At 65.7% G+C, this 229,190-nt stretch carries 213 protein-coding genes and 4 pseudogenes (2 of these 217 running past the window's edge); 121 read left to right on the plus strand and 96 right to left on the minus strand.

The features are described from left to right. The 5 genes in view from GFS60_RS17255 to nuoN are tightly spaced (at most 1 nt apart) and all read left to right on the plus strand, a layout consistent with a single transcriptional unit that may run on beyond the window. On the plus strand, positions 1-744 hold the 3' portion of the coding sequence (locus GFS60_RS17255; RefSeq protein ID WP_159923016.1) for an NADH-quinone oxidoreductase subunit J. The gene continues 141 nt to the left of window position 1, outside the view; the window shows 744 of its 885 coding nt (coding positions 142-885); the start codon falls outside the window, past its left edge; the stop codon is at positions 742-744. Then, positions 741-1,040, plus strand: a complete 300-nt coding sequence (gene nuoK, locus GFS60_RS17260) for an NADH-quinone oxidoreductase subunit NuoK (protein WP_109334483.1) — start codon at positions 741-743, stop codon at positions 1,038-1,040. The genes GFS60_RS17255 and nuoK overlap by 4 nt, the downstream gene beginning before the upstream one ends. 1 nt (position 1,041) lies before the next feature. Beyond that, positions 1,042-3,003 carry an NADH-quinone oxidoreductase subunit L gene (gene nuoL / locus GFS60_RS17265; protein WP_159923018.1) on the plus strand — a complete coding sequence of 654 codons (1,962 nt, stop codon included), beginning with the start codon at positions 1,042-1,044 and terminating at the stop codon, positions 3,001-3,003. Beyond that, entirely contained in the window at positions 3,000-4,601 is a 1,602-nt protein-coding gene (locus GFS60_RS17270) for an NADH-quinone oxidoreductase subunit M (RefSeq protein WP_201453394.1), read from the plus strand. Before nuoL ends, GFS60_RS17270 begins: the two co-directional genes overlap by 4 nt. Beyond that, positions 4,598-6,244, plus strand: a complete 1,647-nt coding sequence (nuoN, locus tag GFS60_RS17275; protein WP_159923022.1) for an NADH-quinone oxidoreductase subunit NuoN — start codon at positions 4,598-4,600, stop codon at positions 6,242-6,244. Before GFS60_RS17270 ends, nuoN begins: the two co-directional genes overlap by 4 nt. 331 nt (positions 6,245-6,575) lie before the next feature. On the opposite strand, the gene GFS60_RS17280 is transcribed toward nuoN, so the two are convergent. From GFS60_RS17280 to GFS60_RS17305, 6 genes and pseudogenes are all read right to left on the minus strand, one after another. Then, on the minus strand, positions 6,576-6,779 hold the full coding sequence (locus tag GFS60_RS17280; RefSeq protein WP_109334475.1) for a cold-shock protein: 204 nt from the start codon (positions 6,777-6,779) through the stop codon (positions 6,576-6,578). 149 nt (positions 6,780-6,928) lie between these two features. Next, positions 6,929-7,339 (minus strand): VOC family protein, encoded by a 411-nt coding sequence (locus GFS60_RS17285; protein ID WP_159923024.1) that lies wholly within the window; start codon positions 7,337-7,339, stop codon positions 6,929-6,931. 120 nt (positions 7,340-7,459) lie between these two features. Next, a pseudogene (locus GFS60_RS17290) lies at positions 7,460-8,710 on the minus strand (CHAT domain-containing protein). A 29-nt stretch (positions 8,711-8,739) separates the two neighbouring features. Further along, entirely contained in the window at positions 8,740-10,257 is a 1,518-nt protein-coding gene (locus tag GFS60_RS17295; protein WP_159923026.1) for a tetratricopeptide repeat protein, read from the minus strand. A gap of 1 nt (position 10,258) precedes the next feature. Then, positions 10,259-11,329: a hypothetical protein gene (locus tag GFS60_RS17300; protein ID WP_159923028.1), complete on the minus strand. Its 1,071-nt coding sequence runs from the start codon at positions 11,327-11,329 to the stop codon at positions 10,259-10,261. After that, positions 11,329-12,660, minus strand: coding sequence for a hypothetical protein (locus tag GFS60_RS17305; RefSeq protein ID WP_159927293.1), 1,332 nt, complete (start codon positions 12,658-12,660; stop codon positions 11,329-11,331). Before GFS60_RS17305 ends, GFS60_RS17300 begins: the two co-directional genes overlap by 1 nt. A gap of 208 nt (positions 12,661-12,868) precedes the next feature. On the opposite strand from GFS60_RS17305, the gene GFS60_RS17310 reads away from it, so the two are divergent. The 3 genes from GFS60_RS17310 to GFS60_RS17320 all read left to right on the plus strand — a co-directional run bounded on the left by GFS60_RS17310 (position 12,869) and on the right by GFS60_RS17320 (position 15,665). Then, positions 12,869-13,423: a lipoprotein LpqH gene (locus GFS60_RS17310; RefSeq protein WP_159923030.1), complete on the plus strand. Its 555-nt coding sequence runs from the start codon at positions 12,869-12,871 to the stop codon at positions 13,421-13,423. 110 nt (positions 13,424-13,533) lie between these two features. Next, positions 13,534-14,337, plus strand: a complete 804-nt coding sequence (locus tag GFS60_RS17315; protein ID WP_159923032.1) for a hypothetical protein — start codon at positions 13,534-13,536, stop codon at positions 14,335-14,337. 137 nt (positions 14,338-14,474) lie between these two features. Beyond that, entirely contained in the window at positions 14,475-15,665 is a 1,191-nt protein-coding gene (locus tag GFS60_RS17320) for a Fic family protein (RefSeq protein ID WP_159923034.1), read from the plus strand. A gap of 252 nt (positions 15,666-15,917) precedes the next feature. Here GFS60_RS17320 and GFS60_RS17325 read toward each other — a convergent pair whose 3' ends face one another. Together GFS60_RS17325 and GFS60_RS17330 are read right to left on the minus strand one after the other, a co-directional pair. Further along, positions 15,918-16,118 carry a DUF4177 domain-containing protein gene (locus GFS60_RS17325; protein WP_109334463.1) on the minus strand — a complete coding sequence of 67 codons (201 nt, stop codon included), beginning with the start codon at positions 16,116-16,118 and terminating at the stop codon, positions 15,918-15,920. Positions 16,119-16,264: 146 nt separating this feature from the next. Next, positions 16,265-16,737, minus strand: a pseudogene (locus tag GFS60_RS17330) (DUF7144 family membrane protein). Between the two features lie 466 nt (positions 16,738-17,203). Between GFS60_RS17330 and GFS60_RS17335 the strand changes: the two are divergent. Continuing rightward, positions 17,204-17,666: pseudogene (locus tag GFS60_RS17335) on the plus strand (hypothetical protein); the annotation flags it as partial. 65 nt (positions 17,667-17,731) lie between these two features. On the opposite strand, the gene GFS60_RS17340 reads toward GFS60_RS17335, so the two are convergent. Beyond that, a complete protein-coding gene (locus GFS60_RS17340) occupies positions 17,732-18,190 on the minus strand; it encodes a hypothetical protein (protein ID WP_159923036.1) in 459 nt (152 codons plus the stop codon). 546 nt (positions 18,191-18,736) lie between these two features. Between GFS60_RS17340 and GFS60_RS17345 the strand changes: the two genes are divergently transcribed. After that, positions 18,737-20,341 carry an Lsr2 family DNA-binding protein gene (locus tag GFS60_RS17345; protein WP_328799773.1) on the plus strand — a complete coding sequence of 535 codons (1,605 nt, stop codon included), beginning with the start codon at positions 18,737-18,739 and terminating at the stop codon, positions 20,339-20,341. A 316-nt stretch (positions 20,342-20,657) separates the two neighbouring features. Further along, entirely contained in the window at positions 20,658-21,164 is a 507-nt protein-coding gene (locus GFS60_RS17350; protein ID WP_109334459.1) for a mycothiol transferase, read from the plus strand. Here GFS60_RS17350 and GFS60_RS17355 read toward each other — a convergent pair. Beyond that, positions 21,149-22,375 carry an oxygenase MpaB family protein gene (locus tag GFS60_RS17355; RefSeq protein WP_159923038.1) on the minus strand — a complete coding sequence of 409 codons (1,227 nt, stop codon included), beginning with the start codon at positions 22,373-22,375 and terminating at the stop codon, positions 21,149-21,151. The two genes, GFS60_RS17350 and GFS60_RS17355, sit on opposite strands and share 16 nt — an antisense overlap. A 178-nt stretch (positions 22,376-22,553) precedes the next feature. On the opposite strand from GFS60_RS17355, the gene GFS60_RS17360 reads away from it, so the two are divergent. Next, positions 22,554-23,126, plus strand: coding sequence for a TetR/AcrR family transcriptional regulator (locus tag GFS60_RS17360; RefSeq protein WP_236603182.1), 573 nt, complete (start codon positions 22,554-22,556; stop codon positions 23,124-23,126). Positions 23,127-23,242: 116 nt separating this feature from the next. Here GFS60_RS17360 and GFS60_RS17365 read toward each other — a convergent pair whose 3' ends face one another. Both GFS60_RS17365 and GFS60_RS17370 read right to left on the minus strand, forming a co-directional pair. After that, a complete protein-coding gene (locus GFS60_RS17365; protein WP_159923042.1) occupies positions 23,243-25,546 on the minus strand; it encodes a serine/threonine-protein kinase in 2,304 nt (767 codons plus the stop codon). A 91-nt stretch (positions 25,547-25,637) separates the two neighbouring features. After that, a complete protein-coding gene (locus GFS60_RS17370; protein ID WP_159923044.1) occupies positions 25,638-26,933 on the minus strand; it encodes a glycosyltransferase 87 family protein in 1,296 nt (431 codons plus the stop codon). A gap of 181 nt (positions 26,934-27,114) precedes the next feature. On the opposite strand from GFS60_RS17370, the gene GFS60_RS17375 reads away from it, so the two are divergent. Beyond that, positions 27,115-27,447, plus strand: a complete 333-nt coding sequence (locus GFS60_RS17375; RefSeq protein WP_159923046.1) for an ArsR/SmtB family transcription factor — start codon at positions 27,115-27,117, stop codon at positions 27,445-27,447. Then, on the plus strand, positions 27,444-27,932 hold the full coding sequence (locus GFS60_RS17380) for an SRPBCC family protein (protein WP_159923048.1): 489 nt from the start codon (positions 27,444-27,446) through the stop codon (positions 27,930-27,932). The genes GFS60_RS17375 and GFS60_RS17380 overlap by 4 nt, the downstream gene beginning before the upstream one ends. Before the next feature lie 82 nt (positions 27,933-28,014). Here the strand turns inward: GFS60_RS17380 and GFS60_RS17385 are convergent, their stop codons facing one another. From GFS60_RS17385 to GFS60_RS17395, 3 genes are all read right to left on the minus strand, one after another. Continuing rightward, positions 28,015-29,460 carry an amino acid permease gene (locus GFS60_RS17385; protein WP_397518048.1) on the minus strand — a complete coding sequence of 482 codons (1,446 nt, stop codon included), beginning with the start codon at positions 29,458-29,460 and terminating at the stop codon, positions 28,015-28,017. A 16-nt stretch (positions 29,461-29,476) separates the two neighbouring features. After that, positions 29,477-30,703, minus strand: a complete 1,227-nt coding sequence (locus tag GFS60_RS17390) for a Glu/Leu/Phe/Val dehydrogenase dimerization domain-containing protein (RefSeq protein ID WP_159923050.1) — start codon at positions 30,701-30,703, stop codon at positions 29,477-29,479. A gap of 190 nt (positions 30,704-30,893) precedes the next feature. Then, positions 30,894-31,424 (minus strand): Lrp/AsnC family transcriptional regulator, encoded by a 531-nt coding sequence (locus GFS60_RS17395; RefSeq protein WP_109334445.1) that lies wholly within the window; start codon positions 31,422-31,424, stop codon positions 30,894-30,896. 183 nt (positions 31,425-31,607) lie between these two features. Here GFS60_RS17395 and hppD point away from each other — a divergent pair, with 183 nt between their 5' ends. From hppD to GFS60_RS17430, 7 genes are all read left to right on the plus strand, one after another. Then, positions 31,608-32,813 (plus strand): 4-hydroxyphenylpyruvate dioxygenase, encoded by a 1,206-nt coding sequence (gene hppD / locus GFS60_RS17400; RefSeq protein ID WP_109334443.1) that lies wholly within the window; start codon positions 31,608-31,610, stop codon positions 32,811-32,813. A 134-nt stretch (positions 32,814-32,947) separates the two neighbouring features. After that, entirely contained in the window at positions 32,948-34,159 is a 1,212-nt protein-coding gene (locus tag GFS60_RS17405; protein ID WP_159923052.1) for an ROK family transcriptional regulator, read from the plus strand. 292 nt (positions 34,160-34,451) lie between these two features. Continuing rightward, positions 34,452-35,519, plus strand: a complete 1,068-nt coding sequence (locus GFS60_RS17410) for an ABC transporter substrate-binding protein (protein ID WP_159923054.1) — start codon at positions 34,452-34,454, stop codon at positions 35,517-35,519. Beyond that, positions 35,516-36,373: an ABC transporter permease gene (locus GFS60_RS17415; RefSeq protein WP_159923056.1), complete on the plus strand. Its 858-nt coding sequence runs from the start codon at positions 35,516-35,518 to the stop codon at positions 36,371-36,373. Before GFS60_RS17410 ends, GFS60_RS17415 begins: the two co-directional genes overlap by 4 nt. Beyond that, positions 36,349-37,083 carry an ABC transporter ATP-binding protein gene (locus GFS60_RS17420; RefSeq protein ID WP_159923058.1) on the plus strand — a complete coding sequence of 245 codons (735 nt, stop codon included), beginning with the start codon at positions 36,349-36,351 and terminating at the stop codon, positions 37,081-37,083. The genes GFS60_RS17415 and GFS60_RS17420 overlap by 25 nt, the downstream gene beginning before the upstream one ends. Before the next feature lie 12 nt (positions 37,084-37,095). Further along, entirely contained in the window at positions 37,096-38,457 is a 1,362-nt protein-coding gene (locus GFS60_RS17425; RefSeq protein ID WP_159923060.1) for an LLM class flavin-dependent oxidoreductase, read from the plus strand. Further along, positions 38,454-42,212 (plus strand): ABC transporter ATP-binding protein, encoded by a 3,759-nt coding sequence (locus tag GFS60_RS17430; protein WP_159923062.1) that lies wholly within the window; start codon positions 38,454-38,456, stop codon positions 42,210-42,212. Before GFS60_RS17425 ends, GFS60_RS17430 begins: the two co-directional genes overlap by 4 nt. Before the next feature lie 28 nt (positions 42,213-42,240). On the opposite strand, the gene GFS60_RS17435 is transcribed toward GFS60_RS17430, so the two are convergent. Further along, entirely contained in the window at positions 42,241-43,122 is an 882-nt protein-coding gene (locus GFS60_RS17435; RefSeq protein ID WP_236603510.1) for a formylglycine-generating enzyme family protein, read from the minus strand. Positions 43,123-43,198: 76 nt separating this feature from the next. Then, a complete protein-coding gene (locus GFS60_RS17440) occupies positions 43,199-44,143 on the minus strand; it encodes an HAD family hydrolase (protein ID WP_159927296.1) in 945 nt (314 codons plus the stop codon). Between the two features lie 284 nt (positions 44,144-44,427). Here GFS60_RS17440 and GFS60_RS17445 point away from each other — a divergent pair, with 284 nt between their 5' ends. The 4 genes from GFS60_RS17445 to GFS60_RS17460 all read left to right on the plus strand — a co-directional run bounded on the left by GFS60_RS17445 (position 44,428) and on the right by GFS60_RS17460 (position 48,184). Beyond that, positions 44,428-45,405, plus strand: a complete 978-nt coding sequence (locus GFS60_RS17445) for a TIGR00341 family protein (protein ID WP_159923066.1) — start codon at positions 44,428-44,430, stop codon at positions 45,403-45,405. 217 nt (positions 45,406-45,622) lie between these two features. Then, the gene (locus GFS60_RS17450) at positions 45,623-47,161 is read left to right on the plus strand and encodes an arylsulfatase (RefSeq protein WP_159923068.1); all 1,539 of its coding nucleotides are present in this window, start codon (positions 45,623-45,625) and stop codon (positions 47,159-47,161) included. Between the two features lie 64 nt (positions 47,162-47,225). Next, positions 47,226-47,876 carry a hypothetical protein gene (locus GFS60_RS17455; RefSeq protein ID WP_159923070.1) on the plus strand — a complete coding sequence of 217 codons (651 nt, stop codon included), beginning with the start codon at positions 47,226-47,228 and terminating at the stop codon, positions 47,874-47,876. A gap of 95 nt (positions 47,877-47,971) precedes the next feature. Beyond that, complete coding sequence (locus GFS60_RS17460) at positions 47,972-48,184, plus strand: hypothetical protein (RefSeq protein WP_159923072.1); 213 nt, start codon at positions 47,972-47,974, stop codon at positions 48,182-48,184. 53 nt (positions 48,185-48,237) lie between these two features. Here the strand turns inward: GFS60_RS17460 and GFS60_RS17465 are convergent, their stop codons facing one another. After that, positions 48,238-48,936: a Clp protease N-terminal domain-containing protein gene (locus tag GFS60_RS17465; RefSeq protein ID WP_159923074.1), complete on the minus strand. Its 699-nt coding sequence runs from the start codon at positions 48,934-48,936 to the stop codon at positions 48,238-48,240. Between the two features lie 129 nt (positions 48,937-49,065). Between GFS60_RS17465 and GFS60_RS17470 the strand changes: the two genes are divergently transcribed. Both GFS60_RS17470 and GFS60_RS17475 read left to right on the plus strand, forming a co-directional pair. Then, positions 49,066-51,435: an FdhF/YdeP family oxidoreductase gene (locus GFS60_RS17470; RefSeq protein ID WP_159923076.1), complete on the plus strand. Its 2,370-nt coding sequence runs from the start codon at positions 49,066-49,068 to the stop codon at positions 51,433-51,435. A 166-nt stretch (positions 51,436-51,601) separates the two neighbouring features. After that, positions 51,602-51,838, plus strand: coding sequence for a sigma factor-like helix-turn-helix DNA-binding protein (locus tag GFS60_RS17475; protein ID WP_159923078.1), 237 nt, complete (start codon positions 51,602-51,604; stop codon positions 51,836-51,838). A 46-nt stretch (positions 51,839-51,884) separates the two neighbouring features. Here GFS60_RS17475 and GFS60_RS17480 read toward each other — a convergent pair whose 3' ends face one another. The 3 genes from GFS60_RS17480 to GFS60_RS17490 all read right to left on the minus strand — a co-directional run bounded on the left by GFS60_RS17480 (position 51,885) and on the right by GFS60_RS17490 (position 56,068). Beyond that, positions 51,885-52,667, minus strand: coding sequence for a winged helix-turn-helix transcriptional regulator (locus GFS60_RS17480; RefSeq protein WP_159923080.1), 783 nt, complete (start codon positions 52,665-52,667; stop codon positions 51,885-51,887). Between the two features lie 344 nt (positions 52,668-53,011). Then, on the minus strand, positions 53,012-54,835 hold the full coding sequence (locus GFS60_RS17485) for an NAD(P)/FAD-dependent oxidoreductase (protein ID WP_159923082.1): 1,824 nt from the start codon (positions 54,833-54,835) through the stop codon (positions 53,012-53,014). A gap of 78 nt (positions 54,836-54,913) precedes the next feature. Next, on the minus strand, positions 54,914-56,068 hold the full coding sequence (locus GFS60_RS17490) for a hypothetical protein (protein ID WP_159923084.1): 1,155 nt from the start codon (positions 56,066-56,068) through the stop codon (positions 54,914-54,916). 181 nt (positions 56,069-56,249) lie between these two features. Between GFS60_RS17490 and GFS60_RS17495 the strand changes: the two genes are divergently transcribed. Both GFS60_RS17495 and GFS60_RS17500 read left to right on the plus strand, forming a co-directional pair. Next, positions 56,250-57,296: a 2,3-butanediol dehydrogenase gene (locus GFS60_RS17495; protein WP_159923086.1), complete on the plus strand. Its 1,047-nt coding sequence runs from the start codon at positions 56,250-56,252 to the stop codon at positions 57,294-57,296. 47 nt (positions 57,297-57,343) lie between these two features. Continuing rightward, a complete protein-coding gene (locus GFS60_RS17500; RefSeq protein WP_236603183.1) occupies positions 57,344-58,603 on the plus strand; it encodes a GAF domain-containing protein in 1,260 nt (419 codons plus the stop codon). Between the two features lie 48 nt (positions 58,604-58,651). Here GFS60_RS17500 and GFS60_RS17505 read toward each other — a convergent pair whose 3' ends face one another. Both GFS60_RS17505 and GFS60_RS17510 read right to left on the minus strand, forming a co-directional pair. Beyond that, a complete protein-coding gene (locus GFS60_RS17505) occupies positions 58,652-59,431 on the minus strand; it encodes an acetoin reductase (RefSeq protein ID WP_159923090.1) in 780 nt (259 codons plus the stop codon). 105 nt (positions 59,432-59,536) lie between these two features. Then, entirely contained in the window at positions 59,537-59,836 is a 300-nt protein-coding gene (locus tag GFS60_RS17510) for a hypothetical protein (RefSeq protein WP_159923092.1), read from the minus strand. Positions 59,837-59,995: 159 nt separating this feature from the next. On the opposite strand from GFS60_RS17510, the gene GFS60_RS17515 reads away from it, so the two are divergent. From GFS60_RS17515 to GFS60_RS39170, 3 genes are all read left to right on the plus strand, one after another. Continuing rightward, positions 59,996-60,448 (plus strand): nitroreductase family deazaflavin-dependent oxidoreductase, encoded by a 453-nt coding sequence (locus GFS60_RS17515; protein WP_159923094.1) that lies wholly within the window; start codon positions 59,996-59,998, stop codon positions 60,446-60,448. Between the two features lie 42 nt (positions 60,449-60,490). Then, the gene (locus tag GFS60_RS17520) at positions 60,491-62,506 is read left to right on the plus strand and encodes an APC family permease (RefSeq protein ID WP_159923097.1); all 2,016 of its coding nucleotides are present in this window, start codon (positions 60,491-60,493) and stop codon (positions 62,504-62,506) included. A 112-nt stretch (positions 62,507-62,618) separates the two neighbouring features. Then, positions 62,619-63,047, plus strand: a complete 429-nt coding sequence (locus tag GFS60_RS39170) for a hypothetical protein (protein ID WP_159923099.1) — start codon at positions 62,619-62,621, stop codon at positions 63,045-63,047. Here GFS60_RS39170 and GFS60_RS17530 read toward each other — a convergent pair. Then, a complete protein-coding gene (locus GFS60_RS17530; protein ID WP_159923101.1) occupies positions 63,017-64,240 on the minus strand; it encodes a L,D-transpeptidase in 1,224 nt (407 codons plus the stop codon). The genes GFS60_RS39170 and GFS60_RS17530 overlap by 31 nt on opposite strands. A 111-nt stretch (positions 64,241-64,351) precedes the next feature. Between GFS60_RS17530 and GFS60_RS17535 the strand changes: the two genes are divergently transcribed. From GFS60_RS17535 to hadA, 6 genes are all read left to right on the plus strand, one after another. Then, positions 64,352-65,107 carry an IclR family transcriptional regulator gene (locus tag GFS60_RS17535; protein ID WP_159923103.1) on the plus strand — a complete coding sequence of 252 codons (756 nt, stop codon included), beginning with the start codon at positions 64,352-64,354 and terminating at the stop codon, positions 65,105-65,107. Between the two features lie 101 nt (positions 65,108-65,208). Beyond that, entirely contained in the window at positions 65,209-66,183 is a 975-nt protein-coding gene (locus GFS60_RS17540) for a PDR/VanB family oxidoreductase (RefSeq protein ID WP_159923105.1), read from the plus strand. Between the two features lie 28 nt (positions 66,184-66,211). Beyond that, the gene (locus GFS60_RS17545; protein WP_159927297.1) at positions 66,212-67,417 is read left to right on the plus strand and encodes a cytochrome P450; all 1,206 of its coding nucleotides are present in this window, start codon (positions 66,212-66,214) and stop codon (positions 67,415-67,417) included. A 25-nt stretch (positions 67,418-67,442) separates the two neighbouring features. Continuing rightward, positions 67,443-68,795, plus strand: coding sequence for an MFS transporter (locus GFS60_RS17550; protein WP_159923107.1), 1,353 nt, complete (start codon positions 67,443-67,445; stop codon positions 68,793-68,795). A 206-nt stretch (positions 68,796-69,001) separates the two neighbouring features. Then, positions 69,002-69,865, plus strand: coding sequence for a cyclopropane mycolic acid synthase family methyltransferase (locus GFS60_RS17555; protein WP_159923109.1), 864 nt, complete (start codon positions 69,002-69,004; stop codon positions 69,863-69,865). Beyond that, positions 69,862-70,395 (plus strand): (3R)-hydroxyacyl-ACP dehydratase subunit HadA, encoded by a 534-nt coding sequence (gene hadA / locus GFS60_RS17560; RefSeq protein ID WP_159923111.1) that lies wholly within the window; start codon positions 69,862-69,864, stop codon positions 70,393-70,395. Before GFS60_RS17555 ends, hadA begins: the two co-directional genes overlap by 4 nt. A 32-nt stretch (positions 70,396-70,427) precedes the next feature. Here the strand turns inward: hadA and GFS60_RS17565 are convergent, their stop codons facing one another. Then, complete coding sequence (locus tag GFS60_RS17565; RefSeq protein ID WP_159923113.1) at positions 70,428-71,375, minus strand: helix-turn-helix transcriptional regulator; 948 nt, start codon at positions 71,373-71,375, stop codon at positions 70,428-70,430. An 89-nt stretch (positions 71,376-71,464) separates the two neighbouring features. Here GFS60_RS17565 and GFS60_RS17570 point away from each other — a divergent pair, with 89 nt between their 5' ends. The 9 genes from GFS60_RS17570 to GFS60_RS17610 all read left to right on the plus strand — a co-directional run bounded on the left by GFS60_RS17570 (position 71,465) and on the right by GFS60_RS17610 (position 79,188). Continuing rightward, a complete protein-coding gene (locus GFS60_RS17570; protein WP_159923115.1) occupies positions 71,465-71,881 on the plus strand; it encodes a VOC family protein in 417 nt (138 codons plus the stop codon). A gap of 1 nt (position 71,882) precedes the next feature. Then, complete coding sequence (locus GFS60_RS17575; protein WP_159923117.1) at positions 71,883-72,449, plus strand: YdeI/OmpD-associated family protein; 567 nt, start codon at positions 71,883-71,885, stop codon at positions 72,447-72,449. A gap of 108 nt (positions 72,450-72,557) precedes the next feature. Further along, a complete protein-coding gene (locus GFS60_RS17580) occupies positions 72,558-73,529 on the plus strand; it encodes a YihY/virulence factor BrkB family protein (RefSeq protein WP_159923119.1) in 972 nt (323 codons plus the stop codon). Between the two features lie 19 nt (positions 73,530-73,548). After that, the gene (locus GFS60_RS17585) at positions 73,549-74,202 is read left to right on the plus strand and encodes a class I SAM-dependent methyltransferase (RefSeq protein ID WP_201453395.1); all 654 of its coding nucleotides are present in this window, start codon (positions 73,549-73,551) and stop codon (positions 74,200-74,202) included. 114 nt (positions 74,203-74,316) lie between these two features. After that, on the plus strand, positions 74,317-76,662 hold the full coding sequence (locus tag GFS60_RS17590; RefSeq protein WP_159927300.1) for an FHA domain-containing protein: 2,346 nt from the start codon (positions 74,317-74,319) through the stop codon (positions 76,660-76,662). Positions 76,663-76,785: 123 nt separating this feature from the next. Continuing rightward, on the plus strand, positions 76,786-76,983 hold the full coding sequence (locus tag GFS60_RS17595; protein ID WP_159923121.1) for a hypothetical protein: 198 nt from the start codon (positions 76,786-76,788) through the stop codon (positions 76,981-76,983). Between the two features lie 64 nt (positions 76,984-77,047). After that, the gene (gene pip / locus GFS60_RS17600; RefSeq protein ID WP_159923123.1) at positions 77,048-77,995 is read left to right on the plus strand and encodes a prolyl aminopeptidase; all 948 of its coding nucleotides are present in this window, start codon (positions 77,048-77,050) and stop codon (positions 77,993-77,995) included. Positions 77,996-78,085: 90 nt separating this feature from the next. Then, positions 78,086-78,577: a DUF2384 domain-containing protein gene (locus GFS60_RS17605; RefSeq protein ID WP_159927302.1), complete on the plus strand. Its 492-nt coding sequence runs from the start codon at positions 78,086-78,088 to the stop codon at positions 78,575-78,577. Further along, positions 78,565-79,188, plus strand: a complete 624-nt coding sequence (locus GFS60_RS17610) for an RES family NAD+ phosphorylase (protein ID WP_159923125.1) — start codon at positions 78,565-78,567, stop codon at positions 79,186-79,188. The genes GFS60_RS17605 and GFS60_RS17610 overlap by 13 nt, the downstream gene beginning before the upstream one ends. Positions 79,189-79,314: 126 nt before the next feature. On the opposite strand, the gene GFS60_RS17615 is transcribed toward GFS60_RS17610, so the two are convergent. From GFS60_RS17615 to GFS60_RS17625, 3 genes are all read right to left on the minus strand, one after another. Then, entirely contained in the window at positions 79,315-79,869 is a 555-nt protein-coding gene (locus GFS60_RS17615; RefSeq protein WP_159923127.1) for a YceI family protein, read from the minus strand. A 109-nt stretch (positions 79,870-79,978) separates the two neighbouring features. Further along, the gene (locus tag GFS60_RS17620) at positions 79,979-80,332 is read right to left on the minus strand and encodes a GNAT family N-acetyltransferase (RefSeq protein ID WP_159923129.1); all 354 of its coding nucleotides are present in this window, start codon (positions 80,330-80,332) and stop codon (positions 79,979-79,981) included. Positions 80,333-80,405: 73 nt separating this feature from the next. Beyond that, the gene (locus GFS60_RS17625; protein WP_159923131.1) at positions 80,406-80,867 is read right to left on the minus strand and encodes a MarR family winged helix-turn-helix transcriptional regulator; all 462 of its coding nucleotides are present in this window, start codon (positions 80,865-80,867) and stop codon (positions 80,406-80,408) included. Between the two features lie 133 nt (positions 80,868-81,000). Here GFS60_RS17625 and GFS60_RS17630 point away from each other — a divergent pair, with 133 nt between their 5' ends. From GFS60_RS17630 to GFS60_RS17650, 5 genes are all read left to right on the plus strand, one after another. After that, complete coding sequence (locus GFS60_RS17630) at positions 81,001-81,510, plus strand: VOC family protein (RefSeq protein WP_159923133.1); 510 nt, start codon at positions 81,001-81,003, stop codon at positions 81,508-81,510. 49 nt (positions 81,511-81,559) lie between these two features. Further along, positions 81,560-82,348 (plus strand): pirin family protein, encoded by a 789-nt coding sequence (locus GFS60_RS17635; RefSeq protein ID WP_159923135.1) that lies wholly within the window; start codon positions 81,560-81,562, stop codon positions 82,346-82,348. Positions 82,349-82,451: 103 nt separating this feature from the next. Then, positions 82,452-83,423, plus strand: a complete 972-nt coding sequence (locus GFS60_RS17640; RefSeq protein WP_159923137.1) for an alpha/beta hydrolase — start codon at positions 82,452-82,454, stop codon at positions 83,421-83,423. Between the two features lie 9 nt (positions 83,424-83,432). Further along, on the plus strand, positions 83,433-84,494 hold the full coding sequence (locus GFS60_RS17645; protein WP_236603185.1) for a helix-turn-helix domain-containing protein: 1,062 nt from the start codon (positions 83,433-83,435) through the stop codon (positions 84,492-84,494). A 125-nt stretch (positions 84,495-84,619) separates the two neighbouring features. After that, positions 84,620-87,061 (plus strand): ATP-binding protein, encoded by a 2,442-nt coding sequence (locus GFS60_RS17650; RefSeq protein ID WP_159923139.1) that lies wholly within the window; start codon positions 84,620-84,622, stop codon positions 87,059-87,061. Here the strand turns inward: GFS60_RS17650 and GFS60_RS17655 are convergent. Genes GFS60_RS17655 through GFS60_RS17670 form a run of 4 tightly spaced genes read right to left on the minus strand, consistent with a single transcriptional unit; the run spans position 87,058 to position 89,785 of the window. Beyond that, a complete protein-coding gene (locus GFS60_RS17655; RefSeq protein WP_159923141.1) occupies positions 87,058-87,564 on the minus strand; it encodes a DUF1360 domain-containing protein in 507 nt (168 codons plus the stop codon). The two genes, GFS60_RS17650 and GFS60_RS17655, sit on opposite strands and share 4 nt — an antisense overlap. A 35-nt stretch (positions 87,565-87,599) precedes the next feature. Continuing rightward, entirely contained in the window at positions 87,600-88,025 is a 426-nt protein-coding gene (locus tag GFS60_RS17660) for a hypothetical protein (protein ID WP_159923143.1), read from the minus strand. A gap of 43 nt (positions 88,026-88,068) precedes the next feature. Further along, positions 88,069-89,238 (minus strand): zinc-dependent alcohol dehydrogenase, encoded by a 1,170-nt coding sequence (locus tag GFS60_RS17665; RefSeq protein ID WP_159923145.1) that lies wholly within the window; start codon positions 89,236-89,238, stop codon positions 88,069-88,071. A gap of 13 nt (positions 89,239-89,251) precedes the next feature. Further along, positions 89,252-89,785, minus strand: a complete 534-nt coding sequence (locus GFS60_RS17670) for a hypothetical protein (RefSeq protein ID WP_159923147.1) — start codon at positions 89,783-89,785, stop codon at positions 89,252-89,254. A 116-nt stretch (positions 89,786-89,901) separates the two neighbouring features. Between GFS60_RS17670 and GFS60_RS17675 the strand changes: the two genes are divergently transcribed. From GFS60_RS17675 to GFS60_RS17690, 4 genes are all read left to right on the plus strand, one after another. Continuing rightward, positions 89,902-90,339 carry a hypothetical protein gene (locus GFS60_RS17675; RefSeq protein WP_159923149.1) on the plus strand — a complete coding sequence of 146 codons (438 nt, stop codon included), beginning with the start codon at positions 89,902-89,904 and terminating at the stop codon, positions 90,337-90,339. 58 nt (positions 90,340-90,397) lie between these two features. Beyond that, on the plus strand, positions 90,398-91,471 hold the full coding sequence (locus GFS60_RS17680; protein WP_159923151.1) for a YihY/virulence factor BrkB family protein: 1,074 nt from the start codon (positions 90,398-90,400) through the stop codon (positions 91,469-91,471). A gap of 92 nt (positions 91,472-91,563) precedes the next feature. Beyond that, on the plus strand, positions 91,564-92,664 hold the full coding sequence (locus GFS60_RS17685; protein WP_159923153.1) for a ferredoxin reductase: 1,101 nt from the start codon (positions 91,564-91,566) through the stop codon (positions 92,662-92,664). A 20-nt stretch (positions 92,665-92,684) separates the two neighbouring features. After that, positions 92,685-94,070, plus strand: coding sequence for a fatty acid desaturase family protein (locus GFS60_RS17690; protein ID WP_159923155.1), 1,386 nt, complete (start codon positions 92,685-92,687; stop codon positions 94,068-94,070). Positions 94,071-94,146: 76 nt separating this feature from the next. On the opposite strand, the gene GFS60_RS17695 is transcribed toward GFS60_RS17690, so the two are convergent. After that, positions 94,147-94,485 (minus strand): hypothetical protein, encoded by a 339-nt coding sequence (locus tag GFS60_RS17695; RefSeq protein WP_159923157.1) that lies wholly within the window; start codon positions 94,483-94,485, stop codon positions 94,147-94,149. A 57-nt stretch (positions 94,486-94,542) separates the two neighbouring features. Next, positions 94,543-95,250, minus strand: coding sequence for a hemerythrin domain-containing protein (locus GFS60_RS17700; protein ID WP_159923159.1), 708 nt, complete (start codon positions 95,248-95,250; stop codon positions 94,543-94,545). Positions 95,251-95,774: 524 nt separating this feature from the next. Between GFS60_RS17700 and GFS60_RS17710 the strand changes: the two genes are divergently transcribed. Continuing rightward, on the plus strand, positions 95,775-96,686 hold the full coding sequence (locus GFS60_RS17710; RefSeq protein ID WP_159923163.1) for a manganese catalase family protein: 912 nt from the start codon (positions 95,775-95,777) through the stop codon (positions 96,684-96,686). 3 nt (positions 96,687-96,689) lie between these two features. Here the strand turns inward: GFS60_RS17710 and GFS60_RS17715 are convergent, their stop codons facing one another. Next, entirely contained in the window at positions 96,690-97,394 is a 705-nt protein-coding gene (locus tag GFS60_RS17715) for a hypothetical protein (protein ID WP_159923165.1), read from the minus strand. A 193-nt stretch (positions 97,395-97,587) separates the two neighbouring features. Here GFS60_RS17715 and GFS60_RS17720 point away from each other — a divergent pair, with 193 nt between their 5' ends. Then, on the plus strand, positions 97,588-98,379 hold the full coding sequence (locus GFS60_RS17720; protein WP_159923167.1) for an SDR family NAD(P)-dependent oxidoreductase: 792 nt from the start codon (positions 97,588-97,590) through the stop codon (positions 98,377-98,379). Between the two features lie 118 nt (positions 98,380-98,497). After that, complete coding sequence (locus tag GFS60_RS17725) at positions 98,498-99,370, plus strand: hypothetical protein (protein ID WP_159923169.1); 873 nt, start codon at positions 98,498-98,500, stop codon at positions 99,368-99,370. An 11-nt stretch (positions 99,371-99,381) separates the two neighbouring features. Here GFS60_RS17725 and GFS60_RS17730 read toward each other — a convergent pair whose 3' ends face one another. Beyond that, positions 99,382-100,908 carry a flavin-containing monooxygenase gene (locus tag GFS60_RS17730; protein ID WP_159923171.1) on the minus strand — a complete coding sequence of 509 codons (1,527 nt, stop codon included), beginning with the start codon at positions 100,906-100,908 and terminating at the stop codon, positions 99,382-99,384. Further along, the gene (locus tag GFS60_RS17735) at positions 100,905-101,798 is read right to left on the minus strand and encodes an SDR family oxidoreductase (protein ID WP_159923173.1); all 894 of its coding nucleotides are present in this window, start codon (positions 101,796-101,798) and stop codon (positions 100,905-100,907) included. The genes GFS60_RS17730 and GFS60_RS17735 overlap by 4 nt, the downstream gene beginning before the upstream one ends. A 78-nt stretch (positions 101,799-101,876) precedes the next feature. On the opposite strand from GFS60_RS17735, the gene GFS60_RS17740 reads away from it, so the two are divergent. Together GFS60_RS17740 and GFS60_RS17745 are read left to right on the plus strand one after the other, a co-directional pair. Next, positions 101,877-102,515 carry a TetR/AcrR family transcriptional regulator gene (locus GFS60_RS17740; protein WP_159923175.1) on the plus strand — a complete coding sequence of 213 codons (639 nt, stop codon included), beginning with the start codon at positions 101,877-101,879 and terminating at the stop codon, positions 102,513-102,515. 114 nt (positions 102,516-102,629) lie between these two features. Further along, positions 102,630-103,847 carry a hypothetical protein gene (locus GFS60_RS17745; RefSeq protein WP_159923177.1) on the plus strand — a complete coding sequence of 406 codons (1,218 nt, stop codon included), beginning with the start codon at positions 102,630-102,632 and terminating at the stop codon, positions 103,845-103,847. Between the two features lie 9 nt (positions 103,848-103,856). Here the strand turns inward: GFS60_RS17745 and GFS60_RS17750 are convergent, their stop codons facing one another. The 3 genes from GFS60_RS17750 to GFS60_RS17760 are packed head-to-tail and all read right to left on the minus strand — an operon-like array spanning position 103,857 to position 106,934. Then, positions 103,857-105,065: a CoA transferase gene (locus GFS60_RS17750; protein WP_109334248.1), complete on the minus strand. Its 1,209-nt coding sequence runs from the start codon at positions 105,063-105,065 to the stop codon at positions 103,857-103,859. Positions 105,066-105,090: 25 nt separating this feature from the next. Further along, positions 105,091-106,098 carry a MaoC family dehydratase gene (locus GFS60_RS17755; RefSeq protein WP_159923179.1) on the minus strand — a complete coding sequence of 336 codons (1,008 nt, stop codon included), beginning with the start codon at positions 106,096-106,098 and terminating at the stop codon, positions 105,091-105,093. Further along, complete coding sequence (locus GFS60_RS17760; protein ID WP_159923181.1) at positions 106,095-106,934, minus strand: HpcH/HpaI aldolase/citrate lyase family protein; 840 nt, start codon at positions 106,932-106,934, stop codon at positions 106,095-106,097. The genes GFS60_RS17755 and GFS60_RS17760 overlap by 4 nt, the downstream gene beginning before the upstream one ends. 193 nt (positions 106,935-107,127) lie before the next feature. On the opposite strand from GFS60_RS17760, the gene GFS60_RS17765 reads away from it, so the two are divergent. Genes GFS60_RS17765 through GFS60_RS17775 form a run of 3 tightly spaced genes read left to right on the plus strand, consistent with a single transcriptional unit; the run spans position 107,128 to position 109,555 of the window. Next, entirely contained in the window at positions 107,128-108,279 is a 1,152-nt protein-coding gene (locus GFS60_RS17765; protein WP_159923183.1) for an acyl-CoA dehydrogenase family protein, read from the plus strand. A gap of 31 nt (positions 108,280-108,310) precedes the next feature. Continuing rightward, complete coding sequence (locus GFS60_RS17770) at positions 108,311-109,057, plus strand: GntR family transcriptional regulator (RefSeq protein WP_159923185.1); 747 nt, start codon at positions 108,311-108,313, stop codon at positions 109,055-109,057. A gap of 45 nt (positions 109,058-109,102) precedes the next feature. Further along, the gene (locus GFS60_RS17775) at positions 109,103-109,555 is read left to right on the plus strand and encodes a MaoC family dehydratase (RefSeq protein WP_109334239.1); all 453 of its coding nucleotides are present in this window, start codon (positions 109,103-109,105) and stop codon (positions 109,553-109,555) included. A gap of 4 nt (positions 109,556-109,559) precedes the next feature. Here the strand turns inward: GFS60_RS17775 and GFS60_RS17780 are convergent, their stop codons facing one another. Further along, positions 109,560-110,702, minus strand: a complete 1,143-nt coding sequence (locus tag GFS60_RS17780) for a beta-mannosidase (protein WP_236603187.1) — start codon at positions 110,700-110,702, stop codon at positions 109,560-109,562. A gap of 223 nt (positions 110,703-110,925) precedes the next feature. Here GFS60_RS17780 and GFS60_RS17785 point away from each other — a divergent pair, with 223 nt between their 5' ends. Next, positions 110,926-115,401, plus strand: coding sequence for an AAA domain-containing protein (locus GFS60_RS17785; protein WP_159923187.1), 4,476 nt, complete (start codon positions 110,926-110,928; stop codon positions 115,399-115,401). 12 nt (positions 115,402-115,413) lie between these two features. Here the strand turns inward: GFS60_RS17785 and GFS60_RS17790 are convergent, their stop codons facing one another. Beyond that, a complete protein-coding gene (locus GFS60_RS17790; protein WP_159923189.1) occupies positions 115,414-116,007 on the minus strand; it encodes a TetR/AcrR family transcriptional regulator in 594 nt (197 codons plus the stop codon). 79 nt (positions 116,008-116,086) lie between these two features. Between GFS60_RS17790 and GFS60_RS17795 the strand changes: the two genes are divergently transcribed. Both GFS60_RS17795 and GFS60_RS17800 read left to right on the plus strand, forming a co-directional pair. Next, positions 116,087-116,473, plus strand: a complete 387-nt coding sequence (locus tag GFS60_RS17795; protein ID WP_159923191.1) for a DUF1304 domain-containing protein — start codon at positions 116,087-116,089, stop codon at positions 116,471-116,473. 34 nt (positions 116,474-116,507) lie between these two features. After that, entirely contained in the window at positions 116,508-117,512 is a 1,005-nt protein-coding gene (locus tag GFS60_RS17800; protein WP_159923193.1) for an NADP-dependent oxidoreductase, read from the plus strand. 32 nt (positions 117,513-117,544) lie between these two features. Here GFS60_RS17800 and GFS60_RS17805 read toward each other — a convergent pair whose 3' ends face one another. The 5 genes from GFS60_RS17805 to GFS60_RS17825 all read right to left on the minus strand — a co-directional run bounded on the left by GFS60_RS17805 (position 117,545) and on the right by GFS60_RS17825 (position 123,787). Continuing rightward, complete coding sequence (locus GFS60_RS17805; protein WP_159918917.1) at positions 117,545-118,846, minus strand: ISL3 family transposase; 1,302 nt, start codon at positions 118,844-118,846, stop codon at positions 117,545-117,547. A 97-nt stretch (positions 118,847-118,943) separates the two neighbouring features. Then, positions 118,944-120,374: a xylulokinase gene (gene xylB / locus GFS60_RS17810; protein WP_159923195.1), complete on the minus strand. Its 1,431-nt coding sequence runs from the start codon at positions 120,372-120,374 to the stop codon at positions 118,944-118,946. Beyond that, complete coding sequence (locus GFS60_RS17815; protein WP_159923197.1) at positions 120,371-121,294, minus strand: carbohydrate kinase family protein; 924 nt, start codon at positions 121,292-121,294, stop codon at positions 120,371-120,373. Before GFS60_RS17815 ends, xylB begins: the two co-directional genes overlap by 4 nt. After that, positions 121,291-122,772 (minus strand): mannitol dehydrogenase family protein, encoded by a 1,482-nt coding sequence (locus GFS60_RS17820; protein ID WP_159923199.1) that lies wholly within the window; start codon positions 122,770-122,772, stop codon positions 121,291-121,293. Before GFS60_RS17820 ends, GFS60_RS17815 begins: the two co-directional genes overlap by 4 nt. Before the next feature lie 10 nt (positions 122,773-122,782). Next, positions 122,783-123,787: an NAD(P)-dependent alcohol dehydrogenase gene (locus GFS60_RS17825; protein WP_159927308.1), complete on the minus strand. Its 1,005-nt coding sequence runs from the start codon at positions 123,785-123,787 to the stop codon at positions 122,783-122,785. A 151-nt stretch (positions 123,788-123,938) separates the two neighbouring features. Between GFS60_RS17825 and GFS60_RS17830 the strand changes: the two genes are divergently transcribed. The 5 genes from GFS60_RS17830 to GFS60_RS17850 are packed head-to-tail and all read left to right on the plus strand — an operon-like array spanning position 123,939 to position 129,316. Then, positions 123,939-124,961 carry a sugar-binding transcriptional regulator gene (locus GFS60_RS17830; RefSeq protein ID WP_159923201.1) on the plus strand — a complete coding sequence of 341 codons (1,023 nt, stop codon included), beginning with the start codon at positions 123,939-123,941 and terminating at the stop codon, positions 124,959-124,961. A gap of 52 nt (positions 124,962-125,013) precedes the next feature. Then, positions 125,014-126,339: an ABC transporter substrate-binding protein gene (locus GFS60_RS17835; RefSeq protein ID WP_159927310.1), complete on the plus strand. Its 1,326-nt coding sequence runs from the start codon at positions 125,014-125,016 to the stop codon at positions 126,337-126,339. Then, a complete protein-coding gene (locus GFS60_RS17840; RefSeq protein ID WP_159923203.1) occupies positions 126,336-127,301 on the plus strand; it encodes a carbohydrate ABC transporter permease in 966 nt (321 codons plus the stop codon). Before GFS60_RS17835 ends, GFS60_RS17840 begins: the two co-directional genes overlap by 4 nt. Continuing rightward, on the plus strand, positions 127,301-128,179 hold the full coding sequence (locus tag GFS60_RS17845; protein ID WP_159923205.1) for a carbohydrate ABC transporter permease: 879 nt from the start codon (positions 127,301-127,303) through the stop codon (positions 128,177-128,179). Before GFS60_RS17840 ends, GFS60_RS17845 begins: the two co-directional genes overlap by 1 nt. Before the next feature lie 51 nt (positions 128,180-128,230). Continuing rightward, positions 128,231-129,316: an ABC transporter ATP-binding protein gene (locus GFS60_RS17850; RefSeq protein ID WP_159923207.1), complete on the plus strand. Its 1,086-nt coding sequence runs from the start codon at positions 128,231-128,233 to the stop codon at positions 129,314-129,316. A gap of 46 nt (positions 129,317-129,362) precedes the next feature. Here GFS60_RS17850 and dmpG read toward each other — a convergent pair whose 3' ends face one another. Genes dmpG through GFS60_RS17865 form a run of 3 tightly spaced genes read right to left on the minus strand, consistent with a single transcriptional unit; the run spans position 129,363 to position 132,150 of the window. Then, positions 129,363-130,373: a 4-hydroxy-2-oxovalerate aldolase gene (dmpG, locus tag GFS60_RS17855; RefSeq protein ID WP_159923209.1), complete on the minus strand. Its 1,011-nt coding sequence runs from the start codon at positions 130,371-130,373 to the stop codon at positions 129,363-129,365. After that, entirely contained in the window at positions 130,370-131,341 is a 972-nt protein-coding gene (locus GFS60_RS17860; protein ID WP_159923211.1) for an acetaldehyde dehydrogenase (acetylating), read from the minus strand. The genes dmpG and GFS60_RS17860 overlap by 4 nt, the downstream gene beginning before the upstream one ends. Beyond that, a complete protein-coding gene (locus GFS60_RS17865) occupies positions 131,338-132,150 on the minus strand; it encodes a 2-keto-4-pentenoate hydratase (protein WP_159923213.1) in 813 nt (270 codons plus the stop codon). The genes GFS60_RS17860 and GFS60_RS17865 overlap by 4 nt, the downstream gene beginning before the upstream one ends. Before the next feature lie 87 nt (positions 132,151-132,237). On the opposite strand from GFS60_RS17865, the gene GFS60_RS17870 reads away from it, so the two are divergent. Next, complete coding sequence (locus GFS60_RS17870) at positions 132,238-133,023, plus strand: IclR family transcriptional regulator (RefSeq protein WP_159923215.1); 786 nt, start codon at positions 132,238-132,240, stop codon at positions 133,021-133,023. Positions 133,024-133,152: 129 nt separating this feature from the next. Here the strand turns inward: GFS60_RS17870 and GFS60_RS17875 are convergent, their stop codons facing one another. Beyond that, positions 133,153-134,562, minus strand: a complete 1,410-nt coding sequence (locus tag GFS60_RS17875; protein ID WP_159923217.1) for an FAD-binding oxidoreductase — start codon at positions 134,560-134,562, stop codon at positions 133,153-133,155. Positions 134,563-134,625: 63 nt separating this feature from the next. Then, entirely contained in the window at positions 134,626-135,192 is a 567-nt protein-coding gene (locus GFS60_RS17880; protein ID WP_159923218.1) for a TetR/AcrR family transcriptional regulator, read from the minus strand. Positions 135,193-135,289: 97 nt separating this feature from the next. On the opposite strand from GFS60_RS17880, the gene GFS60_RS17885 reads away from it, so the two are divergent. The 6 genes from GFS60_RS17885 to GFS60_RS17910 all read left to right on the plus strand — a co-directional run bounded on the left by GFS60_RS17885 (position 135,290) and on the right by GFS60_RS17910 (position 142,562). Then, positions 135,290-136,717, plus strand: coding sequence for an FAD-dependent oxidoreductase (locus GFS60_RS17885; protein WP_159923220.1), 1,428 nt, complete (start codon positions 135,290-135,292; stop codon positions 136,715-136,717). Between the two features lie 122 nt (positions 136,718-136,839). Then, positions 136,840-137,349, plus strand: a complete 510-nt coding sequence (locus GFS60_RS17890; protein ID WP_159923222.1) for a MarR family winged helix-turn-helix transcriptional regulator — start codon at positions 136,840-136,842, stop codon at positions 137,347-137,349. Next, entirely contained in the window at positions 137,346-138,764 is a 1,419-nt protein-coding gene (locus GFS60_RS17895; RefSeq protein WP_159923224.1) for an MFS transporter, read from the plus strand. The genes GFS60_RS17890 and GFS60_RS17895 overlap by 4 nt, the downstream gene beginning before the upstream one ends. A gap of 41 nt (positions 138,765-138,805) precedes the next feature. Continuing rightward, positions 138,806-139,783, plus strand: a complete 978-nt coding sequence (locus GFS60_RS17900) for an LLM class flavin-dependent oxidoreductase (RefSeq protein WP_159923226.1) — start codon at positions 138,806-138,808, stop codon at positions 139,781-139,783. A 34-nt stretch (positions 139,784-139,817) separates the two neighbouring features. Beyond that, a complete protein-coding gene (locus GFS60_RS17905; RefSeq protein ID WP_159923228.1) occupies positions 139,818-140,807 on the plus strand; it encodes an MDR family oxidoreductase in 990 nt (329 codons plus the stop codon). A gap of 90 nt (positions 140,808-140,897) precedes the next feature. Then, positions 140,898-142,562: a transposase gene (locus tag GFS60_RS17910; RefSeq protein WP_201453397.1), complete on the plus strand. Its 1,665-nt coding sequence runs from the start codon at positions 140,898-140,900 to the stop codon at positions 142,560-142,562. 99 nt (positions 142,563-142,661) lie between these two features. On the opposite strand, the gene GFS60_RS17915 is transcribed toward GFS60_RS17910, so the two are convergent. The 4 genes from GFS60_RS17915 to GFS60_RS17930 form a co-directional block, all read right to left on the minus strand. Beyond that, entirely contained in the window at positions 142,662-145,880 is a 3,219-nt protein-coding gene (locus GFS60_RS17915) for an acetyl-CoA carboxylase family protein (RefSeq protein ID WP_159923230.1), read from the minus strand. Beyond that, on the minus strand, positions 145,877-147,589 hold the full coding sequence (locus tag GFS60_RS17920) for an AMP-binding protein (RefSeq protein WP_159923232.1): 1,713 nt from the start codon (positions 147,587-147,589) through the stop codon (positions 145,877-145,879). Before GFS60_RS17920 ends, GFS60_RS17915 begins: the two co-directional genes overlap by 4 nt. Positions 147,590-147,624: 35 nt before the next feature. Beyond that, positions 147,625-148,251, minus strand: coding sequence for a TetR/AcrR family transcriptional regulator (locus GFS60_RS17925; RefSeq protein ID WP_159923234.1), 627 nt, complete (start codon positions 148,249-148,251; stop codon positions 147,625-147,627). A 72-nt stretch (positions 148,252-148,323) separates the two neighbouring features. Further along, positions 148,324-148,836 (minus strand): nitroreductase family deazaflavin-dependent oxidoreductase, encoded by a 513-nt coding sequence (locus GFS60_RS17930; protein WP_159923236.1) that lies wholly within the window; start codon positions 148,834-148,836, stop codon positions 148,324-148,326. A gap of 184 nt (positions 148,837-149,020) precedes the next feature. Here GFS60_RS17930 and GFS60_RS17935 point away from each other — a divergent pair, with 184 nt between their 5' ends. Further along, positions 149,021-149,491, plus strand: coding sequence for a DUF6069 family protein (locus GFS60_RS17935; RefSeq protein WP_109334055.1), 471 nt, complete (start codon positions 149,021-149,023; stop codon positions 149,489-149,491). Between the two features lie 57 nt (positions 149,492-149,548). On the opposite strand, the gene GFS60_RS17940 is transcribed toward GFS60_RS17935, so the two are convergent. Further along, positions 149,549-149,809 carry a hypothetical protein gene (locus tag GFS60_RS17940; RefSeq protein WP_159923238.1) on the minus strand — a complete coding sequence of 87 codons (261 nt, stop codon included), beginning with the start codon at positions 149,807-149,809 and terminating at the stop codon, positions 149,549-149,551. Positions 149,810-149,922: 113 nt separating this feature from the next. Here GFS60_RS17940 and GFS60_RS17945 point away from each other — a divergent pair, with 113 nt between their 5' ends. After that, on the plus strand, positions 149,923-151,500 hold the full coding sequence (locus GFS60_RS17945) for an alkaline phosphatase D family protein (protein WP_159923240.1): 1,578 nt from the start codon (positions 149,923-149,925) through the stop codon (positions 151,498-151,500). A 34-nt stretch (positions 151,501-151,534) separates the two neighbouring features. On the opposite strand, the gene GFS60_RS17950 is transcribed toward GFS60_RS17945, so the two are convergent. The 5 genes from GFS60_RS17950 to GFS60_RS17970 form a co-directional block, all read right to left on the minus strand. After that, entirely contained in the window at positions 151,535-151,909 is a 375-nt protein-coding gene (locus GFS60_RS17950; protein ID WP_236603189.1) for a hypothetical protein, read from the minus strand. Positions 151,910-152,191: 282 nt separating this feature from the next. After that, positions 152,192-152,680 carry a hypothetical protein gene (locus GFS60_RS17955; protein ID WP_159923242.1) on the minus strand — a complete coding sequence of 163 codons (489 nt, stop codon included), beginning with the start codon at positions 152,678-152,680 and terminating at the stop codon, positions 152,192-152,194. A 297-nt stretch (positions 152,681-152,977) separates the two neighbouring features. Next, positions 152,978-153,664 (minus strand): GAF and ANTAR domain-containing protein, encoded by a 687-nt coding sequence (locus GFS60_RS17960; protein ID WP_159923244.1) that lies wholly within the window; start codon positions 153,662-153,664, stop codon positions 152,978-152,980. A 122-nt stretch (positions 153,665-153,786) separates the two neighbouring features. Beyond that, the gene (locus tag GFS60_RS17965) at positions 153,787-155,112 is read right to left on the minus strand and encodes a lipase family protein (RefSeq protein WP_159923246.1); all 1,326 of its coding nucleotides are present in this window, start codon (positions 155,110-155,112) and stop codon (positions 153,787-153,789) included. 211 nt (positions 155,113-155,323) lie between these two features. After that, positions 155,324-155,563: a hypothetical protein gene (locus GFS60_RS17970; protein WP_109335416.1), complete on the minus strand. Its 240-nt coding sequence runs from the start codon at positions 155,561-155,563 to the stop codon at positions 155,324-155,326. 146 nt (positions 155,564-155,709) lie between these two features. Here GFS60_RS17970 and GFS60_RS17975 point away from each other — a divergent pair, with 146 nt between their 5' ends. The 8 genes from GFS60_RS17975 to fdhD all read left to right on the plus strand — a co-directional run bounded on the left by GFS60_RS17975 (position 155,710) and on the right by fdhD (position 164,150). Next, positions 155,710-156,183 carry an NUDIX domain-containing protein gene (locus GFS60_RS17975; protein ID WP_159923248.1) on the plus strand — a complete coding sequence of 158 codons (474 nt, stop codon included), beginning with the start codon at positions 155,710-155,712 and terminating at the stop codon, positions 156,181-156,183. A 99-nt stretch (positions 156,184-156,282) separates the two neighbouring features. Then, positions 156,283-156,801, plus strand: a complete 519-nt coding sequence (msrA, locus tag GFS60_RS17980) for a peptide-methionine (S)-S-oxide reductase MsrA (protein WP_159923250.1) — start codon at positions 156,283-156,285, stop codon at positions 156,799-156,801. Positions 156,802-156,833: 32 nt separating this feature from the next. Beyond that, positions 156,834-157,847 (plus strand): magnesium transporter CorA family protein, encoded by a 1,014-nt coding sequence (locus GFS60_RS17985; protein WP_159927314.1) that lies wholly within the window; start codon positions 156,834-156,836, stop codon positions 157,845-157,847. A gap of 135 nt (positions 157,848-157,982) precedes the next feature. After that, on the plus strand, positions 157,983-159,122 hold the full coding sequence (locus GFS60_RS17990; RefSeq protein WP_159923252.1) for a serine hydrolase domain-containing protein: 1,140 nt from the start codon (positions 157,983-157,985) through the stop codon (positions 159,120-159,122). Positions 159,123-159,303: 181 nt separating this feature from the next. Beyond that, on the plus strand, positions 159,304-160,389 hold the full coding sequence (locus GFS60_RS17995; protein ID WP_159923254.1) for an S-(hydroxymethyl)mycothiol dehydrogenase: 1,086 nt from the start codon (positions 159,304-159,306) through the stop codon (positions 160,387-160,389). Further along, a complete protein-coding gene (locus GFS60_RS18000; RefSeq protein ID WP_159923256.1) occupies positions 160,386-161,018 on the plus strand; it encodes an MBL fold metallo-hydrolase in 633 nt (210 codons plus the stop codon). Before GFS60_RS17995 ends, GFS60_RS18000 begins: the two co-directional genes overlap by 4 nt. Before the next feature lie 4 nt (positions 161,019-161,022). Continuing rightward, entirely contained in the window at positions 161,023-163,329 is a 2,307-nt protein-coding gene (locus tag GFS60_RS18005; protein WP_159923258.1) for an FdhF/YdeP family oxidoreductase, read from the plus strand. Continuing rightward, a complete protein-coding gene (gene fdhD / locus GFS60_RS18010) occupies positions 163,329-164,150 on the plus strand; it encodes a formate dehydrogenase accessory sulfurtransferase FdhD (protein WP_159923260.1) in 822 nt (273 codons plus the stop codon). Before GFS60_RS18005 ends, fdhD begins: the two co-directional genes overlap by 1 nt. Here the strand turns inward: fdhD and GFS60_RS18015 are convergent. The 5 genes from GFS60_RS18015 to GFS60_RS18035 form a co-directional block, all read right to left on the minus strand. Further along, positions 164,143-165,372: a helix-turn-helix transcriptional regulator gene (locus GFS60_RS18015; protein ID WP_159927316.1), complete on the minus strand. Its 1,230-nt coding sequence runs from the start codon at positions 165,370-165,372 to the stop codon at positions 164,143-164,145. The genes fdhD and GFS60_RS18015 overlap by 8 nt on opposite strands. Before the next feature lie 77 nt (positions 165,373-165,449). Beyond that, a complete protein-coding gene (locus tag GFS60_RS18020; RefSeq protein ID WP_159923262.1) occupies positions 165,450-165,941 on the minus strand; it encodes a Clp protease N-terminal domain-containing protein in 492 nt (163 codons plus the stop codon). 62 nt (positions 165,942-166,003) lie between these two features. Further along, positions 166,004-166,729 carry an anti-sigma factor gene (locus GFS60_RS18025; RefSeq protein WP_159923264.1) on the minus strand — a complete coding sequence of 242 codons (726 nt, stop codon included), beginning with the start codon at positions 166,727-166,729 and terminating at the stop codon, positions 166,004-166,006. After that, positions 166,722-167,300, minus strand: coding sequence for a sigma-70 family RNA polymerase sigma factor (locus GFS60_RS18030; RefSeq protein ID WP_159923266.1), 579 nt, complete (start codon positions 167,298-167,300; stop codon positions 166,722-166,724). Before GFS60_RS18030 ends, GFS60_RS18025 begins: the two co-directional genes overlap by 8 nt. A 372-nt stretch (positions 167,301-167,672) precedes the next feature. Continuing rightward, the gene (locus tag GFS60_RS18035) at positions 167,673-168,341 is read right to left on the minus strand and encodes a fasciclin domain-containing protein (protein ID WP_159923268.1); all 669 of its coding nucleotides are present in this window, start codon (positions 168,339-168,341) and stop codon (positions 167,673-167,675) included. Between the two features lie 210 nt (positions 168,342-168,551). Here GFS60_RS18035 and GFS60_RS18040 point away from each other — a divergent pair, with 210 nt between their 5' ends. Beyond that, the gene (locus GFS60_RS18040; protein ID WP_159927318.1) at positions 168,552-169,175 is read left to right on the plus strand and encodes a lipocalin family protein; all 624 of its coding nucleotides are present in this window, start codon (positions 168,552-168,554) and stop codon (positions 169,173-169,175) included. Here GFS60_RS18040 and GFS60_RS18045 read toward each other — a convergent pair. Beyond that, on the minus strand, positions 169,154-170,641 hold the full coding sequence (locus GFS60_RS18045; RefSeq protein ID WP_159923270.1) for an SDR family oxidoreductase: 1,488 nt from the start codon (positions 170,639-170,641) through the stop codon (positions 169,154-169,156). The genes GFS60_RS18040 and GFS60_RS18045 overlap by 22 nt on opposite strands. Before the next feature lie 57 nt (positions 170,642-170,698). Between GFS60_RS18045 and GFS60_RS18050 the strand changes: the two genes are divergently transcribed. Then, the gene (locus GFS60_RS18050; protein WP_159923272.1) at positions 170,699-172,048 is read left to right on the plus strand and encodes a TIGR01777 family oxidoreductase; all 1,350 of its coding nucleotides are present in this window, start codon (positions 170,699-170,701) and stop codon (positions 172,046-172,048) included. Here the strand turns inward: GFS60_RS18050 and GFS60_RS18055 are convergent. Continuing rightward, a complete protein-coding gene (locus GFS60_RS18055) occupies positions 172,032-172,400 on the minus strand; it encodes an MmcQ/YjbR family DNA-binding protein (protein ID WP_109334021.1) in 369 nt (122 codons plus the stop codon). The two genes, GFS60_RS18050 and GFS60_RS18055, sit on opposite strands and share 17 nt — an antisense overlap. Positions 172,401-172,541: 141 nt before the next feature. Here GFS60_RS18055 and GFS60_RS18060 point away from each other — a divergent pair, with 141 nt between their 5' ends. Beyond that, positions 172,542-172,976 carry a carboxymuconolactone decarboxylase family protein gene (locus tag GFS60_RS18060; protein WP_159923274.1) on the plus strand — a complete coding sequence of 145 codons (435 nt, stop codon included), beginning with the start codon at positions 172,542-172,544 and terminating at the stop codon, positions 172,974-172,976. Positions 172,977-173,033: 57 nt separating this feature from the next. On the opposite strand, the gene aztD is transcribed toward GFS60_RS18060, so the two are convergent. From aztD to aztB, 4 genes are all read right to left on the minus strand, one after another. After that, the gene (gene aztD / locus GFS60_RS18065) at positions 173,034-174,242 is read right to left on the minus strand and encodes a zinc metallochaperone AztD (RefSeq protein WP_159923276.1); all 1,209 of its coding nucleotides are present in this window, start codon (positions 174,240-174,242) and stop codon (positions 173,034-173,036) included. A 63-nt stretch (positions 174,243-174,305) separates the two neighbouring features. Beyond that, the gene (aztC, locus tag GFS60_RS18070) at positions 174,306-175,232 is read right to left on the minus strand and encodes a zinc ABC transporter substrate-binding protein AztC (RefSeq protein ID WP_159923278.1); all 927 of its coding nucleotides are present in this window, start codon (positions 175,230-175,232) and stop codon (positions 174,306-174,308) included. After that, positions 175,229-176,491: an ABC transporter gene (locus GFS60_RS18075; protein ID WP_159923280.1), complete on the minus strand. Its 1,263-nt coding sequence runs from the start codon at positions 176,489-176,491 to the stop codon at positions 175,229-175,231. The genes aztC and GFS60_RS18075 overlap by 4 nt, the downstream gene beginning before the upstream one ends. A gap of 42 nt (positions 176,492-176,533) precedes the next feature. After that, on the minus strand, positions 176,534-177,388 hold the full coding sequence (gene aztB / locus GFS60_RS18080; RefSeq protein ID WP_159923282.1) for a zinc ABC transporter permease AztB: 855 nt from the start codon (positions 177,386-177,388) through the stop codon (positions 176,534-176,536). Positions 177,389-177,407: 19 nt separating this feature from the next. Here aztB and aztA point away from each other — a divergent pair, with 19 nt between their 5' ends. Then, positions 177,408-178,073 (plus strand): zinc ABC transporter ATP-binding protein AztA, encoded by a 666-nt coding sequence (gene aztA, locus GFS60_RS18085; protein ID WP_159923284.1) that lies wholly within the window; start codon positions 177,408-177,410, stop codon positions 178,071-178,073. Between the two features lie 32 nt (positions 178,074-178,105). Here the strand turns inward: aztA and GFS60_RS18090 are convergent, their stop codons facing one another. From GFS60_RS18090 to GFS60_RS18100, 3 genes and pseudogenes are all read right to left on the minus strand, one after another. Beyond that, on the minus strand, positions 178,106-178,507 hold the full coding sequence (locus tag GFS60_RS18090; protein ID WP_159923286.1) for a VOC family protein: 402 nt from the start codon (positions 178,505-178,507) through the stop codon (positions 178,106-178,108). A 38-nt stretch (positions 178,508-178,545) separates the two neighbouring features. Then, a pseudogene (locus tag GFS60_RS18095) lies at positions 178,546-179,023 on the minus strand (VOC family protein). An 88-nt stretch (positions 179,024-179,111) separates the two neighbouring features. Further along, positions 179,112-180,389 (minus strand): MFS transporter, encoded by a 1,278-nt coding sequence (locus GFS60_RS18100; RefSeq protein ID WP_159923288.1) that lies wholly within the window; start codon positions 180,387-180,389, stop codon positions 179,112-179,114. Between the two features lie 128 nt (positions 180,390-180,517). Between GFS60_RS18100 and GFS60_RS18105 the strand changes: the two genes are divergently transcribed. From GFS60_RS18105 to GFS60_RS18130, 6 genes are all read left to right on the plus strand, one after another. Next, positions 180,518-181,258 (plus strand): IclR family transcriptional regulator, encoded by a 741-nt coding sequence (locus GFS60_RS18105; protein WP_159923290.1) that lies wholly within the window; start codon positions 180,518-180,520, stop codon positions 181,256-181,258. 90 nt (positions 181,259-181,348) lie between these two features. Beyond that, positions 181,349-182,530, plus strand: a complete 1,182-nt coding sequence (locus GFS60_RS18110) for a 4-hydroxybenzoate 3-monooxygenase (RefSeq protein WP_159923292.1) — start codon at positions 181,349-181,351, stop codon at positions 182,528-182,530. A 204-nt stretch (positions 182,531-182,734) separates the two neighbouring features. Continuing rightward, positions 182,735-183,055 (plus strand): nucleotidyltransferase family protein, encoded by a 321-nt coding sequence (locus GFS60_RS18115; RefSeq protein ID WP_159923294.1) that lies wholly within the window; start codon positions 182,735-182,737, stop codon positions 183,053-183,055. Between the two features lie 53 nt (positions 183,056-183,108). Further along, positions 183,109-183,384, plus strand: a complete 276-nt coding sequence (locus GFS60_RS18120) for a HepT-like ribonuclease domain-containing protein (RefSeq protein WP_159923296.1) — start codon at positions 183,109-183,111, stop codon at positions 183,382-183,384. 269 nt (positions 183,385-183,653) lie between these two features. Then, entirely contained in the window at positions 183,654-184,460 is an 807-nt protein-coding gene (locus tag GFS60_RS18125; protein WP_159923298.1) for an SDR family oxidoreductase, read from the plus strand. After that, entirely contained in the window at positions 184,457-185,551 is a 1,095-nt protein-coding gene (locus GFS60_RS18130; protein ID WP_159923300.1) for an NAD(P)H-dependent amine dehydrogenase family protein, read from the plus strand. Before GFS60_RS18125 ends, GFS60_RS18130 begins: the two co-directional genes overlap by 4 nt. A gap of 53 nt (positions 185,552-185,604) precedes the next feature. Here GFS60_RS18130 and GFS60_RS18135 read toward each other — a convergent pair whose 3' ends face one another. From GFS60_RS18135 to GFS60_RS18145, 3 genes are read right to left on the minus strand one after another with little or no spacing between them, the layout of a single operon-like run. After that, positions 185,605-187,203: a solute symporter family protein gene (locus tag GFS60_RS18135; protein WP_159923302.1), complete on the minus strand. Its 1,599-nt coding sequence runs from the start codon at positions 187,201-187,203 to the stop codon at positions 185,605-185,607. After that, positions 187,200-187,553 (minus strand): DUF485 domain-containing protein, encoded by a 354-nt coding sequence (locus GFS60_RS18140; RefSeq protein ID WP_159923304.1) that lies wholly within the window; start codon positions 187,551-187,553, stop codon positions 187,200-187,202. The genes GFS60_RS18135 and GFS60_RS18140 overlap by 4 nt, the downstream gene beginning before the upstream one ends. Continuing rightward, on the minus strand, positions 187,550-188,029 hold the full coding sequence (locus GFS60_RS18145) for a nuclear transport factor 2 family protein (RefSeq protein ID WP_159923306.1): 480 nt from the start codon (positions 188,027-188,029) through the stop codon (positions 187,550-187,552). The genes GFS60_RS18140 and GFS60_RS18145 overlap by 4 nt, the downstream gene beginning before the upstream one ends. 145 nt (positions 188,030-188,174) lie before the next feature. Here GFS60_RS18145 and GFS60_RS18150 point away from each other — a divergent pair, with 145 nt between their 5' ends. From GFS60_RS18150 to GFS60_RS18175, 6 genes are all read left to right on the plus strand, one after another. Beyond that, a complete protein-coding gene (locus tag GFS60_RS18150; protein ID WP_159923308.1) occupies positions 188,175-188,780 on the plus strand; it encodes a TetR/AcrR family transcriptional regulator in 606 nt (201 codons plus the stop codon). Between the two features lie 139 nt (positions 188,781-188,919). Further along, the gene (locus GFS60_RS18155; protein ID WP_159923310.1) at positions 188,920-190,113 is read left to right on the plus strand and encodes an acyl-CoA dehydrogenase family protein; all 1,194 of its coding nucleotides are present in this window, start codon (positions 188,920-188,922) and stop codon (positions 190,111-190,113) included. Next, the gene (locus GFS60_RS18160; protein ID WP_159923312.1) at positions 190,110-190,937 is read left to right on the plus strand and encodes a hypothetical protein; all 828 of its coding nucleotides are present in this window, start codon (positions 190,110-190,112) and stop codon (positions 190,935-190,937) included. The genes GFS60_RS18155 and GFS60_RS18160 overlap by 4 nt, the downstream gene beginning before the upstream one ends. Continuing rightward, entirely contained in the window at positions 190,934-191,779 is an 846-nt protein-coding gene (locus GFS60_RS18165) for an alpha/beta fold hydrolase (RefSeq protein ID WP_159923314.1), read from the plus strand. The genes GFS60_RS18160 and GFS60_RS18165 overlap by 4 nt, the downstream gene beginning before the upstream one ends. Next, positions 191,776-193,482 (plus strand): AMP-binding protein, encoded by a 1,707-nt coding sequence (locus tag GFS60_RS18170; RefSeq protein WP_159923316.1) that lies wholly within the window; start codon positions 191,776-191,778, stop codon positions 193,480-193,482. The genes GFS60_RS18165 and GFS60_RS18170 overlap by 4 nt, the downstream gene beginning before the upstream one ends. After that, positions 193,475-194,710 (plus strand): acetyl-CoA C-acetyltransferase, encoded by a 1,236-nt coding sequence (locus GFS60_RS18175; RefSeq protein ID WP_159923318.1) that lies wholly within the window; start codon positions 193,475-193,477, stop codon positions 194,708-194,710. The genes GFS60_RS18170 and GFS60_RS18175 overlap by 8 nt, the downstream gene beginning before the upstream one ends. Before the next feature lie 4 nt (positions 194,711-194,714). Here the strand turns inward: GFS60_RS18175 and GFS60_RS18180 are convergent, their stop codons facing one another. The 4 genes from GFS60_RS18180 to GFS60_RS18195 all read right to left on the minus strand — a co-directional run bounded on the left by GFS60_RS18180 (position 194,715) and on the right by GFS60_RS18195 (position 198,655). Continuing rightward, positions 194,715-195,497 (minus strand): alpha/beta fold hydrolase, encoded by a 783-nt coding sequence (locus tag GFS60_RS18180; protein WP_236603191.1) that lies wholly within the window; start codon positions 195,495-195,497, stop codon positions 194,715-194,717. 78 nt (positions 195,498-195,575) lie between these two features. After that, complete coding sequence (catA, locus tag GFS60_RS18185; protein WP_159923322.1) at positions 195,576-196,424, minus strand: catechol 1,2-dioxygenase; 849 nt, start codon at positions 196,422-196,424, stop codon at positions 195,576-195,578. A gap of 21 nt (positions 196,425-196,445) precedes the next feature. Then, the gene (locus GFS60_RS18190; RefSeq protein WP_159923324.1) at positions 196,446-198,062 is read right to left on the minus strand and encodes a 4-hydroxyphenylacetate 3-hydroxylase family protein; all 1,617 of its coding nucleotides are present in this window, start codon (positions 198,060-198,062) and stop codon (positions 196,446-196,448) included. Positions 198,063-198,082: 20 nt separating this feature from the next. Next, entirely contained in the window at positions 198,083-198,655 is a 573-nt protein-coding gene (locus GFS60_RS18195) for a flavin reductase family protein (protein WP_109335408.1), read from the minus strand. A gap of 240 nt (positions 198,656-198,895) precedes the next feature. Between GFS60_RS18195 and GFS60_RS18200 the strand changes: the two genes are divergently transcribed. Further along, positions 198,896-199,843: an AraC family transcriptional regulator gene (locus tag GFS60_RS18200; protein WP_159923326.1), complete on the plus strand. Its 948-nt coding sequence runs from the start codon at positions 198,896-198,898 to the stop codon at positions 199,841-199,843. A 137-nt stretch (positions 199,844-199,980) separates the two neighbouring features. After that, on the plus strand, positions 199,981-201,405 hold the full coding sequence (locus GFS60_RS18205; protein WP_201453398.1) for an HNH endonuclease signature motif containing protein: 1,425 nt from the start codon (positions 199,981-199,983) through the stop codon (positions 201,403-201,405). Between the two features lie 11 nt (positions 201,406-201,416). On the opposite strand, the gene GFS60_RS18210 is transcribed toward GFS60_RS18205, so the two are convergent. The 3 genes from GFS60_RS18210 to GFS60_RS18220 are packed head-to-tail and all read right to left on the minus strand — an operon-like array spanning position 201,417 to position 204,221. Next, the gene (locus tag GFS60_RS18210) at positions 201,417-202,625 is read right to left on the minus strand and encodes a cytochrome P450 (protein ID WP_159923328.1); all 1,209 of its coding nucleotides are present in this window, start codon (positions 202,623-202,625) and stop codon (positions 201,417-201,419) included. A gap of 23 nt (positions 202,626-202,648) precedes the next feature. Continuing rightward, positions 202,649-204,013 carry an NAD(P)/FAD-dependent oxidoreductase gene (locus GFS60_RS18215; protein ID WP_159923330.1) on the minus strand — a complete coding sequence of 455 codons (1,365 nt, stop codon included), beginning with the start codon at positions 204,011-204,013 and terminating at the stop codon, positions 202,649-202,651. After that, entirely contained in the window at positions 204,003-204,221 is a 219-nt protein-coding gene (locus GFS60_RS18220) for a ferredoxin (protein ID WP_159923333.1), read from the minus strand. Before GFS60_RS18220 ends, GFS60_RS18215 begins: the two co-directional genes overlap by 11 nt. 425 nt (positions 204,222-204,646) lie before the next feature. On the opposite strand from GFS60_RS18220, the gene GFS60_RS18225 reads away from it, so the two are divergent. After that, on the plus strand, positions 204,647-204,865 hold the full coding sequence (locus GFS60_RS18225; protein ID WP_236603193.1) for an ANTAR domain-containing protein: 219 nt from the start codon (positions 204,647-204,649) through the stop codon (positions 204,863-204,865). 54 nt (positions 204,866-204,919) lie between these two features. Here GFS60_RS18225 and GFS60_RS18230 read toward each other — a convergent pair whose 3' ends face one another. After that, positions 204,920-205,273 carry a TraR/DksA family transcriptional regulator gene (locus GFS60_RS18230; protein ID WP_159923337.1) on the minus strand — a complete coding sequence of 118 codons (354 nt, stop codon included), beginning with the start codon at positions 205,271-205,273 and terminating at the stop codon, positions 204,920-204,922. An 88-nt stretch (positions 205,274-205,361) separates the two neighbouring features. Here GFS60_RS18230 and GFS60_RS18235 point away from each other — a divergent pair, with 88 nt between their 5' ends. The 4 genes from GFS60_RS18235 to GFS60_RS18250 all read left to right on the plus strand — a co-directional run bounded on the left by GFS60_RS18235 (position 205,362) and on the right by GFS60_RS18250 (position 211,066). After that, complete coding sequence (locus tag GFS60_RS18235; protein ID WP_159927322.1) at positions 205,362-206,507, plus strand: lipase family protein; 1,146 nt, start codon at positions 205,362-205,364, stop codon at positions 206,505-206,507. Positions 206,508-206,672: 165 nt separating this feature from the next. After that, positions 206,673-208,310 carry a sigma-54-dependent Fis family transcriptional regulator gene (locus tag GFS60_RS18240; protein WP_159927324.1) on the plus strand — a complete coding sequence of 546 codons (1,638 nt, stop codon included), beginning with the start codon at positions 206,673-206,675 and terminating at the stop codon, positions 208,308-208,310. A 114-nt stretch (positions 208,311-208,424) separates the two neighbouring features. Continuing rightward, positions 208,425-209,933 carry an aldehyde dehydrogenase family protein gene (locus GFS60_RS18245; RefSeq protein WP_159923339.1) on the plus strand — a complete coding sequence of 503 codons (1,509 nt, stop codon included), beginning with the start codon at positions 208,425-208,427 and terminating at the stop codon, positions 209,931-209,933. A 23-nt stretch (positions 209,934-209,956) separates the two neighbouring features. Beyond that, on the plus strand, positions 209,957-211,066 hold the full coding sequence (locus GFS60_RS18250; RefSeq protein ID WP_159923341.1) for an NDMA-dependent alcohol dehydrogenase: 1,110 nt from the start codon (positions 209,957-209,959) through the stop codon (positions 211,064-211,066). Between the two features lie 34 nt (positions 211,067-211,100). On the opposite strand, the gene GFS60_RS18255 is transcribed toward GFS60_RS18250, so the two are convergent. Further along, on the minus strand, positions 211,101-212,105 hold the full coding sequence (locus tag GFS60_RS18255; RefSeq protein ID WP_159923343.1) for an LLM class flavin-dependent oxidoreductase: 1,005 nt from the start codon (positions 212,103-212,105) through the stop codon (positions 211,101-211,103). A gap of 97 nt (positions 212,106-212,202) precedes the next feature. Continuing rightward, positions 212,203-213,186, minus strand: coding sequence for an LLM class F420-dependent oxidoreductase (locus GFS60_RS18260; RefSeq protein ID WP_159923345.1), 984 nt, complete (start codon positions 213,184-213,186; stop codon positions 212,203-212,205). Positions 213,187-213,297: 111 nt separating this feature from the next. On the opposite strand from GFS60_RS18260, the gene GFS60_RS18265 reads away from it, so the two are divergent. Genes GFS60_RS18265 through GFS60_RS18280 form a run of 4 tightly spaced genes read left to right on the plus strand, consistent with a single transcriptional unit; the run spans position 213,298 to position 219,803 of the window. Continuing rightward, positions 213,298-217,728, plus strand: a complete 4,431-nt coding sequence (locus GFS60_RS18265; RefSeq protein WP_159923347.1) for a non-ribosomal peptide synthetase — start codon at positions 213,298-213,300, stop codon at positions 217,726-217,728. A 31-nt stretch (positions 217,729-217,759) separates the two neighbouring features. Beyond that, a complete protein-coding gene (locus tag GFS60_RS18270; RefSeq protein ID WP_159923349.1) occupies positions 217,760-218,536 on the plus strand; it encodes an RsiV family protein in 777 nt (258 codons plus the stop codon). A gap of 59 nt (positions 218,537-218,595) precedes the next feature. Beyond that, on the plus strand, positions 218,596-219,042 hold the full coding sequence (locus tag GFS60_RS18275; RefSeq protein ID WP_159923351.1) for a nuclear transport factor 2 family protein: 447 nt from the start codon (positions 218,596-218,598) through the stop codon (positions 219,040-219,042). After that, complete coding sequence (locus GFS60_RS18280; RefSeq protein ID WP_159923353.1) at positions 219,042-219,803, plus strand: SDR family NAD(P)-dependent oxidoreductase; 762 nt, start codon at positions 219,042-219,044, stop codon at positions 219,801-219,803. Before GFS60_RS18275 ends, GFS60_RS18280 begins: the two co-directional genes overlap by 1 nt. Before the next feature lie 31 nt (positions 219,804-219,834). On the opposite strand, the gene GFS60_RS18285 is transcribed toward GFS60_RS18280, so the two are convergent. Further along, a complete protein-coding gene (locus tag GFS60_RS18285) occupies positions 219,835-220,656 on the minus strand; it encodes an arylamine N-acetyltransferase family protein (RefSeq protein ID WP_159923355.1) in 822 nt (273 codons plus the stop codon). Between the two features lie 127 nt (positions 220,657-220,783). Here GFS60_RS18285 and GFS60_RS18290 point away from each other — a divergent pair, with 127 nt between their 5' ends. Further along, positions 220,784-221,866: a PQQ-dependent sugar dehydrogenase gene (locus GFS60_RS18290; RefSeq protein WP_159923357.1), complete on the plus strand. Its 1,083-nt coding sequence runs from the start codon at positions 220,784-220,786 to the stop codon at positions 221,864-221,866. A 14-nt stretch (positions 221,867-221,880) separates the two neighbouring features. Here the strand turns inward: GFS60_RS18290 and GFS60_RS18295 are convergent, their stop codons facing one another. Beyond that, positions 221,881-222,210, minus strand: a complete 330-nt coding sequence (locus tag GFS60_RS18295; RefSeq protein ID WP_159923359.1) for a hypothetical protein — start codon at positions 222,208-222,210, stop codon at positions 221,881-221,883. Positions 222,211-222,330: 120 nt separating this feature from the next. Here GFS60_RS18295 and GFS60_RS18300 point away from each other — a divergent pair, with 120 nt between their 5' ends. The 3 genes from GFS60_RS18300 to GFS60_RS18310 are packed head-to-tail and all read left to right on the plus strand — an operon-like array spanning position 222,331 to position 224,234. After that, positions 222,331-223,194: a spermidine synthase gene (locus GFS60_RS18300; RefSeq protein WP_159923361.1), complete on the plus strand. Its 864-nt coding sequence runs from the start codon at positions 222,331-222,333 to the stop codon at positions 223,192-223,194. A 60-nt stretch (positions 223,195-223,254) separates the two neighbouring features. Continuing rightward, a complete protein-coding gene (locus GFS60_RS18305; RefSeq protein ID WP_159923363.1) occupies positions 223,255-223,704 on the plus strand; it encodes a PPOX class F420-dependent oxidoreductase in 450 nt (149 codons plus the stop codon). A gap of 59 nt (positions 223,705-223,763) precedes the next feature. Next, the gene (locus GFS60_RS18310; protein WP_159923365.1) at positions 223,764-224,234 is read left to right on the plus strand and encodes a hypothetical protein; all 471 of its coding nucleotides are present in this window, start codon (positions 223,764-223,766) and stop codon (positions 224,232-224,234) included. Positions 224,235-224,293: 59 nt separating this feature from the next. On the opposite strand, the gene GFS60_RS18315 is transcribed toward GFS60_RS18310, so the two are convergent. The 5 genes from GFS60_RS18315 to GFS60_RS18335 form a co-directional block, all read right to left on the minus strand. Then, positions 224,294-225,049, minus strand: a complete 756-nt coding sequence (locus GFS60_RS18315) for an AIM24 family protein (RefSeq protein ID WP_159923367.1) — start codon at positions 225,047-225,049, stop codon at positions 224,294-224,296. Continuing rightward, a complete protein-coding gene (locus tag GFS60_RS18320) occupies positions 225,046-225,744 on the minus strand; it encodes an AIM24 family protein (RefSeq protein WP_159923369.1) in 699 nt (232 codons plus the stop codon). Before GFS60_RS18320 ends, GFS60_RS18315 begins: the two co-directional genes overlap by 4 nt. A 5-nt stretch (positions 225,745-225,749) precedes the next feature. Beyond that, on the minus strand, positions 225,750-226,373 hold the full coding sequence (locus GFS60_RS18325) for an AIM24 family protein (RefSeq protein ID WP_159923371.1): 624 nt from the start codon (positions 226,371-226,373) through the stop codon (positions 225,750-225,752). An 80-nt stretch (positions 226,374-226,453) separates the two neighbouring features. After that, positions 226,454-227,596: a DUF475 domain-containing protein gene (locus GFS60_RS18330; RefSeq protein ID WP_159923373.1), complete on the minus strand. Its 1,143-nt coding sequence runs from the start codon at positions 227,594-227,596 to the stop codon at positions 226,454-226,456. A 116-nt stretch (positions 227,597-227,712) separates the two neighbouring features. Continuing rightward, the gene (locus tag GFS60_RS18335) at positions 227,713-228,288 is read right to left on the minus strand and encodes a TerD family protein (RefSeq protein WP_159923375.1); all 576 of its coding nucleotides are present in this window, start codon (positions 228,286-228,288) and stop codon (positions 227,713-227,715) included. A 255-nt stretch (positions 228,289-228,543) separates the two neighbouring features. On the opposite strand from GFS60_RS18335, the gene GFS60_RS18340 reads away from it, so the two are divergent. Continuing rightward, on the plus strand, positions 228,544-229,190 hold the 5' portion of the coding sequence (locus GFS60_RS18340) for a hypothetical protein (RefSeq protein WP_159927326.1). It continues 472 nt past the right edge of the window; 647 of the gene's 1,119 nt are visible here — the first part of the coding sequence; it begins with the start codon at positions 228,544-228,546; its stop codon lies off the right edge, out of view.

Raw genomic sequence — 229,190 nt, forward strand, 5'->3', positions numbered from 1 at the left:
TACTCGGCCATCTTTCTCGCTATGACGATGATCATCCTGGCCATCTTCTACATCGCCCAGGGCGCATTGTTCCTCGGTGTCGTGCAGGTCGTGGTCTACACCGGCGCCGTCATGATGCTGTTCCTGTTCGTGCTCATGCTGGTGGGCGTCGACTCGTCCGACTCGCTGGTCGAAACGATACGAGGCCAGCGGACCGCCGCGATAGCAGCGGCAATCGGGTTCGGACTCCTCCTGATCGGCGGCCTCGGCAATGCGTCGACGCAGTGGGCGCGCTCGGCCGAAGGGCCCGGCTTCACCGATCTGGAGCAGGCCAACGCCGACGGGAATGTCGAGGGCCTCGCCGAGCTGATCTTCCTGCAATACGTATGGGCCTTCGAACTGACCGGGGCATTGCTGATCACCGCAACCATCGGCGCCATGGTGCTGGCACATCGCGAGCGGTTCGACACCCGTAAGGGGCAGCGCGAGTTGTCGCAGGACCGCTTCCGTCGATGGGCGGAACGGACCGTCGGTGACACCCCCGACGCCCACGTCACCCCACTGCCGAGTCCTGGTGTCTATGCACGGCACAACGCCGTCGACATGCCGGCCCTGCTGCCGGACGGTTCGTATTCACGGCTGTCGGTCAGCCGGGTGCTTCACCAGCGCGGACGTCACCCCATCGGAGCCGTACCCGATGAGAACAACGGCGAGGGGATCCCACCGGCACAGTCCACCGCGTTCGGTGAGGAGGGCACACGATGAACCCGGAAAACTACCTGTATCTGTCCGCCCTGCTGTTCACAATCGGCGCGGCGGGGGTGCTTCTCCGTCGCAACGCCATCGTCGTGTTCATGTGCATCGAGTTGATGCTCAACGCCACCAACCTGGCCTTCGTCACCTTCTCCCGGATGCACGGCAACCTCGACGGGCAAGTCTTCGCGTTCTTCACCATGGTCGTCGCAGCGGCCGAAGTGGTGGTCGGACTGGCGATCATCATGACCATCTTCCGCTCGCGCCGATCGGCCTCGGTCGACGACGCCAACCTGCTGAGGTACTGACATGAGTGGGGGGATTGCGTCGCTGGTCTGGCTGCTGCCCGCACTACCGCTCTTCGGTGCTGTCGTCTTGCTCTTGACAGGCCGCCGCAGCAACAAGTGGGGACACCTGCTCGGGTGCGGGACCGCGCTGGCCGCCTTTGTGCTGGGGCTTGCGCTCTTCGTCGACATGCTGGGCGCGGACGAAGCCGATCGTGCGGTACACCAAAGCCTGTTCAGCTGGGTTCCGGTGGCCGGCCTGCAAGTCGACTTCGGACTCCAACTCGACCAGCTGTCCATCTGCTTCGTGCTGCTGATCACCGGCGTCGGCTCGCTGATCCATATCTATTCCATCGGCTACATGGCCCACGGCCCCGACCCCGCCGGCCGCACCACCGGCCCCGCGCCTGACCACCTCGGGCACTCCGCAGGCTCCGCGCCTGGTCGGCGCCTGTTCTTCGCCTACCTCAATTTGTTCCTCGCCGCGATGCTCCTGCTGGTGCTCGCCGACAATTACCTCGGCCTGTATGTGGGCTGGGAGGGCGTCGGTCTCGCGTCCTATCTGCTCATCGGCTTCTGGCAGTACAAGCCGACGGCAGCGACCGCCGCGAAGAAGGCTTTCGTGGTCAACCGGGTGGGCGACATGGGGTTGGCCGTCGCAATGATGATCATGTTCGCGACCTTCGGCACGATCTCCTTCGCCGGGGTCTTCGGCGGCGCAGAGGCTGCGGGTCAGAACATCACCACAGCAATCGGATTGACGCTTCTCCTCGCCGCCTGCGGCAAGTCGGCGCAGCTGCCGCTGCAATCGTGGCTCGGCGACGCCATGGAGGGACCCACCCCCGTGTCGGCCCTCATCCACGCTGCCACCATGGTCACCGCCGGTGTCTACCTCATCGTCCGGTCCGGGCCGATCTTCGACCTGGCACCCACCGCTCAAATGGCCGTCGTCACCGTCGGAGCCGCCACCCTGCTGTTCGGGGCGATCATCGGATGCGCCAAGGACGACATCAAGAAGGCGCTGGCCGCCTCCACCATGAGTCAAATCGGATACATGGTGCTTGCCGCCGGACTCGGTCCGGCCGGATACGCATTCGCGATCATGCTGCTGCTGGCCCACGGCTTCTTCAAGGCCGGACTGTTCCTCGGAGCCGGATCGGTGATGCACGCCATGAACGACGAGACCGATATGCGCCGCTACGGCGGACTCCGCAGCGTCATGCCGATCACCTTCGCAACGTTCGGTCTCGGATATCTGGCGATCATCGGAATTCCGCCTTTCGCCGGGTTTTTCGCCAAGGACCCGATCATCGAGGTGGCCTTCGCTGCCGGGGGCGTCAAGGGCGTGATCCTCGGGACCGCAGCACTGCTCGGCGCCGGAATCACTGCCTTCTACATGACCCGAGTCATGCTCCTGACGTTCTTCGGGGATCGGCGTTGGGCGGCCGACGCACATCCGCACGAGTCGCCCCGGGTCATGACGATTCCGATGATCGTCCTCGCGGTCGGTTCGGTCGGTTCCGGTGCGGCACTGGCCATCGGGTCATCGTTGGTGAACTGGCTGGAGCCCGTCGTCGGCGCTCACCACGAAGAAGCAGCGATCCCGGTGTGGATGATGACCGTCCTCATCCTGGTGGTCGTACTCGCCGGTGTTGCCGCGGCCTATCGGCAATATGCCGCAAAGGAAGTGCCCGACACCGCGCCGGTAGCGGTCTCCCCGCTGACCGTCGCAGCACGCAACGACCTCTACGGTGACACGGTCAACGAGGCGATGGTGATGCGCCCCGGCCAGCACCTGACCCGGCTACTGCTGTACTTCGACAACAAGGGCGTCGACGGGGTGGTCAACGGCTTCGCCACCGCAGTGAGTGGGGGGTCGGGGTTGATCAGGCGCCTGCAGACCGGTTTCGTCCGGTCGTACGCACTGTCCATGTTCACAGGTGCGGCACTCGTGGTCGCCACGATGATGCTGGTGAGGCTGTGGTGAACAACTTTCCCTGGCTGACGGTCCTGTGGCTGCTGCCGATGGTCGGCGCCGGTGTGGTTCTGGCAGTGCCTGCGCCCAGACGGCACCTCGCCAAGTCGATTGCCCTGGGTGCTTCGGTGGCCGTTCTCGTTCTCGCGTGCGGGCTCGCGGCCGGATTCGATGCGGGCGGCGAGCAGTATCAGTTCGTCGAGTCCCATTCGTGGATACCGGCATTCGGTACCGGATACACCCTGGGCCTGGACGGCATCGCGCTTGTGTTGGTGCTGTTGACCGCGGTGCTGGTACCGCTGCTGCTCCTGGCGGGCTGGAACGATGGCCACGACGCCCCCGACTACACGCAGCGGCGGGTGGCCCATACGTATGTGGCGCTGATCCTGATGGTCGAGGCGATGGTGCTGGTGTCGTTCACCGCCCTCGACATCCTGCTCTTCTACGTGTTCTTCGAAGCGATGCTCATCCCGATGTACTTCCTCATCGGGGGCTTCGGCGGGGCACGCCGCTCGTATGCCGCGGTGAAGTTCCTGTTGTACAACCTGTTCGGTGGCCTGATCATGCTCGCCGCAGTGATCGGCCTGTATGTCGTGACCGCCGACGGGGGCACCGGAACTTTCGACTTCAGAGAGGTCGTGGCAGCCGCATCCGCGGGGGAACTCGGTGCCGACCCCGCCGTGCTCAATGCCTTGTTCCTCGGGTTCATGTTCGCCTTCGCCGTCAAGGCGCCGCTGTGGCCGTTCCACTCCTGGCTCCCCGACGCGGCTGTGGAGGCGACCCCGGCGAGCGCGGTGCTGATGATGGCCGTCGTCGACAAGGTGGGTACCTTCGCGATGCTGCGGTACTGCCTCCAACTGTTCCCCGAGGCGTCCGCGACGTTCGCGCCACTGATCGCCACGCTGGCGGTCATCGGCATCCTCTACGGTGCGGTGCTCGCCATCGGTCAGACCGACATGATGCGGCTGATCGCGTACACGTCGATCTCGCATTTCGGGTTCATCATCCTCGGCATCTTCGCCATGACCAGTCAGGGCCAGGCCGGCTCGACGCTGTACATGGTCAACCACGGAATCTCGACTGCCGCCTTGTTCCTCATCGCCGGATTCCTGATCTCCCGCCGCGGCACGCGCCTCATCGACGCCTACGGCGGCGTGCAGAAGGTGGCACCCGTTCTGGCAGGCACCTTCCTCGTCGCCGGCCTCGCGACGCTGTCCCTGCCCGGGCTGGCACCCTTCGTCAGTGAATTTCTCGTCCTCGTCGGCACGTACCCGCGCTACCAGGTTGCCGCTGTATTCGCGGCCGGTGCACTCGTCCTCTCCGCCGTCTACGTGCTGTGGCTGTACCAGCGGATGATGACCGGGCCGATCACCGAGGACAACGAGAAGGTTCGGGACCTCGTGCCCCGTGAACTTGCTGTGGTCGCACCCCTCATCGCTCTCCTGATCATCCTCGGTGTGTATCCCAAGCCCGCCCTGGACGTGATCACCCCCGCCGTCGGTCAGATCCTCACGACGATCGACCGGCAGGACCCGGCGCCCACTGTTCCCACCGACCCCCGCAGCGGCTCCGTAGCCGAGCAGGCACCGGACGGAGGTACTCACCCATGAGTGCTCGTACATATTGGGTCGGGCGTTCCGACACCTTTCTCGCCCAGAGTCCGGCGCTGCCCACCCCGGACATCGAGTACGGCCAGCTTTCCCCGATGCTCATCGTGTTCGGCGTCGCCGTGGCCGCCGTGCTCGTCGAAGCCTTCCTGCCGCGCCGAGCCCGGTACACGAGTCATCTCGTTCTCAGCCTCGGTGGTCTCGCGGCGGCGTTCGTCGCTGTCGTCCTGCTCGCGGGAACACGTAGCTCCGCGGTCATGGGCGCCGTGATCATCGACGGACCCACCCTGTTTCTGCAAGGAACCATTCTGCTGGTCTCGATTCCGGCAATCCTGCTGATTGCCGAGCGAGGTCTCGACCGGATGCGGATGTCGGCCGGTGTGGCGGTGAGTGCCGGCCGGTCTACTGCCGACGACGACGTGGTGGCGGATGCCTTCGCCCCTCAAGCGGCGGCCCTTCCCGGGAGTGCAGCCGAACGGGAGGCCGAGGAGGCTGGCGCCGCCCAGACCGAGGTCTTCCCCCTCACGCTGCTCGCGATAGGCGGGATGCTGCTCTTTCCGGCCGCGGGCGACCTTCTCACCATGTTCGTCGCCCTGGAGGTGCTGTCGCTGCCGCTGTACCTGCTGTGCGGACTGGCCCGCCGCCGTCGCCTGCTGTCCCAGGAGGCTGCGCTCAAGTACTTCCTCCTCGGCGCCTTCTCCTCGGCGTTCTTTCTCTACGGAGTGGCACTGCTCTACGGCTACGCCGGGACCGTCCGACTGGCGGGAATCGCCGATGCCGTCGCCGACCGTTCCGGTAACGAGGGGCTGGCCCTGATCGGCACCGGACTGCTCGCCGTCGGCTTGTTGTTCAAAGTCGGTGCGGTGCCGTTTCATTCGTGGATACCGGACGTTTACCAGGGTGCTCCTACCTCGATCACCGCGTTCATGGCGGCTGCTACCAAGGTTGCGGCCTTCGGCGCGATGCTCCGCATCTTCTACGTCGCACTCCCAGATCTCCGCGACGACTGGCGGCCCATGCTGTGGGTGGTCGCGATCCTCACCATGGTCGTCGGTGCCGTCCTGGCGGTGACTCAGACCGACGTGAAACGCATGCTCGCGTACTCGTCGATTACGCACGCCGGCTTCATCCTCACGGGTCTCATCGCCGCCAATGACGCCGGGTTGTCGTCGACGATGTTCTACCTCCTCGCCTACGGTTTCAGCACCCTGGGCGCCTTCGCGGTGGTCACCCTCGTCCGGGACGCCGACGGAGAGGTCACAGAGATGTCGCGTTGGGCGGGACTGGGTAGACGTTCACCCCTCATCGGGGTGGTGTTCGCGATGTTCCTGCTCGCTTTCGCCGGTATCCCCTTAACCAGTGGGTTCGTCGGCAAGTTCGCGGTCTTTCAGGCCGCGATCGAGGGCGACGCCACCCCGCTGGTCCTCGTCGGCGTCGTGAGCAGCGCCATCGCGGCGTTCTTCTACGTGCGCGTCATCGTGCTGATGTTCTTCTCGGAGCCAGGGGACGACGCGCCCAGCGTGGTGATCCCCAGCGTGCTGACCACCGCCGCCGTCACCGTCTCCGTCGTGGTCACCATCGTGCTGGGCATCCTGCCGCAGACGGCACTCGATATCGCAGAGCAGGCGGCAGTGTTCGTGCGCTGAGCCGGGCCACCGATCCGCCTCGGGAACGTCGGGCGAGTCGCGCTCAGAAAATGGTCCCGAGATTGCCCTGCAGCAGGGCCGACACTACATACAGCACAATGACCAGCGGATAGTACAAGTTCACGGCTGTCACCTCCATGGGAGCCCGGTCGTTCGTGGTCGTGCGACGACCACCGGATGAGTACCCACTTGCCGCCCGGCATACGAGTGCACTGCATCACGATTCGGTACCCCGCCCCGCACCGGGAGGGAGGCGTCTCGAGGCCTCGCCGTAACGTGCGAAGGCCGCACCCGAAACGATCGGATGCGGCCTTGCGTTACGTCTGGATCCTTAGACGGGATGCACGTTCTGGGCTTGCGGGCCCTTCTGTCCCTGGCCGACCTCGAACTCCACACGCTGGTTCTCGTCGAGCGACTTGTAGCCGCTGCCCGAGATCTCCGAGTAGTGAACGAAAAGGTCGGCGCTGCCGTCATCCGGTGCGATGAACCCGAATCCCTTTTCGCTGTTGAACCACTTCACAACACCCTGCGCCATACCGTTAACTCCCTGCAACTGTCCGCCGAACGCTCATATCGAGGTCCGGTCGTACCACCCATACTGCCATCCCCCGGCGCGGAACGAGTGCATTTGCGGACGTTCGACTTCCCGGCGGGGAAAAAATCCACGGTTGCGCACCCCCCGCATCACTGCTTCTGCGTGATGTTCACCATCCAGGAGATGCCGAACCGGTCTACGCAGGCGCCGAACTCGTCGCCCCACATCTGCTTCTCCAGGGGGACGGATACCGTGCCGTTCTCCGACAGCTTTGTCCAATAGCCGCGCAGTTCGTCGGCGTCGTCGCCGGAAAGACTCACCGCGATGTTGTCACCGGGATTGTGCGGCATCCCGGGAGGGGTGTCGGCGCCCATCAGCACGAATCCGTTGTCGGCTTCGAGCAGCGAGTGCATGATCTTGTCGCTGCTTTCGGCGTCGGGCGCACCGAATTCTCCGAAGGTGTTGATCGACAGCGAACCGCCGAACACCTCCTTGTAGAATTCCATCGCCTCTCGTGCGTTGCCGCCGAAGCTGATGTACGGGTTGAGACGTGAGGCCATGGCGAAGCTCCTTCTTTGTGCAGAAATTGTTTCTCGTGGCGATCCGACACACCGACGGTACAGCGAAGAGCAGTCACTCGACCCCGGATCCGTGCAGCACCGGATCAGGGCTATACCGGATCAGGGCAGCACTGGGTCGGTTTCGGTGGACACCGTCGCGAACGCTCCCCACAGCACCGGTGAGTCGACGATGGTCCGCTCTTCTCGCCACGCCGCCGACCGCTCCCGCTGCCAGTCGCAGAGCGCGCTCACCGCGTCCGGTTGCTCGTGCGCGGAATCGACGGAACACATGGCCGACTGCAGGGGGCGCTCTCGCGGATCTGCGCCGGCCAGGCGTTCGAAGGCGAGGTCGGTGGGCAGAGCCCATCGAGTGGCGGTGACCAGTTCGGCACCGCCGCTGATCATCGCCGAGACCAGCCCCAGCGCCTCACCGAAGCGGAGGTCACCACCGCTCTCGCAGGCGATCAGGGCGACCCTGCTCGGGATGGGCCATAACTCGGGTCCCGCCACGGGATCGTCGGTCAGGGTGTGCGTTCCCAGCAGTAGATCCTTCGCCGACAGCGGGCGGTGTGCCCGCGTCGCCTCCGCGAACCCGATGGTCTCCGCCCGGCACGCCAGATGCAGTTCGGCGTGCTCACTCTGACCGGACTCGGGCGCCGCTGCGGTCACATGGCCGACGTAGATCAGGCGGCTGGCACCGCGCCGGAGCGCGTCGCCCAGCCAATCCCGGTCTACGTCCTCTCGGGCGGAACAGGTCGGCGGGGCCGGTCACGTTCGGCAGGAGTCTGTTCTGCTCGGCGTAGGCGCCGACCTGACGGGACAGGGGAGCGTCACCGGACATCCGGCCCAGCACCGAGCCGAGCACGGAATCCGCGCGATAGCCCGGCACCCGTGGATCGAGGACGGCGACGACGGGCAGCTCGCTCGTGTCGAGCCAAGAGCGCGGGACGCGCCCGGGGGCGTGGACGATACTCAGTGGTGCGAGCAGGCTGACGTCGGCGATATCGATCAGGCGGAGGTGGGCGTCCGGCGCGATCAGTTCCCACGGAACCTGCGCGACGCGAGGTGACGGCTGGATCCGGATGTGAGGCCGTACCCCGCGGGTGTACAACTCGTACAGTTGTGCGGCGAGACCGAACGGGAGAAAAGTCCGCGAAAGCTGCTGCGCCAGTTCATGCTCCGCGTCGTACGTGGCGAGTGCGCCGGCCGTCAGAACGTGTTCGAGTCTCTCCGGATCAGCGGCATCGGGCAACGCGGGTGTCAGTGCGGCGAGAGTCGCGTCCAATTGTGTCGCGGTGACGACCGACACTCCACCGGATAGCTGTCGCTCGACCACCGCCACGACGTATACAGGTCTCCCGCATCGGCCATCCGGACGAAGACGGTGGGACGCCCCGACGTCACCACGCCGGAACCGATCGGCTGTCGCGAATCGGCCGCCCGTACCGCTTCTCGGCCTCCGCGATGTACGGCTCGAGCGCAACACGGCCACCGACTGACATCGTGAGGTGCGGTGGCAGCGAAACAGGGAGGCCGGCACCCGCGGCGACCCCGGCCAGCGCGGCACCGAGGTGCAGTGCAGTCGACACGTCGGGAGTGCGGTCGGGAAGGTCGGGCATCACGAGTGGCAACGTCGGCGCCGCGCTGCCGGTGGAGCGGCCGATATCGAGTGCTGTTCCCGCGCAGTGTGCCTCGATGAGATCACCGACGAGGAGGGCGTCACCGCAACCGTAGGAGAGGCGGAAGGCCAACGCCATGGCCGGGTCCGCGACGTGCCGGTTCCACTGCTCGCGCTGAAACCCGTTGGGAAGGGAGTAACGGACGGCGTCGATGGTGAGGGCCGCGGGCACCGCGAGGTCGACGGCTCGTTTGTGCAGCGCCCCGTCGGGGTCGACGTTCAGCGCCGCTTCCAACAGCGTCGCGTGCCAGACGTCGACCTGTGCGCAGTGCAATCCCAGGTCCAGTTCGGCATACGTTTCGACAGCGGAAGCCAACAGGGCCTCACCCTCGTCTCGCCGGCCGGCGCTGAAAGCCAGTGTCGCCAGGCGAGTGTTGACGTCCGCGACATCGAGTACGGCCCCGGACTCCGCGAAGTATTCGACGCTGCGCCGGTAGAGCGCGCTCGCACGTTCTTTCTGGTCGCGTCCCTCCGCCACAAACGCCAGCACCTTCAGCCCGATCCCCACCCGATGTCCGGCACCGGCCTGTTCGAAGTACCTCTGGCTTTCCAGCAGCAGTGGCTCGGCATCCTCGTGACGCCCCGACCGGGCACGCATGATCCCCAGATTCTGCTGCGTTTCGGCGAAGGCGTTGCTGTCACCGGCCTCATCGAAGGCGGCCAGCGCCTGGCCGGCGAAGTCGTCGGCGAGGTCGAAGCGGCCGGTCTCGAAATGGACGGCCGCCAGGTTCATCAACGGGTGACCAGCGAGAGTCGGCGCGGAACGTACTGCGGCTTCCAGTGACTCATGGGCCAGATCGGCAGCGTAGGCCCATTGCTGACGGTGGATGGCAACGGCCGTCAACGACAACAGGCACGGGACGCGGAGGTCCTCGAGGTCGTCGGCGCCGTCCGTGAGCAGGGAGCGCGCCTGCTCGAGTGCCGTCTGCGCACCGTCGAGGTCGCCCACGTGCTGGAGGGCCTGGGACAGATTGATCAACGCGGCGGGCCGAATCCTGCGGGCGTCGGCCGGCATGGCCGCGAGGGCCTCGTGATAGCGGTCGACGGCCGCGGCGTGGTCACCCAACTCGTCTGACATGCTCGCGGCGTTGATCATTGCGCTGATACGTAGATCGCCGGTGGCGCTGCGCGCAACCTGCTCGAAGGTCGCCAGCGCTGCCGTGAGATCACCGCGACCGTAGGCGGCGCCGCCTGCCGCGAGCAGCTCACGGGCTTCGTCCGGTGACAAGGGATCCGTCATGTCAGAAATCCGCTTCCGAGGCGGCGGCGTCGATCTCGGCGAGCAGGGGCACGTCGCTGTCGTCGTCCGAATACGGTGCAGCGGCGCGCTGGAGTCGCTGTCGCGCGAGGTCGCGGATTCGATCGCGGACGTGGCGCCCGCCGAGTTCTTGGTGGAGGTTTCCGCCGAAGCCAGGCAGGTAGACGTTCACGGTGACCCCTTGTTCCGATCCCGGTGGGGCGTCGGTGTCACCGACCCAGGTGTCGCCGATCAGGTGTAGTTCGACGTCGGCGGTGCGGAAAGTATCGGCGCCGGCCACGGTCGCGCGTGGCCGTAGGTGTGCGGGCACGGCCCCGGCCAGATTCGGCGCTCCCACCACTGCCACGCGCACGGTGGTGTTGCCGGCGACCCGCTGCACCTCCCAGGACACTGCCCGTTCGGATGCGTCGACCAGGCCGGGAGGGCAATGGCGCCAATCGGTTCCGCCGGTTCCGCGCGCCAGCACGAGGGTGCCGGCCCGGACCGCCGTCGCAGTGCCGGCCGCGAGTGCGTAATCCTCCGCGCGCGCCGCGTTTCCTGCCGGCCGCGGTGGCACGGCCATGAGGACTGCGTCGGCGCCGGCGACCACCGACTCGCAGTCGTCGACAAGTCCGGCGATGTCGCGGTCCAGCAGGGCGTCGTCGAGGGCTGGTATGGCATCGATCGTCGAGGCCGGCCACCAGCGTGCGGCCCACAGCGCGAAGGCGAGTCGCCGAACATTCGCGGCCAGGCGCGGGCGTGCCGGCCTGTATTCGACCTCGTGCACAGACCCATCGGGCTCGGCCGGCGCCAGGGCGACTGCGGGCTCGGCCAGCGCCAGGGCGACCGCCTCGCCGTACAGCGCCCACACCCAGTCCTGCGCGGAGGTGACGTCGTCGATCACGGCGGTGGGCGAGCCGGGCTCGGTGAGCACACTCCAGCTGAGATGACCACCGGCTACCTCCAGGACGGCGACGTCGATACCCGGGTCGTCGTCCAGAACGCTGGGGCCGTCGCCAGGAGTGATCACCCAGAGGCCTCCGGCTACCGCCCGCACCGTCACCGAGTCGGGCATCAGCTTGCCCGAGATCGGGACGAATCGGTGGAGTCGGCGAGCGGCAGCACGCTCAGTGCCTGCTTGACCCGCATCCGGTGGTCGAGGATGACCGATCGGGCGACGCCGTCGAGGAGGTCCCACACCTCGTCGAGTGCGTGCACCGACGACTCTCGGGCGTCGCGGCCGTGCAAGCGCACCCACAGGCGCCGCAGGTACGGCTGCCACGGCTTCCGGAGTTCGGCGGCGATGGCGGCAAGCGGATTGGTGTCGGGCAGAGACCGGTCGTCGGTGCTCAGCGCGAGCCGGCGAGCCTGCAGTACATACGCTTCGCGCTGCCAGCGGCTGTTGATCACCCGGCTCGAGGCCGTGTCGGCCGCAGGATCACGATCACCGGCCGCGATCGGCCGTAAGTCGACGGCCAGTGTGGCCCCCGCGGTCGCAACCACCCGCAGCGACTCGTCGAGCAGTGCCCACGGCGAGCAACTCCGCGCGATCTCGGTCGTGACCAACTCGGCGACGGGCGGAAGTTCGGCTCGCTCACTCGAGGCGCGCAGCACGGTGAAAACACGTTCGTGGACGGTGCGGTCGAAGGGAAGCCCCAGTGCCGCGGTGGATGCAGACATTCCCAGGACGGGTGCCACAGGCACCGGATGTGTGGTCAATCCCAGCTCGTGAGCCGGGTAGGCAGGGGCGGGTGTCCACAGCGCAATTCCGAAGTGGGTTCCAGCGGAACGGGAGACCAACCCGTCGAACACGCACTGGCCGGAGTCGTCCGATTCATCGAGCCGTGCGCCTGGGCAGGCGTCGAGAAGTGCCTCGATCTTCGAGGTGTCGTCCTCGAGCGCGACGCGCGAGAGCGGTCGTCGGCCCCAGGCGAGATCGATGAGTGCCGTGAGTTGCCGGGCCTGCGACGGGTCGGTGATGTGGGCTTTCAACGCCTGAGTGGTGCGTCCGGCCGAGTATTCGTGCACGTCGCGCAGGGTGTCTGCCGCGATCGACTCGCCGCGGTCAGGGTCCGGTGGGCCGGCCGTGGTGGCCAGCTCGAAACAGCGCTGAAAGTACAGGTCCTGCGGGTTGCCCTCGGTGATCCGTAGTGTCCGGCGGACCCGCTTGAGCAGCGTGAACCATGCTGCCGTGGCACGCAGCAGATCAGCGGAGGCGTGCAGGCGTGTGGCCAGAAGCTCCGCGCCGTCGGAGGAGACGACCGGACCGGCGCACGCCGGGTTCTGCACCGGGCGAATCACCAGCGGATCGAGGATCAGTTTGACTGTGCGGCTGAGCGGCCCGCCGTCCGGGCCGCTGAGCGGTTCGACGCCGTCCAGTTCCCGCCACACCTCGTCCAGGACCATGGCGCGGGGTCGCCGAGTAGCCGTCGCCCCCCTCGCTCCCGTCCGCATTCGAGCAGGCTACCGCAGGTGCGCCCCGCGGAGGTCGGCAGAAATCTGGGATCGGTAGGGCGCGGGCAATCCATACCTTTTAGCCATCGGCCCCACACCGCGGGCCGAAGAGATCGGAGACGGGCGCCGAGCGCCCCTCACGACATGTGAAGGACGGATCATGAACAAGATCATTCGGACTCAGCCGAAGCGCGCATACACCGCAGGCATCGTCGCGATTGCGGCTGCAGCCCTGCTGCTCTCGGGTTGCAGTGACAGCGAAGGGTCCAATGACAGCTCCGACGCCCCCACAGTCGCCTCGGAGACGTCGAACGCCGCGAGTTCGGCCGGGGCGTCCGCGGCCGTCATCGACGGGAAGGCGTTGGACGCCACGTTCGACGCCACCTGCGCCAAGCAGGGTGACACCCTGGCGCTGGCTCTCGCCGACACCGGCAATGCCACGTACGGGGACCTGGCCGTGAGCGCGACCATCACCGGCACGGACACCGTGCAGGCCGTCGGAATCGCCGGCAGCAAGGGCGGGTCCAACGGGCTGCCCTACGCCCTCGGATTCGGTCAGGGAATGCCCGGCGGCACCGCGACGGTCGTGAAGGACGGTGACGTGTACAAGGTGACGGGGGAAGGCGTCGGCGCTCCCGACATGAGCAATCCGACCGCGCCGACCACGGCGAAGTTCGACCTCACCTTCGCGTGCTCCACCATCGTCGGCGGCTGAGCCGCACACCACTAACACCTCGGCGCGCGCGAGTTTCGGACAGATTCTGCTTTGATTCGCGCGCGCCGGGGCACTGCCCTCACCACCCACACGTATCGAAAGGGAACATCATGAACAAGATCCTGCGCATCACAGCTCTCACGTTCTTCGTCGGGTCCGTCGGCTACTACCTCTGGTACGGCCTCGGTAACCAGGGGGCAACGGACTACGGGATCGAAGGTCTCGCGTGGGTCGGGCCGCAGATGATCTGGCCGATCCTCGCGACGACCCTCCTCATCATGGTTTTCGCCTTCACCGGCGACAGCGTGATGGCGGCACTGACCGGGACGAACAGCGCAGCGTTCCGCAATGGGTCGGTCGGGATCGGTACCGTGCGCGCAGTACGGCAGACCGGGATGACCCTCAACGATCAGCCGGAGGTCCGAATCGATCTCGGTATCGAGGACGCCGACGGCAAGACATTCGAGTCTCACGCGAAAATGATTGTGCCGCTTACTGAACTGGCGCTGCTCCGGCCCGGTGTCGTGTTACCCGTGCGGTACGTGCCGGGGCGCACGGACAAGGTCGAGATCGACCGCTCAGGCGACACCGCCGCGGTCACCGAAGCGTGGAATCACACCATGATCCGGCAGGGCGTCACCTCTGTGGACAAGCTCGACATCGCCGCGCGGGGAATCGCGGCCCAGGCGGTGGTGCAGTCGCTCAGCGTTCCGGGGGAAATTCGCAACGGGCATCCCAAGGTGCACCTCGGCCTGGTAGTCAGTCGACCCGACGGATCGACGTTCACCACCCGCGTCGAGAAGTTCCTGCCCTCACGCAGCGTCGCGCACGTGCAGGTGGGACGGGTACTCGACGTCCACTACCTCCCCGCGAACGAGCAGGAGGTCGTGCTCGCGCTGCCGGTGAATGCGTGACAGGAATGCGTGACAGGACAGAATAGGCGTGCCATGTCGTCTGTTTGTACACTACCCACACCCTTGACTACGTTTTACCTATAATAGGTACGCTATGACGTAGATTGTCTATGTTTGATCCCTGGAGGGGAGGCCTGGTGATCTGGCCAGAGCACCACACCGAGACCCGGGACTGGAGCCCGCGTCATCGGCAGGGTTCGCGCGCGGACCGCACCCTGGAGACCGTCGACGTCTCGATCCCGCCGATGATCGGCTCGCTCGATTGCGATCTGGTGGGTGTTGTCGCCCGCGCACACGAGGAGGCCGTCATCGCTGTCGCCCGACTCGAAGCGGGCTTCGGCGAGCACCTGGCGCCCCTGTCAGACTTCCTGCTCCGGAGCGAGTCGGTCGCGTCATCGAAGATCGAGCACATCGACGCGGGCTGGCGGGCATTCGGCAAGGCGCTGGCCGGTGGCAAGGCCAGCGAGGAGGCCAAGTCGCAGCTCGCCGCCGTCAAGGCCCTGGTTGCAATGGTCGACGCTGCCGGCGACGGCCCGATCACCGCTGATACCCTGCTCGGTGCGCATCGATTGCTGATGGCGCCGGACTACTACACCGCCCGCGACTCCGGCCAACTCCGCGACGTGCAGAACTGGATCGGTGGTAGTGACTACACCCCGATCGACGCACTGTTCATACCCCCGCCACCGGACCTGGTAGACGAGCTGATGACGGACCTGCTCATGTTCGCAAGCCGCACAGACCTGCCGATCATCGCGCAGGCTGCCATCGCGCACGCCCAGTTCGAATCCATCCACCCGTTCACCGACGGCAACGGACGCATCGGCCGCGCCTTGATCAGCGCGATTTTGCGCCGCCGCGGCCTGACCCACCGGGTCACCGTCCCGTTGGCGTCTGTGATGCTCGCCGACACCCGCCGCTACTTCGACCACCTGACCCGCTACCGAGCGGGGGATGCCGACGGGTTCGTCGAGTACGTCGCCCGCGCCGCGATCGTCTCCAGCGAAGCTGCGCAGGACTCGGCCCGCGCACTGGCCGAACTTCCGGTCTACTGGCGGGACATCGCCCGGCCGCGCAGCAACTCCGCCGACGAGAAGATCATCGACGCCCTGCTCGGCACCCCGATTTTCAGCGCCGACACAGCTCAGCAGATCACCGGCACCACCGACGCCAGCACATACCGCGCGCTCGCCCGGCTCACCGCTGCAGGAGTCCTCGAGGTGCTGTCCGAAAGTAAGCGCAACCAGATTTGGTGTGCTACTAGCGTGCTCGCCGAACTCGACGCCCTGACTACCTCGATCGGTAAGCGCACCATCGAGCACCTGTAACCGCTCCGAGTTGGGCGAGCTAGGTGTCGATGTCGACCTCGATGGCACCGAAGATCTCGAGGGTTTCTCGCTGTGCGCGGCTGAGAGTCAGCGCGGCCGGGCATAAAAGGCCAATGTGACCTCATCCACACGGGCGTGGTGGACGGCCGCCGACACCGGTCCCTCGCTCCCGGGGCCTCGCCCGGTCCCGGCCTCACGGCCAAAGTGATGTTCGGCGCGAAGAACACGTCGGCTGATCGTGTCCGGACCTGCTCAGCTTTCGCGTTCGAAGGTGATCAGCAGTCCCTCCACGCTGCCAGGGCCGATTCTGCCCTTGACATCGGACGAGGTTATCGCTTTGAGACGCCATCCTTGCTGGGCGTACTGGTTGAGCAGGTCTTCGAGTTTGCCGCCGGACATTTTGCCGCCGATCATTTTCTCGCGGACCTCGACGACCTTGTATGTGTACGTCATTGTTGTCGCTTCCGTTCGTTTCACTGTGTTCTCGGGGAAAGTTGCGGATGTCCACCAGAACGGGTGAACGTCGAGATGAGGTGCTTCCTGGGTCGTTACCCGTTCTCCGCTCGTTTTGTCCCCGTTGCCCGCGATTTTCGGCCGAGTTACCGAGCGGGAGTGCCGGTACTGCGAAGGTTCGCGTTTTCGATATTTGGTTCCGGATTCCACGTCGAGACAGCCCAGATGACGACGACGTCGAGGGCGATGATCAGCAGTGACCAACCCGGGTAATAGGGCAGCCAGAGGAAGTTCGCCACGATCGAGATGGCGGCGATGATGATGGCCGACACTCGGGCCCACCCGGCGCCCGTGAAGAGGGCGAGGCCGACGATCGAGACGAGGACGCCGAGGATGATATGGATCCAGCCCCAGGTGGTGAGGTCGAATTTGTAGACGTAATTGATGCCGCCGACGAATACTTCGTTTTCGGCGACCGCCGCGATGCCTTGGAAGAACTGGATGATGCCGACGGTGACCATGATGACGGCGGCCCCATCGACGTGCCGGCCGCGAAAGCCTCTTTACCGGAGGGATACTCGGAACTCGCTGGATTCACTCCCGAGCTACGATCGGACATGGCTGACCCTTCCCGAGCTTCGGTTTTACCGGTACCACAATTATCTGCCGCCGTGTGGTGTGTTCGCGGCGAAATTAGGATTGCGGTTCGAATGAACCCGGGATGTTGTCGTGGCTGGGTGGGGATTGCCCGGGCCGGCGAAGTCGGCGTCGGCACCAAACCATGCTTAACAGCCAGACCGTCCACACCCCGATACGGATGCGATTCCGCCGCAACGTCGTCGACGGCTTGAAACCCCCTTATCCACTGGAGACACTCGACGAACTTCACCCGGGCACTCGCAGGAGGTACATGCCGCAAGTCTTGCCGCATCACTGTCACGGCGTTTGACTTGAGATTCAAGCTTGTGCCGGCTCGCCCGACGGTGTTCTGGGAGGTTGACGTATGCGCGGCTTGAGAATATCGGGTCCGGGTCATCGACGCGGAGCAACCCGCCTACGGCCAGCCAGCGGCAGAAACCGTCGACACCGGACCGTCGGTCCTGGCCAGCTACGGCCTCTACGTGAACACCAGCGGATTGCTGGAGAGTCCGGCCAACGCGATGCGCCGACGAGGCAAGTGAATTCTTTGATCGCCCCCGGCGGTTACGTGGGCACATGGTTGAGGAGCAACGGTGCGACACACACCCTGATAGCGCTCTATCGGTCGGCATACACGGTGCAAGCGATCTACGGCTTCGCGTCGCAACAGATGTCGGGCGCAGCTCAATTGGTGACCAACACCAAGGGGGTGTGCGTTCGGAAGTTGGCATGTCGATGGCACCGCCGCTCTGGATAGTGAACTTCGCCCTGCTCTACATACTGAATCCGTCCCTGGCCGCCGCGATGCCTACCCACTGGTCGCCCATTCCGCCGGCAGTTGCCGACGCCGTACGGGCGAGCCCCACCGGCCAGGTTCCTTTCAGGGACTATGCGTCCTACTTCCCATGATCCGATCGAGGAGTCCGGTGAAGTCTGCTCCGATGGCATGAGCGGCGACGAGGTGCGGGCGACGTTCAGTTGCGTGTCGGCGATCCGTTCCACGCACGGACGAGATCGTCGCAGAGGGAGGCCTTGAGAATCCTCAGGCGTGCGAGGTCCGACGGCCTCGGGGTCATCGCGGCTTGGAGTAGAACGAGGAACCGGTTTCGTTGTACGCCGAATTTGATGAACAGCTCCTCGGCGTCGGCACCGCCGTAGGGAGCCCACTCGATCGCGAAAGCAACGAGGGCCCGATCCGAGGAGCTGATGGATTGCACGCTGGCGAGAAGATCACAGGCCCGCAGAGCCTGCCGTGACCAGTCGAGCTGGGGAGAGTCTGCGGGAATCCCGGTCTGTGTGCGCCGCCGACGGACTGCTCGGTTTCCGGTTCGGTTGCGCTCCGGTTGAGCTAGACAGGGAATGTTGATGTGTGCAGCGGTGGGAAGGAAGGTTGCCGTGGCGGTCGTAGGCGGTGGGGCGGTGTTTTCGAGCATGGATGCCTCTAGCTGGTAGTGAGCAGGTTGGGTTCTTCCATAGTCGTGTTCAGACACGTATTCGGAATCGGTCATCCGGCGGGGTGGGGTGCCTGTTTTTGTCTTCACGTGCGGCTCGGTACGCGGGTACGGGCCGCCCGGCAATGCGTTGAATTCGGTTTTTCGTCCTTTACGGCTCGCTAGCGAACACGGCCGGGCTCCGATGACATTCGCCGGGGCGGGCGTGCGATCCACTGCACGGAACCGCACCGCGACGGGCGAGCTGATGGCCAGTCCGCGAGCCGATCGGCCGGCGGACGCTGGTCGGTCTGGCAATTTTGTATGCGCAATGGGTCGCGTGCCCGGCATTTGAATCCCGTAGGTGCTAATGCAAATGAACGTGAAGCAGCCATCGAAGTGTGCTCGTGGACAAATTCGGGAATCAGGTTGTCAGCGTGCGCTATTCGAATATGTGAAGTTCATCGCGCGGTTAGTGTGGAGCTCGAACGGTGTCGTGTTTGGTCTGCCCAGATGGGCGATGTCGTAAACGTCACAAGGTACGTTTGGGTGAGCTTCCTGATCACGGGGAGACACCTGCGGTTATTGTGTGCGTTTGACGATTGCCCGGCGAAGAAAGAGAGCACGATGGCGGTATCACCGAGGAGCTCCGAAGAATCGGCGAAGAACAGGACGAAGGCGATTCGTGAGTGGGCGATCGGGGAGGGTCTCGAAGTTTCCTCTCGTGGCCGTATTTCGGCCGAGATCGAGCGAGCCTTTCATGACGCTGCGGCAAAGAAGGTTCGGATAGAAGCGGAGCCGGCGAAGAAGGCTGTTTCGAAGGAGTCTGTTTCGAAGAAGGCACCGGTGAAGCGAGTGACGGCGAGCAAGGCGCCGGCGAAGAAGACGGCGGATGTGGAGAAGGTAGTCGCGGAGACGACGCCAGCGAAGAAGATGACCAAGGAGATTCGTGAGTGGGCGATCGGGCAGGGTCTCGATGTGTCCTCTCGTGGCCGTATTTCGGCCGAGATCGAGCGAGCCTTCCATGACGCTGCGGCGAAGAAGGTTCAGGTAAAAGCGGCGCGGGTGAAAAAGTCAGCGGCGAAGACGACGCCCGTGAAAACGACGGTCGCGAAGACGACGGCGAGCAAGGCGCCGGCGAAGAAGACGGCGGATGTGGAGAAGGTAGTCGCGGAGACGACGCCAGCGAAGAACATGACGAAGGAGATTCGTGAGTGGGCGATCGGGGAGGGTCTCGATGTGTCCTCTCGTGGCCGGATTTCGGCCGAGATCGAGCGAGCCTTCCATGACGCTGCGGCGAAGAAGGTTCAGGTAAAAGCGGCGCGGGTGAATAAGGCAGCTGCGAAGAAGGCGGCCGCGAAGAAGACGGCTGCGGGAACGACGGGCGTGAAGACGGCCCCGGCAAAGGCTCCGGCGAAGAAGACGGCGGCGAAAGCGGCCGCTGCTAAAACGACGGCGACGGAGACGACGCCAGCGAAGAAGATGACCAAGGAGATTCGTGAGTGGGCGATCGGGGAGGGTCTCGATGTGTCCTCTCGTGGCCGGATTTCGGCCGAGATCGAGCGAGCCTTTCATGACGCTGCGGCGAAGAAGGTTCAGGTAAAAGCGGCGACCGCGAAGAAGTCAGCCGCGAGGAAGGCTCCCGCAAAAACAACGGCCGAGAAAACGACGGTAGCGAAAACCACGGCCACGAAAACGGCGGCCACGGAGAAGGTAGCTCCCGCGAAAAAGATGACCAAGGAGATTCGTGAGTGGGCGATCGGGCAGGGTCTTGAAGTGTCCTCCCGTGGCCGGATTTCGGCCGAGATCGAGCGAGCCTTCCATGACGCTGCGGCGAAGAAGGTTCAGGTAAAAGCGGCGACCGCAAAGAAGCCAGCCGCGAGGAAGGCTCCCTCGAGGACGACGGCCGCCAAGACCAAGGGTCCGCGAACGACGGCTGTGAAGAAGTCTCCCGCGAAGACGAGGCCCACCAAGATGACGGTCGCGAAGACGACGGCTACGGGGAAGGCGGCTCCGGCGAAGAACATGATCAAGGCGATTCGTGAGTGGGCGATCGGGGAGGGCAGGAACGTGTCTTCCCGTGGCCGGATTTCGGCGGAGATCAAGCAAGCCTTCCATGACGCTCAGGCGCAGGTGCCAGTCGCGGTCGGCTGAAACGGGTGGTGTCCCGCCATTGAGCGGACTTATCGGCGCCTGTTGGTGGGCTCGAGGTGGGCACCGCTCGACTGACGGGTAATTGTTGTGCGCCGTCGCGGGTGACACGTCGTCGGTCCGGTTCGTCGTAGTGGGTAATCCACGATGCGTCGAGCGGACCGCGGCGTGGCACCGGCGCGGCCTGTGGCAAGGGAACGCGGCACAGGGTGATCGGCGACGTAGGAGATATGCCCGTCCCGTGTCACATCTCTGCCCGCCCGGGTACGCGAACGGTCATAGTGGACAGGGAAAACGTATACGCGACGAGGGGAGCATTGTGGATCACAGTGCGCTGTTGACCGACGCTTTCGACCGTATCCAGGAGACCGTGCACGAGGCGCTGTCCGAATTACCGTCCGACGCACTGACCTATCGGGTGGACGAGGACGCGAACACCATCGCCTGGTTGGTCTGGCATCTCACCCGGGTGCAGGACGACCATGTTGCCGGGGTCGCGGGCACCGAGCAGGTGTGGACGTCGGGCGGCTGGTGTGAACGATTCGACCTGCCTTTCCCGGTGGCCGCGATCGGGTACGGGCAGTCGTCCGCCGAGGTGGCGAGGGTGACGACCGCAGCCGGACTTCTGCTCGGATACCACGATGCGGTCCACGACCGAACCGTCGACTACGTCCAGTCGATCGGTACGGACGACCTCGATCGCATCGTCGACGAGAACTGGGATCCGCCGGTCACTCTCGGCGTGCGGCTGATCAGCGTGATCTCCGACGATCTGCAGCACGCCGGGCAGGCCGCGTACATCCGCGGACTCTACGAACGGCGCTGACCGGGCCCACGCTTCGGTTCGTTGTCGGTGAGCCACTGTTCTACTCGGCGCCGTGAGCGCCGGCTCACCCGCTGCCGAACCGCCGGGCTCAGTCTCGCCGCACCGTGCAACGCACCGTTTCCGACGAGAGCCAGCGGTACATACCAGGCCAGTGTGGCCGGCAGTCCCAGCTCTCGCATCCCGGCCTTGCCGGAGAACAGGCGCTGGATGCTCAGGAGGCGCTGCCGGTTGATTCTGCGTCGCAACGATTGCGCACGGTCGTAGGAGAAGTTGCCCCAGGATTTCTGTAGTGCGTCTGCCAGAATTCGCGAGTTGTCGTCCGGCCCGGGCGCGAACATCCCGATCTGGCACATGTTCCGCCGCCCGGTGTTCTCGTCGTCGACCAGCCAGTGGTCGTCGATGCCCATCAGCCATCCGATGTACCGCCACAGGTGCATGACGTCGCGGCCCTCGTCTGCGGAGACCCACACGCCGAGCGACCGCAGGCCGATGAGGAAGGTCGTCGAGAAGAGCGCGAGGGTGCCGGCCTGATCCGACTGATTGATCGGCATGCCCCATTCGGCGACATCCCAGTCCTCGTCCCGCAGCAAACTGTGGTTGACGAACGCATGCATCAACCGGACGTGCACCGACAGCTGCCAGCCCTGCCGGTCGCGGTTCATCCCGCCGGGGAGGACGCACTCGTACCACCACCGGACCGTCTCGGTGACACGCGCACCCGCTCGATCGCCGACGAGCCTGCCTGTGGACACGAGCTGTCGGGTGGTCGCCGAGCTCCGGTACCCGTTCATCAAGGAGCCCGTGGCGAGAAGATCGAGCCCTGTCATGCCGCTACGGAGGCAGACGGCGGCTCCTCGTTCGAGTCGTGCGTCGTCCACCCAGGCGGGCCGGTGATCCACCGAGTCGAAGAAGGCGGCGAGTGGTGGCGCGGGGTGCTCGACGTCGGTGATTCCGCGGGACAAGGCTGTGGTGAACTGCGCCATCGTCACCGTCTTGTCGACGAGGATGGCCTGCGCGAGCGCGGCACCGAGTTCGTCCTGACTTGCCACCGCCCGGGCGTGGTGGTCCTTCTCGACGGGTGTCGGTGTCGTATCTCCGTGGGTGAGCAGTGACAGTGCCCGCATCGACCGACGACCCCACTCGACATCACGGGCGAATCGGCGGGGCGGGACGAACTCGGACACGGTTTCCCGGGTCTGGATTTCTGTCATGTCGATGAACTCGATTCGGGCGCGTAGGTACTTCCGACCAGCTCTGACGGCTGCTGAGTTACAGTGCACACCACCAATTCGGACGGGTACAAGTCGCATTGAGGCGCAGAAGGGACCGGTCGAGGCAATGGGCACTGGCCAGCGGAAAGGTCCTACCCAGCAGCGTTCACACGCGACGGTGGCACGCATCTTGTCGGCCACTGGTCAGGTTTTGGAAGCCAAGGGTTACGCCGGGTGCAGCACCGGCGCCATCGCGGAGGCGGCCGGTATCTCGAAGGGTTCGGTATACCAGTACTTCGCCAACAAGGACGAGATCATCGAGGTTCTCCTCGACGGAATTCTCGACGAGACGACGCGCACCTTCGGGGAGCACCTCGACCGATCCGTCGGGCAGGGCACCTTCCTGCGAGATCCCGCTCTCCAGGAGCAACTCCTTGCCGTGCTGGACCGCTATCGCGGGATACTCGCGCCTTTGCTCAACGACGCTCCGCACCTCGGATTGACGCACCGCTCGGCACGCCTCGAGGAGCGCTGCCGGGACCTGCTGCGCACGTACGTGACGCTCAATCCGTCGGCGATTGCTCCCGGCGTGGATCTCGAATCGCTGCTGCTGGTTCTCACGGTCAGCTACCGAGCGGTGAGCGTCGAGTACCTGCGCCGAGACCTCCGGGAGCGCCGCAACGAGCTGGCGGCGGTGTTGTACGACATGACGATGGGCGGCCTGGCAGGCGGAAAACTCGGCGGGCTGTAACACAAAGGGGCCCTCGAGAGAAATACCAGTTGAGCCCCGTGGCGCTGTCGGACCCCGACCCGGCAGCGCCAGGGGCTTTCTCCTTGCCCTCCCAGCCGCAGCAGCACGTCGAACGACTACCGACGCCGTCCGGCAGGTGCGCCGGGCACCTCTATCCGCACGACTCGCTCCAGCGCCCGCAGATCGCTCTCGATCCGGCGGAACAGCTGGTACACGCCGATGAACGCGAAGATTCCGCCCAAGCACAATGCGCGAACCGTCGCATTGACGGCGTCGCTGGGATCGCCGCCGACGAAACTGAGTCCGGCGACTCCGATCAACGGCACCGCCGCCGCGACCGCGACGTAGCGCGGCATGCTGCGGGCGAGGCTTCGGATGCCGCGGCAGTCGGAGCTGCGCAATTCGCCGTGCGACAGCAGGATCGGTGACAAGCATCGGACGGCGTAGAACGTGAGGATGAAGAACGGGTACGCCACCGCCACTGCGCCGCACACCGCAAGTGAGGCCAGAAGTTGCGTGTACGCGCGGAGCGGTATGCCGCCGGCGGTGATCTGCAGAGCGATCGGGTAGGCGACCCCGGCCACCAGCCACAACGCGAAGCTGACCACGACGGCGCGATGGCCGAGGGTCAGCGTGGCGGCGCGGGCTTTGCCGAGAATGCCGGAACTGTAGGTGCGGCCCTGGCTGAGACCCCGCGGCACCGTGATCGACAGCCGACACCAGTAGAGGATGAGAACCGCGCCGAGGGGAAAGGCGACACCGCCGATGATCAGGTGGACCTGCTCTAGATTCTCCTGTGCCTCCGCGGGAAGCTCGGAAATGATCAGGACCTTGTTGTAGTAGTAGTTGTACCCCGCCGCCAGCAGGTTCGGGATTCCGATCGCCGCGAGCAGGATGGCCGGGGCAAAGCGCCACATCGTCGCGCGCCGGCTTCCCGGCGTCGGGTCGACGAGGTCGCGTGCGTGCGGGTCGAGGCACAGCGCGAATTGGCGGGCGAGCTTGCGTCCACTCGACCACCGATCCTCCCGGTCGGGTGCCAGTGACTTCACCAGGACGCGCCGCAGCGCCGCCGGACAACCGTCGGGCAACGGGTTCTGTTCGAGGTCCACACCGCGGCGTCGCGATTCGAGGAGCACGTGCGGTGGCGGCGGCGCCTCTCCCGCCTCGCCGTCGGAGAACGGCCTGCTTCCGGTCAGCAGTTCCCACAACAGGACGCCCAGTGCGTAGATGTCGCTTCGGGTGTCGAGGTCACCGGCTGTTCGTGCCGCACCGGGGTCGCAGGCCTCGAGCTGTTCGGGTGACATGTACGCCACCGAACCGCCGACGAATCCTGCAGCGCCGGGCGTTGCCACATTGTCGCTGGAACTTACGTTGAAGTCGGCCAGTTTGGGCACGCCCTCGACACCGAGCAGGACATTCGCCGGTTTGATGTCGCGGTGCAGCACTCCGTGTTTGCACGCGTATTCGAGGGCGTCGGCGAGGCGTAATCCGATCCAGGCGACGGTCTCAGGCCAGGACAGGGCGGCGATCTCGCTGCGCACGCTGGAATCTTCGGGCCGCATCTCTCCTTTCTCGTCGAGGACACGGTCGATCGAATCGAGGAGAAGTTGCCCTGAGCGTTCGTCGGGCGGCGTGGCGCGCACCAACCGGACGACGTCCAGCAAGGTGCCGCCCGGGACGTACTCCATGAAGAGCAACCGGAGTTGGCGCTCCTCCAAGAGTCGCTGATCGAAAACGCGCACGATGTACGGATGGTCGAGTTGGGCCATCGTCTGCGGCTCGGTGCCGACGTTGCGCGAAATCTTGAGTGCTACCCACCGTTGCATCGAGTGTTGCCGGGCGAGAAACACCCGCGCGAATGCTCCCCGGCCCAGCTCCCGGACGAGTTCGAAATCCTCGAGCCGGGCTCCGACATCGAATGCGTCGCCCACCGTCGGCTCCGACGCGCGCGGCTGCCGATGCGAATCCAGTGTGAGTAGGCCCTCGAAGCGGTTCGCCTGAGTGGGGTACGCCTTCAGATAGTCGTCGGCCTCCACCTTGTCGCCGCTGTCGCGTCGGACCCGGAATTCCTCATAGAGGAGATCCGCCGGCAGTGGTTCGGCCAGGAGTTCGGGAAATTCGAGGCAATAGTCGGCGAGCCGTTTCGGCTGCCCCGAACGCAGCCAGCGGTATTCGAGATCCACCTTGATCAGTTCGACCAGTGCTGCCCGTCGAATGGCTGCCGCATCGGGAAGGTATTCGCTGAGGGCAGCAGGGGAACCGGACGACTCCCAGTCGGCGACCAGTTGTTCGACGCCACTGTCCACGACGAATCCGCTGTCCGACGCAGTGACGGGCGAAGACGCGACGGCCGTGTCCGGTCCCAGTTCGGTGGGTGGGCCGGTCGCGACCGTCACGTCACTCGGCGGGCGATCGTTCATGGTGTTCGATTCGGGACACGGGGCGGGGAGCCACGGCAACGTGACTACTCTCAGGATATTCCGGTCGAGTCCGGCCGGTGGCGAAAGCCGGTCACGCGCTCCGTAACGGCAGGTGCGGGGGATCCTCGAGCACCGGATCGACGGGCTCGGACGGCACCGTGGCCAGGGCGGGGGGTCGCGTTCTGCGCGCGAACACGGCCGACGCGACAAGGACCGGCACGTAGACGACGAGGTAGATGTTCTGCAATACCGGGGCCACGGGCCACGAGGGCGGGTACAGGAACAGGCCGATCACGATGAAGTCCGTGCTCCACCAGTACGGCCACGCCGCGGTCGCGGCGAACAATCCCGCCGCGGCGCACCACCAGAGTCGGCTCACGGTCAGCGCGCGGTGCACCAACCAGACGAGCAGGGGAATCAACCACACCCAGTGATGACTCCAGGAGTACGGCGACACCACGGCCATGGTGAGGCCGCTGAGGGCGACCGCGAGGAGGTGCTCGCCGCGCTCGTACAACCGCACCGATACCAGAATGCTGACAACGGTGACGGTCGCGGCCAGGACGAACCACAGCCACAGCGGCGCCTGTCCGTCGGTCAGCCGGGCCAGGGTGCCACGCAGAGACTGGTTCGACGGATGTCTGTTGTCGGCGATGCGGGTCGAGTCGAAGAACGTGCTGGTCCAGTACTGCCGCGAGTCACCGGGGATCACCGCCCAGGCCACACCCACCGTCGCGAGGAAGGCCGATATGGCGACGGCAGCCGTACGCCACTGGCGCAAGGCCAGGAACACCAGCACGAAATACGCAGGAGTCAGCTTGATTCCGGCGCTGATCCCCGTCCCCACTCCCCGCAGTCGGCTGGAATTCGGCCGGGAGAAGTCCCACAGCACCAGCAGCATCAGCACCAGATTGATCTGGCCGTAGAACAGGGTTGTCCGTACCGGCTCGAGGAAAGTGCACGTGATGGTCGCCAGGGCCGTGACGAGCAGCAGGTAGGGGGTGATCCGGTAGCCGAGGATCCGGCAGCACAGCACGATGCACGCGGCGAGCACGAACAGATTCAGTGCCATCCACAGATCGTCGACGTAGGCGCCGGGGATCCGCTCGAGCGGGACGAAGGCGAGTGCCGAGAACGGGGTGTAGGTGTACAGCAATCCGAGTACGACGGGGCCACCGTAGAGCGGCAGGTCGTGCTGCACCCGCCACCCACCGTCCCGGTACACGTGGAGGTCGGCGCCACCGGCGAACAACCCGATGTCCGGGGTCCACGGATCGATGGGGCCGAGCACCAAGGCGGCCGCCACCGTCGCGCTCACCACCAACCCGATCACGAGCGTCAGGCTGCGAGGTAAAGGAACACGGTCGCCTGCCGCCGACCCGGCCATGCCCGTCCCCCTCTCGTCTCCCCCCGAGGTACACGCTAACCGGCGGGGGCCGGCGGCTTCGGTAGTGCGGGCGGGGCAACCGGATTCGTTATCCATCCGTATCGGCTCCGAGACGCCGTGACCCGAGCTGCGCGCAGGCCGGGGGTTGACGGCACCCCCAGCGAGTGAAACACTGAACTAGATGGTTCAGCATTCAGCTCTCGACACTTCGTTCGCCGCACTGGCCGACCCCACGCGACGCGGAATTCTGCAGAGGCTCCGCCGGGGCGCCAGCACGATCAGCGATTTGGCAGAGCACTTCGAGATGACCCTTACCGGCATCAAGAAGCACGTGCACCTGCTCGAGGTTGCGGGAATGGTCGTGACGGAAAAACGCGGGCGGGTGCGGTATTGCATGCTCGGCGCGAATCCCCTCGAGCGTGAGGTGGCCTGGATACGGGACTACCAAACGTCTCTCCAGGGCCGACTGGACCGTCTGGATGAATTCCTCACAAGAACGGAAGGCACCTCATGAGCACCTCCACTCCTCCCACGGCCGCGACGCTCACCACCCCGGCGGATCGCGAGATCCGCGTCGAACGCATTTTCAATGCCCCGTGCGAACGGGTGTGGGCAGCTTTCACCACCCCCGCCCTGCTGGCGCAGTGGTGGGGCCGCGGAAATCGGCTCGACATCGAGCGCTGGGAATTCGAGCGCGGTGGCCACTGGCGTTTCGTCGAACACTCCGAGGGAGACACCCATGGATTCGAGGGCCGGTTCCGCGAAATCACTCCCATGGAGCGCCTCGTGTACACCTTCGAATGGGACGGTATGCCCGGGCACGTCACGGTCGACCACAACACCTACACCGATCTGGGCGACGGTCGCACCAAACTGACGGTCGTCAGCCAGTTCCACACGCCCGAAGAGCGCGACGGCATGCTGCAATCCGGCATGGAAGGCGGCATGAACGAGAGCTACGCCGCCCTCGATGCGGTTCTGGCGCAGACGACGTGGTGATCTCACCGGTCGCGTGACCGGCCGCGGTCCTCCTCCGGTCGCTTGACCGGCCGCGGTCCTCCTCCGATCGAAGGCCGACCTCTCAGTGGGCGTGCTCGATGGTCGACCGAGTGTCGCCGCTCGTCCTCCGCTGTCGACGTGCGAGGACCCAGCAAGCCAGGGTGATTGCGCAGGTGAAGGTAAGGGTCGCGATGAGCTGGTTCCGCGCTGCGTCGTCGAACAGGGCCAGAACCGCCACGGCGGCGAGCAGGGCGAGAGCGACATAGGACAGATACGGGAAACCCCACATCTTCAGCGGCAGATCGTTGCGGCCTTCTTTCTCGGCGCGGCGGCGTAACACGATCTGCGACACCGTGACGAATGTCCACAACACCAGAATCGTCGACCCGACTGCGTTGAGCAGCAGGGGAAGTACCCGCTCGGGTGCGAGGTAGTTGAGAACCACCGTCAAAAAGCCGAAGGCCACGGACGCGAGCACCGCGAGGCGGGGTACGCCGTTGCTCGATACCCGCCCGAAGATCTTGGCCGCGGCGCCGCGCTCGGACAGCGAGTAGATCATCCGTGAACCACTGAACAGCATGGCGTTGAGCGAGGACAGCAGGGCGATCACCACGACGACGGTCATCACCGCGCCGGCCCCGGGCACGTGCGCGGCGTTCAGCACCGCGACGAAGGGGCCCGAGGAGAGTTCCTCGGCAGTCCACGGCAGCACCGTCACCATGATGAGAACGGAACCGATGTAGAACACCAGGATTCGCCACACGATGGAGCGCACCGCCCGGCTCACGTTGCGGCGCGGCTCGGACGTCTCTGCGGCCGCGATGGCCATTACTTCGGTTCCGCCGAACGCGAACACCACGATGAGTAGTCCGGCCGCGATGCCGGTGACCCCGTTGGGGGCGAATCCACCGTGACCCGTCAGGTTGGCCAGCGCGGGAGCGTCGAAGCTCGGAATCCAACCGAAGATCATCGCGGAGCCGATGCCCAGGAACCCGACAATCGCCGCGATTTTCAGTGCAGCGAACCAGAATTCGAACTCACCGAATCGGGAGACACCCGCCAGGTTCACGGCGGTCAGCACACTCATGTAGAAGAGCGCCGCCGCCCACTGCGGCACCGCCGGTATCGACGCCGCGGTGATGGCTGCCGCAGCGGTTGCCTCGGCGGCCACCACGATGACCACCTGCACCCAGTAGAGCCAGCCGATCGTGCGCCCCGCGATCGGCCCCATCGCCTTCTCGGCGTGGACCGAGAAGGCGCCGCTGTCGGGGTCGGCTGCCACCATTTCGCCCATCATGCGCATCACCAACACGACGAGAAAGCCGGCGATCAGGAAGGACACGAGCACTGCCGGACCCGCGACGGCGATCCCTGCGCCGGAACCGACGAACAACCCGGCCCCGATCGCGCCGCCCAAGCTCATCATCACCAGCTGTCGTGGCTTCATCGCCTGCTGAAGTCCGCGGGTGACAATGTCTTTCGTGGGTGCAGGCGGCGCCTGCACCACTGTGTCGTGAACTGTGTTCATGGGGTCTCCCGGGATGTCAGACGAGCTGATCGAGAGCGATCTCGAAGGCGGTACCGGCAATCCCGGTCGGCTGCTGTGATCGCGCGTGGCACCGCTCGAGCGCCGTCGCCACGGTGGTGGACACATCACCGAAGATGGCGTCGTCGGACACCTCGATGTCGCCCTCCATCAGCAAAGCGAACGCTCGGGCCATGCCGCAGTTGGCGATGAAGTCGGGCACCACCGCCAGACTCTTGTCGGCGTACTCGTAGGTGGGGCCGTAGAAGATCTCGTCGTCGGCGAAGGGCACGTTGGCCCCGCTCGCCACGACTTCGAGGCCGCCGTCGATCAACCGGTCCACCTGGTCGCGTGTCACCAGGCGGGACGCCGCGCAAGGCAGGAACACCTCCGCGCCGACGCTCCAGATCGTCTCGTTGATGTCCGCGAACGGCACAGCGTCGGGAGCGTTCAGCTCGTTGCCCGACCTGGTGAGGAACAGATCGCGGATCTGTTCGAAGTCAAAGCCGTCGGTGTTCGACACCCCGCCGTTGCGGTCGATGATTCCGACGATGCGGGCGCCGGACTGGGCCAGGTAGTAGGCGGCGGTGGCCCCGACGTTGCCCCAGCCCTGCATGATCACCCGCTTGCCGGTGAGTTCACCGCCGTAGACGCGGTAGTAGTGGCGTACCGATTCCGCGACGCCCCAGCCGGTGATCAGGTCGGACACCGTGTACTTGGCCTGCGGGTCGGGGGTGAAGCGCGGATCCTCGACCACCTTCGCGACACCGAGCCGGAGTTGCCCCACCCGCTGCACCCGTTCCCGGTCGCTGGCCGCGAAGTGTCCGTTGACGACGCCTTCCTGCGGGTGCCAGAGCCCGTAGCTCTCGGTGATCGGGACGACCTCAGCCATCTCGTCCACGTTCAGGTCGCCGCCGGTGCCGTAGTACGCCTTCAGCAGTGGGGTGACGGCCCTGAACCAGCGTCGCAACACCTCGTCCTTGCGGGGGTCCGTCGGATCGAAGTCGATGCCCGACTTGGCGCCGCCGATGGCGGGCCCGGAGACGGTGAACTTCACTTCCATGGTCTTGGCCAGGGACTCCACTTCCCGGCGGTCCAGGCCGCGCCGCATCCGGGTTCCACCGCCGGCAGCGCCCCCACGCAGGGAGTTGATCACGGTCCATCCGCGGGCGGACGTCTCGGTGTCGTGCCACTCGAACACGATCTCGGGGGCCTTTTCTTCGAATCGGGTGAGCAGGTTCTTCATGGCTTCTTTCGGGAGTCGGACGGCCGGGCAGCAGTGCGATCGAGCCGTTCCCTCGATCAGCACCCGCTGTTACGGCGATCACTGTGGCGGGCGCCACTCCCATGCCGCAAGCAGCCCTGCAGCACGTAGCCAGGATGAACATCACCACGACAGGTTTTCGGTGTTTTTCTAGGCAACGTGCCCAGCAAACTCAGCGATCGACGTGCTGATCGGTGGCCCGGTACGCGGGAGCCTTCGCCGAACCGCGACGGTCGAGGGTGCGCAACAACGGCATCGACCGATACGGAACGATCACGGAGAGCACCATCACGCTCGTGGACCGCGCGACGACGCTCGATTTGTTCAGATCGATCAATGTCTGCTGCAAACCGAGATGTGATTGGGCCGCGACCCGGCAAAGGATGTCGCCCGAACCGGTGGTCGCGAAAGCTTCGAGCACACCGGGAATCGACTCGAGCTCCGACGTCACCGAGTCGAGTGCGCCCTGCGCCGTCTCCAGGGTGACGAATGCCTGCACGTCGAAACCGGCAGCCGAAATGTCGATATGCGGCTCGTAACCGGCGATGATGCCCGACTCCTCGAGCTTGCGTACCCGCGCCTGAACGGTGGCTCGGGCCACCTTGATTCGACGCGACAACTCCAGCACTCCCGCCTTCGGGTCGGCGTGCATGGCGTCGAGCAGCGCGAAATCGAGCTCGTCCAGCTGCACGGCATCCTTCATGCGAACACCACCTCCGAGGTCGATCAGCTAGTCCGACTGTATAACAAATCGCGTGATTTGCTCCTCGAAAGTGACACTGCGGCTAGGAACTCCTGGCTCGGTTGCCTACGACGGCGGAGTGAGTTTTCGTGGTGACGCAGGCGACAGTCCCGGCTCACCGGCCAACGAAAGAGGAAGACTCCGATGACGATCGAACAGACACTGACCGACAAGGAACGTTTGGCGGATCTCGATCTCGATCAGCTCAGGCAGTTGGTGGGTCTGGTGGAGTACGACTCGGCTGCGGATCCGTTTCCGGTCAGCGGTTGGGATGCGGTCGTGTGGGTGGTGGGCAATGCCACCCAGAGCGCGCATTATTTTCAGTCGGCGTTCGGGATGACTCTGGTCGCCTACTCCGGGCCGACCACCGGTAACCGCGATCACCACAGTTTCGTTCTCGAATCCGGGGCGGTCCGGTTCGTGATCAAGGGTGCCGTGGACCCGGACAGCTCGTTGATCGAGCATCATCGCGTCCACGGCGACGGTGTCGTCGACATCGCGCTGGCGGTGCCCGATGTCGACAAGTGCATTGCGCATGCCCGGGCGCAGGGTGCGACCGTTCTGGACGAGCCCCATGACGTCACCGACGAGCACGGCACCGTTCGACTGGCGGCGATCGCCACCTATGGCGATACCCGGCACACCCTCGTCGACCGCAGCCGCTACACCGGCCCCTACCTGCCCGGCTACGTCGAACGCACCTCCACGCACCGCAAACGGGACGGCGCCCCGAAGCGGTTGTTCCAGGCCCTCGATCATGTGGTGGGCAACGTCGAATTGGGCAAGATGGACGAGTGGGTCGGGTTCTACAACCGGGTGATGGGCTTTACGAACATGGCGGAGTTCGTGGGCGAGGACATTGCCACCGATTACTCCGCGCTGATGAGCAAGGTCGTCTCGAACGGCAATCATCGGGTGAAGTTTCCGCTCAACGAGCCGGCGATCGCGAAGAAGCGCTCCCAGATCGATGAGTACCTCGATTTCTACCGTGGTCCCGGTGCCCAGCATCTGGCGTTGGCCACCAACGACATTCTCACCGCCGTCGATCAGCTGACTGCCGAGGGTGTCGAGTTCCTGGCCACCCCGGATTCGTATTACGAGGATCCGGAACTGCGGGCCCGGATCGGGAACGTGCGTGCCCCGATCGAGGAGTTGCAGAAGCGCGGCATCCTCGTCGACCGCGACGAGGACGGGTATCTGCTGCAGATCTTCACCAAACCACTCGTCGACCGTCCTACCGTGTTCTTCGAACTCATCGAACGCCACGGTTCCCTCGGTTTCGGTATCGGTAACTTCAAGGCCCTCTTCGAAGCCATCGAGCGAGAACAAGCCGCACGCGGCAACTTCTGACACGAGTGATCGGCCGCGGCTGGCGGCCGACGCACGGGAGTTAAATTCACGGGTATCGAGTCCGTTCAACTATCCGTTCCCCTTCGCTAGCGTTGCAGATCACGCAGATCACTGAGCGCGGCGAAGGGAGAACGATGGTGCGAACCCACTCCGATGCCCGGCGGGGCGCCGGCCGCTCCGGCGCCAGCGCGGGCACGGTGCTGCGCACCATCCTCGATCACGGACCGATCGCCCGCAGCACGATCGCACGGGTCACCGGGCTCTCGCCCGCGACGGTCACCACCGCCAGTGCACAGCTCGTCGAACGCGGACTGCTGCGGGAACTGCCGGAAATCTCGGGTCCCACGGGTCTGGGACGTCCACACGTGCCGGTGGATCTCGACACCACCCGCTTCGTCGTCTACGGCATTCACCTGGCGATGACCCACGTCACCACCGCGTTGCTCGATCTGCGCGGGCAGGTGCTTGCGCGATCCCGTGATCCGCACTTCGGGCTCGGACCGGCCGAGATTCTGCGTAACGCCGTGACGACCCTCGAGGCACTGGCCGCCCGATACGGTGACGTGTCCGTCCCGATCGGGGTCGGTTTCGCGGCCGGCGGCTGGATCGACTCGGAATCCGGTGTGGTGCGTGAGCATCCGATTCCGGGCTGGAACGGGTACCCGGTCCGCGCGGATCTCGAGCATCGCACCGGTCTGGACGTCCGGATGGATTCGCACGCGCGCGCCCTCATCGACGCGGAGGTGCTGTTCGGGGAGCCGAGATCGCGGGACAGTGTGGTGCAGCTCTTCGTCGGCAACGTCATCGACGCCGCGTTCGCGACCGGAGGCGTGGTCCACCACGGCCCTCGCGCGGCGGCAGGCGCGGTTGCGCACGTGCCTGTCGAGAACAGTCTCGAGGAGTGCACCTGCGGACGTACCGGATGCGTGCAGGCCACCCTGTCGGATCGGGTGCTGGTGCGCAGGGCGATGCAACTCGGCATCATCGAGCGGCCGATCTTCGGCGACCTTCTCGACGCGGGACGACGTCGGCAGCCGGCGGCCCTGGCTCTGTTCGAGGAACGGGCGCACGGCGTGGGGGTGGTGGCGGCGCGTCTGCTCGACCTGTTCAATCCGGAGGTTCTGATCGTCTGCGACCAAGGCGTGAGCCGGATTCCGGATTCTCTCGACACGGTTCGGCGAGCAGTCGGGGAGTCGTCGGTGACGTGTGACGACCCCTCACGGTCCGTGTTGTCCACCAGTTTTCCGGGGAGGGCACTGCCGGTATCCGCCGGTTCCGTGATCCTCGCGGAGTTATTCCGGGCGCCTCTCACCAGCTTCGTGCGGCCGCTGGCCGGCATATCGTGATGTGTATCACAAGTCCGGAGTTAATTCGGTGGGAAGCAATGTTGACGTCGATTGCACTGGATCGCAAGGATATTGGTGTGAACATCACCATGGCGGACAGTGTGCGTACATCCTCGTGTCGCTCCGAGTCCTGTTGTCGCCGCACGCGACCGGGCCGCATCTGACGTCTCTGCGCTGACTGAGGCGGACGCCCTAAACACCGTTCCATTCTTCCTTTCTCGCTCCATTGTGGCACTCGACCGACCGCGTCCGGTGTGCCCGACCGGAGATCACTTCCTTCGAAGGATCATTCATGTCCAGTTCACTCGTGTCGTCCGCCGGGTATCGGCGCCTCACACGCGCTGCCTTTGCCGGCGTCGTGGCGCTCGGGCTCGCGTCCTGCTCCTCCGGTTCCTCCGGCGGGCTGTCACTCGATGACGTTGTGCCCGACCAGGTTCCGGACGGAACGTCGCTCAGCGTGTCGATCAAGACCACCCGACTTCAGCTCGAGGCGACCGATCAACTCGCGGAACTCCCATTCACCGTGTCGGATTGGCCGGACGTCAGTGCCGGTCCCGACGTGATCCAGGCCTTCCGGGGTAATGCGGTCGATCTGGCCACCAACGCCGCGATCCCGCCGATCCAGGCGCACGCCACCGGGTTGGACGCGAAGATCGTCGCGGTCCGGGAGAAGGAACAGCCGCAATACCGGCTGGCCACCGCTCCCGGCTCGGACATCACGGAACTGCCGGACCTGCGGGGCAAGAAGATCGCGTTCTCGCCCGGGCAGGCCCAGGGTGTGGTGATCCTGCGAACGCTGAAAGCACAGGGCCTGACGACGGACGACGTCCAACTCGTCGAGCTCCCCAGCCCGCAGTTCCTCACCGCGTTGCAGTCGAAGCAGGTGGACATCGCGCCGCTGTCGGAGCCGACGGTCACGAAGTACCTGAACCAGTACGGGCCGGACGGAGCCAAGGCGCTGGCCACCGACGCCGTGGACGCGCTCACCGTGCTCTGGGCACCCGTGGAGGTCCTCCAGGACCCAGCCAAAGCGGCGGCGATCAAGGCGTTCATTCCGTTCTGGGCCCGCGGGGAGGTCTGGGCGTGGGAGAACCAGGACGCCTGGATCCAGAAGTACTACGTGGAGAGCGAACAGGTATCGGTCGAGGACGGCAAGCGCATCGTCGCCTCCGTCGGGCAGCGCCCGGTCTACCCGGCCAACTGGGACGCGGCCGTCGAATGGACGCAGGACACCGTCCAATTGCTATCCGAAGCAGGCTACTTCAACGAGTTCGATGCCAACGAGCTGTTCGACCGCCGATTCGAGACGATCGCCGCCGACGCCGTTCCGGCCGAGTACCGGGGCGGTGTGCAGCGATGACCAGTACTCTCATTGCGCCCGCGCCGGCACGTACTGTCGCCCCCGTTGTCGACAGGCCCAGCGCCACCGACCGGCAGATCCGCCGACTCGGACTGCGTAAAGCCTTCCCGTTCTCCCGGCTTGCCGGTGTCCTGCTCCTCCTAGCGGTCTGGGCGGTGGGGAGCCTGACGGGCGTCATCGACGCACGAAAGCTGTCCGCGCCGTGGACCGTCGTCACGACGGCGGTCGACCTGATCTCCACGGGCATCCTGCAGGAGCACGTCCTTGCGTCGTTGAGTCGTGCAGCCATCGGCTTCGCATTCGGTGTGGTGATCGGGACGGCGCTGGCCGTCGTCGCCGGTCTGACGCGTTCCGGTGACGCTCTGATCGACGGACCGATCCAACTCAAACGCGCCATCCCGACGCTCGGCCTGATCCCGCTGCTGATCCTCTGGCTCGGCATCGGGGAGACGTTCAAGATCGTGATCATCGCGCTCGGTGTCGTCGTCCACATGTACATCCAGACCCACAACTCGCTGACGTCGATCGACAACCGCTACGTCGAACTTGCCGAAGTCCTCGGGCTGTCCCGGGCCACGTTCATCCGCAAGGTCGTCCTGCCGGGTGCGATGCCGGGATTCTTTTTGGGACTGCGCCTCTCGGTGACCGGTGCCTGGCTCACCCTCATCGTCGTCGAGGGAATCAACGCGGTGACCGGCTTGGGAAAGATGATGTACAACGCGCAGAACTACGGACAGTCCGACGTGATTCTCGTGGGACTCGCGGTCTACGGCATCTTCGGTCTCCTGTCCGACTCCGTCCTCCGCTACGTCGAAAGGCGGTCGCTGTCATGGCGCAAGACGCTGGCCGGCTAGAACCCGTCGCTGTCCGGGTGCGGTCCCTCGTCCGCGGATTCGGCGACAAGACCGTCCTCGACCGCCTGGACCTCGACATTCCCGATGGCCAGTTCGTGGCCTTGCTCGGCAAGAGCGGGTCCGGCAAGAGCACGCTGCTCCGCGCGCTCGCCGGCCTCGACTACGACGTCGAGGGCCGCGGTGGAACACTCACCGTGCCCGAGGAGGTGTCGGTGGCGTTCCAGGACTCGCGGCTGCTGCCCTGGCTGAGGGTGCTGGACAACGTGACGCTGGGACTGGGCCGCACCGGCACGAGCAAGGGCGCGTCGGCGCTCGCGGAGGTCGGGCTCGCGGGCCGGGAGAAGGCGTGGCCCAGCGAATTGTCCGGCGGTGAACAGCAGCGGGTGGCGCTGGCCCGAGCGCTGGTCCGCGAGCCCCAACTGTTCCTGGCCGACGAGCCCTTCGGGGCCCTCGACGCGCTGACCCGGATCAAGATGCATGCCCTTCTGCAGGAGTTGATTCGTCGCCACCGCCCGACCGTCCTGCTCGTCACCCACGACGTCGACGAAGCGATCGCGCTCGCCGACCGGGTGCTCGTTCTCGACCGCGGGCAGATCGTCGTCGACGAGATCATCGACATCCCGAAGCCGAGAGCGCTCGGCGACAGCAAGTTCCACGAGTTTCGCACCACGCTGCTCGGCGCCCTCGGCGTCGAGGTAGCGGCACAGTAAGGGAGTTACACCATGAGTTCGTCACCACAGCGCCGGCTGCATCTCAACGCATTCCTGATGGCGATCGGACACCATGAGGCGGCCTGGCGCCTGCCCGAGAGCGATCCGAACGCCAATCTCGATATCAACCACTACATCTCGTTGGCGCAAACCGCCGAACGCGGAAAGTTCGACTCGGTGTTCCTCGCCGACAGCCCGGTGCTGTTCAGCAATCCGGAACGCAGACCGAGCGGCAAGCTGGAGCCGACGATCATCCTCACGGCGATCTCCGCGGCCACCGAGAAGATCGGCCTGATCGCGACCGCGTCGACCAGTTACAACGAGCCGTACAACCTGGCGCGACGGTTCGCGTCCCTGGACTTCGTCAGCGGTGGACGCGCAGGCTGGAACATCGTCACCACGGCCGGCGCCGATGCGGCCCAGAACTTCGGTCTCGACGACACCCCCGCACACCGCAGCCGGTACGAGCGGGCAGCGGAGTTCGTGGAGGTGTCCACCAAACTGTGGGACAGCTGGGAGGACGATGCCATCGTCGCGGACAAGGAGGTCGCGATCCATGCCGACTCCGCCAAGGTGCACGTCATCGAACACGAGGGCCGGTTCTTCAAGGTGCGGGGACCGCTCAACGTGCCACGGTCGCCGCAGGGATACCCGCTGCTCGTGCAGGCGGGGTCGTCCGAGGACGGAAAGGATTTCGCCGCCCGGTACTCGGAGGCCATCTTCACCGCCCAGCCCACCCTGGACGAGGGGAAGGCGTTCTACGCGGACGTCAAGGACCGGGTCGCGAAAGTGGGCCGGGATCCCGAGCAGGTGCTGATCCTGCCCGGCATCGTGCCGGTGATCGGGGACACCGAAGAGGAGGCCCGCGCACTCGAGGCCGAACTGGAGCGGTTGATCTCGCCGGAGTACGCCCGCAAGCAGCTGGCGCAGCGGTTCAATCTCGAACCGGAGCAGCTCCCGCTCGACGAGGAACTGCCGGAGGACTTGCCGTCCGAGGACGAGATCGAGGGTGCAAAGAGCCGGTACACGCTGATCGTGGACCTCGCCCGCCGCGAAAAGCTCACCGTCCGGCAGCTGATCGGGCGACTCGGTGGTGGTCGCGGTCACCGCACATTTGCGGGCACCCCGCTCCAGGTGGCCGACACAATCGAGTACTGGTTCCGGAACGGCGCCGCCGACGGTTTCAACATCATGCCCGCGGTTCTTCCGTCCGGGTTGGAGAAGTTCGTCGACTCCGTGGTCCCGATTCTGCAGGAACGCGGACTCTTCCGCACCGACTACACCGAGACCACACTGCGCGGCCACTACGGTTTGCCGCGGCCCACCAATCAGTTTGCGGTCGAGAAGGATTCCGCGCTGGTGTCTGCGCAGTGACGACGGGAGCTTCCGGAGAGAACGCGGGCTGGCTGCGGTACCTGTTCGGGTACTGTCTGCGCCAGCGCCGCAATCTCGTTCTCGCGTACGGGGCGGCGGCGGTGGCGGCCGCGGCCACCGCCACCATTCCGCTGGCCGTCCGGCACGTGATCGACAACGCCGCGGTCGACACGAATCATGCACTGGCACCCTGGATCGCGGTGCTCATCGCCCTCGCATCGATCCGTTTCGCCGCCGCCTACACGCGACGGTACCGCTCCGGGCAGCTGTCCCTCGGAGTGCAGTATGACCTGCGCGGCGACGCCTTCCGGTCCCTGCTGCGGCTGGACGGCGTCAAGCAGGACGGGCTGCAGACCGGGCAGGTGGTCAGCCGATCGATCTCGGACATCACGCTGATCCAGATGCTCCTGCAGTTACTGCCGCACATGGCGGGGAACCTGCTGATGTTCACGATCTCCCTGGCCGTGATGGCCGTACTGTCGCCGATCCTCACCCTGGTCGCCCTCGCCGTCCTGCCTGCGCTGTGGTTCATCTCGATGCGCAGCCGCGTCGACCTGTTCCCCGCCAACTGGCATGCCCAGGAACAGGCAGCGATCGTGGCCGGGGGAGTGGAGGCCGCCGTCACGGGGGTGCGCGTCGTCAAGGGATTCGGCCAGGAAGGCCGCGAACTCGAAGACCTCGAGAAGCGGGCGGGCGACCTGTTCCGTTCCCGGCTGCGTGTCGCGCGGCTGACCAGCCGGTACAACCCTGCACTGCAGGCGGTCCCGATGCTCGGGCAGGCGTTGGTTCTGGCACTCGGAGGATGGCTGGCGCTGCACGGCACGTTGTCGCTCGGCACGTTCGTCGCCTTCACCACGTACCTGGCGTCGTTCGCCTCACCGGTGCGTCAGCTCGCCACGCTGCTGACCGTGAGCCAACAGGGCCGGGCAAGCGTCGAGCGCGTCCGCGAAGTGATCGACAACGCCCCCGCCGTCACGACCCCACCCGACGCCGTGGACTTGCCGCGCGGTCCGCTCGAGGTGGTGTTCGACGACGTGGCCTTCGGATACGACCCGTCGAACCGCCTCCTCGACGGACTGTCGCTGCGGATCGCACCCGGGGAGACGGTGGCGGTGGTCGGTGCCGCCGGATCGGGGAAATCGACTCTGGCCATGCTCGTTCCGCGGTTGTATGACGCCGACGCGGGTGCGGTCACCGTCGGGGGAATCGACACCCGCCGGCTGTCGCTCGAGTCGCTGCGCTCTGCGCTCGGAGTCGTCTTCGAAGACAGCTACCTGATGTCCGAGACCATCCGCGCCAACGTGTCCTACGGCCGGCCGGATGCCGACGAGGCACTGGTGCGTGAGGCGCTCCGAATGGTGCAGGCGGAGAAATTCGTCGACGCACTGCCGGACGGCCTCGACACCGTCGTGGGGGAGCAGGGGGTGACGCTGTCGGGTGGGCAGCGGCAGCGGATCGCCCTCGCCCGGGCGTTGGTGACCGATCCGCGGATCCTGGTGCTCGACGACGCGACATCGGCGGTCGACGCCCGTGTCGAGGCCGCCATCCACCACGAACTGTGCGTCGCGACCAGCGAACGGACCTCGCTGATCATTGCTCATCGCCGGTCGACGCTCGCGTTGGCCGACCGCATCGCGGTCCTGGCGGACGGGCGCATCGTCGATGTGGGCACGAGCGCCGAACTCGACGAGCGGTGTCCGCTGTTCCGCGCCCTGCTGTCGAGCGCGAACGACGTGGCCGCGCCGGACCCGTCACCCGAGCCGCCGGACGTCGACGGTGTCACTGCCGAACTGTGGCGCCGGGAGGACGGAGACGAGGCATCCGGGGTGTTCGACGCCAGAGCCGCAGCGGCATTCGCGACCGCAGCCGCGGGCGCCAGCGGACCGTCGCGCGGGGGCGCGTCGGGCGGAATCCTCTCAGCGGCGCCGCCCAGCCCCGAAGTCATGGCTCGGCTCGACGACCTGCCGCCACTCACGGGAAACCCGGACGTCGCCGCGGACGAGGCCCGGGCCGCCGACCCGGCGTTCGGACTCGGCCCACTGCTGCGTCCACTCATCCTGCCGCTGGTCGCGGGTCTGGCGCTCGTCGGGTTCGACGCCGTCGCGCAGATCGCGGTTCCGGTCCTCGTCCGTACCGGGGTGGATCGGGGAGTGCTGCAGGGCGCCCGCGACCTGCTGCTGCTCGCGGCGGCCGCGACCATTCTGGTGGTGCTGCTGGACTGGGCCGTCAACATCGCCCAGGCGCGGGTGACCGGGCGGACGGGCGAACGGCTGCTGTACACGTTGCGGGTCAAAACGTTCGCGCAGCTGCAACGGCTCGGGTTGCAGTACTACGAGCGAGAACTTGCCGGCCGGATCATGACACGTATGACCACCGATGTCGACAGCCTGTCCAACTTCCTGCAGACGGGTCTGGCTACGGCGGTGGTGAGCGGGCTGACAATTTCCGGTGTGCTGGTGGCACTCCTGGTGATCGACGCGGAACTGGCCCTCGTGCTGGTCCTCGTGGTGCCCGTCCTCGTCGCGGCCACGGTGGTGTTCCGCCGAAAGTCCGTGCCCGCTTACGCGGAGGCCCGCGATCGCGTCGGGATCGTCAACGCGTACCTGCAGGAGAATGTGACGAATATTCGCGTCACCCAGGCTTTTCGGCGCGAGGACTACAACGCGGTTCAGTTTGCCCGGCGGGCCTGGGACTTCCGGGAGTCGCGGCTACGGGCCCAGCGGTACATGGCCCTGTACTTTCCGTTCGTCGAGTTCCTGTCCGTGGTGGCGACCGGACTGGTGCTCGCGGCGGGGACGGCGCGGATCCACGGCGGAACCCTCACCGTCGGCACCCTGATCGCCTTCGTGCTTTACGTCGAACTGTTCTTCGCCCCGGTGCAACAGCTTTCGCAGGTGTTCGACGGCTACCAGCAGGCGGTGATCGGACTCGGTCGACTGCGGGGTCTGATGCGGACACCGACCACCACGCCGCAGGCGGGCGATCCGATCATCCTCGACCACCTCCAGGGCGGCATCGTGTTCGACGACGTCCACTTTGCGTACGAATCCGGCAAGGGGGAGGCGCTGCGAGGGGTGACGCTTCGCATCGAACCGGGCGAGACGGTCGCCCTCGTCGGCCAGACCGGCGCGGGCAAGTCGACGGTGCTGAAGTTGCTCGCCCGGTTCTACGACCCCACCGACGGCGCGGTGCGGGTCGACGGCATCGACACCCGGGCACTCGACCTCGCGTCGTTCCGGCAGCGACTCGGAGTCGTACCGCAAGAGCCGCACCTGTTCGGCGCGACCGTCCGCGACGCGATTGCCTACGGGCGCCCGGACGCGACCGACGCCGAGGTCGAGGCCGCCGGCCGGGCGGTCGGGGCCCACGAGATGGTGTCCGGGCTCGCCCTCGGCTACCTGCAGCCGATCGGGGAGCACGGGCGCAACCTGTCGGCCGGGCAACGCCAGCTGCTGGCCCTCGCCCGCGCCGAATTGGTGGACCCCGACATTCTGCTGCTCGACGAGGCGACGGCGTCGCTGGACCTGGCCACCGAAGACCGCGTCCGGCTGGCGACCGAGAAGCTGTCCCGGCGGCGCACCACCGTCGTCGTGGCGCACCGATTGAGCACTGCCGCGCGGGCCGACCGGGTGGTGGTCCTCGACGGCGGACGGGTCGCGGAAGTCGGAACCCACGACGAACTACTCGACCGGGGCGGCGTCTACCGGGAACTCTGGGACGCCTATACGGCTTCAACGCCCGTGATGCTCGCGTAAGGAGTGAACCTGGGTGAAGTGCGTGGTCCTACTGTGACCCGCGGAGGGCGGTAACGCAGCGAAATCCGATGTGGCTCATTCCGGTGTCGATCATGTGCGGTCGCCGTGCCGCGGGCCGATACCGTCGGCAGTAGCTGTCAGCACACAGGAACGATCCACCCTTGATGACTCTCCGTGGCACCCGGAATTGGGGCTGGTGTGGGTCGAAGCTCTCCGAGATGCCGGGCCCACGCGGATTGCGTGGCGCACAGCACGACTGTGTCGTGTCGCTGTGGTGATCCGAGTACCAGTCGTCGGTCCATTCCCAGACGTTTCCCGCCATGTCGTACAGACCGTATTCATTGGGCGGAAAGCTGCCGACGGCCGTCGTGGTGCCGTACCCGGGGTCCGCCTGCCATGGGAACTGCCCGTGCCAGTAGTTCGCCAAGGGCGTCTCGGCTTCGGGAGTGTCGCCCCACGTGAACTCCGCTTGATCCCGCCCGCCGCGCGCCGCGGCCTCCCATTGGGCCTCGGTGGGGAGGGACCGTCCTGCCCACTGTGCGTACGCTGCCGCGTCCTCGTGGGCGACGTGGACGACGGGATGCTGTTCGCGGTCGGTGACCGTCGAACCCGGTCCGGTGGGGTGTTGCCAGGACGCGCCGATGGTCCACGTCCACCACTGGCTGAGGTGACGAAGGTCGACCGGGCCCCGAGTGGAAGTGAAGACCATCGATCCGGGCTGCAGGTTCTCCGTGGGAGCCCCCGGGAAGTCGGCGGGGTCGAGGGGACGCTCCGCGACCGTGACGTATCCGGTGTCGCGGACGAACCGGGCGAACTGTTCATTGGTGACCTGATGGATCTCGATGGCGAAGGCATCGACCGCGACACGATGCGCCGGGCCTTCCTCCGGATAGTGTCGATCCGAGCCCATCGTGAAGGTGTGAGCCGGGATGTTCCGGACGTCGGGGACAGTCTGGGCTTCCAACGGAGCCTTCCCTTCTGCCTGATCAGGTATCGACCGGCGCGAAGATACTCGTCCAATCGTTCTTCATGCTTACCACGGTCCAGTCCTTTTCTCGTGCCTGTTCGAGTGCCTGCTCGGCGCCGGCCACATAGTCGAATTCGCGGTCGGCGTCGTCGTGCAGGATCAGCACGCGCAGGGACGGGCGATCGGGTTGCCCGGAGAAAGCCAGCATCGGCAGGTCGCCGTTGGAGTTGCCGACCGACAAAATCGGACGCCGCCCGATCCGGCTCCATATCCGGATCGGTTTCTCCGGTCCGTCGTCGAAGAAATCCATCGCGGCCTTGTAGAGCAGCTCGGTCGTGTCCGCGCCCTCACGGTACGAGAGGCCGAGGGCGCTGCCGATGATGCGTTCCGGCGGAATCCCATAGAGCCGTCCGGCGACCGGGCGCATGAAGTCCCGGTCGCCGCCGGACGCGATGTAGACGGTGAAGCCGTTCGCCTCGAGATAGCGCAGCAATTCGATCATCGGCACATATCCGGAGTCCAAGTATGGTCGGCCGAGCGTCGGATGGTCCGCGCCGTTGAAGAAGGCCCGGACCCGCGCGTCGTAGTTCTCGACGCTGACCGAATCGAATGCCTGAGTGACTGCGCCCATCAACAGTTTCAGGTCGCGGTCGTCGCCGTGATAGTGCTTGACCATTGCCGCCCCTAGCCACTGAAGGTCGTGCTCGAAGGCCGCCTTCCATGGTTGCGTCTGCTGCAGTTCGGTGTCACTCGCGGCCATCTCGGCCAGGCGCCTGATGGTGAAGTCGAGCTGGATGGGCATCGGTTTCTCGCACCACAGTGTGCCGTCGTTGTCGAACACGGCTACCCGGTCGGCAGGCTCGACGAAGTCCGGTCCGCCTGTTTCCGTGACCTGCCCGACGAAGTCTTCGATCGCGGACCGCGTCGCCCCGTCCGCCCAGGCGCCGCCCAGCCCGGCCCCCACGTCCATGAGTCCTTCGTCAGGAAGGTGTGCAGCTTCGCCACCTGCGTCGGTCATCGGTCACTCCTCGCATCATCGGGCGCGCACGCACTTGCCGTGTCGGCCAACGCCCGGACGTAGGTCGGAAAACGCAGTCCTGACGATGCTCGTGGTACCGCACAACCACATCACCCGTACGGGGTGAGAATCCATGTCCGCGAACACACCAGGTGCCCGCGTTCGGGCAGCGTGACGCCGGTGACGGGTTACGGTGGCACAACATCTTTCAGGCGGTCGAAAGGATCATGATGCGCCTGCTTCTCATACCGGACAGTCAGCGGCGAGAGTTGAACGAACTCGACGATCGACTGAACCTCGACGACGGTGACCGGGCAGCGAAGCGATCCGGCTTCTGGATCATGCTTACCCTCTCCGGGATCATCGCCGTCGCCGGCGTGGTGGGGGATTCGACCGCGACGGTGATCGGCGCGATGATCGTCGCCCCGTTGTCGACGCCGATTCTGGGTATCGGTCTCGGCATCGCTACCGGCCGGGGACGGTTGGTAAGTCGCAGCGCCTTCTATGTGCTGTGTGGGCTCGCCCTGGTCGTGGCGCTCGGGTTCGTCTTCGCGCAGGTGCTGCCCAACCCTGCCAATGTGCTCACGAACTCCCAGGTGGTCGGCAGGACCTCGCCGAATCTGACCGATCTCGCGGCGGCCCTTGCCACCGGCCTGGCGGGAGCGATCGCCGTCACCCGCCGCGATGTCGGCGACGTCCTGCCCGGTGTTGCAATCGCGATTTCGCTCGTGCCCCCACTCGGTGTCGTGGGAGTGTGCCTCGGCTCCGGTGCACCCTCGCTGGCCGTTGGAGCACTGGTGTTGTTTGCATCCAACGTGATCGCCATGGTGATCACCTCCACCGTGGTGTTCGTGATCGCCGGCTATGCGCGCGCATCCGGTATCCCCACGCCATCACGTCGATACAGGGTCTACATCGTCCTGGCATCGGCGTTGATCATCGTCGCGGTCCCCATGGTCGTGAATACCCTGTCCTCCTTGTGGGCCGACCAAATCCACGACGCCGCCGAGCAGTGGCTGACCGACGTCCCGGGCACCGAGATAGGAGCCGTCACTTGGCAAGCCGACACGGCCGTCATCGAGGTGCTCGGACCGCCGCAGCTGCCACCGGTCGCCGACCTCGAACGGTCGGTGCACGCCCTGATGCCCTGGAACCCGCAAATCGTGATCATCCACGCCGTCGGCGCACGCACTCAGACACCCGGATAGTGAGGCTCTCGAGAATGCCCACAATGCTCAGCCCGGCATCGAATGGTCAGGGCAACCATTTTCTCCGTAATTCACCGGCCGGGGGCGTGCTTCTCACCCGGTGTGGGTGATGTGGCGCTGAGGTGCCGCGAGAAACGTCATGTCTGCGAGTTCCCGGACCCGGCCGGCCACGGTCGGTGAAGAACGTACATCCGCCCGATGATGCGAGGAGAGACAAATGGCCGACGCGAAACCCAACATCCTCGTTATCTGGGGCGACGACATCGGTATCACCAATCTGAGCTGCTACAGCGACGGGCTGATGGGATACCGGACACCGAATATCGACCGTCTCGCCGACGAGGGCATGAGGTTCACCGACTCCTACGGCGAGCAGAGTTGCACGGCCGGTCGCGCGTCGTTCATCACCGGTCAGAGCGTGTATCGCACCGGCATGAGCAAGGTTGGGATCCCGGGAGTCGACGTGGGATTGTCTCCCGAGGACCCCACCATCGCAGAACTGCTCAAACCGCTCGGATACGCCACCGGGCAGTTCGGGAAGAACCATCTCGGCGACCTGAACAAGTATCTGCCGACCGCGCACGGGTTCGATGAGTTCTTCGGCAACCTTTACCACCTCAACGCCGAAGAGGAACCCGAGCTCCCCGACTATCCCAGTGCACAGGACTATCCCAAACTGCACGAGGTGATGATGCCGCGCGGGGTCCTCCATTGCTGGGCCACCGAGGAGGACGCCGGTGAGGTCGATCCGCGGTATGGGCCGCTCGGAAAGCAACGCATCGAGGACACCGGGCCGCTGAGCAAGAAGCGGATGGAGACCATCGACGACGAGACGGTCTCGGCGGCAATCGACTTCATCACGCGGCAGAAGGAAGCAGACACCCCGTTCTTCGTGTGGATGAACACCACACACATGCACCTGCGTACCCACACGAAACCAGAGAGCATCGGACAGGCCGGGTATTGGCAGTCGCCGTACCACGACACCATGATCGATCACGACAAGCACGTCGGCCAACTGCTCGACGCGGTCGACGAGCTGGGTCTCACCGAGAACACCATCGTCATCTACAGCACCGACAACGGACCCCACGCGAACACCTGGCCGGACGGCGCGACCACCCCTTTCCGCAGTGAGAAGGACACCAACTGGGAGGGTGCGTTCCGCGTCCCCGAAGTGATCCGCTGGCCGGGCAAGATACCCGCCGGCGTGGTGTCCAACGAGATCGTGCAGCACCACGACTGGCTTCCCACCTTCCTTGCCGCCGCGGGGGCACCCGAGGTCGTGGAGCACCTGAAAGCCGGCTATGACGTCGGAGAGAAGACGTTCAAGGTGCACATCGACGGCTACAACCTGCTCCCGTACCTGACCGGAGAGGTCGACACGTCCCCGCGCCGGGGAATGGTCTATTTCTCCGACGATTGCGACGTGCTGGGCATCCGCTTCGACAACTGGAAGATCGTGTTCATGGAGCAGCGGGCGCAGGGCACCCTCGGTTTGTGGGCGGAGCCGTTCACCCAACTGCGGCTGCCGAAACTGTTCAACTTGCGTACCGACCCGTTCGAGCGGGCCGACATCACGTCGAACACCTACTGGGACTGGTTCCTCGACCACGATTACATCGCCATCTACGGAACGTTCATCACGACTCAGTTCCTCGAAACCTTCAAAGAATTTCCTCCGCGACAGGAGCCGGCGAGCTTCACCATCGATCACGCCGTGGCGAAGCTGCACGCCTTCCTGGCGAAGGACTGACCGACATGCGGGCCAAGCCGCGCAGGGTGGCTGGGCTCGAGGGTTCCGGCGAACACTAATTCCCATGGCCGAGACGCAGGGCAAGGCCGGGTTCCACCAACTGAGGACCCCGCGTGCTGCTGCGGTCGCCGGGGTCGTCTTCGGCGTCCTATTCGGAATCAGCATCGTCTTGCTACGTACGGCGTTGCCGGCTGCCGCGTCGCCCTGGGTGCACCGGCAAGTGCAGATCACGATCGCGCTCGTGCTGGCACCCTTCGCCGGTATCGCCTTCCTGTGGTTTATCGGTGTCGTCCGGGACAGGTTCGGCGAACTCGAGGACCGATTCTTCGCCACCGTCTTTCTGGGCAGTGGACTGTTGTTCCTCGCGACGATGTTCGTGTCGATGGCACTGGCGGGCGGACCACTCGCCCTCTCCTGCGACTCGAAAGCTCCCCCAGCCGAAGTTCTCTACTTCGGGCGTGAAGTGATGTTGCACGTCAACAACGTGTACGGGGTTCGCATGGCGGCGGTGTTCATGATCTCGTTGGGAACGATCTGGTTGCGCACGGGCCTGATGCCGCGGTGGTTGGCCATCATCACCTACCTCCTCGCCCTGAGTCTGTTGGTGGTGGTCAGTTTCAGTCCGTGGGTGACGTTGGTGTTCCCGGCATGGGTGGTGGTGATCAGTGCCTACATTCTCACCGTGGATCGGGCTCGCCCGAGCCGGCCGAATTGACCTCTCACGGTCGGCCGCCGGGATGGCCCGAGTCGGGCACGCACTCGTCGACGCGATACCCGTATCGGACGGCATAGCTTCGGTACCGTGTCGGAATGAGCACACGCGATGTTCCGGCACAGATAGGCGACCTTCCTCCGATCGGGCGTCCGGCGAACAGCGCCCTGCTCGAGGCGGGCATCACCACCCTGGCTCAGGTGGCCGCTCGCAGTCGTCGTGAACTGCTCGCCATGCATGGCGTGGGCCCCAAAGCTGTTCGAATCCTTGAAGGCGCTCTCGAGGAAAGAGGACTCGCCTTCGTCGAGTGAGCACCGGCGGTGGGTGGAATCCCCGACCGACCGACTGCTGACCGGAAGCGGCTCTATTCCTTCGCTTCCGCTGCGCCGAGCGCCGTCAGCAGGAATCGCTCGGCGGCATCGGTGTCGGCGCCGAGGCGGCGGAGCGGACCCGGATTGTCCGTTTCGTCGGCCATCAACGCGAGCAGCATGTGTTCCGTTCCGATGTAGTTGTGGCCCAATCGCAGCGCCTCGCGGGTGGACAATTCGAGCACCTTCTTCGCGCCCGCCGCATAGGGGATCAGAGCGGGGGATTCGGTGTCGGCCGGCCCGGCAGCTAGGTCTGCCTCCGCGGCTTCCCGGATTGCCTGAGGTGTGAAGCCCTGGTCGGCGAGTGCCCGCATCGCGAGGCTGTCGGGCGCGCACAGCATGCCGAGCAGGAGATGCGCCGACTGAATCTCGGACAGGCGCTGCGCCCGAGCTTCCTCCTGCGATTGGACCACCGCCTGCCGGGCCTTCTCGGTGAAACGCGCGAACATGTTGGCACTGCCCTTGGGTGTGAACCGCTGCTGGGCGGCTTGCTTCGTGACGCCGATACAGCCGCCGATCTCCGTCCACGACGCACCGCTACGCCGCGCTTGATCGACGAAGTGGCCGATCAGGTGGTCGGATATTTCGTTGAGGTGCTCGGCGGTCAAGACCGCAGCCGTCAACTGTTCGAGGGGTTGATCGGGGTATCCGGAGCGGATTCCGTCGATGAGGTCGTCGAGTCGTATTTTCGTCATGCGTCAACGGTAGATTGACGCATGACGTCCGTCAAGGCTGGGTTGACGATGCGCACTTTTCTCCAGCCGATGCCGCGCCGCGCGAATACGATGACAGGAAGAACGTCGAGCCGTGACGGGAGACTGACCATGCGTCACCACGATGAGGGCCGCGACCACGACGAGGCCGACCTCGAAATTCGACCCCAAGAGGATCATGCCGCCGGCCCCACCGCCGTCGCAGTGTCGATGAAACGTTCGCTCGAACATATGGGCATGAGGCGGACGGCCGAGACTCTGCTGCGCCTCAATCAGGCCGAGGGATTCGACTGCATGAGCTGCGCGTGGCCGGACCCCGACCCGGGGCATCGGCACAAAGCCGAATTCTGTGAGAACGGCGCGAAGGCGGTTGCGGAGGAAGCGACCCGGTCCCGCGCCACTCCCGAATTCTTCGCCCGGCACAGTATCGCCGACCTCGACAGTCACAGCGAACACTGGCTGGGGCAGCAGGGGCGGATCACCCACCCCATGGTGAAGCGGCCCGGGGCGACGCATTACGAACCGATCGACTGGGACGACGCGTTTGCCCTGATCGGCGGCCAGTTGAAGGCACTCGACAGCCCGGACGAGGCCATTTTCTATACGTCCGGTCGGGCGTCCAACGAGGCGGCGTTCGCGTACCAGCTCTTCGTTCGCGCATTCGGTACGAACAATCTGCCCGACTGTTCCAACATGTGCCACGAATCCACCAGCATCGCCCTTCAGGAGTCGATCGGAATCGGCAAGGCGAGTGTGGTGATGGAGGACGTGTACGACGCGAAACTTATTGTGCTGCAGGGCCAGAATCCGGGCACGAATCATCCGAGGATGCTGTCGGCGCTGGAGAAGGCCAAGCAGAACGGTGCGAAGATCCTGTCGATCAATCCGCTCCGCGAGGCCGGTCTGGTCAACTTCAAGAATCCGCAGACCCCACGCGGCATGGTGGGATCGGGTACCGACCTGTCCGACATGCACCTGCCGATCGCACTGAACGGGGATCTCGCCCTGCTTCAGGCATTCGGTTCGCTGCTCGTCGAATGGGATGCGCTCGATCACGCCTTCATCGACCAGTACACGATCGGCTTCGAGTTGTGGAAAGAGCATGTCGCCGCAGTCGACTGGGACGTCGTCACCGAGACGACGGGGCTGTCCCGGGAGCAGATCACCGACGCCGCCACGTTGCTTCGGGACTCCGACGCCACCGTGTTCTGCTGGGCGATGGGACTCACCCAGCATCGTAACTCCGTGGCCATCATCAAGGAGATCACGAATCTCGCACTGGCCCAGGGCAATATCGGAAAGCGTGGTGCAGGGTTGTTTCCGGTTCGCGGGCACTCCAACGTGCAGGGTGACCGGACGATGGGTATCTGGGAGCGTCCGCCCGGGCATTTTCTCGATGCCCTGCAGAAGGAGTTCCGTTTCGATCCGCCGCGCGCGAACGGGTACGACACCGTCGACTCGATCCGTGCCATGCGCGACGGCAAGGCGCACTTCTTCCTCGGACTGGGCGGCAACTTCGTTCAGGCCGCCCCGGACACCGAGGTGACCGCTGCGGCGCTCCGCAAGACGCGCATGACCGTGCACATCTCCACGAAGATCAATCGTTCGCACCTGGTGTGCGGGGAGACGGCGCTCATTCTGCCGACGAAGGGACGCACTGAGAAGGATGTTCAGGCGTCCGGTCCGCAATTCGTTTCGGTCGAGGATTCGACGTGCTCGGTTCACGCGTCGCGGGGTCCGCTGGACCCGGCCAGTCCACACCTGGAGTCGGAAGTGGGCATCGTGACGCGCATTGCCGAAGCCACCATCGGTGACCGCTACGGAATCGACTGGAAGAGAATGCGAGAGGATTACGCGAACATCCGGCTGCACATCTCCCGCGTCGTGCCCGGATGCGAGGGGTACGAGGTGAACGTCCGACGTCCGGGCGGTTTCATCCTTCCGCACCCACCGCGTGACTCCCGAACCTTCGAAACGCGTTCGGGTCGTGCAGAGTTCGCGGTATCCCCGATCGAGGTCGTGCAGGTGCCGCCGGGGCATGTGATCTTGCAGACCCTGCGAAGCCACGACCAGTTCAACACCACGATCTACGGGTACAGCGACCGCTATCGGGGCATCGAGGGTGGCCGCCGCGTCATCTTCATGCACCGCGACGACATCGCGGCGCTCGGATTCGATGACGGCGACATGGTCGATCTCTTCACGCGCTGGGACGCTGACGAGCGGGTCCGGTGCGCGCAGAACTTCCGCATCGTCGACTACGACACCCCGCGCGGCTCCGCCGCCGCCTACTATCCGGAGTCCAATCCGCTGGTGCCGCTGGACTCGACGGCGCTGGGCAGCAATTGCCCGACCTCGAAGTCTGTCGTCATCTCGCTCGCGCGAGCGAAGGGGCGGCACGGCAATCAGGCCGGCGACCAAGACGAGGTGGGCGCGGACTGGACACACAAGACCGACCCGGAGCCGCACCACCTGTCCTGAGTTCGTCCGCAGTTCGCCACTGTGTCCCCTTACCGTGCTCTGTTCGATGGGTGTCACCCCTGCTCGCCCGCGCAACATCCCGGCTGATCGGGACGCCGGTCCCTTCCCTACGGGACATCGGGCCCGGCACAGTGAAGCGACTTCGACGAGCGAAAGGCGAGCCGTGGTGACCATCGATGACAAGAGCGCAACCCGGCCGTCGACGCTCCTCGACGCGCTACCCGAGCGGTACCGGACGGTGCTGCGCCTGCGGCTCGCTCATCAGTTGCCGGTCGAGCAGGTGGCCCGGCTTCTCGGTACCTCGACCGAGACTGTGCTGCTCACTCAGCACGCCGCGATGAACCTTCTCCGGCGAGAACTCGCGGACGGACGTCGCAATAAGGTCGAACACTGGATGCAGTGAGTCAGGGTGCCCGCATCGAATGCTCAATGCACTACGGGGCCGTAACTCACACCGCATCCGACAACGTGTATCCCGTGTCAGCGCAGGTGTTTCGGCTGCTGTGGGCAAGGAGTGTCGGAACCGAGTGCTCGTCGGTCTCGGATTTCAGTCTGAAACCGACGCCGCGCACCGTATCGATGACGTCCGGTGCCCCGTGAGATTCGAATTTGCGGCGTAGTAGATAGACACACGTGTTGAGGACGTTCGACTTGGAACCCGCCGGCAGACCCCACACTTCCTGCAACAGTTGTCCCCGGCGGACTACGCGGCCGGCATTGCCCGCGAGAGCGACGAGCACGTCGAGTTCTGTTCTACTCAGCGCGATGCGGGCACGGCCGACGTTGAGCACTGCATTGTCGGTGTCCACGGAGATGCCGGACGAGTTAGACGAATTCGACGACGAGCGAGACGGCCCCAGTCGTCGGAGGAGAGCACGAAGCCTCGCGACAACCTCGTCGACGTTGGCGGGAACACACATCACGTCGTCTGCGCCCGCCTCGAAGTAGGAACACCGCGTTTCCTCGTTCGCGAACTCGTCGACGACGAGGATGCCCGTTCTCGCTCCGAAAACACGCAAGACTCGGATGGTGTCCAGTGCCTCGAGGTTTCGTGAACGGGCGTCGACGATCACCACGTCGGCACGCCGCACGACCTCCGCTCCGTCGAGCGTGGCGGAACCGGGCTGCACGCGCATTCCCGCCGAGCGTAGGTACCCGACGAGCAATGATTCGGCGCTCGGAAGGAGGACAACCGTTCCCGGAACGGCACCGTGATCGGCAAAGGAGTACATCGGTGGTCCCCTCCCTCCTGCGGCTTCGCCCCCGTGAGTACTTCTCAACCACGGGTTGTTAATAAGCACTCACGGTCAGTGATCGGGAGAATCGACGGGAGTGTTACTGCAGGACGAGGTGAGATCAACCCACCGCATCACCGTCCGCGCCTGTGCCAGTGCAGTGATCGGGTTTCTGATCGGCGCGGACAGCCATCGTCCGGTGAGGAAGAGGAAACAAGCGACGAGAGCGTGGAGCATCGGGTGGGCAACTCTCTGTAGGTGGTCGAGAACGGGAAATCGGGCGCCCCGCACGGTGTGATGCGGGGCGCCCGACACGGGGGCGGATCAGACACGGGGTCGGATCAACTGAGGTGGTGCACTTCCTGCAATCCGTAGACCGGCGTGGGGATCTTCTCGTACCGTGCCTTGATCTGGAGGGCGAGATACAGGGAGTAATGCCGCGACTGATGCAGATTGCCGCCGTGGAACCACAGAGCTTCCTGCTGCGTCGGCTTCCACATGTTACGCTGCTCGCCCTCCCACGGGCCGGGGTCCTTGGTGGTGTCGGAGCCGAGGCCCCAGCACTTGCCGACCTTGTCGGCCACTTCCTGGCCCATGAGGTCCGCGGCCCACCCGTTCATGGAACCGTAGCCGGTGGCGTAGACGACCAGGTCGGCCGGCAGTTCCGTTCCGTCGCGCAGGACTACGGCGGTTTCGGTGAGTCGATCGACCTGTCCGGAGACGAGGTGGATGCTGCCGTCTGCGACGAGTTCGGAGGCGCCGACGTCGATGTAGTAGCCGGACCCGCGGCGCAGGTACTTCATGAACAGGCCGGAGCCGTCGTCACCGAAATCGAGCTTGAATCCGGCCTTTTCGAGCCGGTCGTAGAACTCCTTGTCTCGTTCGGCGATCTTCTGATAGATCGGGATCTGGAACTCGTGCATGATCTTGTACGGCAACGACGCGAACGTCAGATCGGCCTTCTCCGTGGTCATGCCCGCCGCGAGGGCCCGCTCCGAGTAGAGGTCGCCGAGGCCGAGATCCATAAGAGATTCCGATTTTACGATGTGCGTGGACGAACGCTGCAGCATCGTGACGTCGGCGCCGTTCTCGTAGAGCGCCTTGCAGATGTCGTGGGCCGAGTTGTTGGAGCCCACGACGACGACGCGCTTGCCCGCGTAGGCGTCCGGACCCGGGTGCTGACTCGAGTGGTGCTGCTCGCCCTTGAAGATGTCCTGGCCCGGGAACGTCGGGACGCTGGGTTTGCCCGACATGCCGGTGGCCAGCACCAGCTGTTTCGGGTGCAGCACGACCTCCTCACCGGCACGGTCGAGGACGACGGTCCATTCCTTGGTCTCCTCGTCGAACGTGGCGGAGGTGCAGGTGGTGGACGCCCAGTACGGGATCTCCATCACCTTCGTGTACATCTCGAGCCAGTCGCCGATCTTGTCCTTCGGGGCGAACACCGGCCAGTTGTCGGGGAACGGCATGTAGGGCAGGTGGTCGTACCAGACGGGGTCGTGCAGGCACAGCGACTTGTACCGGTTACGCCACTGGTCGCCGGGACGCTCGTTCTTGTCCACCACGATGGCAGGCACACCGAGCTGACGCATGCGGGCACCGAGCGCGATGCCGCCCTGGCCGCCGCCGATGATCAGTACGTAGGGCTGCTGCGTGTAGCCGAGTTCCTTCTCCTCGAGCTCGCGTCTTTCGGCCCAGCTCAGGGTGTCTCCGCCGGCGCCGTGGACCGCGCCCTTCACACGCTTCGTTCCGCGGGGCTCCTCGTGTCCCTTCAGCTCTTGCATGGTGGTGAGCAACGTCCACGCCTCGTCGCCCTTGAGCCGCAGGTGGCCCTTTCCGCGGCTCGTGGCGGTCTCGAACGTGATCCATGCGGAGGTGACACCGTCGGCCTCTACCGGGGTTTCGCTGGTGCGGAAGTTCGTCGGCTCGGTGTCGTCGAGTCGCGCCTGCAGCATTGCGGCGACGCCGTCGCGTCCCTCGACCGTCTTGAGATTCCAGGTGAATGCCACCAGATCCCGCCAGAAGCTGTCGACCGCGAACATGCCCGCAGCGCGTTCGATGTCCCGCGCAGCGAGAGCCGCTTCGAAATCAGCCAACCACAGGTCGACCCGTTCCTGAGGCGTCGAGAATGTCTGGACCGCGGGCGGCTGGACAGTCTGTGTCATGGACCTCTCCTTTTCTCTGTTGTGACTCACAGCACACTCCGTTCGTGGCGGGGGCAACAGCGTTGCAGCGTGTTGCAATCACGACCCGGCCGCGGAGGGCGCCCACCGCCGCAGACCGAAGGACTGGAACCCGACGACGTACAGCAGGGTCCACAGCACCAGCCAGTCGAGGAACCCGAGTGCGTTGCCATGCAGGTCACCGGCGACCACGGGCTCGTGGAGAACGTGCTCGGCGGCGAACCGGTAGTAGACGAGGAAGGTGACAACGGCGAGTCCGAAGGTGAGCGCCGCCCGCAGCAGTAAATTTCTGCCGTCTCCGAAACGGGTGGGCCGGTTGCCGAACGCGTTGGCCCAGAAAATCATCCAGAATGCCCAGCACACTCCGAGCTGGGCCGGGAACTGATGGATGGCATCGCCCAGTTCGGCGGTGGCCACGCTGCCGACGAGAATCTCGACCAGCGGAACCATCACGAAGTAGATCGCAGTTCCGAGGACGACGTTCCCGACCGTCGAGGCAAGGGCCACCGCTCGCGGATTGCGCTCACCGCCGAAGATGCGCCACGGCCAGTTGTCCAGCGTCTGCCCCGTCAGGATCACGGAGACGACGATCGAATAGAACCATCCGAGGACTGTGTCGATGGACATCAGCGGGTCCGTCGCCGACAGCGAGACGGAGGGCAATCCGAGAACCAGATACAGCGCCAGCGTCGGGACGGCGATGAAGGCGATCTCGCACAGGCCGACCAGTGGTTGACGCAGTCCCAGTGTGGTCCACGGCCAGTGTTTCCAATTCAGGACGGCCATCACCCACGTCCCGAAGCCGAAGAGCACGAACAGGGCCCCGGCGAAGTACCCCAGTCCGTCGGCGCGGTCCGCGGCGAAGTCGGGGAACAGCCGGCCGAGTCCGTTCGCGAGGAGCCACGTGACCGCCACCGCGAACACTGCCGTCGTGCCGAGGATTGCGATCCCTCGCGCCGGTTGGCCCAGTCGGTCGAAGCCTGCGAACTCGCAGTCGAAGCCGATGAAGACAATGAACAGGATCGCCCAGAACAGTGCCGCATTGAATGGAAGCGGGTAGAAGTTCCACGGACTGATCTGCGGATCTGCGAGCAGATACCAGGTAGCGACTGCTACAGCCGTGACAACGGCGAGGTTGGCCAGGCCGAACACCGCCCAGGACGGGGATCTTTTCGGTGGCGCGCTTGTCGAGGACGGGCTCAGGGTTGCCGTCATGTCGTGCTCCTTCGTCGGAAAATGCGTGCAATGTCGCGGCAACTATGAGCTGGATCACACAGGCCGCGGCAGGGTTGCGGGCAGTAGCCGCTGCAACGCGCTGCAACCCTTCCGGTTTGTGGGCCAGGTCACATACAACTCAGTGCATACCGGCAGGGTGCCGGAACGACGGGAGTGAACGATGCGCGCAGCTGTGTACTACGGCCCGAACAAGGTGGAGATCGCCGACGTGCCCGAACCTCAGGCCGGGCCGGGGCAGGTAAAGGTGAAGGTCGGCTTCAACGGCATCTGCGGAACCGACCTGCACGAGTACTACGCCGGGCCGATCTTCATCCCCACCGAGCCGCACGCCTTGACCGGACAGCAGATGCCGCTGGTCCTCGGTCACGAGTTCTCGGGCACGGTCACGGAGGTCGGCAAGGGCGTCACCGGCACGTCGGTGGGCGACCGGGTCGCGATCGAACCGATCTACCGTTGCGGGCACTGCGCCCCGTGTGCGGCCGGGAACTACAACATCTGCCAGCAGATCGGATTCCACGGTCTGATGTCGGACGGCGGCATGGCCGAGTACACGGTGGTGCCGGCCGACATGGTCCACCCGCTGCCGGACAATGTGTCGCTGGAGCTCGGTGCCCTCGTCGAACCGATGTCCGTTGCCTATCACGCAGCGACCCGGGGCGACGTCCGTCCGGGTGACACCGCGATGGTTTTCGGCGCCGGACCCATCGGAATCGGTCTGTGGTTCGCGTTGCGCGGCAAGGGGCTCGACGACGTCCTCGTCGTCGAACCGTCACCGACCCGCCGCGCCGCGATCGAGGCGCTGGGCGCGAAGACCCTCGATCCCACCGCAGTGGACATTCCCGATTATGTCCGCGACGCCACCGAGGGCCGCGGAGCCGACGCCGCCTACGACGCCGCGGGTGTGCAGCCGTCCGTCGAAACCGCACTTGCCTGCGTGGGCGCCCGTAAGCCCATGGTCAGTGTCGCAATTTACGAAAAGCCGCTCGAGACACCACTGTTGAATCTGGTGATGAACGAGTCGCGCATCCAGGGTTCGCTGTGTTACACGTCGGCCGACTACGAGGCGGTCATCGCCCTGATGGCGGAAGGCAAGTACGACACCACGGGATGGGTCAGCGCCATCGCCCTCGACAGCGTGGTCGAAGATGGCTTCGAAGCCCTACACGCCGGCACCAAGATGAAGGTGCTCGTGGACCCGTCGCGGTGACCTCCACACGACGCGGTGCTTCAAGACGCCGGACCGCCGAACCGGCGGTGGGTGCGGGAGAAGATCCGGCGGGGTATGCGCGGATTCTCGCGGCCGTGTACGAGGCCACGATGTCCGGAGACAAATCCCCTGCACGACCCCGGGAGGTGGTGGACGATTCGTGGCGGCGGCTGAGGGAGCTGGGCATCGACCCCGAGTCGGCGCCGCCTACCCCGCGGATCACGCCGTCGAGACTGGACACGCGCCGCCGCGAGTCCGGGCTCGTCGACGTGCTCGACCACCTCGTTCACGGGTTGGACGCGGTGGTCGACGGCGGCGACAATATTCTCGTCGTCACCGATCACCACGGGGTTGTGTTGTGGCGCAGAGGATCGTCGTCGGCGCTCGGTCGGGCCGATCGGCTCGGCTTCGTCGAGGGCGCAACCTGGGCGGAGGAGAGCGTCGGCACCAACGGGATCGGCACCGCGCTCGCCTCACGCAGACCCGTACAGATCTTCTCGGCCGAGCATTACGTGCGCAGTCATCACGCGTGGACCTGCGCCGGAGCGCCGATTCGCGATCCCCGAACGGGCCGTGTCCTCGGTGTCGTCGACGTCAGCGGTCCCGTGGGCACCGTGCACCCGGCCACACTCGCACTCGTCGACGCGGTCGCGCGCCTCGCCGAATCGCATCTGCGAGAGACACACCGGGAGCACCTCGACCGGCTGCGGGCTGTCGCGGCGCCGATGCTGTCGCGAATGTCCGGTCCCGCCTTGGCAGTCGACAGTGACGGATGGACGGCCGCGATCGCGTCGTCGCCGTTCCGTCCGCGACTGCTGTTGCCCGATGACATGACCCCGGGGCGTGCGTGGATGCCTGACCTCGGCTCGTGTGACGTCGAACCGCTTCCCGGTGGGTGGTTGGTGCGCCCGGTCGGAAACTCGGACCGCGAGGCAACGCCGCGGACGCTCGTGCGGCTCGACCTCACTCGACCGCAACACCCGATCGCGCACGTGCACAGCGTCTTCGGATCCTGGGCGCACGAGCCGACACCGCGACATGCGGAGATCCTCTTTCTCCTCACCCGGAGTCGCGACGGCCGCACGGCCGCGCAGTTGGCCGACGACCTGTTCGGCGACAGCGGTCGTGCGATGACGGTACGAGCCGAGATGTCGCGTTTGCGTCGCCACTTTCCCGGAATTGTTCTGGGACAGCCCTATCGGTTCGACGAGGCCGCGACGCTGGACGTGCGCCTACCCGAGGACCGTACTCGGCTGCTTCCGCATTCGGTGTCGCCGGCAGTAGTGGCAGCCCGCACCTCCCTGTGAGTACTTATTAACCGCCGCTGGTTAATAAGTACTCACAGGGGTGGTGGTCTAGCGGTACACCAGCCCGCCGTCGATCAGGCCCGCCTGCCCGGTCATGTAGTCGGAATCAGGTCCCGCCAGATAGGAGACGTAGGCCGCGACGTCCTCAGGAGTCTGGGCACGGCCGAGAGCGATACCGCCGACGAACTTCTCGAACGTCGCACCCTTCGGTGTGCCGGTGAGGGCCGCGAACCGCTCGTCGATGGTGACCCACATGTCGGTACCGACGACACCGGGACAGTACGCGTTGACGGTGATGCCGTCGGCCGCATACTCCTTGGCCGCCGCCTGTGTCAGCCCGCGGACCGCGAACTTCGTCGCCGAGTAGACGCCGAGCATCGCGAAGCCCTCATGACCGGCGATCGACGATGCGTTGATGATCTTGCCGCCGTGCCCCCGCGCCCGAAACTTGGCTGCCGCGACTTGAATACCCCACACCACGCCCTCGACGTTGACCGCCAGAATTCGCGACACTTCCTCGGGCTGCACGTCTGCGAGGGGATTCACCTGCGCGATTCCCGCATTGTTGACGATGATGTCGAAGCCGTCCAACTCGTGCTCGGCCTGATCGACAGCGGACTGGACTTGGCTTCGGTCGGTCACATCGGCAACTACGGAGATTGCCTTCGACCCCACGGCGCGAATCTCATCGGCCACCGCGTGCAGACGGTCGCCGTTGACATCGACGAGTGCGATGTCGGCGCCGTCCGCTGCTAAACGCAACGCGATTGCCCGCCCGATGCCTTGCCCTGCTCCCGTGATCAGAGCGACTTTGCCTTCGATGCTCATCCCTGAGCTCCTCTCGATAGTGATCGTCCTCACAGAGAAGGCAAGCACTGTCGATTGCGGGCACTCAAGGGTTGCACGCCGTAGCGGGCGAAGAATGGCGACGAGTCAGCTGTCTCGCCGAACGGAGAGGACGCGTGCCGGTCGGTTCTCGCGGTAGGCGTCGCCTCGGAGGACGAGTGGAGCGGGGGCGATGTCCGATGCGCTGTGCAGACGTGTACTGCCGTCGGCCGACCGATCGGCTGCAGCGGGGGTGATGTCACCTCGGACGGCCCGCGCCATGGTGGTGGCCTCGCCGATGGCGAACGCGATGGGAATGGCAACGACAACGGATGCGACGGCAGCGGCTGCGTCGAAGGCGAGGCGCGTTACTTCGAGTGCACCGTTGATTGTGTCGCGCATGCCCATGAAAGCTTCCTTCGCTATCGATCGTGGTGAAGCACACGACCTCGCCGGGAATTGCATTGCGCCGTGCAGGTTACGATTGATCTTGCACTACTTGCGAGTACCAAACCGTGCAGTTTTCTTTCCACCCACGCGGTACATCATCAGTGGAGGCCGAACGACATGGAACACTCGCCCGACACCGTGAAGCCCCCGTGGTACCTGCCCTGGGTCAACATGGTGATCATCGGTCTGCATCACCTGGGGATCGCTATGCCGATGCCGACGCTCACCGTTTCCGGGCGAAAGAGCGGTAAGCCGCGGTCGACGCCGGTGTCACCGTACGAGGTAGACGGCTCGAGGTACGTGGTCGCCGGATATGCCCGATCGGATTGGGCAAGAAATGCGGAGGCGGCAGGCCGGGGAACGTTGACCCGTGGCCGTCACAGCGAGCAGGTGCGGCTCGTGGCCCTGCCGGTGTCGGAGCGGGGACCGATCCTGCGCGAGTTCCCGGTCAAGATGCCACATGGCGTCTCGATGTTCCTGAAGGCCGGAACGGTCGAGAATGCGTCGCCGGAAGCGTTCGAAGCCGCCGCGCCCCGGTGTGCCGTCTTCCGGATTGAGCCACTCGGCTAGAAGAGCCGCCGGAACCGTGTGCCGAGGACGTACGCTTCGGCAGTGTCCAAAGCTGTACACGCGGCTCGGCGGCTGGTCCTCGGCCGTGCGTTGCGCAGCGAACGCCTCGGCGAGCAGTCGCTGTCCAAGCGGCTGGCGCTGCCGATCTTCGCGTCCGATCCACTGTCGTCCGTGGCGTATGCGACCCAGGAAATTCTGCTGATCCTGTCGCTCGGTGGGCTTGCGTACCTTTACCTCACGCCGTACCTGGGTGCAGCGGTGGTGGTGCTCCTCGCGGTGGTTGTGCTCTCCTACCGGCAGGTTGTCTTCGCCTACCCCAGCGGCGGTGGATCCTACGAGGTCGCCAACCGCAACCTGGGACCGTCGGCCGGCCTTACCGTGGCCAGCGCCCTGCTCGTCGACTATGTGATGACGGTGGCGGTGTCGGTGGCAGCGGGGGTCGACAACCTCATCTCCGCTGCCCCGTCCCTGAACGAGCATCGAGTGGCGTTGGCGGCGGGCTTCGTGGTCCTGCTGACCGCGATCAATCTGCGCGGGGTCCGCGAGTCGGGCAAGGCGTTCGCTGTACCAACCTACGGTTTCATCGCCGGCGTCGTCGTGCTCATCGTCACCGGGCTGATCCGGGCGGCGTTCGGAAATCCGCCCGTCGCGGAGAGCGCCGCCTACACGATCACTGCCGAACACTCGGGACTCACCGGCCTCGCACTGATCTTCTTCGCCCTGCGCGCCTTCTCCTCCGGCTGTACGGCGTTGACGGGGGTCGAGGCGATCTCCAACGGGGTGCCTGCCTTCCGCAAGCCCAAGAGCGCCAACGCCGCGAAAACTCTCGTCGCAATGGGAGCCACCGCGATCGTGATGTTCTCCGGCGTCACCGCACTGGCCATCATCAGCAAGGTCCGAATCGCGGAGAACACCTGCGACCTCATCGGGTTCGCCGGAGATTGTGCGACCGATCCGCAGCGGACAGTGATTGCTCAGATCGCCGCCGCGGTGTTCGGCGGAAGCACCAATGTGGGGTTCTTCTATATTCAGGCAGCCACCGTGCTCATCCTCATCCTGGCTGCGAACACTGCCTACAACGGGTTTCCGCTGCTTGCCTCGATACTGGCCCGCGACCGCTACCTGCCCCGCCAGCTCAATACTCGTGGCGACCGGCTCGCGTTCAGCAACGGCATCATCCTGCTGGCGCTCGCGGCCGGCACCCTGATCGTCATCTTCGACGCCTCGGTTACCCACCTGATCCAGCTGTACATCCTCGGGGTGTTCACTTCCTTCACCCTCAGTCAGGCCGGGATGGTCCGGCACTGGAACCGCCTCCTGCGCACCACACCGGATCGCGCCGAGCGGCACAGGATCCACCTGCGACGTGCCGTCAACGGAATCGGCTGTGTGCTCACAGGGCTGGTGCTGATCATCGTCACCGTCACGAAGTTCACCCAGGGCGCTTACCTGGTAGTCATCGCGATGCCGATCCTTTTCGCTCTGATGAAGGGCATCCGCCGGCATTACGATCGTGTGTCGGCCGCGCTCGTCCTCGAGGAGGACAGTTTCGATCTGCCGTCCGAGGTGCATGCCATTGTCTTGATCTCGCAACTACACAAACCTGCTGCTCGCGCCCTCGCCTACGCCCGCGCAACTCAGCCTTCGATCATCGAGGCTGTGACCGTGCAGAGCGAGGACACGCCCCGCCTACAGAAGGAATGGTCCAAGCACGACCTTCCGGTGCCGCTCAAGGTGCTGGCTTCCCCTTACCGCGAAGTCACCCGCCCGATCATCAACTACATCAAGACGATACGTCGCGACAGCCCGCGGAAGGTGATCACCATTTACATTCCCGAATACGTCGTCGGGCACTGGTGGGAAAACCTTCTGCACAATCAGAGCGCACTACGCCTCAAGGGCAGACTGCTGTACACGCCCGGTGTGATGGTGACCAGCATCCCCTGGTTGCTGGACTCCGCCCAACGCATCCGCGACCCGGCACCGCTCCCCGCGCCTGGCGACATCCGCCGCGGCGCTCTTCCCGGGAAGTCATCACCGCCCGACACCCGGAAGTGAGCGATCTTTCTGCCGGTCAGCGTGTTCACCGAAACAGGAGTGGGGTACTCAGGGAAAGTCCTATTCGGATCGATCAGCGACATGAGGATTGTCGCGAAACTTGGTGAATGTCATGAACATCGTTCACAACACCGTTCGGGTGGTTGCCGGAGCCGGTGATGCCGCGACGGCCACTCTCGGTGCGATCGGTGGCGCCGCGATCGGTAGCGTCGTCGGCACTGTCAAAGGGGCCGGGGAGGGGGCAGTCGAGGGCGCTCGTCGCGGCAGCCATTCCACTCCAGCAGCCGTCATGACGATGGGGGCTGTCGCGCTGACCGGCGTGGTGGAGTGGCCTCTCGTTGCGGCGGCCGGCGGTACCGCCCTGTTACTGCACCAACTGAAGCCCGGCCAAGGAACAACTGAGGCGCCGGCGGAGCCCGACACTGCAGGTACCACGACTTCGGAGAGCCCGAAAACGGCGACGGAGGCGCCGGCGGCCGGCGGCGCTGCACCAACTGCCACGTCGAAGCGTCAGCGCAGCGCACTGCCCGCCAGCCACTGATCCCAGGGCACGCTCCAGTCACCGTTCTGCCATTGCTCCAGGGGAGCGCCGCCGGTGTTGCGAACCTCGACGATGTCGCCGGGGCGGGAGAAGTCGTAGAACCAGCGGGCGTTCTCGGGGCTGAGGTTCAGGCATCCGTGCGAGACGTTGGTGTTGCCCTGAGCCCAGATGGTGTCCGCGAGTTCGTGGAGGTAGATGCCGTCGGTGCTGATGCGGGTTGCGAAGTTGATCGACTCCTTGTACCCGAGGCGGGAGTTCACCGGGAGCCCATAGGTGGAGGAATCCATCACCACCGGGTTGGCCTTGTCGATCACGGTGTAGATGCCCGGCTGGGTCCAGAACGTCAGGGTCTGGCCGCCGACGACTTCACTTCCGCCCATGCCCATCGACGTCGGCATGGTGCGGACCACCTCGCCGTTGTCGGTGACAGTGATCTGCTTGGTGGTGTCGTCGGCCACGGAAATGTGGGCGTCTCCGATGGTGAAGGAGGTGGTCGCGTCCTCCTGACCGAACAGACCCTCACCGAGAGGTTTTCCGTAGACATTCGCGCGGACGGTGACCTTGGTGCCGGGTTCGTAATAGTTCTGCGGGCGCCAGTGCACATTCTGATCGTCGGCCCAATACCAGGAGCCCGACACCGGCGGCGTCGTTTCGACGCTCAGTGCCCGTTCGGCGGCTGCGCGGTCGGTGATCGGCTCGTCGAAATGGGTGACGATCACGATGCCGACGCCGAAGGTGCCGCCGTCGGTGAGGAGGTTGCCCCCGGTCGTCAGGAACGAGGGTTTGGTCTGATTGCCGGGCCGCACGGTAGTGAAAGTGCTCGTTCGATCGCTACGGGCGCCGTCATCGCCGACTGCGGTGATCACCAGGGTGTAGGTCTTTCCGTAGCCGAGGGGTACGCCCGGCTTCCACGACACGCGGTCGGGGGTGAAGATGCCGTCGATGACCCGGCCCTCGTCGTTGGTCATCGTGACCGACTCGAGAGTGCCGCCCGTGGTGTCGACCGACACCGGATCGAGCGGTTTGACCGCGGCCACCCCGTCGGCCGGGACCACGGTGATCTGCGGCCCTGCCGACGGTTGCGCGCTGGTGGGCGCGGACGGTGCGGAGGTGGAGCCGCAGGCGGTGAGGAACGCGGTGCACAGCACCAGAGTCAGAAGTGCGGCCAGACAGTGGGAACGGTGATTGCGCATGACGGCGGCCCCCTCGATCCGTGTGGGTTGTGCGGACTAAACCTATCTCGCCGCTCTGCCGTGCGTGGTGCAGTTTCCTCCGCCGGATTCTTCTCGGTGCACACTGGTGACATGGCGCGTGTGCACACCGGTGAGTCGGTTCTGGCCCGGGCGGTGCGGATCGTGGAGTCGTTCCACTCGGATGATTCCCTGCTGACGGTGTCGGAGATAGCTCGCAGATCGGGCTTGCACCTGTCCACCACCTCGCGGTTGATCGACGAGCTGGTCGGGTGCGGCTGGCTCGAGCGGGAGAATCGCCGTGTGCGGATCGGGGTGCGGCTGTGGGAGGTGGCATCCCGGGCATCGCCGACTCTCGGACTGAGGGAGGCGGCGATGCCTTTCATGGAAGACCTTCACTCGGTGGTCGGACAACACACACAGCTGGGAGTGCTCGAGGGCGACGAAGTGCTCTTCATTGAGCGACTCAGTGCGCCCGGTGCCGTGGTCAACTACACCCGCATCGCCGGTCGCATGCCCCTGCATGCGTCGTCGTCGGGCCTGGTTCTGCTCGCGCACGGGCCGGCCGAACTACAGGAGCGGATTCTGCGCGAGCCGTTGAAGGTCTTCACCGACAGGACGATCCGCACCGAGCGCCAGTTGCGAACCGCACTGGCCGATGTGCGCAAGCATGGCTACATCCTGTGTGCGGGTCACATCTACCCCAACACAACTGGGGTCGCGGTTCCTATCCGAGACCCGTCCGGTCGGGTTCTTGCCGCGCTGTCGGTCGTCGTGCCCAACGAGATGGCCTACGCGCAGATCCCGGCCCTCAAGGCGGCGGCACGGGGAATCTCGCGGGTGATGGCAGACACCGTTCACGCACCGTAGTGACCCGGCTTACAGATTTACTTTCAACTATTGAAAGTGGTGTGGTGCCGATATCCGGCTGTCGATGATCCTCGACGGACAGCCAGATCGAGGAGTGCCAGATGCCGGAAAATGTGATCGCCCCCAGCGCCGCGGTGGACGCGACCCTGCAAGTCGTCGCGAAGGAGGACGTAGCGCAAGACGTTATCGCGCTGACGCTGCGGCACCCGGCGGGCCGACGGTTGCCGGACTGGGCACCGGGCGCCCACATCGATGTCATGCTGCCCTCGGGTGCGACCCGCCAGTACTCGTTGTGCGGCGACCGATGGGACGCCTACACCTATCGGGTGGGGGTACTGCGCGAGCAGGACGGACGAGGAGGGTCTGCCTTCATCCACGATCGGCTCGCAGTGGGTGATCTCGTCGGTACCGGCGGTCCCCGCAACAACTTCCGGCTGGTTCCCGCGCCGAGGTACCTGTTCATCGCCGGCGGAATCGGTATCACCCCGCTCATCCCGATGATCCGCCAGGCGGACCTTCTGGGGATCGACTGGCAGCTGCTCTACGGTGGACGTACCCGTGGGTCGATGGCGTTCCTCGCGGAACTCGAGTCCTACGGTGAGCGGGTCGTCGTCGCACCCCACGACGAGGTAGGTCGTCTCGACCTTCCGTCCTGGATCGGCGCGCTGTCCGGCACCGATGCGAAAGTCTACGTCTGCGGGCCGTCGTCTCTCCTCGTAGCCACCGAATCACTCTGCGCCGGTTGGCTTGCCGGGAAGTTGCGCACGGAACGGTTCGTGCCCGAGCAACGTGGCGCACCGGTTCGGGACGAAGCCTTCGAGGTGGAACTGGCCCGTTCCGGCTCGGTGGTCACGGTGACACCGGGTGCCAGTGTGCTCGATGCCGTGCAGGCAACCGGCGTCAACGTTCTGTCCTCCTGCCGCGAGGGCACCTGCGGAACCTGTGAGACCACCGTCCTCGCGGGCGAACCCGATCATCGCGATTCCATCCTCGACGACGAAGAGCGGTCCGCCGCCGACTGCATGTTCATCTGCGTGTCCCGGTCCTGCTCCGACCGTCTCGTGCTCGACCTCTGACTACCAGCGAAGGACTTTTACCGTGACGATGTTCGCCCCTGCCCCCACCCTCCCCGTCAGCGACGCCGACCCGTTCGCACTGGGTGTCCTGGAAGATCCGTTGCCGTTTCAAGCGCAGCTGCGTGATGCCGGCCCCGTCGTCTACCTGAGTCGGTACGACGTGTTCGCGATGGGGCGCTACGAACAGGTCCACACCGCACTGACCGACTGGCAGTCGTTCCAGTCTGCCGCCGGTGTCGGGTTGACCAACTTCCGGTACGAGCAGCCGTGGCGGCCACCGAGCCTTCTGCTCGAAGCGGATCCCCCGCACCACGACGCACCACGGGCCGTGTTGAGCAAGATTCTCGGACCCCGCGCACTGCAGAAACTGCGCGCAGCCTGGTTCGCCGACGCGGAAGTGCTCGTCGACCGGCTACTCGAGTCCACAGAGTTCGATGCGGTCACCGATCTGGCCGCTGCGTTCCCGCTCCGAGTCTTTCCCGACGCGGTGGGACTTCCCGAGGAGGGCCGCGAGAACTTGCTGCCCTACGGGGACCACGCGTTCAATGCGTTCGGTCCCGTCAACAGTTTGGTGGAGCGGGGTGCACCCCGAGTGGCCGAACTGTCGGCCTGGGTCGCTGACCGATGCCGCCGCGAGGTACTCGGCGACGACGGGTTCGGAGCGCAGATCTGGGCGGCTGCCGATCGCGGTGACATCACGTACGAGCAGGCACCGCTCGTGGTTCGCTCCCTCTTGACGGCGGGCGTCGACACCACGGTCAACGGGCTCGCCGCGGTCCTCTACGCGTTCGCGCGTCACCCCGACCAGTGGGCGCTGCTGCGGCAGAACGCCGCTCTGGCGCGCACCGCTTTCGACGAGGCGGTGCGGTGGGAGTCGCCGGTCCAGACGTTCTTCCGCACCGCCACCGGCGACATCGACATTGCGGGGACCGTCGTCCCGGACGGCAAGAAGATCCTGATGTTCCTCGGTGCCGCAAACCGGGACCCTCGCCGATGGGACAACCCGGACGCCTTCGATCTCACCCGAAACCCCTCCGGGCACGTCGGGTTCGGAATGGGCATCCATCAATGTGTCGGTCAGCACGTGGCAAGGCTCGAATCCGAGGCGCTGTTGACAGCGCTGGCGTCCCGGGTGGAGTCGATCGACATCGTGGGCCCGGTTCGGCGCCACCTCAACAACACGTTGCGTTCCTGGAAGTCCTTGCCGGTACGCGTCACGACCGTGCAGCGCTGAGCTGCCGAGAAAAGGGAGAGATCAGATGACGTTCGACTTGCGTGAGCGTATCGACGGGAGTCCGATGACGCGGTACCAGTGGGGAGCGGTCGCGATCTGCGTGTTACTCAACGTCCTCGACGGCTTCGATGTGCTGGTAATGGCATTCACAGCGCAGTCGGTGTCGAAGGAATGGGCACTGTCAGGTTCTGTCCTCGGCCTCCTGCTCAGTGCCGGGTTGTTCGGTATGGCGGCGGGATCGCTGTTCCTCGCGCCCTGGGCGGACACCATCGGCAGGCGGGCGATGATCCTGCTGTGCCTGGTGCTGGCGTCCACTGGCATGTTGCTGTCCGCGATCAGTCAGAGCGCGATGCAACTCGGGCTGCTGCGCGCACTGACCGGCATCGGCATCGGCGGAATCTTGGCCAGCAGCAACGTGATCGCGAGTGAGTACGCCTCGACGCGGTGGCGCGGTCTGGCGGTGAGCCTCAACTCGACCGGTTACGCCATCGGTGCCACCCTCGGTGGCATCATCGCGGTGGTCCTGCAGACGTCCTACGGATGGCGGTCGGTGTTCCTGTTCGGTGGATTGTGTACTGCTGCCATCATTCCCGTCGTCTACCTGCGGTTGCCCGAATCGATCGACTTCCTCCTCGAACGCCGCCCGGCCAGGGCCCTCGAGCGCATCAACGCCTTCGCCGCGAAGGTCGGTCAGGACAGTCTGACCGTGTTGCCGGCTCCCAGGGTCAAGGACGCCGCCGAGGGCGGATCGAAGATGCGGGCGTTGCTCGCACCGCAGCAGCGTCGCAACACCCTGCTGGTGTGGTCGGCGTTCTTCATGGCGATGTTCGGGTTCTACTTCGTCACCAGTTGGACCCCCAAGCTCCTGGTCGAGGCCGGTATGTCGGCGAATCAGGGCGTGACCGGCGGCGTGCTCCTCAACCTCGGGGGCATCTTCGGCGCCACTCTGCTCGGGGCGTTGTCGGCCCGGTTCGCACTGAAGCGGGTACTGATCGGCTACATGCTCGTCGCGGGTGTGCTGCTCACCGTGTTCGTGCCGACCACTGCGACCATCGTGCTCGCCTTCGCCCTCGGTGCTCTCATCGGCGTGTTCGTCAACGGGTGTATCGCCGGCCTGTACGCCATCACACCCTCGGTGTACGCCCCCGCGGTCCGGGCCACGGGCGTCGGGTGGGGTATCGGTATCGGCCGGATCGGAGCGATCGCGTCACCCATCGTTGCGGGGGCCCTGCTCGATCTGCACTGGTCCCCGGCTCAGCTCTACGTACTCGTCGCCGTGTCCTTCGGTCTCGCCGCGTTGGCGGTCTCGCGCCTGCGCGTGGAGCGCGCCGAGGTACACACCACCGCCACCACGGAGGTATCGCTGACCACACACTGAGTCAGCGGCGCGGGAGCGGAGTGCCCAACGCACATTTTCATGGAGTTCCGGTCGCGGGCCGAGCACGCAGTGGGTATCTTGAGATCAGCCGGACGGTGGCGTCGTCTCCGAGGGGTCGACGTCATCGCTCCAGTGAAGGTTCGTGAGCTAAGCAGCCAGCTCGACGTTGGTGCATTCTGCACTGATCACGAGAGGTGGGTCGCGCAGTGGACAAGCTGACCCCGTTCTACGCCGATGTGCAATCCCATTACGACCTCTCCGACGAGTTCTTCGCTCTGTTCCTCGATCCCACTCGTACCTACAGCTGTGCGTATTTCGAACGTGATGAGATGAGTCTCGAAGAGGCGCAGATCGCCAAAGTCGACCTCGCGTTGGGTAAATGTGATCTGCGACCGGGTATGACGCTGCTGGACGTGGGGTGTGGCTGGGGGTCCACTATGCTGCGGGCGATCGACCGGTACCAGGTGAACGTCATCGGGTTGACGTTGAGCCGTAACCAGTTCGAGCACGTGAACGAGGAATTCTCGCGGCTGCCCCTCGGTGATCTCGCGGCGGAGGTGCGCCTCGAGGGCTGGGAAGATTTCGACGAGCCGGTAGACCGGATCGTCAGTATCGGTGCTTTCGAACACTTTCGGCGTGAACGCTACGACACCTTCTTCCAGCGATGCCGGAAGATACTGCCCGAAGATGGTCGAATGTTGCTGCACACCATCACTCAGATCAACCGCCACCGCATCCGAGAGCTGGGCTTGCCTATCAATCGGGAGGTTCTACTCTTCGGACAGTTCATTCAGCACGAGATCTTCCCGGGGGGTCAACTGCCGGAACCGGAATGGGTGGTGGCAGGTGCGGAGAAGGCCGGATTTCGGGTGGAGCGGATACAGCCGCTGCAGCAGCATTACGCGCGGACGCTCGATTCGTGGGCCACCGCCCTGGCCGAGCACCGCGAGGAGGCGATCAGGGCCGCCTCGCAGCAGACCTATGACACCTACATGAAGTACCTGAGCGGTTGCGCGAATTACTTCCGCGACGGCTACATCGACGTCATGCAGTTCAGCCTCGCCTTATGACAGCCGAATTGACTGTGAGCGACCAGGTTGCGGCACTGGTCGGGCACACCTATCGAATGCCGGGTTACTACGAGGTCGGGCGCGAGAAGATCCGCGAGTTCGCCGGTGCAGTGCACGACGATCACCCGGCGCACCACCTCGAGGAGGGTGCCGCGGAACTCGGCTATCGAACGTTGATCGCGCCGATCACGTTCACGTCGATTCTGGGTTCCATTGTCCAGCAGCATCTTTTCACCGAATTCGTGACGGTATACGATTTGAGTCAGGTTCTGCACACCGACCAGCGCATCGTGGTACACAGACCTGTTCGGGTGGGAGACCAGCTTTACTGCGAGTCGACTCTCGAGTCGTTCCGGGAGTCGCACGGACAAGATGTCCTGGTGTTTCGTAACGAGATCACCGATGGTGACGGCTGCGCCGTGCAGACATCCTGGACGACGATGACCGCCCGTAGCGGTGGTGTGATCGACGAGGCACTCGCCGACGTCGTCGCCGATGTCACTCGCCGCCGTGCGCCGCGAAGGCACTGACGTCGGCCCCGACCCAATCGTCCGGGGAATGATCAACCCGGACCATAGCGGCCGACGAGTTCACCGCCGATCCGTGCGAGTTCGGATTGCACCGATGATGGGTCCAGAACCTCGACCATGACACCCCACCCGGCGAGGTTGCGGGCGATATCCAGCGGGGTGGGTGCGGCGAGGCGAACGCGGACGCGGCCGTCGTCGAGCTCGGCGTCGGTGTGGCAGTGGCGGCCGAAGTGGTCGCGGAGTATGGGCACGAACCGCGCTTCGATGAGAACGGTGGCCCACGTGCGTGACCGCTTCTCCTCCATCTGCCCGACGATCCGCTCCCACGCGGTGGCGAGGGCAAAGTCGTCGGGCCGCTCGGCCGGGTGGTCGGTGGGCTCGCTGGCAACGATGCGGTCGACGCGGAAGGTGCGCTGCCCCTTGTCGGTTCCGGCGAGCAGGTACCAGGTGTCATCTTTGTCGACCAGCCCCCACGGGTCGACGAGCCGCTCGGATTGCTGTCGGGCGCTGTTGTTGTACGTCAGTCGTACCTTGCGTCGGCGGATCACGGCATCCTGCAGAAGGTTGACCTTCTCGGGTCGGCGGCGGTCCCGCTCACCCCACCGGGTCGGGTCGATCATCGTGGCGCTGGCAGCGGCCTCAGCATCGGCCCGGAAGGTCTGCGGAAGGGCTCGCACGAGTTTGCGCATCGCCGCTTTCGCCTCGTCCGAGACAGCCGCGGCCGGACCCACCAGCAGAAACAGGGCCTGCGCCTCAGTTGCCGACAGGCCGCTGAGATCGGTGCGCGCGCCGCCGACGAGTGACCAACCACCTCCGCGGCCGGGTTGCGGATAGACCGGGATGCCCGCCACCGACAGGGCCTCGAGGTCGCGGCGTGCAGTGGCGACGGACACTTCGAGTTCCTCGGCGAGCTCGGCGGCGGTCACGCGGCCACGCGACTGCATGAGTAGAAGGGTGGCGACGAGGCGGTCTGCGCGCATAGTTGAAGTCTCCTCCAGAAAGTGCTCACTTGGTGAGCACTTTGGGGCGGAAGATGGTTCTTGTCACTCACCGATGGAAGGAACCACACATGTTGCGAGGACTCACCACTGTCAACTTCTTCGCGGACGACCTCTCGGCTGCACGGGACTGGTACACCGAACTGCTCGGCATCGAGCCGTACTTCGTGCGCGAGATGCAGGGAGCGCCCGCGTATATCGAATTCCGGATCGGCGACTACCAGCACGAGTTGGGCATCATCGACCGTCGATTCGCGGCGGAGAGCCGGACAGGTGAGGCAGGGGCGGGAATCACCTACTGGGCGGTGGACGACGTCGAGGCCGCCTTCGAACGGTTGCTGTCCCTGGGCGCCGCCGTGCATGCCAAGCCGGTCGAGCACGGACCCGGATTCGTCACCGCTTCCGTCGTCGACCCGTTCGGCAACGTCCTCGGCGTGATGTACAACCAGCACTACCTCGACGTCCTCGGATCCCGGACAGGAGCCTGAGGTGAGCACCGTGTCCGCGAGTACGTCCGCCGAATGGCGGGACTGGCTCGCACAGAACTGTCGGTCCGAGAAGGAAGTGTGGCTCGTCCTTCACCACAAGGACAGTGGCACCGCGAGCGTGCGCTACGCGGAGGCGATCGAGCAGGCGCTGTGCTTCGGCTGGATCGACGGTGTGCACCGCAAGAACGATGCGCACAGTTCGCGGCTGCGATTCACTCCGCGCACCGAGCGGAGTTTCTGGAGCCGGGTGAATCGTGAGCGTGCGGCGAGAATGATCGAGCTCGGTCTGATGACCGAGCAGGGTCAGGCGATGATCGACCTGGCCATGGCCAAGGGAACGTGGCAGGTGCTGCCGGACGGCGAGAGTGTCCCGGACGACCTGCGCACGTTGCTCGATCGAAATAATGACGCACGCAACAACTTCGAAGCCTTTCCGCCGTCGTCGCGGCGGCTGATCCTGGAGTGGATCGCGAAGGCGAAGAGGCCGGACACCCGGCAGCGTCGAATCGAGCGAACGGTCACGCTCGCCGAGGTGAACGTCCGCGCCAACCATCCGGGAACACGGTGATCGTGCCGCTCGGCGAGGATCGGCGGAATCCCTGGAGCTGACTGGTGTCCGAGCGCAGCATGCTTCTTACCTGCGCCTTCCGCCGCCTGCCAGGGCAAGATGAGGACCATGAGCATTGCGAGGCGGTTGGACGCCCTTCAGCGTCGTCACCCGGCGCTGGGATTCCCGATCGCCGTGCTGTACAAGTTCCTCGACGATCAGGGCGTGTATCTCGCCGCATTGATCGCGTACTACGGCTTCATCTCGCTTTTCCCGTTGTTGCTCCTGCTGTCCACGGTTCTCGGTTTCGTTCTCGCCGGCAATCCGGGCCTGCAGCAGGACATCATCGACTCGGCGCTGCGCCAGTTCCCGGCGATCGGGACCGATCTCGCCACCCAGGACCGGATCGGTGGGGGGTGGGCCGGTCTGGTGATCGGTGTGGTCGGTGCCCTGTACGGAGGTCTCGGCGTCGCGTTGGCGTGCCAGAACGCGATGAACACCGCGTGGTCGGTGCCGCGCCATCAACGGCCCGACCCGATCCGCGCCCGCGGTCAGGGTTTGCTGCTCCTCGGCACGATCGGTCTGGCTGTCCTCGGCACCGCCGCGATCTCCGGCATCGGTGCCGCCGCACATCTCGACGGACCCCTCAGCGTGCTTCTGATCGTCGCCACGCTGATCCTGAATTCCGGGATCTTCATTCTCGCCTTCCGGCTCACCACCGCACGGCCGTTGTCCAACGCAGAAGTCGTTCCCGGGGCGGTGGCCGCGGCCGTGCTGTGGCAGATGCTGCAAACGTTCGGTGCCTTCTATGTCAGCAGCGTGGTACGCACCGCCTCGGTCACGAACGGTGTATTCGCCATCGTTCTGGGACTGTTGGCGTTTCTGTTCCTCGCCGGGGTCACGGTCGTGCTGTGCGTCGAGATCAATGTGGTGAGGGTGGACAATCTGCATCCGCGCGCCCTGCTCGCGCCGTTCACCGACAAGGTCGATCTCATCGAAGGGGACAAGCGCACCTTCAGCGACCAGGCGCAGGCGCAACGTGCCGTCGCCCACGAAGACATCCAGGTCACGTTCGACGACAGGCGCGCCGACCGCAGCTGACGAGGTGAGAAGTAGAACAATGACAGGTGACGGAAATCCCTTCATAGACCGCCGCCCCACCAGCCACGAACGGCTGACGGGGATGCCCTGGGATGCGTCGTACCACGACGGCCCTGCGCCGTGGGATATCGGCCGGGCGCAGCCGGCAATAGTGCGCCTCGCATCCATTGGCGGATTCACCGGAGCGGTGCTCGATGTGGGCTGTGGGAGCGGCGAGAACGCACTGCACCTCGCATCGCTCGGGTTGTCGGTTCTGGGGGTGGACGTGGCCGAGACGGCCCTGGTGCTCGCCCGAGAAAAAGCCGACGATCGCGGACTCGCGGTCGACTTCGCTGTGGCGGACGCGTTCGAGCTGGAACGTGTGGGGCGCATGTTCGAGACGGTGCTCGACTGCGGACTGTTTCACACCTTCGACGACGATGAGCGGCGCGGATACGTGGCGAGTCTGGCGTCGGTGACCGAGCATCAGGGAACACTGTATGTGTTGTGCTTCAGCGATGATGGTCCGGAAACCGGCCCGCACCCCGTCAGTCGCGACGAGCTGAGAGCGGCCTTCGACTCCGGGACCGGATGGAATATCGACACCATCGAGCCGGACCGGATACTGACTAGATTCCACGACGACGACGACGACGGCGCACCGGCGTGGCTGGCGACAATCACGCGGATCTGAACGGCCGGACCGGCCGGTTCTGGTGATCGCTTCGTCCGCGAGCGACCGCGGCTGCGTGAGACGATGGACGAGTCGACATCCGGACGCCGGACGACGCTGACGGAGGCCTTGGCTATGGACGACGCGGCGGACACCGGGAGCCCGCGGGTGGTGGTCGAGACCGAGCACGCCCGCGTGAGCTACGACGCGGGGAAAACCGTTCGCATCGGCCGTGACCCACAGATGGAAGTTACGGTGATCGATCCGGCGGTGTCGCGGGAGCATGCGCGCCTGAGCTGGGACGACGGCTGGCAACTCGTCGACGCGGGCAGCAAGAACGGGTTCTTCGTCGACGGTAAGCGCAGGGATAGGCTCCGCGTCTCCGATCCCGTCACCGTCCGCCTCGGCAATGCGTCCGACGGACCCGTGGTGCGCATCTTCGTCGAGGATCCGGAGGCGACGCAGCAGGCGGTCGGCCCGCGATGGAACGAGTCGACGGTCGAAGTCGGGGCCCCGCGTGACGACGCGGTCCCGACCCGTCCTCAGGATCAATTGGTACCCGCCGGATCCGTCACGGTGGGTCGAGCGCCGGACAGTGACCTGGTCGTCCGCGACGTACTCGCCTCACGCAGGCACGCTGTCCTCCATACCCGGAAATCCGGACTGGAGATCGAGGACCTCGGGAGCGTCAACGGAACGTTCGTCGGCGGTGCCCGGGTAACCCGCGCCCGGCTGAACGACGGTGACGTCGTCACGATCGGCAACACCGATTTCAGCGTGGAGGGCGATCGGCTCGTTCCGCGGCGAACGACGGCACCGGCCGTGAGCGGACTGCACGTGCACGGCGTGGGACTCACCATCGAGGGCGGGCGTCGACTGCTCGAAGAAGTGGATCTCATTGCAGGGCGGGGCACGCTCACCGCGGTGATCGGCCCGTCGGGTGCGGGCAAGACCACGATGGCCACCATTCTCTCCGGCTCACTGACCCCGACCGAAGGTGTGGTCGACTTCGAGGGCCGAAGCGTCCACGCCAACTATCAAGTCCTGCGGTCCCGCATCGGGTTGGTCCCGCAGGACGACGTCGTGCACCGGCAATTGACGATTCGGCAGGCGCTGGGTTACGCCGCCGAGCTGCGGCTGCCACCGGACACGACGCGGGCGGACCGCGAGGACGTGATCGCGTCGGTTCTGGCCGAGCTGCAACTCACCGAGCACGCGGACACGCGGGTCGATCACCTGTCGGGCGGTCAGCGTAAACGCGCATCTGTGGCGCTGGAGTTGCTCACCGGGCCGTCCCTCCTCATTCTCGACGAACCGACCTCGGGCCTCGACCCGGCGCTCGACCGGCAGATCATGGGTACGTTGCGCCGCCTCGCCGACTCGGGCCGCGTCGTCGTCATCGTCACGCATTCGCTCTCGTACCTCGAGATGTGCGATCAGGTTCTCCTCCTCGCACCGGGCGGGAAGACCGCCTACGTGGGTCCGCCGGACGAGGTCGGGTCGATGCTGGGCAGCTCCGACTGGGCCGATGTCTTCGCCCGGGTCGCGGCCGAGCCCGACAAGGTGTTCGCCGAGTATCGCGCCCGTCGCACCTCGGTCGACGTGGGTCCACCACCGCCGCCCGGACCGTTGGGGAGCCCCGCGCACACCTCGAGGTGGAGACAGTGGAGCACCGTGTCGCGAAGGCAGATCCGGCTGATTCGCGCCGACAGGGGATATCTGATCTTCCTGTCCTTTCTGCCCTTCGTCCTCGGCGGGTTGTCCGTGCTCGTGCCCGGCGACACCGGATTCGGTCCGGCGCCACCCGAGTCGAGCGAGTTGAACCAAATCCTGGTCGTTCTGATTCTCGGCGCGACTTTCATGGGTTGCTCGCTGACCATCCGCGACCTCGTCGGTGAGCGCTTGATCTACCACCGCGAACGCGCCGCCGGACTGCTCCCATCCGCATACCTGACGGCGAAGATCGTGGTGTTCTGCGCCGCGGGGGTCGTGCAGTCGGTGGTGATGGTGACGGTGGTGTTCGTCGGCAAAGGGCTGCCCGGTTCGGGGACGGTCATCCCCTCGGGCGCCCTCGAACTGATCGTGGACATCGCCGTCACTACCTGCGCCTGCGTGGTGCTCGGTATGGCGTTGTCGTCGGTGGCGCGCTCGAACGAGCAGGTGATGCCCATGCTCGTCATCGCGATCATGGTGCAGCTGGTGATGTGCGGCGGCATGATCACCATCACCGGCCGCGCCGTGCTCGACCAGTTGTCGTGGCTGTTCCCGTCCCGCTGGGGCTTCGCCGCCGCCGCCTCGACGGCGGATCTGCGCACCAACTCCCCTGGCACGGAGGACGACCCGCTCTGGCAACACGTTCCGTCGTGGTGGCTGTTCAGCATCGGCATGCTGGTGCTCATCGGTGTCGTCCTCGCAGTCGTCGCCTACAGCAGGCTTCGCCTCCGCCGCCCGCGTCGCCGATCGACGACCGCTTCATCTTGACGAACGGCGTGGCTGGCACTGTTCCGTATCTAATCCCTCCCGCGGAGCCGAGCGAGTTCGGTCGGTCGTTTCACAGCGCGGGCGGGGGTACGCGAATGGCACGGAAGAATGTGAGGAGGAACTGTGACAGATCGACCCGACGAACCCAACCTCGACGACGTGATCGATCCCACCGAGCAAGCTCCACGGGATCGACGTGAACACGGCAAGTCCCCAGACCGCCTCAATGATGACTATCTGGAGCACCGCACCGAGCAAGAAAGGATTGCCGCTGGAATCGATGACTACGATCCGGATCAGGTACCACCTGCCGCCGAATGAGCGATCGAACTGCCCGCGGCAATGAACGCCCGGCCCATTCGGGAAGCGCGTATTTTCGGAATCCATGGTTGCGCTGTATCCAGCTGTCGAACCCTACGACTCCGGGTTCCTGGAGGTCTCCGACGGTCAGGTCCTGTATTGGGAGACGGTCGGTAATCCTGCGGGAACTCCGGTGGTCTATCTGCACGGCGGCCCCGGCTCTGGTTGCACACTCGGAATGCGCCGGTTCTTCGACCACAATGCGTTTCGGGCGGTGCTGTTCGACCAACGGGGATGCGGCCGTAGCCGGCCACTGGCGGATGATCCGGGCGTCGACCTCTCGACGAACACGACGGCGCACCTGATCGAAGACATCGAACGACTGCGGGAATACCTCCGAATCGACAGATGGGTCGTGTCGGGTGCCTCGTGGGGCGTCACGCTCGCGTTGGCCTACGCGCAGCGTCATCCCGATCGTGTGATCGGCATGGCGTTGGGTGCAATCACCACGGGCACCCGCGAAGAGGTCGAGTGGATCACCCGCGACATGCGAAGGGTGTTCCCGCGCGAGTGGGAACGGTTCGTCGAACCTGTGCCGGACGGCAAACGCGGGGGCAACCTTGCTGCCGCATACGCACGCCTGCTCGCTCATCCCGACCCAGCCGTTCGTGAGAACGCCGCACTGCGGTGGTGCGAGTGGGAGGACACCCACGTTTCCCTGGCACCGGGGTGGACACCGAACCCCCGATACCACGACCCTGCGTTCCGTATGGTGTTCGCACGCTTGGTCACTCACTACTGGGGTCGAGATCATTTCCTCGCAGACAACCAGCTACGCGAGGGAATGGACCGGTTGACGGGCATCCCCGCGGTACTCGTCCACGGCCGACACGACGTATCCGGTCCGCTGGACACGGCGTGGGAGCTCTCTCGCCTCTGGAAGAGCAGTCGACTCGTCGTCGTCGACGATGCCGGCCACGGTGGTGGCAGCTTCACCGACCAACTCAGCGCTGCCATCGACTCTTTTGGTTGACGTGGTTGAACCCTTGGGGAACCAGCGTGGTTGACAAGGTTGACGGGAGGGTGGGCGGTGACGTCGCTGGTGGAGCAGGAGAAGCGGCTGATGGAGGAGCTGTCGCAGCGGGTGCACCGTACGTTCGCTGCGGCCGCTGCGGCTGGGGTGTCTACTGATGTGTTCGCGGATGTGCAGGCGATCGCAGATGCGATGTCGGCTGCGCTCCCTATTCACCATGTCTATGACCAGCTCGTCGGTCCGTTCTACGATACCGCCGGTCTGACTCGGTGGTGGAATGTCAGTCGTCAGGCGGTGAGCAAGAAGGTCGCGACCGGGGCGGTGATCGCCTGCCAACTAGAGGAGGGCCAATGGGTGTACCCGGTGTGGCAGTTCACCAGCAGCGGCACTGTCGACCCGGCGCTGGTGCAGGTGTGGCGTGCTCTGCGTGCTGGGGCGGACCCGTGGACATGTGCGCTGTGGCTGCGGGCACCGCAGGACGCGTTCGGTGGTAAGACCGCGGTGGATTGGTTGACCGAGGGTGGCCGGGTCGACCCGGTGCTGGCGGCGGCTCGCGCGGATGTGCAGCGGTGGGCGGTGTGAGGGAGGACGTTGCTCTGCGGGTGCCCGGAAAGCGCACGCTGACGGGGTTTCCCGGGTGGCGGTTGACCGGGAGGCGGCAAGTCAAGCGTGGTCACCGGGTCTCGAATGGACCGTGGTGGTTTTCTTCTTCGGGTGGCGGACGATTCGATCTGTCCGCACCGCGGGGTACGTGTTATGTCGCCTTCGATGAGACGACGGCGATCCACGAAACGGTGGGGGAGGCGTTGGCCTCGCTCGGGGTGATCGCCCACGACTTCGCGGCCGAGCGGGTGCTGTCGACTTTGCGGGTACCGGGTGCCCATGACCTCGCGGACACCTGCGACGGCGCGGCTGCCGCGTTCGGGCTCACGCGGGAGTTGTGTTCGATGACACCGTATGACATCCCACGGGCGTGGGCGGTGGCGTTTGATGTCGAGTTCGACGGCATCCGATATCAGACGCGATTCACGACCGGCCCGGCGGCGAATGCGGCCGCAGTATTCGGTCCGGCCGGGGAAGCGCCCTGGCCCTTGGACCCCCGGCCAGACTCTTTCGTGGCGGCGGCGACACGTTGCGGTATTGCGGTACAGCCGCTTCCGCGGTCGGTTCGGGTCCTCTATCCGCTGACCTGACGATTCGGGGAACCGGCGTTCCGGGTTCCCGCCTCTTCAGCTCGACGCACGAATGTCGCAGTAGCCCAGAAACGCTGGGCTACTGCGACATTCAGCGCGCTCTCGCTATGAGCGAGACGGGTGGTGTCAGGCCTGGAGGCCGGCTTCGATCTCGAGGCTGATGGTGATCTTGTCGCCGACGACGGCTCCGCCGCCTTCGAGGGGCATGTCGATGCTGATGCCGAAGTCTTTGCGGTTGAGGACGGTGGTGGCTTCGAAGCCGGCGACCGGGCCGTTGCCCATGCCGGGGTTGACGCCGTTGAATTCGAGCGCGAGCTCGACGGGGCGGGTGACGCCGCGGAGGGTGAAGTTGCCGTCGACCACGTAGTCGTCGCCCTTGGTGCGGATGCCGGTGGAGGTGAAGGCGGCGGTGGGGAACTGCTCTGCGTCGAAGAAGTCGGCCGACTTGATGTGGGCGTCGCGGTCGGCGTTCTTGGTGTCGATCGAGGCAACCTGGATCTCGGCGGTGACGGAGGCGGTGCCGTCCTCGGCGACGGTGATGGCGCCGGTGAAGTCGTTGAACGTGCCGCGGACCTTGCTGACCATCAGGTGGCGAACGGAGAAGCCGACGGTGGAGTGGACGGGGTCGATGGCCCAGGTTCCTGCGGTGAGGCCGGGCAGCGTGGTGATGGCGGTGGTCATGGTGAACTCCTCGAGAGTGGTCTACCGGGGCGGTGAAAAATCTGAAGTAGTTGAACTTGCAACTACAACAATAGGGGGATGTCGTTGCGATGTCAACTAAAACGTAAAACTACCGGGTCGACGAGCGAATGAACGCGAGGATTTCGGACGTCACCGGGTCGGTGATGTCCTCGAAGTCGTCGTGCTTCTTCAGATAGGCGGCCACCAATGGGCAGACCGCGACGATACGCAATCCCGAGCGGCGCACATCGTCGAGTGCATGGCGGACCAGGATGGAGCTGAGGCCGTGGCCGGAGAATGCGTCGTCGATTTCTGTATGGAAGAAGATGCGGCGACCGTCCTGGTCGCGGTATGCGGTGAACCCCACCCGTTGTCCCGAGACGCCGAGCTCGTAGCGGTGCCGATCGGGCACGTGCGTAACCGTGGTGTCGAGTGCGGGAGAGGTGTTGTCGGAGTGCGTCATTGATCGTCCTTCTTGCTCGGTGACACTGCGGGTGGGTGGGAATTCGGGAGTTCGGGTGGATGGAATCTGCCGTTCAGGTGTTCTCGAGCATGTGGGTGCGCATCTCGCTGTAGTCGTGGCCGAGGATCGCGACGTCCCGCGGGCTGAGCAGGTCGAACATGTTCCGGCGAACCTCGGCCACGTGTCCGGGGCTTGCGGCGGCGAGCTTGTCGGCGCCGGCATCCGTCAACTCCGCCATCATTCCGCGTTTGTCGTGCTTGCACTCCACGCGGCGTACCCAGCCGGCGTCGACGAGCCTGCTGATTGCCCGCGTCACCCCGCTGCGAGTCGTGGTGACGGCCTCTGCCAGTTCGCTCATCCGCAGTCGCCGCTCGGGGGCTTCCGAGAGGACGACGAGCAGTTCGAAATCTGTGAACGAGATGCCCGCATCACGGGTGAGTTGCCGATCGAGCGCTTGCAGGAGCAGGCGAGTGGCGTCGAGATAGGCACGCCACGTCTGTTGTTCCTGCGCGCTGAGCCACCGAGTTGTCTTCACATATCAACAATACCCCGAGTAGTTGACAGCGCAACTACTTGAGGTATTCTCAAAGTAGTTGAAGACGCAATCACCCCCTCGGCCGAAAGCTGACCGGCGTCCTCGTCGCCACCTCGCGAAAGGAAACACGGCTATGAACACCACACCCGAGCAGAAGAGCTCCGAGGGGTTCGCGGCGCAGCGCGACCGAATCCGTGCCGAGCACCTGAAGCCGGCATCGTCGCGGCCCGCGTCGTCGGCCCGCGGTCTCCATCACACCGCGTTGATCAGCGGGGACGTCGAGCGCACGGTGCGGTTCTATCAGGATGTGCTGGAGTTTCCGCTCACCGAGCTGATCGAGAATCGGGACTACCCCGGGTCGTCGCACTTCTTCTTCGACATCGGAAACGGCAACCTGCTGGCGTTCTTCGACTTCCCCGGACTCGACATCGGCCCCTATCAGGAGGTTCTCGGCGGCCTGCATCATGTCGCGATCAGCGTCGAACCCGAACGGTGGGAACACCTGCGCCGCAAGCTGACCGACGCCGGAGTCGAGCTGATCGAGCACAGCGAGGTCTCGCTGTACTTCCGCGACCCCGACGGTGCCCGCCTCGAACTCATCGCCGACCCGCTCGGGGAAATGTACGGGTCACACGTTCTCTGATCGAGAGCGCCACAACCACCACTCCGACATCTCGAAAGGTGCTCCGATCATGACCACTGCCGTAACTCGTCCCCCATTGGATGTCCGCCGGGCCGACGACCGCTTCAAGACCCATGCCGGCTGGCTCGATTCCAAGCATTCCTTCTCGTTCAGCCGCCACTACGACCCCGCCAATACCCACCACGGGGTGCTGATGGTCAACAACGACGACATCGTCGTTCCCGGGATGGGCTTCGACACCCACCCACACCAGGACATGGAAATCGTCACCTGGGTGCTGCAGGGCTCGCTGGTACATCAGGATTCGATGGGGCATTCCGGGGTCATCTACCCGGGCCTGGCTCAGCGGATGAGCGCGGGTACCGGCATCTTGCACTCCGAGAAGAACGACTCCTGGCGTCTGGACGGTGTCACCGGTGCCCATGCCGACCAGCACAGTGACCCGGTGCACTTCATCCAGATGTGGGTCGTTCCCGACGAAGCCGGTATCACGCCCGGTTACGAACAACTCGAGATCGACCACGAATTGCTGGCCGGGGGACTGGTGCCGGTCGCGTCGGGCATGCCCGCGTACGCCGACCACTCGGCGATTCGGATCAAGAACAAGTACGCCGCAATGCACGTTGCGCGCATGCAACCCGGTCAGGCGCCGATCGCCCTGCCCGACGCGCCGTTCCTCCACGTGTTCGTGGCGCGCGGTGAAGCATGGATGGAGGGCGTCGGGGTGCTCGGCGAGGGCGACGCCGTTCGGGTCAGCGGCGGCGGAGGTCAGCAACTGACTACCGAAACCGGTGCCGAGGTCATCGTGTGGGAGATGCACGCCGAGATCGCCGGGTAGGTCGGTCGGGGTTCCGGGGCGTCCGACACCCGTCGGGCGTTCCCTCGCCAACTTCCTCCAGCTGTTGGGTGACCTGCGCCACATTCGGACTCATGCTGGGTGCATGACATCATTTCCCACGCTCGACCCCGAACTCGCGGCCGCGGTCACCATGCTCCCGAATCTCGATTTCTCCGACCTGCCCTCAGCACGGGCAACCTTCGACTCTCTGGTCGGCTCCCTGTTGGCTGATCTGTCGTTCGACGGAGTCCGTGTTCAGGAGTTGTCGGTGCCAGGTCTCGGCGACGACCCGGACGTCGGTGTCCGGTTCTTCACGCCGGAGAACGCGGAGGGACCGCTGCCGGTTCTTCTGTGGATCCACGGGGGCGGGTTCGCGATCGGCACGGCGGCCTCCAGCGACCCCTTCTGCGTCGAGGTGGTGCGGGAACTCGGGTGCGCCGTCGCAAGCGTCGAATACCGGTTAGCTCCGGAAACGCCTTTTCCGGGTCCGCTCGACGACTGCTACGCGGCCTTGACTCACCTCCACGCCCACGCGGACGACTGGGGAATCGATCCCTCCCGCATCGCGGTCGGTGGTCAGAGCGCGGGTGGTGGGCTCGCCGCCGGAACCGTCCTGAGGGCGCGCGACGAGGGCGTCGTCCCGGTCGCATTCCAACTCCTCGACATTCCCGAGCTCGACGACCGGCTGACCACCGCCTCGATGACGACGTTCGTGGACACTCCGTTGTGGCACCGCCCCAATGCGATCCTGTCGTGGCAGTACTACCTCGGGACGTCCTACACGGGACCGGAAGATCCGAATGTGTCGATCTACGCGGCACCGGCCCGCGCAACCGATCTTCGTGGCCTGCCCCCGACCTATCTCTGCACCATGGAATTGGACCCGCTGCGTGACGAGGGGATCGACTACGCCCTCGGCCTGCTCCGCGCCGGTATCAGCGTGGAGCTGCATTCGTTTCCCGGCACCTTCCACGGGTCCGGATTGCTGGCGACGGCGGAGGTAAGCAAACGCGCGATAGCGGAGGCGCTCGACGCGCTGCGTAGACGCTTGCGTGTGGTGTCACCAGCCTCGTAGCGTTGCTGGATGCAGGGACTGATGTACCGGCTCGCCGAGCTCGATGCGGACTCGGCGGGCCTGGTACGAGTGATCGACTATTTCGACGCGCTGGTCCGCCACGGCGCGGACACCGCCTCGATGCTCCGGGCGAGTGCCGCGCTGGCCGATTGCGTCGTCGGCATCGACATCTCGGGGTGGTCCGGCAGTTCCGAGCCGCGCCGCTGTGATCCTCGCGGGCGGTGGTCTCCGCAGCCCCGGCTGGCGCCCAGTGCATCGAAGGACGTCGTGGTCGACGATGTGGTGGTCGGGTCTGTCTGGATAGAGAGGTCGGGTGCGAGTCTGCCGCTCGACGACATGCTCGTCGACCGGATGGCTCTGACCGCGGCGATCATCCTGCAACCGCGCCGTGTGCTCACCGACGCCGAGCACACACGCAATCTTCTCTTTCCGATGGACGAGCTGGTGGCACTTACCTCGTGCGCTGCACTGCGGATCGAACCGTCGACTCCCGTCCGTGTGCTCGTGTACACGGCCGGTGGGGGCGCGCGCCTACCGCTGCCCGGTGAGCTCGCACCCGGCCGCTCCACCGAGATCGAGGTGGACGGCGACTCGCTGATGCTGGTTGCGGAGTCGTTCGTGCCGACACCGGAATTCGCCGACCTGGCCCGTTCCCGATCCGTACAGGTGGGTCTCTCACTGGCGGCCCCGGCGTCGGACGCGAACGCACTCGTCGGTACAGCGAAATTCGCCCGTAGTCAGGCCTCGGAACCCGAACCGATCGGAAACGCGGACGACCTCGGCGCCCTCAACCTACTGGTGGCGGGGCAGACCTTCGCACACGCCGCGATTCCCGATCTCGTTCGCGCTGCCGAACTGCGCGACTCCGAACAGGGGTCGGAGTTGCTGGCGACACTGCGGGTGTATCTACGGTCGGGAACGCTGCGCGCCGCGGCGGAGAGCATGCACCTACACCACAGCAGCGTTGCGCACCGGCTGACCAAGCTGTCCCGGCACTTGGGTTTCGCTGTCGACGCGATCGAGAATCGGGCTCGTGCGACGGCATTGATGATGGTGATCGACAACCGGTGACGGGGTGCGCCCCGACCCGCCGCTAATCACCGCAATCACCCAGATAGCACGTTCCCGTTAATCCGTAGCGACCACCTGCGTGGCGGGATGGGTCGAACCTGGGCCATGATTCTGGGACGGAATGGATGGGTCCGGGAAACCGGCGGTGGACGAAAGGTCCATGGATTGTGACTGCCTCGGGTGAAGCTTCCTGGTCTGCGGAACGGTTGTTCGCAGGGCCCGGTGAAACGCGGGAACGGCTTCGCCGCCACAACTGGGCGGCCACGTCGCTGGGACCGGTCGAGGCCTGGTCTGTCGAGCTGAGGGCTGCGGTGCGCACGGTATTGCCGTCGGCCGTGCCGATGCTGCTGTGGTGGGGCCCCGACCTGGTGCAGATCTTCAACGACGCCTACACGCCGGTACTGGGTGAGAAGTATCCGGCCGCGGTCGGCGAGCCGGGTGCGCAGTGCTGGGCGGAGGTGTGGGACGAGTTGGGACCGCTCGCCGAGCAGGCACTCGCGGGCGGTGAAGCGACGTACATGGAGAACCAGCAGTTGTTCCTGCGACGTCACGGCTACTTGGAGGAGACGTATTGGACGTTCTCCTACAGCCCGGTGCACGACGAAGGCGGGAACGTGGCGGGTGTCTTCGTCGCGACGACGGATGTGACGACGCGTGTGCTCGGAGAACGCCGATTGGAGACGCTCCGTCGGCTGGGCATGGTCTCGACCGCCGACGGAGACGACCCGATCGCGGATTCGTGCCAGGCGGTCATGGAGGTACTGGCCGACAGCAGCGACGATGTGCCGGTGGCAGTGATGTATCTGCGGGAGGACATCGCTGGAGCAGCTGGAAACGGAGCGTCGCACGATCTGGTCCTGGTCGGTGCCGTGGGAACGGACCGGGGCACGGAGCTCGCACCGCTGCGCATCGCTGCGAGCGAGGGCATTCACCCGGCCGACGCGCGGGTGTATCCGCTGGTGGTGACGGGCGACTCCGAGCCTGTGGGGTTGTTGGTTCTCGGCATCAGCGCGTGCCGCGCATTCGACGACGCCTATCGCAGCTTCTTCGAATTGGTGGCCGCGAAGGTGTCGACGTTGACGTCGGACGCTCTGGCCTTCGAGTTCGAACGAGACCGCGCCGCAGCCCTCGCTGAACTCGACACCGCGAAGACGCGATTCTTCCAGAACATCAGCCACGAGTTCCGCACACCGCTGACGCTGCTCCTCGGGCCGCTGCAAACATTGGGCGAAGAGAACGGTGTGGTGTCGATCGAAGAACGGCGCGATGCGATCGCCGTCGCCTATCGGGCGGCGCAGCGGCTTCAGCGACTTGTCGACGGCTTGCTGGACATCTCCACCGCCGCCGGCGGCACACTCGAGCAGAAACCGGAACCGACCGACATCGGCAGGTTGACCGCCGACTGTGTGAGCATGTTCGCCTCCGCAGCCGAGGACGCGGGGCTTCTCCTCCGAACCGACATCGACGAAGGTGTGGGACTGGTCGACGTCGACCAGGAAATGTGGGTGAAGGTCGTCCTCAACCTGGTGTCGAACGCCCTCAAGTACAACACCGACGGCGGCTCTGTCGACGTGTCACTTCGGCAGGAAAACCACCATCTGTTCTTGCGCGTGGCCGATACCGGCGTCGGAATTCCGGCCGACGAGCAGGACCGGGTGTTCGAGCGGTTCCATCGGGTCGAGGGGGCAGCGCCCAACAGCGGCGGCGGTGTGGGCATCGGACTTTCCCTCGTCGCGGACCTCGTCGAGGCGCTCGGCGGATCCGTCGCCCTCGACAGCACGCCGGGACGGGGAAGCACCTTCACGGTCCGTGTGCCACGCGTCGCGGCGCGGGCAGAGGCGACTGTTTCCACCAACCCGGCACGAGTGGACGCCACTGCGTACCTCAGCGAGATACTGCAGCGGGAGCCGGTCTCGCCCTCCCCGGTGCCTGCGGCAGCGGACGACGATGCGCCGCGGTACCGCATTCTGCTGCTCGAAGACCACAGCGATCTCCGGGCCTACCTGGCCCGACTGCTCGAGGGGCAAGGCTGGGACGTCGACGCCGTGCCGGACGCGGATACCGCTTGGCGTCGCCTGGCGGATCGGCGACCGCATCTGGTTCTCAGCGATGTGATGATGCCCGGACGCGACGGAATCACCTTCTTGAAGGAACTCCGTGCGGACGAGTCGACGGCGCGGCTCCCTGTCGTTCTCCTCACTGCTCGTGCGGGCACCGAGTCGGCAGTCGACGGTTTGAGTCAGGGCGCCGACGACTACATCGTCAAACCCTTTCAACCCGCCGAACTGGTGGCGCGAATCCGGGTCCACCTGGAATTGTCGTGGTTCCGGGAGACTCTCATCGCGGACGGTGAACGCGAGACCGATCAGCTGCGCACCGCACTGGACACTCGCACCACACTGAGTCAAGCGGTAGGGCTGACGATGGCGGCGTTCCAGTGCGACGCGGACACGGCGTTCGACAAGTTGGTCACGTATTCGCAGCACCGCAACGTGAAACTGCGGGAAATCGCGTCGGACATCGTCGACAACTTCACGGCCGAGTCCGCCGGCCGCGCCGCGAACTAGCCTTCCGCCACCTGTTGGGCGGTGGCGTACGCGAGTTGCAGGAAGTCCGCGCCGGCCAGAGCCGCCATCGCATCGGCCACCATGCGTGTCGCCCGGGGGGCGAAGACGTGCCCGATGGTGAAACCGGTGATCACCCAGACATCGAAGCAGAACGGGCAGGTCAGCAGTTCGCCGATGCTGTGCTTGACACCGTCGGAGGCCTGCGGCTTCTCCATCACCTCGCCGGGCCCCCCATCCCCGGCGTGCTGGGTGAACGGTGCGCGGAGCGGCGTCGTGACGGCGTCCTTGGTCACCGTGCGGGAAAGTTTGTGCGCCGCAAACGCGGTGATGACGAGTTCTCGCACGGTCATGGCACGCGGGAGTTGCCGGTTGGTGAGAGCGCCGAGCACCGTGACCACGGCGACGACGAAGGTGTATGCGGCCATCGTCGCCGCGTAGCCGTTCAGTGAGCGCTCGCTTGTGGTCGAACTCCGTTCGCGCTCCGGCGCCTGTGCCACGTTCATCCACTTTCCCCTTGTTCGCTGTGCCGAGTGCGTTGTCAATCCACGATCGGAAAGAGCGAGTCGCCGTCCTCGGGAGTGCCGTCGACCTGACCTTTGTCGACCCGTGAATCTTCGACGATCACGCCGTCGACGACCTCCGCGGACTTTCTGCCCTCGCCCGAAATCTCGACGTCGTCGTCGAGGACTCGGTCGACGTCCTCCTCGGTCAGGGAGTCGTCCGGTGCGGCGGCCACGGGAATGTCCGGCGGAACCTCGACCTCGACGTCGGGCTCTTCCTCGGACAATTTCTCGTCGAGAGTCTCGCCTTCACGCTCTTCGCGCGGTGTCATGCCGAACTTGTCGGCCTCGCTCCAGTGCTCCGGCGGGTCCACGACGTCGTCGCCGTCGTTGTTCCGCACGTCGTCGGGGTCGAGGCTTTCGGCTGGGTTGAGGGTGTCACCAGGACCATCTTCGATACTCATAGTTGTTGCGTGCCCGATCGAGTAGTCACCGAAACATTGGCTGTCACGGCCGGAAAACGGCCCGAACACACCCTTCCTGCTTGCTCTTGAACACCTGGTATCCGCGCACTGCCTCCTCTAGGGACATGTCGTGGGTGATCAGATATGAGGGATCGAGGTCGCCCTGCTGGACGTAGTCGAACATCCGCGGCATGTACCGCTGACCGTGTTGCTGTGCCGTCCGGATCGTCAGACTCTTGTTGGTCACCACACCCATCGGGAACTTGTCCGTCAGTCCGTAGATGCCGAGGACAGACACGATCCCGCCCTTACGGCAGGCGAGGATCGCTTCGCGCAACGGGGTGGACCGGTCGGATTCGAGCCTCAACAGTTGTTTGGCGCGGTCGTAAAGTTGCTGCAGTCCGGTGCCGTGCCCTTCCATGCCGACAGCGTCGATGCACGCGTCCGGGCCCCGCCCGCCGGTGGTTTCGCGTAGCGACTCCTGCACGCTGTCGACGGACGTGTAGTCGATGGTTTCCGCACCGAACTCCCGACGTGCCAACGCAAGTCGCTCAGGATAACGATCGATGACGATGACCCGTTCCGCGCCGAGGAGACGGGCAGTGTGTGCGGCCATCAGTCCGACGCCCCCGCTGCCCCACACCGCGATCGTGTCGCCGGGCGAGATGTCGCAGAAATCCGCGCCCATGAGGCCGGTGGGGACGGCGTCGGAGAGGAACAGGGCTTGCTCGTCGGTGATGCCGTCGGGGATGGTGAAACAGTTGACGTCGCCGAACGGCACGCGGATGTACTGGGCGTGAGAGCCCTGATATCCGCCGAACGGGTGGGTGTTCCCGTAAATGCCGCCCGTGGGATAGCCGAAGACCGCTTGCTGCAGTTCGGCATTCGGATTCGTCGTGTCGCAGACCGAATACAAGTCGTGCTCGCAGTACCAGCACGAGTTGCATCCGATGAACGACGGAACGACCACGCGGTCGCCCACCCTGGTGTCGGTCACTTCGCGGCCCACGTCCACCACTTCGCCCATGAACTCGTGACCGAACACGTCACCTTCCCGCATACCCGGCAGGTATCCGTCGATGAAATGAAGGTCGGAACCGCAGGTCGTGGTCAGCCGTACCTGCACGATGACGTCGTGTGGATTGACGAGTTCGGGGTCGTCGACGGTCTCGACTTTCAGATCGTTGACGCCGTTCCAGCACAGTGCACGCATGGGTTCTCCTCGTTCAACGAGCGGCCTGACGCGCGCTCGGGTTATGCATGAGAGTGGGCAGTTCGCCGGTCTGCAAGAGCGCGCGGGCTCGGTAAAGAACCTTGAATGTCGCTGCGCCGGTGAGAATGTCGGGCACCGGCGTCTTCGCCCGGATCGTCACCTCTGTACCGAGATCGTGCGGTGCGTCGCGAAACGTGAGCTCGACCTCTGGTGGATCGTCGGTGGAGTCCTGGGCAGTGGAGTCCTCACCCGTCTCGCCGACGAACCGCAGCCTGCCGTCGTCTTCCACCAGCGTGGTATTCCACTTCGTGGGCTCGTCGGCGCCGGGATTCAGCGTCCACTCGTAGTTATTGGGTTCGGTCGACCGAACCTCGGCCACATCGCCGAGCACATCGGACAATCTCCCGGGGTCACGCCAGAACTGTTCGACTTCCGAGCGGGACCTGCTGATCGTCAACGTCTGACTGTTCCCGCTGCCGGCGGTGGAGTCGACCACCTTGCCGACCAGGTCGACCAGCTGCTCTCTCGCTTTGTCGATGTAGTGCACGGATCCTCCCTTCGTCTGTTCCGCGTTACCCGGTTCCTGCGGGCGGAAACAGCCGGAAAGGGCCGATTCACGCCCTGTCGGTGGTACGAGCCTGGCGGATCGGGTACACGCAGTCCATGACAGACCAGCAGACCCCGAATCCCCCCGACCATGCGAGGCCGAAGCAGGCGACGGACGAAGAGGTCGCCGCGGCCGGCAAATTGTCCGAGGCCCTCGAGACGGTGGAACGTGCCCGCGGACGTTTGTACGACTTCCATCAGCTGATCGGTCACGCCGACCTGATGCTGGACGAGGCGGTCCAGAAGCTGCGTGAGGCAGGTCGTGACGACATCGCCGAGCAGGTGGAAAAGGAGCTGGTGGGCCGCAACGTCCTGCACGGGCGATGGACGTTCCAGATCGTCGAAGACTTCGACGACCATTACTGGTCCACCTTCCGGGACTGTGAGGCCACCGTGCGCGGCCAGCTGTGCGGCGGCCGTCGGCACGTGTTCGAGTCCGAAATGAAGGAGTCCCGTCGAACGCATGGGCAACCCAGGCACGAGGCGCGGCCGTAGCCGCGAAACCCAGTTCCGCCGCCGTTTCCGGGAGGGGATTCCCGGGTAGGAGAAGACGATGGTCGATGAAAAGCAAGCCGAACCGGATCCCGACGACCCCCGCAAACCGGACTCGCCCGCGGATCTGACGAAACCGTCGTGGGGGTACGTTCTGCGGAAGACAGCGCACGAGTTCGGCCGCGATCAATGCACCGATCTTGCGGCCGCGTTGACGTACTACGCCGTCCTGTCGCTGTTCCCTGCCCTGCTCGCGCTGGTATCGCTTCTCGGCGTTTTCGGACAGGGACAGCGCACCACAGATTCGGTGTTGCAGATCGTCGACGACCTCGGACCCTCCTCCGCCGTGGACACCCTGCGGGACCCGATCGCCCAGCTCGTCCAAACACCCACTGCCGGTGTGGCATTGATCTTCGGTCTCCTCGGCGCCGTATGGTCGGCGTCGGGTTACATCGGCGCGTTCGGCCGCGCCATGAACCGCATGTACGAGGTCGACGAAGGGCGTCCGGTGTGGAAGTTGCGACCGTTGATGCTGTTGGTCACTCTGATCGGACTCCTGCTCGTGGCGGTGGCGGCCGTCATGCTGGCGCTGAGTGGGCCGGTTGCCCGTTCGGTCGGTGACGCCATCGGATTCGGCGACACTGCCCTGACCGTGTGGAACATTGCCCGGTGGCCGTTCGTGCTGGGAGTGGTCGTCGTCGCGGTCGCGATCCTGTACTACGTGACACCCAATGTGAAGCAGCCGAAATTCCGCTGGATCAGTGCGGGCGCATTTCTTGCGATCGTGACGTGGATCGTGGCGTCGGTTCTCTTCGGTCTCTACGTCTCCAATTTCGGCAGTTACAACAAAACGTACGGTTCTCTCGCCGGGGTCATCGTGTTTCTGCTGTGGTTGTGGATCACCAACTTGGCGTTGCTGTTCGGAGCCGAGCTCGATTCCGAACTCGAGCGAGGCCGGGAACTGCAAGCCGGACTGCCGGCGGAAGACGAACTGCAGCTTCCGCCGCGCGACACCCGCGTGTCCGACAAGAATGCGGAGAAGTACCAGAAGTACATCGAGCAGGGACGAGCACTTCGCGAGAGCGACGGGAACACTGCTGAACCCGACGCGGTACCCGAAGAACAACAGCGTTAATCACATCAGGAGTATTCGCGCCGACGGATTTTCTCACCCGATCGCGCCCGGAACGCTGACCCGAGCAGTGCCGAATAGTTACGGTGGTCGTCATGGCGGAACGCGGTGCTCGTCCCAAAGTTCCCGTAGTGCGCAGATTCATGCTGCGCGCGGTGCGGCACCTGTTCAGCCCTCTCCGCCCGGACGACTATCTGGAGCTCATCAATCCGCTGTGGACCACCCGTGAATTGCGGGGGCGGGTGGAGCGGGTCGAGCCTGCCAGCGCCGACTCCGCCACCGTCGTGATCCGTCCCCAATACGAGTGGTTCGGGCACGAGGCCGGCCAGTATGTGCGCCTCGGCGTCGTCCTCGATGGGGTCTACTACTGGCGCGCCTACTCGCTGACCTCGGACCCCGACCCGGATGACGGGCTGATCAGCGTCACGCCGAAGCTGGTGGAAAGCGGCACGGTGTCGCCGTATCTCGTCCGCGACATCCGCCCCGGAGACATCGTGCGTCTCGGTGAGGTGGAAGGCACTTTTACCCTTCCGGACCCCTTGCCCGACAAGTTGCTGTTCATCAGCGCCGGCAGCGGTATTACACCGATCATCAGCATGCTCCGCAGCCTCGACCACAAGAATGCGGTCGACGACGTGGTCGTCGCGCACTCGGCCCGCAGCGAGGAGCAGGTCATGTTCGATTCGACGCTCCGCGATCTCGACCGCCGCCACGACGGGTTCCGGCTGGTGCTCCGCCTCACCGGCAAGGACGGCCGGCTGACACCGGACGCGCTCGCCGAACTCTGTCCCGACTGGCGTGAACGCGAGGTGTTCGCGTCCGGTCCGGGCGAGATGCTCGATCAGCTGGTGGAGTATTGGAACGACCACGGCGATCCGCAGCGCCTGCACATGGAACGCTTTCAGCCCGTGATCGGTGGCGATGACGCCGGCGGTGAGGGAGGCGAAGTCCACTTCTCGGACAGCGACGTGAAAACCGAGGTCGACGGGGGTACACCGATCCTCGTTGCCGGGGAGAACGCCGGCTTGACGCTCCCGTTCGGATGCCGCATCGGGATCTGTCACACGTGCGTCGGGACACTGAAATCGGGCAGGCTCCGTGACCTGCGAACCGGGGACGTCGTCGACGACGCCGTCGGACAGGCGGTCCGCACCTGCGTTCACACCGCAGAAGGTGACATCGAAATCGAGCTGTGAAATAGGGGAAGGACCTGCTGGTGAGTATCGACATCGAGAGCCCGCTCGCACATCTGAGTGACGACACCATCGAGGCGCTCGGACGCGAGTTCGACGCCATCCACGACGAGATCTACGCCGATCTCGGTGAACGCGACCGCAGATACATCAAGTCCGTCATCGCCGCGCAACGTCAACTGGCGGTCGCCGGCCGCGTTCTGTTGCTCGGTTCGGTCAGCAAACCTGCCTGGCTAGCCGGAACCGCGTGCCTGGGAATGGCGAAGATTCTCGAGAACATGGAAATCGGCCACAACGTGATGCACGGCCAGTGGGACTGGATGAACGACCCCTATATCCATTCGTCCACGTGGGACTGGGACACGGCGTCGACCGCGAAGGCGTGGAAGCATTCGCACAACTACATTCACCACACGTACACCAATATCCGGGGGAAGGACAAAGACCTCGGATACGAGATCATGCGGATCGACCCGAACCAGCGGTGGCACCCCGTCTATCTCGCCCAGCCCTTTTACAACGTCGTGCTGATGGCGTTCTTCGAGTGGGGTGTCGCGCTCCACGACATGGACCTCGAGGCGGTCCGCTCCGGTGAGAAGCCGTTGAAGGACGTGTGGCAGGGCCTCAAAGGGATCGGCGGAAAGGCTCGCGCCCAGGTCGTGAAGGACTATGTCGGCTGGCCCTTGATCAGCGCAGGCGCCTTCGGGCTCGCACAACTCGCCGCCCGCGGGCGACTCGGTCAGCCGGCATCGTCGAAAGCGGGCCGACTGCTGCGCGGCAAGCGGGCTCGCGGCCGGTGGTCGTCGGTCGCGGACGTATTCGACCGCATGTTGCCCGGGATGGAGCGGACGTTTCTCGCCACCGCGCTGGCCGACTTCACCGCCAACATCATCCGTAACGTGTGGGCGCACGGAATCATTTTCTGCGGTCATTTCCCGGATCAGACGTACACCTTCAGTGAGAAGGATGTGGAGGACGAAAGCCGGGGCGGCTGGTATGTGCGTCAACTGGTGGGCGCCGCCAACATCGACGGCAGCCCGCTGTTCCACATCATCAGCGGCAACCTCGGGTATCAGGTCGAACACCACCTCTACCCGGATATGCCGAGCACCCGCTATTCCGAGGTGGCACCGAAGGTGAAGGACATCTGCGAACGGTACCAATTGCCGTACAACTCGGGACCGTTGATGCAGCAGTGGGGAATGGTGCACCGGACGATCCTGCGGTTGGCATTCCCGGGCGGGAAGCCGCGTCCGAAGCCAGGACCGTACCGCGGGGAGAAGGGCACCGACGCCGGCAAACGAAGCGAGGCGGCGGCGTTCCGTAGCCGCGTACCCGCCGACAACCCTGCCGCCGGGCCCGAACACGACTCCGGCGGAGTGGAAGTGACGCCGCCACCGCGAGATTGACGGGATGCCACAATGGACCGTCGCCCCGGGTGTTGTGCGCACCCGGGGCGGCGGCGGTGTCAGGATATGGTGCGCTTCAGGGCTTTCCGCGCGCGGGGGTCTGTTCCGCGACACCGTGGCGCAGCGGAGTGTTGTCGGACGGTGAGTGGGACGGATCCACGGGAGAACCGCCTGCCGCCCCGGCAACCGGCGGCGCGTTGGTCGGGTCACCGCCGGAGGGCTCGGCCCCCGATTCCAACTGACTGATGCGAGCGGTCAGAATTTCGACGGCTCGCGGTCGGTGGGCGGTGGACCGTTCGTGCTCGAGAATCTGTTTCACCTGGTCGAGGTCGAGGGAACGAATCCGGTGTTCTATCGACCCCAGCGTGAGTTGGTCGTAGTCGGGCAGCGGAAGTGCATCGTCGCTTGTACTCATGTCGAATGCCTACCCAGTGTAATCGGTTGCAAACAGGGTGACCGGTGGCAAACAGGGTCAGGTGCGGGTGGAGGGATCTTCGCCGCTACGCAACGGCGGCAGGTGCTCGATGGCACCGGCGACCGTCGCGAGCGCATGGCTCGTTCGACGACACCCCGCTGCCAGCGGGGACGGTGCCCGGCGGGACACGTGATCCAGACGATCCCGTGAACGATCGAGCCCGGTGAGAGGCAGAGCGGCGAGAGCATTTCCGGGCAAGCGTCGGGCGACCGTCGGGTGCGGCCGCGTGGGAGCGGTGTAGCGAATCACCTGCCACATCCATCCGGCCCGGCGCAGCGACCTAGGGTCGAGTGCCTCCTGGAGCTTCGGCAGGAGTACGTCCTCCTCATCCCGCACGTCCTGATGAAGGAGTGCGGTGATTTCGGTGAACAGTTGCTGATGTTCCGGAGTGTCCGGGTCCAAGGTCTCGAGCTTGGTGAACAACTCGTTGATCTCCTGATGCTCCTGCTCGATCTGCAGGGTCAGCTCCTCCCCGTCCGGAATTGTGCGGCGCACCAGCGGCCACAACACGGCTTCCTCCGCGAACGCGTGCGGAAAGACGAGACGGCACAAAGACGTCAGCTCGTCTTGACGACGGCTGCCACCGCACTTGTCGATGCGCTGGAGCAGCACATCGAGTTCCTGATGGTCTCGTCGTTGGAGGGTCAGGACGCTGTGGGGACCACCGAGTTGGGCTTCACTCTGGTCGGCAAGTGACCGCGGCATCGTTGTTCTCCTTTTCGAGTGTTCGGCAGTGTGCCGAACGCCTACCCCCACGCCGGGAACACAAAACTGCTCCCGCTTGCTCCTCCTGTTTTTCGTCCGCAGACGTCGGGGAACGCGAGAGAAATGGCCAGACGTACGGAACCTGCGGTGGCCGCGTCGAGTCGATGGACCGACGACGACGGCATCCGCTACCCGAGTGGCGACACACATGCGTGGACGCCCGGCACCAACCAGACCCTGTGCGGTGTGCAACTGTCGCGCGCCCGTCTCGCCCGTTTCCCGCATGTGCCATGGAGTGAAGCGCTGTGGCTGGCAGAAACCGGTGAGCACGGCGTCGCCGCGTGCAGACGGTGTACCGCGGCAACACGGAACGAAAGACAGCGTTGGACCCGAACGAATCCACGTCCATGACCGTGGGCGAAGAGCGCTCCGAAAGTTCTGCAATTTATCAGTCCGCCCGGTTTGGAAATGGTGAACCGAGGTAAGCGGCGAAGGCAAACACATCGACGATCGGGAGTTGCCATATGTTTCGTCATACCGACTATCTGCAGTTCGACGTCGCTCCGGAGAAGCCGGACCCGGTGTACGCCCGTAAACTACAAGAGCTTCTCGGTGGTGCCTACGGTGAAATGACCGTCACCATGCAGTATTTGATGCAGGGCTGGAACTGTCGAATGCCCGGCAAGTACAAGGATCTGATCATGGATATCGCGACCGAGGAGATCGGTCACGTCGAAATGATCGCCACGATGGTCGCGAGACTTCTCGAGGGCGCACCGGCCACCGAATCGTCCAAGGCGGCGGGAGCGGATCCCGTCGTGGCGGCGATCCTCGGCGGTATGGACCCCCAGCAGGCGATCATCTCCGGGGGCGGCGCGGTTCTGGCCGACAGCAACGGGGTGCCGTGGAACGGCCGGTATATCGTCGCGAGCGGCAACCTGCTCGCGGACTTCTACGCCAACGTCACCGCAGAGGCGCAAGGACGCCTGCAGACGGCCCGGTTGTACAACATGACCGACGATCCGGGCGTGAAGAATATGTTGAAGTTCAACCTTGCCCGGGATACCTACCATCAGAACATGTGGTTGTCGGCCATCGAGGAGTTGAAGGCGGACGGACTCGAGGGCAGTATCGCACCGAACGCGTTGTTCGACGAAGAATACACCGAGCACGCAGAAACGTTGTGGCACTTGTCCGATGGCACGATGTCCGATCAGGGGCGATGGGCGTCGGGTCCGGCACCCGACGGAGTTCACGAGAATCGGTTCATCGCGGACCCGCAGCCGCTGGGCGGCAAGGGCGGAGCACCCGCTCCGGATCCGAAGCTCTATGCGACATACGACGGGAGCCTGGGTGAACCGGCCTCGAGCGCACTGGGCACGGAAAAGGGTCTCGTCGGCAAGGTCAAGGAAGCGCTCGACCCGGACAAACCGTGACCGCTATTCGTCGGTAGCGCCCCGACCTCGGCGACTGCCCCGATATGCCCCGATCCGCGCTGCGGCAAGCCACTCGGGCCGCAGCGCGATCGAGGGTGGGCAGTTCACTACCGGATCGAAAGACGGCTGTTCGTCATCCGCGAGGTCACGCACGTCGCTCAGTACGACACGTCCTGACGGCGTCGGTGAATTGGTGAAAGAAGCCAGCTGTAAGGAGAACACGAGCGGCGCGATCGCGAGAGCATCGGCGAGTGCGTTGATAGACGTCGTCGGTGGGTGCTCACCGACCGGTTCGGCCACCACCCAGGTGGGCGGTCCGCCCGTCGAGGAGAGCGGCATGAGACTGCTGTACCGGGCGGTGTTCCATCCCGTGGCAGGAAGCGGCAGCATGCGGGTCAGCGACGAGGTGCCCGAGCTCGCCAACAGTAGATCCCACGGCGTGGGGCCCTCGTCCAGATCGATCCGCAGCGCCAGACCCAGCACGTCGGGGATCATGGACGGAGTACCGATTCCACCGGACATCCGCGCGGTCACCGGCAATGAGATTCGCGTACGCCCCGGCCACCACGACGAGTTGAACTCGACTGAGCCGCCGATAACCAGCCCCTTGGGGTGGAACACCCGTGCATGGCGGACGGACGCGGCAATGCGGAACGGGCCCACGAATGCGCTGCGTACGGTGTCGAGTGCTCGTCCGGAATCGACCATGGTGCCTTCTCCTCGGTGAGGTGTGCGGAAACCTGCGTCAGATGAGTCTTGTTCCATCGTCGGTGACCCGTGTTCCCCGCACAACTCCGACTGCACCCTGATCTGCCGGTGTGAGGATGCGGTGTGAGATGCCGGCACCCGGGTAATCGGCACCGTGATCGCCGACTGTTTCTCCCAGTGAGGGGTGAGAACTATGACCATGGCACGCCCACTGGCTCTCGTCACCGGAGCGTCGCGGGGGATCGGGCTCGAACTGACCAGATTGTTCGTCAAGGACGGTTACGATCTCGTCGTCGTGGCGGACTCCGATGCCCTGGACTCCGCCGTCGCCGAACTGAGGTCGACGGGTGCCGGCGTGATTCCCGTGCGCACCGATCTGCGCACCGAACAGGGTGTGGCGTCGGTGTGGGAGGCGATCACCACAGACGGCCGTCCGCTCGCTGCCGCTGCACTCAATGCCGGTGTGGGACATGGCGGTGCGTTCGTCGACACCGACCTCGCCGACACGTTCGCCATCATCGACCTCAATGTGAGGTCGACCGTGCACCTGACCAAACTCGTGCTCGACGACATGGTCTCCCGTGGGGCGGGGCGGATATTGATCACCTCGTCCGTGGCCTCCACCATGCCCGGGCCGTATCAAGCCGTCTACAACGCTTCCAAGTCGTTTGTGCAGTCGTTCGCGGAAGGGCTTCAAGGGGAACTGAAAGACAGCCCGGTCACCGTCACGTCGCTGATGCCCGGGCCCACGGACACCCACTTCTTCAGCCGCGCCGAGCTCGACGACACCAAGCTCGGTCAAGGTCCCAAGGATGATCCCGCCGACGTTGCCAAGCAGGGCTACGAGGCCATGATGAAGGGTGAGCGAAAAGTAGTGGCCGGGTCGATCATGTCCAAGGCGATGGCGGCGGTGAACACGGTGACCCCGGACGCGGTCAAGGCGGCAGCGCATCGTCTACTCGCCAAACCAGGATCCGGCCGGTGACCTGACACGTTCAGTCCACGGTAGCTATCACACTCAGAAGCGCGTCAAGTTGTTCGCGGCGGGCACTGCTCGCGCTGGTCGGGATGTGTCACCGTCCCCACTGCGGGTACCCGCAACTATGAATCTTCCCCATTTCACCCCCGCAGGCGCGAAGAAGCTCTGCGCGCGTTGTGCAGCCGTGGCATTCCTCCTCGGCGGTGGAGTGGCCGCCCAAGCCGGTTCGGTGAACGCCGCTCCCTCACCGGATGGGTTCGACACCGTCCCCGACCGTACCTCGTTGTCCTTCGCGCACTCACCCAGCGGAACGCGGGTGGGTACCGCCAACTCCGCGGAGGCCCGACCCGGCCTGTCGACCGTCAAACTGTATGTGGCCGACTACATGCTCCGGCACGGAGACGGTTCTGCCGAGGACCGTGAGCTCGGTCAGCGCATGATTCGGGACAGCGACGACGGCGCCGCCTCCCAGGCGTACGCCAAGTATCCGCACTCCATCGACGCCGTTGCCAGCGAGTACGGTCTCACTGCAACGCGAGGCGCCGCCTTCTGGGGCAACTCGAGCACCAGCACGGCCGACACCGTCACCTTCCTGGAGGCGAAGAAGGCCACCGACCCGTCGAGTCCCATTCTCGGCTGGATGGCCACCGCCGCCCCCGTCGCGGCGGACGGAACGACCCAGGACTGGGGAACGAGCACGCTTCCCTCCGTCGTCGGCACCAAATGGGGCTGGTCCGACTACGGACCGGACATCGTCGCATCGGCCTCGTTCGGTCCCGACTTCTCGGTGGCCGCCAACACCTATGGGAGCAAGGAGCAGCACACATCGGACGTCCAGGGCGCGTTCGGTCCGGAGCTGACGCCTGCGCCGGACCAGGTGTCGGTGCGCGAGCTGATCGAGCGTCTCGACACCACCGACAATCCCGTCGTCAGTCAGCTGGCCACGGCCATCCCACCCGAATGGACGCTACCGGCCGACATCCTTCCCGCCCCCTAACTGCTCCTGCGTCAGTGTCCTGTCGTGAGCGAACGGGGCGGTCGTGATCCCCGGAAGGTCATCGCGTCGTCGACGATCTTGCCGTGGCGAAAGGTGACGAGGTCGCGGAAGTAGTTCATGCGCAGCCGCCACGGGGCTTTCGAGCCCTGCTTCGGGAACGACTCCACCGAGCGGAGTACGTACCCCGCGGCGAAGTCGAGGAATGGTTCTTCGTCGACCGATGCGTCACGTTCGGGCACGCAGTTCGTGTACCCCTTCTCGTCCATGTGCTCGAGGAGACGGCACACGTACTCGCACACGAGGTCGGCCTTCAGGGTCCACGATGCGTTGGTGTACCCGATGACGAACGCGAAGTTGGGTACGCCGCTGAGCATCATGCCCTTGTAGGCCATCGTGTCCGCGAGATCGACGTCGCGGCCGTCGACGGCGAGTGTCATTCCGCCGAAGGCAAGCAGATTCAGCCCGGTGGCGGTCACCACGATGTCGGCCTTCAGTTCCTCGCCCGACTGCAGGGCGATGCCGTTCGTCGTGAAGCTGTCGATGTGATCGGTGACGATCGACACCTGACCGTGACGGATGGCGCGGAACAGGTCTCCGTTGGGTACGAGGCATAAACGTTGATCCCATGGGTTGTATCGCGGCGTGAAGTGGGTGTCGATGTCGTAACCGTGAGGAAGCCACTTCGTCTGCAGTTGCCGGATGCGGCCCTTCATGAACTCCGGATAACGCTGGCACAGTTGGTAGATCGCGACCGCGACCGACGCGTTCTTCAGCCGCGTCAGGGCGTAGGCGACGCGCGCGGGAAGGTGCTTGCGGAAGCGGTTGGCCAGCGCATCCTCGGCCGGCATGGAGAGGATGTACGTGGGCGAGCGCTGCAGCATGGTGACGTGCTCGGCCTCGGCCGCCATCGACGGCGCGAGAGTCACCGCGGTCGCGCCGCTACCGATGACGACGACACGCTTGCCGGCGTAGTCGAGATCGTCGGGCCACTGCTGGGGATGCACTACCTGGCCGTCGAATCGTTCCAGCCCCGGGAAATCCGGGGTGTAGCCCTCGTCGTACCGGTAGTAGCCGCTGCAGGAGAAGAGGAAATCCGCTGTCAGCGTCATCTTCTCGCCGGAGTCGGTGCGTTCGGCCTCGACCGTCCACATCGAAGATGCGCTCGACCATTCGGCCCGGACAACCCGATGTCCGAACCGGATGTGACGATCGATGCCGGCCTCGGCGGCCGTTGTGCGCACGTACTCGAGGATGGAGGAGCCGTCGGCGATGGACTTGTCGTTCTCCCAGGGCCGGAACCGGTAGCCGAGGGTGTACATGTCGGAGTCGGAACGGATTCCGGGGTACCGGAACAGGTCCCAGGTGCCACCGATCGCGTCGCGGCCCTCGAGGATCGCGTACGTGCGGCGAGGGAACTTGTCCTGCAGGTGGTACGCGGCACCGATCCCGGAGAGGCCGGCGCCGATCACGATCACATCGAGATGCTCGACTGCGGGCTCAGTCTCGGATAGGCCGGCGGCGGTGTCGGTGGATGTCATGACGGGTCGACCGCCACGTCGTCGAGCGCAACGTTGCGCGCGGAGGTGGACCGGCCGAGTGCGGCCACCTCTTCGTCCATCAACGGAAGAATCCGCGGGATGTGGGGCAGGACCGCGCGATCGCCGATCCTGGAGGTGACCACCGCTTTGAACCAGCCCACCGGCCCGACCCAGCGGGGTACGTACACGCGGCGCTTGCGGCGAGACAGGGCATGAACGAAGGCGTCGACGCACGCCTGCACCGACGTCGTCTTCCCGAGGGGGCCGGGCAGAACGGCGAGGAGCTGATTGAACGCCGACAGATCCGCCTTCGCGTCCTGCACGAGTGGTGTGTCGATCCACGACATGTGCGCCGATCCGACCGCGACACCGAGGTGAGCGAGCTCGAGGTGGAGGGCGCTGGCGAAATGCTCGACCCCAGCCTTGCTAGCGCAGTACGCGGCGAGGCCGGGTGCGGCGGTGAATGCGGCGAGCGAGGAGACGACGAGTATGTAGCCCTTGCGTTCGATGACGGACGGGAGCGCGGCCCGGACCGTGTGGAAGGCGCCGAGAATGTTGATGTCGAGAACGCGCTTGAAGGTGGCCGGGTCTACCTGCGACACCGAGCCGTAGCTGGCGATTCCGGCGTTCGCGAGCACCAGGTCGATGCCACCGAACTTCGCGACCCCGGCGTCGACGGCTCTCTGCATCGCGGGCAGATCACACACGTCGGCGACGGCGGCGAGGGCAACGTCGTCACCGAGTTCGGTGACCAGAGCCTGCAGGGGCGCAGCATCCAGGTCGATCAAGACGAGCTTGGCGCCCTTCGCGGCGAGCGCGCGGGCGGTGTCTGCCCCGATGCCCCGTGCGGCGCCCGTGATGAGCGCGACCTTGTTCCTGAGCGTGGGCATGGTGATCTCCTGGCGTAGTAATCTGGCACCGCTTGGTGTCAGTTTGTATCTGGAACCGGTCGGTGTCAATATTGGGTCGTGAGTTCGCCCAGGCTCGAGGAACCCGGTCGCACCTACCGCGGTGCGGGACCCCAGCAACGTCAGGAAGAGCGCCGACTGCGCTTGATCGACGCTGCGGTCGAGGTGTTCGGCACTACCGGATACCGCTCGGCGACGGTCGGGAAGATCTGCGCGGTCGCCGGGCTCACCAAGCGCTACTTCTACGAATCCTTCACCGACAGCGAGGCGCTGTTGCTCGCGGCGTATGGCACGGTGACCGATCGGTTGCGGGAGGATGTGCTCGCCGGAGCCGGCCGTGACCCCGCCGACCTCGACACCCGAGTGCGAGGCGCCCTCACCGCATTCTTCGAGTCCGTCGCCGAGGATCCCCGAATTTCGCGGATCGCGTTCCAGGAGGTGCTGGGTGTCGGGCCGGAAGTGGACCGCGCCTATCGCCGGGTCACCCTCGAGTTCGTCGACGCCGTTCTCTTCGTCATCAATCCGGTGATCGATCGGGCGCCGGATCCGCATCTGCACACCCTCGCCACCGGGCTGGTCGGTGCCGTCCTGATGATCGCGCAGCAGTGGGTGTTGTCGGAGAAACCTCAGCCCATCGAGGCGGTCATCGCGGACGCGCACACGATCCTCTCATCCGTCCTGGGCCGCCTGACCGACTGATCGAAGCGGGACAGTTCCGCCATTCGACCGCGCCGCATCACATATATGTTGTTCGATATCTCTATGCGCCTGCCCGACCACCGGCCCTCGCGTCGGAGACCAGCGATTCGCGCCTTGCTCACTGCACTTCTCGGGGTGGCAGCCCTGGCGGTCCCGGGCCAGGGCGTCGCGCACGCCGCTGGATACGACGGTCTGATCGATCTCGCGCCGTCCAACGCCGACGCCGAGGCGATCGGCGGTCTCGACCCACGGCTGCCCACCGACCCGGCCGTCCTCGGCACCGCACTGTCCTCGGCCAGGGCCGACGGTATTGACCCGGTGCGGTATTCGGCACTGCTGCACCAGTACTGGCTGGCCCGAGGAGCGGAAGCGTCCGGCATCGATCTGGCGACGTGGGATCCGAATGCCGGACTGATCGCCAATGCGGCCGTCGTCGATCGCGTCTACGAGAACTACGGCCGCTATCAACGCGAGCGCGGCGAACTCTACTGGTCGGGCATGGCGGGCATGGCCGGCGGTTCTTTCGCCGCCGGTTTCTGGGACCTCGACATGGGCAGGACCGTGCTCGACGTCGACGCCATCCACGCCCTCGGCAACGCAGTCGCATCGTCGATCCGCGGTTTGCCCGCCGAGGCGCTGTCGTTGCTACCGTCCGATGTGAGGACGTTGGCAACCGTCGGGCCGTCGATCACCGCCGAGGACGTCGACTGGTATCAGAAGCGACTGCTGATGATGCAGAAGCACATCTACTTCGACATGGTGCCGATGCACGAGGCGTATCTGAACGGTGGACGTGCAGCAGTCGAGGAGTTCGCGGCGGCACGCTTGCTCGACGACAACGCCAGGATCGCGTGGGAAGGTGTCTTCTCGGGCACGAACTCCGGATACGCCGATGCCTTGTTCCGGATGGCGTCGCGCGAGCAGAACCAGATCATCGCCGACCAGTGGGACATCACCTCCGCGGCCCGCGACGGAGTGGGAAGGGCGCTGACCTACGCCACCACGGTGGCCGCCCAACCGTCGGTCCCCGGTTCGAGGTCGCCGGGAAAGGCGGCACCGCTGTCGGTGACCGGGTACATCGACGGACGGCAACTGCGACTGCGGGCACCCCTGCCCGGCTTCAACTGGGCCGACCGAAAACCACGCTGGGAGTACATCGTCAGCGACATCGCTCCGTCCTACCAGCGGCTGGTGGAGACACGTCCCGGAGAGATGCACGCGATTCTCGCGATGCCGTTCCGGGACTTCGTCGACACCCAACGCGTCGCCCGGCGTATCCCCGACCTTGTGCGTGATCTCAGCACCGGCTGGGAGTTGGTGGAGGCGCAGTAGTTCTTCCGCTCAGCCGGCGACGACGCCGCGTTCGTGCAGCGCGGCGATGTCGGATTCCGGCGTGCCGAGCCAGTCCCTCAGGACCTGTGCGGTGTCTTCTCCCACCGCGGATGCCGGTGCGACGGTGGCGTGGTGGCCGTCGAACGACGCGGGATGCCCGGATGCGAGGTAGGTGCCGATGCGCGGCTGATCGAGGGGAGTGAACATCGGGTTCTTCTCGAGTTCCCCGGACTTCACCACTTCCTCGAAGGTACGGTAGCGCTCGGCGAGCACGGACGTCTTCGAGAGTGCCTCGGCCACTTCGGTTGCGGTGTGTTCGCGGAACCAGCGGGCGAACAGGGCTGTGAGGACGTCGCGGTGGGTGAAGCGATCGGTTTCGCGTGCGAAGTCCACGTCGAGTGCGGTGGCGAGTGCCTCCACCGCGGCCGTGGTTCCGGTGACGGCGACAAGGTCACGGAAGTGACGTGGGGTGAGGGCGACGATCATGAACCGTTCGCCGTCGCTGGTGGTGAAATCCGTTCCGTAGGTGCCGTAGACGGAGTTTCCGGTCGCCGGCCTGCCGGTGCCGTTGATCTGGACCTCGGTGAGATAGCCGAGCGTGCCTGCGGTGGCGAGGGCGACGTCCTCGAGCGGCAGGCGGATGTGGGTGCCCTCACCGGTGGCGTCGCGGTGCCGGACGGCGGCGGCAACGGCCAGCGCGGCGTACAGCCCACACACCACGTCCCACGCGGGCAGGACGTGGTTGACGACACCGGCATGATCGGTGGGACCGGTGATGGACGGGAAACCGAGTCCCGCATTGACGGTGTAGTCGACGGCGGGGGAACCGTCGGTGCCACCGAGAACTTCGAGGGTAATGACGTCGGAGCGCAGGGCGCTGAGCGCGTCGTGGGCGAGCCAGTCACGGCCACCGGCGTTGGTGACGAGGATTCCGCCACCCGCACCGGGGGCCGTGACCAGTTGCTGCACCAGTTCCTGCCCCTCGGGGCTGCGCATGTCGACGGCCACGGACCGCTTACCGCGGTTGAGACCGGTCCAGTAGATGCTCTCGCCGTCACTCGTGACCGGCCAGCGCTTGTAGCAGGCGGAGCCGCCGACGGGGTCGACCCGGATCACCTCGGCCCCCAGCTGAGACAGCGTCAGCCCGCACAGGGGGGACGCGATGAAGCTGGAGACCTCGACGATCCGAAGTCCGGCAAGGGGAGTGTGGGCAGTCACGAGAGAAGCTCCTTGATGGTGGAGATCAGGCCATGAGGGCGGTGAAACGCCAGTCGAGGACGGGAACGTCGGAGGCGGCGGCGTTGTGCGCGAACACCAGCGACCGAAGGTGGAGTAGTCCACCCCCAGTGGTGAGGGCGTCGGCACTCTCGACGCGGAGTTCACTGGTGAGGGTGTCGCCCTCATGGACGGGCCCGGTGTGATCGCACGACTTCCAGCCGAGGACGGTGACGAGATTGGGCAGGGCGCGAGTGGCCTGCCCGAGGGCGATTCCGATCGTGTGGCCGCCGTAGACGAGCCGGCCGTCGTCGCCGACGCGCTCGTCGTGGTGTGTGGCCGCGATGTTGAGAGTCAGGCGTGCGAGTTCTGGTGCGCTGGACACCACATCACCGCTGCTGCGGAACACCGCACCGGCGAGGGCGGGAGTGAAATGTTCGCCGGGCACCTTCTCGCGGTACACGCCGAGATCCCATCCCTCCGGTGCGTTGAAGGGCTGCTCCGATTGCGGTCCGACGACCGAAAGGTCGTCCGCCTTCCGGACGCGATTCTCATCGGGGCTTTCGGAGAGGGGAAGCATCGCGCAGCGGTAGAAGTCGAGGACCGTCCGGCCGTCCTGATCGGTCGACGTCATCCGCAGGGCGGCGAGGCCCGTGGGCTTCCGCCCGGGTTTCGCGGAGTTCTCGCGCAATCCCACTACTTCCGTGCGGGTATGGAGGGTGTCACCGAGGTGCGGGAAGTGGTGGAACCGCAAGCCGCGGTAGAAGAGGTTGGCCTTCACGTGATGGGTGGCCACCGTCGACTGTCCGATCGCAAGGTCACACACGAGTCCCGGGTTGGCCACCCCCTCGGACGCTCCGGTGACCGCCCGCGACAGGTGAGTATCGAGTGGCAGCCGCATCCGGTCGCCGAGGATCGCCTGGTGGGTGGCCGAGAGGCCACTGGTCAGAGTGACGGCAGGAGCCGAATCGAAAACCTGACCGATCTCGAGTTCGTCGAAGTACGGTCCACCGACGTACGTCTGCGTGATCATCATTGTCCACCTACCTGTGCGAGAACCCGTCGTGCCGCAACTGCGACGGCTTCGTCGAGCATCTGACCGTCGAGTTGCGCGGCGCCGTTCCCGGCCGCCTCCGCGTCGGCGAGTGCGTCGATCACTCGTCGCGCATTGTCGACGTCGGCGTTCGAGGGAGTGAACGCCGCAGCGGCAGAGGAGATCTGGTTCGGGTGGATCACCCACTTGCCGTCGAATCCGAGGGCGCTCGTCCACGACGCCGAGTGCCGGAATGCGTCGTCGTCGGCGATGCCGAGGAAGGGGCCGTCGATCGCCTGGATACCTGCGGCGCGAGCGGCCACGAGGACCGCCTCCTGAATGGCGAGCCAGTGCTCGGGGAGGGCTGCGCGGGAACGTCCCAGTGCGGCACCCAGATCGGCGTAGCCGATGATGACCGCATCGAGGTGATCGGCCCGTGAGATCGCATCGATGTTCTGTACCCCGCGTGGTGTTTCCACCAGCGCCTGAAGTCGGACGGTCCCGACGGCGTCCGCGGCGTCCTGCAGATCCTTGTGTGTCTCGGTCTTGGGAACGACGATGCTCGCCAACGAGGGGCCGAGCTCGGCACATGCGGCGAGGTCGTCCGCTGCCCACGGTGTGGTGAGCGCGTTGATGCGGACGGAGACTGCCCGGGAGCCGTCCGATTCGCGCACGAGGCGAGAGACGAGATCGCGGGCCGCAGCCTTCTTCGCCGGTGCGACGGCGTCCTCGAGATCGAGGACCACCTCGTCGGCGTTCGACTTCAAAGCCTTCAGTGCTTTGCGTTCGTCGGATCCGGGGGCCACCAGGACGGCGCGCCTGCGGGTGAGGTTCTGCACGATGCTTCATTCCTCGTTTCGGGATTGCCGGGTTTCGAGATAGCCGGGAACGGCCGATATGTACGGCCAGAACTTCAGGACCGCACACGATGCTGGCAGGGCCTAACCGGCTATGTCAAGACGGATTCTTGACTTGCGACGAACAAAGCGCAACTATGGCCGTACAAATGTCGAGCACGCGAGGTGAGGGTTCATGGGCAAGCTGAACGAGGAAGAGACGTACCTGGTCGAGACGGTGCGGGCTTTCATCGACCGCGACGTCAAGCCGACGGTGCAGGAGGTGGAGCACGCCAACGAGTACCCCGAGAAGTGGATCGAGCAGATGAAGCAGATCGGGATCTACGGGTTGGCGGTGCCGGAGGAGTACGGCGGATCGCCGGTGTCGATGCCGTGTTATGCCCAGGTGACGCAGGAGTTGGCCCGCGGGTGGATGAGCCTGGCCGGGGCGATGGGTGGGCATACCGTCGTCGCGAAGTTGCTGTCGTTGTACGGCACCGAGGAGCAGAAGCAGCAGTATCTGCCGAAGCTGGCGACGGGTGAGATCCGGGCCACGATGGCGTTGACCGAGCCCGGTGGGGGATCGGATCTGCAGGCCATGTCTACCAATGCCAAGACCGACGGCGACGATCTGGTGATCAGCGGTTCGAAGACGTGGATTTCCAACGCCCGCCGCTCGGGATTGATCGCTTTGCTGTGCAAGACCGATCCGAGTGCGAATCCGAAGCACCGGGGTATTTCGATCGTGTTGGTCGAGCACGGTCCGGGACTTACGGTGTCGCGGGATCTGCCGAAGCTGGGCTACAAGGGGGTCGAGACGTGTGAGCTGTCGTTCGACGGTTATCGCATTCCGGCCACGGCGATCCTCGGCGGCACCCCGGGCAAGGGGTTCGGGCAGATGATGAAGGGTCTCGAGACCGGTCGCATCCAGGTGGCCTGCCGGGCGCTGGGAGTGGCGACGGCGGCGCTCGAGGATTCCCTCGCCTACGCCCAGCAGCGGGAGAGCTTCGGCCAGCCGATCTGGAAGCACCAGTCGATCGGCAACTATCTGGCCGACATGGCGACCAAGTTGACGGCGGCGCGGCAGCTGACCTGGCATGCGGCCGAGCAGTACGACAGCGGCGAGCGGTGCGACATGGAGGCGGGTATGGCGAAGCTGTACGCGTCGGAGGTGGCGATGGAGATCGCGCTGTCGGCGGTCCGTATTCACGGTGGGTACGGCTACTCCACCGAGTACGACGTCGAGCGGTACTTCCGGGATGCACCTCTGATGATCGTCGGCGAGGGCACCAATGAGATTCAGCGCAACGTCATCGTCTCGCAACTCGTGGCCCGAGGCGGTCTGTAGTCCCACAACCTGCACGTAGGATCGGTGCGCGATGAACGGTAGGGAACGAGAGAGCGAGCCGGCGTACCAGCTGGTGTCCAGACAGCTGCGCGAGCACATTGCTGCGGGCAAATACCGCGACGGCGTGAAACTTCCCACCGAATTCGAGCTCGCGGAGCAACACGGGGTGAGTCGTCAAACGGTCCGGCGGGCGTTCCAGGATCTGGTGGCCGAGGGCATTGTCTACCGGGTGCCCGGGCGTGGCACCTTCGCGGCCGAGTCCGATGGCCGCTACCTGCGTCAGCTCGGATCCATCGAAGACCTGATGAATCTGTCCACGGACACCACCATGGAGGTGGTCTCGCCGCTGCGCCGCCGGGTCGACATCGAGGCGGCGAGCAGGCTCCGGCTCGATACCGACCTCGTCCACACGGTCGTGTTCCGGCGACGTCACGACGACACACCCTTCGTGCTGACCACCGTCTACCTTCCCGACGAGATCGCACGGCTCGTCGTCGATGCCCCCGAGATGGCCGAGGGCGCCGTCAGCGCGTACACGATCATCGGGTTGCTGGAACCGCACCTGCGAAGTCCCATCGTCGAGGCAGCGCAGTCGATCACCGTGGCGCCGGCCACCGAGTTCGTTGCCCGGGAGCTGGGGTGCGACGTCGAGCACCCGATGTTGCGAGTAGACCGCCTGTACACCGACGCCGAAGGCCGGATCGTCGAACTCGCGGTCAGCTACTTCCTACCCGAGCACTACACCTACCGAGTCACGCTCCGCCGCGGCGGACGCTGAACCACAACCACTCTGAACTGTGAACCGACGAGGAGAAGTACCGACATGCGCGTGTTCAACGGAATCGACGAGGTCGAAGCTGCCGTAGGGGAGTCCCTCGGCTTCAGCGAATGGCTGGAGGTCACGCAGGACCGCGTGAACCTTTTCGCCGACGCCACCGAAGATCACCAGTGGATCCACGTCGACCCGGAGCGTGCCGCGGACGGCCCGTTCGGCGCGGCGATCGCGCACGGCTATCTCACGCTCTCACTGCTGCCGAAGCTCGGCGCGGAAATCATGCGTGTCGACGGCGTGAAGATGGTGATCAACTACGGGCTCAACAAGGTTCGCTTCCCGGAACCGGTCCGGGTGGGGGCGTCGATCCGCGCCGGCGGCGAAATCGTCTCCTGCGAACGCACGGCCAAGGGTGCCCAGGTGGTCGTGAAGAACACCATCGAGATCAAAGGATCCGACAAGCCGGCGTGCGTAGCGGAGACGGTGCGCGTGCTCGTGTCCTGAATTCTCAGTAGGCGCCCGGGGCGGTACCCGTGCCGAGGGACCCGAACTGCTCGACCACATCCCACAGCGGGTCGTCGGGCCCCACGTCGTAAGTGCACTCGGTGGGCCTCGGATCGGGGACGAACGCCCAGAGCAGTGCCCCGGCTGCGCCCGCATCGCGTTGGCCGGTAAGTTTCGTGGTGATGTGTGCGGCACGGTCGCCGAGGTCACCGCACGAGCCGGCGAGTTCGCCGATCTCGCCCATGAGGAGCGGCTTCCCCAGCGCCTCCGCCTGTTCGAGTCGTCGACCCAGACCGTTCCACTGATCGCCCGGCAGCGGGACGGCGTCGGCGCCGTAGTCGTGATACTGGACGACGTTGACATACGGCGACGCCCCGACGAACTGGTATTCATCGCCTTGGGTGCCGCATTGCCCGCCGCCGGTGAATCCGGCCGTGATCAGGGTCCGCGGGTCGCGCGCGCGGAGCTCGGCGCCGGCGTCGTCGAAGAAGTCCCGCAATACCTGTGCGGCGTCTGGGCCACACGACCGAGTCCACCACGAACAGGCCGCGTCCGTGCATGTGCTCGTCTCCGGTTCGCCCACCAATTCCCAGGCGGCGAGTGAGGACGAGTCCTTGTACCGGTCGACGGCGGTGTGCATCCAGTCTTGGAAGCTCATCAACGTGCGGGGAGCCCCCGGTGTCATGGTCTGCCACCCGTCGACATACCACTGCCGGCCTTTGAACACGTCGTCTTCACACGCGCCGTCCTGCGGTGCGAGGACGGGAATCACCATCTGGTCGTGTGCCTCGGCGGCAGCGAAGACGGCGTCGATCGGTCCGAAGTCGAGCTGCCCGGTGAACCGGTTGATCGCCAGTGCCTGGAAGAGGTTGAACCGGGTCAGCGAGTGCGCCGGAAGTGACGAGAAGTAGGACCCGAGATCGACCATGGCCCCACAACCCCAGTTCACCGACCAGTTGGTGGCCAACTGATAGGCGTTGAAACCCGTCGGCCACCAGGGTTGACCGTCGAGGGCGAATCCCTCGGAAGACGCCGTGACCCGCGACCCCGGCGCGGGGTCGGCAGCCCCGACGGCACTGGTTCCGAAGGCCAAGAGAGCGGCGGCGGCCAGCACGGCACCGGCTTTGGTGATGCGCGAATCGGCCATGGACAGATACTAGAGACCGAATGGTCCGAATGGAGTGGGGCGGGGACGGGCATCGATGCGCGGTGGTGCCAGGCGACCGTCCAGTCCCTGTGACCTGCGCAACTGCCGGGCGCTCTTCCTGCCTCCGAACGGGGACTACGCCTCGATCTCCTCCCTATCGACCCGATAGTGTGCAGGGCGGGGGCCAGCGCCGACCATCACCGAGAACTCTCAGAGGTTTACATTGTCGAGTCCCGAAACCGACGCCGAGCTTGCAGGCCGCGTCCAGCGGCTGCTGCAGTTCCTGCGCGAAATCGTCAGGGCTCGCACCAAGCCTGTACTGCGTGTCGACCAGCACGAACAGGTGGAATGGCTGTACCTCGAAGGCAGGGTGCTCCGACCCTCGGCAGATGCAGCGCAGGCTGACATCGTCCTCCGAGTGCCCGTCGCTGCCGTGGAGGATCCACCGGCACTGCCGCCCGTTCTGCACGGCTGGGTGGATGCGGCTGCCCGATCCGACAGCTCGCGGCCACAACTGACCTTGAATGCATCGGACGCCTATGCGGAAGACTCCGACGCGGAATACGACGTCCGCCGGGCGTACGAGGTCCGGCAAGCCTTCGACGCGTACCTGCCGCGGTGGAAGGCCTGGGCGGCGACGGATCGCGAACAGCGCCCACACGCCGAGCTGTACCAGTCATTGCAGTCGATGCTGCAGGAGCTCAATGCCCGGCCCGAGTCGATCGAACTTGTCCTCGCCTCCGGTCTGCTCACCGTTCCCGGTGTGGGTCCGGATGCCGGTATCCGCACCCATCTCGTCACGCAGCCCGCGGGGATTTCCCGCGACGTTCGGACAGGTGACCTCCTCGTGCGGTTGACGCCGAGCACAGCGCCTCGGCTCGAAGATTCCCAGCTGCTGACCGGGCTCGGCCTCTACGACAGCTCGCAATCGATGCGACTGCAACAGCAGTTACAGGAGGGCGCGACCTCCCCGCTCAGCCCCGAGATCGGGCAGTTCCTCCGGGAGTGGGCGCCGCTGACGGTCACCACCGCTATCGATGTCCGTGACGCTGTCGAGCCCCCGGACGAGACGGGGACGGCCACCCTCGCCCCCGCACCCGCGCTGGTGCTCCGTAAGCGCAGCGCATTCGCGCTCGTCGAGTACTACGAGAAGATGATCGCCCATCTCGAACGCGACGGTGCCACGGTCCCGCTCGGGCTTGCCCAGCTGGTCGACGCGATCGAGCCGGCGGACCGAGTGACGTGGCTGCAGCGCACGGGTGCTGCCGCGCCCGCCACGCTCGCCGACGACCCTCTGTTCCCCCTCCCCGCCAACGCCGAGCAGTCGCAGATCATCGAGCGCCTCGGTGGAGACAGTGGGGTAGTGGTCGAGGGGCCGCCCGGGACCGGAAAAACCCACACCATCGCGAATCTTGTCTCGGCCCTCCTCGCCCGGGGACAGCGGGTGCTGGTCACCAGCGAGAAGGCTCAGGCTCTGCGTGTGCTCCGCGACAAGCTGCCGCCCGAGATGCAGGAACTGTGCGTCTCGATCACCGACCTCTCGCGCGGTGGATCCGACGAGCTCAACCGCAGTGTCGCGACGATCGCCGAGCGGAAGTCGTCGTTCAACCCGGACAGTGAGGGCAAGCGGATCGCCGATCTGCGGGCCCAGCGGGCGGAGGCAATGCAGAAACGTGCGGTCGTACTCGACCGCGTGACGGCATTGCGCGAGTCCGAGACGTACCTCCACGATCCCGTGGCCGAGGGTTACGAAGGTACGGCCGCCACGATCGTCCGCAAGGTCATGGCACTTCAGGCCGACTTCCAATGGCTCCCCGGACCCCTGCTGAGCGAGGAACCGCCGCTGACGGGCGCCGAGCTCGACACCTTGCGCGCACTGTGTGTGACGGCAACACCGGAACGTGCCCTGCGCTCGCGGCAAAGTCTGCCGCCACTCGACGCACTTCTGCCCAACCGCGCAGAACTCGAACGGCTCTGTGCACGGGCGTCGACCACCGTTCCCATCGACACCCCGCAGTCGGCGCATCTACTGGACGTCCTCGGCGGTGTCGACACCGATACTGCGCACACGGTCCGCCGGCACTGCAAGGAACTGCAGGCCCGGGCTCACGACGTCCTCGAACTCGACGGCAGATTCCACGAACTGGCCGACACGGTTCTCGCTGGTCGGGCCACGCATTTGTGGGGCCGATTGGATGCGCTGCCTGCCATCGTGGAAGCGGCCGCCGCCGCCGACCGCTACATCGGCGCGCACGACGTCCAGTGTTCCGTCATGAGCAGGCCTGCACTCCACGCGGTCGGGGCGCTGGCTGTCGCCATGGAATCCGGTGCCGTGGAATGGAAGTCACGCTTTCGGCGCAGCGACGAGCAGAAGGCCGTCGAGGAGCTCGGCATCGAAGCGACCGTCGACGGACTACCCGCCACCACGGCCGCTGCCGTCCGGCTCGTGACGGAACACCTACGCGCGCACGACGCCGCCCAGACCGCGGCGACACTGTTGGGCGATCTCGGCATTCCGGTGGAGATGAACGGTTCCCGCGCCGTTCAGGTCGACAGCCTCAACCTGATGGTCGGCAGGATCGCGCGGGTGCGTGCCTTGCTCGTGGCGCGGGATGCGCTTGCCCGTGAGCTGTTCGCGCTGTCGCCCACTGCCCCCCGCATGCGCACACTTCGCGACGCCACCGCGGTCGCCGGTGCGGCCGAGGCCATCACCACCCGTACCGACGTCGACAGTGCGCGTGCAGAACTCGACGCCATCGTCTCGGCGGTGTCTGCCGAGATCGACTCGGGTCCCTCCCCCGAGGGCACCGCTCTGGTTTCCGCACTCGATCGCGCCGACAACGCGGCACTGTCCGCTGCCCTCTCGGAATACGCCAGGGCGCGCGCCGAGCAGCACGATCAGTTGCTTTTCGACGAGTTGTCCGACCGCCTCGCCCCCGTGGCCCCGGCTTTCTACGAGCTGGTGCGCCGGACAGCGACGCTTCCCGAATGGGACGAGATGAGCTGGCAGCTGTCGGAGGCCTGGGCGTGGCGTCGTGCGCGTCAGTGGGTCACCGAACAGCACCGCGCCGGGCGCGAGCAGGAACTCGAAGCCGAACTGAACGGCCTCGACGCCGATCTGGCACATCTGACCGCTCGGCTGGCGGCCGCCGCCGCGTGGCGGGACTGCCTCGAGAATCTCACCGCCGACCAGGTCCGGGCGCTGCAAACGTACCGCGAACACATCTCCAACATCGGTGCCGGAGGCGGAAAGTATGCCGAAAAGTACCGCAGTGCAGCCAGATCCGCGATGGGAGAGGCGCAGGGAGCCGTGCCCGCCTGGGTGATGCCGCTGCAGCAGGTCCTCGCGTCCATACCGCCGGTCCCGGGCAGCTTCGACGTCGTCATCGTCGACGAAGCGAGTCAGGCCGACATCACCAACCTCTTCCTGCTGTGGCTGGCACCGCGGGTGATCGTGGTAGGCGACGACAAGCAGTGCGCGCCCGCCGATATCCCCACCAACGGGACGCTCGACGACGTCTTCACCAGATTGGACGCCTACCTTCCGGATCTCCCGGAATACGTGCAAGCGACGCTGACACCCCGGTCGAGCCTGTTCTCCATCCTGCGTACCAGTTTCGGCCAGGTGGTCAGGCTGCGCGAGCATTTCCGGTCGATGCCCGAAATCATCAACTGGTCGAGTACCCAGTTCTACGGTGAGTTGCCGCTGGTGCCGGTGCGGCAGTTCGGTGCAGACCGGCTACCGCCGCTGCGGCACACCTATGTTCCCGATGCCACGGTGTCGGGGAAGGATGCCACGCTCGCCAACCACGTCGAGGCGAAGGCACTCGTCGATCAGCTCATCGAATGCCTCGTCGATCCCCGCTACGACGGAAAGACGTTCGGAATCGTGGTACTGCAAGGACAGTCGCAGGTCGACGCGATCCGCGGCGAATTGGTGCGGCGCATCGGAATCGAGCAGTGGGAGCAACGGCGACTGCGGGTGGGAACACCGCCCGACTTCCAGGGCGATGAACGCAGCGTCGTATTCCTGTCCATGGTGGTGACGCCGGAGCAGCACTTCGTGCCGCTGACGGCCAATCAGTACAAGCGTCGATTCAACGTCGCGGCGTCGCGGGCGCAGGACCAGTTGTGGCTGTTCCACTCGGTGACCGTCGACGAACTGAAGCGGGCCGACCTCCGTAACTCCCTGCTGAGCTACGTCATGTCGACGTCGCCGGCGCCGGCCGAGCCGATGCCCCGAGGGGTGAGCCGAGACGTCCGGACGCCACCGTTCGACAACCTCCTCGAGCAGCGAGTGTTCCACGACATCGCCGAGCGCGGCTATCACGTCAATCCTCAAGTCGAGGTGAACAATCGGCGCATCGACCTCGTGGTGACCGGCGGGACGATGAGGCTGGCCGTCGAATGTGATGCGGACGCCTTCTCCACCACGCCGGCACAGCGCATCGCCGACCTCGAACGCGAGCAGGAACTCAAGCGGTGCGGCTGGACCTTCTGGCGTGTGCGCGAATCCGAGTACTACCTCGACCCGAAGGCGGCGATGGCCGGCCTCTGGGACACCCTGGACAACCTGGGTATCGCCCCCCACGCCGTCGACCACGCCACCGCAATCGAGATGGCGGCCGCCGAGCGGGCGTCCGGAGACGGCGCTCCTCCCGAGCGCGGCAAGCACGCGGCGCCGGCTCTGGCCGACTGACGGGCGGCGCGGTCAGGCAGTCCCGCGCCACTCCTCGAGCTGTTCGATCGCCGTGTGTGCCACCGCGATCGCCTCGTCCCGGTTGATGCGCGAGAGCAGGAACGCGCTGACGGACAACGACGTCAGCAGCCGCGTGCGGTGCTCGACGACGGCGGCAGGCGCGTCCGGATCGAGGGCACGTAGCGCGTGGGTCAGCGCTGCGGACAGTTCACTGCGGTAGGCATCCACGACCATCCGCTGAGTCTCGTCGTGGGCGGCGAACCCGGCAGCGCTGTTGAGGAGTAGGCACCCACGACCCGGGCAGTCCTCGGGGAGCGTGGCCAAAGTCTCGGCGAGAGAGCGGTAGTAGCGCAGGCCCGCGTCGGGCCGGGTGGGCTCGGCGGTGAGGATTTTCAGACGGGGGCGGACGACACGGTCGAGGTAGTCCTGCACCGCGGCGTCGAACAGGCCCCGCTTGCTGCTGAAGGCGTTGTACAGGCTCGAGCGGTTGAGTCCGGTGGCGCGTTCGAGGTCGGGCACCGATGTGGCTTCATAACCCTTGTCCCAGAACACGTCACGTGCGAGGCCGATCACCTCGGCGGTGTCGAAGTCCTGTGTCCGTGGCATGACGATCCTCACTCGCTGTTGTGAAACGCTCATTTCAGTATATATTGAAATGGTCAGTTCACAATCAGGAGGAGCTTGCATGGTTACCGCAGGTCTGGTTCTCGCCGCTCTCGCCAGTGCATTACACGTGTACATCTTCGTGCTCGAGTCGGTGCTGTGGACCGCGCCGCGTACCCGTGCGACCTTCGGCACCACCGCCGACGAGGCCGCCGCCACCAAGGAGCTGGCCTTCAACCAGGGCTTCTACAATCTCTTCCTCGCCATCGTGACCGCAGTCGGCATCGTTGCGGTCGCTGTCGACGCGACTGCGGTGGGTGCTGCCCTCGTCTTCGCAGGTGCCGGATCGATGGTCCTCGCCGCCGCTGTCCTGCTGATTTCTTCACCGGACAAGGCGCGCGCCGCTCTCACCCAGGGCACGCTTCCGTTGCTCGCGGTCCTTCTCCTCGCGCTCGGACTGGCGCTCTAGACATCTTTCGTCAAAGCACTGAAAGGAACTACTCGTGGTATCGAGCACGCAGATTCAACTGATCAACCGGCCGGCGGGCTGGCCCACCCAGGACGACTTCCGGACTGTCACCGTGGAGTTGCCCGACCTCGCGGGTGATCAGGTTCGTGTGGTCAACGAGTTCACCTCCGTCGACCCATACATGCGCGGCCGCATGAACGACGTCAAGTCCTACATTCCGCCGTTCGTGCTGGGGGAGACCATGACCGGTGGCGCAGTCGGGCGCGTCGTCGAGTCGACCGCCGACAGCCACCCCGTCGGCTCCGTCGTGATGCACGACCTGGGATGGCGCGACGTGGCGCAGGGCGATGCCTCCGCATTCCGTGTGGTGGAGGAGATTCCGGGGGTTCCGGTGTCCGCATACCTCGGCATTCTGGGGTTGACGGGCCTCACCGCCTATGTGGGCCTCCTGCACATCGCGCACCTGAAGCCCGGTGACTCCGTGTTCATTTCCGGTGCCGCCGGTGCCGTCGGAACTGCCGCCGGGCAGATCGCCCGCCTCGAAGGCGCCTCCCGGGTCCTCGGATCTGCGGGCTCCGCCGAGAAGGTCGCGCTACTCACCGACCGCTACGGCTACGACATCGCGCTCGACTACAAGGCCGCACCCATCCGCAAGCAGCTGCTCGAAGTCGCGGGTGACGGAATCGACGTCTACTTCGACAACGTCGGCGGCGATCACCTCGAGGCGGCACTCGCCGCCATGCGCAACGGGGGACGAGCCGCGCTGTGCGGCGCGATCGCCGGCTACAACGCCACCGAGCGCGTGCCGGGACCGGACAACATGATGAACATCATCAGCCGCGGTCTCACGTTGCAGGGATTCACGCTGGGCAACTACACCCACGTGTTCCCCGAGTTCGCCGCCAAGATGGGACCGTGGCTCGCGTCCGGTGACGTGGTGCACGACGAGACGGTGGTCGAGGGCATCGAGAATTCGGTGGACGCATTCCTCCAGCTCATGCGTGGTGGAAACGTCGGGAAGATGCTGGTCAAGGTGTAGGCGGCTCCGCCGCCCGTGCGCCTTTTTGGGCTCTACTGACTCATTCGTGGGTGGATTCGGCCGGGTAATTGTGGGCGGGCGCCCCCGAGGCTGAGCATCGCGAGTGCGATGACGGCCTCGGGGGTGTGGAACCCGAATCCGCGGCGGGTGATGAGGCGAATCTTGGTATTGACCGATTCGATCCGACCGTTCGAGAGCCCGTGCTCGATGGCGGCGAGGATCGCGGGTCTGTGGACGAGGATGCTTTTCTGCAACGCGACGAACGCCGGGATCCGGCACCGCCGGGCCCAGTCGATCCAGCGGTCGAGTTCGGCAGCGGCCTGCTCGACCGGGAGCTGGAAGATCAACCGCAAACTCTCCTTGAGCCGGTAGCCGCGGTGCAGGACCGGATCGTGGAGTTCGATCCACCGCAGCACCGCCTGCTGCTGCGCGGTGAGGGCGTCCGGGTTCTTCAGCAACGCCCACCGGCTGCGTTTGACCGACCGAGCCGGGCCGGCCTTCGGGCGACGCCGCGGTTTCCACCCACCGCCGCGGGAGGCGTTCTCGGTGGACCGTGCCCGGTTCCACGCCGCCCGCCGCACCGTGTCGAGGGCCTCGGTGGCCCAGGCGACCACATGGAACGGATCCGCGCAGCGCACCGCATCCGGGCAGAACCGGGTCACCACCGACCCGATCCATCCGGCCGCGTCCGAGGTGACGTGGGTGATCTTCGCGCACCGTTCGGGCCCGAGCAGGTCGAAGAACCCGGACAGGGTCGCCGCGTCACGGCCCGGGGCCGCCCACACCAGCCGGCCGGAGTCGTGGTCGACGACGACCGTCAGATACTTGTGGCCCTTCTTGTACGAGATCTCGTCGATCCCGATCCGCCGCAGCCCCGCCAGCGGGTCCCGGGCGGGTGTGGTGTCGGCCCACACCCGGTCCACGATCGTCCCGACCGTGCGCCACGCGGTGCGCATCAACTCACACGTCGCGGCCTTCGAGGTATGGGTGGCGAGCCACGCCACCGTCTGGTCGAACGCGTAGGTGTGCCCGGCCCGGTGCCGGGCCCAGGGCACCGCGGCCACCGTGACTCCGTGTTCGCGGCAGCACACCCGCGGTGCGTCGGCCTCGACGAAGGTGCGGACCAGGCCGCAGTCCGGGCCGCGCCACCGCCGCCGACCGGTGCCACCGTCGTAACCGGGGCTCCGACGACCACACACCCCGCACCGGGACCGGGCCCGGGCCTGCGGCCGGACCGCGACGATCACCGCCCCGGCCGTGTCGTCGAAATCGACGCCCTCGATCACCGTCTTTTCGACACCCAACACCTGACGCCATATCCTGGCTTCGCGCACGCCGTTCCCCACATATGTAGCCGACTGACCCTAGACAAGCCAGAACGCTACTGGGACAACGGCGTGCGCCCTCACCCGCACCGAACTCCACCCACGATCACAGCAGTAGAGCCCCTTTTTGGTTGCTACAGCTACCAGAAAGGCGCACAGGCGCGGAGCGCCTATAGCGTTCGCGGACGGCGGGGGCAGGGTCGGCCTCGTAACGCTGGGTGGAGGTCTGATTCCACTTGGGTGGTTGCGTGGTGCCGGCGAGTGTCCACGCAGCCTGACGGCACGCGCCGACGGCGACGTACTCGCCGGGTTGCGGCACCAGGACGGGCGCACCGAAGATGGCCGGGGCGATCTCACGGAGTGCACGCGAGCGTGCGCCGCCACCGACGAGCAGGATCCGGCGCACGGCGACACCCTGCGCGACCAGGTGGTCGATTCCGTCGGCCAACCCGCACAGCAACCCTTCGACGGCCGCCCGCGCGAGGTGGGCGGGCGTCGAATTGTTCAGCTGCAGGCCCTCTATCGACCCGGTGGCGTCCGGTCGGTTCGGTGTGCGTTCGCCTTCGAAGTACGGCACCATCACCAGGCCGCCGCTGCCGGACGGTGCCGACAGCGCAAGCCGCGACAGCTCTTCGTGATCGACGCCGAGTAGTGCTGCGGTGGCGTCGAGTACCCGCGCCGCGTTGAGTGTGCAGACGAGCGGCAGATGGCGTCCGGTCGCGTCGGCGAACCCTGCGACGAAACCGCCGGGGTCGTTGGCCGGTATGTCCGACACCGCGGACACCACCCCCGATGTGCCCACCGAGACGATGACGTCACCCTCCTGTGCGTCCAGAGCGAGTGCGGCAGCGGCGTTGTCACCTGTTCCGGGGCCGAGTACCGCGCCCGACCGCGTCTCGCCGATCCGCTCGGACGGTGCTGCCACTCGGGGCACCTGCACGGAGCGGCCACGGAGGGCCAGCGACAACAGGTCGGGTCGATACTCGTTGGCCGCGGCCGAGAAGTATCCGGTGCCGCTCGCGTCACCGCGGTCGGTGGCCAGGGCATCGAGATCGCGGGCACCGGTGAGCTGCCAGCCGATCCAGTCGTGCGGCAGGCACACCGCGGCCGTCCGGTCTGCCAGTGTCGGTTCGGAATCCGCGAGCCATCGCAGCTTGCTGACGGTGATGGCCGCGAGCGGGACGACACCCACGGCGCCCGCCCAGGCGTCGGGACCGCCGAGGTCCTCCACCAACTGTGTAGCAGCCTCCGCCGACCGGGTGTCGTTCCACAGCAGCGCCGGGCGTACCACCGACCCGCTGTCGTCGAGGCACACCATGCCGTGTTGCTGGGCTCCCACCGACACCGCCGCGACGTCGTCGAGACCACCGGCCGCGGTGATCGCGGTGTCCAGGGCCCGCGCCCATTCCTGCGGGTGTACTTCGGTCCCGTCGGGATGTGGCGCTGTGCCCTTGCGGACGAGTTCTCCGGTGTCGGCGTCGCAGACGAGCACTTTGCACGACTGGGTCGACGAGTCGATTCCTGCGACGAGGGTCATTGCAGAATCCTGGCCTCTCGGTCGAGCGTCTCGCGGTCGGGAAGGTCTGCGCCGGCCTTGGCGACGGTGAGGGCGGACATGAGGACGGCGTTGGCCAGTACGGTGCGTAGCCGTGCGGGATCGAGTGAGCGCAGGGCGCCAGGGTGTTTCGCGCCGAGTAAGCCCTGGGACCAGAAGCCGTCGAGCAGTCCGGCCATGAAGGCGTCACCGGCGCCGACGGTGTCGATCACCTGAACCTCGCGCGCGGCCATCTCGACGACACCCGCCGCGCACACCGCGAAAGCGCCCTCGGAGCCTTTCGTCACGGCGACCACTGCGGGTCCGAGCGCCAACCAGTCGCGGGCGATGTCGACGGGGTCCCGGGTCGGGTCGAACCAGGCGAGGTCCTCGTCGCTGGCCTTGACGATGTCGGACATCGACACGAGGTGCTCGATTCGTTCCCGGGCCCGTACCTCGTCGGTAATCAGTGCGGTCCGGACGTTCGGGTCGAAACTGATGGTCGCCGAGGAGCGGAGGCGGTAGAGGATATCGGCCACCACGGCACATCCGGGTTCCATCACAGCGGCAATGGATCCGGTGTGAACCAGCTCCGGAGTCGAGGCCCAGGCGGGAGCGGGCAGCGCCCATTCGAGGTCGAACTCGTAGGTGGCCGCACCTGTCGGGTCGAGTGTCGCCCGGGCGGTGGCCGTGGACTCTGCGGACATGCTTCCCGACGCCACGCGGACGCCCGACGCCGCGAGGTGATCGAGGATCATTCGTCCCCGTGCGTCCTCCCCGATGCGGGTGACGAACTCGACCGGTCTGCCGAGGCGGGCGAGTCCGACCGCCACGTTGAGGGGGCTGCCCCCGGCGTACTCGGTGGTGGTGCCGTCGGCAGCGGTGACGATGTCGATGAGGGCTTCCCCGACGACCATGCTCATGACTGCACCTTCTCGAGCAGGGATTCGAGTGTTTTTCGCGCACCGACCCGGTGTAGCGAATCGAGTGCCCACAGATAGGCGGTGACGAACCGTGGATAGTCGGCCAGATCGCCGAAGACCGATTGGTTCTCGATGAAGGCCGTGGGGTTCTCGTGCTGGCTGCGTGCGATCGGCACGAGGGAGTCCTTCAACTGGTCGACGACGTCGATGGGTTCGCCGTCCTCGTCCACTCCCTCGGCGTACCGGGCCCAGCTCGCGACGACCGCGGCAGACAGTCGAATGTGCCGGTCGGCTATCAAATTCTCGCGGATCACCGGCAGCAGCCACTTCGGGATGCGGTCCGAGGACTCGGCGCACAGGCGGGCGACGGTGTCGCGGATCTCCGGGTTCGAGAAGCGCTCGATGAGCGTGCGCTTGTACTCGTCGAGGTCGACCCCGGGAACCGGCGCCAGGGTAGGCGTGGCCTCGTCGTCCATGTAGGACAACAGATATTCGGCGAACAGCGGATCCTGCGCGACCTCGTGCACGAGGCGATACCCGGAGAGGTACCCGAAATAGCAGAGGGCCTGATGACTCGCATTGAGCAGGCGGAGTTTCATCAGTTCGTAGGGTGCCACATCGTCCACCAACTGCACGCCGACCTGCTCGAACGGCGGCCGGCCCAGAACGAACGCGTCTTCGAGAACCCAGGAGGTGAACGGTTCGGCGGCGACGGGCCACTGGTCGTCGACGCCGAATCGAGTCGAGAGTGCCTGCGTTACTTCCGCGGTGGTCACCGGGGTGATCCGGTCGACCATGGAGTTGGGGAAGGAGGTCTCGGTGCGCATCCACGCCGCGAGTTCCGGAGCTTTCATCTCGGCGTAGGCGAGGAACATCTTGCGCGCCACGGTGCCGTTTCCCTCGATGTTGTCGCACGACATGATGGTCGGCGACGCCAGTCCGCGGGCCCGTCGACGGGCCAGTGCTTCCACGATGAGCCCGAATGTGCTTGTCGGCGCGGCACCGTCGCGGAGATCGTGGACGATGTCGGGGTTCTCGCGGTCGAACTCGCCGGTGTCGTGGGTGAAGTTGTAGCCGCCCTCCGTGATCGTGAGCGAGACGATCCGGGTGGATTCGGCGGCGATCTTTTCGATCACCGCTTCCGGGTCGCCCGGCGCGAAGAGGTAGTCGACGATGGAGCCGATGACGCTCACGTCCCAGGTCCCGTCGGCATGTTTCAGGGCCAGGGTATAGAGCCCGTCCTGTGCCTCGAGTACGTTCTTCATGCGCCGATCGCCGGGCAGAACCCCGACTCCGCAGATGCCCCACTCGCTGGCCTGCCCGAGGCGTAGCAGCTTGTCGACGTACATCGCCTGGTGTGCACGGTGAAAGCCGCCGACCCCGAAATGCACTATCCCGACGGAGATGTCGTTTCGGTCGTAGGTGGGTACTTCGACTGCATCGCTGAGCCGCTCCAGCGTCTGCGCGTTCAGTTGCATCGCTCTCTCCTCATTCCTGGACGCGTACGACGGCCTTGAGGCTGCCCGGCATCCGGTCTGCATTCAATGCTTGTTCGGCCTCGGCCAACGGGTACTTTCCGGTGACCATCGAATCGAGGTCGACCCGGCCGGACCGGGCGAGTGCGATCGCGGCGGGCCAGGTGTTGGCGTACCGGAAGACGCCGGTGAGTATCAGTTCCCGGTTCTGGATCGTCTGCACCGGAAGTGTCATCTCGCTCGAACCCATGCCCACCAGGACGACGGTGCCCGCCGGCCGGACCGCGCCGATTCCGGCCAGCACGGCGCTCGGCGCTCCGGACGCGTCGACGAAGGCATCCACCTGGAGGGCCGACACGTCCTGCTCGCGCGGGTCGAGCACGGTGGTGGCGCCGAATTTGGCGGCCACGGCCCGCCTTTGTGCGTCGAGATCGGAGACGATCACCTCTGTGGCGCCGAAGGCCAGTGCCGTTTGCGCCGTGGCGATTCCGATCGGGCCGGCGCCCACGATGAGCACCCGCGACCCCGCGGTCAGCCCGGCTTTCCGGGCCGTGGCGATGGCCACCGACAGCGGCTCGCACAGTGCTGCCGCGTCGTCGGACATCTCGTCGGGGACGGCGTGCGCGAAGGCGGCGCCGATCGTCACGTACTCGGCCAGCGCCCCGTCGATCGGCGGGGTCGCATAGAACTGCATGTGCGGGCAGAGGTTGTAGAGGCCTCGGCGGGTCTCGTCGCTAGCGGGATCGGGGCGCTGGGGTTCGATCGACACCCGCTGCCCGATCCGGTCTGTCGCGACGCCCTCGCCGACACCGACGATGGTGCCCGACGCCTCGTGGCCGAGAACGATGGGCTGCTCGACGACGAACTCCCCGATGCGTCCCTCGCGGTAGTAGTGCGCATCGGATCCGCAGACGCCGACCGAGGAGACCTGCACCAGCACGTCGCCGGGACCGGGAGTGGGTACCGCGCGCTCGCTGATCTCGATGCGACCGGGTTCGACGAGCACGCTGGCACGCATCGTGCTGGGGATACTCGAGGGAAGTGTTGTGTGGGTCACACCTCGATGCTAACGTACTGAGCAGAAGAACGCATAGTGATCATTTGCTCACGGGCTTCTCGGGCATCCGAAGTACCGCTCCGCGGCCCCGAGATCATGGCGAGGAGAACCAGTGACATCCCCCGACGCGACGGCACCGACGCCGTCTCTCACCGCAGTCCCGTCACCGTCCACCACCGAAGATCTGCGACTCGCGTTACGAGCGGCAACGCTCTACTACCTCGACGGGCTGACACAGGCCGAGGTCGCGACACGGCTCGGCGTTTCCCGGCCCACCGCGGGCCGCTTGGTTGCCCGCGCCAAGGCGCAGGGCTTGGTCCGCATCGAGGTGCAGGTTCCGGCGCATCTCAGTGACGCCCTGCGCTCCGACGAGGAACGTGCTCTCGAAGAACGGTTCAACCTGGTCGAAGCGGTAGTGGTTGCCGACTCGGTGGACGCCGCCGGCCCGATCGACCAACACGGCAGCTTTGCCGGGGTAGGACGTGCTGCTGCGTCGTTGCTCGTGCGGCGGATCCGCGACACCGACACGCTCGGTTTCACCTGGGGCCCGGAAACGGTGGCCGTGGCGCAGGGTCTGCCCTCCGGTGCGGCGGTGTGCGCCACCGTTGCGCAGCTCGACGGTTCGGTGAGTGCCATCAACTATCAGACCGGCACCGAGTACGTCCTCGGTAGGTGTGCTGAACAATTGCAGGCGAACACTATTCGGCTTCCCGTTCCGCTGTACGCGGATAGGTCCACGGTGGTATCCATGCGGGAAGACTCGGTGATCTCCAAGGCGCTCGAGGTCGGTCGCACGGCTCAGATGATGATGTTCGGCACCGGCGCGGTCTCCACGTCGACCACGTTGTTCGAGGGAAGCTTCCTCGACACCGACATGCTCTCCGTACTTACCGACCTCGGCGCGGTCGGCGAGGTGGGTGGCCGTTTCTTCCGGCTCGACGGCACGGACGTGGATGGGCCGCTGAACGAGCGGGCCATGTCTGTTCCACTCGACGACATCCGGGCCTGCGAGGGATCGATCCTCGTCACGGGTGGGGCCGCGAAACATCATGCGGCACTGGGTGCCCTCAACGGCGGACTGGCCAAGATGCTGGTCTGCGACATCGAATGCGCGCGTTGGCTGCTCGATCAGTAGCACCACGCAAGAGAGGTGAAAATCGGTGAAGAAACACAGGAAACCGGCCACGATGCTGGTGGCGGGCGCGGGAGCGCTCTGCCTCACGCTCAGTGGTTGCGCGGGCGCCGGATCGCTGGGCGCGTCGGAACAGACCATCACCATTGCGATGGTCTCCAACTCGCAGATGCAAGATGCCCAGAAGCTCGCGTCGCAGTTCGAGGAGGAGAACCCCGACATCGACCTGAAGTTCGTGACGCTGTCGGAGAATCAGGCGCGCGCAAAGATTACCGCATCCACGGCAACCGGTGGCGGCGAGTTCGACGTCGTGATGATCAGCAATTACGAGACTCCGCAATGGGCCAAGTACGGCTGGTTGAAGAATCTGTCGGAGTACGCCCAGGCGACCGAGGGGTACGACGAGTCCGACTTCATCCCCACCCTGCGCGAGTCGCTGTCCTACGAGGGGAACATGTACTCGGTGCCGTTCTACGGCGAGTCCTCGTTCCTGATGTACCGCAAGGACCTGTTCGAGCAGGCCGGCATCACCCTGTCGGAGAAGCCGACGTGGACCGAGGTCGCCGCAGCCGCACGGCAACTCGACTCCGAGGACATGGCCGGCATCTGCCTCCGTGGCAAGCCGGGCTGGGGTGAATTGCTCGCACCGCTCGACACCGTCATCAACACGTTCGGTGGCCGCTGGTTCGACGAGGACTGGAATGCGCAGCTCACCAGTCCGGAGGTGGAACGCGCCGTGCAGTTCTACGTCGACCTGGTGCGCGAGTACGGCGAGCCCGGTGCCGCGACGAGCGGTTTCGGTGAGTGCGCCACACAGCTGGCTCAGGGGCAGGTGGCGATGTGGTACGACTCGACGTCCGCGGTGTCCACCCTGGAGGATCCGTCGTCGAGCGCCGTCGTCGGCAAGATCGGGTACGCACCCGCACCGATCGAGGTGAAAGACAACTCCGGCTGGCTGTACAGCTGGTCACTCGGAATACCCGAGAGCAGCGACAACCCCGATGCGGCGTGGAAGTTCATCTCGTGGATGACCGACAAGGAATACATACGTACGGTCGGCGAAGATCTGGGCTGGGAGCGGGTGCCCCCGGGCAGCCGGCTGTCGACCTATGAGATTCCCGAGTACAAGCAGGCCTCGGCGGCCTACGGTCCGCTGACGCTCGAGGCGATCGAAAACGCGACACCGGAGGCGCCCACCGTGCAACCGGTTCCGTACACGGGGGTGCAGTTCCTGGCGATCCCGGAGTTCCAGGATCTCGGAACCCGCGTCAGCCAGCAGATCAGCGCGGCCATCGCGGGCCAGCAGACCGTGCCCGAGGCGCTCGCCCAGGCACAGCAGTACGCCGAGGTCGTCGGCGCGACATATCGGGAGGAACAGTGACCACCATCGCGGAGAAACCGGCCGCGGACACCACCGCCGACCGGGTGCGAGAACTGCGGGAGGCCAAGGACGACAGCGTCTCCCGCGCCGAAGGATGGCGTCGCCGAGGGCCGTTGCTGCCCGCCCTGATCTTCATGATCGTGGTGACCCAGATCCCGTTCCTGTTCACGCTGTACTACTCGACGCAATCCTGGAACCTGGTCCGTCCGGGGTCCCAGGCCTTCGTCGGACTGCAGAATTACGTGGACGTGTTCAAGGACAGCCAGTTCCGTGAAGTTGCGGTCAACACCGTCATTCTGATCGTCGGAACCGTGCTGATCTCTGTGGTGCTCGGACTGCTGCTCGCGCTGCTGCTCGACCGCGCCTTCCTCGGCCGGGGCATCGTCCGTACCCTCCTGATCACCCCGTTCCTGGTGACGCCTGTTGCCGGTGCGCTGCTGTGGAAGACCACGATGTTCGACCCGGTGTTCGGCATCGTCAACTTCGTCCTCTCCCCGTTCGGGGTGGGACAGGTCGACTGGGTCAGCAGATTCCCGCTCCCCGCGGTCATGGTGAACCTGATCTGGCAGTGGACGCCCTTCATGATGCTGCTGATCCTGGCCGGTCTGCAGTCCATGCCGCGCGACATTCTCGAGGCGGCGCGGGTGGACGGCGCCAAGCCGTTCGCGATGTTCCGCGAACTGACCCTCCCGCATCTGCGCCGGTTCATCGAACTGGGTGCGGTGCTGGGTGCGATCTACCTGATCAACACGTTCGACGCCATCTACATGATGACCCAGGGCGGGCCCGGCACGGCCAGTGCCAACCTGCCTTTCTACATCTATCAGCGCGCGTTCCTCGGATTCGACATCGGGCAGGCCGCCGCGATGGGCGTCATCGTCGTGATCGCGACCATCGTCGTCGCGACTCTGGCGTTGCGCCTGATCTTCAAGAGCTTTACCGGTAACGAGGAGGCAGCGTAATGAGTACCGACACTGCGGCGGCGCCGGTGGAATCCACTCCCGCCGTCCCGGCGACGAAGCGGGCGCGCAAGCACCGCAAGTTCAGCCCGTGGAGCGTGGTGGCGTGGATCGTGGCCCTCGGCTTCTTCTTCCCGGTGGCCTGGATGGTGCTCACCGCGTTCAAGCAGGAGGGTGACGCCTACACGACCCCGCCGAAGCTGTTCTTCACGCCCACCCTGGACCAGTTCACGGCAGTGCTCGAGAGCGGAATTGGTATCGCACTGCTCAATTCGGCATTCGCGACCGCCATGTCGACGATCCTCGTGCTGGTACTGGGTGTGCCGGCGGCGTTCGCGCTGTCGCTGCGGCCGGTACGTAAGACGAAGGACGCCCTGTTCTTCTTCATCAGCACGAAAATGTTGCCGATCGTGGCCGCAATCATCCCGCTGTACGTGATCGTCAACGACATCGGCCTGCTCGACAACATCTGGGCGCTGGTCATCCTGTACACGGCGATGAACCTGCCCATCGCGGTGTGGATGATGCGCTCGTTCTTCCTCGAGGTCCCGGGCGAACTGCTCGAGGCGGCGAGCATGGACGGTGCGAGCCTGTGGACGTCGGTGCGTGAGGTAATTCTTCCGCTCGTGTCTCCCGGCATCGCGGCCACCGCGTTGATCTGTGTGATCTTCTCGTGGAACGAGTTCTTCTTCGCGGTCAACCTCACCGCCGTTCAGGCGCAGACCATTCCGGTGTTCCTCGTCGGATTCATCACCGGTGAGGGACTGTACTGGGCCCGGCTGTCGGCAGCGGCGACGCTGGCGGCGCTCCCGGTCATCCTGGCCGGCTGGGTGGCGCAGAACAAGCTGGTGCGCGGCCTGTCCTTCGGCGCGATCAAATGATCACCCCGGCAATCACTTCCCCCGACTTCGGTACTCACAAGAGGAGCAATCATGGCTGACATCGCGTACAAGGGCGCATCCTGCATCTACGAGAACGCCGACACGCTGGCGGTCGATTCGCTCGACCTCGAGATCGAAGACGGCGAGTTCATCGTCCTCGTCGGACCGTCCGGTTCCGGCAAGAGCACGGCACTGCGCATGCTCGCCGGCCTCGAGGACATCGACGAGGGCACCATCACCATCAACGGCAAGGACATGGTAGGTGTGCCGTCGAAGGACCGCGACATCGCGATGGTGTTCCAGAACTACGCTCTCTACCCGAACAAGACGGTGGGCGAGAACATGGGATTCGCGCTAAAGATGCGCGGGGTCGGACTCGAGGAACGCAAGCGGAAGGTGGCCGAGGCGGCCAAGGTTCTCGACCTCACCGAATACCTCGATCGTAAACCGGGCAAGCTGTCCGGCGGCCAGCGGCAGCGCGTCGCGATGGGACGCGCGATCGTGCGTGAACCACAGGTGTTCTGCATGGACGAACCACTGTCCAACCTCGACGCCAAATTGCGCGTCCAGACGCGTACCCAGATAGCGGCATTGCAGCGCAGGCTCGGCACCACCACCGTCTACGTCACCCACGACCAGGTCGAGGCCATGACGATGGGTGACCGGGTTGCCGTCCTGAAGAACGGGAAACTGCAGCAGTTCTCGGCGCCGACCGAGCTCTACGACCGGCCGAACAACGCCTTCGTCGCCGGCTTCATCGGGTCACCGGCCATGAACCTCATGACCATGCCCATCGTCAGCGACGGGGTGCGCCTCGGAAACTCGACGCTTGCTCTCGAACGCGACCAGCTCTCGACGCTGCACTCCGCCGGGCTGGACACCGTCACGGTCGGTGTCCGTCCCGAGCAGTTGGAACTCTCGACCGGAGAGGGCGGCATCGAGGTGATCGTCGACCTGGTCGAGGAACTGGGGAGTGAATCGTACGTTCACACCCACATCGCCGGCGACGGTACGCACCTGACCGCCCGTTCACTGACCCGCACCCCCGCGCGGCTGGCCGACACGGTGTCCCTGCGCAAACGCGACGGAGCGGTGCACCTGTTCCACCCGGAAACGGGGGAGCGGATCGGCGACTAGAGCGTGGGCTGGCTCGACGCCGGATTTCGGTTATGACGAACCCGCCCTATTGGGCCGTCATGTCGAGGGCGATGTCGGTGATCATGTCTTCCTGTCCGCCGACGAGTCCGCGTTTGCCGACTTCGAGGAGGATGGTGCGCACATCGACGCCGTACTGCTTCGCGGCGGTTTCGGCGTGGCGGAGGAAGGACGAGTAGACGCCGGCGTAGCCGAGGGTGAGGGTTTCTCGGTCCACGCGCACGGGCCGGTCCTGGAGGGGGCGAACCAGGTCGTCGGCGGCGTCTTGGAGGGCGAACAGGTCGCAGTTGTGACTCCACTTCTGGAGGTTGGCCACGGCGATGAATGCCTCGAGTGGACAGTTTCCGGCGCCTGCGCCGTGCCCGGCGAGGGATGCGTCGACGCGGGTGGCGCCTTCTTCGACGGCGACGACGCTGTTGGCCACGGACAGCGAGAGGTTCTCGTGGGCGTGGATACCGATCTGGGTGCCGGGGTCGAGGATGTTCCGGTAGGCGCGGACCCGTTCACGGACACCGTCCATGGTTAGCCTGCCTCCGGAGTCGGTGACGTAAACGCACTGCGCTCCATATGATTCCATCAGCTTCGCCTGCTTGGCGAGGTCGTCGGCGGAGTTCATGTGACTCATCATCAAGAATCCGGAGACATCCATGCCGAGCTCGCGGGCCTTGGCGATGTGCTGGGCAGACACATCTGCCTCGGTGCAGTGCGTGGCGATGCGGATGGAGCGCACCCCGAGCTGGTAGGCGTGTTCGAGTTCGGCGATGGTGCCGATGCCGGGCAGCAGCAGCGTGGTCAGGGTGGCGTGGGTCAGGTTGTCGGCGGCGGCCTCGATCCATTCCCAGTCGGTGTTCGAGCCGGGCCCGTAGTTGAGGGAGCCGCCGGCGAGACCGTCGCCGTGGGCGACCTCGATCGCGTCGACACCGGCGGCGTCGAGGGCGGCGACGATGCGGCCGACGTCGTCGGGGGTGATGCGGTGCCGGACGGCGTGCATGCCGTCGCGGAGTGTGACGTCCTGGATGTAGAGCTGGGGGGTGGTCACGAGTGGGCCTCCGCGGGAATGGTGTTCTGAATGCGTCGGGCGATGGACTCGGCGGTGCGCAGGGCCGCGGAGGTCATGATGTCGAGGTTGCCGGCGTAGGCGGGCAGGTAGTGGGCGGCGCCCTCGACCTCGAGGAAGATCGACACCTTGGTGGTGACCGGACCGCCGCCGTCGCGCAGCAGGGTATGCACGGGTTCGCCGTCGGGGATCGGGGTGAACTGGACGTCCTGCTTGAGCCGGTAGCCGGGGACGTACTCGGCGACCCGGGCGGCCATCTCCGCGACAGACGCGCGGATCGCGTCGTGATCGGCGTCGCCGATCAGGGCGAAGACGGTGTCGCGCATCAGCAGGGGCGGTTCGGCGGGGTTGAGGATGATGACGGCCTTGCCGCGGGCGGCGCCTCCGACCTGTTCGATGGCGTGGGAGGTGGTTTCGGTGAATTCGTCGATGTTCGCGCGGGTGCCGGGGCCGGCGGATTTGGAGGCTATTGACGCGACGATCTCGGCGTAGGCGACGCGGGTGACCGCGGAGATGGCGGCGACCATGGGGATGGTGGCCTGTCCGCCGCAGGTGACCATGTTGACGTTGTCGACGCCGGAGTCGAGGTGCTCTTCCAGGTTGACCGGGGGAACGACGAACGGGCCGATCGCGGCGGGGGTGAGGTCGACGAGCTTCTTCCCGTAGGGGGCGAGGGCGGCGGCGTTGGCCTGATGGGCCTTGGCGGAGGTGGCGTCGAAAACGATGGCGATGTCGGCGAAGTTGTCGAGGGCGATCAGGCCGTCGACGCCGTCGGCGGTGGTGGGCACCTTCAGTCGGGTGGCGCGGGCGAGTCCGTCGGAAGCCGGGTCGATGCCGACCATGGCGCCCATTTCGAGGGTGTCGGAGTTGCGGATCACCTTGATCATCAGGTCGGTGCCGATATTGCCGGATCCGATGATCGCGACCTTGATCTTGGGGGTGTCGGTCATGAGTGGTCCTTCGAGAATGTGGCGGTCACGGTGCCGAGGCTGGTCAGTTCGGCGCGGATGGTGGTACCCGGCGGGGTGGGGACCATGGGGCCGAGGGCCCCGGAGAGGATGACCTGTCCGGCGCGCAGGGGCTGGCCGTAGTCGCGGGCGGTGCGGGCGAGCCAGGCGAGGGCTTCGAGGGGGTCCCCGAGGCAGGCGGCGCCGGTGCCCTCGGACACCAGTTCCTCCCCGGAGAACAGGCGCATGGACACCTCGCGGGGCTCGAATTCGTCGAGTGTGAGCCATTTCTCGCCGAGGACGTAGAGTCCGGAGGAGCCGTTGTCGGCGACGGTGTCGGTGATGGTGATGTCCCAGTCGGCGATGCGGGAGTCGACGATCTCCAACGCTGCTGCGGCGCGGGCGACGGTGGCCCGGACCTGGGTGATGTCGAGGTCGCCGTCGACGAGGTCGGCGCCGAGTTCGAAGGCGACCTCGGCCTCGGCTTTCGGTTGCAGCAACCGGCTACTCGGTACCTCGGGTAGGCCGGTGACGTCCATGTCGGCGAACAGCACACCGAAATCGGGTTGATTCACCCCGAGTTGTTGTTGCACGGCCGGGGAGGTGAGGCCGATCTTCCGGCCGGTGACGGTGCCGCCGGCGGCTACCCGGTCGTCGGTCAACCGCTGCTGGACCGCGTAGGCGGCGTCGATATCGGTGACCCCGAGTAGGTCCCGCACGGGTGCGCACGGTCGGGCGGTTGCGGCCGCAAGGCGGGCGGCTGCGTCCAGGATCGGCGAACTTCGTTGAGTGGTGGGCGTACTAGCTGACATCAGTGTCCTCCGATTGCTTTCGCTCGTGGGGATGCGGACGGCGCGTGTGGCTTGTACTGTGCCGGGCCGGATGGTGATACTCAACGAATGAGTCCCGAAGAACGGAACACTTCGTCGCCCGGTGGCGAGCCGACGTCGGTGGTCCGGCGGATGTCGGATCTGTTCGCCGCATTCGGCCCCACTGACACCGCGCTGGGTGTGAACGAACTGACCCGGCGGACCGGGATACCGAAGGCGACGGTGTCGCGGCTGGTGAAGGAGATGGAGGGCGTCGGGTTCCTCGAACGTCGGGGTGCCAAGGTGGGGCTCGGTCTGCGGCTGTTCGAGCTGGGCGAACGGGCCTCACGTCGCCGGTCGGTCCGCGAGGTGGCGCTGCCGTTCCTCGCTGATCTGCGGGAGGCGACGCGGCAGACCGTGCATCTGGCGATCCTCGACGGCACCGAGGTGGTCTACGTCGAGATACTGCCGGGACGGGACGCACCGTGGCTGCCGTCCGGCGTGGGTAGCCGTCTACCCGCGCACGCCACGGGGGTGGGCAAGGCGCTGCTTTCGGGATCACCGCCGCAGGTGCTCGCCGAGGTGCTCGCGGCCGGTCTGGTCCGGGTGGGTCCACGCACCATCACCGCGCCCGGCCCGCTTGTGCGGCAGTTGCGCCGCATAGCCTCGAGCGGCATCGCCTACGAGCACGAGGAGTCGGCACCGGGCGTGGCCTGTGTCGCGAGCATCATCCGCATTGACGACGGACCGCCGGTGGCCGCCGTTTCCGCGTCCGGATGGATCGGCAAGGTCGATATCCGGCGCGTCGGTCCCGCTGTGCATACCACCGCCCTGAGCATCACCCGTGCGCTCACCGACGCCAGGGATCGGGAATAGGGCGGCTGATGCCGAGTCCGTCTGTCAATCCTGTGCCGCGGGATGGCCGCCGTCGATGACTGCGGTTGATGCATCCGGCAGGTGCACCCCGCTCGTAGCACTTCCAGAGCCTCGCAGCAGTTTCAAAGCTCAGAGCGGATAGTGCGCCAGCACTCCACGCGGGTCGTGGGTTTGTCGTAACGTACGGAGCCGCCGGAGGTTTCCTCCGTATGCCGCGCTGATCTCGACGCCGGTCTCGGGGAAACCCGGCCGCACTTCCACGCTGTAGACGCCGATCGTGTGCGGTGCGAGGGCGTCGAGCGCACCCCCCGCCCACGCCATGCAGGCGGCGCCGTCGTAGGGGTCGGACCAGATCGCGTTGAGGGGGACGTTCCATTCGCCGGTACGGCCCCAGAACGCGGTGTCGGTGTCGTCCACGTCGGCGAGGGCCCCGCCGCTGTGTTGGAAGTCGATACGGCACTGACGGGTCGGAGCACCGTGGATCTGAGCGGCCAGCGCCTCGGCGATGTCGGAATCGAGGGTCGGACCGGTGAAAACCGCTTTGCCGAAGAATGATCCGCGCGGCTCGCCCGGTACCGGCAGACGGATCGGTTCGGGTTCCTCTCCGCCGCGACCGGGCGGGGTGAACTCGGGTAAACCATCGAGGTATCGACCGGACATCTCGGAGCGGTAGAGCACGTTCTTCGACGCCGCGGCCACGCCGGACGCCGAGGTGCGGGCGCGGGCGATGGTGGTCTCGTCCCGGCTCGCGCAGGCGGTGTAGACGAACAAGACCGGCTCGTCGGGTGACTCGTCGCTGTAACCGAGGACGGCACCCATGGTCGTGTCGCGCGGAAGCTCCCGTGCCACACGGAAATAGGTGGCGAGGGCGTCGAGTCCGAGCATCATCCGGTCGACCCACATTGGGCCGGCCCGGTGGGTGCGCAACACCGCTGAGGTGACGACGCCGAAGCAGGGCGCACATCCCCGCACCGCCCACCACAGATCGGCCTCGTCGCCGGTACTGGCCTCGGACAGGTGAAGAATTTCACCGCAGGGGAGAACGAGTTCGACCTCGACGAGATGATCGAGCGTCAGGCCCAGGCTGCGGGTGAGATAGCCGAAGCCACCGCGAGTGGCGAGCCCGAAGCCGGCGTGCCGGACGATGCCGACCGGCACCACGCGGTGGGCGGGCGCGAGGGCGTCGAGCATCGTTCCCATGGTGGCGCCGCCCGCGACCACGACGCGATCACCGCCGAGGCGGGCGGTATGAAGGTGTGCGGAGAGGTCGAGCATGACGGCCCCGTCGGCCACGCAGTTGGAACTGAGGCCGCCGCCCCGCACGGTGATCGCACCACCCGTTCGGTGCGCGATGGCCATGACCGTCGCGACCTCCGCAGCGGAAACCGGCTGCACCACACAGGCTGGATGCCGTCTCGCGGCGTCGGGAAAGAAGACTTTTCCGAGCGCATTTCGGTAGGAGGGCGAATCCGGGAGATGTACCCGATCGGGCACAATCGCTTTCAGCTGCTGGACACATTCCGCGGACGGTGACCTCACGAGCGCCTCCTCGTCGGTTGCGTTGCCCGCCTGTCGCTGCGTCCGCGGGACCCTCATTCGTCCTCAGTCTCGCAGATGCGGGGCGGTCAAGTAGTGCTCGAGGACTGGCCCGACCCACCGCGCCAACTGCTCGTGCGTCATCTCGGCCAGCGGCGGTACGCGAAGAATGTAGCGCGCGAACGCAAGTCCGAGGATCTGCGATCCCACCAGGGCCGCGCGTTCCGCCGCCCGATCCACCGCGACCGCCGCGAGTGCCGGGGCCACCTGCCGGGCGAACACTTGGAGCATCGCCTCGGCGGCCCGAGCGCTGGTGGACGCCGCCCGTAGCAGTGGGAGAAAGGCGCCGTCGTTCTCCCACACGGCGAAGAATCGCGGCATCAGCACGGTGGCGAGCGAGTCGACCGGAACGTCGTGGAGGTCGGGAAGGTGGAGTTCGAACTCGGCCGCCTCCGCGAACAGCGATTCCTTGTTGGTGAAATAGCGAATCACGAGGGCGGGATCGACGCCGACATCCGATGCGACAGCCCGCATCGTCGTGCGGTCGTAGCCTTCGGCGCCGAACCGGGCGCGGGCGGCATCGAGGATCGCGGCGCGGGTGGCGACAGCGGAGCGGGTACGTCGTTCGGGCATTCCGCAAGTGTAGTCAACACTTGTTGACTTGGCGATCGAAGGCGCCTACCGTAGAAGTCAACAGGCGTTGACTCGGAGCCTTGATCGGAGGACCGTCATGAAAAACACCGACGTCGTGGTGATCGGCGCAGGACCCACCGGCTGCATGCTTGCCGGGGAATTGGCTGCCGCAGGTAGATCGGTCATCGTTCTGGACAAGCGGGACGCACCCTCACCGCTCAGTCGGGCGTTCGGTGTTCATGCCCGCACCCTGGAGTTGCTGGACGCACGTGGACTCGCCGATGAGCTGGTCGCCTCGGGCGCGCCGTCTCCGGGGTTGAAGCTGTGGCGAGGTGCGGAATTGAATCTCGCCGGCCTTTCGTCACGATTCCCGTTCGTGCTGATCACCCCGCAGCGAAATGTCGATTCCCTCCTCGAGCGGCACGCTCGTGAACAGGGCGCCGAGATCATCCGCGGCATCACCGTGACCGGGGTGCAGCAGGACGGCGACGGTGTCACAGTGCGCGGGCGGGACACGTCGGGAGAGGAACACGCGTTTCGCGCGGCGTACGCGGTGGGGGCCGACGGCGCACACAGTGCGGTGCGCCACATGATCGGTCAGCCGTTTCCCGGAAAAGCGGTGCTCCGTTCGATCATGCTCGCCGACGTCGAACTCCGGAATCCGCCCGACAGCATCGTGACCGTCAACGCGGTGCGCGACGGATTCGCCTTCCTCGCACCATACGGCGACAACCTCTTCCGCGTGATCGCCTGGAACCGGCGGCATCAGGTAGACGACAGTGCTCCGGTGGAACGGGCCGAATTGCGCGACGTCATCGAGAGCGCCATGGGTACGGACTACGGCCTCGGCGCGGTGCGATGGCAGTCACGGTTCCACAGCGACGAACGGCAGGTCCCGCAGTACCGGACGGGGCGGGTGTTCCTTGCCGGCGACGCCGCGCACGTGCACTCGCCTGCCGGTGGGCAGGGGATGAACACCGGCATCCAGGACGCCGCCAACCTCGGATGGAAGCTCGCGGCGGTGCTCGGCGGGGCGGACTTCTCCGTGCTCGACACCTACCACGCCGAACGGCATCCGGTAGGAAGGATGGTTCTCCGGACCAGCGGCACCACGATGCGAATGATGACGCTACGGCCGTGGGTGCTGCGGAAGCTCCGGAACGTGGTGGTCGCGACTCTTCTGCGATTTCCGCCGACCGGTGGTGCTGTCGCCAAGACGTTTTCGGGTATCGGGATCCGGTACGGGCACCGAACCGGCGACAGCGTACTGGTGGGCAGGCGGGCCGAGGACATTCCGACTGTCGCCGGCAGGTTGCACGAGGTACTGCGCTCCGGCGGTTTCGTCCTGATAACCGAGCGGGACGTGGTTGTGCCTTCCGGGGTTCACGCCGTGACCCGGCTCGGCGACGGACCCGCGTTGCTCGTGCGGCCCGACGGGTACATCGCGTGGGCGGGCGACAGGGCGTTCGACGGGTGGCGAGTGGCCCTGAAGCGGTGGACCGGGCGCATGCCGGTAACAGCCTGAATTATCCAGGTTTGCTGTCTAACTGTCCCATATCCCTTCGATTGATCGAGACAAAGCTCACCTGGTCGGAAGTTCATTAGACAGCTAGACTGGCTAATGACAACGAGGGTAGGGAGGCAGCAATGGACGAGCGAGTAGATCAGCTCCGCGAAGACATAGTGCTGTTCACGAGGCGCATTCGCACCAAAAGGGCAGGCCACCTGCTTACGCCCACGCAACTCCAGGCGCTCGCCCACCTCGACCGAGAAGGACCGATGAGCGCCAAGACGCTCGCCCACCTCGAGCAGGTGACGCCCCAGTCCATCGCCCGCACGGTCACCATGCTCGAAGATGCGGGCATGGTTTCGCGGACGGTGGACCCACAGGACGCGCGCGCCAGTCTCATCGCCATCACCGAGTCCGGGCATCGGATGCTGGCCGCCGACCGGGCCCAACGCAGTGAATGGTTGTCGGGGGCGTTGGCCGACACCTGCACGGACGCCGAACGTGACTTACTCTTCATCGCCGGCCGCCTGCTGAGGCGGCTCGCCGACGTTCCGGATCGGGGGCGTCTTGCCGACGTTACGGATCGGGGCCGTCTTCCCGACTCTGCCGGGTCGGGTTCGCGTGAGGAGTCACTGATGACTCCGTGACGGTCACCGACACCACTCCGACACAGGACGCCCGCCCGGTACCGTTCCGGGTCAGCGGCTCGGTCGCAACCGGCAGTATTCTCCAGCCCCTGAACTCGTCGATGATCGCCATCGCGATCGTCGGTATCGCCGCACAGTTCGGCCCCTCATCCGGAATTGCCTGGGTGATCTCCGCCCTCTACATCGCGACCGCTGTGACTGCCCCGATGGCGGGCAAGCTCGGTTCGCTGCTCGGCGCTCGGCGGGTGTATCTGGGCGGTCTGGCGCTGGTGGCGTTGGGGTCGATCGCGGGGTTGCTGGCGCCGTCGGTCGGCTGGCTGATCTTCTCACGAATACTGGTCGGAATTGGAACTGCTACACAGTATCCCAATGCCATGACGATGATCCGGGGTTACGCGGAGAAGTACAACGCGCAGCCGCGTACCGCGATCACGACACTCGCCATCTGTAGTCAGGCGGTCGTCGCCCTGGGACCGACGCTGGGTGGTCTGCTCGTCGGGGCCTTCGGGTGGCAGGCGATCATGTGGATCAATCTCCCGATCATCGCCTTCAGTGCCCTGGCCGTTGTGCGGTTCGCCGACGTCGGATTCGTCGGCGGTTCGTCGGTCGGTCACCGGCAGTTGCTGCACTCACTCGACCTCGCCGGGGTGCTGTTGTTCCTGGTACTGGTGTCTTCGACGATGCTGTTCCTGCTGTCGTCGACGTCGCAACCGCGATGGTGGCTGCTGCCGGTGTGGGCGCTCGCTCTCGCCGCATTCGTCCAGTGGGAAAGGCGGGCGACGGAACCGTTCATCGACGTCCGGGCGCTCACCCGTAACCGCGCACTCGGCGCGACCCTTGCGCGCACTCTGCTGACCTATACAGCGTTCTACTGTGTTTTCTTCGGGGTGCCACAGTGGCTGCAATATTCACGCGGCATGAGTGCCACCGAGGCGGGCCTGACAATGCTGCCCGTCGCAGTGGTCGGCATCGGCTCGACGATGCTCGCGTCGAGAATCTACCGGCGGCACGGCGCCCGGCGGACACTCGCCGTCGGCACCTGTGCGCTGCTGCTGGGTGGCCTGCTCCTCGCCTCGGTCGAGAGAAGCACCGCACCGATCGTGGTGCTGCTGCTCGTCGCCGCCGTACTCGGAATACCGAATGGCTTCAACAACATCGGCAACCAGAATCTGATCAGCTCGGTGACGTCGGTCGAAGAGGTGGGCACGGCGATCGGGATGTACCGCACCGTCCAATACATCGGTGCGAATCTGTCGGCCGTGGTGCTCCAGGCCACCGCCGGACACATCATCGGTGACGACGGACTGCACCGCACCGGCTGGTTCATCGCGGCTGCGGGAGTCGTGCTGCTCGTCGGCGTCCTCACGTCCCGAAACATGCGCGACAGCCGGTCTTCGCAAGTGTCCGCGGTGTAGCTACGGGAAATAGTTGGGTCGGAGCGACGGTTGCGTCGAGGGTGAAGCTGTCGATCCTGGACCGATCCCGCACGCGTGCCGGCGTGCCCGATGCCGCTGCGCTGACGGGGACGATCGACAGGGCGGTCCACGCCGAGCAGCTCGGATTCCACCGGTTCTGGGTGGCGGAGCATCACGGGGTCCCGGGGATCGCGAGTGGGTCCCCGCCGGTACTCCTCGCCGCAATCGGAGCCCGCACCGACCGCATTCGGCTGGGATCGGGTGGCGTGATGCTGCCCAATCATCAGCCGCTCGTGGTGGCGGAACAATTCCTGATGCTCGAAGCCCTGTACCCGCGGCGGATCGATCTGGGAGTGGGGCGGTCACTGGGATTCACCAGACCTGTCCGTGACGCTCTGCGCCGCGACCGCACTGCACCCGATACGTTCGCGGACGACCTCGACGAGCTGCGGCGGTATCTGGAGGGGGCGGCGCCGGTCACCGCACGACCCCGGGTGGAGGCGGCACCCCCGATGTTCGTGCTCGCCACCCGGCGGGGGCTCGACTTCGCCGCGCGCGCCGGACTGCCCGTAGTGGTAGGCGGACCGATACTGGGCGCTACCGAGGGCAGGATTCAAGAGCTCGATCGCTACCGCGACGAATTCGTACCCTCACCGGGGAACCGAGAGCCCTACGTGGTGATCTCGCTCGAAGTGATGATCGCGGACAGCACCGATGCGGCGCGCGAACTCCTGCTGCCGGAGGCGTGGGCGCTGGCGTCGTCGGGCCGGACGGGCGAGTTTCCGGCGCTCGAATCGGTCTCGGTCCTGCGCGATCGGCCGTGGACACAGCGGATGCGTGAGCAGATCGACGCGTCGATCGAGTCGTCGATCCACGGAACGGCGGACGAGGTGCGGGAGCAGCTCGACTCCCTGTTCGCCCGCACCGGCGCGGATGAGCTTCTCGCGTCCACATCGACGTTCGACCGCGAGGCGCTGTTCGGCGCCGACCGATCGCTGTCGCTTCTGTACCGTGAGTGAACCGTCACCATTCTCGAGGTCAGGAGATCAACTGATGAAGGACTTCACCGCCTGGATCGCTCGCGAGAACGAGGGCACGATCGAACTCGCCCCCGACACGGTCGACGAGTCATTTCTCCCGCCGGGTGAGGTCACCATTCAGGTCGAGTACTCCAGCGTGAACTTCAAGGATGCTCTTGCGCTCACCCCGAAAGGCGGAGTGGTACGCGCATACCCGATCGTGCCCGGCATCGACCTCGCCGGCACCGTCGTCGAGTCGGAGTCGTCGGAGTTCGCGGTCGGCGACAAGGTAGTCGCGCACGGGTACGACATCGGGACCGCCCGCCACGGCGGGTACGCGCAGTTCGCCCGGGTCCCGGCCGACTGGGTGGTGCGTCTGGACGGCATGTCGACCCGGACCGCGGCAGCGATCGGAACTGCCGGTTTCACGGCCGCGATGAGCGTCGAGGCGTTGCTGTCCCGCGGACTCGAACCGGGCGACGGTCCGGTGCTGGTCACTGGCGCGAGCGGCGGTGTGGGCACGGTTGCCGTCGATCTTCTCGCCGCTGCCGGCTTCGAGGTGGTGGCATCGAGCGGGAAACCCGAGAAGGCCGAGCTGCTGACCGGCCTGGGTGCGAGCAAGGTGATCGGACGGCTACCCGAACCCGACACCAAGCCTCGTCCGCTCGGCAAGGCGCAGTGGGCGGCCGCGGTCGATTGCGTCGGCGGTGCCACCCTCGCACACGTGCTCAGCACCATCGAGTACGGCGGCTCGGTGGCGGCCAGCGGACTCACCGGCGGCTCCGGCCTCGACACCACGGTGCTGCCGTTCATCCTCCGCGGGGTCAGCCTGCTCGGTATCGATTCGGTGCAGTACCCGATCGCGCAGCGCCGTCGCCTGTGGAAACGTCTCGCCACCGATCTGGCGCCGACGCACCTCGACGTAATCACCCACGACGTCCCGATCGCCGAGGTGGTGTCGGTGATCGACCAGGTGCGCGCCGGGTCGTACTCGGGCCGTGCCGTCGTGGGCGTCGCCCCGTGAGTACTTATTAACATTGGGGGGGCTGTTGCGAAATTGAGGGTCGGGGTGCCCGCGTGTCTACATGCTGTGACCTGCGGTTTCCTGGATAATGTGTTGGTGGCCAAGGGATATCGACCGGTAGATCGTGATCAGCAGTTCCTGTTGCCGCCGGACATGCGGGAGTGGTTACCGGCCACCCATCCGGTGTGGACGGTGATCGAGATCGTCGGCACCCATCTCGATACCCGGGCGTTCCATCACGGCCGCCGCACCGGCGGTGCGGGGCGGGCCGGCTACGACCCGGACATGCTGGTGACCTTGCTGATCTGGGCGTGGTCGCGGGGAGTGTGCTCGTCCCGGCAGATCGAGCGGGCCTGCTCGGAGGTGGTGTCCTACCGGGTGATCTGCGCCGGAGACGCCCCCGATCACGCGACGATCTCGCGGTTCCGCAAGGACAACCACACCGCCTGCGAGGAGTTGTTCACGCAGGTCCTGATCCTGGCCGCGCGGATGGGACTGGGCCGACTCGAAACGATCGCGTTGGACGGGGTGAAGATCGCCTCGAACGCCTCGAAGGACGCCAACCGCACCGAGGACGGGCTCCGCCGAGCGGCCGAGGCGGAGGCCGCGCGGATCGCCGCGGCGGCGGCGGCCGCGCACGCGGCGTGCGACGACGCCGAGGACGACCTCTACGGCAACGACGGTCCGGGACCGGGGCAGGTGCCGGCGGAGTTGGCCGATCCGGCGACCCGCTCAGCGCGGATCGCGGAGGCGTTGGCCCAGCTCGAGACGGAAAAGCAGGACCAGGATGCCGACCGGGACCGTAAGGCCCACGATTATCTGAGCAGGCTCGATGCGGGTCAGACGGTGATGGGGCGGGTGCCGGTGGGGGCCGAGGTCGCCGCCGCCGAGCGGCGGCTGGCGCAGGCGGTCGCCGCGCAGCAGGGTGTGCTCGACCGGTTCCGGGATGCTCCCGCCGCCGGTCGGGGCCGGTTCGTGCCGAAACCGGTCGACGAGCATCATCTGGTGCGGCGGCGGCGCACCGAACTCGAAACCGCCCTGTGTAAACACCGCGAGCGCATCGCCGCCGCCGGGCAGCGGCGCCGCAACATCACCGACCCGGACTCGCGGTTGCAGCCGCTGCGCGGCGGCGGGTGGCTACAGGGATACAACTGTCAGGCGTTCACCAGCGAGGACGGGGTGATCCTGGCCACCGGGGTCGGGACCAGCCCCGCGGACTATGACTACTTCCCTGACCTGGTCGACAAGGTCGGCAAGGCCGCGCAACTGATCGACGCCACCCGTCGCGGCCGAACACTTCCCACCGACCCGCCCCCTACCGGCCCGGACCCCGCCGACCCGACACCGGAGGAGTTGATCGGGGTGATGCTCTTCGACGCCGGGTACTGCTCGCGGAGCAACCTGACCTCGCCCGGCCCGGACCGGTTGATCGCGACCGGCAAGAGCCGGGACCTCGAGGCCGCCGCGGCCGACGATCCGATTGCTGGATCCGCACCACCGCACCCGCACCCGGATCCAATCCGGGCGATGGCCGATCGGCTACGCACCGAGGACGGCATCGCCACCTACCGCAAGCGCTCACCGATCGCCGAAACCGTGTTCGGACACGCCAAACACAACCTCGGCTTCCGCCGGTTCACCAGCCGCGGCCTCGACCGGGCCCGCAGCGAATGGGCGTTCCACGCCGCCGTCCACAATCTCGGCAAGATCCTCACCCACCTCACCGGCGGAACCACCCTCCCGGCCACCACCTGACCGAGAGCCGCAAAGGTGCGGGATCCCCCACCGCGGCACCCCCTCACCCGCCAGCGCGGTCACACATTTCGCAACAGCCCCTGGGCGGTTAACAAGTACTCACGGGCGGCGGAGGCGCACGATCCAGGCACGGGACTGGGCGGGGTCGATCACATCGTCGAGTTCGAAGATCGTGGCCGCGTTCAGTGCCTTGCCCTGCTGGTACGCCGCCTCGACCAGCTGAGCGAACGCCGCGTCGCGCTGGGCCGGATCGTCGATCGCGTCGAGTTCCTTCCGGAATCCGAGTCGGACGGCACCTTCCAATCCCATAGCGCCGATTTCGCCGGTCGGCCAGGCGACCGTGAACTGTGAGGCGTGGAACGATCCGCCCGCCATGGCCATCGCTCCGAGGCCGTAGCCCTTGCGCAGGATGATCGTGCCGTAAGGCACGGTCATCCGCGCGCCCGCGATGAACAGTGCGCCGAACCGGCGTACGGTTGCCTCCTTCTCCGAATCCGGTCCCACCATGAATCCCGGTGTGTCGCAGAGAGAAACCACCGGAAGACCGAACGACTCGCACAGTCGCAGGAAGTCGGCCATCTTGTCGGCCGCGACGGCGTCGATGGCGCCGCCCAGGTGATGACTACTGTTGGCGACCACTCCGTAGGGGTGTCCTTCGACCCGCATCAGTGCCGTCACGATGCCGACCCCGTAGTCGGGTCGCAGTTCGAGTACCGAGTCGACGTCCGCGATCGCGTCGACGGCAGTGCGAACGTCATAGGCGCGCAACCGGTTCTCGGGAACGACGTGCCGGGCAATCCGTTCGTCCGGGGCGGACCACTGTGCAAGGGGGCCCTGGAAATACGACAGATACCGTTTGGCCAGCTCCACCGCGTGAGCCTCGTCCCGGGCAAGGAGGTCGATCACCCCGTTGCGTCGTTGCACCTCGACGGGTCCGATGTCCTCCGGCCGGTACACACCCAGCCCGCCGCCCTCCACCATGGCGGGTCCACCCATGCCGATATTTGCGTCGGGGGTGGCGATGAGGACGTCGCAGACCCCGGCCAGCGCGGCATTGCCCGCGAAGCACCGGCCCGACACTATCGAGATCAGCGGCACCTTCCCGTTCAGGGCCGCGAGCGACCGGAACGTGTCGAGGTCGAGCCCGGCCGCGGTACCGGCGTCGGTATCGCCTGGCCGGCCACCGCCGCCCTCGGCGAACAGAACCAACGGAATCTGTTTGCGGGCAGCTAATCCGATCACCCGGTCGGTCTTCGCATGGTTGCGCATCCCCTGCGTTCCGGCGAGGACGGTGTAGTCGTACGACAGCACCACCGCCTCCGACGCTGCCGCGCTGAACACGTCACCGTTGATGGTCGCGAGTCCCGCGACCAGGCCGTCTGCCGGAGTGTTGTCGATCAGGTCCTGTTCGGAGCGACGGCTGCGCTGCGCCGCGAGGACGAGGGGACCGTATTCGACGAAACTGCCGGGGTCGACGAGGTCCTCGATGTTCGCCCGGGCGCTGCGGCGACCGAGCTTCGCCCGCTTGGCCATGGCGGCGGGACGGGCGGCGTCGAGGGTTACCTCGTGCCGGTGCCGGATCTCGGCCAGATCCTCACGTGCAGGGTCCAGGTCGACGGCAATGTCTGCCATCTCGGCTGAATCGGCACCGGTGCGGCGGATGACGACGAGTGGATCCCCGGTAGCCACCGTTTGTCCCGAACAGACCAGCAGTCGTTCCACCACCGCGGCCGCGGGACTGGCGATCGCGTGTTGCATCTTCATCGCCTCGAGCACCACCAACGCGGCCCCCGAGTCGACGTTGCGGTCTTCGTCGACCACTTCGACGATGGTTCCGGCCATCTCCGCCCGCAACACTTCTTCGCCGGCCCGCAATTCGACGGCGGCGGACGGAAGGTGCGGCTGCTGGGCCTGCGCGTCCTCGACCAGTCTGCTCATTCGCTCGCCGAGATAATCGGTGCCTACGACCCCGCTGCCGAAATCCGGATCGGTGAGGACGGCACGCAGGAACGCGATGTTGGTGGGGACGCCTTCGATCTCGAACTCGGCGAGCGCCGCCTCCGCTTTCCGAACGGCAGCAGAGAACGCGGGTCCGCGGGAGAGGACGATCACCTTGGCGAGGAGGGAGTCGTAACGCGGACTCGGGGAGAGTCCCGGCCGCCCATAGGTGTCGACCCGAACACCGGGTCCAGTCGGCGGGGAGAACACAGTGAGGGTGCCGGCGGCGGGAACGGCCTGCCCGTCGGAACGCATCGTCTCCATGTTGACCCTCGCCTGCACGGCGATACCCCGGGATACGGCAGGCTCACCGGAAGTGTCGAGCCCGGTGGCGGTAATTCCGTGGGGGAGGAGCAACGACTCGAAGTCGGTGCCGGCGCCGATCGCGAGTTGTGTCGCCACCAGGTCGACACCGGTCACTTCTTCGGTCACGGTGTGTTCCACCTGGATTCGCGGGTTCACTTCCAGGAAGTAGAACCCGTCGGCAGAGACGAGGAACTCGACGGTGGCAAGTCCGCGGTACCCCACACTGGCGCACAAGCGGGCGGCCGCCTCGTGTAGCTCGGTGCGCAACGTCGGGTCGAGGCCCTGTGCCGGCGCGATCTCTATCAACTTCTGATGTCGACGCTGGACGCTGCAGTCACGATCGCCGAGTGCCAGCGCGCGCACGCCCTCGGACGACGGCGCCGCCACCACCTGAACCTCGATGTGCCGCGCGCCCGTCAGCAGTGCTTCCGCGAATACGGCGGGATTGCCGAAGCCGAGCTGGGCTTCGGACGCACAGAGCCGGTAGGCGTCGTCGACGTGGTCGGCGCTGTGCACAGCGCGTATTCCGCGGCCACCGCCACCGGCAAGTGCCTTGATCATGATGCCCTGTGGCCGGCTCGCGAAGAAGGCGCGGACGCCGTCGAGATCGGTGGCGCCGTTGGTTGCCGGCAACACCGGCACCTTCGCTGCGACGGCTGCATCCCGGGCCGCCGACTTGTTCCCGAAGACGTCGAGCAGGTCTGGGCTCGGGCCCACGAAGTTCACGCCGACCTGTGCGCACTTGCGGGCGAATTCTGCGTTCTCGCTCAGAAACCCGTACCCCGGATGAATCACGGTGGCACCGAATTTCTCCGCAACTGCGAGAAGTGCCGCGTGGTCGAGGTAGGCGGCCGGGCCCGAACCGCTCAGCGCCGCCGCCTCGGTCGCGGCCCGCACGTGAGGACAGTCCGCATCGTCCTCTGCGTAGACGGCCACCGTCTCGACCGACATCTCGGCGGCGGAGCGGATGATGCGCAGCGCGATCTCGCCACGGTTGGCGACCAGCAGTGTCACTTGTACTCCTCGGCAAGGGTGAACAGGTCGGCCTTACGGACCTTTCCTGTCGCCGTCATGGGCAGAGTGTCGAGGACTTCGACGGTGGGCACCTTGTAGCCGGCCATGTTCTGGGCTGCCCACTCTCGCAGTTCGTCACTCGACACGTTGTGATCAGGCAGTAGTTGGACGAAAGCGAAAGGAACCTGACCTCTCGCCGAGTCGGGTTTGGGCACCACGGCAGCGCACTGAATGGCGGGGTGCAGCAGGAGAAGTGCCTCTACCTCCGAGGGAAACACGCTCATACCGTTGGTCTTGATCATTTCCTTGTTGCGGGCCAGATAGTGCAGAGCACCCCTGTCGTCGAGTTTGCCGATGTCACCGGTCCACAACCATCCGCCGCGCAGTGCCTCAGCCGTGGCCTCGGGCTTCCCGTAGTAACCGGTCAGCAGCGATGGGCTGCGCACGATGATCTCACCAGATTCGCCCATCGGAACCGGTACGCCTGCCTCATCGACGACGAGTATGTCCGTGCCGGGTACGGGGAGCCCGCAGAACACCGGTTCACTGAGAAGGTCGAAGTCGCCGGTGTGGAAGCCGAGAGTGATGGTGTCGGCGGTGTGGGTTTCGGTCATCCCGTAACTGGCTTCTCGCAACACCTGTCCGGTGGCGTCGCGCCACCGGGCACGAATCGCCGGATCGAGTTTCAACACGAACGACACCGCCATGGCGTTGTCGAGTGTCGATAGATCGCGGTCGGCGAATCCGGAAAGATCCATCAATTCCACATAATTGTCGACCGTCCCGACCATCGAGGTCACTCGGCATCGTTCGATCAGCGTCACCGCGGCCTCGGGATCCCAACGGGTGAGGAGGACGACAGTGCCGCCGTTGAGCAGCGGGTACAGAATTCCGAAATCTTCTCCCGCAATCCAGAAGATGGGAAGGAAACCTAGAACGACCGGTGGTGTCTCACCGACTCGTCGTCCGCCTGCCACGGTCGCGGTAGCCGCGGTGTAGACCATGTGCCACTGAGTGTGCTCACAGCCCTTGGGCATTCCGGTGGTGCCCCCGGTGTAGTTCAACACCGCGAGGGCGTCGGGGTCGGTCGCAACCGGTTCCGCGCGGGGCGAGTCCATAATCTCGGCCCAATCGGTGGTCGCGGGGTCGGCGACAGGAAATGGGGGAGCAACGCTCGGGCCGGGCGGCAGCAGGTCGGACAGCGATGTTACCGCAACGTGGCGCAAGGGAGTGTCGCGCCGGACCGACTCGACCATGGGCGCGAAAGTGTCTTGGGTCAGCAGAATCTCGACCCCGGCGTCGTTGAGTTCGTAGATCAGTTCGTGTTCGCGGAAGAGTGGGTTGATCGGCACATGAACTCCACCGATTTTGAGTATGCCGAGCATTGCGATGTGAAACTGCGGGCAGTTCGCGAGGTGCACGCCGACGCGGTCACCGGCCGTGGCCCCTTGTTCGAGCAGCCATCCAGCGAATCGATCGGACAGGTCGTCGAACTCCGCATACGTGATTCGGCGTCCGTAGAAATCGATTGCGACGGTGTCCGGACGCCGTGTCGCCCAATGGCGTAGGTAGCCGACGACCGTTCGATCCTCGATCGGATAATCGACGGTTTTCGGTACCTGCGGTGGCCAGGCGGCATCCTGGATTGCGCGAAGGTCGGCGAGGGCGGCTTCCAGCACCGGATGGGCACTCGAAGGTGGAGGTGGCATACCGAACTCCCGATTCTGTGCGGATGTTTCCCGGCTCAGATGAAGCCGATGAGTCTTTCGGAGATGGCGGTCACGTCGGAGGTGTAGCGACGCCGCTCCCGGGGCGTGGCGTCGACGAGCCGGGCGGCACCGGCAAGTTGGGCGTCGGCCAGTGTCTGCGCGATCCGGGCCGGTGACGCGCACGGGACTACGTCGCAGCTCTCGTTGATCCGCTCGATGAAGCGGGTGTACCGACGAATCAGCCGCGTCTGGACGGCAGACCATGTTCGGCCGACCTCCGGATCGAGACGCGCGCGGTGCTCGATCAGCTCGAGGACACGCCCGTTGGCGTACACCGCCTCGACGAAGGCCTTGGTTGTGGTGCGCAGGACTTCACGCAGATCCTCGCTGGCGGGGCCTTCCACGTGCTGAGACTCGAGGAACTCCTCACACACCTCGTCGGCCACCGCATGGAACATTTCGTCCCTCGACGAGAAGTACGCGTAGAACGTCGCCCGGGAGACATCGGCGCGACTGGTAATCACCTCGACGGTGGTGCGGTCGTAGCCGAGTTCAGCGAAGCACGCGCCCGCCGCGCGGATGAGCTCCCGCCGCCGCGGTCCGTCGTTGTTCTTCCGCGCAGTGCGAGCCCGCTCCTGCGCCTGGCTTGTGGTCACGATCACAGTATCGATTGATGTTGACGTCAATGTCAATATCGCGCGCCGTAGTCAGCGAAACTACCGGGAGGGTTGGGGTCAGAGTGGTTGGAGGAGGAAAATCCGGAACTCGCGTCCGCCCGACCGCGCGTGTTCCATGAGGTAACCCGGCCAGTACTCGGTGACGAACGTCCACAGCTGCTCGCGTTCCTCGCCCGTCACCATCCGGACGCTCATCCGGCGCTCGTGCGACCCCGCCCTTACGCGGGCTTCCTGGGCGTCCCGCAGATTCGCCGACCACATCGGATGCTCGGGCCGTCCCCAGTTCGAACCGGTGACGATGTACCCGTCGCCGTTCGGGATGCACAGAAGCGCGGTGGTCCGAGGGGTGCCGCTCTTGCGTCCCGGAACCGTGACCTGCACCGACTCCAATCCGGCGATGCCCATGAGGCTCACCCGGTTACCCGTCCACGAGCGCAGATGCGATTCGAGCCAGATGATGACCGGCGCCAGCCGCATGACCCACTCCTGTGTCCCGAGCCAACGGGCGAGCGCTACCAGAGGGTTGCGGCGCCGAGGGGGCTGCGCGGAGGACGAGGAACCGGCATTCATGTCCGCCATCATCCCCCAGCGGCAGGGTGCGCGCGCCGCCGCCGATGAGTTTTCTGCTGCGCTCGGGTCTACCTTTCAGATTCGACGGAAGAACCATGGCGCCCACGCCTTGACCTCGACAAAGGTTGAGGTTGCAAGATCATGTCAGCAAGGTCAGTCAGCATCTCACCGAAGGAGAACGAACATGTCGAGCACTGAAACCACGGCCACCGCAACGAGCGCCGCCACGAAGTTCAATCCGCTCACCCTCGAACTGAGCCGTCCCGCCGCCGTGCTCTGGACCGCCGTGATCGCACTCGTCCCCAACCTGGTGCTGTGGTTGCTCGCACTTCCCGCAGGTGCGTCGTTCGAGATGACGGATGCGGGGAAGACCACCAGTGCAGCACCCGGCGGCGTCGTCGTCATGACGGTCGTTCCCCTTCTCATCGGAATGACACTCGCCGCGCTCATCTCCGTGAAATTGCCGGCTATCATCCGTCCCGCAGAGGTGATCGGGGTCGTTCTCGCGCTCGCGACGATCATCCTGACCATCCAGGCCGATTTCGACGCCGCCAGCACCATCTCACTCTCACTGATGCACGTCGTGGTCGCGGCCGCGATCGTCGTGGGGTTGGAAGCGATGCGTCGGCGGATCGTGCGCACCGCCAACGTCTAGTCCGGTGATACGTGGCCCGACCTCGGTCGATCAGGCGCCGCCGGGTTCCGGCGGCGCCTAGTCGAAGAGTGTGGGTGCGTCTCCCGCCGATTCGCCGTCGGCGGGAGCTGCGGTCCGTTCACCGTCACCGGCCTTCACCTCGCCGGCCGGGCTGGTTGCCTTGTGCACCACCGACAGCGCCGTCGTTCTGACCGACAGGCGGTGGCCGTCGGGATGCTGCAGTGACGCGAGACCCTTACTGATTTCCACCACCAGCCACGGTCCTGCGTGACCGGATGCCTGCACCAGATCACCCACCTGTATCTGTACGGCTACCACCGCTTCCTCCCAAGGTCTACTGCACCGACCGTGTCAGCGTAGCGATATCGGCGGGCGCAGGCCGGGTGACTGATCGGGGCCCGACCGCGCCCCCGCCGGATATACCGTGGTGTATGCGCCTCTCCCGTCGGCAGTTGCTGCGAGTAGGTATGGCCGGATCGGCTGCGGTGCTGGTGGGCACGTCAGCGGTGAGCAGCGAGCGGTTACCTGCGCCGCGGTGGCGAGGCGATGACCCCTTCGGACTCGGCGTGGCATCGGGAGATCCGACAGAGGACGGTGTCGTCCTGTGGACACGCTTGGCACCCGATCCCCTTGCCCCGGGTGGTCGCGGTGGCATGGGTTGGGATCCGGTGACCGTCGAATACGAGGTCGCGCACGACGAGAACTTCCGGCACCCGGTGACGCGCGGGACGGCTGTTGCGACGCGTGAACTCGCCCATAGCGTGCATCCGGAGATCCACGGCTTGGAGCCCTCCCGCTGGTACTTCTACCGATTCCGTGCCGGCTCGGCGATCTCCCCGGTCGGCCGGACCCGCACGGCCCCGGCTTCGGGACAGCCCACCGCGCGGATGCGGTTCGCGTTCGCCTCGTGTCAGTCGTGGAGTTCCGGCTTCTACACCGCATACGAGCACATGAGCGACGAAGACCTCGATGTGGTGGTCCACCTGGGCGACTACATCTACGAACGCGGGTGGAGGCGCGGCCGCGAGGGCATGTCGATGGGAGTCGACCGCGATGAAGCCGTCGATCTGCCCGGCTACCGGCTGCGCTACGCACAGTACAAAGCCGAGCAGCCATTGCGCGACGCACATGCTGCGTTCCCCTGGATCGTGACCATGGACGATCACGAGGTCGACAACAACTGGGCCGCGGAGTCGCCGGGACTGGGTATAGACATCTATCGAATCTCCGCACTGTTCCGTCGGCGTCGGGCCGCCGCCTTCCAGGCGTTCTACGAGCACCAGCCGCTGCGGCTCGCTCAGCGACCCTCCGGGCCGGGGATGCGGCTACACCGCCGCTACCGCTTCGGCGATCTCGCGCAGATCACCATGCTCGATACCCGGCAATACCGGGACCGGCAGGCGTGCGGAGGCAACGTGACCGCGAATTGCACCGACCGGCTCGACACCGACCGCACAATACTGGGTGCGCAGCAACGGGACTGGCTGCTCGACGGATTCACCGGGTCACCGGCGCGTTGGCAGATCATCGGTAACCAGGTGGCGATGGGTGAAACCGACAACGACCCCGGCTCGGACGCGGTGCTCTCCACCGACTCGTGGGACGGCTACGTCGCCGATCGCAACGCCGTTCTCGGCGGCGCAGCGGATCGCGGAGTACGCAATCTCGTAGTGATCACCGGCGATCGTCACCAGAACATCGTGGCCGACCTGCGCCGGGACTATGCCGACCCGGAATCACCTGTCGTCGCGTCGGAATTCTCGGGCACGTCGATCACCTCAGGTGGCGACGGCGCCGACATGAATGACACGGGGCGCCGCCTGCTGGCGGCCAATCTCGACATGAAATTCTTCAACGCTCAGCGGGGATATGTGCGCGTCGAGCTGGACCATCAGTTGTGGCGCAACGACTTCCGCGTCGTGCCCTACATCCGTCGTCCGGGCGCGCCTGTCCATACCCGCGCGAGCTTCGTGGTCCAGGACCAGATACCCAATGTCGCCGAGTTGTGACGCCGTATCTCGGCGCTCGACTGGTGCGCAGGCTTCAGGTCACCGCAGGGTTGAAGGAGCCGAACGCCAGGTCGGCCGATGGCCATTGACCGGTGGCTGTCACCTCGGCGAAGGCCAGGTCGAAGGCGTCCACGAGCCAACTGGACTCGGCGGTGACGATGAGTTGGTCGGGGGCCTCGGCCGAGTCGCTCTCCTTGAAGAGAGCAACCCGCCAGAGGGCGGCCGCATCGGGGTGATCAGCGAGGACGCCCTCGGCGTTGACGGCGAGGAGATAGTGCTGGTATTCGAAATCGATGCGAATGGCGTAGCCGCAACCGATATTGACGATGCTGGCGGGACGATGGGTGGCCGCAGCGAGCATCATGAGCTCATCTGCGTAGCGATTGGTGAAAGCATGGGCGAGGGGCACGGGCGTCTCGTCTCTGTGAAAGATCGTGAAGCGACTGCCTCACGACCGGCCACACAAGTCTGCGCTCTGCTACACAGCTGGTGTCTCGGCTTGAAGTTCCTAACAATACGGTATCGATGCGGCCGGCGTGCACCCGTCGGGCTTGCTTTTACGGTGATATCCACGTTCCCGGAAGCAAGTGTCGCCTCGGTCGAGGCACGTGACCTGCAGTTTGTTCGACCGTGTGCCGTTTCCCGAACTGATCCAGTTTCTTTTGGTTCTCGATGCGTCGAATGACGGCCCTCACTCGGAGCGGCTGGTCGAGGGTAGGTATGGGTTGGGTCCCAGCTCGATGGTCGTGGTGGTGGGCGGAAGGCCGATCTCTTCCCACCCGGCGGTCAGGGTGAGGGCACCCGAAACCTGGCAGGTCCCCACCCAGTAGTGCGGCAGCGTCCGATATTCGGTCGGAGGACGCGCGCGGATCGATCTGGTCACCGGGTGGTACGGATCTGCTTCCCCTTCGATGTCGCCGACAGTGACGAACACGGACAGATAAGACCAGTGTCCGGAGTAGTCCTCGGGGTCGGTCAGCGAGCGCGTCTCGTGATGGGCGAGTTCGGCGCATCTCCCCGTGGCCGTCAGGACGAGGCGCAATTGCATCCCACTCGGATAGGCGGTGATGTCGTTCAATTGCAGCGTCAGGCCTTGATGGGCGGCGAGGACTGTCGGACCATGCACCTGGGTCCCGCCGGTGGCGGGTGGCGGCTGCGCCGGCCACCGGTGTCTGCGCATAGAACCGATAGTGCCATCGCCGCCGCACCCAGGCCACTGTCTCTTTTTCGATCAGAGTGAAGGGCTTCGGAACGTGAGAAGCCGCCGGCACCTGTGGGTGTCAGCGGCTTCGCATTCCCGTCGGGCACGCTACGCACTGTAGGTCTGATCCGGCGGAAGGTGACGGTGCCCGCCAGTGCGCCTCTCGGCAAGTGGTCGCTCGCAGCGACATATTTAATGTGGTACCCGGGGCATTGGGTCGGACACCGTCGACAGTCTCAACGAGGGCGGTAACCCGGATATTCCCGGGGGAGTGCCCTATTTTCCGCGTTCGACGATTTGCTCCGCGACGGCGTGGAGGCGGGTGTTCGTCTCCTGTGAGAGGTGCGTGAGCATCTCGAAGGCGCGGATGGCGTCGACGTCGAACCGTTCCATGATCATGCCCTTGGCCTGGCCGATGACGTCCCGGGAGACCAGCGCGGACTGCAGTTGTTCCTTGGTACGCGCGGCCATCAGGGCCAACGCGGCGTGGGCCGCGAGAACCTCGGCCATCGACTCTTCCTGGAGACCGAAGGCGTGGGGTTCGAAGGCGAACAGGTTGAGCGCACCCATCTTGCCCTCGGAGGTGTAGAGCTGGAAGGAGATGGAACTGTAGATGCCCACGTCGACGGCGGCAGCGGCGAATCTCGGCCACCGATCGTCCGAGCGGAAGTCGTCACAGCGGACCACCAGGTTCGCCACAGCCGCCGCGACGCAGGGGCCCTCACCGAGTTCCTCTTGAACGTGGTCCAGCTTGGGCAGGAGGTCCGAGGTCGGGGCAACCGACTCGAACTTTTTCCCGCCCCCGGAGACCATCAAGATGCCCGCACACGCTTCCGTCGGCATCAAGTCGACAGCAGCGGCAGTCACGGTGGACAGACTGTCTTCGATCGACCGCGGGGTGGAGAAACTGCGTGCGAGGTCAGCCATGGTGCGGACGATGTCACCGCTCCCCGAACCGTTCATCACAGCCTCCTCTGTCCGTCGACGCCGTCACGAGACGGACGTGCAACCGTCTCCCTTCGTCCACCCTAGGCGGCCGTGCGCTCCGACGTCGGGGCACCGGGGATTGCTGCCGGTGTCTGTGGTCAGTTCGGGCCCAGCGGTCGTGCGAACAGCACCCGCAGCGCGGTGCGTCCGACGGTGAGTAACCCCTGGAGTGGGGACAACGCAGAGGACGCGATCGACCACACGGTTGTGGTCCCGGACGGTGGGAGTGGCGTGCCGGCGAATCGGTCCGCCAGCCACTCGAGCATGGCGGGCGCGGAGATCACCATCAGTGACAGGTGCTCACTCAATCGGTCCCGCACGTAGGTGACGTGGGCGCCGCCCTCGACATACCGCTCGACCTGCCCGTCGACGTCCTCGATGTGGATGATTTGGTCGTGGACCGGGTGCACCACCAGTAACGGGCACTCGGGAATGCGTCCGCCGAGCCGGATGTCGTCGAACACCTCCAGCACCTCGGGTGTGGCCAGGATGTCGGCGAGGGGGATGTCGGTGTAGTCGTCGAAGTCGTCACGGGCGAAACGTGCGACAGCTTCCACCGTCGACATCGTCTCGATCTTGTCGAGTCGCCGAATTCCTTCGTCGTCGGCATGGTCGCGGATCACTCGTCCGAGGCCGGGATAGAGGTGGCGCAGTCCGGCGACGACGAGCGCGGGGAGGCCGGCGTGGAGGGTGCCGTTGAGCCGGATGTAGGTTTCGCCCGGGTCACCGACCGGGGCGCCGAGCGCTGCACCGACGATGTCGATTTCGGGTGCGTATTCCGGGGCCATTTCGGCTACCCAGGACGAGGCCATGCCGCCACCGGAATATCCCCACACGCCGACTCTGGTCGCGGCGTCGAGTCCCAGGGGCGGAAAGCTGAGCGCCGCACGGATCCCGTCGAGGACCCGGTAGCCGGGTTCGCGGGGTGCGCCGAAGTAACCGCCCATGCCCTCGTGGTCGGCCAGCGTCACGGCCCAGCCCCGCTCGAGCGCATTGGCGATGATCAGCATCTCGAGGGGCGGGAGGCTGCCGGGCGAGAACGCACCCCGCTGCAGTGCATACGACGGGAAGCACTTGTCGGCGATGGCGTCGATCGCACACTGATACGCCAGTAGCGGCCGCTCCTCGTCCGGGTCGGCGCCGAACGGCAGCAGCACGGTGGTGACCGCCACCTCGGGAGCCTGGTGCAGGTCGCAGCTGCGGTACAGCAGCTGCCAGGCCGACACTTTCTGTGGGATGACGCCGAGGAGGGCCAGTTCGACTTCGCGACTGCGGAGCACGGCACCCGGCGCCGCGGCGGCGAAACCGGCGGGTGGGACGTAGAAGGGGTCGTCACCCGGCAAGATCGGCCGGCTTCGCCCGATCGGTTCCGGAAGAATCGGTCCCGACAGCGGCCCCTCGGTAATTTCGGCGTTCACACTCATTGTGCGACCTTTCCAGGACAGAACCCCGCGGAGACGGAAGCTCGGTCGGTTATCCGGTACGACGAGTGACAGACTCTCACAGCGCCGACGGGCGCTCGCACGCGGTGACCCCGGTCACTGGGTGCGGGAGTCCTGTCCGTCCTGGGTCGCACCTTCCTCGAACCGACTTCTCATCCCGAATCGGCGACGATGTCCGTCTCCGAGGCCGGAGTCAGCTGTCCTTGGGAGCGAGCCGGGCAGCGAGGAGTCCTTTTCCGAGTTCGCCACCTTTGAGGCTCACGGCCTTCGCTCGCTGAAAGAAGTCGATGAGCTCGGTATCTCCGGCGCGTTCGGCGTCCCGGATGTAGCCGTCCAGGCGCAGAGCGTTACTCAGCGACGCTTCGACGAACCAGATCAAGTTGTAGTCCTTGTCTTTCGTTCCCGTCACCGCACCGGTTTCCTGATCGCTCATCTGTAACTCCTCCTCGATCGCCAGGCCCCCTGTTCTCCCAATACGTACCCCACCCCGGCTGCCGGCTACGGCGGAACGGAAGAAGAAGCTCGTGGGTGTGGCCGAACGTTCGCAGCGCCGTCACACGTCCGTGACATGCTGGTGTGGTGGCGAAGCAGAGTGCGGGGTTGCTTCCGTACCGCATCCGGGACGGTGTGCTCGAGGTGTTGATCTGCCATCCGGGTGGTCCGTTGTGGGCGCGTCGGGACGCAGGAGCGTGGTCGATCGTGAAGGGGGAGTATGCCGTCGACGAAGACCCGTGGGCTGCGGCGCAGCGGGAATTTCGGGAGGAGGTCGGTCTCGATCCGCCGCAGGGTGCGGTAGTTCCTCTTGCTCCGGTCCGGCAACGGGCGGGAAAGGTGGTCAGCGCGTTCGCTGTGCGAGGCGACCTCGACGTCACCGACGCCGTGAGCAACGAATTCGAGATGGAGTGGCCTCCGAGGTCGGGCCGGCAGAAATCGTTCCCCGAGATCGACCGGGTCGAGTGGTGTTCCGTCGCAGTGGCGCGGACCAGACTGATCGCCGCGCAGGTGGCTTTCCTGGACGAGCTGGAAAGCGCTGTGGAGGGCGCCGGGCGGTAGCAGGCTGCACCTCGTTGCGGAATAGATGCGGACGGCCGGTGTTGTGGAGGGGGAGAAACGACCCGGGGTGTACTCGCGCCCCGATGAAGGGAACGGACAATGTCGAACGTCACCGAGACCGCCGTCCTGGCCGGAGGCTGCTTCTGGGGTGTGCAGGAACTCGTGCGTAAGCAGCCGGGCGTGATCTCCACACGCGTGGGATACACCGGTGGGGACGTACCGAACGCGACGTACCGAAACCACGGCTCGCACGCGGAAGCGATCGAGATCGTGTTCGATCCGTCGAAGACGTCGTACCGCGACCTTCTCGAGTTCTTCTTCCAGATCCACGACCCGTCGACGAAGAACCGGCAGGGTAACGACATCGGAGCCAGCTACCGCTCGGCCATCTTCTATACGAGCGACGAGCAGCGACGCGTCGCCGAGGACACGATCGCCGACGTGGATGCCTCCGGACTCTGGCCCGGCAAGGTGGTCACCGAGGTGACCGCGGCAAGCGACTTCTGGGAGGCGGAGCCCGAACATCAGGACTACCTGCAGCGGTTGCCGGATGGATACACCTGCCACTTCGTGCGGCCGGGGTGGAAGCTTCCGCGTCGCGACGCCGAGGTCGGCTGAGCGCGGGCACACTGCAAGGTGTGACCACCGGTATGCAGGAACCTGTCAGGACGCGTCTGTGGCGGCAGGGCCGGCTCGCCGCCACGGATTTTCCTCTCGCTGAGGTCTCGGATTACCTCGAGGAGGACGGTGCCCTCGTCTGGCTGGACCTCTGCGACCCCGACCACGCGCAACTGTGCGAGCTCGCCGAGGAGCTCACGCTCGATCAGCACGCAGTCGAAGACGTTCTCGCGCATGCCGAGCGGACGAAGGCGACGAGGTACGCGCACCACACCTTCCTCACTGTGTACGCCACCCGGCTGACGGTGGACGCGCCGCCGGACAGTCTGGGGTCGCGTCTGCGTACCAGCAGGGTGTCGGTGTTCGTCCTTCCCCGTGGGATCGTCACGGTGCGGCGTGCGGACGCCGGCTCGGCGGGATTCGACATGGAGGAGGTGCTGCGGCGCTGGGACGACAATTCCGACCTGCTGCAGCACGGAACGGCCGCCCTGCTCCACGGTCTGCTCGACGTCATCGTCGATGGACAGTTCGACGCCATCCAGTCGCTCGACGACACCATCGAGGACCTCGAAGAGGGACTGTTCGACGACCGCGCACAGACTCGCGTCATCCAGCGGCACACGTACCGCGCGCGGAAGGAACTGGTGGAACTACGGCGCGTGGTGCTGCCGATGCGCGAAGTGGTCACCGCGGTGATGCGGCACCGTGAGGAGCACGGCAACAGCGTTGCCTTGGACGGCTGGTATGCCGACCTCTACGATCACGTCATCCGTGCCACCGAATGGACGGAATCTTTGCGGGACATGGTGACTACCGTGTTCGAAACCAATCTGTCCCTGCAGGACGCTCGACTGAACACGGTGATGAAGAAGCTCACCGGGTGGGCGGCGATCATCGCGGTACCGACTGCGGTCACCGGCTGGTATGGGCAGAACGTTCCCTACCCTGGGTTCGGTCACAACGGCGGAGTCGTGTCGAGCGCGGTCGTGATCGTGGGCGCCGCCGCCCTGCTCTATGTGGTGTTCAAACGCCGCGGCTGGTTGTGACGCGGCGCACACGGTGCTCGCGAGCTGGTCAACGGCAATCGAGTGATTGACATCACAGCGGACCGGGACCACACTGACATTCGACTTGAATCCGAAGTCAAGATCAGAATGTAGCCGTCCGTGAAAGGAATCCGCGTGACCAAAATCGGTGGTGTGTGCGACAGCCGCTTCTCGGCGTTGCAGGAAGCGTTGAAAGACAACCTCGACTCCGGTGAGGACCTCGGCGCATCCATCGTCGTCACCCTCGACGGTGCCCCGGTGGTCGATATCTGGGGCGGATGGTCCGACGCCACGCACACCACAGATTGGGGTCGAGACACGATCACCAACGTGTGGTCGTGCACCAAGACTGTGACCGCGCTGGCCGCGCTCGTGCTCGTCGATCGAGGGCTGCTCGACGTGTACGCGCCTGTCGCCCGGTACTGGCCGGAATTTGCCGCGAACGGCAAGGGCGACGTCGAGGTCCGGCACCTGCTCTCGCACACCTCCGGCGTCTCCGGCTGGGACAAGCCGTTCACGGTCGAGGATATGTTCGACCTCGCGGAGTCGACCAAACAGCTTGCAGCCCAGGCTCCGTGGTGGAAGCCGGGCACCATGTCCGGGTATCACGCCCTCAACTACGGTCATCTGATCGGTGAGGTGATCCGCCGGGTCGACGGACGCACCCTCGGGCGGTTCGTCGCCGAGGAGATCGCCGGACCGCTCGGTGCCGACTTCCACATCGGGTTGAATCCCTCGGAGTTCGGACGCGTGTCGAATGTCGTTCCACCGCCGCCGCTGCCGATTGATTTGGCTTCACTCGACCCCGAGAGTGTCATCGTCAAGACGTTCACCGGGCCGGGCCCCGACGCCTCCGCGGCATGGACCCCGGAGTGGCGACAGGCCGAGAACGGTGCGGCGGGCGGGCACGGTAACGCGCGATCCCTTGCCCGCATCCAATCGGTGGTGGCGTGCGGTGGCGAGATCGACGGTGTCCGTCTGCTCTCGCCCGACACCATCGCGCTTATCTTCGAAGAGCAGTCGAACGGCGTGGATCTTGCTCTGGGACAGCCCATCCGGTTCGGAATCGGCTACGGACTGCCGACGCCGGTGTCAATTCCCTTCGTGCCCGAGGGGCGGATCTGCTTCTGGGGTGGCTGGGGTGGATCCCAGGTCGTCATCGACACCGAGCGGCGAATGACGGTGACCTACGTGATGAACAAGATGGGTCCGGGGCTCCTCGGCTCAGACCGGAGTGCCCAATACGTGTCTGCCGCTTTCGCGGCGGTGGGCTGAGCGCGGATACCAACACGAGCGGCCGACAGGCTGCGACCTGGCCGGGCTGGCAATCCGACCAGGTCGGCCTGTCCCTTTGATCAGTCCCCCCTCGGTGCTGCGGTCCGTAGTGTTCCGGGAAGAGGTGCATATATAGCGATGCATCGATCCGCCACACTGATCGACCGAAGGAACGAGTCCCATGCCGCAGCAGGTACGAGGTGTCATCGCCCGCTCGAAGGGTGCCCCCGTTGAGATCGCGACCATCACCATTCCCGACCCCGGACCCGGAGAAGTAGTCGTCGACATCGCGGCGTGCGGGGTCTGCCACACCGACCTCACCTACCGTGAGGGCGGGATCAACGACGAGTTCCCGTTCCTGTTGGGTCACGAGGCCGCAGGCATCGTGGAAAGCGTCGGCGAGGGCGTCGATTCTGTCGAGGTCGGCGACTTCGTGGTCCTGAACTGGCGTGCTGTGTGCGGTCAGTGTCGCGCGTGTAAGCGTGGCCGTCCGCAGTACTGCTTCGACACGTTCAACGCGACGCAGAAGATGACTCTCGAGGACGGCACCGAACTCACGCCTGCGCTGGGTATCGGGGCGTTCGCCGACAAGACTCTGGTGCACGCCGGTCAGTGCACCAAGGTGGACCCGTCGGCTGACCCTGCTGTCGTCGGCCTGCTCGGCTGCGGTGTGATGGCCGGTCTGGGTGCCGCGGTGAACACCGGCAACGTCAGCCGCGGCGATTCGGTGGCCGTCATCGGCTGCGGCGGCGTCGGTGATGCGGCCATCATGGGGGCCCGGCTTGCCGGTGCGTCGAAGATCATCGCGATCGATCGGGACGACAAGAAGCTCGAGTGGGCGAAGGAGCTCGGTGCCACCCACACGATCAACGGTTCGAACGTGGATGCGGTGGAGGCCGTGCAGGAGCTCACCGGCGGTTTCGGTGCCGACGTGGTGATCGACGCGGTCGGCCGACCCGAGACCTGGAAGCAGGCCTTCTACGCCCGCGACCTCGCAGGCACCGTCGTCCTGGTCGGTGTGCCGACCCCGGATATGAAGCTCGAGATGCCGCTGATCGACTTCTTCTCGCGCGGTGGTTCGTTGAAGTCGTCGTGGTACGGCGACTGCCTGCCCGAGCGTGACTTCCCGATGCTTGTCGATCTGTACCAGCAGGGCCGGCTTCCCCTCGAGAAGTTCGTCAGCGAGCGCATCAAGATCGACGAGGTCGAACAGGCCTTCCACACCATGCATGCCGGTGAGGTGCTCCGTTCGGTGGTGGTCCTGTGAGTGGGAAGCTGCGGATCGAGCGGGTCGTCACCGAGGGCACTTTCGCTCTCGACGGCGGAGAGTGGAACGTCGACAACAACATCTGGCTGATCGGTGACGACACCGACGTGGTGATCGTCGACGCTGCCCATCAGGCGCAGCCCATCATCGACGCGGTCGACGGCCGGCACGTGAATGCCGTGATCTGCACGCACGGTCACAACGACCACGTCACCGTCGCACCGGAGCTCGCGGAGCGCTTGCACGCTCCGGTGCTGTTGCACCCGGGTGACGACATCCTCTGGAAGATGACGCACCCCGACGCGAAGTACTGGCGGCTCGAGGACGAACAACGTATTGCCATCGCCGGCACCGACATTCAGGTGATCCATACTCCGGGGCACTCGCCGGGTTCGTCGTGCCTATACCTGCCCGAGGTGGGTGCTCTGTTCTCCGGCGACACCCTGTTCTCCGGTGGCCCCGGGGCGACGGGACGGTCGTACTCGGATTTCCCGACGATTATCGGATCGATCCGCGATCGGCTGTTCGCCCTCCCCGAGGAGACGACGGTGCACACCGGGCACGGAGACGGAACGACGATCGGCACCGAGTCCCCGCACCTCGCCGAGTGGATTGCACGAGGGAACTGAGTTCATGACCGACACCACCGACAGGTACACCTTCGACGAGGATGATGTCGTCGTCACGCACGAGAAGTCCTATGCGGCGGGTGTTCCTGCGGTGTTGGTGTCGTTGCGCCGCGGGTTGGAGCAGATGGGTCCGGTGCGCACGGCCCGCACGTTGTTCAAGCTGAATCAGCGGGACGGTTTCGACTGCCCGGGGTGTGCGTGGCCGGAAACACCGGGGCACCGCAAACACGCCGAGTTCTGTGAGAACGGGGCGAAGGCGGTGGCGGAGGAGGCGACCACCCGGAAGATAGGGCCGCCCTTCTTCGCCGAGCATTCGGTGGCGGAGCTGCTCGGCAAGACCGAGTTCTGGTTGGGGCAGCAGGGCCGGCTGACGCATCCGATGGTGCTGCTGCCCGGGGGAACGCATTACGAGCCGATCGGCTGGGACGCCGCGTTCGCGATGATCGCCGGGGAACTCCGCGCGCTGGGATCGCCGGACGAGGCGGTGTTCTACACGTCCGGGCGCACCAGTAATGAGGCGGCGTTCGTGTACCAGTTGATGATTCGTGCGTTCGGCACGAACAACCTGCCGGACTGTTCGAACATGTGCCACGAATCCTCCGGGTCGGCTCTGGTGGAGACGATCGGGATCGGGAAGGGGTCGGTGACCGTTCCGGATATCGAGAACGCCGACCTGATCCTGATCGCCGGCCAGAACCCGGGCACCAACCACCCCCGCATGCTCTCCACCCTGGAAAAAGCCAAAGGCAATGGGGCGAAAGTGATCGCGATCAACCCGTTGCCGGAGGCGGGACTGCTGCGGTTCAAGGACCCCCAGAAGGTGCACGGGGTGGTCGGGAACGGGGTGCAGATCGCGGACGAGTTTCTGCAGATCCGGATCGGCGGCGACCAGGCCCTGTTCCAAGGGTTGGGCCGGCTCTTGCTCGAGGAAGAGGACCGCAACCCGGGGACGGTGATCGACCGCGACTTCATCGACCGCCACACCGCAGGATTCGACGACTACGCCGCCGCCATCCGGCGGGTCGATCTGGACACCGTGGTCCAAGCTACTGGCCTGACCCTCGAACAGATCCAGCAGACGGCCGACGCGCTGATCGCCTCGAAGAAGACGATCATCTGCTGGGCGATGGGGTTGACCCAGCACACCCACGGGGTCGCGACCATTCAGGACGCGGTGAATCTGCTGCTGTTGCAGGGGATGATCGGCAAACCCGGGGCCGGGGTGTGCCCGGTCCGCGGGCACTCCAACGTCCAGGGCGATCGGACGATGGGGATTTGGGAGAAGATGCCCGAACCCTTCCTGACCGCGTTGGACACCGAGTTCGGGATCCGGTCACCGCGCCGACATGGGTGGGATGCGGTCGACTCGATTCGGGCGATGCGGGACGGGAAGGCGTCGGTGTTCGTCGGGATGGGCGGCAACTTCGTCTCCGCCACCCCGGACACCGACACCACCGAGGCCGCCCTGCGTAACTGTGCGTTGACGGTGCAGGTGTCGACGAAACTGAACCGTTCCCACCTGGTGACCGGGCGAACCGGGCTGATTCTGCCCTCGTTGGGCCGTACCGACAAGGATGTGCAGTCCGGGCGCAAGCAGCAGGTGTCGGTGGAGGACTCGATGTCGGTGGTGCATCTGTCCCGCGGCAGTCTGCCCCCGGCCAGTGAGCATCTACGTAGTGAGGTCGCGATCGTGTGCGGGATCGCCCAGGCCTTGTTCGGTCCCGATCACCCGGTGCCCTGGCAGGAGTTCGCCGCCGACTACGACCGGATCCGCGACTGTATTGCCCGGGTGGTTCCCGGGTTCGCGGACTTCAACCGGAAGGTGCGTGCGCCCGACGGGTTCGCCCTGCCGCATCCACCGCGGGATGAGCGCCGATTCGACACCAGCACGGGGAAGGCGAACTTCACCGTCAACGTACTGTCCTGGTTGCCGGTGCCGGCGGGGAAGCTGATCCTGCAGACGATGCGGTCGCACGATCAGTACAACACCACCATCTACGGTCTCGACGACCGTTACCGCGGCGTCAAGGGCGGCCGGCGGGTGTTGTTCATCAACACCGACGACCTTGCCGTACTGGGCTTCACCGACGGGGATCGGGTGGACCTGGTGTCGGAGTGGACCACCCCGGACGGCACCGTGGAGGAGCGGCGGGCCGACGATTTTCGGCTGGTGCCGTATCCGACGCCGGTGGGGAATGCGGCCGCCTACTATCCGGAGACGAATCCGCTGATTCCGCTCGATCACGTGGCGGCGGTGTCGAATACTCCGGTGTCGAAGGCCGTGCTGATCCGGCTCGAGAGGCGGCCCTGATGGGGCGGGTGACGCTCCGGACCCCGGTCACCCGGATCACCGACACCCGGCAGTCGACCCGCCCGGACACGGTGGTGGTCGAGGAGCCGCTCGAGATTCGGGTGAACGGGACCCCGCTGGCGGTGACGATGCGGACCCCGGGTTCGGATGTGGAACTGGCGCAGGGGTTCCTGCTGACCGAGGGGATCATCGCCGACCGGGCGGATATTGCGTCGATCCGGTACTGCAACAGTGTCGACGAGCACGGGGTGAATACCTACAACGTTCTCGACGTCGACCTCGCCCCGGGGATCTTTCTGCCCGACACCGGGATCGAACGGAACTTCTACACCACCTCCTCCTGCGGGGTGTGTGGGAAGGCGTCCCTCGACGCGATCCGGCAACGCACGAAGCATTCCCCGGCCACCGACCCGGTGCGGGTGCCGTCCGCGACGATCGCGGAGCTGCCGGACCGGCTGCGGGCGGCGCAGAAGGTGTTCGACAGCACCGGTGGGTTGCACGCGGCCGGGTTGTTCACCGCCACCGGGGACCTGCTGACGGTCAAGGAGGACGTCGGCCGGCACAACGCGGTCGACAAGCTGATCGGCTGGGCCACCGAACAGGGCCGCATCCCGCTGCGGGGAAGCATCCTGCTGGTGTCGGGGCGGGCGTCGTTCGAACTCGCCCAGAAAGCGGTGATGGCCGGGATCCCCGTCCTCGCCGCTGTGTCCGCCCCCTCCTCGCTGGCGATCGACCTCGCCCACGACACCGGACTGACCCTCATCGGATTCCTCCGCGGCACCACCATGAACATTTACACCCACCCCGACCGCATCACCTGAGGCTGTCGGCGCGGATCCCTGCCTCGAGCGCGATCGCCCCTGCTTCTCCGCGCGACCCCACCCCGAGCTTCTTCAACACCCCGGCAACGTGGAACTTGACGGTGCTCTCGCTGATGCCGAGGCTGTCGGCGATCGCCTTGTTCCGCTTGCCCGTGGCGAGATGGCCCAGCACCTCGAGTTCGCGGGGGTTGAGGTCGCCGAGCTGTTGTTCGTCGGGCCTCACCGCCGGAGGATCGAGCGGAATGGCGACGGCGACGCGGGAGCCCCACCCCTCGACGGACTCGACGGCGATCCGCCCACCGAGGGTGTGGACGCGGCCCGACAGTTGCCGAACGAGTGCGTCGGTGTCCAGGCCGCCGGCGCCGTCGTCGCGGACTTCGACCAGAAGATTGGATCCGTCGCAGTCCCAGGCGATGCGAATCCGTTCGAGCGTCGCCTGTGCGGCGAAGGCGAGAACAGCGCTGCGCACCACTGCGCGTGCGGCATGCGCGACTTCACCGGGAAGGGCCCGTCCGTCCGCGGGCGGATCGACGTAATCGACGACGAGTGGCCGGTGCTGCAGAAGGGGCCGGAGTTCACCCTGTAGTCGGGCGAATGCGGTGGTGACGGCTTCCTCCGTGAGGAGACGGTCGGACTCACCGGCCGAGCGCAGCGCCACGAGGGCCGTGGACGCGGTCTCGCTCGCCGTGATGCGCGACCGATGATCGTCGAGATCCTTGGACCGGAGGGTGGCGAGGATCGACTCGAGGGTGGCGGCATGCAGATCCGTTAATTCGACGATGGTCCTGGCCCTCTCGCTCGACGCTGCCCGCGACTCCGCCAGATAGGCCGGACTGGCCTGCGCTACCTGCAGTCGAATGGACACGGCTACGACACCGAATGCGGCCCCGACGAGGTCGACGTCGCGGATGCGCTGACGGGTTTTCGGTACGACGAGCAGCAAGGTGCCGGTGGCGTCCAGCAGTGCCCAGACCTTCCGCTTCGAGCCGGCGATCACGGCGTGATCGTCGAAGACCTCGTCCACGGCCAGCTGCGTGCGCAGTGCATCGAGTTCGGTGATGGTGACCCGCTCGACGATCGACGGATCTCCGCTGACCTTCCGGGGACGTCCGGTGCATTCACGGGTGAAGATCACGAGTGCGGTGTGTGGCCAGATGTCGGCGAGAAATTTCGAGAACCGGACGGCGATGTCGGGGAGCGAGCCGTCGATGACGTCGCGCATCGAGCCGAGGAGATCCGCAGGTGACACCGAGGTCGAGCTGGAGAGAACCACCTTACGAGGGTATCGCGCGGTGCTGGTCAGGCCCGAGCCTCGGCCCGGGCGGCATCGATGACGTCGGACCGCTCGAGACCCAGAATTTCCAGGGCGCGGGCCGCCGTGCCGTGTTCGACTCCCGCTACCGCGCGGACGATGTCCGCCCCGGTGAACGGTCGACGCCCCGCCTTCGCCACCGCTGTCGCCTCGCGGAAGGCCTCGCGCGCCGGTGCCGACAGATGCAGGGGGCCGGAACGGGGCCGGCGCAGTGCCGTGTCGACGGAGGTAGTGTCACCGATGCCTGCTGCAGCGAGTGCGTCACGGTGCACCCGGGTAATGGCCTCGCGCAGAGCGTCCCGGCTGGATCCCAGACGCTCGAACACTCGACGAGCAGTGCCGTCCGGCAACGAAAACGACGCCAATAAGAGATGTTCCGCACCGGGCTCCCGGTCACCGAGCCGGTCGGCTTCGGCTTCGGTCTCGGCGAACAGCCGTTTCATCGACCGCATGTCGCGCCATCCGCGGGTCAGCATCATCGTGTGCCTCTCCTCTTTGCGTTGCCTGTTTCTCTGCGTCCGGGGCCCAGTGGGATCTGCGGTCAGGCGAGGTTGATCGTCGCGAAGATTGTGGTCGGTCGAGGCGAACCGCCGGGCGGCTCCACACTGAACCCGAGGGCCGTCGACTCGTCGATGCCCGTGACGACGGCCGTCGTGGACGGAGACACGGCGCCAGCGTCCATGATCCCCGCCGACACCGGTTCGTGGGAGGGACCGAGGAGCCACATCTGGTACACCGAGCCCGGAGCAGGCGGAGTGACATCATTCATCACCAGGACGCCCGCGTCGACGTCCTTGGAGAAGACGACCGTGGCCGAACCACCACCGGCAATGGGCGCTACCGCCGTGCGGACGTCGTCGGCCGCCAGAATCTGGGCGGGAACGGGCTCGGTGGAATCATCGCGGAACTGCTGCACCACGGTCACACCGCCGACCGCGAGAACGACCACCGCGGCCGCCGCTGTCAGCGCGGCGATCAGCCGGTTGCGGCGTCGACTGCGCGCGCCGTCGAGCGACACCGGGGTGGTCGCGGCGGGCAGCGACCCGAGGATGCGGCCGATCAGGTGGGCGGGCGGTTCCACTGCGGTAGAGGCGGACTGTGCAGCCATCGTTTCCCGGACACCTCGTACCGCGTCGGCGAACTCGACGCGAACCTGGGGCGTAGCGTCCCGCACCGCGGCGTCGATCTGGCGCCGTTGCACGTCGTCGACCGCGTCGAGGGCGTATACCGGGGCGAGATCGAGCAGAGGGTTGGTGGACTCATCCATCGACCTGCACCCCCAAACACTGCCCGAGCCTTCTCAATCCGTCTCGGATTCGCGATTTCACGGTGGGTAGGGCCACGGACAACCGCTCTGCCACCTCGCGGTAGGTGAGTCCGCCGTAATAGGCCAGGACAACGGTCTCCTGCTGGATTTCGGTGAGAGTGCCCAGGCAGTCGATGACGTCATTCTTGTCGCCACGGCGGGCAACCTCTTCGGACACGGCGTCGAACGGGCCGTAGTAGCTCGCCGCGCCGTAGGTCGATTCCCGGTCGGTGCCCGACTGCTCGGAGCGCACCCGATCGACCGCACGGCGGTGCGCCAAGGTGATCAGCCACGACAGCGGTGAGCCCTGGCGGGGGTCGAAGCTTGCTGCGGACTTCCAGACCTGCAGGTACACCTCTTGGGTGGTTTCCTCGCTGTAGCCGGGGTCGCGGAGAACGCGCAACACCATGCCGTACACGCGCGCGCTCGTGCGTTCGTAGAAGAGGGTGAACGCTTCGGTTTCGCCCGCGGCAATCTGCGCGAGCAAAGCCGTCAGCGTCACGTTCTCCGTGGCCCTGTCGACGCCGGTCATCGGCCTTGTCCGTTCATCGAACTTCAGCCTAATCGCAGCCTGCGGCCGGTGCGACCAGGTCGGGGACATCGACCTCTCCAGCAATCGGGTTGCCGCGTCGAACGCCCGGACGTCGGTGGCCGAATCGTTCATCGGATTGCCGCCGACGGTGGGCACGCGGATGAGCGCTTGCGCACGTGCCTCGTCGTTGTGGCGAAACCGAATTCCATATCAGTGATTCGAAGCTGAAGTGGCCGTGGATTGCCGGATCGACTCGGGCTCAGAGGAATACATCGTTCGGGCCTGTCCTCTGCCCCTTCCTTCAACGCGCAAAACCCGGCGGCACCGAGATTCGGTACCACCGGGATCTGTGTGTGATGGGTGAGCCGGGAATTACTGCGGCATCAGGACGGAGTCGATCAGGTACACCGTCGCGTTGGCGGTCTGCACGCCACCGCAGATCACGCCGGCGTCATTGACCTTCAGGTCGTCACCCGAACCGGTGACGGTGACGGAACCGCCCTCGACGGTGGCGTGCTCGCCATCGATGTCGTTCGGTGCGATCTGCCCGGGCACCACGTGGTAGGTGAGCACCTTGGTGAGCAGAGCAGAATCGGTCTTCAGCGTTTCGATGGTGGCGGGATCAACTTTGGCGAATGCGGCATCCACAGGCGCGAAGACGGTGAACTGTCCACTGTTGAGGGTGTCCACCAGGTTGACCTGCGGATTGAGTTGTCCCGAGACCGCCGCGGTGAGCGTGGTGAGCATGGGATTGTTCGAAGCGGCGGTGGCCACCGGATCCTGCGCCATTCCGTTGACCGACCCTGCGCCCTCGGGCACGGTCTTGGCGTACTCGGCGCAACCGGGGCCCACCAGGTTGGCGGCCGGGTCGGCCATCGCGGAAGAAGTAGTGGCTCCGGAGCCGGAGTTCGACTCGGAAGTCATGGTGTCTGCGGCGCCGGCAGTGCTCGACGAGTCACTGTCGTCCGAGGAGCATGCTGCACCCAGCAACACCAAGGACGTGCTCGCTGCGACTGCCAGTACCCGTGTGGTGATGTTCATGGAAATTGCCTCTCTCCGATGTGGGTGCGGTTGCGCACCATCGACAGCCATTCGGAGCGGTTCGCGAAGCGGATGGGTCCGCTTTTTATTTCGGTATCCAACCCATCCGGTGGCGAGGCGGCGTCGAATTCCTTCCGCAAGGGTGCCGCGCAGCCCTCTCTTCGGGGTGTGCGTGTCACCGTGAACTCGATCACCGGAAGAGGGCTCGACATGGGCGTTTCGACAATGCGTGGATGTGCCGTCGGACTTGCGACCGCCGCCGCCGCTGTGTTGCTTGCAGCGGGTCCGGCGCAGGCAGAACCGATGGGGCAGGCGGAGTTCCCTGGGGCGCTGGCCCCTGTCGCCGGCCTCGACGTGGAGCGGTATGCCGGTACCTGGTACCAACTGGCCGCGGTACCGCAACCGTTCAACCTCGATTGCGCGCGCGACACGAGAGCCACCTACGGAGTGCGCGATTCCGCGAATGTGAGTGTGTCCAACTCCTGCACGACGTGGGCGGGAGGAACGAGCGGCATCGAAGGGAACGCGCGCGTCAACGATCCCGTCACCAACGCACAGTTGCACGTGAGTTTCCCCTCGGTACCGTTTCAGAGCGGACCCGAGGGTCCCACCAACTATGTGGTGACCTACATCGCCGACGACTATTCGTGGGCACTGGTCGGCGATCCGGCGCGCACGTCGGGTTTCGTCCTGTCGCGGACTCCTGCGGTCGACGATTCCGGCTGGACGCAGATCCGCCAGGTGGTGGAATCGCGGGGTTACAATTCCTGCCTGCTGCTGACGTCGCCGACCACCGGAGGTCGAGACAACATTCAACCCCTCTGCACCGTGTGACCCAGGCGGGCGGCGGCGCCGGTGATGTTCTCCATCATTCCCCGGAAGATGATTCCGTGGAACGGAAGGATGGAGTACCAATACAGCCGGCCCGCCAGTCCTTTCGGGAAAAAGATGGCGCGCTGCTCCAACCGCGACGAGTCCTGATCGACGGGGCGGACACGCCATTCGAGCCAAGCTCCGCCGGGAGCCCGCATCTCCGCGCGCAGCCGCAGCAGCGAACCGCGCTCGATATGCTCGACACGCCAGAAATCCAGTGGATCACCGGTATTGAGCTGCTTCGGATTTCTACGACCGCGAGTGAGCCCGACACCACCGGCGATCCGATCGAGCCAGCCACGCACGGACCAGGCCAGCGGAAACGAGTACCATCCGTTTTCCCCGCCGATACTTTCGACGACGATCCACAGGGTGTGCGCATCGGCAGCGCACTCCTTGCTGCGCTCGTCGGTGTAGACAACCTCACCGGCCCAGTCGGGGTCGGAGGGGAGCGGATCGGACGGGGCACCCACGGGGGACGCACTTGCCCAGGTGGTCTCGACCTCACCGTTGTCGATGCGCCGCAACGCCAATCGAACGGCGTCACGGTACGACGTCAGCCCTGCTGCCGGTGGTGGAACCACGTCGTCGATGTCGTGCTCGCCGACGACGGCATCGTTGTGCAGTGATTCGATCAGTGCCCGGCCCAGCGAACGCGGTATGGGGGTGACCAGTCCTATCCACAAACCGGCGAGTTTCGGTGTGAGCACGGGCAGGACGAGAATTCTGCGTTGCCGCAGTCCGGCGATCTCCGCATAGATTTGCATCATCTCGCCGTACCGGATCACGTCGGGGCCGCCGATGTCGTAGGCGCGGCTGCGCGGTAACGGGGCCTCCGCTGCCGCGACGAGGTAGTGCAGGACGTCGCGGACGGCGATGGGCTGGATCTTGTTGTTCACCCACCGCGGCGTCGTCATCACGGGGAGTCTGTTGGTGAGGTGACGGATCATTTCGAAAGAGGCCGAACCGGATCCGATGACGACCCCGGCCTGCAGAACCATTGTGGGCACGCCGGACTCGGTGAGGATCTTCCCGACTTCCGTCCGAGAACGGAGGTGCGGAGACAGGTCCGCGGATTCGGGGTGGAGCCCGCCCAGATAGACGATGCGTCCTACCCCGGCGGTGTGGGCGGCTCGAGCGACGTTCTCCGCGCTGACACGTTCGGCCTCCTCGAACTCGTCCGGGCCGCCCATGGAATGGACGAGGTAGTAGACGACGTCCACGTCCGCGAAAGCGGCAGAAAGGGATTCGGGATCGCTCAGGTCGCCGCGAGCAATGTCGACGTCCGACGCCCAAGGGACATCGGTCAGCTTCTCGGGGGAACGTGCCAACACCCGCACGTGATACCCGGCTTCCAGCAGTCGGGGTGCGAGGCGTCCACCGATGTATCCCGTAGCACCCGTGACCAGTACGCGTAACTGTGCCATTCCCATACGCTACCCGTCATGGGTGCCGCCTCGCTCGATCAACGCTAGGGTCGAGTGATGGGCATCGTGCATTCGAGCGTGATCCGATCCGCGCGGGACGAGCTGTTCGCGTGGCATACGAGACCCGGGGCCTTCACTCGGCTGTCGCCGCCGTGGCAGCCGCTGTCGCTCGACGAGGAAGCGGATTCCCTGAAGGCGGGGCGGGCGGTGCTGCGCTTGCCGGGCGGCCTGCGGTGGACAGCCCGACACGACCCAGCGGGGTACGACCCGCCGCGGCAGTTCGTCGACTATTCGGCGGCGCTCCCGATGCGGCTGCTGGTGCCGTGGCGGCACACGCACACATTCGAGGTCGTATCCGAAGACGAGACCCGGATGACCGACCGCGTCGACACCGCCGTCCCGGGCCGCTTCCTGACCTCGACGTTCCTCTACCGGCATCGCCAGGTCGCCGACGACATGGCCCGCCACCAGTGGGCATCGACCCTGGCGCCGGGTTCCCGCACGATCGCGGTGACCGGTAGTTCGGGCTTGGTGGGTTCGGCTCTCACCGCGTTTCTCGCCACGGGAGGGCACCGGGTCGTCCGCTTGGTGCGCCGCACGCCGCAGACCCCGGACGAGCGGCGTTGGAACCCGGCCGCTCCAGCCACCGATCTCCTTGCGGGTGTCGACGCGGTGATCCACCTCGCCGGCGCGTCCATTGCGGGCCGCTTCACCGACAGCCACCGCCGTGCCGTTCGGGACAGCCGCATCGAACCCACTCGGCGACTGGCTGAGCTGATCGCTTCCACTCCCGACGGACCCAATGTCTTCGTCACTGCGTCGGCGATCGGCTACTACGGTCCGGACCGCGGCGACGAGCTCCTGCACGAAGACGACGAGCGTGGTGACGGCTTCCTCGCCGACACGGTGGCAGAGTGGGAAGGTGCGACCGCTTCCGCCTCCGATGCGGGCGCGCGGGTGGTGGCCGTGCGGACCGGTATCGTCCAATCGCCGAAAGGTGGTGTCCTGCGGCTACAGAGGCCACTCTTCGAGGTGGGACTCGGTGGCCGGCTCGGTGCAGGTACGCAATGGTTGTCGTGGATCGACCTCGACGACCTGGTGGACATCTACCATCGGGCCGTCGTCGACCCGCGCTTGACTGGTCCGGTGAATGCCGTCGCGCCGAATCCCGTGCGCAACGAGGAGTACACGGCGGTACTTGCGTCGGTGCTGCACCGGCCGGCGTTCCTAGCGGTGCCCGACTTCGGACCCAAACTACTCCTGGGTGAGCAAGGGGCCCGAGAACTGGCCCTCGCGAATCAGCGAGTTGTCCCGGGACGGCTTCTCTCGCGCGAGCACCGGTTCCGGCGCCCCGATCTCGAAAGTGCCCTGCGGCATCAGCTCGGGCGATTCACGACAGGGGAGTAGCACCCCGTTCCTTGTCGTACGCGGCGACGACGCGTTTGGGGGCGGTGAGGCGCCACGCCTCCTCGACCAGCTCCGCCAGTTCGGTCGACGTCACCGCCTCCAGAACCACGTCGATCCACCCCCAGCGCCCGAAGAACGGCGCCACGAGAAACACCTCGGGATCTTCCTGGACAAGGGCGGTCTGGGTTTCGAGGGTGGCTTTCAGACACACCGTGGGCGCGCCGTACCCGACCAGACCGAACATCTTGTTGCGCACCCGGAAGGTCGGCTGGTCACCCCAGTTGGCGACCACCACCTCGTGTGCCTCTGGCAGAGCCAGCATCATCGTGCGCACCTCGTGCTCGGTCGGCATCACAGCTCCCACACTTCCTCGTGTTGTCGGGTTCCGTTATATCCGGCCGCACCGACATGGCTCGGGTGTTGGGAGCACGGCAGCTGGGAGTTCGTAGAGTGACGGTGGTGACGATCGAGGCACCGGAACAGGAGTGAACCGATGACCGAAGCAGAACCGGCCGGTGGTGGTCGAAGTCCCGCAGTCGAGGCGGGGTTGGCAGTGCGCCGCGAGGTGATGGGCGCCGATTTCGTCGAGCGGGCACTCACCCGCACTGCCGGTACCGACAGTGAAGCTCTGCAGGAATTCGTCAGCGAACACGTCTGGGGTGCTGTATGGAACCGGCCCGGGTTGGATCGGCGCAGCCGTAGCCTGCTCAACCTCGGGATGCTGATTGCACTGCGGGCGCACGGTGAGCTGAAAGGGCATGTGCGCGGAGCTCTTCGAAACGGTCTGACCCGCACGGAGATCGTGGAGGCGGTCATTCACGCCAGCGCCTACTGCGGTGCCCCTGCCGGATTGTCGGCGATGGCTGTGGTGCAGGAAGCCCTCGACGAGGAACTCGGTCCGCTCGCGGGCACAACCGACGCGTCGTGACGGTATCGGATTCGGACCCACCCCCTGCGGGTCCGAATCCGATACGCCTTCACTGCGTCAGCCGGTGACGCCGGTGATCTCGTTCGGCGTCTGCGGAAGATCGGCCGAACCGGACACGGTCCAGGACTCGAGGTCGACCGCGTGGATCCTGTTCTTCGCCGGATCGGTCACGTAGGCCGTGCCATCCTGCACGAACAGGGCGGGCCGGGGCGACTGCCACTGCTCCGGCTCGGTCCAGGGGTCGATCAGCGGCACCGTACGGGTCACCGTCTTGGACGCGGGATCGATCACGTGCAGTGCACCGTCGGTACCCAGGACGAGCGCTTCACCGTGGACACCACGGCCGAGGGAACGGAACGTGTAGCTGGTGCCGAGATCGACGAGCGTCAGCTGTCCGGTGGTGGTGTCGGTCAGGCTGACCCGCTGAGGACGCTCGAGCTCGGCGTCCGGGTCGGTCTTGTAGTCGCCCAGGATGATCGGGGAATTCTCGTCCCCGGCCTGGTTGCCGATGCGTCCGTACGGATCGGGACTGGTCACCTTGGTGATGACGCCGTCACGGTAGATCAGCAGGCCGTTCTGGCAACCGACAACCACGGTTTCGTCCGCCGCCACGGCTTCGCCGTGTACACCGGGGCACTCCTCGTTGCGCGCGATCTCCTTGCGGTCGCGGTCGAGTACGACGATGCCGGTCCGCTCGTCTTCGTTGCCCACCGTGGTGAGCATGCTGCCGTCCGACAGTTCCACCGCCACACCATGGTGCGCTTCCGGTGTCGTGTAGTCGGTGGTCTCGGGCAGACCATCGGCGAGCTTTGCCGGGTCGAAGACGCGCACCAGGCCGGTGCCGTCGTCGAACAGCACCGTTTTGCCGTCGTGCCGGACCACGTGCCCAGGCGTCGTCGCGTCGAACGAGATGTCCGTGACCGCCGGATCACTGACGAAATGGCTGTCGCCGTCTGTCCAGGTTCCGGTGTCGAGCGCGGTGAAACTGCTGCCCGTGCTGATCAGTACGTGCCGGCCGTCACCCGCCGGGTTGAGGCGGTTGAACCCGTCCATCTCGGCGGTTCCGACGACATCGAGTGTCTTCGCGTCGAGCACGAGAACACCTCCGTCGTAGCTCAACGCGAGTCGGGGCGTCGCCGAATCGGTGCGCGTTGCGTTGTCGGTGGCAGCGTCTGCCGAGTCGGAAGAGCAGGAAGTCAAGAGCGCAGCCGAGAGTCCTAGAGCAACAACGGCCGCGGGCAGGGGAGATTTACGCAAAAGGGTCACCCATGAGAAGTACTCCTTATCGCAAATGATTGTCAAAGCCATGAATGTGCATGTGGCGATGTGTCACGACGCCAGGCTCCGGCTGATCGTGAGGGAATTGGAGTCCATCATCTGTATGTAGGTCCCGGCGTCCGACCCCGCGTCCCCGAGTGACTCGGTGAACAGGGAAACGACGGCGACGGGCAACCTCGCCTCCGAAGCCAGCACTTCGGCGAGCCGATTCGGTTGTGACGAATCCACAAAGATTGCCGGCGCCTTCGCGGAAGTGATGGTGGCGGCGAGTTGCGACAGGTCGGAAGCGCTGGGTGACGCCAGCGTGGTCCCACTCGGAATGACCGCGCCGACCACCTCGAAATCGAATCGCTCTGCGAGATAGCCGAATACATGATGGTTGGTGACCAGTGTGCGGCGCTCTTCCGGAATGCCTGCGAACCGAGACGTCATCCGCTCGGTCAGCTCCTCGAGTTGACCCGAGTAGTCATCGGATCGATCTCGAATCACCTGTGCGTCCACACCGGTCACGTGCTCGATGACCGCGTCGCGAACAAGGGCGACAGCTTCGCGCATGCGGTCCGGATCGGTCCAGATATGTGGGTCCAGTAAGCCCGAGGACTGCCCGGTGCCGTATGCGATGGGCCGCACACGCTCACCGACCTCGAGAATCGGGATCGACTCGGCCCGGGCAGCTTCGACGGTGCTTCCCAGTCCCTCTTCGAGTCCGAGTCCGTTGGATACGACGAGATCGGCGCTCTCCACCCGTGCGGCTTCCGGCGCCGAGATCTCGAACGAGTGCGGGTCGGCATTCCTCGGCATCAGCACCATGACGTCGGCCTGATCCCCGACGACGTTCTCCACCACGTCACCCAGAATGTTCGTCGTCACCACCACCAACGGGCCATCGGAGGCGGAGGAGGTACACGCGGTGACGGCCGAGGCGGTGAGCGCGAGCAGAAGACCGAGCGGCACCAGGCGCCGCAAGCTCGCGGTCATGAACCCACGACGCTGACCGAGGAGGCGGAAATTCCGACATCGAGCCTGCGTGCTATTCGTGCGTTGTCTCGATAGTCGATCTCTATCACGGCTTTCGCTTCCGGGTCGGTGACGTAGGCGCGATTGCCGCCGACGGTGATCGCTGCGGACTCGTGCAGCTTGTCGCCGGTCAAGGCCGGGGCGGATGCCGTCTCCGCCCCGGACGCTGCGTCGAACACCCGGAAGGTGCCGTCGGCGAGGACGGTGAAGAGCGAGCGCCCGTCGCCGGACAGGTGCACGTCGAGCGCCGCGGCCGGCGTCCGAACGTGGTTCCAGTGGCGGGTCAGTGGATCGAGCAGCAGCACACCGTCATTGGCGGTAGGTGATCCCGCTGTCGCGGCCAGGAGGGGCGTTCCGTCGGTCCCCCGAAACGCGGTGGGGCGGTTGCTCGGTCCGATGCCTTCCGGGTACGGAATCTTCTCCGCCGTCCACTGTCCGTCGGTGACGCGTGCGAGGAAGACTCCGTCGTCACACGCCGCGAGCGCGTAGGAGTCGAAGACGGCGTGTCCGTTCGCCGCCGGGCACGCGACATCGAATGCCGTCTCCACCCGGCCGTCCGCGTTGCGGAGCTCGAACGAAGCCGGTGCGAAAGCCCCTGCGCCGGTGCCCGATCGGGATACGAGGTAGCGATCGGCGACGGGTATCACCATTCCGGTGTGCGCAGATGCGGACGGCACGACCTCGCCGACCTCGGCGCTGTCCTTGCGCAGCTGCGCGAAGTCGATCACGTCGGCGCGGCCGTCGGCATCGAAAAATGTGGCGACCTTGTCGTCACCGATCACGACGGCTCCCGGCTGTTCGCCGGTCAGCTTGCCGATCTCCATGGGCGCCTTGGTGTAGGAGTGGTTGTGGTCGCCGTGGTCGATGGTCCATGATCCGGCGTCGACCACATGCACGGTGCCGCCCGATGCATCGACTGCGAACGCGTAGCGGTCCTTGACTGTGGTGAGGACCGTCGGATGGTCGAATTGGAAGGAATGGACCTTATCGGCGGTCGTGAGATCGAGGACGTCGACACGGCCGGACAGCCCGTCTGCGACGACCAGTCGTGGCTCGGGTCCCTCTACCTCGGTGGCTCCTGCTTCGGCCGCGAGGTCGCTGCCCGGCCTGCTCTGGCCGGTGGGCGCGGTCTCGCCCGTCGCGTCCGAGCCGCACCCGGTCGATATCAGCGCGGCGATCGACGTGGCGATCGCTGCGCGCACCAGTGTCGTGTTCTGCACTATGCACTCCATCTATTACTAATGATAATCATTGCCGATAGGCTAGCCAATCGGCACAGGCGCGGACGAACTCGGTGCACGAAGGCGCATCACTGCAGTTCGAATGAGTACGGCGACGAAGAATTGCAGCACGGCCAGTCCGGCAATGGTGGAGCCCGCGGCGGTGTCGGCGTTCCATGACACGATCAGTCCGAGGGCTGTGGCCGACCACCCGAGCAACACGGCCAGGCTCATGGTTGCGACAAGCGAGCGGCCGAAGAGTGCCGCGGTGGCGGACGGCGCAACCAGGAGTCCGAAGACGAGCAATGTTCCGACGATGCGGAACGACGCTACGACGGCGAGGACCACCAGGGCGAGCAGCGCCAGGTGCGCCAACCGCGGGCGCAGTCCCAGTGTGTGTGCTTTGCGTTCGTCGAAGACCAGAGCAACGAACGGCCGATAGGCGACCACGGAGATCAGGGCTGCGACGACAACGGCTGCGGTGAGCCAGATCAGATCGTTCCACGTTGCCGACAGCACATCCCCGAACAGGAATGCCGTGAGATCGACCGCGAACGATCCTGCCCGCGAGACGATGACCACACCGAGTGCGAGCATTCCGACGAACAGCAGACCGATGCCCGTGTCCTCGGACAGCCGGGAATTCTTCGACACCCACGAAACGCCGAGAATCATCACCACCGCGCTCGCGGCTGCGCCGAGGACGAGGTTGGCGCTCGCGAGGTACGCGACCGCCACGCCGGGCAACATCCCGTGGGAGATGGCCTCACTCATGAACGCCATTCCGCGTACCACCACCCAGGTGCCCACCAACCCGCACAGAACGGAGACCAGCATTCCGGCGAACAACGCCCGGCGAACGAAAGACACCATGAACGGATCGAGTAGCCACTGCATGGTGCTAACCTAAGCGATAATGATTGTCGTAAGCGAACTCACCGTGCGATACGGGACCGCCATGGCGCTGAGCCGTGTCAGCGCATCGTTCACCGAGCGGACGGTGACCGCGCTCATGGGGCACAACGGGTCCGGCAAGTCGACGCTGCTCCACGCACTGGCCGGCATCCTGCGCCCCACGTCCGGAAGCATCGACGGACTCCGCGGGCGGCGCGTCGCCTACGTGCCACAACGCACGGCGGTCGGGGACAACCTGCCCCTCACGGTGCGCGAGCTCGTCGGCATGGGCGCGTGGCAGCGCCGCGGACTGTTTCGCCGCCTCACCCCCGACGACCGCCAAGCTGTGGAGGCCGCGTTGACGAGGCTCGGCATCACGGATATCGCTGCGCGGCAAGTAGGTACGCTGTCGGGCGGTCAACGGCAACGCGCGTTGCTCGCTCAGGCGCTCGTGCAACGCGGTGACCTACTGCTCCTCGACGAGCCGACCACCGGACTCGATGCGCAGGCCCGCGCCGTGATCAACGACGTGATCGACGAAGAAGCCGCACGAGGTGCCATCGTCGTCGTGGCCACCCACGAACTGCTCGATGCCGAGCGCGCCGGTCGCACGCTGACGTTGACGGCCGGGTCTCTTCAGGTGCCGACGGACGCCACTGTGTCCGGGAAGTTCTCTGTGTCTGCTTAGTTTTCTGTGTCGGCCTAGCTCTTTGTGTCCGCCTAGCTCTCTCGTGGCAGTTCGACGAGTACGAGCCGGTTGCCGTCGGGATCTCGGAAATAGAACATGGGCGGTACGTAGTCGCCGAGGCGCATGACCTCCGCGTCCACATCGACACCGTGCGCCGCGAGAGTCGCATGATCGGCGTCGGCGTCCGCAGTGGACAGCCGAATGCCGGTCTCGACGCCGGCCGGTGCGCCCTCACGTTCCGGAACCAGGGCAATGGACGTGACTGATCCCGGGGGTGCCACCTCGACCCAGCGCTGTCCCTCGCCGAACTCGGCATCCATGCGGCGTTCGAAACCGAGTGTGCTGACGTAGAATTCGAGGGCCCTGTCCTGATCGGTGACAGGCACGGCCACCGTATGCACCCCGGTGATGTGTGTCTTGCGCTGTGCGGTCACGGTGTCATCCCCTTCTCGTCACCCCTTCTCACCCGAGCTCACGGCTGTGCGAACGCCTTTTCGAGTGCGGCGATGTCCAACTTGCGCATCTGGAGCATCGCCTGAACTGCGCGCTGGGCCGCGGCGGTGTCGGGGTCGCTCATCAGCTCGTACAGGCGTTCGGGGACCACCTGCCAGGAGACTCCGAAGCGGTCCTTCACCCACCCGCACTGGCTTTCCTCGCCACCGTCTGACGTGAAAGCCGCCCAGTATCGGTCTACCTTCGTCCTGATCCTTACACCGCACTTCGAACGAGATGGCTTCGCTGAACGTGAATTGCGGGCCGCCGTTGAGTGCGGTGAACGGCTGCCCGTTGATGTCGAAGGACACCGTCATCACCTTGCCCTCGGGGCCGGGTGTTCCGGGCGCGTAGTAGGTCACGTCGGTGATTCGTGAGTCCGGGAAGAGGGAGGTGTAGAACTTTGCTGCCTCTTCACCGCGGTCGTCGAACCAGAGGCAAGGGGTGATGGGTTTCATGGCGTGGTCCTCTCGGGTGTTCTCGATCAATCCTCACCGATATGGACCACGCACATGCCCGAAACTCATCGCCCGGCGGCCACGAATCTCAGCGGACCGTCCGAGTCGTAGCCACAGCAATCGCACCGAGCAGCCCCACCAGGGCAAACGCATAGAAGCCCCACGGGACGGCGTAACCGGCTCCGAGCATCACCCCACCGAGGATGGGCCCGCAGATCGCGCCGACGCGGCCCACGCCTGCAGACCAGCCCAGCGCGGTCGCACGGATCTGCGGCGGATGGTTTGCCGACGTGAATGCGTAGACCAGCACCTGCGCACTGAACACGAAGCACCCGGCGAGAAACACCAGCACGTAAATCCCGAAGGACACCTTGACACTGAGCAACGCCAGGAACACCGCGGCGCCGGCGAACCAGATGATCGCCGCAGGACGCGGGCCGATCCTGTTCGCCACGCCGCCCGCGATCAGAAGTCCGACCACCGCGCCGGCATTGAGGATGAGCAGGAAGGTGAGCGAGGCCCCGAGGTTGTATCCGGCTTCGCGCATGATGGTCGGCAACCAGGTGTTGAGTCCGTAGACAAGCAGAAGTCCCATGAAGGACGTGACCCAGATAGCGATGCTGTTGCGCAGGAAGGGAGGTGAGAACAGGGCGCGCACCGGATTGGTGGCGGACGCGACGGGTGCGTCAGCGGCCGGCGCGGGTTCGAGTTCCAGTCCGTAGTGCTTCGCGATGGCCTCGGCCTCGGACCGCTTGCCCTGCGCGAGGAGGTACGACGGCGATTCGGGGAGGTAACGCAACATCAGGGGAATCAGCACGATCGCGGGCAGCGCACCTGCAACGAACATCGACCGCCAGCCGAACGGCTCGATCAGCACGATGGCCAGCGCGGCCGTCGCGACCGCACCCACGTGATACCCGGTCATCAGCAGGGTCGATGCCGAACCGCCGCCTTGCTTCTTCGAGAATTCGTTGACAAGAGCCAGCGCCGTCGGGAGTGCGCCACCGAGGCCCACGCCGGCGAGGAACCGGAACAGTCCGAAGAAGAACGGGTTGGGCGCTACCGCGCACAGCAGCGTCAAGAGCGAGAAGGCCGCGACCGCGTACAGCAGCGCGCGCCTGCGGCCGATCACGTCGGTGAGTGTGCCGATGACGAGCGCCCCGATCGTCATGCCTACCAGGCCGAACGTCGAGATGAACGTGATCGTGCCTGTAGACAGACTCCAGTCGGCGTCGTTCCGCAGCGAGGGGATCACGGCGCCGAGCACCACGAGATCGAACCCGTCGAGTAACACCGCCACCCAGCAGAGGGGTGCGACCCAGAGGGCAGTGGAGGAGCGCATCGCGCTCCTTTCGGAAGTGGTCATCAGATCCTCGGCTTCAGCAGTGTTCGTTAGTTGAACACAAGTTCATATTGCGCACCGATTGTGGGGTGAGTCATATATCCGTGTCAAACGGCGTCGGTGCGCCGCACCACACGCGGAATACTGGCGGCATGGCCGGAGCCGACGAACGCAGCATGTTGGGCCGGGCATTTCTCGTTCTCGGTGCGTTCACGTCGGAACGGCCGCGTCTGTCCCAGTCGGAGTTGAGCAGGCGTACCGGTCTACCCCTGCCCACCGTGCATCGGCTGTGCCGGCAGTTGGTGGAACACGGCGCGCTCGAGCGGGCCGACGACGGAACCTACGAAATCGGGGTCCAGCTGTGGGAATTGGGGGCTCTCGCGCCGCGCGCCCACGGACTGCGGCAGGTGGCGCTGCCGTATCTCGAGGACCTCTACGAGGCCACCCGCGAAAACGTCCAGCTGGTGGTCCGGGAGGGACTCGAAGCGCTGTACATCGAGCGACTGTCCGCGCGGGGTGCCGTGACCGTGGTCGGGCGTGCCGGGGGACGGCTGCCGCTGCACGCGTCGAGTGGTGGTCTGGTTCTGCTGGCGTTCGGCGGCGGCGAGCTGCTCGACGCCGTGCTCGCAGCCGGCCTCGAGCGCTTCACCCCGGCGACCATCACCACCGAACACCGGCTTCGGAGCACCCTCGACGACATTCGCCGAACCGGATGGGTCACCTGCCGTGAACATCTCAATGTCGGGACACTGGCCGTGGCAGCGCCGGTGTCGCGGTCGACGGGCGAGGTCGTGGCCGCCGTGTCGGTCGTGGTGCCTGCGGAGAAGGATCCGGCACCGCTGATTCCCGCCGTGCGGGCGGCGGCACGGGGCATTTCCCGCGGCGTCGCCTAGTCGTCTTTCACTCAGTGAAAGTGGGGGTGTCGGGAGTGCGGTTCGGGCGCAACAGTGACTGGTGTCACGAACTACGCGAGGAGTCTGCGCATGAACACACAGGTCGGGATCGTCGGCGGAGGCCCCGCAGGACTGATGCTGTCCCACCTTCTGCACCTGCAGGGCATCGAGTCGGTGGTACTCGAAACCCGCACCCGCGAGGAGGTCGAGGGCACGATCCGCGCCGGTGTGCTCGAGCAGAACACGGTGGATCTGATGGTCGACTCCGGGCTCGGCGACCGCATCAAGCGTGAGGGGCGCACCCATCAGGGCATCGAACTGCGGTTCGGCGGCAAGGGGCGCCGCATCGCGTTCGACGAACTCACCGGCGGCCGCGCAGTCACGGTGTACCCGCAGCACGAGGTGCTGAAGGACCTCATCGCCCGCAGGCTCGCGGACGGCGGTGACCTCCGCTTCGGCGTATCGGACGTGCACGTGCACGACCACACGTCCGAATCCCCCAAGATCATCTATCGCGATGCCGACGGCAACGAACAGACCCTCACGTGCGCCCTCGTCGGCGGATGCGACGGGTCGCGGACCAGCACCCGCGCCCTGATCCCTGCGGCCACCGTGCGGACGGACCACTTCCGTCAGTACCCGTTCGCCTGGTTCGGCATCCTCGCCGAGGCTCCGCCGTCGTCGGAAGAGCTGATCTACGCCAACCACCCGCGCGGCTTCGCGCTGATCAGCACCCGCACCCCGCAGGTGCAGCGGCACTACCTGCAGGTCGACCCCGACGATTCGGTGGACAACTGGTCCGACGACCGTATCTGGTCCGAACTGCACGCCCGCGTCGACGGCGAGGGCGCAGAAATCAAGGACGGCAAGATCTTTCAGAAATCGATCCTGCAGTTCCGCAGCTTCGTGTGCGAGCCCATGCAGCACGGCAACCTCTTCCTGGCCGGAGACGCCGCCCACACCGTGCCGCCCACCGGCGCGAAGGGCATGAACCTCGCCATCGCCGACGTCTACTTCCTGTCCAAGGCGATGTCCGAGTACTTCACCACCCGCAGTCGGGCCGGGCTCGACGGCTACACCGACACGGTGATGCCGCGCGTCTGGCGCACCCAGCACTTCTCCTGGTGGATGTCCTCGATGCTGCACCGGCTCCCCGACGACACCGGATTCGGCCACAAGCGGCAGATCGCCGAACTCGACATGGTCACCCGATCCGTCGCCGGACGCACCCTCATCGCCGAGAACTATGTGGGTACCCCGCTCGAGCTGTGAGTACTTATTAACCGCGGGCGGTTAATAAGTACTCACAGGCGGCGGAGCCGATCCACGTGAATCCTCGTGCTGCTGAGGCAAAGTGTGCGCTCAGGAAGCTGTGATATGTCGAGACTCGGGACGGCGGCGAGCAATGTGGTTCGTGTTCCTCGCGCGGATGAAAGGTACGGTGGAAGCAAGCGCCGGCAGCGGAAGGACCTCGACATGGCTGCACCGACTCCAGACAGTGAGCGGCTGCGAGCGGTCCTGACTGACCATCGCGAAGAGGTGCGGCGAGTCCTCGCGAAATACGGTGCATTCGACGTCAAGTTGTTCGGGTCCGTGGCGCGAGGTGACGCAGGTGCTGACAGCGACATCGACTTGATGGTGAGTATCGATGCCCCGGACTACGAGCAGGTCGTTTCGATGTTGGGGCTGGCAGACGAGCTGACTCATTTACTTGGTACCAAGGTGGACGTCCTTGCGCGTGGAGTCGCAAAGGGCGCGGTTTCCGATACTGCGCGGGCCGACACGGTCGACGTGTGAGCAGGTCAGATCGCGATCGACGTCAGGACATCCTCGGAGCCATCGACGCAGTGATGCGATACTACCCGAATCTGTTGGGCGACGACCGCGACATGGCGCACGACGCCATCGTGCGCCAGCTCGAGATCGTTGGGGAGGCCGCCAATCGACGCGATCCAGAAACGAAGATGAAGGCGCCGGAAATCGACTGGTACAAGATCGCCGGATTTCGGAACATCGCGATCCACGAGTACTTCCGCGTAAATCAGTCGATTGTCGAAGGCATCGTCAGCAACTACTTACCACCGCTGCGCGAGGCAGTCGAGCGAATTGTCGACAATCGAAACTGACGAAACTCCGTCGACTCCTCGAACCCGCTGCCACATCCGGTCGTCCGGTTGCTCGTGGACACGATGGGGTGCTTTGGCTCGTCGCCAACTGCAGCCTTATCCCGCATCGGCGGACATCGGGCAGCGGGTGAATCGAACATCCGGACTGGCTCGAGTTCATTCTCGGCGTGCTCGGCTACCGCTGGTGAAGTACTTCTGCCGGGAAACGACTGCCCTCACAAACTAGAACCTGTTACCTTCGCCGAAGGGGAACGACAACAGGAGCCGCCATGATCCTCGATCGGTTCAGAGTGGACGGCCGGGTCGCCGTCGTCACGGGCGCGGGCCGCGGCATCGGCGCGGCCACCGCGGTGGGGCTTGCGGAGGCGGGCGCTCACGTCGTCATCTCCGCCCGCCATGCCGATCAGCTGCAGAAGGTGGCGGCGCAGGTCGAGGAGGCCGGGCGACGCGCATTGGTCGTGCCCGCCGATCTCATGGATCTGCACGCCGTCGCCGCGCTCGCGGACGCCGCGCAGGAAGAGTTCGGAAGGCTCGACATCGTCGTCAACAACGTCGGCGGCACCATCCCCAACGCCCTCCTCGACACCGACTCGGACTATCTCGAGGAGGCATTCCATTTCAATGTGAGCACCGCACATGCGCTGGTGCGGGCGGCGGTACCGCATATGCTCGCGCACGACGGCGGGTCGGTGGTGAACATTTCGTCGGTGATGGGCAGGCTGTCCGGCCGCGGCTATCTGGCCTACGGAACCGCGAAAGCCGCACTGGCGCACTACACCCGGCTGGCTGCGCGCGATCTGAGCCCGAACATCCGCGTCAATGCGATCGCCGTGGGGTCGGTGTTGACGTCCGCACTCGAATTCGTCGCCTCCGACGAGGCAGTGAAAGCGTCGATGGAAAGTGTCACCCCGCTCGGCCGGATCGGCGACCCCGAAGACATCGCGGCGGCCGTGCTCTACCTGTCCTCGAAGGCGGGTTCGTACATCACCGGCAAGGTACTCGAGGTCGACGGAGGCCTCGACCAGCCGAACCTCGACCTCGGCCTTCCTGATCTGAAACTCGGAGAGAAGCCATGAGCTACCGCGTCGTCGAATGGTCCACCGGCACAGTCGGGCGACATGCCATCGCAGGGATCGATGCCCGCGACGACCTCGAACTGGTCGGCGTCTGGGTGTCGAATCCGGACAAGGTCGGGAAGGACGCCGGTGAACTGGCCGGCCTAGACCGTGAACTCGGGGTGAGGGCCACCGACGACAAGGCGGCCCTGCTCGCGTTGAAACCGGATTGCATCGTGCATACCGCGATGACGGACGACCGCATCTTCGAGGCCGTCGAGGAGCTGATCTCCTTTCTCGAAGCGGGCGTCAACGTCGTGTCCTCGGGTCCGGTGCTGCTGCAATATCCGATCGGCGTCGTCCCGGCCGAACTCGTCGACCGCATCCGCCGTGCCGGCGAGCAGGGTGGCGCCAGTCTGCACGTCAACGGCATCGATCCAGGGTTCGCCAATGACGTTCTGCCGCTAGCCATGACAAGTTTGTCGCAGCGCATCGACGAGGTCCGCTGTTACGAGATCGCCGACTATTCCACGTACTACCAGCCCGTGGTGATGCGGGACATCTTCGGATTCGGGAAACCTCTCGACGAGACGCCGATGCTGTTTCAGCCCGGAGTGCTGTCGCTGGCGTGGGGAAGCGTCGTCCGCCAGATCGCGGCAGGCCTCGACATCACACTCGACGAGCCGCTTGTGGAGAAGGTCGCACGGATTCCGGCAGACCACGACCTCGACGTCGTGTCCTGTCACATCCCCGCGGGCACGACGGCTGCCGTGCGGTTCGAGGTCATCGGCACCGTCGACGGCGTACCGCGCGTGGCACTCGAGCACATCACCCGGACGCATCCGGACCAAATGCCCGAGTGGCCGAAGCCGAACCGCGGTGACGGCTGCTATCGCATCGACATCACGGGTGAGCCGATGATGTCCGTCGAGTTCAACCACAACGGCGAAAACGGTGACCACAACGTGTCGGGCATGATCGTCACCGCGATGCGACTGGTGAACTCGGTGCATGCCGTCGTCGAGGCCGAACCCGGACTCGTCACCGCACTGGATCTGCCGCTCGTCACCGGTCGCGGGTTGTGCGCTCCGCGCCCCGTGAGTACTTATTAACATCGGGCGGTTAAGAAGTACTCACAGGGGCGAAGCCCTCACGGGCGGAGCCGTCAGTGCGCCTCGGCGAGCTCCGCTCCGATGCCGGTCTCGGCCCGCACCAGCATTTCGGCGAACTTCTCGTCTCGGTCGGACTTGATGCCGTTCCGCCGTTCCGCGAGGAGCGAGCCGATCACTGCTGCAGCCAAACCCAGAGGCATCGTGATGATGACGGGCAATTGGATGGTGAGTGGTGCCGGTCCGCTACCCAACCAGAGCGCCTCTGTGAACATCAGGCTGATCACGGTCGACGCCAGCCCCACCGAGATTCCCCACACGGCTCCTGTGCTGTTGAACCGTCGCCAGTTGAGACTGAGGAGCAGGCTGGGCAGGTGAGCGCTTCCCGCCACCATGAACGCCATTCCCATGAAGTAGGTGATATTCGTGCTGTCGCCAATTGCCATGGTCAGCCCGATGGCGATGATGCTGAACGCAACCGCGGCGTACCGCGCGATCTTTGCTTCGCGGATGTCCGTGGATTCCGTGTCGGCGGCTTTCGTGCGGGTGACGGTGGGCCAGACATCGTGCGCGAAAGTGCCCGCCGCCGAGATCACCACACCGGCGACCACGGCGACGATGCTGGCGAATGCCACGGCCGCCACCATGGCCAAGGCGATCGATCCGCCTACGGTGCCGACGCCACCGCCGAGTTCGGTGACCAGGGTGGGTGCCGCAAGGTTGCCGCCGGCACCGACGCGATCTGCTCCGTCGGGTCCGAGGAGTGCAGCGGTGCCGAATCCCATCACGATGACGATCAGGTAGAAGGCGCTGCACAGCGCGACAGTCCAGCCGAGAGACTTCCGTGCCGTCGCGGCCTCCGGGACCGTGAAGAAGCGAATGAGGATGTGCGCCATGCCCGCGGTGCCGAGGGCGAAGGCCAGTGAGTAGGAGATGAGATTGATTGCGCCGGTCTGTCCGAAGATGAGTCCGGGCGTCAGGATCGCGTCTCCTGCGGCGGCGTTGTCGGTGGCGTCGGACAAGACGGACGGGAGACTGAACCCGAACTTCGCCAGAATTCCCAAGCAGACGATGATGGCCAGGACGGACAAGATGGACGACTTGATCACCTGAACCCAGGTGGTGGCAAGCATGCCGCCGACAAACACATAAATGCCCATCAAACTTCCGGCGACGACGACGGACAGCCCGAAGGGAATGCCCGACACCGACTCGAGCAGGACGCCCGCCGCGACGAGCTGGGCCAGCAGCACGAATGTGCCGGTGACGATCGTGCTGAGCGCGACCACCACCCGGACCTGCCGGGCACCTGTCCGGAACACGAGAACGTCAGCAAGAGTGTACTTTCCGACGTTGCGCATCTTCTCGGCGAGGAGGAACAGCACCGGCAGGAAGGAGACGACAGAGGTACACAAAATCACCGCCCCGTCGACGCCCTTGTAGAAGATCAGTCCGGTGGTACCCAGGAAGCTACCCGCGGAGATGAACTCGCCAGCAATCGCGAAACCGTTCTGCCAGCCGGTGATCGAGCGACCGGCCGCAAAGAAGCCGGTGGCGCTGCGACTGCGCCGGGACGCGGCAAAGGTGACCCAGAGGGTCAGGGAGATGACCGCAGAGCAAATGGCAATGGCAAGGTAATCGGCTTCGCCCGTCATGCGGCACGCTCCTGTTGGCGTAGTTCGATGGCCAGTACGGCCGCGTCGGCGGCCGGCTGAATGTAGGTCCGGGATAACCGGAAGTAGGCGTACACCAGAAGCCAGGTGCCGGCGAACTGGGAGAACACCACCCACAGTGAGAGTGGTATGTCCAATAGTGCAGTCCCGCCGAGGACTTCGGGGAAGAAGGCGAACCCGACGAGGAAGCTGGTGAACAATCCGACCGCGACGGCACCGAGGCTTGCCGTCACGGTGCGGCGGCGTCGTCGGAGTTCGACGAACTCCGGCAACGCGAGGATCGGTGACCAGATCGCGGCGCCGGATTCGGTGAGGGAGGCGTCGGTGGTCATGCGTGCACCGCCGCACGGCGCGCGGAGTCGAGCGCGAACTGATTCTCGTCCCAGCCGTCGGTCAGCGGCCCGAAGTAGTGGAAGCGGACCTGCTTGCGACGGTACAGCCAGCGGTCGCCGACACGGACCACCTCGTCGGTGTATCGGCCCGCCGCGATCGACGATGTGCCACCCGACACGCACGGTTGCCACAGAAACGAGCGCACGGTCGCGCGGTCACCGTCGAGGTCGATCTCGAGGTTGGTGATGAAGTGCCAGAACGCCGTGAGGCCACCGGCGGCGAGCCCGGAGAAAAACTCCTTCATCTCGGCCTTACCGCGGGGGTTCGACAAGCCGTCGAACTCTCCGTCGTCGGTGAACAAGTCCATCAGAGCGTCCCAGTCGCCGTCGTCGAGCAGACGGCAGTACTGCGCGTCGAGTGTCCGGATGGACTCGAGGTCTTCCAGTCGGCGGATTCGTTCTTCGAGGGTGCTCAAGGCGGCGTACCTCCACGGTGCAGAGCGGGTGAGAAGACACGGTCATTAACGGCCGTTCATGTGATGGGGACCATAATCGAGGGTGGGAGGGTAGTCAAGACGACGGTTGTTGCCCATCCGTCCTGGTCGCTCTACCCTCCGAGGGATGAACACTCGGTCAATCGTCGCCGCTCAGCCGACCGTTCGGCAGCGCATTCTGGACACTGCGCTCGACGAGTTCTACTTCTCGGGGTTTCACGCGGCGACGATGCGGAACATCGCGAAAAATGCCGGTTGTAGTGCGGCGAACGTGTACAACCACTTCGAGAACAAGGCCGAGCTGCTCGTCGACATTCTGCGTTCCGCCAGTGACGAGCAGTTCACCGCTACCCGGAACGCCCTGCGGAAAGCGGGCCCTGCGCCGGCGGACCGGTGGCGTGCTGCCGTGGTGGCGCACTCGCTGTACACCGCGCGACACCAGCGCGCCTGCCTGGTCGCCAACACGGAATTGCGGTACCTCGAAGAAGTCGATCGCAAGCGGGTGGTGGGGTCCCGGGACGCGCAGGAACATCTCTTCGTCACCATTGCGGAAGAGGGTGTGACCAGCGGAGACTTCGCTGTTCCCCACGTTCACCAGGCTGTCACCGCGGTCTTGACCATGTGTGCCGGCATCGCTCTCTGGTACCGGGCCGAGGGCCCTCTTTCGGCGCAAGCGGTTGCCGATTCGTATGGCGTCTATGCGCTCAACCTCGTGGGATACCGCGCACCCTGAGTCGGCACTGACCGAGATCACCGTTGACGCCGGCGGCGCACGCGTGCTGTACTGGGTGAACAAGCGTTAATGTGATTCGGGAGTGGAACCTGAGTTCCCCCGTCTCGCGCCCCGAATCTCGAATGGATGAGGAGTGTCCATGACTCACCGGCCGTCACAGCCGCGAACCGATTCGCCGCGATATCTCACCGAGGACCGACTGGCGATCCGTGACCTGGCACGCGACTTCGCGATGAGCCAGGTGCTGCCCGTCGCCAACGAACTCGATCCGGTCCAGGGGACCATCCCCGACACCCTCAAGAAGGCCATGGCGGACGTCGGGTTCTTCGGCATCATGATCCCCGAGGAGCACGGTGGTCTCGGTCTCGGTGTATTCGAGTACTGCCTTGTGGCCGAGGAACTCTCCCGTGCGTGGATGAGCGTGTCGGGACTTCTGGCGCGTGGTAACGGGATGGGGGGCGGCTTCACGCCCGAGCAGGAAGCCGATCTGCTGCCCAAGGTGGCGCGCGGTGAGTACCTGGGTGCTTACGCGTTGTCCGAGGCGGAGGCCGGTTCCGACGTCGCCAACATCTCATGCCGCGCGGTCCGGGACGGCGACGACTGGGTGGTGAGCGGCACCAAGATGTGGTGCACCTACGCCGACGAGGCCGACTACCTCGTTCTCTTCACCCGGACGGACCCGCAGAAGGATCCGGCCAAGCCGCATCGCGGCATCAGCGCCTTCCTCATCGAGAAGGAGCGCGGCGAGTTCCCGCAGGGCATCAGCGGTACCAAGATTCGCAAGATCGGCTATTTCGGCTGGAACACGTGGGAGTTGTCGTTCGACAACTACCGGGTGCCGGCCAGCGCGATGCTGGGTGAGGAAGGCAAGGGGTTCTACCTGGCAGTGAGTGGTCTGGAGGTGGGTCGTGCGCACACTGCTGCGCGGGCCATCGGCCTCGCCCGGGCCGCGCTCGAGGACTCGATCGCCTACCTCCACACCCGTCGTCAATTCGGTCACGAACTGGCAGATTTTCAGCATCTGCGCTTCAAGGTCGCGACGATGGCGGCCGACATCGAAGCTGCCCGCCAGCTCATGTACTCGGTGGCCACCGATATCGACACCGGACGCAGGTGCTCTCTCGAAGCGTCGATGTGCAAACTCGTCGCGACCGAGATGGCCGAACGCGTCACCAGTGAGGCCGTGCAGATCCATGGGGGCGCGGGTTACACCACCGACTTCCAAGTGGAAAGACATTGGCGCGACGCCCGATTGACGAAGATCTTCGAAGGTACCAGTGAGATTCAAATGCGGATCATCTCGGACGAGTTACTGGGGAGAGTGTCGGAATGAGTGTCCTCACGCAACAGCAGCGCCTGGCTGTCGGCGATCGGGCCGTCAGCGCCGAGCGCCGGGTGTCCGACGTCATTGCCGCGTCGGGCGCTACCTTCCCCGGATCGGGTGCGTCACTCACGGGAGTCGTGGTCGCCGGAGTGCTCGACGCATCGAACCTGGACAGCGCAGCCCGAACGGGTCTGCAATGGAACACCGTGTCGGCGGTAGAGGCCGACGACGTCGTTCGGGCCGAGTCGGTGATTACCCGCGTTCAGCGGTCCGAGGACACGGTGGAGGTCGACCGGCATCTGCGGTTGATCGACGAGGACGGAAACGTTCGGGAGCAAGGGATCGAAACCTGGCGGCTGCCTGAGGGGTTCGCCGTTGGAACCGATCCGGCCACGGATTTTTGCACCGTCGCGTGGGCGGAGCTTCTCCGCGAACCACTTGCCGACGACCGGAACTTCACCTCGTCGTTGGCCACCTGGGACGGGACGATAGGCCTGTGTTGCCTCGACGGTTCGGGGCACAGCCGGGAGGTGCATCTGAGGATCTACCGTGGACGCATCATCGACATCAGTCGGCGTGTTCCCGGGGGTGCGACGTTCACGCTTCGTGCGCCGGCGTCGACGTGGGTGGACTTGGTGTTCGGTGAACATCACGACTTCATGCGGCGTGCAATCCGAGGTGAATTCTCCTCAGCGGGAGACGGTTACGAATACCTGCGTCTCACCAAACCACTCGACATCCTCGTCACCCACGCCCGGGCCGCCGCGAATGACCGACGACGCGCGCAGAACGACACTTCGCCACGAACCGGGGGAAGGGAGGCCCGCTCATGATCGAGGCCCGCTACCTGAACATCGATGGCGCTCTCGGGTCCGTCGAGATCGTCACACCCGACACGTCCACCGACGGCACACCCACGGTGCTGTGCCTGCACACGGCGGGACAGAGCGGGGTGCAATGGCGGCACGTGGCATCGGCACTGTCGAGGCGGGGTTATCGGGTGATCGTGCCCGACCTTCCCGGTCACGGCCGCTCCGAGCCTGCGGTCGGCGGACCCGTCACCGATCTCGTCGTCTATGGGAACTGGCTGTGGAAAGTGCTCGACCTGCTCGGAGTCGAGCGGCCTTATGTCATAGGCTGCTCGATCGGCGGGAAGCTGACTCTCGAGTTGGCGACGCGCCCCGAGCGCCCACTGGCCGGCGCGATCGCGATGGCAGCCGAGGCGGGGCCCGGACGGGTCAACGTCGGCGGACTGCGGCGCGAACTAGAGGATGTCGCCGGTCCGAGTCGCGGTGACCGCACCTACCTCGGCACCTTGGCCTCGGTGGGACACTCCGTGCCCGCGGAGGCAGCCCAGCTGATCGCCACGATGCACAAGCGTGAAGACCCGGAGATTTCGTCGTCGGATCTCATCGCCTGGGGAATGCATGACGTCCGAAACCGTCTGGCCCACACCACGTGCCCGCTCCACGTCGTCGCCGGAGAGCAGGACCCCTGGATCCAGACCGGTGCGGTCGAGAAGGTGGCAGCGCTGATCAATTCGGCGCGACCGGGCTACGCGCGCTACACGATGCTCGACGGAATCGGCCACTACCCCATGGAGGAGGTCGACGACTTCGCGTCGTTGGCGGACCAGTGGCTGACCGAGCTACGTTCGGCGGAGGTGCTCTCGTGACGGCACACGACACGGCCACCCGCCATGACACGCTCGCTTCGCTGCTCGACGAACTGGTGACGGCCGACCCGGATGCCGTCATGACGATCGACGTCGTGGGTGACAGGCGGGTACCCATAAGCCGCGCGGAGTTCGCTGCACGCGCCTCCGGTGTGGCGTCGGAACTGCGACAGGCCGGTATTCGGCGTGGCCAGTGTGTGGCTGTGCTGCTGCCGAACTGGTCGGATGCGGTGCTCTGGCAATGGGCGGCGTCGGCGGTCGGGGCACACGTCATCGGCGTGAACACCCGCTACAACACCCAGGAGATCGCCCACATTCTCACCTCGGCCAGGCCGGCGGTAGTCGCGGTGGCCGCCCGGTTCCACGGACTCGATCTGTTCGGACGCCTACGGGATGCGCAGCAGTCCCTCGACATCCCGGCTCCGGTGATCGCCGTCGTGCGAGGGCCGGAAGAGGGCGCGTCCGAGCTCGAGCGCGCCGCGTTCGACCTCGGCAGTGGCGCCTGGAACGTGGGTCGCGGGATCGACGGTTCTGTGCGGGTTCCGCAGACGCCCGACATGGCGACCACGACCGTGACCGGCGCCCACGCGGACGCCGACGACCCTCTTGCAGTGGCATTTACGACTTCGGGATCCACCGGGGTACCTAAACTGGCCGCACATCGGGAAAGTGCAATCGTTCGCCACGCACGCGCGGACGCCCGCCTTCTCGGCATCGAGCCCGGTGATGTGGCCCTGTGTGTGCTACCGGTATCCGGCGTCTTCGGCTTCAGCACCGCGATGGCCACGCTCGCGGGCGGTGGTGCGCTGCTGATGGAACCGGTGTTCGACGCCTCCGCGACCTTGCGGCGTATGCAGTCTGAGAAGGTCACGCACGTCGTGGGCGGCGACGACCTCTTCACCCGCCTGTTCGACACCTGGCACGGCGGGGAACGCGCCGACCTGTCCTCGCTGAAGAGGATCGGCATCGCCGATTTCCTCGGCCGATCTCATGATGTGGCAGCGTGGGTGCGCGACGAATTCGGTGCCGTCACCACCGGTGTCTTCGGGTCGTCCGAGGTGTTCGCCCTGATGCTGCTCTGGACGGATGACGACCCGGAGTCGTTGCGGTGGAACGGTGGTGGACGCCCGGTGTCACCGGAGATCGGGGTTCGGATAGCCGACCCTCTGGACGACTCGGTACTGCCGGTCGGTCAGCAGGGTGAACTTCAGGTCCGCGGACCGAACGTCGTCGACGCGTATCTCGGTAATCCGGATGCAGCGGCGCGAGCATTCACGGCGGACGGGTGGTTTCGCAGCGGCGATCTTGCCGTCGCAACCGGCGACGGGGGCTATACGTACGTCTGCCGGATGGGTGACGTACTGCGATTGCGCGGATTCCTGGTGGATCCGGCGGAGATCGAGCACCGGTTGGCCGAACACGAGTCCGTGCACCTGGCGAAGGTCGTCGGAATCACCGGCGCCGGCGGATACACCCAGGCAATCGCCTTCGTCGTCCCCACCGAGGGGACAGAAACCGGCGCTGCCGAGCTCAAGAATTGGTGCGCAGAGTCGTTGGCGGCGTTCAAGGTTCCGAGCGCCGTGCACATCATCGAACGAATGCCCACCACGGTGGGTGGAAACGGAACCAAGATCCGAGCGGTCGAGCTGCGCGAATGGGCGCAGCAGTGGACCGATCACGAAAGGGATTTCCGCAGTGCCTGAAAACTCGAATGCCCAGGCGAACGATGTCGTCGTCTGTGAGCCCCTGCGTACCCCGGTCGGACGTTATGGTGGGCAGTTCAAGGACGTTCCGGCGGCGGACCTCGGTGCCCGCGTGGTGTCCGAGCTACTGGCCCGCACGAAGATCGAACCGGACGGTGTCGACGACGTCATCTTCGGGCAGTGCTACCCCAACGGCGAAGCACCCGCCATCGGCAGGGTGGTGGCCCTGGACGCCGGCCTGCCGGTGACCGTTCCCGGACAGCAACTCGATCGCCGTTGCGGGTCAGGCCTGCAGGCAGTGCTCGATGCAGCGATGCGTGTGCAGACGGGGGTGGCGGAGTTGGTCATCGCCGGCGGCGTGGAGTCGATGAGTCGTGCCGAATACTACACCGAGTCGATGCGCTGGGGAGCGGGCGGTGCGCCGGCAGCACTCCACGACCGTCTGGCTCGCGGGCGGGTGACCGCGGGCGGCCGGAACTACCCGGTTCCCGGCGGCATGCTCGAGACGGCAGAGAACCTGCGTCGCAAGTACGACATCAGCCGCAGCGAGCAGGACGAACTTGCGGTGAAATCCCATCAGAGGGCTGTCGCAGCGATCGAGTCGGGGAAGTTCGCTGAGGAGATCGTTCCTGTGGAGGTCCCCCTCCGCAAGGGCGACCCGCAGCGTGTCGATCGGGACGAGCACCCCCGGGCGGACACGACGGTCGAGTCACTCGCCCGGTTGCGCCCGATCATGGGTCACAGCGACCCGCATGCGACCGTGACCGCAGGCAATGCAAGTGGGCAGAACGACGGCGCCGCAGCCTGTCTCGTCACCACGCGTGCCCATGCGGAGCGTCTCGGCCTTCGGCCACTCGCACGACTGGTCACCTGGGCGGTGGCCGGGGTCGAGCCGTCCGAAATGGGTATCGGACCGGTGCCGTCCACCGAGCGGGCACTGAAGCGTGCGGGGCTGACGCTGGCAGACATCGACCTGATCGAATTGAACGAGGCATTTGCGGCACAGGCGCTGGCCGTCACGCGGGAATGGGAGTTCGGAACACAGGATTTCGACCGCACCAATGTCAACGGGTCGGGCATCTCGCTCGGTCATCCCGTCGGTGCGACGGGAGTGCGAATCCTCGCCACCCTGTTGCGCGAGATGGACCGTCGCGGCGCCCGCTACGGACTCGAAACGATGTGCATCGGCGGCGGGCAGGGTTTGACGGCCATCTTCGAGCGGGTGTAGCCACTCAGCTGTCGATAGTCCGAATCCAGTCGGTGAGCGCCCGCACAACCTGTGCGGGCACTTCCGGCAGTAGTGCGTGACTGGCGTTCGGGATGACGGACACGGTGACCACTTCGCCCAACTGGTCCCGCAGTTCGTTCGCCGTCTCGCGGGGTCGAAACGGGTCCAGAGCTGCCTGAAGGTCGAGGATCGGCTGATGCGCCACGGCCCACCACTTGTCTTTGGGTGTAGCGGCCGAGGCTGCGAGCTGCCGCTTCGACACGTCCGGGTACCAGCCGGTGAGCCACTCGGCGGGGTCGTTGCCGGGTGCGAAGAACCCGGTCTGCAGATGGCGGAGCCGCTCGGATTCGGGCAGGGACGAGTCGGCGCACTGCACCGCCAGCGTGGTCAACTCGGCAGGGTAGTGCCGCGCCCCACCGGCCGCGACCACGACGCCGCGCACCAGCTCGGGCCGGTCGGCGGCCAGCATCCGGGCGACGTAATGCCCGAAGGCATGGCCGACCACCACTGCCGCGCCGTTGTCCTGTGCCTCGATCACTGCCGCCACGTCGGCGGCGAGGTCATGCAAGGTGATGTTGTCGAGCGGCCCTTCGCTCCGGCCGATTCCGCGGGGCTGCGGGCGGGAGACGCGGTACCCGTTCCGCGCCAAACCCTCTGCGACGTCGTCATAGTCGTACGATTCGCGGCCCAGTGAGGGCAGCAGAATTACCGACGGACCGTCACCCTCGACGACGACCTCGATCACCGCGTCGCTCGTGTGCACGAACTCGGTCGTTCTGCCTGTCATCATGCTTCCTGTCCTGTACAGCAATGCCCCGGGTGAGGCGATGCGAATCGTCTCACCCGGGGAAATGGTGGGTGGGTATCAGTCCGTGGCGGGATCGAGCGCGAAGTCGTAGTCGACCACCTTACGTCCCGCATCGTCGATCACTGGATCGAGCAGCAGTTCGGGTTTGGTCGCGGTGGCGACATCGTCGTCGACCCAGTCCCCACCGGCAAAGTACAGCTGCGTGATGATCGGCTGCTTGCCGGGAGAGGTCACCCGTAGGTGGAGGTGCGCCGGACGCCACGGGTGCCACCCGGCAGCCTCGATGAACTGGCCGGTGGGTCCGTCGGTCGGGATCTGGTACGGCGCAGGCTGGATCGTCGTGATCTCGTATCTTCCCTCCGAGTCGGTCACGATGGTTCCGCGCAGATTCCACTCGGGGAGGTGCGGGGCGAACTGGGAGTAATAGCCTTCGTCGTCGGCATGCCACAACTCGATGGTTGCCCCGCTGAGTCCTGCGCCGTCCAGGTCGGTCACCTGACCCCGGAGGACCAGCGCCGGGTGCGCCCGATCTTCGTCACGCATCGGAAGCGTGCACCGGGCCGGGAGCTGTGGGGCTCCGGGAACGTAGTACGGACCCTCGATGCTTCCTTTGGTGCCCTTGAAGTTCCGCGAGTTCACCTCTTCGATGTCGTGCTCGACGAACACGTCGAGAAGTAGCGGCCACTCACCGCCCTCGCCCACATCGATGAGCCACTGCTTGAGGACGCGGTACTCCGAATAGGTGACGGCATGCTTCTTGATCAGCGCGCTCAATCCGGCGAGCGCCTCGGTAGCGATGGCGGACAGACGCTCCGGCGAGGTATCGGCCGTGAATCTGGCGCCCTTGAATTTGTCCGTCGCGGCGTTGCCGGAGCCGACCGCGGTGGGGCTTTCGGTGGTGGTCATTTTCACTCCTGGTCTGAGGGGCTAGCTGCGGCCGAAGTAGGACACGTCGTCGTTGCCGATCAGGTCCGGCACTGTCCAGCCGTCGAGGTCGTACTCGGCCAGGCACTGCTCGGCCAGACCCTTCATGGAGCTGACGGTTCCCCGGTTCTCCGCGAACATGAGCAGTTCCGCCTTGACGCCCTCGTGGTTGCCGGCATAGTTGCGTTCGTACAGTTCGTGGCGGCCACCGAACTCGCTGCCGATCGAATCCCACAGCGCCTTCATGATTTTCACGCGGTCGACCGCGGTCATGCCCTCCGACCCGCGGACGTACTTGTCGAGGTACGGCCGCACGTCGGGACTCTTGAAGTCGGCGGCCGACGACGGCAGGTAGATGAGCCCGGATGCCACATCCTGCTCGATGATCTCCTTGATGCGGGGGTAACCCTGCTGCATGAACATGCGGTAGGTGAGCCCGTACTCGAGCTTGGGGATGACCGTGTCGCCCACCCACGGCTCCGGGTCGCGGACCATCGATTCGGTGAGGGACCAGAACAGGTTGCGCCAGCCGATCACTTCACCCACGCGGGTCTGCACGCCTCTGAAGCCGCCCGCTCCGGTGGCGTCGAGCGCCTTCATCAGAAGTCCGGCGATGAAGTCGAGCTTCACGGCGAGTCGCGTGCACCCCTGCAGGGTGAAGCGGGGCAGGAAGCCCGACTGCGGGAAGAAAGCGTTGATCTTCTCCACGTCGCCGTACATGAAAACGTTCTCCCACGGCACGAGGACCTTGTCGAAGACGAAGATCGTGTCGTTCTCGTCCATCCGGCTCGACAGGGGGTAGTCGAACGGACTTCCCATCACCGCCGCCTGTTGCGTGTAGGACGTGCGGCAAATCAGCTTCACGCCCGGGGCGTCCATCGGCACCGTGCAGATGAGCGCGAATTCCTTCTTCTTGATCGGCAGGCCGTAGTGGGCGATGAAGTTGTAGTTGGTGATAGCCGAACCTGTGGCCACGACCTTGGCGCCGGAGACGACGATGCCCGCGTCGGTTTCCTTCTCCACCTTCATGAACACGTCACCGACCTCGTCCGGCGGCAGCTGCCGGTCGACCGGCGGGTTGATGATCGCGTGGTTCCAATACAGGACCTTCTCCTGCGACTCCTTGTACCAGCGTTCGGCGTTGTCCTGGAACGGTGAGTACAGCTCCTTGTTCGCGTGCAGGGTTCCGAGGAAGGAGGCCTTGTAGTCGGGGGACCGGCCCATCCAGCCGTACGTCATCCGTGCCCACGTGGCGATCGCGTCGCGGTCCTTCAGCAGGTCGTCCGAAGTCTTCGACGCCCGGAAGAACGGCATGGTGACGCCGCCGTTTCCGGTGTCGGTGGGTGTCGTCAACGTGTCGACGTGCTCGCCGGTATGCATCGCGTCGTAAAGTCGCGCAGTCATGCGGATCGGGTTGCGGAACGCGGGGTGAGTGGTCACGTCCTTGACGCGATCCCCGTGCAACCAGATCTCTCGGTCATCACGCAACGATTCGATGTATTCGTCGCCGGTCATCGGCCGCGACGCGAAGTTCTTCGTGCGGTTGGCCTCGCTGTCGGCAGCCACGTTGACCTTGGTGCGGTCGACGGCGGTCTCGGGGGCGGATTCGGTGGTGGTCATGGTGTTCCCTTCGATCAGAATTACGAGGCAGCCTGGGCGAGTTGCAGATGGAGTGGAGTGAACGAGGCGGCGGCGTCGAACCATCCGCTGTGGGGGTCGTCGAGGCAGCCGTTCCACGCCGTGGTACCCGAAGTGGCTCCCAGGTCGTGAAAAGTGCTGCGGTAGAACAGCAGCGGGTCTTTGGTCGAGTCGACGGACGCGTCGACGATCTCGCCGATGAAGATGATGTGGTCACCGCCGTCATAGGAGGCCCAGGGCGAGCAGATCAGCGTTGCTGCGTTGCCCGACAGTGCGGGAGCAATACCCGAGGAGTCCCACACCGGTTCCGTCCGTTGCGGCTTCCCGGCGAAGTGCATGGCCGTGTCGAGTTGATCGGCGGCGAGGATGTTCACCGCGAACGGTGCGTCGGTCAAGTAGCCGCACGCCTTCGACTTCCGGGTCAGCGTCACCTGGCACAGCCGAGGCTCGATCGAGATGGCGGTGAAGGCCGTGACAGTGGCTCCGTGCGGAGTGCCGTCTGCGTTGGTGCACGTGATCACGGTGACGCCGCTGGCGAACTGGCCGAAGATGTTACGCAGAGTGCGTTGATCCATTTCGAGACCGCCTTTCTGCACGATTCGTGCGAACGCCCCTGCATTTCCAGGGCATGCACACAACATATGACGGCCGTCACAGCCCGTCGATCCGCATTGCGAAGGCCCGATCCGGATCGCGAAAGAGAGTTGCCGGGGTCGGCGCCCACGCCCTTGTAGTGACGGACGTCACAGGCGATGCTAAGGTCGGAAATTGCCCGTGCGCGGCCGTAGCGCGAGGTGAGAGGTCTGGAAGCAGGCATGCGAGAACAGCTTGTAGGTTCGGGTTTCACGGACTGGGACGAAGTCCACGAAGTGGTGGCCGACGCGTACTTCCCTCACGACCTGCGGCCGCTGTCCCGGGACGACGCGGCAAGGTCATCGCTCGAGTCCACCGAACTCGGCCCCTCCCGGCTCGCACGAATCGGGTTCGGCGCGGCCGTGTCGATCGAATCCGACCACCCGGGCGCATACGGCATCAACATCCCGCTGGCCGGCCACATCGTGTCCGTCACCGGTGCCAGGGAAGTGACCTCGACGCCAGGATTCGCGACCATCTGCCCACCGGACACCCGCACCGTGATCACCGACTGGAGTAGCTCCTGCGAGATCATCGGTTTCAAGGTGGAGCGCGACTATTTGCAGCGGGAGATGGATCGCGTACTCGCAAGGCCGGGCCGGCAGTTGCCGCGGCAACTCGATCTGCGGTCCGGCGCGGGCGCCGAATGGCTGGGATTCGTCCGATCCGTCGCCGACCAGGCGTTGCACAACAGCATCCTCCTGCAGAGCGAGCAGGTGTCGCGGCAGCTCTGCGGTGCACTCACCACCGCGCTGGTGCTTGCTGCGATGCCGGATGACGACGCCGGCGCATCGGGTATCCGACCGCGCATAGTCAAACGGGTGGTCGACGCGATCCAACAAGACCCCGCCCGCCCCTGGACCGCGGGCGAGATGGCCGAACTCGTCGACGTCAGCGTCCGCCGCATGCAGCAGGGATTCCGCGAATACGTGGGCATGACGCCGATGGAATATCTCAGCGACGTCCGGCTCGAGCGCGTCCACGCAGATCTTTGTGCAAGCAGCTCTCCTGCAACGGTTTCCGACATCGCTTCGCGCTGGGGCGTCATGCACACCGGCAGATTCGCGGCCGCCTACCGGCGCAAGTACGGGGTGACGCCGTCCGACACCCTGCGGGGTGGGGAGTCCTGAGGGTTACGTGGTTCAGCCTGCTCATCGTGATTGATTGGCGGAACGTGTCGGACCCCTGGGGTAGTGTTGCACTCATCAGTTCGACTGGGGGGTCGGTGATTAGCACAGTGTTCGATAGCTCAGTGTTGAATAGTCCGGTGGCAGAGCAGCTGTCAACGTTGTCCGCGTCTATCGACGTGCTCCTCGAAAGCGATTTGACGGCACTGCGCGACTCCGACGTGCTCGAGGCCATGCGGCGATTGGAGCGGTCGCTGCGCCGCGCCGACGCGGTGTCGCATCGGTTGGTCGTCGAGAGTGTCGAACGCTCGATACCGGCCGAGCTCGGATACAACTCGCCGAACAAGTTACTCGTCGATGTTCTCCGTGTGTCTGCGGTGGACGCATCCGCCCGCGTCACGGCAGCGCGGAACCTCGGCGTGTGGCATACATTGTCCGGTGATTCAATCGACCCAGCACTGCCGGAAACCGCTGCAGCGCAACGTGAGGGGGACATCGGTCCCGGACATGCGCGCGCAGTGGCCAAGGTGATGCGGAAGATCCCGCACGCTGTCGGCAACGACGGCGTCTCCCACGCCGAATCGATCCTGGCCCAGCTGGCGCGAACCGGGACACCCGAGGACGTCGAGCAGGCCGGGCACCGGATCCTCGCGTACCTCAACCCAGACGGAAACCTCGGTGACGACCGTGACCGCAAGCGCAGACGCGGCATCTCGCTCGCGCGGCAGGATTCCGAACTGATGTCGAGAATTTCCGGTGAACTCGATCCCACGGCGCGGGCGTTGCTCGACCCGATCCTCGCCAAATGGGCCCGTCCCGGAATGAACAACCCCGACGATCCGGAATCACCGACGGGTGACAGCGAAGACCCCACACTCGATCGCACAGCACTCGCAGCGGCGGCGGCGCGCGACACCCGCTCCGCGGCCCAACGTAACCATGACGCGTTCAGTGCCATATTCCGGGCACTGCTCGAAACGGGGGTACTCGGCAGACATCGTGGCCTGCCCGTCACCGCGATCATCACGATGACGCTGGATCAACTCGAAAAGGCCGCAGGCGGTCTCGCGACGACAGCGAGCGGTGGCCTCCTACCCCTCGAGGACGCATTGAAGCTCGCCGAGCATGCTCATCCAGTTCTCGTACTGTTCGACCATTCCGGTCGTCCTCTGCGCCTCGGCAGACGTCGCCGGCTCGCCAATGCCGATCAGCGGCTTGCACTGATCGCTGCCGACGGTGGATGCACCCGCCCGGGATGCGCCGCGCCGGCCAGTCTGTGCGCGGTCCACCACGTCACCGACTGGCAGAAAGGCGGCGGGACCGACATCGACAACCTCACCCTCGCATGCGATGCGTGCCACGCACAGGTCAACGATGGCTCAGCCGGCTGGAACACCACGACAACCCGGCCTGATTCAGAATTCCCGGGCAGGACTGAATGGATCCCACCACCGCAGATCGATCCCACACGAGCTCCGCGAATCAATCACCGGCACCACCCCGGTGAGTTGATCGAGCATGCGCGAGGCCGGAGTCTTCACCGAACGGAGCGAGGTGCAGGATGATGCAGCAGAAATTATCCGCAGTCCACCATGAGGTGCCGAGGACCGCGCAGCACCGGGTTGGGTCGGTACGGCGGCGGGTCCTCCACGAGGCGCGGGTTCGGGAGTCGGCGGATCAGTTCATTGAGCGCCATCTGACCTTCGAGCCGGGCGAGTGGTGCGCCGAAACAGCTGTGTATGCCGCTGCCCAAGCCGAGGTGCTGGTTGTCGGCGCGGTCGGGAACGAACCGATCGGGGTCGGTGAACCGCTTCGGATCCCGGTTGGCGGAGGCCAAAGCCAGGACGATCGGTGAACCCTTCGGCACGGTCACGCCACCGACCTCGATGTCGACGATAGGGGTTCGCTGGGGAACCAAATGGACGGGCGGTTCGAACCGCAGCAACTCCTCGACCGCCAGAGGCATCAGCTCCGGGTGGCGCTTCAGGCGGTCCAGCTCGCCCGGATTGCGGAGCAGGGTGAGCATGCCATTGGTGATGAGATTGACGGTCGTCTCATGGCCCGCGATGAACAACATGATCGAATTGGTGACCAGCTCGAGGGTGTCGAGACCGCCCTCATGGTGATCGGCCGCCAACCCGGACAACATGTCGTCACCCGGATTCTTTCGGCGTTCCTCGATCAGCCCGGCCATGAACATGCCCATTTCCATCTGTGCCTGCTGAGCTGCCTTCATCTTCGCGTCGCTGTCCGAATCGCGGGTCGGTTCGATGGAGGCCACCAGCGCATCCGCCCACACGTGAAAACGCGGTTCCTCCTCGCGGGGAACACCCAGCAGTCGGCAGATCACGGACACCGGGAAGGGGTACGCGAAGTCGTCGACGAGATCGATGCGGTCCTTTCCCTCGAGGTTGTCGACAAGGGTGGTCACGAGGTCCGCGAGTTCTCCGCGCATGGAGTCGACTCTGCCGGGCATGTGTGGCGGTCCGAACTGCCGCGTCGTCAATCGCCGAAGCCGGTCGTGCTCGGGCGGGTCCAAACGGATGAATGCGGGCCCACCGTTGTCGGCCCGATCGGCCCCGGGCATTCCTGCACGGCGGTTGTGCAAGTCGGAACTGATTCGCGGATCGTGCAGCAACGCGGCGACGTGGTAATACCGTCCGACGAGGTAGGAACCGTTGTCCTGCAGTGCCGCCGGTGTCTCACGAAGTTCCTCGTACAAGGGATACGGGTTCGCTCGATTCGACTGGTCGGTGATGCGTTCGAGCAACTGCGCACGCGACATGGCGAGTCTCCCTGTTACTTCGGTTACTTCGGTGCCGAGACGAACTCGACGTGGCGCTCGGTGGGCAGGTGTCCGGTCACAGACACGGTCGGGCCGTGGCTCAGAATGGCGGGGTCGGGCAGCTCCGACGACCGCACCTCCCAGGGATCGGTCCGGTCCATCACGGCGAAGTCGGGCGGAAAGGCAGCCGCCGATTCGATAAGGTCACGGTAGAAGTCCAGCCACCTGCCGTGGTTGAACGCGACTGCCGCGGTGAGGCGTCCACGGAAACCGTAGGCTGCTACGAATCGACGTTCCTCAACCGAACCCTGGGTGACGACCACCTGATCGGAATAGGTGGGGATACCAACCGATTTGATGTTGACCCCGAACTGACTGGACCAGAATGCAGGAATGTCGAGATGAGGGCGGCGGTGCAACCCCTCGTGGATCATGTTGTGGGCAGCCACTTCCGCTTGCCCGATGGCATTGCCCCAATGCTCGAGCGCGATCAGTTGGTAGTCGTAGAGCGGATGTGGTTGCCGGGCAATGTCACCGGCCACGAATACGTTGTCGGTGACGAGCCCGTTGAGGTCGAACGCGCGGCAGCCGGCGTCGCAGGCCACGCCCCGTGGTCCCGCGGCGAGACCGGACCCGGCCAGCCATTCGGTGTTCCGGATGCTGCCCTGAGCGACGACGGCCACATCGACGTCGAGGGCTGTTCCGTCCGAGAGGTGTGCCCGGCGCAGTCGGCCCTGCCCGTCACCTTCCAATCGCGCAACGGTGATGCCGCAGCGTAGGTCGACACCGTGGTCGCGCTGCATGTCAGCCGCGACCGCCGCGACAACCCCGCCGAGGGCGCCCACCAGGGGTGCCGGTCCGCGTTCGGTGACCGTGACCGACAACCCGCGCTCGCGGCACACCGATGCAATCTCCGAACCGGTGAATCCGGCACCGATGACCAGCACATGACCGGGACCTGCAGACAGCCGTTCGTCGAGGCGCCGCGAGTCGTCCAGGGTGCGAACCGTGAAGACACCGTCGAGGTCGCTTTCCTCCGGTTTCGGCCAGGGGCGTGCCCGCACTCCGGTCGTGAGCAGAACCTTGTCGAAGGGGACGCTGTCGCCGTCGCCGAGCACGACCCGGTTGTCCTCGAGGTCCAGCGCGGTTGCCGGGACACCGAGTAGCCACTTGGCGTCGAGGTCGGTTCGGGCGGGCAGCGTCGCATGTTCGGGCGGCATGATCCCGAGCAACACCGCTTTCGACAGTGGCGGCCGATCGTACGGTTCGTAGGGTTCGTCACCGATCATGGTCAGTGGGCCGTCGAACCCCAGTCGTCGTAGCTCGTCGGCTGCGCGCAAGCCGGCGAGCGATGCACCGACGATAACGACCCGCATGTCACTGCCCATGCGACTGCGGCCGAATGTCGGTGGTGATGGCCTGCACCGGGCAGGCGGCCGCGGCCTGCGCGACCCGCTCGCGTTCGCCGTCGTCCGGTCCGGCGTCGTAGAGAAGGGACTCCTCGCCGTGCAGTGTGAAGACACGCGGTGCGAGAAATACGCACTGTGCGTATCCCTGACACCGATTGAGGTCGACGACGAGTTTCACGTCCATCACCCAATCCTGAACAGTTCCGTTGCCGAGGCGTCCACAGGGACAGCGCGGCGCACGGCCGCCCCGTTCGAAACCGGCGAAAAAGCCGCCGGTTGTCAGTATCCCGGAGCGGACGGTCTGTACGGTTCGGATCCGCTGTTCTGGAGTTGTTCAGAACTGCCGTACCCATCCTCCCGCACGCGTGCGGGGAATACCGCCGAGTAGAACCCCGCGGTAAGAACGGCGGTTACAAGTAGTTTCAGAGCGGACGGATGTCACTGTCCGGAAACAACTTTGGCTGTTGCGGGGAAATGGGCGACGAATCGGCACCGATCGTGATGTGATGTGCCCACACATGATCGGAAAACGCCGAGCAGCGACAACTCAGGGGCGAAAGATTGACAATTGAAGCTCACCGCGACACCCGCGAAACGCGCCACCTTTCCGCGTTGGATGCAGCGATAGACATCCTGACCGACGCGCGAGGGGACTCGTACAGCCCGGACCAAGCATTCGACGAACTGCTCGACACCTCGATGCGACATCAGGTGGATATCGGAGACCTGGCGGAAGCACTTGCCGATCTTGCGGAGGGCGTAGATCCGCCCGACGGTCATCGCCGAGCACGCGAGGTGGCAGGCCGGGCGTGGGCCTCGATCCTCCACTGACCTCGATCCTCCACTGATTTCGATCAAGCGCTGAACGGGACTACGGCACGCGCGTCAGCCCGAGCACTCGATGCAGGTGCGGACGGCGGGAAGTGCGTCGAGCCGGACGTCGGCGATCGACCTCCCACACCGGATGCACGTGCCGTAGGTTCCGGCATCGACTCGCGCCAGCGCGGCCGTCAGCTCCTCCACGTCCCGGCGTGCGTCGGCGAGCAGGGCCGAGACCTGGGCCCGTTCGAACGCGATGGTCGACCCTTCCGGATCGTGCTCGTCGTCGTCCGTGGTGAATTCCGATCCTTCGACGATGGCGGTGAAGCGCCTGCTCAGCGACGCGAGCCGGCGCTCCGCATCGGCCTGTTCGGCCAAGATCCGGGCGCGGTAGTCGGGAGCAGACGAGTCGAGCGTCACGGCGTCGTCCTCCGATGGTCGATGGAAGTGCTGGTGTCGACGGTATAACCCCTTCTACGGTGAGTCGGTGAAGAGACCCCTCATACGTATGTCACGGGCGGCCGCGAGTGTGACCGTAGCCTCCCTGACGATGGTCGGCACGTGCCTCGCCGCCCCTTCCGCGTTCGCAGACGATGCCGCCGGGGCACCCGGTGATGTCGTGGAAGTGGCTCCGCTCCCATCCGCTCTATGGATTCCCGGTGCCGCCGACGCGCAGCGCATCACCTACTGGTCGATCGGCCCGGACGGCGATCCTGCACTCAGCACCGGGGCGATGTACGTGCCCCCCGGCGAGGCGCCCGACGGTGGCTGGCCGGTGGTCGCGTGGGCGCACGGCACTTCGGGTCTGGCCGATCACTGCGCTCCCTCTCTCGTCGGGCCGGGCCTGCCCGAGCGGGATTATCCGTATCTCGGGCGCTGGCTCGAGCAGGGATATGCCATCGTCTCCACCGACTATGTCGGGCTGGGCACGCCGGGAGTGATGCCCTATCTCGACGGCAAGGTAGAGGCGCACAGCGTCGTCGACTCCGTGAAGGCTGCGCGCGCCGTCGACGAATCACTGTCGAACAAGTGGGTGGTGGTCGGCCAGTCTCAGGGCGGCGGCGCCGCTGTCATCACCGGGCGCTATGCGACGGAGTACGGCGGGAAGTCGCTCGACTACCGCGGCGCCGTCGGTACCGGCGTTCCCGCGAACATCGAGTTGGCATTGCTGCCGCTCGGTCCCGGAGTTCCCCCGACCGCCATTCCGGCAGGGCTCACGTCGTATCTGTTCTACATCCTGGCCGGCCTGCGCTCGGCTCATCCCGAGATCGGCCTCGACGCCTACCTCACCCCACTCGGTGCGCAGTATGTCGACGCCGCCGAGCAGTTGTGCGTCCACGAGATGCACGAGGCCGCCGAGGGGGTGATCGTCGGTGACCTCTTCAGCAAGCCACTGAATGAGATCCCGAACTTCTACCCGTTGTTGGTGGACTACATGGGTGTGCCCACGAGTGGTTACGACCGCCCGCTGTTCATCGGGCAAGGACTCACGGACATCGACGTTCCTGCTCCTTCGGCGTTCTCCCTGGTGGCGGCACTCACCGCGAACGGTGAGCCGGTGACGTTCAAGACCTATCCCACCGATCACAGCGGCACGTTGATCGAGTCGCAGGCGGACACCATCCCGTTCGTGAGAGACCTCTTCGCCGGGTAGCGGCATGTGTGCAGATCTCGGACACTTGCGTCCCCGGACGTGCGGCACTATGGCGTGGGTCACAGACTGTCAGTACGTTCAGGAGGGGTCGCGCGTCGTGTGCACGGCCCCGGACAGGCCAAGGAGGCGAGGGTGGAATTCGGCGGCTCGACCGGGTCTGCGGCAATGCGGCCCGAAATCGCATTGTCGTGGAAGCGGTCGGCGCTCAGCGGCCTCGAACCGAGTTCGACACCGGACGCCGACCCCTGCAGCGACCTTGACGGATCCAGCCGGTTACTGCAGGCCGCGCGGCCCATCCTCGCCGAAATGGATTCCCAGATCCAGGGCACCGGCTTTTGCGTTCTCCTCGCTGACCGCGACTGCCGCATAGTGGCCAGGCTCTTCGACGGGGCCAAGGTCGAACGGATGATCGACGCCGCCGGCGCTGTGCTGGGCACACGATTCGGTGAGGACTGTGTCGGAACGACAGCGCTGGGCACGCCGCTCGAGATCCGCCGTGGCGTCGTCATTCACCGCGACGAGCACTACCTCGAACGGTTCAAGGACTTCAGTTGTTACGGCCACCCCATCGTCCATCCAGCGACTCGCCGGGTGGAAGGCATCCTCGACATGACGGGGGTCGCCGCCCGGGCGAACCCGCTCTTCGCCCCGTTCCTCGCGCGCGCGGCGAGTGACATCGAACGACGCCTGCTCGAGGGGTCTCGGGTGTCACAACAGCGCCTGGTCGACGCGTTCCAGCGCATCTCGCCCCAGAATCAGCTCGCGGTCACCGCGATCGGCGAGGACATCCATCTCAGTAATCGGGTCGCGCTGGACCTTCTCCAGGTGGCCGACCATGCGACGCTCCGGAGCATGGTCGCAGATCTGCGTCCCGATCAGTCGAAGACGGCTCGTATTCGACTGTCGTCCGGCGAAGCAGCACTGGTGCAGGCCGACTACGTCGAGGGCACGGAGGGCGGGGCGGTGTTCGTCGTCCGCCCGGAACATCGGACCAGCACGCCGATTCGCCGCGGGAGGTTGGCGTCCAGTTCGGTGCTGCAGCGCAGTAGGTCGGAACTCGCACGGCTGCGGGACACCAGGGAACCGGTGGTCATCAGCGGTGAGCCGGGCACCGGCAGAACCACCGCGATTCGCGACCTCGCCGGTGACAAGTCGCTCGTATGTATGGACGCTGCGGGCATCGCGCTCGACGGCACGCAGCGATGGCTCGACAGGCTCGTGACGCTGGCATCCGGTTCGGTGGACGTTCTCGGGATCGAAGAGGTGCAGCTGCTTCCCGAGTCGATGCAACCGCTTCTCGCGAAGATGCTCGAATCGGAAGCAGGGCCGCGCATCGTCCTGACGAGTACACCTCTGGACAGTGTCCCACCGAGCGTTGCCGGGTTGATCGGTCGGTGTTCCGGACAGGTAGTGCTCCCGCCGTTGCGGCAACGCAGCCGCGAGTTCGCGGACATCGCGCAGGCGATTCTCGACTCGCTGGAACCCGGATTGCGCCTCACGGCAAGCACGATCGAAGCGCTCGTGGCCCGCGAGTGGCCCGGGAATCTCGCCGAGCTGTCCGTCATCCTGCGGACTGCGGCGCGGCGACGCACCAGCGCGAACATCGCTGTCTCCGATCTGCCGGAGTCGTATCGGACGCCGCAGCGAGTGACCCGTCTCGCCGGACGTGAGCGCGCGGAGCGGCAGGCCATCATCGACGCGCTGCAGGAATGCGGGGGCAACAAAGTGCACGCCGCGAACGCGCTCGGTATCAGCCGCAGCACGCTGTACACCCGTATGCGCGCGCTCGATATCACTGTCTGACAGCGCTTCGCGCATACCGTCGTCGTACGGCGAAGTGTCCGGAGTCAGGACAGTTAGTGACATTGCCGTCCGTGCACTATGGGCTACGTCACATTCACGACTTCGGAGGTTTTGATGACAGCGACGATCGAGCCGAGCCAGGCAGAACTCTTGCCGGCAGTACGGAACTTCCTGTCCGGTACCAAAAAGTTTCTGGTCGGCGGGCAGTGGGTGGAATCGGCGACCGGTGAGACTTTCGAGACCATCGACCCGGCGGACGGTCAGGTCCTGACCACGGTAGCCCGCGGCGGAGCCGAGGACATCGATCGCGCAGTTCGTGCCGCCCGCAAAGCATTCGACGAAGGTCCCTGGCCGACCATGAAGCCGAACGAGCGGGAACGTCTCATCTGGCGGGTCGGTGACATCCTCTCCGAACGCGCCGACGAGTTCGGCCAACTCGAGTCGCTCGACAACGGCAAGTCGGCGGGCATCGCTTCCGCCGTCGACGTCGCCTGGTCCGCGGACATCTTCCGGTACTTCGCCGGCTGGGCCACCAAGATCGAGGGCAGCACGGTCAACGTGAGCATGCCTTTCGTCCCGGGCGGGCAGTTCCACGCCTACACCCTGCGTGAGCCCGTCGGTGTCTGCGGCCTCATCGTGCCCTGGAACTTCCCGCTGCTGATGGCCGCGTTCAAGCTGGCGCCCGCACTGGCGGCCGGCAACACGGTAATCCTCAAACCCGCCGAGCAGACACCACTGACCGCCCTGCTGCTCGGTGAAGTGTTCGAGGAGGCAGGCTTCCCGCCCGGTGTGGTCAACATCGTCACCGGGTACGGCGACGCCGGCGCGGCACTATCCGCCCACGACGACGTCGACAAGATCGCGTTCACCGGCTCCACGGAGGTGGGCAAGAAGATCGTCGACGCCGCCAAGGGCAACCTCAAGAAGGTGTCCCTCGAACTCGGGGGCAAGAGCGCCAACGTCGTGTTCGCGGACGCCGACTTCGACGCCGCCGTGACCGGTTCACTCAACGCCTGGCTGTTCAACCACGGCCAGTGCTGCGTCGCAGGCACCCGGATGTTCGTCGAGGACAGCATCTTCGACGACTTCACCGCTGCGGTGGCCGAGGCGGCGTCGCAGGTCAAGATCGGCCCCGGTCTCGATCCCACCACTCAGCTCGGACCGCTGGTGTCGCAGGAACAGTTCGACAAGGTGACCGGTTACCTGGCTGCGGGACTCGCCGACGGCGCACGCGCCCTCACCGGCGGAAAGCGCTGGGGCGAGAGCGGGTTCTACGTCGAACCGACCGTATTCGTCGACGTGAAACCCGAATTCAGCATCGTCGAGGAAGAGATTTTCGGCCCGGTCGTAGCCGCTCTGCCGTTCAACGCGCAGGAAGGTGTGGCCAAGGCCGCCAACAGCAGCATCTATGGCCTCGCCGCCGGCATCTGGACCAAGGACCTGTCCAAGGCGCACCTCACGGCCCGTCAGTTGAAGGCCGGTTCGGTATGGATCAACCAGTACAACGGATTCGACACGGCAATGCCGTTCGGCGGGTATAAGCAGTCGGGCTGGGGTCGTGAGCTCGGTGCCACCGCCATCGACCTCTACACCCAGACCAAAGCCGTCAACATCGCACTCTGATCGTCACTCGTCGAGGAGAAGACATGAAGACAAAAGCAGCCGTCCTACTCGGACCGGGCAAGCCCTTCGAGATCATGGAACTCGAGCTGGACGGTCCGGGGCCGGGCGAGGTTCTCATCAAGTACACCGCCGCCGGTCTGTGCCATTCGGACCTGCACCTGACCGACGGTGACCTGCCGCCGCGCTACCCGATCGTCGGTGGGCACGAAGGCTCCGGCATTATCGAAGAAGTCGGGCCCGGGGTCACGAAGGTCAAGCCCGGCGACCACGTCGTCTGCAGCTTCATCCCGAACTGCGGAACGTGTCGCTACTGCGCCACCGGGCGTCAGAGCCTCTGCGACATGGGCGCGACCATCCTCGAAGGGTCGATGCCGGACGGATCGTTCCGATTCCATTCCGGCAAGGACGATTTCGGTGCCATGTGCATGCTCGGCACCTTCGCGGAGCGCGCCACCATCTCGCAGCACTCGGTGGTGAAGATCGACGAGTGGCTGCCGCTCGAGACCGCGGTCCTCGTGGGCTGCGGCGTCCCGTCGGGCTGGGGAACTGCGGTGTACGCGGGTGGCGTCCGGGCCGGCGACACCGTCGTCATCTACGGCATCGGCGGGCTCGGCATCAACGCCGTGCAGGGAGCGGTCAGTGCGGGAGCCAAATACGTCGTGGTCGTCGACCCGGTGCCCTTCAAGCGTGAGACGGCGCTGAAGTTCGGCGCCACACATGCATTCGCCGATGCCGCTGAGGCCGCCGCAAAGGTGAACGAGTTGACGTGGGGGCAGGGCGCGGATCAGGCACTGATTCTTGTCGGAACCGTCGACGAAGAGGTAGTGCAGAACGCGACCGCCGTCATCGGCAAGGGCGGCACCGTCGTCATCACCGGTCTCGCGGATCCCACCAAGTTGACGGTGCACGTGTCCGGCACCGACCTGACGCTGAACCAGAAAACGATCAAGGGAACCCTTTTCGGCTCCGCGAACCCGCAGTACGACATCGTCCGGCTGCTGCGCCTCTACGACGCCGGACAGCTGAAGCTCGACGAGCTGATCACCACCAAGTACACCCTCGAGCAGGTCAACGAGGGGTACCAGGACCTGCGGGACGGCAAGAACATCCGCGGCGTGATCGTGCACCAGTAGGCGGCTTCGCCGCTCGTGCGCCTTTCTGGTTGTGCTAGCTACCAGAAAGGCGCACGGGCGCGGAGCGCCACACGTCGGCGAGGAGGTCATACGACTTCAGCCAGGACTCGGTGTCCTCGGCCATCGAGGCGACGATCAGCTCGTCGGCCTGTGCGTGCTCGGCGAACTCGTCGAGGTACGCCTTGACCTCGGTCGGCGTTCCGACGGCGGAGTAGCGCACCATCTGGGTGATCTGCTGACCTGCGGGTGAGGTCATGATCAGGTCGACTTCCTCGGGCGTGAACTTCTGCCCGCGGCCGACCATCTGCACCACACGACGCCGCAGTGAGGACTCGAACTGCCGATGGGCCTCCTCGCTGGTGTCTGCGGCGATGGCATTGACGCCGGCGATGACGTACGGCTCCGCCAGCTGTTCGGACGGCTCGAAGCGCTCCCGGTACAGAGTCACGGCGTCGACCAGGGAGTCGGGGGAGAAGTGGGACGCGTTGGCGTAGGGGAGTCCGAGCTTGGCGGCGAGCTGAGCACCGAACAGCGAGGAACCGAGAATGTAGAGGGGGACGTTGGTGCCCTTGCCCGGGATCGCGTCGACCCCGGGAACCCGGGACTTGCCTGCCAGGTAGGCCTGGAGCTCGAGAACGTCCTGCGGGAATCGGTCGGCCGACGCCGGGTCGCGGCGCAGCGCGTACATCGTCTTCTGATCGCTACCGGGGGCGCGTCCGAGTCCGAGGTCGATGCGACCGGGGTGCAGGGTCTCGAGGGTGCCGAACTGTTCGGCGATGGTCAGCGGGGCGTGGTTGGGCAGCATGATGCCGCCCGCACCCAAACGAATGGTGCTGGTGTGTGCGGCGACGTGGGCGATGAGCACGCTCGTCGCGGATGACCCGATCGATGCCATGTTGTGGTGTTCGGCGTACCAGATGCGGCGGTAGCCGCGCGTCTCCGCGAGCTGGGCCAGCGCCACGCTCGCCTCGAAGCTGTTCCGCGCCGAGTCGCCCTCGCGGATATGGGCCAGATCCAGAATCGACAGCGCAGCACTCACGGACTTCGTCACCTTTCGTCACCGAACAGGCGCGAGACGTTAGCCTCGCGCACTACCTCCGAAGTCCAACCGCGGAGGCAGTGCGCGTATTCCTGGGTCAGCCGCCGACCAGAGGGCGGAGTGTGCGGCCGGTCAGCTCCACGATGCCGGGCTCGTGCCCGTTCACCACGAGGTTGAGGACGATGCCGTCGATGCCCTTGTCGAGAACGCGGGTCTGGATCTGCTCGGCCACCTCGTCCGGTGATCCGCAGAACTGCCGCTGGGTGGCCGCGGCTCGCTCTTCGTCGGAGGCGGTGGAGAGGTCGACGCCCTGCGTGAGCAGGAATTCGTGCTGGAGCTGTCGGGCGCGGTCACCGCTCTCGTCGATGATGACGAAAGCCAGGTAGCTGGTCTCGAGGGTGGAACGGTCGCGCCCGACCTCCTCGCAGCGTGCGTCCAGGGCCTCGAGCTTCCGCGGGATCTCCGCCGCGTTGCAGATGATGTTCAGGTGGTGTGCGTACTGGGCGGCCAGCCGGAACGTTTTCTTCTCGCCGGAACCGCCGAGGAGGATCGGCAGGTCGTTGCGGATCCGGGGTTCGTTGATGGCGTCTTCGACGTGGTACCACTTGCCGTCGAAGGTGGGACGCTCTCCCTGCAGCATCGGCGCAATGATCTGCAGTGCCTCGTCGAGGCGCTCGAAGCGGTCGGTGAACGTTCCGAATTCGTACCCGAACTGGCGGTGTTCGAGTTCGAACCAGCCGGCCCCGATACCGAGGACGGCGCGGCCGCCGCTGACGACGTCCAGTGTGGACACCGTCTTCGCGAGCATGGGTGGGTTGCGGTACGTGTTGCCGGTGACGAGCGCGGACAACTGAATGGTCTCGGTGGCCGTGGCGAGAGCGCCGAGGGCGGTGTAGGCCTCGAGCATCGGCTCGTCGGGCTTGCCTATCCCGGGCAACTGGTAGAAGTGGTCCATCACGAACGCGGTGTCGAAGCCGGCTGACTCGGCCTCGCGCGCCTGCGCGATGACCGTCGGGAAGAGATCCGCGACGGAGTCGGAGTAACTGAAGTTCGGCATTTGGTAACCAAGGCGAATAGTCACGCGCTCGACGCTACCCGGATCGCGGCGAAGGCACCCCTTTTATTTCGAGGTGGTACTTGTGCACCCTGGGGTGACTGGTGAGGGGTGCGGCAGGCGCGCACACTTGTGGCAATGACCACCGCCCTGCCCTTGACCGCCGCGCAGCGGTCCATCTGGTTCGCGCAGCAGCTCACGCCGGAGATCCCGTACGTCATCGCCCACTACGCCGAGCTGCACGGGCCTGTCGACCTGGCTGTTCTCGGTGACTGCACCCGTCGCGCGCATCTCGAATTCGGTTGGGGAGCAATCCGTCTCCTGGATGTCGACGGGCAGCCACATCAGGTGGTCGACCCGACTGTGGTCGATCGGGTGCCCACTACCGACTTGAGTGACGAGAACGACCCCGTCGAAGCGGCCCACCGGTGGATGCACCACGACCGAAGCGCGCGCACGGACATGTACGACGGGTCGCTCCTCGCGTCACATATTCTGCAACTGGGAGACGAGCACTACTACTGGTACTCGCGAGCGCACCACATCGCGTCGGACGGGTACGCCGCGATGATGCTGATGAGCCGCACCGCCGAGCTGTACGTCGCCGCTGTCGCGGGCAGGGAACCGCCGGACTGCCGCGCCGTGGGACCGGATCGCGTCATCCAGGAGGACGCCGCCTACCGCACCTCCACCCGGTTCGTCCGGGACCGCGACTACTGGCGGGAGCAGGGCAGCGATCTCCCTACGGTCGTCGGATTGAGCGGACGCGCCGCGCGTTCCTGCCCGACCGCCCGGACTGCGACCGGACACGCGGCTCGAAGCGTGAGTTCGCGCAATTCCACGGCGGTGACGGTCGCCGCCTTCGCCTCGTACCTCGCCAGGATGACCGGCAACGACGACGTGGTGCTCTCCCTGCCGGTATCGGCGAGAACGACGGCCCGTCTGCGGACTTCAGGAGGATGCGTCTCCAACGTCATTCCGTTGCGACTCAGGGGTATCGGCTCGGGCACGGTTCGGAATGCGGTGGCAATGACCGAGGCTGCAGTGACGGCGGCCCTGCGCCACCAGCGCTACCGCCGCGAGGACATCGGCCGCGACCTCGCCTCGGGCGGAGTGGAACTCATGCATTTCGGCCCGGTGATCAACCTCATGATGTTCAAGAAGATCACGCTGGGCGCCGTGCAGGCAACGGTTCGGGTCCTCACCACCGGTCCGGTCGCCGACCTCGCCGTCAACATCTATCCGGGATCGTCGGAGCGTGCCGCCCGAATCGACTTCGAGGGGAACTCGTCCCTGTACGGTCAGGCGGAACTGGCCGGGCACCACAACCGATTCCTCGCCTTCCTCGACCGGTTCACCGCCTCGATCGAGTCGGAATGCCTGATCTCCGATCTCGATGTCTTCCTTGCCGGTGAACACGAGAAATTAGCCCCCGCGCAGGGGCTTCCGGATGTCGTCCCGATGACACTGGACCGTCTCCTCGCGGGGTCCGTCGCCGATGATCCCGAGGCTGTCGCGATACGCGACCGGGGGCGTGAGCTGTCCTACGGTGACCTGGACCGCGTCGCCGACCGGCTCGCTCGGGAGCTGATCGGCAGGGGTATCGGTCCCGAGAGCTTCGTCGCAGTCTCCGTCCCCCGGTCCCTCGAATCGGTGCTGGCGTTGTGGGCGGTCGCGAAGGCCGGCGCGGCCTATGTTCCGATCGACCCGGCACATCCGAGCGCCCGTGTCGCCTATTGCCTGGCCGACTGCGGCGCGACGCTCGGGTTGACCGTTCGTTCGGAGCTCGATCGTCTACCCGACACGGTTGATTGGCTGACTATCGATATCGATAACCCCGAAGAGTATTGTCCGAGAACATTGTCCGGGACGACCAGCAATGTGGAACGAGTGAGTCCCCTGCGTCTGGACCACCCCGCCTATCTGATCTACACATCCGGGTCGACCGGGGCGCCGAAGGGCGTCGTCGTCACGCACCGCGGTCTCGCCAATCTGGCGCAGGAGATTCGGGACAAGTATGCGGTGTCCACTCGTTCTCGTGTTCTGCATTTCGCCTCACCGAGTTTCGACACCGCGCTCGTCGAAGTGCTCGCGGCGTGTATCGGAGGCGCAACGCTCGTCGTGACCCCTCCCGGCCACTTCGGCGGCGACGAGCTGTCGCGATTGCTGCGCGAGGAACACGTCACCCACCTGTTGACGACGCCCTCCGCCCTGGCGGCGATCGACTCCGCCGCGAAAAACGAGCTGGAGTTGGTGCTGGTCGGAGGCGAAGTGCTGTCCCCGGAGTTGGTGCGACGCTGGGCTGGTGGCCGAGAGATGCGCAACGCGTACGGTCCGACGGAGACGACATGCAGTGTCACTCTGACGGAGCCGATGTCGCCGGACGGAAGAGTGACGATCGGCGGTCTCATGCGCGGTGTGGACGCGGTAGTTCTCGATCATCGCCTGCGTCCGCTGCCGCCGGGTGCGGCCGGTGAGCTCTACCTCACCACGGCAGGCCTCGCCCGGGGATACCATCGGCGGTGCGACCTGACCGCCGCACGATTCGTCGCCGATCCGTTCGGCGACAGCGGATCCCGCATGTTTCGCACCGGCGATGTGGTGCGCTGGACGGTGTCGGGGACTCTCGAGTTTCTCGACAGGGCCGACGACCAGATCAAGATCCGTGGGTTCCGGGTCGAGCTGGGTGAAATCAACGCCACGTTGAACACTTATCCGGGCGTCACCTATGCCACGACGATGGTGCACAGGAACTCGGTTGGCGATCCGAACCTCGTGTCCTATGTCATGGTCGAGGGAAACGCGCCGATCGATCGGGAAGCGTTGAAAACGCACGCGGCGCGATTCCTGCCGGACTACATGATTCCGAAATCGTTCATGCTCGTGCATTCGATTCCGTTGACACCGACGGGAAAGCTCGACCGGTCGGCGCTACCCGTTCCGGAGTTCGGCTCGGATTCGGTGCCTCATCGCGACCCGGAGACACTCGCCGAGCACTGCGTCGCCCGGGTTTTCTCCCGAGTACTAGGGGTGGATTCGGTGGGCGCCGACGATTCCTTCTTCGACCTGAGCGGCGACTCGTTGTCGGCCATCCGAGTGGTCGGGACGCTCAACGCCGAGCTGGGCACAACGCTGGGTGTGCGAGAACTGTTCGATGCACCGACGGTCGCAGCACTCGCACTGTCGATTACGGACGCTTGTGAACACCCGTCGCGAACTCAGGCGCTGGGGGCACCGAGATTGGGCGCCGCAGGATTCCAAGGCGGCCAGGGGATGCCCGAGCTCGTGCCGCTGTCTCCCTCTCAACAATTCATCGACCGCACGCTCGTGGATCCCGCTCTCCACAACATCCCCTTCACGGTACGAGTGCGTGGGCCGTTCGATGCCGAAGCATTGCAGTCGGCGATGGCAGACGTCCTCCACCGGCATCGCTCGCTGAGAACCGTGTATCCGGACTCGCCGGCGGGTCCGTACCAGCGCGTGCTCGACGTGGTCGACGCCGTGCCCGACCTGTCGCCGGTGCCCGCCGACGACACGGATGCGGAGGACCAGACATCGGACCTGCTGACGGCGGGATTCGACGTGCGCCGCGACCCTCCGCTCCGCGCCCGGCTCTTCCGTCTGGGCGACCACGACCACCTCTTGTCCTGCGTCCTCCATCACATCTGCGCGGACGGATGGTCCCTGGCTCCCTTGGCGCGCGACCTCGCCGACTCCTACCGTTCCCGGGCGATGGGCGGTGAACCCCAGTGGGAGCCTCCGGCCGTGCACTATGCGGACTACACCATGTGGCGTCGAACGATGCTCGGGGACGAGAACGACCCCGGCAGTGTCGCGTCGAAGCAGATCGGCCACTGGACGAAGGAACTGTCGGGCCTTCGCGGAGAACTCGCGCTGCCCACCGACCGCCCCCGGCCGTACCGGTGGACCTATCGAGCGGGGCGACTTCCGTTCACCCTCGACGAGCATGCGCATCGGGGGCTGCTCGCCACCGCGCACGAACACCACGCCAGCCTCTTCACGGCGCTCAGGTCGGCCGTGGCGGTACTGCTCGCCCGGCTCAGCGGCGATCCCGACATCGCGATCGGAACCCCGATCGCGGGCCGGGGAGATCCGGTGCTCGACGACGTGGTGGGAATGTTCGTCAACACACTGGTTCTGCGAACCCGGGTCGACCCGAGCATGACACTGTCCGACATCGTCGATCGATCCCGCGACGTGGAGCTCCGTGCCCTGGCGAATGCGGATGTGCAATTCGAACGGCTCGTCGAGGTACTCGACCCACCTCGGTCGGGGTCGCTGCACCCGCTCTTCCAGGTGGCGCTGTCGCTGAACAACTTCGCTCCGGCGGCCTTCGACGTCTCCGGGCTCGACTTCGAGGTGACTCCGCGGCCACTCGACATCGCCAAGTGCGATCTGCACTTCCACTTCACCGAGCGACACGACGCCGACGGAAAGCCCACCGGGATCGACGCCGAACTCGTGTATTCCGCCGACCTCTACGACGCCTCCACCGCACAGGATTTCGTCGACACGCTGCATACCATCGTCGACCCGATTGGTAGGTGACCTCACGGAATCGGCGTGATAGAGATACCTCATGAGCGGCATCCGGAGAATTGGTCGGGGAGTAGCGCTCGCGGCGGTCGTCCTCGCGCTGGCCGCCTGCTCCGGCCAGGAAGGAACGGCGGTCAGTGAGCCGTCGACAACGACGGTAGCCCCGGCTTCGGACACGGCAGGCGCCGAGGCGACGACGCCCGCGAGCCTGCCGTACACGGAGACCGAGCTGCGGGTCGACGGTTCCACCGGCCGCGTCACCTACGACGTCGTCATCCCACAGATCGAGGGCGGGGATCCGGCGGTCACCGCCGAGTTCAACGAATCGATGCGGGCCGCACTCCAGGACCAGATCGACGGTTCGGGCACCGACGCCTTCACGCTCAGCAGCCAGGAGCACCAAGTCGCGCACATCGGTGAGCACGTGATCAGCGGGTTGCTGGTGACGTCGTGGAACGCCGATCCACCCGGTGCGCATCCCACCCCGATCGTCGCGACGGTGGTCGTAAACGCCGACACGGCCGCGCCGATCACGCTCGCCGATCTCTTCCCAGATCTGGATGCCGGTCTACGGAGGTTGTCCGAGCAGTGCGCAACCCTGCTGCCGGCCACGGCTGCCGGCCCTGAGTTCGACCGCACCGGCATCGAGCCCGTCGAAAAGAACTTCGCAAACTGGCTCGCGACCCCCGCCGGGATGGAAATTCACTTCGACGACTATCAGGTGGGGCCGCACGCCGTCGGGCTGGTAACCGTCACCGTCCCCTGGGACGTTCTCGGTGACGTGGTCGATCCGCAGCTGGCCGACGTGGTGTCGAGTTAGTCCGCGCGCCGTCCATCCGTGGTAGAACAGGTATCAGTTTTGGTACCCGGAGGGTGATCATGGACCTGGAAGCTGTCGCCGCGATCAGCAGACTCAAGTACGCCTACCTGCGCGCCCTCGACACCAAGCACTGGGACGAATTCGCCGACACCCTGCTTCCCGACGCGACCGCGAGTTACGGCGAACATCTGACATTCGACTCACGCGACGCGGTGGTCGAGTTCATGAGAACCAGCCTCGGCCCGCAGACCATCACCGAGCATCACTGTGGCCACCCGGAGATCGACGTCGACGGTGACACCGCTACCGGCCGGTGGTACCTCTCCGACCTCGTGCTGATCCCCGAACACGACATGGCGTTGCGCGGAGCTGCCTTCTATTCCGACCGCTATGCTCGCGGGCCGGACGGGCGGTGGCGCATCGCGCACACCGGCTACGAGCGGACCTTCGAGGCGGTGATGTCTCTCGCCGACATCCCCAGCTTCCGGTTGACGGCGCATCCCTGATGGGCGCGCTGGACGGCAAGGTGGCACTGATCACCGGAGCAGGGCAGGGCGTCGGGGCCGGTATGGCGCGTGCACTGGCCAAGGAGGGCGCGCGGATCGCGGTGGTAGGGCGCACGGAGTCGAAACTCGTCGAAACGTGCGCTGCCATCGCCGACTTCGGTGGTGTCGCCGAGCCTTTCGTGTGTGACATCAGCAAGCGGGAGCAACTGGGGCCGATGGTCGCACGTGTGGTCGAGGTGTTCGGCGGCATCGACATCCTGATCAACAACGCCAACGCTAGTGCGCTCGGCCCGTTGCTGGAGGTCACTCCCAAGCTGCTGGACCGGGCCATGGCGGTGGGTCCCGTGGCGACTCTGTTCCTCATGCAGCTGTGCCATCCCCACTTGAAAGCACGCGGCGGCGGCTCGATCGTCAATCTCGTGAGTTCCTCGGCGGTGCGCTGGGACACCAGCGGTTACGGGCTGTACGCGGCCACGAAGGAGGCCATGCGCTCGCTCACCCGCACCGCCGCCAGTGAGTGGGGCGCCGACGGAATCCGGGTCAATGCCATTGCGCCGCATGCCCTCTCTCCCGGACTGCAGTGGTGGACAGAGAACAATCCGGAGGAGGCGGCCGAGTTCGTCCGGTCGATACCGCTGGGCCGGATCGGAGACTGTGAGCAGGACATCGGACGCGCCGTCGTCTTCCTCGTCGGACCCGACGCCGGCTACCTGACCGGTGCCACCATCCCGCTCGACGGCGGCCAGGCACGCTGGAGCTGAGCGTCGAGCCGGTTGCCCGGCGAGCACGCTGTCAGGGCAACCGGTGGAACGCCTCGTCCAGTCCGCGAAGTCCGCTGGTGTCGATGAGGAACTCCGATTCGAGGCATTTCCGGAGCTCGTCGGCGCTCGTCAGTTCGAGTCGGACGGACTCACCACCGAGCGGGTGGACGGTGAACCGGGTTCCGTTGAGTGCATACCGGCGCCCTTCCGCGACCCGGGCAGCGAGGAGTCCGGTGACGAAATGGGAACCGGGCCAGGTGGACAGGTACCAGTTCGGCGCCTCGTAGTCGACGGGGTGCTGCGGGGTGAGGTCGAAGCGGTAGATGGGACGCCACTCGTCCCCCACGAGGGCCTCCAAGAGGTAGTCGCCGCGCAGGTCGAGCAGCCGGAACGGCTCGAGCGGAGTGTCCTGCACCGTGTTCGTTTCGAGGCGCAACGTGGTGTCGAGGGTCATGCCACCGAACCCGACGTCGATGATGCGCCGGTCACCTTCGACATCGACCAGTAGCAGCATGTGCGAGCGCGGGTTGATCACGTCGGTCGACGTCGACCCCCACAGCACCCGTGCGGCCAACGCCGTGACTTCGAAGCCCAGCTCGAGGAGGACGGCGCGCAACAAGAGGTTCTGCTCGAAGCAGTAACCTCCTCGGCGCGATTCCACCAGTTTGCGTTGCAGCGACTCGAGGTCCAGCCGATTCGGTGTGCCGAGGAACGGATCGAGGTTCTCGAACGGAATCGACCGGGCATGGTGGGCGGCAATGGCATTCAGTGTTGCCGTCGTCGCGGATCGGTCCCCGTGGTATCCGATCCGTTCGAAGTACCGCTCGAGGTCGAGATCGCCTGCAGTTCCCATGATGCTCAGTGTAAGCACGCCCGAGTGGGTGATCAGGCGCCGTTCGCGTCCGGTGAGCGGCATCGTGCGCGCGAGCGTACTTTCGCACTTGTATGGGTGGAGACCGGCGCGCGGCGGAAGGACTCTCATGAAACGGGGATGTGTTGCGGTTGCCGCGTTGCTGGTGGGCTTTGCCGCCACCGGTTGCCAGACCGATTCGAGCACGGGGGAGTCGGCGGCGACATCGGCGGCGCAACCACCCGTAGCCGCTCCCACCGTGATCGCGACCGAGTTGGAGGTGCCCTGGGGAATCGCGCTGTTACCCGACGGCGCCGCGGTGATCGCCGAGCGGGACAGCGGCACCATCCGTCGCCTGCAACCGAACGGTGACGTGACCGAGGTCGGGGAGGTGCCGGAGGTGGCAGCGCGGGGGGAGTCGGGACTGCTCGGGATCGCCGTGTCGCCCACCTACACGTCGGACCAGACAATTTTCGCCTACCTCACCACCGACGAGGACAACCGCGTGGTCGCCGTGCGATACGACGGCCGCGGCCTCGGCGAGCCCGTCCCGATCCTCACAGGAATTCCGGCCGGGTCGATCCACGACGGGGGCCGAATCGCCTTCGGACCCGACGGCAAGCTCTACGTCACCACCGGCGAAGCCGGCGATCGGCCGCTCGCCCAGGATCCCTCCTCGCTCGGCGGCAAGATCCTGCGGATCAATCCGGACGGAACGATTCCGCCCGACAACCCGCTGTCCGGATCACCGGTCTGGTCGCTGGGACACCGGAACGTGCAGGGCATCACCTGGGACGACGCAGGCAGGTTGTGGGCCACCGAGTTCGGCGCGAACACGTGGGACGAAGTGAACCTGATCCGGCCTGGCGCCAACTACGGATGGCCCGACGTCGAAGGGCAGGCGGACGAGGCCGAATTCGTGGACCCGGTGGTGCAGTGGCCTACGGACGAGGCGTCACCGTCCGGCGTCGCCTACCTCGACGGGTCGCTGTGGGTGGCGGCATTGCGGGGCGAACGGTTGTGGCGGATACCCGTCGGCGGGGACGGCTCGCTCGGTGAACCGCAGTCGCTGTTCGCAGAGGAGTACGGGCGGCTGCGCACCGTCGTCGCCACACCGGACGGGGCGCTGTGGTTCAGCACGAGCAACCGCGACGGTCGGGGGTCGCCGGCAGAGAGCGACGACCGCATCCTCGCGGTGCGGCCGTCGGCCTGAAGTGCGGCGGGGCGTCAGTCGGTCCAGGGCGCGACGGGTGGCTTCACCCACATGATCTTCTCGTCCGCGTGTGCGGGCGATGCCGACGGATGATCCGGGTGGCGCTCGGCCCACGCCGACTTCTGGTCGAGCAGTTCGGCCACGGTGAGCCAGGTTTCCATGGTGCTCGGTGGGTTGGATCCGGCTGCCCGGGCCAGTTTCCGCAGTGTGCCGTCGGTGAGGTCGAGCAGTTCCTTCCCGCTGATAGCGCGATCCCAGACGTATCTGGCGAGCCCCACGGCCTTCTCGCGACGTTTGCGCGCCGCGCCTTCGGTGTGGGCGAAGTCGACTTCCTGAGGTTCCATCGCCTCCCTCTCTCGTGCGCGCCACTACGGTAGGTCACCGCGTAGTCGTGCCGGTATCGTGGGATGACGATTGTCGCAGCAGACGCGCGCAGTCGATGCGAACGGTAGGGAAGTCGGTATATGGGCAGGCAGCGCGGCGGCCGAACTGCGCACGCACCCGAAGGTGGGCCCGTTGCCGGGGTCTATCCGATCGACACGGGAACCTGCGAACTCGCCGAGGACAACGTCAATCCCCACGGCTGGGTCCTCAAAGTGAACGGCGTCGAAAGTTCACACATCGACCTCACGGATCCCGAACACCTCGATTTCGAGTACATGCGGTGGATGGCCGACCTGATCGGATCCCGCTGGCAGCGCGCGGACCGGGTGCGGGCACTACATCTCGGCGGCGGCGCCTGCTCACTTGCCCGTTATCTGTCGGCTGTGTATCCGGACGCCCGGCAGGTAGTGGTCGAACTGGACGGCAAGCTGGCCGAACTGGTGCGTCGATGGTTCGATCTGCCGCGGGCACCGCTGCTCCGACTCCGCGTCGGTGAAGCCAGGGCTGTCACCGAAACCCTCACCGAGTCGAGCCGCGACCTGATCATTCGTGACGTGTTCGCCGGCAACACGACGCCTCCGTCACTCACCACCGTCGAATTCACCGGCCAGGTTCGCAGGGTCCTGGCACCGGGCGGGATCTACGTCGTCAACTGCGGTGACACCCGCGACCTCGTGAAGGCGCGGCGGGAAGCGGCCACCATCGGCAGCGTGTTCCCGCACACCGCCGTGATCGCGGACCCGGCCATGCTGAAGGGCCGTCGCTACGGCAACATCGTGATCGCCGGAAGTGATGTGCCCCTCGGCGACGACCCCGCACTGGTTCGGCGACTACTGGGTGGCGGTGTGCCCGCACACCTCTGGGACGACGCGCAGGTCCGGTCGTTCGCCGGTTCGGCGCGTGTCCTGCTCGATGCGGAAGGATCACCGGGCGAGTCCGGGTGAGACTGCGCTGCGGATGGCGCAACGGGAACATCACCGACCGCACCGTGGTTGGGTGTCGGTATGAGCCTGGAAGTGAACGACGCGCAGCGTCCCCTGCTCGACCTCGTCGCGACACACTCGCACGCCGTCCTCACGACGATCAAAAGGGATGGCCGACCGCAGTTATCCAACGTTCTCTACACCTGGGACCCCGACACGAACACCGCCCGGATCTCGGTGACCGCGGACCGGGCGAAGACACGCAACGCCGCGCGGGACCCCCGGGTGTCGCTGCACGTGAGCGCGCCCGACTTCTGGAGTTACGCGGTCGTCGAAGGTGACGCCGAGCTGAGTGCCGTCGCCGGCGACCCCCACGACGCGGCCACCGACGAACTCGTCGAGGTATTCCGCAATGCAGCAGGTCGGGAACACGACGACTGGGAAGACTTTCGTCGTGCGATGGTGTCCGAGCGACGGCAGGTACTCCGGGTGCGCGCGACACACCTGTACGGCATGGCCCAGCTGCCGTGAGCATTCGGCCCGGAACGTAGCTGTGGCAGGCCGCCGCCCCCGGTGGGACCATGGGGTGCATGCGCAGGAGGCGGTGGCCGGCGGCCGCGCCGCCCGCCACGGGAGGGGTCGTCGTATACGGCCCCGTCGAACTCGCGACTACCCGTGATCTGACGCTCCGGCTGGCAGAGGTGGTCGCCCACCCGGCGGGTCTCGAGCTGCGCATCGAGCTCACCGCGACCGGACGCACGGCTGACAGGGCGCGTCACGAAACCCGCCCCCTCGACGATCCCGACGACCCGTCCGCCCGCTGGTCGTATCTCGCGGTGCACGTGCGGGTGGACGACGTGGTCGGTGAGGCCGACCCGAGCCACCTGCAGTCCACGTCGAGGGTGGCCACGAGCGAGGCGTCCGAGTATCACACCGAGCCCCGCTACTGGGTCGGCGCCTACCCGGAGTCGGGGGTGATCACCCTGACCGTGGGGTGGCCGGAAATCGGGCTGCATGCCCGGACCGACGTCATCCGGCTGGGCCCCAACCCCGCCGGCTGAGCGGGGCGAATGTACCTTTCGGCTTTGCTACCGCGTCGAAAGGTACATTCGCCTCGACGTCAGCGAGGCTGCTCGGCCAGCTTGGCGGCGATCACACCGTTGAGCCGCTGCAGACCGCTCGGGGTGATGCCGTGGATCTGGCCCTCGATGCTGCGCACGACATGCGTGTCGCTCAGGACCTTCTCGCTGGACTGAATCAACACCGTTCCGGCGCCCGTGAAGTCGAACTGGCGTTCCTCCCCCGAGTTGATGCCCATCATGTGGGCGCCGGCGGCGAGGAAGTTGCTGATCCACCCCTGGTCGTAGTGGTGGCTCGGCGACGGGCAGTCCGCCCACCCGACGAGTGCTTCGGGGTCGATCCGCAGTGGCGGCTCGGCGAACATCACCGGGCCGTTGGAGGAGGCAAGGAACTTGCCGGTTCCGATGAGGGTCAGGAACCCCGGGACAATCGACTGGTTCAGCGACAAACCCGGTTCGAAGGCAAGGAGATTGGACGCCCGGATGGTGAGGTTGCCGTCGTCGAGGTCATACGAGTTGATGTCGTAGCCGCGGTCACCGATGATCAGCTTCCCGAAGCCTTCGGCTACCGCATACTCACCCATGTAGAGCGGCGCCGAGAACTGGTTGGCCACCATGTGCAGTGCGGCGCCGTGCAATCCGTGGGTCAGTGCCTGGAACTGCATCTGCCCGTAGTAGGCGATCATCGCACCCTTGCGGATGAACCAGGGTGCAGTGAGGTCGATGCAGTAGGCGTAACTGTTGTCCGGAATGTTGTCGCTGGCGCCCAGGGTCGTCGGATTCAGCACGGTGCTCACAGTTTCTCCTCCGAAGCCTGAACGTAGACGATTCCTTGTCCGGTGCACTGCAATTGCATCGCTTCTCCGGCGCCGCGGCCCACGGCATCCCGCCAGCCGACCGCGGACTTCAGTTCTACCTGAACGTTTCCGTACGTACCGACGAACGCGTCGGGGTCGACGAGGATGGGGTTGGGTCCGCCCACCGGGATCTCCAGGAAACCGCCGTGCGCCAACAGCACCGCCGATCCGTACCCGGACAGCTGCGTGGTGAACATGCCTGTCCCGGACAACGCACCCGCAGCGGCGCCGCGGAGGGCACCGAGCATTCCGCGACCACCGCCACCGCCCTGACTCATCACCGAGACCACCGAGCTCTGCAGTCCGGCGTTGTGGGCCAGCAGTCGGGACGCCTCGACGCACAGAGTTCCACCCTGCGACATGTCGACCACGTGCACCTCGAGACCGGCGTGACCGTAGTGCACCTCGCCCTGTCCCTGCGCGAGCATCGTGCGCTCGTGTTCGCCCTGCATCATGCGTCCGGCCATGCGGGTGAACCCGCCCATCCCGGCCATGGACTGCGAACCGGGAACCTGGTGCGGTGAGAACTGGACCTGACCGGTGTAGAACAGCATCGACCCGGTGCGCGCGACGACTCCGCCCGCTGCCCCGACATCGACCTTGACGACCTTCGAATTGACCTGTGTGAACACCATGCTGATCACCGTTCCGCCGGCTGGATGGACACGACGCCGTGGCCGTCCCACTTGAGGGAGAAGGCTTCACCGTTGCCCTGGCCGACGGCGGTCCGCCACGACACATCGGTGACGAAGGACTGGGTCAACTGCCCGCGGGCCGAGACGAAGGCGTCGGGGTCGACCACGAGTGGATACTGCGGCGACACCTCGAGGTGGATGAGCGGGCCACCGGCCGAGAGGAGGGCCACCTGCCCCTGCCCCGACACCGTCGTGGTGAACAGGCCCTGGCCGCCGACACCGCCGCGGAGACCGGTGAAGGTGACGTTGGTGTTCAGGTTGCCGCTGAGTGCGAGGAGTTGCTGCGACTCCACCTGCAGCGTTTCACCCGCGAGGTCGATGACGGTGACGTGCTGGCCGCCCACCGCCAGGTAGACGACACCGTTGCCGGAGCATTCCATCAAGGACAGCGACTCGCCGGTGGCGCGCCTCTTCATCCCCGCCAGTACACCGTCGCCGCCACCGAAACCGGCCGATTTGAAGCTGACATTGCCTTCGTAGGCAATCATCGATCCCTGTATTGCCCGGATGGTGGTTCCGGCCAGTTGGGCTTCGACCACCTTCTTCGACTTTTCGAGCAGCCGCGCCATAGGTGCCCTTTCCAGTGCCGAGCGGCAGTGCTCGTGACCGGGTCACGACCACTGCCGCAGGATGCGAGTACAGGCAGAACCTAGCTGATGGAGAGCGGTTTCGGCTCGTCCACGTCATTGTCCGAGCTCCCGCCGGCTGCTGCCGCCTTGCGGTTGCGCAAGATGCTGGAGATGAACGCGGCTCCGATGAGGGCGACGCCGACGAGTCCGGTGACGTTCTCGTTGACGTGGTAGCCGATCGAGACGAGCAGGATCACGGCCAGGGCGCCGATGGCCCAGTGCGCCCCGTGTTCGAGGTACACGTAGTCGGACAGGGTGCCCTTGCGAACGAGGAACACGGTGATCGAGCGGACGAACATCGCACCGACGAAGCCGAGGCCGAGGGCGATGATGATCGGGTCGGAGGTGATCGCGAAGGCACCGATCACGCCGTCGAAGGAGAACGACGCATCCAGGACCTCGAGGTAGAGGAACAGGAAGAAGCCGGCCTTGCCGGTGGCCTTGGCCAGTTCGGTCGGGCCGCCACTGGAGCCCTCGACGACCTCGCCGTTCTCATCCTCTTCCGGGGTGTTGAACAGTTCGCCGAGGCCGTTGACGGCGATGTAGGTGATCATGCCGAGGACTCCGGCGACCATCACGGTCGAGACGGTGTCTTCGGGTGCGATGTACGAGGCGGTCAGCAGAAGCAGGCCACCGGCGACGATCACCGCGAGCTGGTCGAGCTTGCCTGCTCGGGCGAGCGGCTTCTCCAGCCAGGACAGCCAGGTGATCTCGCGCTCTTCGAGGATGAATCCGAGGAAGAGCATCAGCAGGAACATGCCGCCGAACGCCGCGATCTGCGGGTGGGCGTCGGTGAGCAGGGTTTCGTAGCTGGGGCTGCCGTCGGGGAAGTACGCGGCGTCGTCGGCGGGCGGGTTGAGTGCGAGGTCGAGGGCGGCGACCGGGCCGAGGCCGGATGCGAGCCACACGATGACCAGCGGGAAGACCAGGCGCATGCCGAACACGGCGATGACGATGCCGACGGTGAGGAAGATTTTCTGCCAGAACTCGCTCATCCGCCGCAGCACGGTGGCGTTGATGACGGCGTTGTCGAACGACAGGGAGATCTCGAGGATCGAGAGGATGACGACGAGGAGGACGGCTTGGGGGCCTCCGTAGAGCGCCGCGATGATGATGGACACCACCGTGACAGCGAAGGACAGACCGAATATTCGCAGAACCACTGAGCGTGGCCTTTCTTGTTGGGCAATGCCGGGTGGCTACTGCTGGAGTACGAACGCCGAGGAGGGTTCCACGTCAGCGACGCGAAACCCTACCCGGCTGATGTAGCGAAACTACGTCAGACGTTGACGCCGTAGTCGCGGGCGATACCGGCGAGCCCGGACGCGTAGCCCTGGCCGATAGCGCGGAACTTCCACTCTGCGCCGTTCCGGTACAGCTCCCCGAAGACCATCGCCGTCTCGGTGGACGCATCCTCGGACAGGTCGTAACGGGCGAGCTCGTTGCCGTTTGCCTGGTCGACGACGCGGATGTACGCGTTGCGAACCTGACCGAACGACTGCGAGCGGGTCTCGGCGTCGTAGATCGAGACGGGGAAGATGATGCTCTCGATGTTCGCGGGGACCGCCGCCAGGTTGACGTTGATCACCTCGTCGTCGCCTTCGCCGGCGCCGGTGGTGTTGTCACCGACGTGCTCGATGGAACCGTCCGGCGAGCGCAGGTTGTTGAAGAAGATGAAGTGCTGGTCGGAGACAACCTTCTTGTCGGCACCCGCACCGATGGCGCTGGCGTCGAGGTCGAAGTCGGTACCGGTGGTCGAACGAGCGTCCCATCCGAGTCCGACAGCCACCGCGGTCAGGTTCGGCGCCTCCTTCGTGAGTGAAACGTTGCCGCCCTTGGTCAAGCTGACGCCCATTCAGGGGTCCTTTCGAGAGGAGGTGTTCGACCTCGACGGCTGTCGAAGTCTCGAGATCGTCGTGCACCACCACGATAATGAATTTGTCCGACTTGTCCCATCCGATACCTGTCCACAGGTTTGTCCACAGGCGATTCCGGTCAGCTCGGGCCGACTGCGCCGACCAGTACGATTTCAGGTGTGACGAGCGGATGGTCGGGACGCTTCCGAGGAAGAGCCCGGAGCGACGAGTCGACCCGTCGCGCCCACGACACCATGGTCGCAGCGTTTCTCGACATGGACAACCGCCAGAGCATCGCCGCCGCGGCGGTCGACGCCTCGAAACAGCTCACCCCGGAACGCGGAGTCCAGCGGCTGTGGGAGCCGGTTCGGGACGGGTGCTATCAGGCGGCGTCCGCGTATCTCGCGGCGGAGGATCAATTCGACGGCGTCCAGTCGCCGGCGGCAACCGCCGCCTTCGAGCGGGTCACAGCGCAATTAGTGGCCGCGACACAGGCGCTGGACGAGTTCTACCGCGCGCATCGCAGTCATCTCGAGGAATCCACGGCGATGCTGGCCGCCGTTCCACAGGTGGCGCAGCAGGCCCTGCAGACCGCCGAGGCCGCTCGCGACGGGCTGCGGCGACACCAGGCGTACGGCGACTATCCGTCGGTGCGGGCATCCGCTGCGGCGCTCGACGACGCCGTCGCGGCCTTGCAGGCAGCCCGGGGGGCCAACCCGGTGCGCGAAGCCGCGGGCCGGGTACGGGACGCTGCGGCGGCCCTCGACAGTGCGCTGGCGGCGGCGCCGTCCAAGGAGCGGGACGCCTCACACGCGGTGTCGTCCGTGACCACCCGGATCGCCGCCGTACAGACCCGCGCCGAGCGGCTCGCGCCCGCCTACTCCGCACTACTGCGAGAGTT

This window comes from Rhodococcus sp. WAY2 (assembly GCF_009859915.1).
In the GTDB taxonomy this organism is placed as follows: domain Bacteria; phylum Actinomycetota; class Actinomycetes; order Mycobacteriales; family Mycobacteriaceae; genus Rhodococcus_F; species Rhodococcus_F oxybenzonivorans.

What these genes read in the sequence shown, in the direction of transcription:
- GFS60_RS17465 (WP_159923074.1), bottom strand. Translation starts at nt 48,936, where the DNA reads ATGACGAAAATACGACTCGACGACCTCATCGACGGAATCCGCTCCGGA.
- GFS60_RS17945 (WP_159923240.1), top strand. Translation starts at nt 149,923, where the DNA reads ATGCGCCTCTCCCGTCGGCAGTTGCTGCGAGTAGGTATGGCCGGATCG.
- GFS60_RS18295 (WP_159923359.1), bottom strand. Translation starts at nt 222,210, where the DNA reads ATGGAACCTCAGGAAGTCGACTTCGCCCACACCGAAGGCGCGGCGCGC.
- GFS60_RS17870 (WP_159923215.1), top strand. Translation starts at nt 132,238, where the DNA reads ATGAGTCCCGAAGAACGGAACACTTCGTCGCCCGGTGGCGAGCCGACG.
- GFS60_RS17540 (WP_159923105.1), top strand. Translation starts at nt 65,209, where the DNA reads ATGCCGGAAAATGTGATCGCCCCCAGCGCCGCGGTGGACGCGACCCTG.
- GFS60_RS17535 (WP_159923103.1), top strand. Translation starts at nt 64,352, where the DNA reads ATGGCGCGTGTGCACACCGGTGAGTCGGTTCTGGCCCGGGCGGTGCGG.
- GFS60_RS17580 (WP_159923119.1), top strand. Translation starts at nt 72,558, where the DNA reads ATGAGCATTGCGAGGCGGTTGGACGCCCTTCAGCGTCGTCACCCGGCG.
- GFS60_RS17660 (WP_159923143.1), bottom strand. Translation starts at nt 88,025, where the DNA reads ATGAGTATCGAAGATGGTCCTGGTGACACCCTCAACCCAGCCGAAAGC.
- GFS60_RS18140 (WP_159923304.1), bottom strand. Translation starts at nt 187,553, where the DNA reads ATGACCACCGACGCCTCCCTCACCGAATCCGGCGCCGCGATCTGGTCA.
- GFS60_RS17425 (WP_159923060.1), top strand. Translation starts at nt 37,096, where the DNA reads ATGAGTTCGTCACCACAGCGCCGGCTGCATCTCAACGCATTCCTGATG.
- GFS60_RS17965 (WP_159923246.1), bottom strand. Translation starts at nt 155,112, where the DNA reads ATGAGTGTGAACGCCGAAATTACCGAGGGGCCGCTGTCGGGACCGATT.
- GFS60_RS18285 (WP_159923355.1), bottom strand. Translation starts at nt 220,656, where the DNA reads ATGGGAACTGCAGGCGATCTCGACCTCGAGCGGTACTTCGAACGGATC.
- GFS60_RS17850 (WP_159923207.1), top strand. Translation starts at nt 128,231, where the DNA reads ATGGCTGACATCGCGTACAAGGGCGCATCCTGCATCTACGAGAACGCC.
- GFS60_RS17495 (WP_159923086.1), top strand. Translation starts at nt 56,250, where the DNA reads ATGCGCGCAGCTGTGTACTACGGCCCGAACAAGGTGGAGATCGCCGAC.
- GFS60_RS17820 (WP_159923199.1), bottom strand. Translation starts at nt 122,772, where the DNA reads ATGCAACTGAACGCGCAGACGCTGGAGCGGCTCAGCGATGCAGTCGAA.
- GFS60_RS17645 (WP_236603185.1), top strand. Translation starts at nt 83,433, where the DNA reads ATGCAGGGACTGATGTACCGGCTCGCCGAGCTCGATGCGGACTCGGCG.
- GFS60_RS18270 (WP_159923349.1), top strand. Translation starts at nt 217,760, where the DNA reads ATGAGCGGCATCCGGAGAATTGGTCGGGGAGTAGCGCTCGCGGCGGTC.
- GFS60_RS18335 (WP_159923375.1), bottom strand. Translation starts at nt 228,288, where the DNA reads ATGGGCGTCAGCTTGACCAAGGGCGGCAACGTTTCACTCACGAAGGAG.
- GFS60_RS17985 (WP_159927314.1), top strand. Translation starts at nt 156,834, where the DNA reads ATGCAGGAACCTGTCAGGACGCGTCTGTGGCGGCAGGGCCGGCTCGCC.
- GFS60_RS18050 (WP_159923272.1), top strand. Translation starts at nt 170,699, where the DNA reads ATGGGCATCGTGCATTCGAGCGTGATCCGATCCGCGCGGGACGAGCTG.
- GFS60_RS17635 (WP_159923135.1), top strand. Translation starts at nt 81,560, where the DNA reads ATGACCACTGCCGTAACTCGTCCCCCATTGGATGTCCGCCGGGCCGAC.
- GFS60_RS17385 (WP_397518048.1), bottom strand. Translation starts at nt 29,460, where the DNA reads ATGAACACAGTTCACGACACAGTGGTGCAGGCGCCGCCTGCACCCACG.
- GFS60_RS17315 (WP_159923032.1), top strand. Translation starts at nt 13,534, where the DNA reads ATGAACAAGATCCTGCGCATCACAGCTCTCACGTTCTTCGTCGGGTCC.
- GFS60_RS17835 (WP_159927310.1), top strand. Translation starts at nt 125,014, where the DNA reads ATGCTGGTGGCGGGCGCGGGAGCGCTCTGCCTCACGCTCAGTGGTTGC.
- GFS60_RS17585 (WP_201453395.1), top strand. Translation starts at nt 73,549, where the DNA reads ATGACAGGTGACGGAAATCCCTTCATAGACCGCCGCCCCACCAGCCAC.
- aztC (WP_159923278.1), bottom strand. Translation starts at nt 175,232, where the DNA reads ATGACCGCGAGCTTGCGGCGCCTGGTGCCGCTCGGTCTTCTGCTCGCG.
- GFS60_RS18325 (WP_159923371.1), bottom strand. Translation starts at nt 226,373, where the DNA reads ATGGCGCGGCTGCTCGAAAAGTCGAAGAAGGTGGTCGAAGCCCAACTG.
- GFS60_RS18030 (WP_159923266.1), bottom strand. Translation starts at nt 167,300, where the DNA reads ATGACCGGCGTCGACAGGGCCACGGAGAACGTGACGCTGACGGCTTTG.
- xylB (WP_159923195.1), bottom strand. Translation starts at nt 120,374, where the DNA reads ATGACCCTCGTCGCAGGAATCGACTCGTCGACCCAGTCGTGCAAAGTG.
- GFS60_RS18015 (WP_159927316.1), bottom strand. Translation starts at nt 165,372, where the DNA reads ATGCGCGACGTCATCGACGGCTCGCTCCCCGACATCGCCGTCCGGTTC.
- GFS60_RS17955 (WP_159923242.1), bottom strand. Translation starts at nt 152,680, where the DNA reads ATGCGCAGACACCGGTGGCCGGCGCAGCCGCCACCCGCCACCGGCGGG.
- GFS60_RS17565 (WP_159923113.1), bottom strand. Translation starts at nt 71,375, where the DNA reads ATGCGCGCAGACCGCCTCGTCGCCACCCTTCTACTCATGCAGTCGCGT.
- GFS60_RS17470 (WP_159923076.1), top strand. Translation starts at nt 49,066, where the DNA reads ATGCGTCACCACGATGAGGGCCGCGACCACGACGAGGCCGACCTCGAA.
- GFS60_RS18195 (WP_109335408.1), bottom strand. Translation starts at nt 198,655, where the DNA reads ATGGATCAACGCACTCTGCGTAACATCTTCGGCCAGTTCGCCAGCGGC.
- GFS60_RS17795 (WP_159923191.1), top strand. Translation starts at nt 116,087, where the DNA reads ATGGTTACCGCAGGTCTGGTTCTCGCCGCTCTCGCCAGTGCATTACAC.
- GFS60_RS17655 (WP_159923141.1), bottom strand. Translation starts at nt 87,564, where the DNA reads ATGAACGTGGCACAGGCGCCGGAGCGCGAACGGAGTTCGACCACAAGC.
- aztA (WP_159923284.1), top strand. Translation starts at nt 177,408, where the DNA reads ATGATTGTCGTAAGCGAACTCACCGTGCGATACGGGACCGCCATGGCG.
- GFS60_RS18300 (WP_159923361.1), top strand. Translation starts at nt 222,331, where the DNA reads ATGGGCAGGCAGCGCGGCGGCCGAACTGCGCACGCACCCGAAGGTGGG.
- GFS60_RS17720 (WP_159923167.1), top strand. Translation starts at nt 97,588, where the DNA reads ATGACCATGGCACGCCCACTGGCTCTCGTCACCGGAGCGTCGCGGGGG.
- GFS60_RS17675 (WP_159923149.1), top strand. Translation starts at nt 89,902, where the DNA reads ATGACAGACCAGCAGACCCCGAATCCCCCCGACCATGCGAGGCCGAAG.
- GFS60_RS17755 (WP_159923179.1), bottom strand. Translation starts at nt 106,098, where the DNA reads ATGATGATCACGCAGACGTACGTCGGTGGACCGTACTTCGACGAACTC.
- GFS60_RS17530 (WP_159923101.1), bottom strand. Translation starts at nt 64,240, where the DNA reads ATGCGCAATCACCGTTCCCACTGTCTGGCCGCACTTCTGACTCTGGTG.
- GFS60_RS18040 (WP_159927318.1), top strand. Translation starts at nt 168,552, where the DNA reads ATGGGCGTTTCGACAATGCGTGGATGTGCCGTCGGACTTGCGACCGCC.
- GFS60_RS17905 (WP_159923228.1), top strand. Translation starts at nt 139,818, where the DNA reads ATGAAGGACTTCACCGCCTGGATCGCTCGCGAGAACGAGGGCACGATC.
- GFS60_RS17570 (WP_159923115.1), top strand. Translation starts at nt 71,465, where the DNA reads ATGTTGCGAGGACTCACCACTGTCAACTTCTTCGCGGACGACCTCTCG.
- GFS60_RS17695 (WP_159923157.1), bottom strand. Translation starts at nt 94,485, where the DNA reads ATGAGTACAAGCGACGATGCACTTCCGCTGCCCGACTACGACCAACTC.
- GFS60_RS18005 (WP_159923258.1), top strand. Translation starts at nt 161,023, where the DNA reads ATGACCGACACCACCGACAGGTACACCTTCGACGAGGATGATGTCGTC.
- GFS60_RS17415 (WP_159923056.1), top strand. Translation starts at nt 35,516, where the DNA reads ATGACCAGTACTCTCATTGCGCCCGCGCCGGCACGTACTGTCGCCCCC.
- GFS60_RS17485 (WP_159923082.1), bottom strand. Translation starts at nt 54,835, where the DNA reads ATGACACAGACTGTCCAGCCGCCCGCGGTCCAGACATTCTCGACGCCT.
- GFS60_RS17865 (WP_159923213.1), bottom strand. Translation starts at nt 132,150, where the DNA reads ATGTCAGCTAGTACGCCCACCACTCAACGAAGTTCGCCGATCCTGGAC.
- hppD (WP_109334443.1), top strand. Translation starts at nt 31,608, where the DNA reads ATGACGATCGAACAGACACTGACCGACAAGGAACGTTTGGCGGATCTC.
- GFS60_RS18160 (WP_159923312.1), top strand. Translation starts at nt 190,110, where the DNA reads ATGAGTGTCCTCACGCAACAGCAGCGCCTGGCTGTCGGCGATCGGGCC.
- fdhD (WP_159923260.1), top strand. Translation starts at nt 163,329, where the DNA reads ATGGGGCGGGTGACGCTCCGGACCCCGGTCACCCGGATCACCGACACC.
- GFS60_RS17640 (WP_159923137.1), top strand. Translation starts at nt 82,452, where the DNA reads ATGACATCATTTCCCACGCTCGACCCCGAACTCGCGGCCGCGGTCACC.
- GFS60_RS18190 (WP_159923324.1), bottom strand. Translation starts at nt 198,062, where the DNA reads ATGACCACCACCGAATCCGCCCCCGAGACCGCCGTCGACCGCACCAAG.
- GFS60_RS18280 (WP_159923353.1), top strand. Translation starts at nt 219,042, where the DNA reads ATGGGCGCGCTGGACGGCAAGGTGGCACTGATCACCGGAGCAGGGCAG.
- GFS60_RS18120 (WP_159923296.1), top strand. Translation starts at nt 183,109, where the DNA reads ATGCGATACTACCCGAATCTGTTGGGCGACGACCGCGACATGGCGCAC.
- GFS60_RS17285 (WP_159923024.1), bottom strand. Translation starts at nt 7,339, where the DNA reads ATGGCCTCACGTCTCAACCCGTACATCAGCTTCGGCGGCAACGCACGA.
- GFS60_RS17340 (WP_159923036.1), bottom strand. Translation starts at nt 18,190, where the DNA reads ATGCTCGAAAACACCGCCCCACCGCCTACGACCGCCACGGCAACCTTC.
- GFS60_RS17775 (WP_109334239.1), top strand. Translation starts at nt 109,103, where the DNA reads ATGCGCGTGTTCAACGGAATCGACGAGGTCGAAGCTGCCGTAGGGGAG.
- GFS60_RS17605 (WP_159927302.1), top strand. Translation starts at nt 78,086, where the DNA reads ATGGAGGAGCTGTCGCAGCGGGTGCACCGTACGTTCGCTGCGGCCGCT.
- GFS60_RS18135 (WP_159923302.1), bottom strand. Translation starts at nt 187,203, where the DNA reads ATGACGGGCGAAGCCGATTACCTTGCCATTGCCATTTGCTCTGCGGTC.
- GFS60_RS18060 (WP_159923274.1), top strand. Translation starts at nt 172,542, where the DNA reads ATGACCGAAGCAGAACCGGCCGGTGGTGGTCGAAGTCCCGCAGTCGAG.
- GFS60_RS17310 (WP_159923030.1), top strand. Translation starts at nt 12,869, where the DNA reads ATGAACAAGATCATTCGGACTCAGCCGAAGCGCGCATACACCGCAGGC.
- GFS60_RS17880 (WP_159923218.1), bottom strand. Translation starts at nt 135,192, where the DNA reads ATGCCCGAACGACGTACCCGCTCCGCTGTCGCCACCCGCGCCGCGATC.
- GFS60_RS17620 (WP_159923129.1), bottom strand. Translation starts at nt 80,332, where the DNA reads ATGACGCACTCCGACAACACCTCTCCCGCACTCGACACCACGGTTACG.
- GFS60_RS17515 (WP_159923094.1), top strand. Translation starts at nt 59,996, where the DNA reads ATGGAACACTCGCCCGACACCGTGAAGCCCCCGTGGTACCTGCCCTGG.
- GFS60_RS17930 (WP_159923236.1), bottom strand. Translation starts at nt 148,836, where the DNA reads ATGAATGCCGGTTCCTCGTCCTCCGCGCAGCCCCCTCGGCGCCGCAAC.
- GFS60_RS18310 (WP_159923365.1), top strand. Translation starts at nt 223,764, where the DNA reads ATGCGCAGGAGGCGGTGGCCGGCGGCCGCGCCGCCCGCCACGGGAGGG.
- GFS60_RS18180 (WP_236603191.1), bottom strand. Translation starts at nt 195,497, where the DNA reads ATGACAGGCAGAACGACCGAGTTCGTGCACACGAGCGACGCGGTGATC.
- GFS60_RS18305 (WP_159923363.1), top strand. Translation starts at nt 223,255, where the DNA reads ATGAGCCTGGAAGTGAACGACGCGCAGCGTCCCCTGCTCGACCTCGTC.
- GFS60_RS17730 (WP_159923171.1), bottom strand. Translation starts at nt 100,908, where the DNA reads ATGACATCCACCGACACCGCCGCCGGCCTATCCGAGACTGAGCCCGCA.
- GFS60_RS17815 (WP_159923197.1), bottom strand. Translation starts at nt 121,294, where the DNA reads ATGAGCATGGTCGTCGGGGAAGCCCTCATCGACATCGTCACCGCTGCC.
- GFS60_RS17590 (WP_159927300.1), top strand. Translation starts at nt 74,317, where the DNA reads ATGGACGACGCGGCGGACACCGGGAGCCCGCGGGTGGTGGTCGAGACC.
- GFS60_RS18215 (WP_159923330.1), bottom strand. Translation starts at nt 204,013, where the DNA reads ATGGGCAGTGACATGCGGGTCGTTATCGTCGGTGCATCGCTCGCCGGC.
- GFS60_RS17550 (WP_159923107.1), top strand. Translation starts at nt 67,443, where the DNA reads ATGACGTTCGACTTGCGTGAGCGTATCGACGGGAGTCCGATGACGCGG.
- nuoL (WP_159923018.1), top strand. Translation starts at nt 1,042, where the DNA reads ATGAGTGGGGGGATTGCGTCGCTGGTCTGGCTGCTGCCCGCACTACCG.
- GFS60_RS17545 (WP_159927297.1), top strand. Translation starts at nt 66,212, where the DNA reads ATGTTCGCCCCTGCCCCCACCCTCCCCGTCAGCGACGCCGACCCGTTC.
- GFS60_RS17685 (WP_159923153.1), top strand. Translation starts at nt 91,564, where the DNA reads ATGGCGGAACGCGGTGCTCGTCCCAAAGTTCCCGTAGTGCGCAGATTC.
- GFS60_RS17410 (WP_159923054.1), top strand. Translation starts at nt 34,452, where the DNA reads ATGTCCAGTTCACTCGTGTCGTCCGCCGGGTATCGGCGCCTCACACGC.
- GFS60_RS18320 (WP_159923369.1), bottom strand. Translation starts at nt 225,744, where the DNA reads ATGGTGTTCACACAGGTCAATTCGAAGGTCGTCAAGGTCGATGTCGGG.
- GFS60_RS18240 (WP_159927324.1), top strand. Translation starts at nt 206,673, where the DNA reads ATGCGGCCCGAAATCGCATTGTCGTGGAAGCGGTCGGCGCTCAGCGGC.
- GFS60_RS17665 (WP_159923145.1), bottom strand. Translation starts at nt 89,238, where the DNA reads ATGCGTGCACTGTGCTGGAACGGCGTCAACGATCTGAAAGTCGAGACC.
- GFS60_RS17450 (WP_159923068.1), top strand. Translation starts at nt 45,623, where the DNA reads ATGGCCGACGCGAAACCCAACATCCTCGTTATCTGGGGCGACGACATC.
- GFS60_RS17935 (WP_109334055.1), top strand. Translation starts at nt 149,021, where the DNA reads ATGTCGAGCACTGAAACCACGGCCACCGCAACGAGCGCCGCCACGAAG.
- GFS60_RS17710 (WP_159923163.1), top strand. Translation starts at nt 95,775, where the DNA reads ATGTTTCGTCATACCGACTATCTGCAGTTCGACGTCGCTCCGGAGAAG.
- GFS60_RS18110 (WP_159923292.1), top strand. Translation starts at nt 181,349, where the DNA reads ATGAACACACAGGTCGGGATCGTCGGCGGAGGCCCCGCAGGACTGATG.
- GFS60_RS17920 (WP_159923232.1), bottom strand. Translation starts at nt 147,589, where the DNA reads ATGCCACCTCCACCTTCGAGTGCCCATCCGGTGCTGGAAGCCGCCCTC.
- GFS60_RS18025 (WP_159923264.1), bottom strand. Translation starts at nt 166,729, where the DNA reads ATGGATGAGTCCACCAACCCTCTGCTCGATCTCGCCCCGGTATACGCC.
- GFS60_RS18235 (WP_159927322.1), top strand. Translation starts at nt 205,362, where the DNA reads ATGTCACGGGCGGCCGCGAGTGTGACCGTAGCCTCCCTGACGATGGTC.
- hadA (WP_159923111.1), top strand. Translation starts at nt 69,862, where the DNA reads ATGACAGCCGAATTGACTGTGAGCGACCAGGTTGCGGCACTGGTCGGG.
- GFS60_RS17995 (WP_159923254.1), top strand. Translation starts at nt 159,304, where the DNA reads ATGCCGCAGCAGGTACGAGGTGTCATCGCCCGCTCGAAGGGTGCCCCC.
- GFS60_RS18035 (WP_159923268.1), bottom strand. Translation starts at nt 168,341, where the DNA reads ATGAACATCACCACACGGGTACTGGCAGTCGCAGCGAGCACGTCCTTG.
- GFS60_RS39170 (WP_159923099.1), top strand. Translation starts at nt 62,619, where the DNA reads ATGAACATCGTTCACAACACCGTTCGGGTGGTTGCCGGAGCCGGTGAT.
- nuoK (WP_109334483.1), top strand. Translation starts at nt 741, where the DNA reads ATGAACCCGGAAAACTACCTGTATCTGTCCGCCCTGCTGTTCACAATC.
- aztB (WP_159923282.1), bottom strand. Translation starts at nt 177,388, where the DNA reads ATGCAGTGGCTACTCGATCCGTTCATGGTGTCTTTCGTTCGCCGGGCG.
- GFS60_RS18165 (WP_159923314.1), top strand. Translation starts at nt 190,934, where the DNA reads ATGATCGAGGCCCGCTACCTGAACATCGATGGCGCTCTCGGGTCCGTC.
- GFS60_RS17960 (WP_159923244.1), bottom strand. Translation starts at nt 153,664, where the DNA reads ATGAACGGTTCGGGGAGCGGTGACATCGTCCGCACCATGGCTGACCTC.
- GFS60_RS17845 (WP_159923205.1), top strand. Translation starts at nt 127,301, where the DNA reads ATGAGTACCGACACTGCGGCGGCGCCGGTGGAATCCACTCCCGCCGTC.
- GFS60_RS17860 (WP_159923211.1), bottom strand. Translation starts at nt 131,341, where the DNA reads ATGACCGACACCCCCAAGATCAAGGTCGCGATCATCGGATCCGGCAAT.
- GFS60_RS18115 (WP_159923294.1), top strand. Translation starts at nt 182,735, where the DNA reads ATGGCTGCACCGACTCCAGACAGTGAGCGGCTGCGAGCGGTCCTGACT.
- GFS60_RS18275 (WP_159923351.1), top strand. Translation starts at nt 218,596, where the DNA reads ATGGACCTGGAAGCTGTCGCCGCGATCAGCAGACTCAAGTACGCCTAC.
- catA (WP_159923322.1), bottom strand. Translation starts at nt 196,424, where the DNA reads ATGACCACCACCGAAAGCCCCACCGCGGTCGGCTCCGGCAACGCCGCG.
- GFS60_RS17420 (WP_159923058.1), top strand. Translation starts at nt 36,349, where the DNA reads ATGGCGCAAGACGCTGGCCGGCTAGAACCCGTCGCTGTCCGGGTGCGG.
- GFS60_RS17615 (WP_159923127.1), bottom strand. Translation starts at nt 79,869, where the DNA reads ATGACCACCGCCATCACCACGCTGCCCGGCCTCACCGCAGGAACCTGG.
- GFS60_RS17510 (WP_159923092.1), bottom strand. Translation starts at nt 59,836, where the DNA reads ATGGGCATGCGCGACACAATCAACGGTGCACTCGAAGTAACGCGCCTC.
- GFS60_RS17490 (WP_159923084.1), bottom strand. Translation starts at nt 56,068, where the DNA reads ATGACGGCAACCCTGAGCCCGTCCTCGACAAGCGCGCCACCGAAAAGA.
- GFS60_RS18125 (WP_159923298.1), top strand. Translation starts at nt 183,654, where the DNA reads ATGATCCTCGATCGGTTCAGAGTGGACGGCCGGGTCGCCGTCGTCACG.
- GFS60_RS17280 (WP_109334475.1), bottom strand. Translation starts at nt 6,779, where the DNA reads ATGGCGCAGGGTGTTGTGAAGTGGTTCAACAGCGAAAAGGGATTCGGG.
- GFS60_RS17630 (WP_159923133.1), top strand. Translation starts at nt 81,001, where the DNA reads ATGAACACCACACCCGAGCAGAAGAGCTCCGAGGGGTTCGCGGCGCAG.
- GFS60_RS17790 (WP_159923189.1), bottom strand. Translation starts at nt 116,007, where the DNA reads ATGCCACGGACACAGGACTTCGACACCGCCGAGGTGATCGGCCTCGCA.
- GFS60_RS17455 (WP_159923070.1), top strand. Translation starts at nt 47,226, where the DNA reads ATGGCCGAGACGCAGGGCAAGGCCGGGTTCCACCAACTGAGGACCCCG.
- GFS60_RS18155 (WP_159923310.1), top strand. Translation starts at nt 188,920, where the DNA reads ATGACTCACCGGCCGTCACAGCCGCGAACCGATTCGCCGCGATATCTC.
- GFS60_RS17295 (WP_159923026.1), bottom strand. Translation starts at nt 10,257, where the DNA reads ATGACGGATCCCTTGTCACCGGACGAAGCCCGTGAGCTGCTCGCGGCA.
- GFS60_RS17825 (WP_159927308.1), bottom strand. Translation starts at nt 123,787, where the DNA reads ATGCGTGCCAGCGTGCTCGTCGAACCCGGTCGCATCGAGATCAGCGAG.
- GFS60_RS18105 (WP_159923290.1), top strand. Translation starts at nt 180,518, where the DNA reads ATGGCCGGAGCCGACGAACGCAGCATGTTGGGCCGGGCATTTCTCGTT.
- GFS60_RS18055 (WP_109334021.1), bottom strand. Translation starts at nt 172,400, where the DNA reads ATGCCGACCGAGCACGAGGTGCGCACGATGATGCTGGCTCTGCCAGAG.
- GFS60_RS17725 (WP_159923169.1), top strand. Translation starts at nt 98,498, where the DNA reads ATGAATCTTCCCCATTTCACCCCCGCAGGCGCGAAGAAGCTCTGCGCG.
- GFS60_RS17505 (WP_159923090.1), bottom strand. Translation starts at nt 59,431, where the DNA reads ATGAGCATCGAAGGCAAAGTCGCTCTGATCACGGGAGCAGGGCAAGGC.
- GFS60_RS17300 (WP_159923028.1), bottom strand. Translation starts at nt 11,329, where the DNA reads ATGCCCGACTCGGTGACGGTGCGGGCGGTAGCCGGAGGCCTCTGGGTG.
- GFS60_RS18100 (WP_159923288.1), bottom strand. Translation starts at nt 180,389, where the DNA reads ATGACCACTTCCGAAAGGAGCGCGATGCGCTCCTCCACTGCCCTCTGG.
- GFS60_RS18245 (WP_159923339.1), top strand. Translation starts at nt 208,425, where the DNA reads ATGACAGCGACGATCGAGCCGAGCCAGGCAGAACTCTTGCCGGCAGTA.
- GFS60_RS17680 (WP_159923151.1), top strand. Translation starts at nt 90,398, where the DNA reads ATGGTCGATGAAAAGCAAGCCGAACCGGATCCCGACGACCCCCGCAAA.
- GFS60_RS17780 (WP_236603187.1), bottom strand. Translation starts at nt 110,702, where the DNA reads ATGGCCGATTCGCGCATCACCAAAGCCGGTGCCGTGCTGGCCGCCGCC.
- GFS60_RS17885 (WP_159923220.1), top strand. Translation starts at nt 135,290, where the DNA reads ATGAAAAACACCGACGTCGTGGTGATCGGCGCAGGACCCACCGGCTGC.
- pip (WP_159923123.1), top strand. Translation starts at nt 77,048, where the DNA reads ATGGTTGCGCTGTATCCAGCTGTCGAACCCTACGACTCCGGGTTCCTG.
- GFS60_RS17480 (WP_159923080.1), bottom strand. Translation starts at nt 52,667, where the DNA reads ATGTACTCCTTTGCCGATCACGGTGCCGTTCCGGGAACGGTTGTCCTC.
- GFS60_RS18130 (WP_159923300.1), top strand. Translation starts at nt 184,457, where the DNA reads ATGAGCTACCGCGTCGTCGAATGGTCCACCGGCACAGTCGGGCGACAT.
- GFS60_RS17390 (WP_159923050.1), bottom strand. Translation starts at nt 30,703, where the DNA reads ATGAAGAACCTGCTCACCCGATTCGAAGAAAAGGCCCCCGAGATCGTG.
- GFS60_RS18210 (WP_159923328.1), bottom strand. Translation starts at nt 202,625, where the DNA reads ATGTCGCGTGCGCAGTTGCTCGAACGCATCACCGACCAGTCGAATCGA.
- GFS60_RS17435 (WP_236603510.1), bottom strand. Translation starts at nt 43,122, where the DNA reads ATGGGCTCGGATCGACACTATCCGGAGGAAGGCCCGGCGCATCGTGTC.
- GFS60_RS17370 (WP_159923044.1), bottom strand. Translation starts at nt 26,933, where the DNA reads ATGGCCGGGTCGGCGGCAGGCGACCGTGTTCCTTTACCTCGCAGCCTG.
- nuoN (WP_159923022.1), top strand. Translation starts at nt 4,598, where the DNA reads ATGAGTGCTCGTACATATTGGGTCGGGCGTTCCGACACCTTTCTCGCC.
- GFS60_RS17765 (WP_159923183.1), top strand. Translation starts at nt 107,128, where the DNA reads ATGGGCAAGCTGAACGAGGAAGAGACGTACCTGGTCGAGACGGTGCGG.
- GFS60_RS18265 (WP_159923347.1), top strand. Translation starts at nt 213,298, where the DNA reads ATGACCACCGCCCTGCCCTTGACCGCCGCGCAGCGGTCCATCTGGTTC.
- msrA (WP_159923250.1), top strand. Translation starts at nt 156,283, where the DNA reads ATGTCGAACGTCACCGAGACCGCCGTCCTGGCCGGAGGCTGCTTCTGG.
- GFS60_RS18150 (WP_159923308.1), top strand. Translation starts at nt 188,175, where the DNA reads ATGAACACTCGGTCAATCGTCGCCGCTCAGCCGACCGTTCGGCAGCGC.
- GFS60_RS18200 (WP_159923326.1), top strand. Translation starts at nt 198,896, where the DNA reads ATGCGAGAACAGCTTGTAGGTTCGGGTTTCACGGACTGGGACGAAGTC.
- GFS60_RS17380 (WP_159923048.1), top strand. Translation starts at nt 27,444, where the DNA reads ATGAGCACCTCCACTCCTCCCACGGCCGCGACGCTCACCACCCCGGCG.
- GFS60_RS17305 (WP_159927293.1), bottom strand. Translation starts at nt 12,660, where the DNA reads ATGGTCCTGGACGAGGTGTGGCGGGAACTGGACGGCGTCGAACCGCTC.
- GFS60_RS17365 (WP_159923042.1), bottom strand. Translation starts at nt 25,546, where the DNA reads ATGAACGATCGCCCGCCGAGTGACGTGACGGTCGCGACCGGCCCACCC.
- GFS60_RS18250 (WP_159923341.1), top strand. Translation starts at nt 209,957, where the DNA reads ATGAAGACAAAAGCAGCCGTCCTACTCGGACCGGGCAAGCCCTTCGAG.
- GFS60_RS17375 (WP_159923046.1), top strand. Translation starts at nt 27,115, where the DNA reads ATGGTTCAGCATTCAGCTCTCGACACTTCGTTCGCCGCACTGGCCGAC.
- GFS60_RS17395 (WP_109334445.1), bottom strand. Translation starts at nt 31,424, where the DNA reads ATGAAGGATGCCGTGCAGCTGGACGAGCTCGATTTCGCGCTGCTCGAC.
- GFS60_RS17890 (WP_159923222.1), top strand. Translation starts at nt 136,840, where the DNA reads ATGGACGAGCGAGTAGATCAGCTCCGCGAAGACATAGTGCTGTTCACG.
- GFS60_RS18020 (WP_159923262.1), bottom strand. Translation starts at nt 165,941, where the DNA reads ATGATGCTGACCCGCGGATGGCGCGACATGCGGTCGATGAAACGGCTG.
- GFS60_RS17355 (WP_159923038.1), bottom strand. Translation starts at nt 22,375, where the DNA reads ATGACAGAAATCCAGACCCGGGAAACCGTGTCCGAGTTCGTCCCGCCC.
- GFS60_RS17735 (WP_159923173.1), bottom strand. Translation starts at nt 101,798, where the DNA reads ATGCCCACGCTCAGGAACAAGGTCGCGCTCATCACGGGCGCCGCACGG.
- GFS60_RS18045 (WP_159923270.1), bottom strand. Translation starts at nt 170,641, where the DNA reads ATGGCACAGTTACGCGTACTGGTCACGGGTGCTACGGGATACATCGGT.
- GFS60_RS17460 (WP_159923072.1), top strand. Translation starts at nt 47,972, where the DNA reads ATGAGCACACGCGATGTTCCGGCACAGATAGGCGACCTTCCTCCGATC.
- GFS60_RS17325 (WP_109334463.1), bottom strand. Translation starts at nt 16,118, where the DNA reads ATGACGTACACATACAAGGTCGTCGAGGTCCGCGAGAAAATGATCGGC.
- GFS60_RS17445 (WP_159923066.1), top strand. Translation starts at nt 44,428, where the DNA reads ATGCGCCTGCTTCTCATACCGGACAGTCAGCGGCGAGAGTTGAACGAA.
- GFS60_RS17650 (WP_159923139.1), top strand. Translation starts at nt 84,620, where the DNA reads ATGGGTCCGGGAAACCGGCGGTGGACGAAAGGTCCATGGATTGTGACT.
- GFS60_RS17405 (WP_159923052.1), top strand. Translation starts at nt 32,948, where the DNA reads ATGGTGCGAACCCACTCCGATGCCCGGCGGGGCGCCGGCCGCTCCGGC.
- GFS60_RS17770 (WP_159923185.1), top strand. Translation starts at nt 108,311, where the DNA reads ATGAACGGTAGGGAACGAGAGAGCGAGCCGGCGTACCAGCTGGTGTCC.
- GFS60_RS17700 (WP_159923159.1), bottom strand. Translation starts at nt 95,250, where the DNA reads ATGCCGCGGTCACTTGCCGACCAGAGTGAAGCCCAACTCGGTGGTCCC.
- GFS60_RS17970 (WP_109335416.1), bottom strand. Translation starts at nt 155,563, where the DNA reads ATGAGCGATCAGGAAACCGGTGCGGTGACGGGAACGAAAGACAAGGAC.
- GFS60_RS17715 (WP_159923165.1), bottom strand. Translation starts at nt 97,394, where the DNA reads ATGGTCGATTCCGGACGAGCACTCGACACCGTACGCAGCGCATTCGTG.
- GFS60_RS18290 (WP_159923357.1), top strand. Translation starts at nt 220,784, where the DNA reads ATGAAACGGGGATGTGTTGCGGTTGCCGCGTTGCTGGTGGGCTTTGCC.